Here is a 213,492-nt window from a genome sequence, read left to right as displayed (position 1 = left end):
ACTCGACTGCGTGAAGTCGGAATCGCTAGTAATCGCGAATCAGAATGTCGCGGTGAATACGTTCCCGGGCCTTGTACACACCGCCCGTCACACCATGGGAGTGGGTTGCACCAGAAGTAGCTAGTCTAACCTTCGGGGGGACGGTTACCACGGTGTGATTCATGACTGGGGTGAAGTCGTAACAAGGTAGCCGTAGGGGAACCTGCGGCTGGATCACCTCCTTAATCGACGACATCAGCCTGCTGATGAGCTCCCACACGAATTGCTTGATTCATTGTATAAAGACGATCAAGACCCAAAGTTTTACCCTTAGGTCTGTAGCTCAGTTGGTTAGAGCGCACCCCTGATAAGGGTGAGGTCGGCAGTTCAAATCTGCCCAGACCTACCAATTTTGGTTAGAATGTTGAGCACCCCATGCCTCTGGATAAAGAGTGGTGAGGACGGCTCTTCTGCAGTTCAAATCTGCCCAGACCTACCAATATGCGGGGCCATAGCTCAGCTGGGAGAGCGCCTGCCTTGCACGCAGGAGGTCAGCGGTTCGATCCCGCTTGGCTCCACCACTTGCTTTACCTTGATCAAACTCAGAAATGAGCATTCGCGTCGAATGTTGATTTCTGACTTTTGTCAGATCGTTCTTTAAAAATTCGGATATGTGATAGATATAGACTGAACACCAGTTTCACTGCTGGTGGATCAGGCTAAGGTAAAATTTGTGAGTTCTGCTCGAAAGAGCAACGTACGAATTTTCGGCGAATGTCGTCTTCACAGTATAACCAGATTGCTTGGGGTTATATGGTCAAGTGAAGAAGCGCATACGGTGGATGCCTTGGCAGTCAGAGGCGATGAAAGACGTGGTAGCCTGCGATAAGCTTTGGGGAGTCGGCAAACAGACTGTGATCCAGAGATCTCTGAATGGGGGAACCCAGCCAGCATAAGCTGGTTATCTTGTACTGAATACATAGGTGCAAGAGGCGAACCAGGGGAACTGAAACATCTAAGTACCCTGAGGAAAAGAAATCAACCGAGATTCCCTTAGTAGTGGCGAGCGAACGGGGACCAGCCCTTAAGTTGATTTGAGATTAGTGGAACGCTCTGGAAAGTGCGGCCATAGTGGGTGATAGCCCCGTACACGAAAATCTCTTGTCAATGAAATCGAGTAGGACGGAGCACGAGAAACTTTGTCTGAATATGGGGGGACCATCCTCCAAGGCTAAATACTACTGACTGACCGATAGTGAACCAGTACCGTGAGGGAAAGGCGAAAAGAACCCCGGAGAGGGGAGTGAAATAGAACCTGAAACCGTATGCGTACAAGCAGTGGGAGCCTACTTTGTTAGGTGACTGCGTACCTTTTGTATAATGGGTCAGCGACTTATATTCAGTGGCGAGCTTAACCGAATAGGGGAGGCGTAGCGAAAGCGAGTCTTAATAGGGCGTTTAGTCGCTGGGTATAGACCCGAAACCGGGCGATCTATCCATGGGCAGGTTGAAGGTTAGGTAACACTGACTGGAGGACCGAACCGACTACCGTTGAAAAGTTAGCGGATGACCTGTGGATCGGAGTGAAAGGCTAATCAAGCTCGGAGATAGCTGGTTCTCCTCGAAAGCTATTTAGGTAGCGCCTCATGTATCACTGTAGGGGGTAGAGCACTGTTTCGGCTAGGGGGTCATCCCGACTTACCAAACCGATGCAAACTCCGAATACCTACAAGTGCCGAGCATGGGAGACACACGGCGGGTGCTAACGTCCGTCGTGAAAAGGGAAACAACCCAGACCGTCAGCTAAGGTCCCAAAGTCATGGTTAAGTGGGAAACGATGTGGGAAGGCTTAGACAGCTAGGAGGTTGGCTTAGAAGCAGCCACCCTTTAAAGAAAGCGTAATAGCTCACTAGTCGAGTCGGCCTGCGCGGAAGATGTAACGGGGCTCAAACCATGCACCGAAGCTACGGGTATCATCTTATGATGATGCGGTAGAGGAGCGTTCTGTAAGCCTGTGAAGGTGAGTTGAGAAGCTTGCTGGAGGTATCAGAAGTGCGAATGCTGACATGAGTAACGACAATGCGAGTGAAAAACTCGCACGCCGAAAGACCAAGGTTTCCTGCGCAACGTTAATCGACGCAGGGTTAGTCGGTCCCTAAGGCGAGGCTGAAAAGCGTAGTCGATGGAAAACAGGTTAATATTCCTGTACTTCCAGTTATTGCGATGGAGGGACGGAGAAGGTTAGGCCAGCCTGGCGTTGGTTGTCCAGGTTTAAGGTGGTAGGCTGAAATCTTAGGCAAATCCGGGATTTCAAGGCCGAGAGCTGATGACGAGTTGCCTTCAGGCGACGAAGTGGTTGATACCATGCTTCCAAGAAAAGCTCCTAAGCTTCAGATAACTGGGAACCGTACCCCAAACCGACACAGGTGGTTAGGTAGAGAATACCAAGGCGCTTGAGAGAACTCGGGTGAAGGAACTAGGCAAAATGGCACCGTAACTTCGGGAGAAGGTGCGCCGGCGAGGGTGAAGGACTTGCTCCGTAAGCCCATGCCGGTCGAAGATACCAGGCCGCTGCGACTGTTTATTAAAAACACAGCACTCTGCAAACACGAAAGTGGACGTATAGGGTGTGACGCCTGCCCGGTGCCGGAAGGTTAATTGATGGGGTTAGCGCAAGCGAAGCTCTTGATCGAAGCCCCGGTAAACGGCGGCCGTAACTATAACGGTCCTAAGGTAGCGAAATTCCTTGTCGGGTAAGTTCCGACCTGCACGAATGGCGTAACGATGGCGGCGCTGTCTCCACCCGAGACTCAGTGAAATTGAAATCGCTGTGAAGATGCAGTGTATCCGCGGCTAGACGGAAAGACCCCGTGAACCTTTACTATAGCTTTGCACTGGACTTTGAATTTGCTTGTGTAGGATAGGTGGGAGGCTTTGAAGTGGGGACGCCAGTTCTCATGGAGCCATCCTTGAAATACCACCCTGGCAACTTTGAGGTTCTAACTCAGGTCCGTTATCCGGATCGAGGACAGTGTATGGTGGGTAGTTTGACTGGGGCGGTCTCCTCCCAAAGAGTAACGGAGGAGTACGAAGGTGCGCTCAGACCGGTCGGAAATCGGTCGTAGAGTATAAAGGCAAAAGCGCGCTTGACTGCGAGACAAACACGTCGAGCAGGTACGAAAGTAGGTCTTAGTGATCCGGTGGTTCTGTATGGAAGGGCCATCGCTCAACGGATAAAAGGTACTCCGGGGATAACAGGCTGATACCGCCCAAGAGTTCATATCGACGGCGGTGTTTGGCACCTCGATGTCGGCTCATCACATCCTGGGGCTGAAGCCGGTCCCAAGGGTATGGCTGTTCGCCATTTAAAGTGGTACGCGAGCTGGGTTTAGAACGTCGTGAGACAGTTCGGTCCCTATCTGCCGTGGACGTTTGAGATTTGAGAGGGGCTGCTCCTAGTACGAGAGGACCGGAGTGGACGAACCTCTGGTGTTCCGGTTGTCACGCCAGTGGCATTGCCGGGTAGCTATGTTCGGAAGAGATAACCGCTGAAAGCATCTAAGCGGGAAACTTGCCTCAAGATGAGATCTCACTGGGATCTTGAATCCCCTAAAGGGCCGTCGAAGACTACGACGTTGATAGGTTGGGTGTGTAAGCGCTGTGAGGCGTTGAGCTAACCAATACTAATTGCCCGTGAGGCTTGACCATATAACACCCAAGCAATCTGCTACGCAGATTGTGGTGGTGAAGACGAAAGACCCGAAAATTCGTGCTTTACACAAGAGCTTCGCAAATATCGCATATCCGAATTCGCTGGGCTGTCCATCTGGACATTCCGGCAACAGAATTTCTTGACGACCATAGAGCATTGGAACCACCTGATCCCATCCCGAACTCAGTAGTGAAACGATGCATCGCCGATGGTAGTGTGGGGTTTCCCCATGTGAGAGTAGGTCATCGTCAAGATTCATTTCGCAAAACCCCTATCTGCGCACGCAGGTAGGGGTTTTGTCTTTGTGGGCAAAAAACTCGACCTGCGCGAATCGCTGCGGGAGCGGGCACGGCCGCTCCCGCAGCCTGATGGCATTCGGCCGTTTCATGTACGCGTGATATCGTTCCCCTCTCAGCCATCAGCGCCTCCAGAGACCTTCCGATGCTCAACACCGCCCATCTCCACCCTGGCTTCATGATCGTCCACGGCAACCGCCTCGACGACCTGCGTAGCCTGGTAGTGAGCTGGATGCGTCGCTACCCGCTGGCGCCTCTGGAAAACGAAATTGCCCTGGTGCAAAGCAATGGCATTGCCCAATGGCTCAAGCTGGCCCTGGCTGAAGATCCGCTGGAAGATGACCAAGGCGGCTGCGGCATCGCCGCTGCAATCGATGTGCAACTGCCCGGTAGCTTTATGTGGCAGCTCTACCGCAGCGTGCTTGGCCGTAGCGAAATCCCCGAAGTGTCTCTGCTCGACAAGGCACCCCTGACCTGGCGCCTGATGCGCCTGTTGCCAGCGCTCATCGAGCGCCCGCATTTCGAGCCACTGCGGCGCTTCCTCACCGATGACAGTGACTTGCGCAAGCGCTACCAGCTCGCCGAGCGCTTGGCCGACCTGTTCGACCAGTATCAGGTCTACCGCGCCGATTGGCTCAAGGACTGGGCCACTGGTGAGCACGTCATCAACACGGCCCGCGGCGAGCGCAAAGTTCTGCCGCCAGGCAACCGCTGGCAAGCCGAGTTGTGGCGAGCATTGCTGGAGGATGTTGGCGAGCAAGGCATGGCGCAAAGCCGCGCCGGGGTACACCAACGTTTCATCGAGCGCATCAACAGCCTGGAGCAGGCGCCTGCAGGGCTGCCACCGAGGGTGATCGTGTTCGGTATCTCTTCGCTGCCGGCCCAGGCCCTGGAAGCACTGGCAGGCCTGTCGCGTTTCAGTCAGGTATTGCTGTGCGTACACAACCCATGCCGCCACCACTGGGCCGATATCGTTGCCGACAAGGACCTGTTGCGCCACCAGTACAAACGCCAGCAACGCAAGCAAGGCATGCCCCTGCAACTGGACGACCAGACGCTGCACCAGCATGCCCACCCGTTGCTGGCAGCCTGGGGTAAACAAGGCCGCGACTACATCAACCTGCTCGACAGCTATGATGACCCAGGCAGCTACCAGGGCGTGTTCAGCGACGGCCGCATCGACCTGTTCAGCGACGGTTCGCCCACCACGCTGCTCAACGAACTGCAGGACGACATCCTGGAATTGCGCCCGCTCGCCGAGAGCCGCGAACGGTGGCCGGCAGTCGACACCACAAAAGACCGCTCGATCCGCTTCCATATCGCGCACAGCCCGCAACGTGAAGTGGAGATCCTCCACGACCAGCTGTTGGCCCGCTTCAGCGCCGACCCGACTTTGCGCCCGCGCGACGTGATCGTCATGCTGCCGGACATCGACACTTACGCGCCGCATATCCGCGCCGTCTTCGGCCAGTTGCAGCGTAACGATCCACGCTACATCCCGTTCACCCTGACAGACCAGGGCCAGCGTGGTCGCGAGCCTTTGCTGATCGCGCTTGAGCACCTGCTCAAACTGCCTGACAGCCGCTTCGCGGTCAGCGAAGTGCTCGACCTGCTGGACGTGCCGGCAGTCCGCGCCCGCTTCGGCATCCGCGAAAACGACCTGCCCACGCTGCACCGCTGGATCGAGGGCGCTGGCATCCGTTGGGGCCTTGACGCCGCGCAGCGGGCGAGCCTGGGCTTGCCCGCCGGGCTCGAACAGAACAGTTGGCGTTTCGGCCTGCGCCGCATGCTGTTGGGTTATGCCGTGGGGGTGGGTGAGGCCTGTGATGGCATTGAACCCTACGATGAAATCGGTGGCCTGGACGCGGCACTGATCGGCCCGCTGGTCGCGTTGCTGGATGCGCTCGAAGTCGCCTGCCAGGCCTTGTCCGAGCCTGCCACCGTCAGCCAGTGGGGCGAGCGACTGCATGCCTTGCTGCACGTGTTCTTCCTCGCCGAGGACGAGGGTGATGAGTTCCTGTTGATGCAGTTGCAGGATTTGCGTGATAGCTGGCTTGAGGTGTGCGAGACCGTCGGCCTGCACGACCCGCTACCGCTTACCGTGGTGCGTGAAGCCTGGCTGTCGGGCCTCGATCAGGGCAAGCTGTCACAACGTTTCCTCGCCGGCTCGGTCAACTTCTGCACACTCATGCCCATGCGCGCGATCCCCTTCAGAGTGGTCTGCCTGCTGGGCATGAACGATGGCGATTACCCGCGTGCGCAGCCACCGCTGGACTTCGACCTGATGGCCAGCGACTATCGCCCCGGCGACCGCTCACGCCGCGAAGACGACCGTTACCTGTTACTTGAAGCGCTACTGTCAGCACGTGACCAACTGTATGTCAGCTGGGTCGGGCGCAGTATCCGCGACAATAGCGAACGCCCGGCCTCGGTGCTGATCGGCCAGTTGCGCGATCACATCGCTGCGGGCTGGCATTTGGCCGACGCGCAGCAGGGCCAGCCCGCGAGACCGGGCGAGCAACTGTTGCACGCACTGACCCAGGAGCACCCGCTGCAGCCGTTCAGCCCTCGGTACTTCCAGAAGGGCAGCCCACTGTTCAGCTATGCCCATGAATGGCAGGTGCTGCACCAGCAGGGTGAGACAGACGCGCAGAGCGAGCCGGGCTTGCCGCCTTATCAGGACGCTGAAGCCCTGAGTCTGCACCAGCTGAATGACTTCTTGCGCCACCCGGTACGGCACTTCTTCAGCCAGCGCTTGAAGGTGTACTTTGAGGCGCTGGAAGCGCCGACCCCGGACGAAGAGCCCTTCGTCCTCGATACCCTGCAACGCTACGGCGCCAGTGAAAGCCTGCTTGGCGCCGCCTTGGCCGAACCGGACAACGCCGAACAAGCCTTGCGCGCCCAGGCCCGACGCCTGCAGGCCTGCGGTCTGCTGCCGCTAGCCGGTTTCGGCGAACTGCTGCAAAACGAGTTGATCGAACCGCTGCCGGACCTGCTGCAACGTCACCAGCAATTGCTGCAACGCTGGCCACAGCTGGTCGAGGGCGCTTTGCCGGTGCATTTCGAGCACGGTCAGCACCGTCTGGAGGGCTGGCTGGGCCGGGTGTTCCAGGCGGAAGATCAGAGCCTTCTCAGTATCACCACAGTACCCAACACCATCAGTGCCGGGCGCAACAACCTGAAGTGGCACCGCCTTATCGCGCCCTGGGTTACGCACCTGGCGGCCTGTGCGGCGGGCTACCCCTATAACAGTGCATTGGTAGCCAGTGACCTGACCCTGTTGCTTGCACCCCTGCCGCAAGCGCAGGCCGCGCAACTGCTGGGCGACCTGTTGGTGGCCCGTCAGGCGGCAATGAACGCGCCGTTGCCAGTCGCGGCCAAGACCGCGTTCGCCTGGTTGGCCCAGGACGATGCGGATAAAGCCCTGGCCGCAGCAGCTCGCGCCTACGAAGGCGACGAACGCACCAGCTTTGGCGAACGGAGTGAAAGCATTGCCTTGGCCCGCCAGTTCCGGGACTTTGCAGCACTCACCGCTGACGAAACGTTTGAAGGCTGGTGCGAAACCTTGTATCGCCCGTTGTTTACCGCCCCTTGGCAGACCTTGGGCAACCCGGAGAAAGGCGCATGACCCAGGACCGTCCTCTGGCACTGAGTTTCCCCCTGCACGGTAGCCAGCTGATCGAGGCCAGCGCCGGTACGGGCAAGACCTTCACCATTTCGGCGCTGTACCTGCGCCTGATCCTCGGTCACGGTGGCGAACAGGGCTTCGAACGCGAGCTGCTGCCACCGCAGATCCTCGTGGTGACCTTCACCGACGCCGCCACCAAAGAGCTGCGCGAGCGTATCCGCGCCCGCCTGGCTGAAGCCGCAAGGTTCTTCCGTGGCGAACTGGAAGGCGCCGATCCACTGTTGCACCAACTGCGTGACGATTACCCACAAGAAAACTGGCCGCGTTGCGCCGGCCGGTTGGAAATCGCCGTGCAGTGGATGGACGAGGCTGCGGTATCGACCATCCATGGCTGGTGCCAGCGCATGCTGCGCGAGCATGCCTTCGACAGCGGCAGCCTGTTCACCCAGACCCTGGAAACCGACCACAGCGAGTTGTTGGGCCAGGTCATGCGCGATTACTGGCGGCGCTTCTGCTATGGGATGCAAGGTGACGCACTGGCCTGGGTGCGCGGCAACTGGGGGAGCCCAGATGCCTTGCTGCCGCGCATTCGCCCACTGTTCGGCCGTGTGCGCGCCCAGCAGAATGGGCCAGAGCCCGCCGCATTGATCCAGGCATCGCTGCAGCAACGTGGCGCACAGTTGGCCCGCATCAAGGCGCCATGGGCACAGTGGGCCGAGGAACTGCGGCAAATCTGCCGCGATGCGCTGGCCGCCAAACAGGTCGACGGCCGCAAGATGCAAGCCCGTTACTTCGAGCCCTGGTTCGACAAGCTCTGCGCTTGGGCCAGCGATGAGCAACTGGTAGAGCTCGACTTGGGCACCGGCTTTACCCGGCTGACCCCGGCGGGCATGGCCGAGGCCTGGAAGGGAGAACCTCCCGAGCACCCAGCCCTCAACGCCATGCAGCACTTGCAGCAGCAACTGCAGGCCCTGGACAGCCCGGATGCCCCGCTGCTCGAGCACGCCGCCAGTTGGGTATCGGCGCGTTTCGAAGTGGAGAAGCGCCGGCGTGCAGAAATGGGCTTCGACGACATGCTCGTGCGCTTGCAGCACGCGCTCGCCAGCGAGGCCGGCGAGCGCCTGGCCAGCCTGATCCGTGAGCAGTTCCCGGTAGCGCTGATCGACGAATTCCAGGACACCGACCCGGTTCAGTACGGCATTTTCGAGCGCATCTACCAGATCAGCGAAAATCGCGCAGAAACCGGTCTGTTCATGATCGGCGACCCCAAGCAGGCGATCTACGCCTTTCGTGGTGCCGACATCTACACCTACCTAGCCGCGCGACGCGCTACCAGCGGCCGCCTGCACAGCCTGGACACCAACTACCGCTCCAGCAAAGCCATGGTGGCGGCGGTCAATCAGGTGTTCCTGCAGGCCGAGGCGCGTGAAGCGGGGCGGGGTGCATTCCTGTTCCGCGAGGCCGATGACAACCCGCTGCCATTCATCGAGGTGCGCGCCAAGGGGCGTGGCGAACAGCTGCTGATTGACGGTGAAGTCAGTGCAGCCCTGCAATGCTGGCAGCTGGAAAGTGAAGAGCCAGTCTCCAGCAGCGTTTACCGCCAGCAAATGGCCGCCAGTTGCGCCAGCCATATTGTGGCCTTGCTCAATGGCGGCCAGCAGGGCACGTCGGGGTTCCGGAATGCCGAAGGCGAATTGCGCGCCTGCTTGCCCTCGGACATTGCCATCCTGGTGCGCGATGGCCATGAGGCGCAGATGGTCCGCGCCGAACTGGCCGCACGCGAGGTGCGCAGCGTCTACCTGTCCGACAAGGACTCGGTGTTTGCCGCCCAGGAAGCCCACGACCTGCTGGCCTGGCTCAAGGCCTGCGCCGAGCCTGACTCGGAGCGCCTGCTCAAGGCTGCTCTGGCAAGCCTTACACTGGGCCTGTCGCTGGCTGCGCTGGACCGGCTTAACCAGGACGAGCGGGTCTGGGAGAGCTGGGTGATGCGTTTTCGCCTGTACCGCGACACCTGGCAGCGCCAGGGGGTGTTGCCGATGTTGCGCCACCTGCTGCATGACTTCCAGCTACCGCGCACACTGATCCGCCGCAGTGATGGCGAGCGGGTGCTGACCAACCTGCTGCACCTGGCCGAGCTGCTGCAGCAGGCCGCCGGCGAACTGGACGGCGAACAGGCGCTTATCCGCCACCTGGCCGAGCATCTGGCCAGTTCCGGTCAGGCCGGTGAAGAGCAGATCCTGCGCCTGGAGAGCGACGAACAGTTGGTCAAGGTGGTGACCATCCACAAGTCCAAGGGCCTGGAATATCCCTTGGTCTACCTGCCATTCATCTGCACCAGCAAACCGGTGGATGGTAGCCGTCTGCCGCTGGCCTGGCATGACAGCGAAGGTAACGCTCACCTCACCCTCACACCCGACCAGGAGCAGATCGAGCGCGCTGACGACGAGCGCCTGGCCGAAGACCTGCGCCTGCTCTACGTGGCCCTGACCCGCGCCCAGCATGCTTGCTGGCTGGGTGTCGCCGACCTCAAGCGCGGTAATCTGAAGAGCTCGCAGCTGCACCGCTCGGCGTTTGGCTACCTGCTGGGGGGCGGCCTTGCCTTGGCTGGCTCGGCGCAGCTGACGGACTGGTTGCAGGCTTTGGCGGCAAGTTGCCCGCACATCACTTGCCCAGGCCTGCCGCAGGCGGATGAGCAGATGTATCGCATGCCACACGCCGAACGTGAGCTGCTGCCAGCACGCAGACCACGCCATGCGGCTGCCGAGCACTGGTGGATCGCTTCCTACAGTGCCCTTCGTGTCGGCGATCAGACCCTCGGCGCCGACAGCTCGCAGGCACAGCAACTGCTGGACGACGAGGTGCCCGATGCCCAGGTGTTGCGCGAGGTCCCGGCCGACAGCGGCGATATCCATCGCTTCCCGCGGGGGCCTAACCCCGGCACCTTCCTCCATGGTTTGCTGGAGTGGGCAGGCCGTGAGGGCTTCAGCGAGGTCAGCGCTAACCCTCAACTGATAGAGCGTACCGTTGGCCAGCGCTGCAATCGCCGCGACTGGGCCGGCTGGATCCCCACCCTGAGCCACTGGATGCAGCGTTTGCTGAGCGAGGCGTTGCCGCTGCCGGGCAGCGACCAGAGCGTAACGCTGGGCCAGCTGCGTCATTACCAGATTGAAATGGAGTTCTGGTTCGCCAGCCACCGGGTCGACGCAGAACAACTCGATCGCCTGGTGGCACGCCACACCCACCCCGGTCTGGCGCGCCCAGCTGCGCAGCCGACCGTGCTAAACGGCATGTTCAAAGGGTTCATCGACCTGGCGTTCGAGCTGGACGGGCGTTACTACGTGACCGACTACAAGTCCAACTGGCTGGGTGCGGACATCCAGGCCTACGATGCCATGGCCATGGAAAAGGCGATTCTTGAGCACCGCTACGACCTGCAGTATGTGCTGTACCTGCTGGCCCTGCACCGCCAGTTGCGCGCGCGGCTGGCGGACTACGATTATGACCGCCATGTTGGCGGCGCCCTGTTCATCTTCCTGCGCGGTGCCAGCAGCAGCGGCCACGGCGTGTACCACGCCAAGCCACCGCGTGAGCTGATCGAAAGCCTCGATGCGCTGTTCCGTGGCGAGCACGCGCCGGTACAGCAGGACCTGTTTGCCGGAGTTGCGCCATGAGCCGAAGCCTTGTCGACCTGTTGCCCACCCCGTTGCACGCAGAGCACCTGCTGGCGCTGGCACCGCAGCACAACAGCGCTGACCTGCTGCAATTACTCGACCGTTGGGTTGAGCGGGGCTGGCTACGTGCCCTGGACCGCGCATTCGTGTCGTTCCTGGAAGAGCGCGCCCCCGGCAGTGATCCCTTGCTATTGCTGGCGGCAGCGCTGGCCAGCCACCAACTGGGGCACGGACATGTCTGCCTCGACCTGCAACAAACCTTGGCCGAGCCTGATTTCGCCCTGTCGTTGCCGCCGGAAGGTGACGCCCTTATCGGCCCTTTGCTACTGCCATCGCAACTGCTGGCCAACCTTGACTTAAATGCCTGGCTTCAGCGCATCAGCGCCAGCCCGCTGGTGGCCGCAGGTGATACGCCTGGCCAGCAAGCGCGGCCGCTTGTACGCAGTGGCGAGCGCCTTTACCTGCGCCGTTACTGGAGTTACGAGCGGCGCATCGACCAGGCCCTGCGCCAGCGCCTGAGTCAGGCCGAAGCACCGCCTGCGGACCTGCCAGAGCGTCTGGCGCAACTGTTCGAGGGCGGCGCGCCAGCTGGCCAGGTGGACTGGCAGAAGCTCGCCTGTGCCTTGGCCACCCGTGCCGGTTTCAGCATCATCACTGGCGGCCCCGGTACTGGCAAGACGACCACCGTGGTGCGCCTGCTGGCGTTGCTGCAGGCGCCGGCAGTGGAGCAGGGCAGGCCACTGCGCATCCGCCTGGCTGCACCGACCGGCAAAGCCGCTGCGCGCCTGACCGAATCCATTGGTCAGCAAGTCGAGCGCCTGCAAGTCAGCGCCGAAGTACGTGGGCAAATCCCCACTGAAGTCAGCACCGTGCATCGCCTGCTCGGCAGCCGCCCGGGCTCGCGGCACTTTCGCCATCATGCTGGCAACCCGTTGCCGTTGGATGTGCTGGTGGTCGACGAAGCGTCGATGATCGACCTGGAAATGATGGCCAACCTGCTCGATGCCTTGCCGCCGCGGGCGCGTCTGGTGCTGCTGGGCGACAAGGACCAGTTGGCCTCGGTCGAGGCCGGCGCGGTGCTGGGTGACCTGTGCCGGGATGCTGAGGAGGGCTTTTACTCGCCGGCGACTGCAGCGTGGCTTCAGCAGGTCAGTGGCGAGTCGCTGGCCGGCAGTGGCCTTAAGGCCGGCGATGAGCAGCGTCACCCGCTGGCCCAGCAGGTGGTGATGCTGCGTTTTTCACGGCGTTTCGGTGAAGGCAGCGGTATTGGCCAGCTGGCCAGACTGGTCAATCGTCAGGACGCTCACGCGGCGCGCAACCTGCTGGCCGCGCCGCCTGCCGACGTGCACAGCCTTTCGCTCAAGCACGAACAGGATCGTGCGTTCGACCGCCTGTTACTCGACGGCCTGAACCGCGGTACCGATGGACCGCAAGGCTACCGCAGCTACCTGCGCACCCTTGGCCGTTACCGGCCGGCACTTGATACCGCCTTTGACGACCCCGCCTGGGAGCAATGGGCGGGCAAGGTGTTGCGCAGTTTTGAGGATTTCCAGTTGCTGTGCGCGGTGCGCCGGGGCGCCTGGGGTGTCGAAGGCCTCAACGAGCGGGTGGCGCGAGTGCTGCACAATGCCGGTCTGATCGACAGCCAGCAGCCCTGGTACGAAGGGCGCCCGGTGCTGGTGACCCGCAACGACTACGGCCTTGGCCTGATGAACGGTGACATCGGTATTGCCCTGCGCCTGCCGGATGAGCATGGCCAGCCGCTGCTGCGCGTGGCCTTCCCGCGCAACGACGGCAGTGGTGGTGTGCGATTCGTTCTGCCGAGCCGGCTCAACGAAGTGGAGACGGTATTCGCCATGACCGTGCACAAGTCCCAGGGCTCGGAGTTCAGCCACACTGCCCTGGTGCTGCCGGAGGCGCTCAACCCGGTGCTGACCAAGGAACTGGTGTACACCGGCATCACCCGGGCCAAGCACTGCTTCAGCCTGGTCGAGCCACGCCAAGGCATTTTCGAAGAAGCGGTGGCGCGCAAAGTACGGCGTATTTCCGGGTTGATGCTCGAGCAGGTCTAGGGCCATGACACCCATTACACGTGGCTGCAGGCTCATACAATAAAGCGGCCATGTGCTATCGTTGCGCCGATATCGGAAGGGGCTTAAAGGGATTTCCCACATGAATGTGGCCGCAAGGCGAGTGACAAGCTGTGCGCTTTCGCTATTGCTGGCCGTCCTGTTCCTTTCTGCAGGCGCTGCCCGGGCAGACCCCGGCACAACCGCCGCCCAGGCACAGCAGCGCGCCAAGGCAGTCACCCAGGTAGTACTGGGTATTTTCAGTTACGCCCGCTGGCCCGTCGAACCTTCTCCTTTACGCCTGTGCCTGGTCGGCCCGACCGAGTACGCCGACGATCTCATCAAGGGCCATGTCCAGGAGTCCGGCCGGCCGCTGCAGGTGCGGCGCCTGCTGGCAGAAGACACCCAGGTCGCCCAGGCCTGCGATGCCCTCTACATTGGCAAGCTTGACCAGGGCCAGCGCGATCGGCTGTTCCAGCGTATTGGCGGCCACCCGGTGCTGAGCATCAGCGAGGCGGATGACCCATGCACGGTCGGCAGCCTGTTCTGCCTGCGGGTCCGCGACCAGCAGGTGACCTTTGAAGTCAATCTCGACTCGGTGGCACGCTCTGGCGTGCGCATTCACCCCAGCGTGCTGCAATTGTCGCGGCGCCGGGCGGAGCAGCCATGAAGCCGACCCGCAAGCGTACCGTGCGCCCGACCCTGCGCTCGGTGCTGGGCCGTGGCCACCTCAGCGTCGCCTTGCTTGCCGTTGGCCTGGCGGGTATCTCCCTCACCCTGCTGGGCGTGCTCGCCCTGCGTGTCTATGCCAACCATAACCTGCAGTTGATCGCCCGCTCGATCAACTACACCGTAGAAGCGGCTGTGGTGTTCGATGACAGCGCCGCCGCCAACGAATCGCTGGCGTTGATTGCCAGTACCGAAGAAGTGGCCGAGGCCAAGGTCTTCAACAACGAGGGCGAGCAACTGGCGCACTGGCAACGCGACAATACCGGCATGCTCGCGCAGCTGGAGGTGCAGGTTGCCAGCGCCTTGCTGGATGAGCCGGTCATTCTGCCGATCGTGCACCAGCAACAGCAGGTCGGGCATATCGAACTGGCAGGCCAGGGCAGGAGCCTGTTGCTGTTCCTGCTCAGTGGCTTGGCCGGTATCCTGTTCTGCACGGTCCTCAGCGCCCTGGCTGCCCAGTATCTGTCGCGGCGCCTGCTCAGCGATATCACCCGCCCGCTGCGTGGCCTGGCCAGTGTCGCCCATGCCGCCCGCCGCGAGCGCAGCTTCGACCGGCGCGTACCAGAAGCGCCGATTGCCGAGCTGAACGAGCTGGGTAACGACTTCAATGCCCTGCTGGATGAACTGGAGGTGTGGCATAGCCACCTGCAGAGCGAAAACCAGACCCTGGCCCATCAGGCCAGCCACGACAGCCTGACCGGCTTGCCCAACCGCGCCTTCTTTGAAGGGCGCCTGAGCCGCAGCGTGCGAAATGCGGCGCGCCAGCAGGACCACCTGGCAGTGCTGTTCCTCGACAGCGACCACTTCAAGCAGATCAACGACACCCTCGGCCACGCCGTGGGTGACGAGGTATTGATCAGCGTGGCCGAACGTGTGCGCGCCCAGCTGCGCGAGCAAGACCTGGTGGCGCGCCTGGGGGGCGACGAGTTTGCCGTGTTGTTGACGCCTTTGCATACGCGCAAGGATGCCGAACACATTGCCGAGAAGATCGTTGCCAGCATGGAGCTGCCGGTGCAACTGGACAGTGGCCGCAGTGTTTCCACCTCGCTGAGTGTCGGTATTGCCTATTACCCGGATGACGGCGCTGACCCCGCCAGTCTTCTGAATGCCGCCGATGCGGCAATGTACCAGGCCAAGCGCGAACGCCGTGGCCATTGGCAAGTGGCGCAGACGGAACGGTCCGCCAATGAAATCAGGAACAGGAGTTGAACCCGTGATGCACGCTTTACGTTTTCCGCTTTGGGCCTTGTTGTTCGCCATGCTGGCGCTGACGGGGTGCCAGAGCGCCCCCCAAAAGGGCCTTACCCCAGAACAGATTGCCGTGCTCAAGCGCGAAGGTTTCACCCCGACCGATGAAGGTTGGGCCTACGACTTGTCTGGCAAAGTGCTGTTCGGCAGCGATCTGGACAGCCTCAACGGCCAGAGCCAGGCGATTGTCGAGCGCATCGGCAAGGCGCTGCTCGGCGTGGGTATCCAGGGCGTGCGGGTGGACGGGCATGCCGACTCGTCGGGCAAGGCGGCGTATAACCAGCAGCTGTCCGAGCGCCGCGCGCAAAGCGTGACCAAGGCGCTGGTGGGGATTGGCATGCAGGCACAGAACATTCAGAGCCGTGGCCTGGGCAGCAGCCAGCCGGTGGCGGACAACCGCACCAGCGCCGGGCGTACCGAGAACCGTCGGGTGTCCATCGTGGTAGCGTCCTACTGATCGTCGCCGCTCGGGCTGTCACATAGCCCCCTGTAGGCGCGGGCAACGCGGTGTCTGGCACCGGCTTCGCCGGTGTTCGCGGGCAAGCCCGCTTCTACAGGGGGGCTCGGAAATGCGCAGGCCCATCAGTCCTGGGCAAAGCGCATCTCGCGGGTTTGCCCCATCAACAACGGCGCATTCGCCTCGGTCACCCCGCGGATGTAATCCCACAGCAGGGTAATGCGCTTCAACTTGCGCAAATCCTCCCGGCAATACATCCAGAACTGCCGCGTCACCTCGATCTCCTCCGGCAACACCGTGACCAATCGCGGGTCCTGCGCGGCGAGAAAGCACGGCAGTATCGCCAGCCCACGCCCCTGCAGCGCTGCCGTGTACTGCGCGATCACGCTGGTACTGCGCAAATGTGCGCTAGCGTTGGGGATCAGGTTGGCCAGGTACAGCAGCTCGGAGCTGAACGCCAGGTCATCCACGTAACTGATGAAGGGGTGTTTGGCCAGATCCGTCACCTGGCGGATCGGCGCGTGGCTGTCCAGGTAGCCCTGGGTGGCATACAGCCGCAGGCGGTAGTCGCACAGCTTGCAGCACACATAAGGCCCATGCTCGGGCCGCTCCAGCGCGATGACGATGTCCGCCTCACGCTTGGACAGGCTGATGAAATGCGGCAGCGGCAGGATGTCCACCGAAATTGCCGGGTAGGCGTCGACGAAGTGGCTTAGCTGCGGCGTGATGAAAAAGCTGCCAAAGCCCTCCGTGCAGCCCATGCGCACATGGCCCGACAACGCCACCCCCGACCCGGACACCTGCTCGCAAGCCATGTGCAGCGTGCTCTCGATCGATTCGGCATAGCCCAGCAGGCGCTGGCCCTCGGCGGTCAGCACAAAGCCATTGGTGCGCGACTTTTCGAACAGCAAGGTACCCAGCGCGCCCTCCAGCGAGCTGATGCGTCGCGACACGGTGGTGTAGTCCACGCTCAGCCGTTTGGCGGCACTGCTGGCCTTGCGGGTGCGAGCCACTTCGAGGAAGAACTTCAAATCGTCCCAGTTGAGCGCGCTCAGGGATGTAAGGTCTTTTTGCATGATGATCCGGTTTTTTTGTGCGTTCTTGTTGGATGTTTGCACATCTATACTCGAAACAAGCCTCAGGACGCCACCTCGCGTTTGCCCGGCGCTGGCGATCTCGTCCCGACAACAATTCCAAGGAGAACGCAGATGAACGCACCGCAATCCCCAAACAGCACCAAGGTCGAGCAGGTCAAGCTGCTGATCGACGGCCAGTGGGTCGAGTCCAAAACCACCGAATGGCGTGACATCGTCAACCCGGCCACCCAAGAGGTGCTGGCGCGCGTACCGTTCGCCACCGTCGAGGAAGTCGACGCAGCCGTGGCCGCCGCTCAACGCGCATTCCAGACCTGGCGTAACACCCCGATCGGCGCCCGCATGCGCATCATGCTCAAGCTGCAGGCGCTGATCCGCGAACACACCAAACGCATTGCCCAGGTGCTCAGCGCCGAGCAGGGCAAGACCCTGGCCGACGCTGAAGGCGATATCTTCCGCGGCCTGGAAGTGGTCGAGCACGCTGCATCCATTGGCACCCTGCAAATGGGCGAATTCGCCGAGAACGTCGCTGGCGGTGTCGATACCTACACCTTGCGCCAGCCGATCGGCGTATGCGCTGGCATCACCCCGTTCAACTTCCCGGCAATGATCCCGCTGTGGATGTTCCCCATGGCCATCGTCTGCGGCAACACCTTCGTGCTCAAACCATCCGAGCAGGATCCGCTGTCGACCATGCTTCTGGTCGAGCTGGCGCTGGAAGCCGGCGTACCGGCCGGCGTGCTGAACGTGGTGCACGGCGGCAAGCAGGTGGTGGATGCCATTTGCACCCACCAGGACATCAAGGCGATTTCCTTCGTGGGCTCTACTGAAGTCGGTACGCACGTTTACAACCTCGGCAGCCAGCATGGCAAGCGTGTGCAGTCAATGATGGGGGCCAAGAACCACGCGGTGGTGCTGCCTGATGCCAACCGCACGCAAACCATCAATGCGCTGGTGGGGGCTGCCTTTGGCGCGGCGGGCCAGCGCTGCATGGCGACCTCCGTGGCCGTGTTGGTGGGCAAGGCCCGCGAATGGTTGCCGGATATCAAGGAGGCCGCCAGCAAGCTCAAGGTCAATGCTGGCTGTGAGCCGGGCACCGACGTTGGCCCGGTGGTTTCCAAGCGTGCCAAGGAGCGTGTGCTGGGCCTGATCGAAAGCGGTATCAAGGAAGGCGCCAAGCTCGAGCTCGACGGCCGTGACGTCAAGGTGCCGGGCTACGAGCAAGGCAACTTCGTCGGCCCAACCCTGTTCTCGGGCGTGAAGACCGACATGCAGGTGTATACCCAGGAAATCTTCGGCCCGGTGCTGGTGACCCTGGAAGTCGATACGCTCGACGAGGCCATCGCCCTGGTCAACGCCAACCCGTTCGGCAACGGCACCGGCCTGTTCACCCAGAGCGGCGCGGCAGCACGCAAGTTCCAGAGCGAAATTGATATTGGCCAGGTCGGCATCAACATCCCGATCCCGGTACCCGTACCGTTCTTCAGCTTCACCGGCTCGCGGGGTTCCAAACTCGGTGACCTGGGGCCGTACGGCAAGCAAGTGGTGCAGTTCTACACTCAGACCAAGACCGTCACTGCTCGCTGGTTCGATGACGACAGCGTCAACGACGGTGTGAACACCACCATTAGCCTGCGCTAAGGAGTACGTCATGCGTATCGCATTCATCGGCCTGGGCAACATGGGCGCGCCCATGGCCCGCAACCTGATCAAGGCCGGGCATCAGCTGAACCTGTTCGACCTGAACAAGGCCGTGCTGGCCGAGCTGGCAGAACTGGGCGGGCAGATCAGCCCCTCGCCCAAGGACGCGGCGGCCAACAGCGAGCTGGTGATCACCATGCTGCCGGCCGCAGCCCATGTGCGTAGCGTGTACTTGAACGAGGACGGCGTACTGGCCGGTATTCGTCCTGGCACGCCGACCGTTGACTGCAGCACCATCGACCCGCAGACCGCACGTGACGTGTCCAAGGCCGCAGCGGCAAAGGGCGTGGACATGGGGGATGCGCCGGTTTCCGGTGGTACTGGCGGCGCGGCGGCCGGCACCCTGACGTTCATGGTCGGCGCCAGTACCGAGTTGTTCGCCAGCCTCAAGCCGGTACTGGAGCAGATGGGCCGCAACATCGTGCACTGCGGGGAAGTCGGTACCGGCCAGATCGCCAAGATCTGCAACAACCTGCTGCTCGGCATTTCGATGATCGGCGTGTCCGAGGCCATGGCCCTGGGTAACGCGCTGGGTATCGATACCAAGGTGCTGGCCGGCATCATCAACAGTTCGACCGGGCGTTGCTGGAGCTCGGACACCTACAACCCGTGGCCGGGCATCATCGAAACCGCACCTGCATCGCGTGGCTACACCGGTGGCTTTGGCGCCGAACTCATGCTCAAGGACCTGGGGTTGGCCACCGAAGCGGCACGCCAGGCACACCAACCGGTGATTCTCGGTGCCGTGGCCCAGCAGCTGTACCAGGCCATGAGCCTGCGAGGCGAGGGTGGCAAGGACTTCTCGGCCATCGTCGAGGGTTATCGCAAGAAGGATTGATGCAAGAGGTGGACTTCATCGCGGGCCAGGTGGCCTTCCCTCTGTAACTGCGCACCAGAGGGAAGGGCGTCTGCTCCGCGATTTTTTTGTCCACGCTTACAGGTAGTGCGCGGCCGTGGTAGGAGCGGGTTCACCCGCGAATGCTACAGAAGCCTCACCGCCGCATTAGCAGGTAAACCCGCGCCTGCAAGTCAGGCGAAGACGAAATACTTACGTACAGTCTCGACCACTTCCCACGTACCTTTCATGCCTGGCTCGATCACGAACACATCACCTGCTTTCAGGTGCTTCGGCTCTTCGCCTTCCGGGGTGATGATGCAGTAGCCATCGAGGAAGTGGCAGAACTCCCATTTATCGTAGTTGACCTCGAACTTGCCCGGGGTGCAGATCCAGGTGCCCATGATCTTGCTGCCGTCAGCCGACAGATAGGCATTGAGGTTGACGGTGTGCGGATCGCCGCCGATGCGCTTCCACTTGGTGGCGTCCACGACCGGCGTCGGGCAGGTTTCGCGCAGGACGGTGATGAAATCGGACATGGCACAACTCCTGGTGACTGGCTGAATGACGGGTCACCATAGGCCCAACGGCCGCGCCGCAGTTGCCTGGGCTCGACGTCCAGGTGTCTGCCCGCGCTATGGCAGGCGGTTTGCCTCGACAGTGGTGTGCGCCCTTGCGCGTCAGCCGGTAAAGGTGGCTACCAGTTCTGCGGCATAGCCCGGCAATGCCGCAAAATCCCGTGCGCACACCAGCAACCGGCGGTTGGCCCATGGCTCCTGCAGTGCCACCCAGTGCAACGGCAGCATGCCTTGCCAGCGCTGTACTGCTGCCAGTGGCACCACCCCGATTCCGGCCCCGCCCGCGACCATGCGGATCACCCCATCAAACCCCTCCGCACGCACCCGAACCTGCATGCGCTGCCCCTCGTGCAGCGCTTGCTCTTCCAGGTACAACCCCAGTGCACTGCCGGCCCCCAGGCCGACATAGCCATGGGCCAGGCTGTCGACGAAGCTTGGCGCCAGCGCACTGGCCAGGGGGTGGGCCTGTGGCGTCACCAGCACCAGCGGGTCATCTCGAAACGGCCGGGTCTGCAGGTGCTCGCTGGGGGCGGCTGTGGACACGATGCCCAGGTCGGCCATGCCTTGGGTAATTGCCTGCACGATGCGCAAACTCGGCAGCTCTTGCACATCCACGCTGACTCCAGGGTTTTCAGCCAGATAGCTGGCCAGCAGTTCGGGCAAGTATTCGGTCAGCGCAGCGGTGTTGCACAGCAGGCGCACCTGGCCTTGCTGCCCTTGCGCGTATTGGCCCAGGTCGAACTGCAGGCGTTCGACCTGCTGCGTTATCAGCCGTGCATGCTGCAAGAGTGCCTGGCCAGCCGGCGTTGGTTGTACGCCACGGCGGTTACGTTCCAGCAAGGGAATGCCCAGTGATGCTTCCATGGCGCGAATGCGCGCACTGGCTGCCGGCAGTGACAGATGGCTGCGGCCGGCGCCAGCGGTGATGTTGCCGCACTCCAGGGTGTGCTGGAACAGCTTGAGGTCGATCAGGTCGAAATGCATGTGGCTCTGTCCTGGCAAGAGGCTGGCTGAGTATATGGCAGATTCTCACGTCGCCCGGTGCACGGCATCATCGGCCCATGACGACCTTGCTCGCTTTCTATCAGAACATTGGCCCGGCACTCTCGTTGCTGGTTGTACTGACCTTTCTGCTGGCTGGAGCAGTGAAGGGGGTCATCGGCCTGGGCCTGCCGACCATTGCCATGGGCCTGTTGGGCCTGGCTATGCCACCGGCGCAGGCTGCCGCGTTGTTGATCGTGCCCTCGACACTCACCAACCTGTGGCAGCTGGCCAGCGGCGGGCACCTGCGAGGGTTGTTGGTCCGCCTGGGGCCGATGCTGGCATTGATTTTTGTCGGCACCTTGCTGGGCAGCGCCTGGCTGGGAATCAACAGTGGCCCCTGGGCTGCGCATGCGCTGGGGGGCGCCTTGCTGGTCTATGCGTTGTATGGGTTGGTCGGCCCGGGCTTGCAGCTAGCCCCGGGACACGAGCGCTGGCTGGGACCGCTTTGCGGGCTGGTCACGGGTGTGGTCACTGCGTCGACCGGGGTGTTCGTGATGCCAGCGGTGCCTTACCTGCAGAGCCTGGGCTTGAGCCGCGAGCAGATGATCCAGGCCCTGGGCCTGTCGTTTACGGTATCGACCCTGGCCTTGGCCCTAGGCCTGGCCGGGCAGGATGCCTTGGGTGGCCAGGCGCTGGGGGCGTCGCTGCTGATGCTGGCGCCGGCCTTGCTCGGCATGCTGGCGGGCCAGTGGCTGCGTCAGCGGATCAGCGCGCTGCTGTTCAAGCGTTGCTTTTTCATCGGCCTGGCCGCCCTCGGCGGCCACCTGCTGATCAACGGTTAGCGGACGAAGCGCTGAGCATGTCGACCCGCTGGATATCGAAATCGCGCTCCAGGTAGTCCATGCGCTTTTCGAAGAAGGCGGCCATGTGCGGAAGGGCCGAGTGCACGTCCAGCGCGGCCTTGTCGGCCCACACTTCGAAGAACACAAACAGGCTTGGGTCCTGCTGGTCGCGCAACATGTGGTACTCGATGCAGCCGGGTTCCTGGCGGCTTGGCTCGACGTAGGGACGGAACAGGTTTTCGAACGCATCAGCCATTTCCGGGCGGGTCTTGGCTTTGAGGATAAAGGCGAACGGCTCACTCATGGGGCGCTACTCGGTGATGGGTGGTGAGTCGATTCTACGGCAATAATGTATTGCTCATTCGTGACTTCTGGTCAATTGTATTTTGCCCCGTCACCGCTGTATCCCGCCCCCGCGAGCCTCTAACCTGCCGGCATCAATTTTTGATTCGGCCGTGGAGGCCAGCATGAAAAAGATCCTTCTGCTCAATGGTGGTAAACAGTTCGCTCACTCCGAAGGCCGCCTCAACGCGACCTTGCACGAAGCGGCCATCGCTCACCTGGACCGCGCCGGTTTCGATGTGCGCCAGACGTTCATCGACGGCGGCTACGATGCCCAGGAAGAGGTGGAGAAATTCCTCTGGGCCGATGTGGTGGTCTATCAGATGCCCGGCTGGTGGATGGGCGCGCCGTGGACCGTGAAGAAGTACATCGACGAGGTGTTCACTGCCGGTCACGGCAGCCTGTATGCCAATGACGGTCGTACCCGTTCTGACCACTCGCAGAAATACGGCAGCGGTGGTCTGGTGCACGGCAAGCAATACATGTTGTCGCTGACTTGGAACGCGCCGCAGCAGGCGTTCGATGACCCCAGCGATTTCTTTGAAGGCAAAGGGGTGGATGCCGTGTATTTCCCGTTCCACAAGGCCAACCAGTTCCTGGGCATGACCGGCCTGCCGACCTTCCTGGCTGTGGATGTGATGAAGCGCCCGGATGTGCCGGCGGCGTTGGCAGCTTATGAGGCCCATCTGGACAAGGTGTTTGGCAAGGCACAGTAATTTTATGTCTGTACCGGCCTCTTCGCGGGCTTGCCCGCTCCCACAGGTATTACGCAGGTTTCAAGGACTTTGCAGTACTTGTGGGAGCGGGCAAGCCCGCGAAGAGGCCCATACAGGCGCCGCTGGACTTGGCCTCGACAAGCGGTTATCTAATCCTTGCACAGACCAACCACAGGCCCTGATGTGAAAACCCGATCCGAAGAACTCCAGGTATTCGTCGCCGTCATCGACTGCGGCTCGATTTCCGCTGCTGCCGAGCAGATGGGCCAGACCCCGTCTGCCGTCAGCCGCACCTTGTCGCGTCTGGAGGGCAAGCTGGGCACCACGCTGGTCAACCGCACCACCCGGCGCATGGACCTTACCGAAGAGGGGCGCTACTTTCTTGAGCGCGCGCGGCTGATCCTGCAGCAGATGGACGAGATGGAAGAGCGTCTGTCGATGAACCGCCAGACCCCGACCGGGCGATTGCGCATCAATGCCGCTGCGCCGTTCATGCTGCATGCCATCCTGCCCTGGATTGGCGAGTTCCGCCGCCAGTACCCAGGCATCGAACTGGAGCTCAACACCGACGACCTGATCATCGACCTGCTGGAGCAGAGCACTGATGTGGCGATCCGCATCGGAGAGCTGGCCGACTCCAGCCTGCACGCGCGCAGCCTGGGTTGCAGTCCGGTGCAGGTGCTGGCCAGTCCGGCCTACCTGGAGCAGCACGGCACGCCACGGCAGGTCGAGGACCTGGCCAACCACTGTCTGCTCGGCTTCAGCCAACCTGAGTCGCTCAATCACTGGCCGCTACGCCACGCTCAGGGCGATCGCTGGAGCATCCGCCCGACGCTGGTCGCTTCCAGCGGCGAAACCCTTCGCCAGCTGGCGTTGGCCGGGGAGGGCATCGTCAGCCTGTCGCACTTCATGACCCACGAAGATATCCGCACAGGGCGCCTGCAGGTGCTGCTGAGCGAGGCCAACAATGGCTACCGTCAGCCGATCCACGCGGTGTATTACCGCAACACCCAGTTGGCGCTGCGCATCCAGTGCTTCCTGGATTTCATCCAGCGCAAGCTGGCGATGTACGCCTGCTGAGTTGCCTGATCGCGACAAATCCTGTCCACAGGCGGCGAAACTTCCGCCGGTTGATTGCACAGTCGAAGCGCTTCGGCCTTACTGACTGCTCAACAAAAACAACACCAAGGAAGTGTCATGCGTATTGTCCCGTTCCAGTACCTGGCTCTCGCAGCCGCGATCCTGAGCTGTTCCTCGGTTTACGCCGCCACCCTGGAGGGCGGCGCGGTGGCCGCCCCCGATCAATATGGTGCACAGGTGGCCGCCGATATTCTGAAAAAGGGCGGCAACGCGGTGGACGCGGCAGTTGCGACCGCCTTCACCCTGGCGGTGACGTACCCAGAGGCCGGTAATATCGGCGGTGGCGGCTTCATGACCCTGTTCGTCGATGGCAAGCCTTACTTCCTCGACTACCGCGAAGTCGCGCCCAAGGCCGCCACGCGCAACATGTACCTGGACGACAAGGGCGAGGTCATCGAGAACCTCAGCCTGGTCGGGGCACGCGCCGCAGGCGTACCCGGTACGGTAATGGGCCTGTGGGAGGCGCACCAGAAGTTCGGCAAGCTGCCCTGGAGCGAGTTGCTGACCCCGGCCATCGGCTATGCGAAAAACGGCTTCAAGGTGGCGGAAAAGCAGTACCAGTACCGCAACGATGCCCAAGGCATGTTCAAGACGGCGACCAACTTCAACGATTACTTTGGCAACATGAAGGTCGGCGAGCTGTTCAAGCAGCCGGAAATGGCCCAGACCCTGGAGCGTATAGCCGACAAGGGCGTGAGCGAGTTCTATCAAGGCAAGACCGCCGATTTGCTGGTGGCGCAGATGCAGGCTGACAAAGGCCTGATTACCAAAGAAGACCTGAAGGATTACAAGGCGGTATGGCGTGAACCGATGGCCGTGAGCTGGCGTGGCAATGTGGTGTATACCGCGCCACCGCCGAGCTCGGGCGGTGTGGCGCTGGCCCAGTTGCTGGGCATCAAGGAAGACCGCGCGGCCGACTTCAAAGGGGTGGCGCATAACTCGGCGCAGTACATCCACCTGTTGGCCGAGATCGAAAAGCGGGTGTTCGCCGACCGCGCCGATTACCTGGGCGACCCGGCCTTCACCAAGGTGCCGGTGGACCAGCTGGTGGCCAAGGATTACCTGGCCAAGCGCGCAGCCCAGGTCAACCCGAAGGCCATTTCCGACACCGACAAGGTCAAGCCGGGCCTTGAACCGCACCAGACCACGCATTTCTCGATCGTCGACAAGCAGGGCAACGCGGTCAGCAATACCTACACCCTCAACCTCGACTACGGCAGTGGCGTCGTGGTGAAGGGTGCCGGTTTCCTGCTCAACGACGAGATGGATGACTTCAGCGCCAAGCCGGGGGCGGCGAACGCCTTTGGCGTGGTCGGCGGTGATGCCAACGCGATCGAACCGGGCAAGCGCATGCTGTCGTCGATGAGCCCCAGCCTGATGACCCGCGATGGCAAGGTCGAGCTGGTAATCGGTACCCCGGGTGGTTCACGGATCTTTACCTCGATCTTCCAGGTGATGAACAACCTGTACGACTACGGCATGCCGCTGGACAAGGCGGTGGCGGCGCAGCGCGTGCACCATCAGTTGCTGCCCAAGGACACCATTTACTTCGACAGCTATGCGCCACTGACCGGGCCGGTAGCTGATGAGCTGAAGAAGATGGGCTATGTGCTGGAGGACCAGGGCTGGGAGATGGGCGACATCCAGGCGATCCGCGTCGATGGGGCGAAGCTTGAGACTGCTTCCGACCCACGTGGGCGTGGGGTAGGGATGATCGTCAAGTAGTACCTGTCAGAACGCCGGGAGGGCTTTGCCCTCCTATCGCGACACAAGGCCGCTCCCACGAGGACCTGCGTTGGGGGCCTTGAGTCGCGAAAGGGCCGCAAAGCGGCCCCAGGTGCCAACGGTCAGACGCGGAACTGGCTGACCAGTGTCTGCAACTGCCCACCCAACCGCGCCAGCTCCACACTCGACGCTGCCGTCTCGTCACTGGCTGCTGCGGTTTGCTCTGACACATCACGCACATTCAGGATGCTTCGGCTGATCTCTTCAGCCACCGCACTCTGCTGCTCTGCCGCCGCAGCAATCTGCTGGTTCATCGACTGGATGCTCGATACCGTACTGGTAATGCTCTCCAGCGATGACCCGGCCTTTCGCGCCAGTTCGACGCTGCTGTCGGTCAGGGCACGGCTGCCCTGCATGGCATTCGCCACTTGCTGGGTACCGTGCTGCAGGCTGGCAATCAGCTCTTCGATCTCTTCGGTAGACTTCTGCGTGCGTTGGGCCAGGCCGCGCACTTCGTCGGCAACCACGGCAAAGCCACGGCCTGCCTCGCCGGCACGAGCCGCCTCGATCGCTGCGTTGAGCGCCAGCAGGTTGGTCTGTTCAGCCACCGACTTGATCACGTCCATCACGCTGCCAATTTTCTGGCTTTCCTGCTGCAGCAGGTTCATGGCCTCGGTGGAGCGGTGCATGTCTTCGGCCAGGCGTTCGATCTGGCCAATCGCTTCGCCCACCACGCGGTCGCCGGCACGGGCTTCGTCATCGGCTCCGGTGGCTGCATGTGAGGCCTGCTCGGCATTGCGCGCCACTTCCTGAACGGTAGCGGCCATTTCGTGCATGGCGGTGGCCACCTGGTCGGTCTCGACTTTCTGGCTGTTGGCGCCCGCGCTGGTCTGTTCGGTGACTGCCGACAGCTCTTCGGCGGCGCTGGCGATCTGGGTGACGCCATCGCGGATGCCGCTGATCAGCTCGCGCAGGGTGGTGCCCATGCGCGCGATGCCTTGCTGCAGCACGCCCAGTTCGTCACGGCGGGTGACGCGCATGTGTTGGGTAAGGTCGCCACTGGCGATTTTCTCCACGGCCACCAGGGTGTCTTGCAACGGGCGCGTGATCTGGCGGGTGATCAGCACCGCCGCCAGCACGCCGACCAGCAGCGCCAACAGTGTGGCGATGGCCTGCAGGCTGCGGGCCTGGGTGCTCTCGATGTCACGGCGCTCCAGCTGGATCTGGTACAACGCGTCACTGCGCTTGACGATGTCGGCGCCCTGCACGGTCATTTCGGCGCGCGAGGTGGTGATGTTGGCAACCGCGTCGCGGAACTGGCGTACGGCGTCACGATAGGCCAGTACTGCGTTTTCGAACTGTTGCAGGCGGGCGTCTTCGCTGGGCAGCTGGCGCTTGAGGTTGTCGGTATCGGCCAGTGCTGCATCCAGCTGGCGCAAGGCGGCCTGCTCGTTGGCGCTGCTGTTCTCGGCGATGTAGCCACGCACATCGATGCGTACCTGCAGCAGTTGCTGGCGGGCCTTGCTGATCAGCTGGTACTGGGCCAGGCGCACGCTGTCAGCCTCGGGGCGAGCCATCACCTCCTGGCTGAGCGCATCCATGGCCTGGTCGGCGCGAATGGCCGAACTGTCCATGGAAACGCGCGCTGCGCGGGTGGCGTCGTAGCCCTGGCGCATCTTGTTCAGCGACAGCTTGTAGGCACTGATGGTATCGCCCAGCTCACCCAGCAGCTTGACGTTCTCCGGGCTTTTGAAGGTGGTGGCCAGGTAGGCCTGCTGCTTGCTGAATGCGTCCAGCTTGGCCAGGGTGTTGGCGGCGGCGGTATCGTCGCCGTTGGCGATCATGTACTGCAGGCGCGCAATGCGTAGATCGGTGAGGTCCTTGTTCAACTGGCCAATATCGCCCATCCAGTTGCTACGGTCGATCAGGCTGCCCAGGCTGGTCCAGCCGGTGAGGGCCAGCAGGCCAGTGAGGACCAGCACCAGGCCGAAGCCCAGGCCGAGTTTAAGGTTGACGCTGATGTTGGCGAACCAGCTGTTCATGCACGCTCTCCAGAAGTTGATTTCGCTCTCTTGATCTTCGATCGCCAGGCGTTGTTGTTCTGGATGCCCGCTGATTCGTGCAGGGGTTATCGGCCGTGATTGGGGAAGCTGAAACGCTTTTTCAGCAAAATATCAGCAGATGGTCTCACTTGGTCCCTGTTGGGCCTGGGATCAGAGGGTGCGTGCGCTGAAGGTGTCGCAGCGGTTCACTTCACCTTCGGCAAACCCGATCTTGAACCAACGCACCCGCTGCGCGGAAGTGCCATGGGTGAAGGAGTCCGGCACTACGCGGCCGCGGCCTTGCTGCTGCAGGCGGTCGTCGCCAATGGCATTGGCCGCATTCAGCGCTTCCTCGACATCGCCTGGCTCCAGCCAGTTCAGGCGTTTCTGCGCCTGGTAGGCCCATACCCCGGCCAGGCAGTCAGCCTGCAACTCCTGGCGCACCAACAGGCCGTTGTCGCCCTCCATGCGCTGGCCGGCGCGTCGTGCGGCATCCACCTTGGCCGAAACGCCCAGCAGTGTCTGCACATGGTGACCGATTTCGTGGGCGATCACGTAGGCCTGGGCGAAGTCGCCCGCTGCAGCGAAGCGGGTTTCCATTTCGCGGAAGAACGACATGTCCAGGTACACCCGCTGGTCCGCCGGGCAATAGAACGGCCCGACCGCTGCCGAGGCAAAACCACAGGCCGAATTGACCTGGCCGCTGAACAGGACCAGTTTGGGGTCACGGTATTGTTTGCCGGCCTGGGCGAACAGGGCTTTCCAGGTGTCCTCGGTGTCGCCCAGAATCGAGGCGACGAACTCGGCCTGCTGGTCGTTGGCCGGGGGGGCCTTGGCGCTTGTACCACTGGGGGCCGTTTGCTGTTGCTCCAGCTGGCCGGTGAGCTGGCCAAGAATCTGCAGCGGGTCCTGCCCGGTGAGCCAGCCGATGCCGACGATCAGCAGAATCGCCCCGAGCCCCAGCCCCTTGCCGCCGCCGAAGCGCATGCCGCCACCGCCACCTTCGCCCCGGGCATCGACCACGTTGTCGCTGCGTCGGCCTTTTCGCCATTCCATGAATGCTCTCCGAGCGTGAAACAAGAAGACAAAGATTAGTTCAGGAAAGCGGCTGGTGTCAGGCAAAGGTGTTAAGACATAACCATTTGGTTATGTATGAGTTGGTCGATTTCAATATTCATCACGCGCGACCTGCCGGAAACTGCAAGTCCGCCTGCCACGCCCAGGCGTTCTCACAATTCCAAGAGAGGAAACCGGCATGCCCGCCCAGGACAACAGCCGCTTCGTGATCCGTGATCGCAACTGGCACCCTAAAGCCCTTACGCCTGACTACAAGACCTCCGTTGCCCGCTCGCCGCGCCAGGCACTGGTCAGCATTCCGCAGTCGATCAGCGAAACCACTGGTCCGGACTTTTCCCATCTGGGCTTCGGCGCCCACGACCATGACCTGCTGCTGAACTTCAATAACGGTGGCCTGCCCATTGGCGAGCGCATCATCGTCGCCGGCCGTGTCGTCGACCAGTACGGCAAGCCTGTGCCGAACACTTTGGTGGAGATGTGGCAAGCCAACGCCGGCGGCCGCTATCGCCACAAGAACGATCGCTACCTGGCGCCCCTGGACCCGAACTTCGGTGGTGTTGGGCGGTGTCTGACCGACCGTGACGGCTATTACAGCTTCCGCACCATCAAGCCGGGCCCGTACCCATGGCGCAACGGCCCGAACGACTGGCGCCCGGCGCATATCCACTTCGCCATCAGCGGCCCATCGATCGCCACCAAGCTGATCACCCAGTTGTACTTCGAAGGTGACCCGCTGATCCCGATGTGCCCGATCGTCAAGTCGATCGCCAACCCGCAAGCCGTGCAGCAGTTGATCGCCAAGCTCGACATGAGCAACGCCAACCCGATGGACTGCCTGGCCTACCGCTTTGACATCGTGCTGCGCGGCCAGCGCAAGACCCACTTCGAAAACTGCTGAGGACCCCGCCATGCCAATCGAACTGCTGCCGGAAACCCCTTCGCAGACTGCCGGCCCCTACGTGCACATCGGCCTGGCCCTGGAAGCCGCCGGCAACCCGACCCGCGACCAGGAAATCTGGAACTGCCTGGCCAAGCCAGACGCCCCGGGCGAGCACATTCTGCTGATCGGCCACGTATATGACGGAAACGGCCACCTGGTGCGCGACTCGTTCCTGGAAGTGTGGCAGGCCGACGCCAACGGTGAGTACCAGGATGCCTACAACCTGGAAAACGCCTTCAACAGCTTTGGCCGCACGGCTACCACCTTCGATGCCGGTGAGTGGACGCTGCAAACGGTCAAGCCGGGTGTGGTGAACAACGCTGCTGGCGTGCCGATGGCGCCGCACATCAACATCAGCCTGTTTGCCCGTGGCATCAACATCCACCTGCACACGCGCCTGTATTTCGATGATGAGGCCCAGGCCAATGCCAAGTGCCCGGTGCTCAACCTGATCGAGCAGCCGCAGCGGCGTGAAACCTTGATTGCCAAGCGTTGCGAAGTGGATGGGAAGACGGCGTACCGCTTTGATATCCGCATTCAGGGGGAAGGGGAGACCGTCTTCTTCGACTTCTGAGGTGAAGCTTGGGGCCGCTCTGCGGCCCATTCGCGGGCAAGCCCGCTCCTACAACGATCTGCGTACACCGACGCCGATCAATGTCGGAGCGGGCTTGCCCGCGAATGGGCTGCAAAGCAGCCCCGGCAATACAACGATCAGCGCCGAACCAGCAGAACCCCACTCTCCATATGGTGGGTATACGGGAACTGGTCAAACAATGCACAGCGCTCGATGCGGTGGGTGTCCTGCAACTGGGCAATGTTCGCTGCCAGCGTTTCCGGGTTGCACGAGATGTACAGAATGCGCTCGAAACGCCGGGTCAGCTCGCAGGTATCCGGGTCCATCCCCGCACGCGGTGGGTCGACGAACACGGTACCGAACTGATAACTCTTCAGGTCGATGCCTTCCAGGCGACGGAACGGCCGCACCTCATTCAGTGCCTGGGTCAGCTCCTCTGCCGACAAACGTACCAGCCGCACGTTATCCACAGCGTTTTCGTCAAGGTTGCTCAGGGCGGCATTGACCGACGTCTTGCTGATTTCGGTGGCCAGCACCTGGCGTACACGCGTGGCCAGCGGCAGGGTGAAGTTGCCGTTGCCGCAATACAGCTCCAGCAGGTCATCCTCACGCTCGCCAATGGCCTCGAAGGCCCAGCTGAGCATCTTCTGGTTCACTGCGCCGTTGGGCTGGGTGAACGCACCCTCCGGCTGGCGGTAACTGAACACGCGGCCAGCCACATCAAGCTTTTCCACCGCGTAGTCGCGGCCGATAACCAGGCGCTTGCCCTTGGAGCGGCCGATGACGCTCACCCCCAGCGCTTCAGCCAGTTGCCGTGCTTCCACTTCCCAGGCCTCGTCCAGCGGGCGGTGATAGCACATCGTGATCATCGCATCGCCAGCCAGGGTGGTGAGGAACTCCACCTGGAACAGGCGGTTGCCCAGTTCTTCGCTGGCCTGCCAGGCTGCCTTCAGGCGCGGCATCAACGCGTTGATGCGTTCGCTGGCAATGGGGAAATCGTCGATCAGGATTGCCTTGTGCTTCTCGCCCGGGGCGAACATGGCGTAGTGGCGCTGGCCATCCTCGCGCCACAGGCGGAACTCGGCGCGCAGGCGGTAATGCTCGCGCGGTGAGTCGAAAACAGCCGGTTCCGGCGCGCCGAACGGTGCCAGCAGCTCGCGCAGCCGGGCCACTTTGGCATCCAGCTGGGTGGCGTAGGAGGAGGGGTCGAAAGCAGCACTCATGCGTTGAACCAGCCTAGCTTGATGACGAACAGGATGGAAAGGATCACCAGGGCCGAGTTGAGTTCGCGGTGGCGGCCCGAGATCAACTTGACGGCGGTCCAGGCGATGAAGCCGAAGGCGATACCATTGGCGATCGAGTACGTCAGCGGCATGGCCAAGGCAGTTACCACCACCGGTGCGGCTTCGGTGACGTCGTCCCAGTTTATTTCCGCCAGGCCCGAGGCCATCAGTACCGCGACGAACAGCAGCGCCGGAGCGGTGGCGAAGGCGGGCACGCTACCGGCCAGTGGGGCAAAGAACAGCGCCAGCAGGAACAGCACGGCAACCACGATGGCCGTCAGGCCGGTGCGGCCACCGGCGCTCACACCCGCAGCGGACTCGATATAGCTGGTGGTGGTCGAGGTGCCCAGCAGGGAGCCGGCCATGGCGGCGGTGCTGTCGGCGATCAGGGCGCGGCCCATCTTCGGCATGTGGCCGTCCTTGCCCATCAGGCCGGCGCGCTTGGCCACGGCGATCAGGGTGCCGGAGTTGTCGAACAGGTCGACGAACAGGAACGCGAAGATCACGCTGATCAGGCCCACATCGAGGGCACCGGCGATGTCCAGCTGCAGGAAGGTGGGTGCCAGTGAAGGTGGCATCGACACGATCCCGCCGAACGGCGTGACGCCCATGGCGATCGACGCGACGGTGACGGCCAGGATGCCGATCAACACCGCGCCGCGCACTTTCAGCGACTCAAGGCCGACGATCAGGAAAAAGCCCAGTGTGGCGAGAATCACCGACGGCTGCTTGAGGTCGCCCATGCCCACCAAAGTGGCTGGGTTATCGACGACGATGCCGGCGTTATGCAGGGCGATCAATGCCAGGAACAGGCCAATGCCGGCGGCAATCGCCGAACGCAGCGGCAGCGGGATGCTGTTCACGATCCACTCGCGGATGCGGAAGATCGACAGCAGGAAGAACATCACCGCCGACAGGAACACGGCACCCAGTGCCACCTGCCAGGTGTGGCCCATGTGCAGCACCACGGTGTAGGTGAAGAACGCGTTCAGGCCCATGCCCGGTGCCAGGGCGATCGGGTAGTTGGCAATCAGGCCCATGGTGGCGGAGCCGATGGCCGCTGCCAGGCAGGTGGCGACGAAGATCGCGCCCTTGTCCATGCCGGTCTCGCCGAGGATGCTCGGGTTGACGAACAGGATGTAGGCCATGGCCAGGAAGGTGGTGACGCCCGCGAGAATCTCGGTGCGCACGTTGGTGTTGTGTGCTCTTAGTTGAAACAGCCTTTCCAGCATGCCCGCTCCCCAAGGCGCCCCCGGCGCCATGAATGTATCGACCCCAACAGCAAAGCACAGACCGTACCGGATGCCGTGGTTTTGTGTGGGGAGGAAAAAAGCCGCGCATCATACCAGCATGCATGGCGGGGGCCTATGGCCGTTGGGGAATGGGTTTTTCTGGCCCTGTGCGGGGAAGTTCCCCCGTAGGCGCGGGCTTGCCCGCGAAGCGGCGGGCACAGGTGACCCATCACCCGTTATGCAACCGGTCCCGCTTGGCCAGGGTAGGGAACAGTTTTATCCACACCCCGGTCACCACCAAAGTGCCCACCCCGCCCAGCACCACCGCCGGCACTGTACCAAACCAGTGCGCGGTCACCCCCGATTCGAACTCACCGAGCTGGTTCGAGGCACCGATGAACAGGCCGTTCACTGCGCTGACCCGCCCACGCATTTCATCCGGTGTCTCCAGCTGCACGAACGAACTGCGAATGACCATGCTGATCATGTCTGCCGCACCCAGTACCACCAGTACCGCCAGCGAGAACCAGAACGAGGTCGACAGGCCGAAGGCGATGGTCGCCACGCCGAACACGCCGACCGCAGTGAACATCGTCCGCCCGACGTTGCGCTGGAACGGGAAGCGCGCCAACCAGAGCGACATCAGCAATGCTCCCACCGCTGGCGCCGAGCGCAACAGGCCAAGGCCCATCGGCCCGGTCAGCAGGATGTCCTTGGCAAATACCGGCAGCAAGGCGGTGGCTCCGCCCAACAATACGGCGAACAGGTCCAGCGAGATGGCGCCGAGGATGTCGGGCCGGCTGCGAATGAAGCGGATGCCAGCCAGCAGCGATTCGATGCTGGCGCGCCCGCGCTGGGCGACCTGGCCGCGCGCCTGCAGGCTCAGGGTCAGCACGCAGGCAATGGCGTACAAGGCCACCGTCGGGCCGTACACCCACATGCTGCCAAAGGCATACAGGAATCCGCCCACCGCCGGCGCCACGATGGTCGCCGACTGGGTGGCCGAGGCCGACGCCGCCACTGCCCGCGGGAACAGCCCGGCCGGTACCACATTGGGCAACAGCGCCTGGGTTGCCGGCATTTCGAATGAGCGGCTGGCGCCGAGCAGGAAGGCCAGAGCAAAGATCAGTTCGCGGGTGACGTTGTCGGTGGCACTGCCCACCGCCAGCGCCAGGGCAATCAGCCCCTGGAGGCTCTGGCACAAGGCGGCGACCTTGCGCCTGTCATAGCGGTCGGCGACATGGCCGGTGTGCAGCATGAACAGCACCCGTGGGGCGAACTCGACCAGGCCGACCAGGCCCAGGTCCAGGACGTTGCCGGTCAATTGGTAGAGGTGCCAGCCGATGGCCACGGTGAGCATCTGGAAGCCGCTGGCGGTGAACACGCGGGCCAGCCAGAAGGCCAGAAAAGGACGATGGTGACGCAACAACTGCGGTGCGGAATCGGACATCGGAAACCAGGGGCCTCGGCGCAGTAGAGGGGGGCGCAGCGTATCATCTGTTTGTAACAAGCGGTTACTGTTTGCTCAGGTCGGCACTTTTCCACTGCTAATCAAAGAGGGTGAGGCAACAGGTCACGCGGCAATCCACCACACGGCCCACCGGGCCATTCGGGACTATGCTTCCTAGCATTCATTGATCTGGGTCAATCGTTCCAGATCAATGAATTGGCCGTCTGGCCGGAATCCCTGCGATCGAACAGAACAATTCCAACACGCCGTACTCGACCCAGTGGGGGCAGTGGGCGACTGGGGCCACAAGCCCGGACGCCGGATTATCTGAAGAGGAAGCACCATGTTCGGAATAGAGGCCTTAGAGCTCGCCCGAATGCAGTTTGCCTTTACCGTGTCGTTCCACATCCTGTTCCCGGCCATCACCATTGGCCTGGCCAGCTACCTGGCAGTCCTCGAAGGCCTATGGCTGCGGACCCACAACCAGGTCTACCGTGACCTCTATCACTTCTGGTCAAAGATCTTCGCCGTCAACTTCGGCATGGGCGTCGTCTCCGGCCTGGTCATGGCCTACCAGTTCGGCACCAACTGGAGCCGCTTCTCCGACTTTGCCGGCGCCGTCACCGGCCCGCTGCTCACCTACGAAGTACTGACTGCGTTCTTCCTCGAGGCCGGTTTCCTGGGCGTCATGTTGTTTGGCTGGAACCGCGTCGGCCGTGGTCTGCACTTCTTCTCCACGGTGATGGTAGCGCTCGGTACGCTGGTCTCTACCTTCTGGATTCTCGCCTCCAACAGCTGGATGCAAACCCCGCAAGGTCACGAGATCATCGATGGTCGGGTGGTGCCGGTGGACTGGTTTGCGGTGGTGTTCAACCCCTCCTTCCCCTACCGCCTGATGCACATGGCTACTGCCGCGTTCGTGTCCACCGCGTTCTTCGTCGGTGCCTCGGCGGCCTGGCACCTGCTGCGCGGGCGTGACAACCCGGCTGTACGCAAGATGCTGTCGATGGCCATGTGGATGGCATTGATCGTCGCCCCGATTCAGGCAGTGATCGGCGATTTCCACGGCCTCAATACCCTCAAGCACCAGCCGGTGAAAATTGCTGCGATCGAAGGCCACTGGGAGAACGTGCCCGGTGAGCCGACTCCACTGATCCTGTTCGGCATTCCCGACATGGAGGCCGAGACTACCCGGTTCAAGATCGAGATTCCGGCCCTCGGCAGCCTGATCCTGACTCACAGCCTGGACAAGCAGGTGCCGGCGATGAAGGAGTTCCCGCCCGAGGACCGGCCTAATTCGACCATTGTGTTCTGGTCGTTCCGGATCATGGTCGGGCTTGGTTTCCTGATGATCTTCGTTGGCCTGTGGAGCCTGTGGTTGCGCAAACGCGGCACGCTGTACAGTTCACGCCCGTTCCTGCATGTGGCCCTGTGGATGGGCCCATCTGGGCTGGTCGCACTGCTGGCCGGCTGGTTCACCACCGAAATTGGCCGCCAGCCCTGGGTGGTGTACGGCCTGATGCGCACGGCGGACGGTGTTTCCAACCACAGCTACGCTCAGCTCGGCTTCACCCTTGTGGCGTTCGTGGTGGTGTACTTCGCCCTGTTTGGCACCGGCCTTGGCTACATGATGCGCCTGGTGCGCAAAGGGCCGCAAACCGGTGAGGGTGACGAGCACACACCGGGAGGCCCAGGCCAGAAACGCACGCCGGCACGGCCTTTGTCCGCCGCCGATGATGGCCGCGAGGCCACCTCTGCCAGCCTGAACGAGGGGAACTGAACCATGGGTATCGACCTTCCACTGATCTGGGCCGTGATCATCATCTTCGGCGTCATGATGTACGTGGTGATGGACGGATTCGACCTGGGGATCGGCATGCTCTTCCCCTTCGTCAAGGGCGAGCAGGACCGTGATGTCATGATGAACACTGTCGCGCCGGTATGGGACGGCAACGAAACCTGGTTGGTCCTGGGCGGTGCCGGACTGTTCGGGGCCTTCCCGATGGCGTATGCCGTGGTCCTCGAGGCCCTGTACCTGCCCCTGATCCTGATGCTGATCGGCCTGATTTTCCGAGGCGTGGCCTTCGAGTTCCGCTTCAAGGCCAAGGCCGACAAACGACACATCTGGGACAAGGCTTTTATCTGGGGTTCGCTGATCGCCACCTTCTTCCAGGGCGTGGCGCTGGGCGCGTTCCTGGAGGGGTTCAAGGTGGTCGACCGGCATTTTGCCGGTGGCACCCTGGACTGGCTGACCCCATTCAGCCTATTCTGCGGGCTGGGGTTGATCGTGGCCTACACCTTGCTGGGTTGCACCTGGCTGATCATGAAGACCGAAGGGCCGCTGCAGCAGAAGATGCACGATATGGCCCGGCCGCTGGCGCTGGTGCTGCTGGTGGTGATCGGTATCGTCAGCCTGTGGACGCCCATCGCCTACCCGCAGATTGCCGACCGCTGGTTCAGCATGCCCAACCTGATCTGGTTCATGCCGGTACCGCTGCTGGTGCTGGTGACCTTCTACGGGTTGCTCAAAGCGGTGGCACGCAACGCGCACTACACGCCGTTCCTGCTCACGCTGGTACTGATCTTCCTTGGCTACAGCGGCTTGGGAATCAGCCTGTGGCCTAACATCATCCCGCCGTCGATTTCGATCTGGGATGCCGCAGCGCCACCGCAAAGCCAGGGCTTCATGCTGGTGGGTACCCTGTTCATCCTGCCGTTTATCCTCATGTATACCTTCTGGAGCTACTACGTGTTCCGCGGCAAGGTGACCCACGAAGACGGCTATCACTAGGAGGGCTGCATGATGGCTGGCAAGCATGGTTTGGAAGACAAGAAACCGCTGTGGCAGCGACTGGGTTGGCTGTTGCTGATCTGGGCGATGAGCGTCGCAGCGCTGGGTGTGGCGGCCTGGGTGATGCGGCTGTTCATGGGGGCGGCGGGCCTGACCACACACTGATAAAGAGCGGCAGCGGGCTTGCCCACGAAGCAGGCAACGCGCTAGATGGCACAGGCGTTGCCGGTGTTCGCGGGCAAGCCCGCTCCTACGGGGGCGGTGGCGCGCCTACTTGCGGGCTTTCAGAATGACGAACTTGGGCGTTGCCGCCACCTGCTCCACCCCCCGGAACAACCGCGCCAGCTTGCTGTGATAGCCCAGATGCCGGTTACCTACGATGTACAGCGCCCCACCTACCACCAGCGCTTCACGCGCCTGCTGGAACATGCGCCAGGCGAGGAAATCGCCTACTACCTGCTGTTGGTGGAACGGCGGGTTGCACAGCACCACGTCCAGCGACTGTTTCTCCAGCCCGGCCAGGCCATCGGCCGCGAGGAAGGTCGCCGGGCGCTCGCCCAACGCTGCCAGCCAGTTCTCCTGCGCCGATTGCACTGCCATGTACGACTCGTCGACCAGGGTGTACTCGGCCTCCGGGTTGGCCAGGGCGCTGGCGATCGCGAGCACGCCGTTGCCGCAGCCCAGGTCTGCCACCCGCGCACGGCCGAGGTTGCGTGGTAGATGCGGGAGGAACGCCCGCGTCCCGATATCCAGGCCTTCACGGCAGAACACGTTGGCGTGGTTGACCAAGTCAAGTGCCGGCGCGTCGAGGCGGTAGCAGCTGGGGTAGGGGGACTTGGCGAGCGGCCGCTCGGCAACCGTTGCTGTCAGCAAACGGGCCTTTTTCAGTGCCAGCGAAGCCTGTACGGGGCCGATGTACTTCTCCATCAGGTCGCCGGCCGCGCGCGGCAGGTGCTTGATCATCGCCCCTGCAATCACCTGCGCACCTGGTGCCAACTGGCCTTGCAGGCGGATCAGTTGTTCTTCCAGAAGGGCCAGGGTCTTGGGCACACGCACCAGCACCCGGTCGAACGGGCCTTGCCAGTGTTCGCTGGCCGGTACGAACGGCACACTGTCGAACGGCAGGCCATTGCGCGCCAGGTTCTTTTCCAGGGCCAGGTGCCCCAGGTGCGAGTCACCGCTGCTGACCACCTGCAGCTGGCCTGCAAGGCTTGCGGCCAGGGCACCGAAGCTGTCATTGAGCACCAGTACCCGGCAATTGGCGTCGGGTGCCTGATCGTGTAGCTGCGCAAGCAGGTACTCGTCGGCGGCATCGAAGGCCTGCAACGGGTCGTTGGCCTGCTCCGGCTGGCGGATCAGGTCGAGTTCGGCGTAGGGGGTGGTCAACAGGGGCATGGCGTCTGGCTCGGGTACGAAACTGCCCGTTGCGGTTCGCGCCGGGCTTTGCCGGGCGATTCTACAGGGCTTTGCCCGAGGTCGCAGGTTCGAAGATCAGATCCAGCCACGCAAGGCGGCAATGGCAATGGCTCCGGCCTTGTTGGCTGCGTTGGTCTTGGTGATCACGCTGCGGATATGGAAATTGACCGTGCTTTGCGACAGCGAGAGGATGGAGGCAACATCGGCAGCGGTCTTGCCGGCGGCAGACCATTTCAGCACTTCCAGTTCGCGCTCGCTCATTTTCGGTTGGGGTGGGCATAGCGCGTTCAGATGGTGCTCGCCCAGTACCGCGTGAAGTGTGTGGCACAGCCACTGCACGCTCCCAGCTTTGTCGTACAGTTCGACCTCATCGATGGGGCCATTTGGCCGAGCGACACTGATCTGGCTTTCGTTGTGCTGCTGATCGTGAAGCGACTGTGTCCAGCCGTGCCGCAAGCCATACAGGCAGGCCATTTCGCGAAATTGCGGGGCTTCCTTGTAAAGTTCATCGGTCCACAGCACCGGCATCGTCGAGCTGTGGCTCAGGTTCGCCGCCGGGTCCTGCTTGTAGAAGTCGTCGCGCTGGTAGCGCTCGATCCACTCACTTGGGTAGTTGCTGTAGAGGTACAGCCTTGGCGTTTGTGTAGCGATCTGAATGCGGATGTTCAGCCCAAGGTAATCCATGTCCAGGTCCTGAGCCAGATGGACTGCGATGTCGAATAGCTTCTGCGGGCTGCGCTCGCTGACGAACGCACGAAGATACTCGGGTTTCCAGTGAAGCATTTGAAACACTCCTTGGGGCGCGCAGGATCCAATCCGTTTGAGTACCCGGATGATTGTAGGAAAAGACCTACCATCCTGTTGGGATTTTTTTGTGTGCGCCAGGCATGGCGCGTTGCGCGTAAGCGCAACCCGCTTGGTTGTGGTGGCCAAGTGGGTGACTTGGAGGTGAAAGTCCTCTACACACCCGGCAAGGGGAAGTGTTAGCCGGAGGCAAGGGTGTCGCGGGTGACCGCGAATCTGAAGGAAGCCCGAGGCAAAATGCTGGCCTGACGAACAGGAAGCGGATAGAGGCGGCACAGCGGGGTGAGGTGGCACAAATCGCCAAAGCCCAATACTTGCACGGAACGCTGTGACGTAGATCCGACAGGCATAAGCAGGAAGGTCGCGCGAATTACCCTGGGAGATCTGTACGCTTGCCACTGTGCTACCGCGCGTCGAAAGGCGACGGGACGAGCGTGCAGAAGTCAGCCGAAGCCGTAGTAAGTGGCGGTTAACCGCGCCACCAAGGGCCGAACAGGTTATGCCGCCAGTAGGCGTCGCCGTCTCGTTGGTAACCGTAATGCAGAAATTTCCCACAGCGGAAACTGTCATCCCGAATCCCGGCCAGAAGCCGAGGGTGATGCCTGACAGTGCAAAGGTGCCGGCGGCGTCAGCGACGTGGACGAACGCGGAGCCGGACACGCTGATGGAGCGGGTGCTTGCACCGGCCAACCTCAGGCGTGCGTATCAACGCGTGGTTAGCAACAAGGGGGCTCCGGGTGCCGATGGCATGACGGTCGCTGACTTGGCGGGCTACGTGAAACAGTATTGGCCAACCCTCAAGGCCAGGTTGCTGGCCGGTGAATACCATCCCCAAGCAGTGCGAGCGGTTGAAATTCCCAAGCCGCAGGGCGGCACACGGCAACTGGGTATCCCCAGCGTCGTGGATCGCCTGATCCAGCAAGCACTGCAGCAGCAGCTCACACCTATCTTCGACCCACTGTTCTCGGACTACAGCTATGGTTTTCGTCCGGGCAGAAGTACGCATCAAGCCATCGAGATGGCCCGTGCTCATGTGACAGCGGGACACCGCTGGTGCGTGGAACTCGATCTGGAGAAGTTTTTCGATCGGGTCAATCACGACATCCTCATGGCCTGCATCGAACGTCGGATCAAAGACAAGTGCGTACTCAGGCTTATTCGCCGCTACCTTGAAGCCGGGATCATGTCGGGCGGTGTCGTCAGCCCACGGCAGGAGGGGACGCCGCAAGGCGGCCCGCTTTCGCCGTTGCTGTCGAATATCCTGCTCGACGAACTCGACCGCGAGCTGGAGCGGCGGGGCCATCGCTTCGTACGTTATGCCGATGATGCGAACATCTATGTACGCAGTCCCCGGGCCGGCGAACGGGTGTTGGTCAGCGTCGAGCGCTTCCTGAGAGAACGTCTGAAGCTGACGGTGAACAGGAAGAAAAGCCAAGTGGCAAGGGCGTGGAAGTGCGACTACCTAGGCTATGGGATGAGCTGGCACCAGCAGCCAAGGCTGCGCGTGGCAAGGATGAGCCTAGACCGCTTACGCGACCGGCTCAGAATGCTGCTGCGCAGCGTACGGGCTCGCAAAATGGCGACTGTCATCGAGCGGATCAACCCCGTCCTGAGAGGCTGGGCTAGCTACTTCAAGCTCAGCCAGAGCAAGCGGCCGCTTGAGGAACTGGATGGTTGGGTCAGGCACAAACTCCGCTGCGTCATCTGGCGTCAATGGAAGCAGCCTCCCACGAGGCTGAGAAACTTGATGCGCCTGGGGTTGAGCGAGGAGCGTGCCAACAAGTCAGCCTTCAATGGCCGAGGTCCATGGTGGAATTCGGGAGCGCAACATATGAACTACGCGCTGCCAAAGAAACTGTGGGACCGGCTCGGGCTGGTCTCGATACTGGATACGATTAACCGGCTTAGCCGCGTAACCTGAACCGCCGTGTACGGAACCGTACGCACGGTGGTGTGAGAGGACGGCGGGTGTGAATCCGCCTCCTACTCGATTATAGCGAACAGGATTTTCTGCGAGTTCGGCGCGTTCACCCTGGATGAGGCCCTACAAAGCGGTGGTTTTTATCCTGGCCACTTTAGGCGACACTGTGCACACGCCAACCCTGGAGCCCGATATGACCGCTAGCGCCGAAAAGTTCACTCGCCAGACACTGCTCGATGTTCAGCCACTGACGCCGAACCTCTTCAGCCTGCGGGTTACGCGCGATGCGGGGTTCCGTTTCCGTTCCGGCCAATTTGCCCGGCTAGGTGTGACCAAGGCCGATGGTAGTGTGGTGTGGCGCGCCTATTCCATGGTCAGCGCCCCTCATGACGAGCACCTGGATTTCTTTTCCATCGTGGTGCCAGGTGGTGAATTCACCAGTGAGCTGAGCCGTTTGGGGGCAGGCGATACGTTGCTGATCGACCGCCAGGCGTTTGGTTTTCTCACCCTCGACCGCTTCGTCGGAGGTCGTGACCTGTGGCTGCTGGCTACCGGTACCGGCATTGCGCCCTTTATGTCGATCCTGCAGGACTTCGAGGCCTGGGAGCGCTTCGACAGCATCAAGCTGGTGTATTCAGTGCGCGAAGCGAAGGAGCTGGCCTATGTGGATGAAATTGCCGGGCTGGAACAGCGCGAGTACCTGGCCGAGTACGCGGGCAAGTTGCAGTTCATTCCCGTGGTGACCCGTGAACAACACCCTGGGGCGTTGAATCAGCGCATTACCACGTTGATCGAGAATGGCGAGCTGGAGAAGGCGGCAGGGCTTGAGCTGTCGCCGGAGCATTCGCGGGTGATGCTGTGCGGTAACCCGGAAATGATCGACGAAACCCGCAAGGTCCTCAAGGCGCGAGACTTGCAACTGAGCCTGAGCAAGCGGCCCGGGCAGGTGGCTGTCGAGAACTACTGGTAAGACCATTGCGGCCGTTGTGGGGCCTGTAGGCGCGGTTCACCCGCGAACACCGGCGAAGCCGGTGCCATCCACCGCACTGGACTCTTCGCCAGCAGGCCCGCCCCTACAGCGCCCCCGGCAATTTCAAGGCAAGCGATTCTGGTTCTGCGTCTTGAGCAAATCGCGGATTTCGGTCAGCAGCGTCTCTTCTGCCGAAGGCACAGGCGGCGTAGTCGGCGCCACGGCTTCTTCACGCTTGAGCTTGTTGATCGCCTTCACGCCCATGAAGATGGCAAAGGCCACGATCACGAAGTCGATTACGGTCTGGATGAACTTGCCATACGCCAGCACCACCGCTGGTACGTCACCTTCGGCAGCCTTCAGGGTAATGGCCAGATCGCTGAAGTCCACGCCACCGATCAGCAGGCCCAGTGGCGGCATGATCACGTCGCCGACGAAGGACGAGACGATCTTGCCGAAGGCCGCGCCGATGATGATACCGACCGCCATGTCGACGACATTGCCTTTGACTGCGAAAGCCTTGAACTCGTTGAGCATGCCCATGTTTGGTTCCTTGTAACAAAAGGTAAGGTTAAGGCAGTGTAAGCCACTTAAACGCTTCATGCGTTGTGTTCAGGGCTACTGACTGCAGTTAGAACGAATAGTTTTGTCGCATCCCGAGGCGTTCGAGACACGTCCTGCTCAGCTATCATGGCGAATTTTTCCAGGAGACCTCACCCATGGCCAAGGCCAAGCGCTTGTATGGCTGCACCGAATGCGGCGCGACCTTCCCCAAATGGGCCGGCCAGTGCGGCGAATGCGGGGCCTGGAACACCCTGGTCGAAACCATGATCGAAAGCGGCGGCGCTGCTGCACCCAGCAGCGGTCGCGCTGGCTGGACAGGGCAGCAGGCGCAGATCAAGACCCTGGCCGAAGTCAGTGTCGAGGAAATCCCGCGTTTCACGACCAGCAGCACCGAACTGGACCGCGTGCTGGGTGGCGGCCTGGTGGATGGCTCGGTGGTGCTGATTGGCGGTGACCCCGGCATCGGCAAGTCGACCATTTTGCTACAGACCTTGTGCAACATTGCCGTGGGCATGCCGGCCCTGTATGTCACGGGGGAGGAGTCGCAGCAGCAGGTGGCCATGCGCTCGCGGCGGCTGGGCCTACCCCAGGACCAACTCAAGGTGATGACCGAAACCTGCATCGAGACGATCATTGCCACGGCGCGGGTCGAGAAGCCGCGGGTAATGGTGATCGACTCGATCCAGACCATTTTCACCGAGCAGTTGCAATCGGCCCCGGGCGGCGTGGCCCAGGTGCGCGAAAGCACAGCGTTGCTGGTGCGCTATGCCAAGCAAAGCGGTACGGCAATCTTCCTGGTCGGCCACGTGACCAAGGAGGGCTCGCTGGCTGGCCCAAGGGTGCTGGAGCACATGGTCGACACGGTGCTGTATTTCGAAGGTGAGTCCGATGGCCGCCTGCGCTTGCTGCGGGCGGTCAAGAATCGTTTTGGCGCGGTCAATGAGCTGGGCGTGTTCGGCATGACCGATCGTGGCCTCAAGGAGGTATCCAACCCGTCGGCGATCTTCCTCAACCGTACCCAGGAAGAGGTGCCGGGTAGCGTGGTGATGGCAACCTGGGAGGGTACCCGGCCAATGCTGGTCGAGGTGCAGGCGCTGGTCGACGATAGCCATCTGGCCAACCCGCGGCGGGTAACCTTGGGCCTGGACCAGAACCGTCTGGCCATGTTGTTGGCGGTGCTCCACCGCCATGGCGGTATCCCGACCCATGACCAGGATGTGTTTCTCAACGTGGTCGGCGGGGTGAAGGTGCTGGAAACGGCTTCGGACCTGGCCCTGCTGGCGGCGGTGATGTCGAGCTTGCGCAACCGGCCACTGGCCCATGGTTTGCTGGTGTTTGGCGAGATCGGATTGTCGGGCGAGGTACGCCCGGTACCCAGTGGCCAGGAGCGCTTGAAGGAAGCGGCCAAGCACGGCTTCAAGCGTGCCATCGTGCCCAAGGGCAATGCGCCGAAAGAAGCGCCTGCGGGGTTGCAGGTGATTGCCGTTACCCGGCTGGAACAGGCGCTGGATGCATTGTTCGAATAGCGTGCAGGAGCGAGCAAGCTCGCTCCTGCAACCCGTCAGTGCTCGGCAACGGCCGTGCGCCTGACCGTTTCATTGCCGTGCTCGTCCAGTTCCAGCATCGGCACTTCGTTACCCTCGGCATCGAACAGCTTGCCATCCTTGAAGTAGTCCCCATCACGCAGCGCGGAAATGTCCGAATACTGGATGGTGCGCTCGTAGGCTGCAGCGAACACTGACTGGTTTTCCGAGTTGCCGGTGGTGAAATGGTTGAAGATCAGGTTCAGCAGGATGGCCATGATCGCCGCCGAGCTGATGCCGGAGTGGAAGATGGTCTCGAACCAGTTCGGGAAGTGGTGGTAGAAGGTCGGTGCGGCAATCGGGATCATGCCGAAGCCCAGCGAGGCCGCGACGATGATCAGGTTGACGTTGTTCTTGTAGCTGACCTTGGACAGGGTGCGGATACCGCTGGCCGCCACGGTGCCGAACAGCACGATACCGGCGCCGCCCAGTACCGGGGTAGGCACGGCGGCAATCACCCGGCCCATGACTGGCAGCAAGCCGAGTACCACCAGAATCACGCCGCCGGTAGCCACCACGTAGCGGCTCTTGACCCCGGTCACGGCCACCAGGCCGACGTTCTGGGCGAACGCGCTCTGGGTGAACGAACCGAAAATCGGCGCCAGGATGCTCGATGCCATGTCGGCGCGCAGGCCGTTGCCCAGGCGCTTGGAGTCCACCTTGGTGTCGATGATCTCACCCACGGCGAGGATATCGGCCGACGTTTCCACCAGGGTGACCATGATCACGATACACATCGACAGGATCGCGGCGATGTGGAACTCCGGCATGCCAAAGTGGAAAGGCGTAGGGAAGGCGAACATCGGGCCTTCGCCGACCTTGCTGAAATCGGTCATGCCCAATGCCCAGGCGATCAGCGTGCCGACCACCATGGCCAGCAGGATCGACAGGCGTGAGATGGTGGCGCTGCCAAGCTTGCTCAGCAGCAGCACGATGGCGAAGGTCAGCGCGGCCAGGCCGATGTTGGCCATGCTGCCGAACTCCGGCGAGGCGCTATTGCCACCCATTACCCAACGTGCGGCAACCGGCATCAGGGTCAGGCCGATGGTGGTGATGACGATGCCGGTCACCAGCGGCGGGAAGAACTTGGTGATGCGCGAGAACACCGGCGTGATCAGAAAGCCGATCAGCGACGCAGCCATGACCGCGCCAAGCACCCCTGGCAGGCCACCGCCCCCCTCGCTGCTCAGGATCGCACCCATGGTCGCCACACCGGCGAACGACACGCCTTGCACCAGTGGCAACTGGCAACCGAAGAACGGCAGGCCAAGGGTCTGCAGCAGGGTGGCAAGGCCACCGGCGAACAGCGAGGCGGCGATCAGCATGCCGATTTCGGCACCATTCAGGCCCGCGGCCTGCCCCAGGATCAGGGGTACTGCGACGATCCCACCATACATGGTCAGCACATGCTGCAGACCATAGGCCAGGTTGGCACCAAGGCCGAGGTTTTCATCCTCGGGTCGCTTGGCGGGAGACGTGCTAGGGGACGTAGTCATGGAGCAGGCTCTCTGTTTATTGTTGTGCCGCTACTGTAGACACTTCCTACAAATGATTGCCACAAGAATTGTATACAATATTTTGATCGGAGCGCGAACAGGTCTGGCTGCAGGGTGTGCTAAAACCCAATGCAGAAGGCGTACCAACTTGGCAGAAGCTGTATTAGAAGGGTGTGTACAAAGCATCGCTACCCAGGCTTAAAGCTGTCTGGGTAGACAAGAAACACCAGGTGGGAGGGCTATTAGCTAGCTAAGAGATTTCATTATTCGATGAGTTCGCGCAGCTCACGCATCATTTCGGTGCTGTCAGCCACGTTCAATTCCACAAGACGGTGCAAATGGGTCATCGAATCGACGTCGATGTACAGGCAGATGAAGCCCAGGCGGTCCGGTTCTTCGTGGCGCAGTTCGACCTGCATCTGCACACGGACCTCGTTGTCCAGGTCGATGATGGCGTCGAAATCCTGAGTCAGGTCGGCATCCCAGTCTGCCGGGCGTTCGATCAGCAAGCCTTTGAGTGAAAGGTCCAGCAGTTTTGCAGGCCAGCGTTTCAGCCCCTGGCGCAGCTCGGTGGGGGCATCGAAGTCGATGCGTTGAAAGCGGCGGCGTTCGTCATGATCGCTCATGGCATGGATCCTCGAATAGGTCATCAGGTGTCATCCTGACTATAGTTAGAGTTGCATGTGCATCAGGTACTGCAATCTGGCCGCAGAGGCTCTAGAACGAAGCAAGTGTGGCAATGCCGCTTGACTGGCCCTAGACTCGGTGGGCGGTCTTTCCAATCCACCAGCTGGAAGCTAACCATGAACAACAATAATAGCCTGCTACGCCATATTCCGTGGCTGGCGCTGGCAGTCATAGGCGCCTGCGCACTGGGTGTGGTTGCCCTGCGTCGCGGCGAGGCGATCAACGCCTTGTGGATCGTGGTCGCGGCAGTGGCCATCTACCTGGTCGCCTATCGTTACTACAGCCTGTTCATCGCCACCAAGGTGATGCAACTCGACCCGCGCCGTGCCACCCCGGCGGTGCTCAACAACGACGGCCTGGACTACGTCCCGACCAACAAACACATTCTTTTCGGTCACCACTTCGCTGCCATCGCCGGCGCAGGCCCCTTGGTCGGGCCGGTACTCGCCGCGCAAATGGGCTACCTGCCCGGCACGCTCTGGCTGATCGCCGGCGTGGTGCTGGCCGGTGCGGTGCAGGACTTCATGGTCCTGTTCCTGTCTACCCGCCGCAACGGGCGCTCGCTGGGCGACATGGTGCGCGAGGAAATGGGCAGAATCCCGGGCACCATCGCCCTGTTCGGCTGTTTCCTGATCATGATCATCATCCTCGCGGTGCTGGCGTTGATCGTGGTCAAGGCCCTGGCCGAAAGCCCATGGGGCATGTTCACGGTGATGGCGACCATCCCGATCGCGATGTTCATGGGCATCTACATGCGCTACATCCGTCCGGGCCGTATTGGCGAAATCTCGGTCGTTGGTGTGGTACTGCTGCTGGCCTCGATCTGGCTGGGCGGCGTGATCGCTGCGGACCCGGTGTGGGGCCCGGCGTTCACGTTCACCGGCGTGCAGATCACCTGGATGCTGGTGGGCTACGGTTTTGTCGCCGCCGTGCTGCCAGTGTGGCTGGTGCTGGCGCCGCGTGACTACCTGTCGACCTTCCTCAAGATCGGCACGATCCTTGGCCTGGCCATCGGTATCCTGATCATCGCACCTGAGCTGAAAATGCCGGCGCTGACCCAGTTCACCGACGGTACGGGCCCGGTGTGGAAGGGTACCCTGTTCCCGTTCCTGTTCATCACCATTGCCTGTGGTGCGGTGTCCGGCTTCCACGCGCTGATTTCCTCGGGGACCACCCCCAAGCTGCTGGATAACGAAACCAACGCCCGCTATATCGGCTACGGCGGCATGCTGATGGAATCGTTCGTCGCCATCATGGCCATGGTTGCGGCCTCGGTGATCGAACCGGGCGTGTACTTCGCCATGAACAGCCCGGCGGCAGTGGTCGGTACCGATGTCGCGTCGGTGGCGCAGACTGTCAGCAGTTGGGGCTTCCTGATTACACCCGAGCAGCTCGAAGCCGTTGCCCGTGACATCGGCGAGCACACCATCCTGGCCCGTGCCGGCGGTGCGCCAACCCTGGCGGTCGGTATCGCGCAGATCCTGCACCAGGTGTTGCCAGGTGAAAACACCATGGCCTTCTGGTACCACTTCGCGATCCTGTTCGAGGCGCTGTTCATTCTCACGGCGGTAGACGCTGGTACCCGTGCCGGGCGCTTCATGCTGCAGGACCTGCTGGGCAGCTTCGTGCCTGCGCTCAAACGCACCGAATCGTGGGGGGCAAACCTGCTTGCCACTGCTGGCTGCGTGGCGCTCTGGGGCTATCTGCTGTACCAGGGCGTCATCGACCCGCTGGGTGGCATCAACACCCTGTGGCCGCTGTTTGGTATCTCCAACCAGATGCTGGCCGGTATCGCCTTGATGCTCGGTACTGTGGTGCTGATCAAGATGAAGCGTCAGCGCTACATCTGGGTCACCCTGCTGCCGGCCGTATGGCTGCTGATCTGCACCACGGCTGCAGGCCTGATCAAGCTGTTCGACCCCAACCCGGCTGTCGGCTTCCTGGCCTTGGCCAAGAAGTACAGCACTGCGCTGGACGCCGGCCAGGTACTGGCCCCGGCCAAGGACATCGGGCAGATGCAGCACGTGATCTTCAACGCCTACACCAACGCGGGCCTGACGATCTTGTTCCTGCTGGTGGTCTTCAGCATCCTGTTCTTCGCCATCAAGGTCGGCTACGCCGCCTTGGGCCGCAAAGAACGCAGCGACAAGGAAACCCCGTTCCAGGCGTTGCCTGACGCGTAATCGAGAGGACTGCAATCATGTTCAACGACTTGGGTCGACTGGGCAAATACCTGGGGCAGGCAGCCCGCCTGATGGTCGGCATGCCCGACTACGACAACTATGTCGAACACATGCAGAAAACGCATCCGGACAAGCCGGTGATGAGCTACGAGGCATTCTTCCGCGAACGTCAGGAAGCACGTTACGGTGGCAAGTCCGGGCCCAAGTGCTGTTGAGCCTGCGGTTCGTGTAAACCTGTGGGAGCCTGGGTAACCGGCTCCCACAGTCATTTTCAGATTCAGGAGTATTTTGCGTGCAGATGCCCATTCCCGTAACCGTCCTCACAGGCTTCCTCGGTGCCGGCAAGACCACCTTGCTCAAGTACATGCTCAAGGCCGAGCATGGCCTGAAGCTCGCCGTGATCGAAAACGAATTCAGCGAGGCCGGCATCGACAGCCAACTGCTGGGGGAACAGCCGGTGCAGGTCATGACCTTGGCCAACGGTTGTGTATGCTGCAGCATCCATGGCGACCTGACTCGCGCGCTGTACCTGCTGCTTGAACGCCTGGATGCCGGGGAAATCGCCTTCGATCGCCTGGTGATCGAATGCACCGGCCTGGCCGACCCGGCGCCGGTCGCGCAAACGTTCTTCATCGACGAAGAGCTGCGTGAGCGCTACATCCTCGACGGCATCATCACCCTTGTCGATGCCGCGCATGCCGAACTGCACCTGACCCAGACCATCGCTCAGGCGCAGGTCGGCTTTGCCGATCGTCTGCTGCTGAGCAAGACCGACCTGGTCGAGCCGGCTGCGGTTGAAGCCCTGCGCGAACGCCTGGCCCGCATCAATAGCAGGGCTGCGATCCGTGTGGTCGAACACGGCTGCATCGACCTGGCTGAGTTACTGGATGTGCGAGGTTTCAACCTCAACCCTGACCTTGGGGTGAACCTGAAACCGATGTTGCGACCGGTGCTCAAGCCTGCCACCCCGGACCGCATTTCCACGATGGTGCTGCGTACCGAAGCCCCGCTGGATATCGACCGCCTCAGCAGCTTCATGAACGAGCTGCTGGAAACTCACGGCAAACAGCTGCTGCGCTACAAGGGCGTGCTGAACATTGCCGGCGAGGAGCGCAAGCTGGTGTTTCAGGGCGTGCTCAAGCTTTATGGCTTCGACTGGGACGCCGAGTGGGCCGCAGGCGAAGCGCGCGAGAGCGTGATGGTGTTCATTGCCGATGAACTGCCCGAGGCTACGATTCGGGCTGGCTTCGAGGCAATGGCTGCGGGCTGAGCCGCTGCGGTGCCTGCCCCGCGAACCACTGCGGCCATGAGCTGCGGTGGCGGGTTTCGACCTCGATGCACGGGATCAGGCGCTCGGTCAGCACAGCGGTTTGCCGCACGGCTTTGGCGGTGCGGTACTTGACGCTGTGGATGCACTCGCGGTCGCCGAACTCGCAGCGGTTCAGGGCGGTTCCGCCGCAAGGGCCATTGGCCAGGCCTTTAGGGCAGGTTTCCGGGCAGATATACAAGGTGTCTTCCAGGCGGCAACGGCCGCAGGTGTCGCAACCCACCAGCGGGCGCTTCACACTGCGCTCCAGCGTGTGCAGCACGTGTGCGCCGACGCGTGTACCCCACAGAGGCTGGCGCACCGCCCAGCCGAAGGCCTTGCTCAGGCTGTTGCGCCGGCTGAACAGCAGTGCGTGCATGCCATGCATCAGGTGATAGCGGGCTTTTTCCTTGAATGAGGCATCGACCCGTGACTCGTCCAGGCGCCAGCCAGCCTGTGGCGGATGGAAGGTCACCGCCGGCAGGCCAGGCATCTGCCAGCTGGCGTGCCAGGCCGGTGCCCATTGCTCCAGGGACTGAACCTGGGTTTGCCAGTACTCGATACGGGTCTCCAGGGCCAGCAGCTGTTCGAGCGTGTGAACCCCTGACAGGTGCACACCGGCGTAGCCCATCAGCTTTGTACCGATAATCTGCAAGGCCAGGCGGTCAACACTGCGCGCCTGGGCAAAGGCCTTGGACTGCGCCGTCTCCGCTTCGAGCATGTCGCGCATGGATGGCGTGACAGTCACGCCGGCCACGTGGTCGAGCATCGTCGCGCGCCCGTGGGTGAGGCTCATGAGGCAGGCCAGCATGGGCTTGGGTGAGGCCTGACGGCGCATCCAGTGTATGGCTTCCTGATGCTTGGCGGCATCGAAGCCCAGCTGCAAGGTGAGGAAGTCAGCCCCCGCTGCCAGCTTTTTCTCGGCCTTGAAGTACTGGGCGCCGCCTTCTTCCTCGTGGTACTTGAACGGGTTCAGCGCCGCACCCAGCAGCCAGTGCGGGCAGGCCTGGCGGGCAACCTGCAGGGCGGCGACCGATTCCAGATAACGCACCGGGCGCTGGCCAGGTTCATGGCCGGGCAGGCGGTCGCCAGTCAGCAGTAACAGCTGGTCGAGGCCGGCGGCGTCCATGCGCTGCAGTTGGGCGAGCAGGTGGTGGCGTTCGCGATCCTTGCCTGAAAAATGCGGCAGGGCAGGCACCGGGTTGCTGAACGAGGCGAGGGCGTCCAGCGGTGACATGTCCAGCGGGCTGCCGACACGATCACCGATGGCCACGGTCATGGGCCAGCCGCACAGGTGCGCACGGGCCAGGATCGCTTCCATGGCGGCAAAGCGTTCTGCGGAAGGCTTGGGGACGAACTCCATTACGCAGACGAAGTTCTGTTCGCGCAGGGCGGTTTTCAGCAGGCTCATATTGGCCGGGCACCTGGTGTGGTCAGGGTGGCATTGTGCGGCAGAAGGCGAGCCGGGTCATGTCCGGATGCGCAAGGTGGTGATCTGAATGAGACATGGGGCGCGAAGACCATGACAGCATGATCATGAAGATTTCTTGGGTTCATCTCAAATTTAATGAGTTTGTCTCAATACTCCGCCAGCCGGAGAATCCCCTCATTCATTCAAGCATGCTGAAGGGACAAGACATGGCACTGGCACATAACCTGGGCTTTCCACACATCGGCCGTGACCGCGAGCTGCGTGCCCGCCACTGGCAGGTGCAGAAAGACGCTGGCATCGAGCTGCTGCCGGTCGGCGACTTCGCCTGGGACAGCCACGTGCTTAGCGCAGGCGATCAGCCGTTCGTTCTGAACTGGGAACCACTGTTCGAAGAAGTGGAGCACGCCAAGGCTCTGGGTCATGCAGTGAAGCCGGTAGTGATCGGCCCTTTGACCTACCTGTGGCAGGGCCAGACCCTGGGCGGTGACTTCGACAAGCTGGAGCTGCTTGACCGCCTGCTGCCTGTGTATGACCAGCTCCTCAACCGCCTGGCCGCCCTGGGCGTTGAATGGGTGCAGATCGATGAACCCATCCTCGCCCAGGCGCTGCCCCAGGACTGGAAAAACGCCTATGAACGCGTCTACAACATCCTTCAACGCGCACCGTTGAAGAAGCTGATCGCCACGTACTTCGGTGGCCTGGAAGGCAACCTCGGCCTGGCCGCCAACCTGCCGGTTGATGGCCTGCACGTCGATCTGGTTCAGGCGCCCGAGCAGTACCAGACCATTCTCGATCGCCTGCCGGCCTACAAGGTACTGTCGCTGGGCCTGGTCGACGGTCGCAACGCCTCGCCTTGTGATTTGGGCAAGACCCTGGGGCTGCTGCACGAAGCCCATGAACGCCTGGGTGAGCGGCTGTGGTTGGCGCCGGCTTGTTCGTTGCTGGAGATTCCAGTGGAACTGGCCGTGCAGAAGTGCCAGGAAGTGGCGGTGCTGGCCGCGTCGCTGGAGCAGGACCGAGTCGCGGCTTGAACGGTTGCTGCCTGTGCCGGCCCTTTCGCGGGTAAACCCGCTCCTACGACGGCGTGCGCCCAATCACCGATGTGTGTCCGCCACAGATCAGCGTAGGAGCGGGTTCACCCGCGAAGAGGCCGGGCCTGCTTGAATCAATCAGCGCTCGATGGCCAGCGCCACCCCTTGTCCACCACCAATGCACAAGGTCGCCAGGCCTTTCTTGACATCCCGTTTGATCATCTCGTGCAACAGGGTCACCAGCACCCTGCACCCGGAAGCACCAATCGGGTGGCCCAGGGCAATCGCTCCTCCATTGACGTTAACCCGCGCGGCATCCCATGCCAGCGCATTGCCCACGGCCAGCGCCTGGGCGGCAAAGGCTTCGTTGGCTTCGATCAGGTCCAGTTCGGCCAGTTGCCAACCGGCCTTGTCCAGGCAACGCTGGGTCGCCGAAACCGGACCAATGCCCATGATCGCGGGGTCTACCCCGGCACTGGCGTAGGCGGCGATCTTCGCCAGCACCGGCAGGCCCAACGCCTCGGCCTTCGCTGCGCTCATCAAAAGCACGGCGGCGGCGCCGTCGTTCAGGCTGGAGGCATTGCCTGCGGTGACGCTGCCGTCCTTCTTGAAGGCCGGGCGCAGTTTGGCCAGGGACTCGGCGGTGGTGTCCGGGCGTGGTTGCTCGTCACGGGCAAAAACCTTGGGCTCGCCCTTTTTCTGCGGCAGCACGATGGGGGTGATTTCAGCGTCGAAACGGCCGGCCTCGATCGCTGCCACTGCCTTGCGCTGCGATTCGGCAGCAAAGGCATCCTGCTGCTCACGGCTGAGGCCGTACTTGTCCACCAGGTTTTCGGCAGTGATGCCCATGTGGTAGTCATTGAAGGCATCCCACAGGCCGTCCGTGATCATGCTATCGATCAGTTGGCCATGGCCCATGCGCTGGCCGGTGCGGGCCGAGGGCATCACGTAGGGGGCAAGGCTCATGTTCTCCTGGCCACCGGCAATCACCACCTCGGCATCGCCACAGCGGATCGCCTGGGCGGCAAGGTGCAGGGCCTTGAGGCCCGAGCCGCAGATCTTGTTCAGGGTCAGGGCCGGTACGCTGAAGGGTAGGCCAGCCTTGATCGCTGCCTGGCGTGCCGGGTTCTGACCGGCACCGGCAGTGAGCACTTGGCCGAGGATGACTTCGTCGACCTGCGCCGGGTCCAGCCCGGTTTGTTTCAGCAGTTGCTTGATCACGGCGGCGCCGAGGTCAACCGCAGGCACTGTGGCCAAGGCGCCCTGGAAGCTGCCGATGGCGGTACGGGTTGCGGCGACGATCACCACGTCGTTCATGTTGTTGTTCTCCGTGCAATGGGCGTAGTGCCGCCAGCATCGGCGGGTTTGGCTTATTTGTTAAGTTTGTTTTTCTTTCGGATTGATGTGAAAAGCAAATCAATGGGTGCCCGGCGTTCTAACCCGCCAATCTGGATTTCAAGCAGCCATGTCCTTCCCTGCACAGAAGAACTCTGGTTTTGCATCCCTCTGATCACCCCGTAATATGTGTCGGATAACCTGCGGGGGTAGTCTCACCCTCTGATCAATCGGAATCGCCCCAAGCGGCGCTTTCCTGGCATAAACCTGACGAGGTACAGACATTGGCCATCATTCATCCTAAGGTTCGCGGTTTCATCTGCACCACGACTCACCCGAAGGGCTGCGAGCTCAACGTCCGTGACCAGATCGAAGCCACCCGCAAGCTGGGCGTACGCGAGGATGGCCCGAAGAAGGTCCTGGTCATCGGTGCTTCCAGCGGCTACGGCCTGGCTGCCCGCATCACGGCGGCCTTCGGCTTCAAGGCCGACACCCTGGGCGTGTTCTTCGAAAAACCAGGCACCGAGACCAAGGCCGGCACTGCTGGCTGGTACAACGCTGCAGCCTTCGACAAGTTCGCCAAGGCCGAGGGCCTGTACAGCAAGTCGATCAACGGTGACGCCTTCTCCGACGAAGCTCGCGCCAAGGTCATCGAGCTGATCAAGAACGAAATGGGTGGCAAGGTCGACCTGGTCATCTACTCGCTGGCTTCGCCCGTGCGCAAGCTGCCGCAGACCGGTGAAGTGATTCGCTCGGCACTCAAGCCGATCGGCCAGCCATACAAGTCGACCGCCATCGACACCAACAAGGACACCATCATCGAGGCCAGCATCGAGCCGGCCACCGAGCAGGAAATTGCCGATACCGTCACCGTCATGGGTGGCCAGGACTGGCAGCTGTGGATCGATGCGCTGGCTGGCGCCAATGTACTGGCCGAAGGCGCTCGCACCGTGGCCTTCAGCTATATCGGCAGCGATATCACCTGGCCGATCTACTGGCACGGTGCACTGGGCCAGGCCAAGCAGGACCTGGACGAAACCGCCCTGCGTCTGAACCAGAAGCTGGCCGGTGAAGTGAAAGGCGGCGCCAATGTGGCGGTGCTCAAGTCGGTGGTTACCCAGGCCAGCTCGGCCATCCCGGTGATGCCACTGTACCTGTCGATGGTCTTCAAGATCATGCAGGAGAAAGGTGTTCACGAAGGCACCCAGGACCAGCTCGACCGCATGTACCGCGACCGTATGTACCGCACCGACGGTGCGCCGGCAGAGGTCGACGAGAAGGGGCGCCTGCGCCTGGACGACTGGGAACTGCGTGACGACGTGCAAAACGCCTGCAAGGCCCTGTGGCCACAGGTGACCACCGAGAACCTGTTCGAGCTGACTGACTACGCCGGTTACAAGAAGCAGTTCCTCAACCTGTTCGGCTTCGAGCGCGCTGACGTTGACTACGACAAAGACGTGGCCACCGATGTGAAGTTCGACTGCGTCGAGCTGTAATCGGGTAAGCCTGTACCGGCCTCTTCGCGGGCAAGCCCGCTCCCACAGGTTCTCCCCCTGTAGGAGCGGGTTCACCCGCGAAGAGGCCAGTACAGGCTACAAAATCTTTGCTAGTTTTGGCGCACAACAACAGGACATGCGCCATGAGTAGCCTCATCCAACCCGCTACCCCATTTCGCCACCCCGCGGCCGACGGATACAGCCTCGGCGGCTTCTGCTGGCGCCACGCCCAACCTGATCCCCAGCGCCCGCTGGTGATCATCAACGCTGCCACTTCGGTACGCTGCCGCTATTACGCCCGCTTTGCCGACTACCTGTTCGCCCACGGCTGCGATGTGCTGACCTACGACTACCGTGGCATCGGCGAATCCCGGCCGGCTTCGCTGCGTGGTTTCCAGGCCTCCTGGAGCGACTGGGGCCGATTGGATTTCGAAGCCATGCTGGCGCACGCGGCAGCGCATTTTCCAGGTCAGCCGGTGGACGTGGTGGGGCACAGTTTCGGCGGTTGTGCAGTAGGCCTGGCACCATCGGCTGGCCAGATCCGTCGGGTCGTGATGGTTGGCGCGCAGTTCGCCTACTGGCGCGACTATGCGGCCAACCAGCGCTGGCAGCTGTTCGGCAAGTGGCATGTGGTCATGCCGCTGCTGACCCGGGTATTCGGCTATTTTCCCGGCAAGCGCCTGGGGTGGCTGGAAGACACGCCATCCGGCGTGGTGCACGACTGGACCACGCGTACCCCACGTTATGAGCACCGCCCCAGCGGGCGGGCGTTGGCGGCGCTACCTTTCGCCCAGGTGCGTGCGACGACGTTGGCCATCAGTCTGACTGACGATCCTTTCGGGACCGTGGCGGCGACCGAGCGTTTGTTGGGTTATCTACAGGGTGCCGAGCGAAAGCACCTGCGCATTGCACCTGTGGATATCTCGGCCGAGGAAATTGGCCATTTCGCGTTTTTCCATGACCGGTTTCGCGAAAGCCTGTGGCCGGTGGCCTTGCAGTGGTTGCGGCAGGGGAGGCTGGAAGGCGGGGGGCCTGGCACCATCATGGATTGAGGGTGGGCGCAGGATCGTGGGGCCGCAAAGCGGCCCCGGCAATCTCAAGCCTTGCGCGCAAGCGGCTGCGCAGCAAACTTCACGCCCGCCAGACCGTGTTTGATCAGTGCACGGATGTTGCCATGGTCGCTACCCTCAGGCGTGGCCAACACATCACGGTAGTGCTCGCCGAAGGCCAGCAGCGCTTCCTGGTCGCTCAGCCCTTCAAGCAAGGCCAGGCCCAGGGTTTTGCACGAACCTTCGTTCTGCCCTGCCGCATTCTCCACGCCGCCGTTGTTGAAGGCCTGCGGCTGGTAGCTGTAGTTGTCGGCAATGAACGCCAAGGTATCGGCAAATACATGTTGGCCGCTGGCCAGGCTTGCGCGCAGGGTATTCAGGTCAGTCACGAGGTTTTCCTTTTTCGAACGCCGCTTGTTGTTCGGCGCTGGCTTCTTTCTGGTATTGGGCTTTCCACTCGGCGTATGGCATGCCGTACACCGCTTCGCGGGCATCATCCAGGCTCAGGTCCAGCTGACGCTCGTCAGCGGCGGCCTTGTACCACTTGGACAGGCAGTTGCGGCAGAAACCGGACAGGTTCATCAGGTCGATGTTCTGTACATCGGTGCGCTTTTGCAGGTGTTCGACCAGGCGCCGGAACGCGGCGGCCTCGAGCTCGAGCTGTTGCTGTGGGGTCATGGTCTTCTCTCAAGTCATGCGGTTCTTCAGGTGGCGGCCACCGTTGATGACCACCTGGCTGCCGGTGCTGTACTGGCTGGCGAGCAGGTACTTGACGGTCTCGATCAGCGGGCCGGCGCCGGGTTCGAACTCCAGCAAGGCCTTTTTCAGGGTTTGCTGGCGGTAGGCGTCGTCACCCCCTTCCTTGAGGATCAGCAGCCCGGGCAGGATACCGTTCACACGCACCTTGGGCGCATATTTTTCGGCGAATGACAGCACCATGTTCTGCAGCGCGGCCTTGGTGGCGGCGTAGCCGATGTGGCTTTTACTGCCGCGCGAGGAGGTTTCGTCGCAGATGTGGATGATGTCGGCCTTTTCCACCTTGGCCAGCAGGTCGCCCAGGGCCAGGTTGAGGTGGTAGGGCGCTTCGACGTGCAGGCGGAACATGGTCTCGAGGTTGTCGAGGCCGTCGTCGAGCCATAGCGAGGCGTTGTGGATGATGGCGCGTAGTCCGTCATAACGATCGTGCAGGTGATCGATCAGCGCCTGGCGGTCGCCCGCCTGGCACAGGTCGGCCTGAAACTGCACGATGTTGGGGTGGGCTGCCTGCGGCTGGATGCTGCGGCTGGCACTGACCACCGTATGGCCGGCCTGTGCCAGTTCGAGGGCCAGGGCCAGCCCGACGCGCTGGCTGGCTCCGGTAACGAGAATGGGGCTGTTCATGTTCGGGGTGGTCAACTTGTCTGTCCTTTGGTTGCCACCCAGCATACCCGAACTGTTTCCCTGTTGTATGGCCTGGCCTCAGCGGCTGCGCAAGGCGCCGGCAGTGGCCGGGGAGGCATGCAGCCAACTGGCCAGCAGGCGGGTGGACAGCGGGATGAACAGGTACACCATCACCGGCGTCAGGGCCAGGGTGCTGAGCAGTACCCGAGGCACGAGGTCGAGTGCCGTCAACCAATGGCCGAACAGCAGGTTGAAGGCCAGCGAAACTGGGAAAAACGCCAGCCAGATGGCCACGGCCTGCTTCCAGCGTGGCGGTTTCTGCACCGTGTTGGTGCCGAACCAGTCGTCGATACCGCTTACGCGCGCCTCTTTGGGGCGTTCGAACAGGCCGTTGCCGCGTTGTAACCATGCGCGGCGAGAGGCGGAGTGCTCCCAGGCATGCAGCGTCGGCTCGTCGCTGAAGCGGAAGATGATCTGAAATTCGTCGCCATCCCGGGGCGGGGCAAGGATGCCCGAGCCGAGGTAGCCAGGGAAGTCGGTGGCCAGCTGTTCGCCTTCGTGCAGCCAGGCCAGCAGGTCCTGGTAGCGGCCATGGGCGGCGCGACGCGACACCATGAGGGTGACGGGTGGGGTAGACATTGTGTATCTCCTGGCAACGGGGCTGGCGGGTAGCTGGCCCTTTGGCTGTGTTGCCCGGGGTGGTGGGCAACGCAGTCGTGCATGCAAGAATCGGGCACGCATTATCGCGAAGTTGCGTTCCTCGGCAACTATCAGCTGGCAAACGGTGGGTCCAACAGACCGACACAGTCGTAGTAAGCTATGTGCACAGTTTTTACGCACTCAGGGTACTTCGTGCAGATGAACGAGCAGGGACGTAAACCGGTGATCGATGCGAGTTTCGAGCAGCAGGAGCTGTTTCCGATTCGTGAAGTGTCACGCTTGACCGGTGTCAACGCCGTGACCCTTCGCGCCTGGGAACGCCGTTATGGGCTGATACAGCCCATCCGTACCGACAGTGGTCACCGCCTGTATTCCCTGGCTGATATCGATGAAATCCGCCGTATCCTCGGGTGGCTGGAGCGCGGCGTGGCGGTCAGCAAGGTGAGCAGCATTCTCGCTCGCGACAATGCGCTCTCCGGGCAGGCTGGCGGCGCGGTGGACGCCTGCCTGCGCTGGCAAAACCAGATTCGCCTGGCGGTACAGCACTTCGATGTGGCGAGCCTGAATCGCCTCTATGACGAGGTGTTCGCGGCCAGCACCCTGGACCAGGTTTTCGCCGATGTGTTCATGCCGGTTTGGCATGACATGGTCGTTCGGCAAGGCGGCTATGGGCAGGCCAGCGAATGGCTGTTCTATGACCAGTTCCTGCGCGGTCGGGTTTTCGCCCGCTTGCAGCTGGCCCGTGTGCCGTGTAGCCGCACCGTGCTATTGGCGCCATTGCCGGGGCAGTGCCATGAGCTTGAGTTGCTGGTAACCAGCCTGATCCTGGGCAGCGACGAAACACGCGTGATCCCGCTGGCGAACGGGCAGCCGCTGCAGGAGCTTGCGCTGGTCTGCGAACGGCTGAAGCCGGACGCCCTGGTGCTGTTTTCCCATCAGTCGCCCACAGCAGAACTCGCCAGGCACTTCAAGCGCCTGGCGTCGATGCTGGAATGCCCGTTGTTACTGGCTGGTGAAGCAGCGGAAGCGGTACAGGACAGCCTGGCTGGCAGCCCTGTAGCCTGCCTGGGCGCGCAGGGCAGTGTGATGCGCCAGCGCTTGCGGCAGTTTCTGGCCCGTCAGCTCGATACTTGAGTGTGCAGTTCGGGGTGGGCGTGGCGGTGGGCCTGGAGGATGTAGTCGCGCAGGCGTTCGATTTCTTCGGCTGGGCTTTGGCCGAGGTCGTAGGCAGCCAGGTCCGTGCCGATGCGCCGGCCCAACACACCATGCAGTTCGATCGGGGTGATGCCGCCGGGGGCGAAGCGCAGCTCGAAGCGGGTAGGGGCTGTTGGCAAATCACGGACTTCCAGCAGCACGCCTTTGAAGGAAATCTCGCGCACCCACAGGCCACTTGCCTCGTCATGGGCATCGAGCAGTGCGCTCGGCTGGTCCAGCGACAAGCGCCATGGGCGCAGCATGGGGCCGTCTTCGTAGATTTCCGGTGAGCCCAGCTGCAGGTGCAGGGCGTGGAACTCGTCCTCTACCAGCTGCAGGGGAAAACTGATCTGCTGGTTGTTGAACTGGGCCTGCAAGGTCACCTGCTCATTAGCCACCAACCGGGTGAGCAAGCTTTGTATGCGGCGGTCGCCATTGACCAGCAGGCTCGACATGGTGTCAGCCAGGTTCAGTTGCGGCGAATGCTGCATGTTCTGTATGAAATCCAGCTCGTCCTGGGTCAGGAGCGCGTCTGCTTGCATGATCGAACTCGGTGGTGGCGATTTCTTCAACGGAATTGACCGTGCGTGGCGGACTTGGTTCAGGCGCGTTCGTCGGGTTTCGGACGAGCGCGCAGTTCTGCCAGCTCCCGTTCCAGTTCGACCTGGCGGCTGACGTCCTTCTGGATGCCGATGAAGTAGGTGCGCTGGTCGAAGTCGCTCTTCACCGGCGTGATCGACAGCTCGTTCCAGAAGGCGCTGCCGTCCTTGCGATAGTTGCGCAGCACTTCGCGGCATGGGCGGCCTTCGGCCATGGCCTTGCGGATGCGTGCGCGGCCAAGCTGGTCACGGTCGTCACCCTGCAGGAACCGGCAATCCTGGTAGAGAATCTCGTCACGGCTGTAGCCAGTGAGGTATTCGAAAGCGGCGTTCACGTAGATCAGGATGGTGTCGTCGCCTTCCTTTTCGGCAACCACGATGCCGTCATTGGACGCATCGACCATCGATTGCAGCAATTGCGCGTTGATCATGTCCGGGCCATTGGTAAAGAAAAACGGAAGATGGCGACGTGGGTAACGGCGGCCTTTTGCCAGCGTTGAATGCTAGTATCCTACGTTTTCACTCAGTTTCGGAATCCTCTACCCGATGAAAGTCGCCATTATTTCCGGCTCGGTCTATGGCACCGCCGAAGAAGTCGCCCGTCATGCTGAATCGCTGCTCAAGGCGGCGGGGTTCGAGGCCTGGCATGCTGCGCGTGCCACCCTTCAGGATCTTCAGGGCTTTGCCCCCGACGCCTTGCTGGCCGTGACCTCTACCACCGGCATGGGTGAGTTGCCGGACAACCTCATGCCGCTGTACAGCACCCTTCGTGACACACTGCCTGCGGCCTGGCGCGGCCTGCCTGGCGCGGTGATCGCCTTGGGCGACTCCAGCTACGGCGATACCTATTGCGGGGGTGGCGAGCAGATGCGTGAGCTGTTCGCCGAACTGGGCGTACGCGAAGTGCAGCCAATGCTGCGCCTGGATGCGAGCGAGACGGTGACCCCGGAGGCGGATGCCGAGCCTTGGCTGGCTGAGTTGGCGAGCGCACTGAACGCCTGACCCGGCACCTGTGCAGGCGTGTTAGCCGTGGGGCTCGCGCAACAAGGCCAACCACGCCTGCGCCGCTCGTGACAGGTAGGCGCCACGCCGCCAGATAAACGCGATATCCCAACGCAAATCCTCCTGCGCATGCAACGGCACACGCACCACCCCGGGGCGCTCCAGCACTTTTGCCACCACCCGGGGCAGCATCACCACGCCCTGGCCCGCCGCCACCAGCGCCGCCAAAAAATCCGCCTGGCCGCTGCGCCCGCCTTCCTTGGGGGTGAAGCCCTGCTGCTGGCACGCCTTCAGCAGCCGGTCGTTGAGCACGAAACTGCGCTGGTACAGCAGGAACGGTGTATCGGCCAGTTGCCCCAGGCCCACGGCGTCCAGGCCCGCCAGAGCATGGCCAGCCGGCAGCAAGGCATCCAGCGGTTCGTTGCAGAAGGGCTGGTAGTCGAATGCCTCGTCGGTGGGCGTCAAACAGCCGCCCAGTTCCAGTTCGCCACTTCTGACGGCCTGTTCGACGCTGCGGCTGCCGCCTTCGAGCAGCTGGATGGCGATGTTCGGATGGCGCCGCCGGTACTCGGCGAACAAGCCGGCGAACAGCGTGTCGCTGCCAAGCATCGGCAAGCCCAGGCGTAGTTCGCCACGCTCCATCTGGCTGAGATCGTCCAGCTCGTTGAGCAGCGCCTGGCGCTGGCGCAGCAGGGCTTCGCCACGCTCCAGCACGATGCGCCCGGCAGCGGTCAAGTGCAGGTGTGACGCCTGGCGCTCCAGCAGCGGCTGGCCCACATCTTGCTCAAGCTGGGCCACCTGCTTGCTCACGGCCGACTGGCTGATGTGCAGGGTCTGTGCCGCCTGGGTAAAACCGCCGCGGTGCACCACTTCGATGAAGCTGCGCAGTTGTTTGAATTCCATACTTCGGATTCCATTTTGGAATGGTGAGCAGTCTAACAATTCGCTTCTGGCCTAGGCAGCCAAATCTTAAAATGAGGGCCTGTCGAGGAACCCCGCCATGAAACCTGCATTATTGAAAAAAGCCCTGCGCCTGCTTGTCGAGCTGGCGGTTCTCTGTGCGCTGTTCCTGCTTGGTGGCCAGATTGCCAGTTGGCTGGGCTGGCCGATCCCCGGTGGTGTGATGGGCCTGGCACTGCTGTTGATACTGTTCGCTTCGGGTGTGCTCAAACCGGCCATGCTGCAATTGGGGGCCGGCTGGCTGATGGCTGAGATGCTGCTGTTCTTCATCCCGGCGCTGATGAGCCTGCTCGACTATGGCGCATTGATCCGTGAAGAGGGCTGGCGCATCTTGCTGGTGATCGCCGTGAGCACGCTGATAGTGATGATAGTGACCGCCATGACCGTTGAGATGGTGTGCCGCTGGAGGCTGCGTCGTGAGCCTTGAACCCATGCCGCTGTTCTGGTTGGCCTTGACCTTGCTGGCTTACCTGGGCAGCCGTTGGTTGTATCGGCGTAGCCAGCGCTACCTGCTGTCGCCGTTGATCCTGGTGCCGGTGTTGCTGCTGGCTGTGGCCGTGCCGCTGCATACGGCCTATGCCGAGTATGCGCGCAACACCCACTGGTTGATGGGCGTGCTCGGCCCGGTGACTGTCGCCTTCGCGGTGCCGATCTGGCAGCAGCGGGCCATGCTGGCGCGTCATTGGCCGGCCCTGATGGTGGGCATGGTCGCCGGCAGCAGTGCCTCGATCGCCAGCTCCTGGGGGCTGGCGCACCTGTTGGCGCTGGACAGCGCAACCAGCCTGTCGCTGGTGCCGCGTTCGATCACCACGCCATTTGCCATGCCCCTGGCCCATGACCTGGGTGGGGTGCCAGAACTGACCGCGGTGTTCGTGATGTTCACCGGCGTGCTCGGTGCCATGTTCGGCGGTGTGCTGTTGCGTTGGTTGCCGCTGCGTACGCCGTTGGCACGGGGGGCGCTGTTCGGTGTTGGCGCGCATGGTGCCGGGGTCAGCCGGGCGCAGGAAGTGGGCCGTGAGGAAGGCTCGGTGGCCGGCCTGGTGATGGTCCTGACCGGGCTGCTTAACCTGTTCGCGGCGCCTTTGTTGGCCTTGCTGCTCTGACCGTTCGTGCCACTGACTCGCTCAGTCATCAAGCTGGCTGGCAACGCAAGTTCCAGCCAATGGGCTGCTGGCTAGACTTTGCCTCGACATAGAGAGCACATGTAAGTGCCGAGGTGACATGCAATGACCGCAGCCTTGCCCTATTCCGCCAATACCACTACACCGGGACCCATCTGATGCCTATGGCCGAGATTCCATTGTGCGTCTGGCGTACCCGGGCACAGAGTTTCATGTTCCGGGGCCAGAGCATCCGCTACTGGACCGCAGGGCAAGGAGAGCCTCTGCTTCTGTTACACGGTTTCCCCACCGCCAGTTGGGACTGGCACTACCTGTGGGGCCCTCTGAGCCAACGTTTCCGGGTGATCGCTTGCGACATGCTCGGCTTTGGTGATTCGGACAAGCCCGTCGATCACACTTACAGCCTGATGGAGCAGGCAGACCTGCAGCAGGCATTGCTTGTCCATCTGCAGGTCGCGCAGCCCGTGCACCTGCTGGCCCACGACTACGGCGGCAGCGTGGCTCAGGAACTGCTGGCGCGACACCATGAGCAGCGTGCCGACATCGCCAGTTGCGTGTTTCTCAACAGCGGGCTGTTCCCCGAAAGCTGCCGCATGCTACTGATCCAGAAGCTGCTGCTCAGCCGCTTTGGCTGGCTGGTCGGGCGCTCGTTCGGGCGTGACGACCTGGTGCGTAATGTGATGCAGGTGTACGGCCCCTGCACCCATCCCAGTGAAAGCGCGCTGGATGATTTCTGGAGCCTGATCGCTGCCAACCGGGGCACGCGCATCCTGCACAAGCTGGTGGGCTACATGCCGGAGCGCAGGTTGCACCGCGAACGCTGGGTCGGGGCGATGCAACGTAAAGGCGTGCCGCTGCGCTTGATCAATGGCGTGGTCGACCCGCTTTCCGGCGCGCACATGCTTGAGCGCTACCGGCAACTGGTGCCGGAGCCGGACACCGTGCAGTTACTGGGCATTGGCCATTACCCGCATACTGAGGCGCCGGTGCAGGTGCTGCGCCACTACCTGGCCTTTCGTGAGCAGCCGCTGAGCTTCTACCCGCCGAAAGTGGCGTGGTCATGACGAGGCTTCGGCGTCGGCCACCTGGCAGCCAGGGTGCATGTTCAGACGCCAAAAAAAAGGCCGCTGCAAGCCGCAGCGGCCAATCGAGACGTCAGATCAAGGAGCTTCAAAATCTACGTCGGTGAACCTGGCAGGCTTGAAAGGCGGGGGGGAGAGCCCTTCAAGCCGGCCAGTGAGTCAAGAATAAGCGCTTGATCCGTCAGGAAAAATAGCTTCTGTCGACATTCACCGTTACGTATCAGGCAACAGTGCCAAGTGCTGGGTAAGCTTCCCTGCGCTATTGCCTTTATCATCCGTTCACTCTGCTGCTTCGGTAATTTTGGAGCACAGTTCATGTCTTTCGATTTCAATTTTGGCACCCCCAATCTCGGTGAGGGGTGCCCAGATCCACGCTCTGTGAAAGAACAGGTGAAGGCCATGATGGCTCACGCCCAGGAGCTGCAACAACTGATGGCTACGGTTGCGCAACTGGGCAGCCTGATACCGGAGGCGCATCGACAACAGTTCACCGAGCAGAAGCGTTTACCGTTGGCGGTTGTCGAGTCGCTTGTGCCGCAAAGGCAGGCGGTGCTTGGCCAGTGGTGGGAGCAACAGTCCAGATTAAGTTTGAAACCACTTACTTTGGCGTCCCGTTTGATCCAGCTGATGTTTGCCGAAACGCGCCTCAAGGCCCTTACGTTCAAGGCCTGGGAAGCCGGTATCGAGGCCCTCGAACAGGACGGGGACGCAAACAAGCATGAGGTGTACCTGGTTGCCGGAGATTTGCGTTTTCGTTTGCCGGGTGTCGTCGCCAGCCGTCATGACCTCGAACAGAACCCGGACGCACCTGCGGATTTTCTGATCTACAGCCTGGCCAGCGGTTGCTGGTTCGACACTGAACGCGCGCGCGCAGCCCGTGAACTCGCCCCTGCCTTTGCTGAAGGCAGCCCGTTGCGTTGGCTGTTGTCTTCGCAAGAGCGGGCGGCGTTGTCTACGGAGAGTTTGACACTCGATTTCGTGCCGCTGCAGGTGCCACTTCACAGGTATTTCATCCGTGATCTGCAGGCTATCCAGCTTGAAGCCACCCGGCGCAGCCTGCGGGTCAAGGTCGATGACGCCCGGCGTCTGGCCCAGCTCGACAGTGCGGCTCGGCTTGAGCCTCTGGTGGCTACGCTGCAGAAACGTGCGACGCGGCATGTGCGAGCGTACCGCACCAGCCTGCTGCCCGAATGGCGGCGGTTCATGCAGGGCGAGGAACTGCAAGCCTATCGACAGCTGGAAGATGACCTGCAGGTGAAGGAGAAGCGTTGCACCGAGCGTCTGGCGCAATGGCGCGACCTGCGCAGCTTCGCCAAGAAACAGGTCCAGCAAGCCCTTGGCCTGGATATCGACCCCGAGCAGGTACGACTGCGTGTCAGTCACGTCGATGACCCTGAACAGGCGATGAAACACACCCTGCTCGATTGGGCGCTGAGTGGTGGCTACAGCGGGGGCCAGCTCAAGGTCGAAGTCCTGGGTGAGCGGCACCGTTCCTTGTTGGGGAGTACCTCTATCCAGAGCGTGATCGAAAAACTGGATTTGCGCGTGAACTACGTCAAGCAGATCCGTACGCTCTATGACGACACTTTGACCATGGCCGCACTGTGTGAGGTGCTTGATGCACGGCTGGCGCTGGCCAATCAGGCCGCTCGTCATCAGGGTTTTCACCCGGCGGCGTTCGATCTGTTGCACCACGCACGCCTGGGGAAAATGCAGGCCAATGTCATCAGCGCCGGTCTGGTTTGCCTCAATGGTGCGCAAACGCCCTTGAAGGATCTGCTGTGCCTGGTGCAGGACGATCAGTACCTGCTCTATGCCCCTGGGGCGCCGGGAGGCGATTTTCATCTTTTCGACTCACTCGAAAAAATGGCGCTCGAAATCGGTAGCTGGACCTTGTGGCCGGTAGGCAGTGAATACCTGCTGGGGCAATGCTCGCGGGCCCAGCATGATTCGCTCAAGCGCCATTTGCGCAAGGTCGAGCTGCTACCCACTGACTGGTCCATGCACAGCGTGACGCTCGCGCCGATCAAGTCGCAGCAGTGGCCGGATGTGCTCAAAGCTCTGGCCAAGCGCAAGATCCTTGCCCTGATCGAGGATCAACAGGCCACCACGCCAAGCTGGTTCATCAAGGCCAGTCGTACCGAGCAGCAGGCACTGGTTGATATCGACCAACTGCTCAAGCTGGCGCAGGCCAGGTATCAGTCGCTGATGAAGGTGCCGAGCTTTCGCACCTTCGCCCATCGACAGGTGACGGAAAAGATCAATTCATACCCGGGCAATCGCGGCGGCCCAATCAACCCGGATCAGGTATTGATAACGCTGGAAGAGGATGCCATTCGCACACTGACACAGACTGTCATCAAAGGTTATCCCACGTATTACAATTTCTCCGACTTTGCCCGCATCACCTCGGCTATCGGCCAGGATATCTCGCACCTGAGCCCGGCGCTGCTAGGGAGCTACATTCGTGCTGCCGACCTGGGCAACAAGTACATCGAAGAAGTGAAAGCGCAGTTACTCGACCGCTCCAGGCCGGAATATGAAAGGCTCAGGCAGTGTTATCGCACGCTCTTTGCTTTGAAGATCAGGCGTGCCGTGCTCAGCGAGAAACTTCAGGGAAGCTTGTCGGGCCGCCATGCGCAGTGGCTGGAGTCGGTGAGCGACAGCTTTTCGGGGACCTTGATCGACGCGGCGTGCAACCTTTATCCGTTGTGGATGGACGATTGCCCCGTTCAAGGTGCCTACCTGCTGAAGCATGCTCGTGACCGCGAGCTTGAGCCCTTGGTCTATCTGCCAGAAATCGAGCAAGGCCCCACGCTGCGGACCCTCAGCGAGCTGGCAAGGACTTGGCGTGAGCACGACTTGGCAGGTTATTGCCAAGACCGCGTGCCGTTATCGAGCCAGTCGCGCTTGAACGCATTGATCGAAGAGCAACTGCGCGCCGGCGATGGCATTGGGGTGGTGCTGGATGCCGTCGCCCGAGGCAGGGGCGTGCGGCCGCCGATAGGGGAGACCGGGCGTATCGGGGATCCTGTCCAGGACCTGGAGAAACGTATCAGGCGGATGATCAACGAAGCCGCTGAAGACAGCGCCGACGCTGCCGAGCGTATTTCGTCCGTGGTGGTGGAGTGGGGGATCGTACTGGCCGGCATCCTCACCGTGCCGTTTCCGCCGGCGGCCATGGCCGTCGGGCTGTTCTGTGCGGCCAGGTCCTTCATCACCGGGGCCATCGCGTGGAGCGATGGCGACCGTTCCGCCGCCTTGCTGTCGTTCGCGGCGGGGGTTGCAGGAACGGTGGCTTCCACGGGGGTCTTGGTGCGGCTGTTCGGTGCCGCACAGAAATACATCACCGTGCTTTCCCGGGCAGAGGTGTCGCAGCCCACGGCATTCTCGCGTGTGATCGGGCGGCTATGCGATGACTACGGGGATCTGGTGAGTGAGGTGGCGCCCGCCCTTTATGACGGCTTCTCTCAGGAACTGCTCTGGCTCGTCGAGGAGGAAACGCTAGACGTCGAAGCGCAGTGTGGGTTGCCCGCGTAACCCATGCGCCAGCTCACGGTTCGTGCGGCCGTGAGCAGGCTCTGCGCCGCCGGCCCATGTTCATCGGCATGGAAGATCGACGTCGGCCCGACCACGGTCATCACCGCGGCGATCTGCCCCATGGCGTTGAATACCGGCGCCGACAGCGCATCCACCCCCGGCATCAGCAGGCCATGCACATGGTGCAGGCCCTTTTCGCGGATGCCGGCCAGCAGTGTGTGATAGTCACTGGCGGTTTGTTGCAAAGCGGCCAGTTCCCTGTCGCGCAGCTCCTGGGTTTCTCGCTCGGGCAGGTAGGCGGCGAATACCAGCCCGGTGGACGAACTGAGCAACGGCAGCACCGAACCGATCTGGGTCACCACGGTGACCGCGCGCACGGCAGGTTCGATGCTTACCACCGTGGCCCCCTGGTTGCCCCACACGGCGATGAAGCAGCTTTCGTTGAGCTCATCTCGCAACTGCGACAACGGCATCGCCGCCACCTTCAGCACATCGATGCTGCCCAGCGCCGCCAGCCCCACCCGCAATGCCTCGCGCCCCAGCCCGTAATGGTTGGTGGCCGCATCCTGTTCGGCAAAACCACTGGCAATCAGCGCCTGCAGGTAGCGATGCACTTTGCTCGCAGGCATCTGCACGTGCTCGGCCAGGCGTGATAGTGACGTCGAGGGTGAGAGTTCTGCGAGGGCCTTGAGGATGTCGGTGCCGACTTCCGCCGAGCGGACCTTCTGCTTGCCGGTGTCGGTGGGGGAGCTGGCTTTGGCCATGGGAGGGGAGGTTCCGGATTTATCGTGTCGCCTTTATAGCTTGACGCCTTGAGCGGAGCAAATTACGTTATTCGTAATCTGATTACGATAAAAACAAAATCCGGAGGCATCGATGAACCGCGACACGTCGCCCGACCTTCACTACCTGAGTGGCTTCGGCAACGAATTCGCCAGCGAAGCATTGCCCGGGGCGCTGCCTGTTGGGCAGAACTCCCCGCAGAAGGCCCCGTATGGCCTGTATGCCGAGCTGCTGTCGGGCACGGCGTTCACCATGGCCCGCAGCGAGCTGCGCCGTACCTGGCTGTACCGCATTCGCCCTTCTGCCTTGCACCCACGCTTCGAGCGCCTGGCGCGCCAGCCGCTCGGCGGGCCACTGGGTGGCATCAACCCCAACCGCCTGCGCTGGAGCCCGCAGCCGATTCCTGCTGAACCGACCGATTTCATCGAAGGTTGGCTGCCCATGGCTGCCAACGCCGGAGCGGAAAAACCGGCTGGCGTGAGCATCTACATCTACCGCGCCAACCGGTCCATGGAACGGGTGTTCTTCAACGCAGACGGTGAGCTGCTACTGGTGCCGGAACAGGGCCGCCTGCGTATCGCCACCGAGCTGGGCGTGATGGAGGTCGAACCGTTGGAAATTGCGGTGATCCCACGTGGCATGAAGTTCCGCGTCGAACTGCTCGACGGCCAGGCCCGTGGCTACATCGCGGAAAACCACGGTGCGCCGCTGCGTCTGCCGGACCTGGGCCCGATCGGCAGCAACGGCCTGGCCAACCCCCGCGACTTCCTCACGCCTGTGGCCCACTACGAAGAAGCCGAAGGCCCGGTGCAACTGGTACAGAAGTTCCTGGGTGAGCACTGGGCCTGCGAGCTGCAGCACTCGCCACTGGACGTTGTGGCCTGGCATGGCAGCAACGTGCCGTACAAGTATGACCTGCGCCGCTTCAACACCATCGGCACGGTCAGCTTCGACCACCCGGACCCCTCGATCTTCACCGTGCTCACCTCGCCAACCAGCGTGCATGGCATGGCCAACATGGACTTCGTGATTTTCCCGCCACGCTGGATGGTGGCCGAGAACACCTTCCGTCCGCCATGGTTCCACCGCAACCTGATGAACGAGTTCATGGGCCTGATCAATGGCGCCTACGACGCCAAGGCCGAGGGCTTCCTGCCGGGTGGTGCCTCGTTGCACGGGGTGATGAGTGCCCATGGCCCCGACGCCGAAACCTGTGAAAAGGCCATTGCCGCTGACCTGGCGCCACACAAGATCGACAACACCATGGCCTTCATGTTCGAGACCAGCCAAGTGTTGCGCCCGAGCCTGCAAGCCCTTGAATGCCCGCAATTGCAGGCCGACTACGATAGTTGCTGGGCGACTTTGCCGAGCACCTTCAACCCGAACCGGAGATAATCCATGAACCACTCTGCCAATGCCCGTAGCTGGGTCGAGCACGCCAACGGGCACAGCGACTTCCCCCTGCAGAACCTGCCATTGGGCATCTTCAGCCGGCCGGGTGAAGCCAGGCGCTGTGGCGTGGCCATCGGCGACGCGATCCTCGACCTGGAGGCGGTGCTGGCCGCCGGGCTGTTCGACGGGGCGGCCAAGGCCGCAGTTGAAGCCACCCGCGGCGGGGCTCTGAACGCATTCTTCGCTATGGGCCGCAACGCCCGCGTAGCCCTGCGTGAGCGTTTGCAGGTGCTGCTGGGCGAGCACAGCGAACACCAGGCAGCCCTGAAGCCGGCGCTGCTCCCGGCCAGCGACTGCCAGCTGCACGTGCCAGCGCAGATCGGTGACTACACCGATTTCTACGTTGGTATCGAGCATGCGAAGAACGTGGGCAAACTGTTCCGCCCCGACAACCCACTGCTGCCCAACTACAAGTACGTGCCGATCGGTTATCACGGCCGCGCCTCCACCATCCGCCCGTCCGGCACCGACGTGCGTCGGCCCAAGGGCCAGACCCTGCCGGCGGGGCACACCGAGCCGAGCTTCGGCCCTTGCGCTCGTCTGGACTACGAACTGGAACTGGGTATCTGGATTGGCCAGGGCAATGACATGGGCCAGGCAATTCCGGTAGGCGATGCCGCCGAGCACGTAGCCGGCCTGTGCCTGCTCAACGATTGGTCGGCGCGCGATATCCAGGCCTGGGAATACCAGCCACTGGGGCCGTTCCTGTCCAAGAGCTTCATCACCACCATTTCGCCCTGGGTGGTCACCGCCGAAGCGTTGGAGCCGTTCCGCTGTGCCCAGCCGGCTCGTCCCGAAGGTGACCCGCAGCCGCTTTCGTACCTGCTGGACAAGCGCGACCAGGCCAGCGGTGCATTCGATATCGAACTCGAAGTGCTGCTGCTGACCGAGCGCATGCGTGAGCAGGGCATTGCCCCGCACCGCCTGACCCTGAGCAACACCCGCAGCATGTACTGGACCGTGGCGCAGCTGGTGGCGCACCACAGTGTCAACGGCTGCCAGCTGCAGCCAGGTGACCTGTTCGGGTCGGGCACGCTGTCGGGCGCCACGCCGGGATCGTTCGGTAGCCTGCTGGAGATCACCGAAGGCGGCAAACTGCCGGTCGAGCTGGCCAGCGGCGAGGTGCGCAAATTCCTCGAAGACGGCGACGAAATCATCCTGCGTGCCCGCTGCACACGTGACGGCGTGGCCAGCATCGGTTTCGGTGAGTGCCGCGGCACGGTCATCGCAGCCAACTGAGGAGGCAGGGGTATGGAGCTGTACACCTATTACCGTTCCACCTCGTCCTACCGGGTGCGCATTGCCCTGGCACTGAAGGGGCTGGCTTACCAGTCCCTGCCGGTCAACCTGCTGCAGGGTGAGCAGCGTGGCGAGGGCTATGTAGCCGTCAACCCGCAGGGCCGCGTACCGGCCTTGCGCACCGACGGTGGTGAGGTGCTGGTGCAGTCGCCGGCGATCATCGAGTACCTGGAAGAGGTTTATCCACAGCCTGCGTTGCTGCCGGCCACCGCCGAGGCACGGGCCAGGGTTCGGGGGGTGGCGGCCATCATTGGTTGCGACATTCATCCGCTGCACAACGTCAGTGTGCTCAACCGGCTGCGCCAGGCCGGTCAGGATGAGGGGCAGGTCAACCAGTGGATCGGCCACTGGATCAGCCAAGGGCTCGCGGCAGTGGAGCAACTGATTGGCGATCACGGTTTCTGCTTTGGCGACACGCCTGGGCTGGCGGATGTGTACCTGATCCCGCAGTTGTACGCGGCCGAACGCTTCAACATCGACCTCGACAGCTTCCCGCGCATCCTGCGGGTTGCCGCACTGGCGGCCGCGCACCCGGCGTTCGCCAAGGCCCATCCCGCCCAGCAGCCGGACAGCCCGGCTCAGTGAAGTGAACGGTTCGCCGCCGGAAGCTTGCCGATTCGCTCGGACAGCTTCAGGCGCTGGACCGGGTCTTCCGTCAGCAGCAATGCATGCTCCAGGTCGAAGCGCTCGGCCTGCGGGCAATCCAGATGATGGTAGAGAGAGGCGCGAGTCATGTAGTCGCTCACCTGCACCGGGCCCAACTGCATGATCCGCTCTGAATCGATCAATGCCGCCAGGTGGTTGTCGTTACTGATGTGCAGTTGGCGCAGGTTGCGTGACAGGCGTTGCAGCATCTGCAGCGGGCTGGCGCTGCGCAGGTGCTCGGCTGTCAGCGCCAGGTGCGGGCCGAACTGGCGCGCCAGCAATTCGCGGCAGTCGCTGGGATACAGGCGCCGGCCGCCGCAGGGATCGAGCAGGTGGTCGGCACCCGGTACGCGCAGCAGGAAATGGCCAGGGAAGCCCACACCCTCCAGCGGTATGGACAGCCGCCTGGCCAGTTCCAAAGCGAGGATGGCCAGGGTCAGTGGTTGGCCGCGGCGGCGCTGCAGTACCTTGTCCATCATCGCCGCATGGGGGCGCAAGGGGTGATATTCATCCTGCTGAAAGCCCAGCGCATTCAGCTGGCGCAGCAGTGGCTGGGCCAGTTCGCATAGTGGAAGCATCGGCAGGTTGGCGCTTATCTCGCGCTGCAGGTCGTGCAGCGCAGCAAGGCTGGCAGCGGGCTCGACACCAGGGTCGTGCTCGGCAGCAATCCACAGTGCGGCTTCCAGCAGGTCGACAGGCTCGCGTTCCAGGCAGGCCAGGCAGGCTTGACGTGGCTTCATGGGGTATCTCCACACACGTTTGAGTATTAGCCGTGGCGCGTGGTTTCGTCCAGTGGTCCGGCGGCGGCGTCAAGGCCGAGGCCGTGCCTATACTGGAAGGAGCACCTCGTAGGGGAGCCGGTCGATGTTCGCGCTGATGCAAAGCACCCGTACCCAGTCACTGCACCTGTTCAATGACCCGCCTACGGGCCTGAAAGCCGTTGTGGCAATCCACAGTGAGCATTTGGGCCCGGCCATGGGGGGGTGCCGCTACCTGCCTTACGCCGATGACGAAAGCGCCATGACCGACGCGATTCGCCTGGCCCAGGGCATGAGCTACAAGGCAGCACTGGCCGGCTTGCCGATGGGGGGTGGCAAGGCGGTAATCATGCGCAACCCGCATGTGGAAAACCGCGCAGCGCTGTTCGAGGCCTTTGGCCGCTTCATCGATACCTTGCATGGGCGCTTCATCATCGCCGTGGACAGTGGCACCTCGACCTTGGACATGGACTGCATTGCCCACAGCACGCCCTACGTGACCAGCACCACTGCATCGGGCGACCCATCGCCACATGCGGCGATGGGGGTGTTCGCGGGCATACGTGCCACAACCTCGTTCCGGCTGGGCAGCGATGACCTGAGAGGCTTGCGGGTAGCGGTCCAGGGGTTGGGCAATGTTGGTTATGCCCTGGCGGAGCAATTGCATGCGGTGGGCGCGGAGCTGCTGGTCAGCGACTTGGACCCGGGGCGGGTGCGGCTGGCGATGGAGCAGTTCGATGCCAAACCGGTGACCAACGATGCGTTGATCAGTACCCCTTGCGATATCTTTGCACCCTGCGGCGTGGGCCCGGTACTGAACGGGCAGAGCGTGATGCAACTGCGTTGTGCGGCAGTGGCGGGGGCGGCCAACAACCAGCTGACTACCTTGCAGGTGGCAGACCAGCTGGAGTCGCGCGGCATATTGTATGCACCTGACTACGTGATCAATGCCGGTGGGCTGATCTATGTGGCACTCACCCACCGTGGCGAAGACCAGCGCACCATTACTGCGCACCTGGCGCGAATCCCTTCACGGCTGACCGAAGTGTTTGGCCATGCGCAGGCGGAGAAGCGTTCGCCGGCAAGGGTGGCGCAGATGTTGGCGGAGCGGTTGTTGTATGGCTGAAGGTTGATGATGGCGTGGTGGGCCACTTCGCGGGTAAACCCGCACAGCTCCAGCGATATCACTCGGCAGCAGTACCCTCAAGCAATTCGGCCAGCGCATCCGGCTGGCTTTTGAACGCCCGGGCGAACACATCGCGGTTCTTCGCCATGTAGATACCGGCTTCCTCGACCTGCTGCTCGGTCAGCGACGGCACCGCCTTGTGCAGCACTTCGGCCAGGCGCTCGGCCAGTTCGAGCATCTTGTCGTGACGGTCTGCTTCGGCCTTATCCATGAACAAGCGCTCCGGGTCGCGGCTGCTGCGGTACACCACTTCGACGGCCATTCATCACCTCTATGCCTTTTTGCTGGTTGTGTTGCGGTTTACTGTATCTATATACAGTAATGGCAATACTGGTTGGTTCGCAAGCAGAAATTGTAGCGTGGCACAGACCGAGCGCTGCGGGAGCGCCTTTGCCAGGAACCATTTGCCCGAAACAGTTGTAGGCACAGGCTTGCCCGCGAATGGGGTGGCGGCTGCGACGGTGCATGGCCGGGGATATTTGTCGGCAGGTCCGGCCCTTTCGCGGGCACGCCCGCTCCCACAGGTACTGTGCAAGTCTTGACTACTGTGGTGACCGCTGTGGGAGCGGGCGAGCCCGCGAAGAGGCCGGCCCTTCCGGCACGTTAACCAGCCTTAGTGCGAAGTTCCTGGGCTCAGCGGACATCTGCACCTGAACCAGCGCCGACTCAAGAAGAGGCCGCAGCGCCTCCAGTTCATGCATCGTGCCATGCCTCAAGGTGCCTTGCGGCAATCGGTCGCCTTCCAAGACAGGGGCTTGGCCCTTTAACTGCATGGCACAAGCGTCACATCAGCGACGCATCATCCTTAAAGACGTATCGGGGAATGGAACATCGTGAACATCAAATGGGCAGAAAAACTGCGCAAGGGCCTGCACGGCTCGGCCGACTCGCTGGGCAACCTGTGCGTCGAGGCGTTCCATTACCTGGCGCTGTTCGGCATTGGCGCCATCACCGCCTACGCGGCGGTGGTGACGTTCCTGGACATGCTGGGCAAGGGCGGGATCAGTGTCGATGACATCCTGCTGTTGTTCATCTACCTGGAGCTGGGGGCGATGGTGGGGATCTACTTCAAGACCAACCACATGCCGATCCGCTTCCTGCTGTACGTGGCAATCACCGCGCTCACTCGCCTGCTGATCGGCGATGTTTCGCACCACAAGGCACCCGATGAAGGGCTGCTGTACCTGTGCGGCGGCATCCTGTTGCTGGCGTTCTCGATCCTGGTGGTGCGCTACGCTTCGTACCGCTACCCCTCGACCAAGGTGCTGGACGCCAACGGCAAGGCAGTGGAGGAGGGCAAGTAGCCCTCAATTGGCAACAAAATGGCGCGGCTCGTGGCGGGCGTCACGGGTCAGCGCGGCCAGCACTTGCAGGGGGTTCTGGCTGAGTTCGATCGCAAGGCCCAGGCGGATGCTGTCGATCACCCGTTGCAGGCGCACCGGGTCATTGCGTTGGGCCGGGGTGATGAGGCGCTTGGCGACCACGCCGGCGTCGTCGGACAGGGTCAGCATGATGCTGCCGTCGAGGTTGGCAATGCTCAGGTTCACCCGGTATTCGGGGGCGAATGCAGCACTGATTCGTTCGAATGGGTTGTTCATGGTCTTGCTTCTGCGGTGAGTGATGCAGAGGTTGACCGGACGTTCGCATGTTGGTTCAGCGCCATTGATCGGCACAAACGAAAACGCCCGGCTCAAGGCCGGGCGTTTTGCATTGCCGATCAGGCGTCCGGGTCACTCAGTTCCAAGGCGCCGCGCTTGCTGCGCAGCTTGCCGTAGAAGTGCTCCAGCGCGTGATTGAGCTTGGTGGCGGCACCGTCGACTGCCTGGTCCAGCGAACTGGCGGTGTGGGTCACGGAAATCGGTTGGTGGCCTTTCGGGCGAGCCTCCATCTGGCAGCGTTTGTCATGCGGTCCGGGCTTGACGCCGTTCTCGTCGCGCAGGTGAACCTCGATGCGGGTGAGGTCTTCTTCGTAACGTTCCAGCGAGTTCTGCAGTGTGCTGCGGACCCACTGGTCGAGCCGGGCGTTACCATCGAAATCGTTGCTGCTGTTGACCTGGATTTGCATGATTCAATCCTTATTCAGCTTGCTCGCATGGAGACGCGCCTAGGCCCTTGAGACCCTTGGAATTTCTGCGCCTCTTGACTCTAAGGTCAGGCAACTGCGGAATGAATTCAAGCCCTTTTTGAAAATAAATTTCTTGTTGCAAAAGGGGGGCTACAAAGCGGCCCCCATTTGCTACCGGTCAGAATTCCACCGACGTCTGCAAATACAAGGTACGTGGTTCACCCACATACTTGCCCTTGTTGTTGTCATCGTAAGAACGCGTGTAGTACTCGCGGTTGAACAGGTTCTTCACCCCGACTGCCACCTTGAGGTTCGACAACTGCGGGCCAAAGTCGTACCCGGCACGGGTGCTGACCAGCATGTAGCCCGGAATGCGCCCGGTGCTTCCATCGGCGCTTTCGGTGCTGGTGTTGGCGTTGTCGGCGTACTGGCTGCTCTGGAAGCTGCCGTCCAGGTTCAGCTGCCAAGGGCCCTCGGTGTAGCCCACGCCCAGGTTGCCCTTGTGGCGCGACGAGAACGGCACCTGGTTGCCTTTGTTCGGCCCGTCCTCACGGATGGTGGCGTCGACGAACGCATAGCTGGCGTGCACGTCGAAGCCGGCCAAGGCCGGGCTCAGGCCGTCCAGCGCATAGCGGACGCTGGTCTCGATACCCTGGTGGCGGGTTTCACCACGGGCGATCACCGAGTCGTTGGTCTGGTTGCTTTCATACTGGTTGTCGAAGTTGATCAGGAACGCGCCGATCTCGGCCTGCAAGTCGCCGTTGTCGTAACGGGTACCCACTTCCCAGGTGCGCGCTTTTTCCGGTTTCACTTCGCCACTGCTGACCCGGTTGGGCATCTGGCTGTACTGCACGCTGCCGAACGATCCTTCGGTGTTGGCGTACAGGTTCCAGCTGTCGGTCAGGTGGTACATCACGTTCAGGGCTGGCAGTGCAGTGTTGTAGCTGCCCTGGTAGCGCTGGCCGTTGAGCTTGTTGCTCTGCTCGGAGTCGATCATCTCGTAGCGCACGCCCGGGGTGATGGTCCAGCGGCCGATGTCGATGCGGTCATCCAGGTAGATGGCATGGGCTTCGGTGCTGCCACGGGTGTCGCGGTCGTTGCGGCTGGCGGTGGTGGGCAGGCTGCCGTTCACCGGCTCGCGGAAGCGCAGTTCGTGGCCGGCTTCGTTGACGTAGCGGTAGCCGATGCCCAGCTCGTGCCAGCTGTCACCCAGGGCCACGCCCTGCGAGAAGCGGGTTTCGATGCCGCGCACCCAGTACTCGCGTGGCGACAGCGAGACGAAGCTGCCTTGGTCCAGGTAGCCGCTGCGCAGGGTCTTGGTGAAGAAGCTGTTGACGCTGAACTGGCGGTCATCCTGCTTGTAGTCGTAGCCGAAGTTGAACAGCGTGCGGCGGCCCCAGAACTTGTCTTTCAGGCGCGTGGACTGGTACGGGTCGGCATCGAAATCGGCGGTGCTCAGGCCGCCGGGCATGTCGGCCTCGCCCTCGTAGTACTGGGCCATGGCGTGCAGGCTGTTGGCTTCGTCCAGTTGCAGCTTGCCCTTGAGGATCAGGTCGTCGATCTGCGTGTCGCTGTGTTCGCGCCAGTCACCCCCGCGGGTGCCGGAGTACAACAGGGCGCCGCCCAGACCGTTGTCGTTGGTGCCACCGACCAGCAGGTTGGCGCTGTTCTTGAAACCTTCGTGGCTCGAAGACGGGCTGATCTGGTTTTGCATGGCGGCCTTGAACGTGGCCTGTTCAGGGATCGCCCGGGTGACGAAGTTGACGATGCCGCCGACGTTCTGCGGGCCGTAGCGCACCGCGCCGCCACCGCGCACTACGTCCACTGCGTCCATGTTGCCCATGCTCAGCGGGGCCAGCGACAGCTGCGGCTGGCCGTACGGCGCGAAGGGCACCGGGATGCCATCCATCAGCACGGTCGAGCGCGATGCCAGGCGCGGGTTGAGGCCGCGGATGCCGAAGTTCAGCGCCAGGTCATGGCTGCCGGTACCGTTGTTGTCGGGGGCGTTGACCCCGGGGATGCGGTTGAGCACTTCGCGGGCGGTGGTAGCACCGTTGCGTTCGAATTCCTCACGGCGCACTACGTCGCGGGCGCCGGGGTGCTCGAATACGTTGTCCTGCTGCGCCTCGGCCAGCCAGTCGCCGACCACGGTGGAGGCGCCTAGCTCGACTGCTGCGCCAGCAGCAGGGGCTGTGATGGGTTGCAGGCTGAACGCGTTGTCGGTTTCCTGGCGTGCTTGCAGGCCGCTGCCGCGCAGCAGGGCGTCGAGCCCCTGGCGCGTGTCGTACTGGCCGTCCAGGCCTTGAGTGCTCATGCCCTGGGTCAGTTGCGAGCCGAACGAGATCAGTGCACCGCTTTCGCGGCCGAACTGGTTGAGGGCGTCTTCAAGAGAACCGGCGGCGATGTGGTAGCTGCGGGTTTCGGCCTGGGCGGCGGGCATGGCCAGGCCGAGGGTGGTGGTGAGCAGCAGGGCGTGAACGAACGGGTTGGGGCGCAACGGCATGGGTCGGGTCCTGAGAGAGGGCTTCTGCCGTGTCTGTCACGCGAGGTTGGGAAAATGGCTCAGTCGATATGAAAATATTTCGCCTTTGCTGGCGCTAACTGATTTTGGGCTCGACCGTCACCCAGTAGCGGGTGAACTGCTTCACACGCACCGGCAACGCCACTTCCAGCATTTGCAGGATGCGCTCACTGTCATCCAACGGATACGACCCAGAAATGCGCAAGTCGGCAACCTGCTCGCTGCACCCCAACTGCCCATGGCGATAGCGCCCGAGTTCGGCAAGGAAGTCTGCCAGGCGCATCTGCGAGGCCACCAGCATGCCGTCGACCCAGGCGCCGACATTGCGGTCGAGTGCCGACACCGAGCGCCAGGCGCCGGTGAAGCGTGCCTGTTGCCCGGCCATGAGCGGCTGCCCATGTGCGCTGGCCCCGCCTTCGAACACCGACACCAGGCTATACCCGTCGAACTGGCGTACGTTGAAGCGCCCGCTGTCCAGGTACAATACACCCTCACCAGTACGTAGCTGCAGCGGCCGTGCATCGCTGGCCACTTGCAGTGCCAGTTCGCCCTCGAACAGGTGCACCAACCGCTGCTGCCCGTCGAAACGCACATCGGCGGCGCTGCGGGTGTTGAGTTGCAGCACGCTGCCGTCGCCCAGTTGCATGCGTCGGCGCTGACCGACCGGGCTGCGGTAGTCGGCCATCATCCCGGGAAGGGGGTTGTGCTGTTGCAGGCCAAGCCCCGTGGCACTGGCCATACCGACCAGCAGCAAGGCCTTGAGCGCCCGACGCCGGGCTGAAGATTGCGGGGCTTGCAGCGTTGCGTGCACCACCGGCGAGGACACCCCACGCAAGCGTTGGTTGACCTGTTGGATATGCGCCCAGGCCCGCTGATGCTCCAGGTCGGCCTGCAACCAGTGGTCGAACGCCAGCTGTTGCGCCTGGCCGAAGTCATCACCTTGCGACTCGATCAACCAATGCACGGCCTGTTCCGCCACCAGCGGGGAAAACGAGGCGTTCACAGCGCGAAGTAGCAGCGCATGGCTGCCTTGTTCAGGTAGCGCTTGACCGTGGCCAGCGAAATGCCCAGTTCGCGAGCGATTTCGCCTTGGCCCAGGCCGTCGACCTGGGCCAGCAGGAAGGCGCGTTTGACCAACGGTGGAAGGCCGTCCAGCAAGTGGTCGAGCGCTAGCAATGTCTCGAAGATGATCGCCTTCTGTTCCTCGCACGGCGCGACCTCTTCCGGGACCTGTGCGAGCGCTTGCAGGTAGGCACGCTCCAGTTCCTGGCGGCGGAAGTGGTTACACAATACGCGTTTGGCTACGGTGGCAAGAAACGCACGCGGCTCCACCAACTGGGGCGCCTCGCGCGCCTGGAGCAGGCGCATGTAGGTGTCCTGGGCCAGATCGGCGGCGCTGTGCGGGCAGCCCAGACGGCGACGCAACCAGCCGGTGAGCCAGTTGTGGTGTGCGTGGTAAAGGCCTTCGACCGTCGATGTAAGCGCGCTGGTCACCGTGATACTCCGGCGCATGACAGCGCAACTGGTAGTAAGAATTGTTCGCATTGTATGGGTGGCCGTCTGTTTCGGCAATCGTCACCTGTCAGCAGGCTTTGCTTATGAGAATTGAAATCATTAGTATTGCAACCCCGAAAACGCCCGGACCTTCGCCATGACGCGCAAAACCGCCGGCCTCCCGTTCAGTTACCGGCTGGGCGTTGCCTCACGCAGCCTGGCCGCGCTGCTGGGCGGCTACTTGCTGGCGTCGATGGCCAGTGTCTGTATTGCCTTGCTGGCGCCGTTGCCAAAGGTCGATGCCACGCTCACCGGCCTGCTGCTGTCGTTCGTCTTCTACCTGCTGGCGTTCATCTGGTGTTTCGCCTGCCGCAGCGCCTGGCGTGCCTGGTTGGGCGTATTGGCGCCAAGCCTGCTGCTGGGCGTGATCAGCGGCGTTGCCTACTGGATGAAAAACGCATGAAAGAAGGCTTCCGCCAGGCCATGGCCTGGCTGCACACCTGGACCGGCCTGATCTTCGGCTGGCTGTTGTTCGCCATCTTCCTTACCGGCACGCTGTCGTACTTCAAGGAAGAAATCACTCATTGGTCGCAACCTGAAGTGCGCAGCCATGCCCTGGACCCGATCAATAGCCTGGCGGTCGCTCAACGTTACCTGCAGGACAATGCAGGGCATTCGAGTACCTGGTTCATTCGCATGCCGAACGAACGGGAGGCCGCCTTGAGTGTGGGGTACCGCGACCCCAGTGGCGGCCCGCGTGGCTTCGTCAGGAAAACCCTCGATACCCAGACCGGCCAGCCGGTGGAAGCACGTGACAGCCGCGGTGGTGAGTTCTTCTACCGCTTTCACTTCCAGCTTCAGATGCCTTACCCGGTTGGCCGTTGGCTCTCGACGTTCTGCGCTTTCATCATGCTGCTGGGGTTGGTCACCGGCATCATTACCCACAAGAAGATCTTCAAGGAGTTCTTCACCTTCCGCCCTGGCAAGGGGCAGCGTTCCTGGCTGGACGGGCACAATGCCATCGGCGTGCTGGTGCTGCCGTTTCACCTGATGATCAGCTACAGCAGCCTGGTGCTGTTCATGTACATGGTGATGCCGGCGGGCATCATGGCCAGCTACGGCAATGACACCGACAAGTACTTCAACGACCTGTTTGGCCGCAACGATGCGCCCAAGGCGGCCCAGGTGGCCACGCCGCTGGTAGCGCTGCCGAGCCTGTACGCCAAGGTGCAGGAGCTGCAGCCGGGGGCGCGTGTCGGCAACATCCAGGTGCAGAACCCGGGCGACAGCAATGCCCGCGTTACCTTCACCCAATCGGCAGCCGACCACGTGGCTTATCGGCGTAGCGCCAACTGGACATTCGATGGGGCCAGTGGTGCGCTGTTGAGCCAGGGCAAGCCAGAGAGCGGGGTAATGATGACCGCCTTCAGTTTCGCCGGCCTGCACATGGGTAACTTTGCCGGGCCTTGGCTGCGCTGGCTGTACTTCTTCTTTGGCGTGGCCGGTACTGCGGTGATTGGTACCGGGTTGGTGATGTGGTTGGGCAAGCGCCAGCTCAAGCACGCCAAGAACGGGCATATGCCAGGTGAGCTGCGTTTGGTCGAAGTGCTCAATATTGCCAGCATGAGCGGCTTGTTGCTGGCGGTGGCGAGCTTCTTCTGGGCCAACCGCCTGGTGCCCATGGCTGTCGAAGGCCGCGCCGACTGGGAGGTCAATGCTTTCTTCATCGCCTGGGGCCTGTCGCTGGTGCACGCCGTGCTGCGTAGCGGGCGCAAGGCCTGGGGCGAGCAACTGGCGCTGGGGGCGCTGGCCTTCGCGCTGCTGCCGTTGCCCAATGGCCTGACGACTGACCGGGGCTTGAACCATTCGGTACTGGAGGGCGACTGGGCCATGGCCGGCTTCGATCTGACAGCCCTGGGGACCGGCCTGTTTCTGGCCTGGCTGGCTCGCAAGATGCTGGTCAGCCCCACGCCCGTAGCCAAGCGCGCGGCACGTGCGGCAAAAAAACCGAGCATTGAAACGTTGGGGGCGAGCTGATGCTGGGTAACGCACTGATCGCCTTTGCAGGCTTAGTTGCCCTTTGCCTGGCGATGGAAAAGCATTTCAGCGACTTGCTTGGGCGCAAGCCGCGCCCGCGCCACTTGCACCTGTTGCGTTTTGCAGGTTGGCTGCTGCTGATACTGTCGCTGGTGCTCAGCGTGCACCAGCGTGGCTGGGCCCTCGGCCTGGTGGAGTGGACCGCGGTGATGATGGCCGGGGTAACACTGTGGGTGTTCGGCCTGCCCTACCAGCCTCGTCTGCTGCTGGGCCTGGCCGCCGTCAGCGTGGTGCTGGGCCCGATGCTCGCCGTGTTTGCCGTGTGACCCCCGTGAGCGAGCCAGGGGATATCATCGAGCCTCACGCTGACAGCGCAGGCGCACGTGCACGTTTCGTCCAGGTGTTCCAGGCCCAGCGTGCGCGTATGGAGGCGTTGGTAAGCCGTCGGGTCGGCTGCCGCGCCACCGCTTCGGACCTGGTCCAGGAATTGTTCCTTCGTTTCTGGCGTCGCCCCGAGGTCAAGGTCGAGGCGCTGGACACTTACCTGCTGCGTTGCGCGGGCAACCTGGCCATAGACCACCTGCGCAGCGAAAGTAGCCGCGAACGCGTAGCCGAAGCCGCTGTGCCGGTGAGCGAGGCGAGCCTGGCCCAGGCCCCTGAGCAGGCCGTGGAGGTCGACCACGACTTGCAGCGTATCGAGGCCACCTTGCGTGCCTTGCCCGAGCGCACCCGGCAGATCTTCCTGCTCAACCGCATTCACGGCTGCAAGTACAGCGAGATCGCCAAAGCCATGCAGCTGTCACAGAGCGCCGTGGAAAAGCATATGATGCGCGCCCTTGAAGCGTGCAAGGCGAGTGTTGCCGAGCCCGCGTCCACCCCACGCCGGCCAGGGAGCGCCCGTCGATGAGCCGTTTACCGCCGATCACCGAAGCGCAGTTCCAGGCTGCCCTGCAATGGTTCAACCGGATCAACGAGCAACCCGGGCAAGCCGAAGGGGCGGCATTCAAGCGCTGGTTGCTGGCCGACCCCGCACACCGCGCAGCCTACGACCAGGCCCAGGTGCTTTGGCAGAAAAGCGCCGCCCCGGCGGCGCGGCTGGCGGACGAAGAGCAGGACGCCCTGCAGCGCTACCTCGATGCCATGGCCAGACCACCGGCGCGTGGTGGCTGGCGGCGGGTGGCAGGCCTGGCGTTGGCAGCCTGCCTGGTGCTGGCCGTGGGCGTCGCTGGTGGTTGGCACCCGGGGTACTGGTTGCAGGACCTGCAGGCGGACTACAGCAGTACCGGGCAGATTCGCCAGGTGATTTTGGCCGACCAGTCACAGGTGACGCTTGATGCAGGTAGCGCCATTGCGGTCGATTTCGCCCAGGGTGAGCGCCGTGTGCGGTTGCTGCATGGCGCGGCGTTCTTCGAGGTTACCCATACCGGTGAGCCGTTCCTGGTGGAAGCTGCCGGCGGCGAAGTGCGGGTGCTCGGCACCCAGTTCGAGGTGCGTGAGCAAGGCGAGGGCGCCCAGGTGACGGTGCGCAGCGGGCGTGTGGGCGTCAGCCCCGCGCAGGGCACTGTGGCGCGAGAACTGACTGCCAACCAGCAGCTGACCTACCGCGCAGGTAGGGTAGGCGACACCTTGGCGGTGGACAGTGACAACCGCCTGGCCTGGCGCCAGGGGTGGCTGAACTATTACCAGGTGCCGCTGGCGCAGGTGATCGATGACCTTGGGCGTTATTACCCGGGGCGTATCCTGTTGCTCGATGGTGACCTGGGGCAGCGCAAGGTCAGCGGCAGCTTCCCGGTGGCCGAGCCGCTGCTGGCGCTGGATTCGCTGGGCAAGGTGATGGGTTTTTCACGGCAGACCGTGTTGGGGCGTTTGACCCTGGTTCGGTAGTTGCCTGTGCCAGCCTCTTCACGGGTAAACCCCCCGTAGGGGCGGGTTTACCCGCGAAGAGGCCGCCACAGCAAAAATATTTCCAGGCACAGGTGAGGTAACAGCACGTGGCATCCGTGTAATGAGTGAAAGTGCGATTGATTCGCAATAATCACCCCCTCACAGGTCTGCGTCCATGAAGTTCACCCCGCGTTGCGTCCCTCTCTGGTTCGGCCTTGCTGCGCTCCCGGCCTTCGCTGTCGCCCCCCTGGCAACCGCGGCCGAGCAGCTGCAGGCCTATGCCTTCGCCCAGCCGGCCCAACCCTTGGCCCAGGCCCTGAACGCCTTCAGCCGTACCACTGGCCAGAGCGTGGTCTACACCCTCGAGCTGCCGGGCGTGCAAGCGCCAGCGCTGAATGGCCGGTTCAGCGCCGAGCAGGCGCTGCAACAACTGCTGGGCAACGCTGGGCTGGCCTGGCGCCGCGTCGACGCACGTACCCTGACCCTCGAACCAGCAGACACCTCCGGAGCCCTCAGCCTGCAGGCCACCACCGTGACCTCGCAACTGGACGACTACAGCTACCAGCCCCCGGCCAGCGCTTCGATCATGCGCGGCCAGGGCCCGAACCAGGACATCCCCCAGGCAATCAACGTGGTACCGGCCCAGGTCATCCGCGACCAGGCCCCGCGCAACCTCGATGATGCCCTGGCCAACGTCAGTGGCATTACCCAGGGCAACAACTTCGGCGGCACATCCGACACGGTTATGAAACGTGGCTTCGGCGACAACCGCGACGGCTCGATCATGCGCGATGGCATGCCCGTGGTGCAGGGTCGCAACCTCAACGCCAGCACCGAGCGGGTCGAAGTGCTCAAGGGCCCTGCCTCGCTGCTGTACGGTATCCAGGATCCGGGTGGGGTCATCAACGTGGTCAGCAAGCGTCCGCAGTTGCAGCAGTACAACGCCCTGACCGTGCGCGGCTCGACCTATGGCAGCGGCAAGAACGGCAGCGGTGGCGGGCTCGACAGCACGGGCGCACTGGGTGACAGCAACTTCGCCTACCGCCTGGTCGTCGACCACGAAGACGAGGACTACTGGCGTAACTACGGCGTGCACCGCGAATCGCTGGTGGCGCCGTCGCTGGCCTGGCTGGGCGAAGACACCCAGGTGGTGCTGGCCTACGAGCACCGTGAATTTCTCTATCCGTTCGACCGTGGCACCGCGTTCGGCAACAACGGCCACCCGCTGAACATCCCTGCCACGCGCCGCCTGGACGAGCCGTTCAACGACATGGAAGGGCGCTCCGACCTGTATCGCCTGGAAGTCGACCATCAGCTGGCCGATGACTGGAAGCTGCACTTCGGCTACAGCTTCAATCGTGAGACCTACGATGCCAGCCAGGTTCGCGTGACCGGCGTCAACGAAACCCAAGGCACGCTGACACGCAGCATCGACGGTACCCACAACGCCATGAGCCGTGACCAGTTCGTGACCCTGAGCCTCAATGGCAATGTCGAGCTGGCGGGGATGCAGCATGACCTGCTGTTCGGCATTGACCATGAAGACCGCAAGATCTTTCGCGGTGACCTGATTCGCCAGACACCACAGTCCACGTTCAGTTATCTGGACCCGGTCTACGGGCAGGAAGTGGAGGGCACCAACGTGCGAGCCAGCGACAGCGACCAGACCGACAAGCTGCGCACCGATGCGCTGTTCGTGCAGGACGCGCTGCACCTCGATGAGCACTGGATCCTTGTAGCAGGTGCGCGTTTCCAGCAGTACGACCAGTACGCTGGCCGCGGTCGCCCGTTCAAGGCCAATACCGACATCAGTGGCCAGGCCTGGGTACCTCACGCCGGTATCGTTTACAAAGTCGACGACCAGCTCTCGTTCTATGGCAGCTACAGCGAGTCGTTCAAGCCCAACTCGACCATCGCGCCGCTGACCGGCAATGTCGTGCTCGACTCCTCGGTGGCACCTGAGGAGGGCAAGGCGTGGGAGCTGGGCGCCAAGCTCGACATGCCAGGCCGCATCACAGGCACCCTGGCATTGTTCGATATCACCAAGCGCAATGTACTGGTCTCGAACTTTGACGCCGTCACAAGCGAGACGGTCTACAGCAATGCGGGTGAGGTCAGTTCACGCGGTGTGGAACTCGACGTGACCGGCCAGCTCAGCGAGCGCTGGAGCCTGATCGGCAGCTATGCACTGACCGATGCCAAGGTCACCAAGGACCCTGATCTTGAGGGCAATCGCCTGCAGAACGTGGCCCGCCACAGCGGCTCGCTGTCGGCGGTGTATGACTTTGGCAGCCTGTTCGGGAGTGACCGGCTGCGCTTCGGTGCCGGCGCCCGTTATGTGGGCGAGCGTTCGGGTAACGCGACCAATACCTTCGACCTGCCGAGCTATACCGTTGCCGATGCGTTTGCCACTTATGAAACCAAACTCGACGAACACAACGTGCGCCTGCAACTGAACGTGAAGAACCTGTTCGACAAGGTGTATTACAGCTCGGCGGTGAACCAGTACTTTGTGGCGATTGGCGATGCGCGGCAGGTCAGTTTGTCGAGCACCTTCGAGTTTTAGGCAAATGGGGCCGCAGAGCGCCCCCGGTTTCAGATGAAAAAGGCCTTGCGGTATTCGCCAGGTGTGGCCCCCAGGGCTTGGCGAAACCGGTTGCTGAAATGGCTGGCACTGGCAAACCCGCACAATAAGGCAATCTCTCCCAGCGGCATTACTCCCAGCCGCAACAACTGGCACGCCCGGTGCAGCCGCCGGGCCAGCAGATACTGGTGCGGCGGGAGCCCGAAACTGGCGCGGAACATGCGCGCAAAGTGGTATTCGGACAGATTGCAGCGCAGCGCCAGCTCGTCCAGGGTGATGGGCTGGTCCAGGTGTGCCTCGAGGTAGTCGACCAACTGCCGGCGCAGGTTTGGCGCCAGCCCGCCTTTCAGGCGCAGGCCTTGGCGCAACCCGACCTGGCTGAGCAGCGCATGGTCCACGATCTCGTGCGCCAGGCTGCTGGCCAGCAGGCGCTCGCCGGGCTCGTCCCAGTCCAGCTGGATCAATTGACGAAAGCGGCCAGCCTGCTGCGGGTCGTCCAGAAAGGTCGCTTCCTGCAGTTGCAGCTCGCGCGGTTCCCGGTCGAGCAGGCGTACACAGCCCAGGGCGAACTGTGCCTCGCTGACATACAGGTGTGCCAGGCGGATCGCGCCATTGACGACCCAGTTCGATTCCTGCCCGGCCGGCATCACGCACAGCTTGTCGGGCGCACCTTTGTCGGCCGGGCGCTGGCGGCGGAAGGTGCCGGTGCCGTCGGCGATGTAGCACGACAAGGTGTGATGGCTAGGCGCCTGGTAGTCGCGCGCATCGTCACGGTTGCTCCACAACGCCGCCGCCAGTCCGTCGCCCAGGTGCGCGCTCAGCTCCAGCCTGGCATTGGGCGAGGCATGCATGGCGTTGAACACTTGCAACTGGGTGAGTGGCGTCATGGGCGGGTCCTCTTGCCTGCCATCCTACTGCGCCCTGGATCGAGTGACAGCTACCGGCGCAAGAAAAGCGCAAGTTTGTGCAAGCAGCCAGAGGCCGATCGCAAGAACACTGGTGATCCCTGTAGGAGCGGGTTTACCCGCGAAGCGCCGGGCACCGATTTCCAAAGGCCCAAGGAACCGCCACCATGAACCTGTCACTCTACCTGCTCACCGTCCTGATCTGGGGCACCACCTGGATCGCCCTGAAACTCCAGCTAGGCGTGGTCGCGATCCCGGTTTCGATCGTCTACCGCTTCGCCCTGGCCGGCCTGATCCTGTTTGCTTTCCTGTTGATTACCCGCCGGCTGCAACCCATGAACCGCCGTGGCCACCAGATCTGCCTGGCCCAGGGCCTGTGCCTGTTCTGCGTCAACTTCATCTGCTTCCTCAGCGCCAGCCAGTGGATCGCCAGCGGCTTGATCGCGGTGGTGTTCTCAACCGCCACACTGTGGAACGCGCTTAACGCCCGCATTTTCTTCGGCCAGAGAATCGCCGGCAATGTGCTTGGCGGTGGTGCCTTGGGCCTGCTTGGCCTGGGCCTGCTGTTCTGGCCGGAGCTGTCGCATCACGCAGCCAGCCGCGAAACCCTGTACGGCCTTGGCTTGGCCCTGTTGGGTACGCTGTGCTTCTCGGCCGGCAACATGCTGTCGAGCATGCAGCAGAAGGCCGGGCTCAAGCCGATGACGACCAATGCCTGGGGCATGGTCTATGGGGCGGTGATGCTGGCGGTGTTCTGTGTGGTCAGCGGCGTGCCGTTCAGCATGGAGTGGAATGCGCGCTATATCGGTTCACTGCTGTACCTGGTGGTGCCGGGGTCGGTGATTGCCTTTACTGCCTACCTGACCTTGGTCGGGCGCATGGGCCCGGAGCGGGCAGCTTACTGCACGGTGCTGTTCCCGTTGGTGGCGTTGAATGTGTCGGCGGTGGCCGAGGGTTATCAGTGGACGGCGCCGGCCTTGCTCGGGTTGGTGGCGGTAATGGCGGGGAATGTGCTGGTGTTTCGCAAGCCCCGGGCCAGGGTGGCTGAGGGTGTTGTGGTAGCCAAATAGATGATGGTTGCCTGGGCCGGCCCTTTCGCGGGTAAACCGCCCTGTAGGAGATCACCCAGCCCTTCCGGGCTGCGCTGTCGCGCAGCAAACATGAGGTGTACGGCTTCAGTTCCGCAGCGACGCTGACATTTTGAAAAAGAAAAGGCGGTTGGCCCGGTAGGGCCAGCCGCCTTTTGCTTTGTTAGGGTTCGTGTGCGCGGGACAGAGATCGTAGCCAGCACTGGTGTGTGTCTGCACACCCGCGTAGGAGAGTGATCCGCACGGTATCGGCGTGAAGTCCCTGTAGGCATCAGCTGATTCAGCTGTGACCACGTATGAGAGAGTGAACCCTTTCGCCACCGTGTGCCCCGCGCGCCCTTTATCCTGCGAGGATTCATCATGGCGCGCAAGCCTTCCAAGCAACGCTTTACCGTCGTCCATCCCGATTGCGCGGCGATCGATGTCGGTGGTCGAGAGCATTTCGTGGCGGTCGATCCCCGGCACGAAAATCCCGTCCAGTCGTTCACGTCCTTTACTGACGACCTGCTCAAGATGGCTAACTGGCTTGAAAGCCTGGGGATCAAGGTCGTTGCCATGGAATCCACGGGGGTTTATTGGATTCCAATTTACGAGATTCTCAGCGAGCGCGGTTTTGACGTTTATCTCGTCAATGCCAGAGCAACTCGGCAAATCACGGGCCGTAAATCAGATGTGCTGGATTGCCAGTGGATCTGGCAGCTGATGACTCATGGACTGCTCAGAGGCGCATTCCGCCCCGATGATCTGACCTGCTGCGTCCGGTCATTGGTCAGGCAGCGTGCTTCCAAAGTGAAAGACCAGGCGCAGACGCTGAACCGGATGCAAAAGGCCATGAGCCAAATGAACATCCAGCTGGCCAATGTCATCAGTGATATTTCCGGTGTAACTGGCATGAAGATTTTGCGGGCCATCTGCGCAGGTGAACGGGACCCAGTGCAACTGGCTGAACTAACCGACCGCCGCATCAAGGCAGGCAAGGAGGCTGTCGCTCGGAGTCTTCATGGCAATTGGCGGCGCGAGCATTTGCATGCGCTAACTCAGGAATTGGCTGCCTATGACTTCCTGGAGCAGCAAATTGCAGATTGTGACGACGCCATAAAAGCCGCGTTAGAGCAGTTGCCGGTGCTGCAAAACAAGCCAGAGCCATCCAAGAAGCCTTTACGGAGCCCACACCGAAACGGCGCCCAACAGACTGTATTGCATCAGACTTTGTGGAAAGTTCTTGGCGTGGACCTAACCGCAATTCCAACCATTGGGGTGGACACTGCATTAGTGCTGGCAGGGGAGATCGGTACAGATCTATCACGCTTCCCGTCCTCACAGCACTTCTGCTCTTGGTTGGGACTGGCTCCCCCTACCCGAATTTCCGGCGGTCATCGACTGGCAGGTGGTGGGCCCAAAATAGTCAATCGAGCAGCGCAAGCACTCAAGCAGGCTGCATCCAATGCCCGTAACGACAAGGGTTTCATTGGCGCATCGCACCGAGCCAGACTGACTCGAATGGATACCAGCTGCGCCATCAAGGCCACTGCGCATCAGTTGGCACGTCTGGTGTACAACCTGTTAACCAAGAAGCAGGCTTATGTTGAACAAGGTCTTGAGGAGTTCGAAACCAGAAGCCAAGACCGGCAGGTCCGGGCTTTGCTTCGCAAAGCCCGGAAACTGGGGTATCAACTGGTGGCCGCTTGAGTGCTTAGAAAACAATGGGTTGCATTTTGTTTGATGAGAGATCACCCAGCCCTTCCGGGCTGCGCTGTCGCACAGCAAACAGGATGCGCATGACGTCAGATCTGCACTGACATCGAGATCTAGAAAAGCATTCGCCGACTGATCCGGGTAGGTCAGCCGCCGAATACTTTGCTATGGTTCCCAATGCGCGGGAAAGAGGCCGTAGACCGCACTGGTGTGCTGCTTTGCTCCCGAATGAGAGAGTGGCCCAAATGGCATCGGCGTTAATCCCTGTCGGCACAGCTTGCTGTGACCACGTATAGAAGAGTGAACACTTCGCCGCCATTGACCCCGCGCGCCTGTTTTTTTCGCTAGAAAGAACAGTGGGTTATCTTTTGTTTGATAGAAGCGGGTTTACCCGCGAAAGGGCCGGCAAAGGCACCATCAAACGGTCAGCCCTTCCACACCTGCGGGTTCACCAGGTCCCGCGGCCGCTCGCCCAGCAGCGCCGCACGCAGGTTGTCGATCGCCCGGTTGGCCATGGCCTCACGGGTTTCGGCAGTGGCCGAGCCAATGTGCGGCAAGGTCAGCGCATTGGGCAGCTTGAACAGCGGCGAGTCGCTCAGCGGTTCTTTCTCGTACACATCCAGGCCTGTGCCGCGAATGGTGCCCGCCTGCAGCGCCTCGATCAGCGCCGCCTCATCCACCACCGGCCCACGGGCAATGTTGATCAGGAACGCACTCGGCTTCATCAGCTTCAGCTCGCGGCTGCTGATCAGCTTGCGGGTGGCATCGGACAACGGCACCACGATGACCACGAAGTCGGCTTCGGCCAGCAACTGATCCAGGCTGCGGAACTGCGCGCCCAGCTCCTTCTCCAGCGCGGTCTTGCGGCTGTTGCCGCTGTACAGGATCGGCATGTTGAAGCCGAAACGGCCACGGCGTGCCACTGCTGCACCAATGTTGCCCATGCCGACGATGCCCAGGGTCTTGCCATGCACATCGCTGCCGAAGTGGGCCGGGCCCACGGTGGCCTGCCAGTTGCCGGCCTTGGTCCAGGCATCCAGCTCGGCGGTGCGCCGGGCGCAGCCCATGATCAGCGAGAAGCCCAGGTCGGCGGTGCTTTCGGTCAGCACGTCGGGGGTGTTGGTCAGGGCGATGCCGCGCTCGTTGAAGTAGTCGAGGTCGTAGTTGTCATAGCCGACCGACACGCTGGACACCACCTCCAGCCTGGCCGCGCCTTCAAGCTGCGCCCGGCCGAGCTTGCGACCAACGCCGATCAGACCATGGGCTTCAGGCAGGGCTTCGTTGAACTGGGCGCTGATGTCGCCGAGCTTGGGGTTGGGCAGGATCACGTTGAAGTCTTGCTGCAGGCGTTCGGCCATGGCCGGGGTGATACGGCTGAAGGCCAGGACGGTCTTTTTCATCGGGCAACTTCTCTGCAAGGCGGGGTGGGGCTGTGCTGGTCCCTTCGCGGGCAAGCCCGCTCCTACGGGGGGGCGCGGTGCCTTGTAGGAGCGGGCTTGCCCGCGAAGGTGCCGGAACAGGCGAAATCAATGGTTAGCAACCTACCATTGTCCGCCCCCGCATTGCAGCAGCTTTTTAGTTGGCGATCAGCACCTGATGGGTTTTCAGGTCTGCCTCATGCGCGGCAAGAATCTCTGGCAGCGAGTTGCGCAGGTACTCGACCCAGGTCTTGATCTTGGCATCCAGATACTGCCGCGATGGATAGATGGCATACAGGTTCAACTCCTGCAGGCGATACTCCGGCAGTACCCGTACCAGGCTACCGTCCCGCAGGCCCTCGATAGCCGAATAGATCGGCAGCACGCCTACGCCCATGCCACTGCGGATCGCAGTCTTCATGGCATCGGCGGTGTTCACCATGAACGGCGAACTGGTGATGTTGACCATCTCTTGGCCTTCCGGGCCATCGAACAGCCACTTCTCCAGCGGTATCACCGGGCTGACCATGCGCAGGCAGGCGTGCTTGAGCAGGTCGGCAGGCTTGTGCGCCACGCCATGCTGGGCGATGTAGGCGGGCGAGGCACAGACAATGCTGTAGGTGATGCCCAGGCGCTGCGAAACGAACCCCGAGTCGGGCAGTTCGGTGGCCAGCACGATGGAGACGTCATAACCCTCGTCGAGCAGATCGGGCACGCGGTTGGCCATGGTCAAATCGAAGGTCACGTCCGGGTGCGTTTCGCGGTAGCGGGCGATGGCATCGACCACGAAGTGCTGGCCGACCCCAGTCATCGAATGCACCTTCAACTGCCCGGCCGGGCGCGCATGGGCGTCGCTGGCTTCGGCCTCGGCTTCTTCGACGTAGGTAAGAATCTGTTCGCAACGCATCAGGTAACGCTTGCCGGCTTCGGTCAGCGCAATGCGGCGGGTGGTACGGTTGAGCAGCCTTGTTTGCAGATGGGCTTCCAGGTTGGAGACCGCCCGCGACACGTTCGCGGTGGTCGTATCCAGTTGCGCCGCAGCGGCAGTGAAGCTGCCGAGTTGGGCTACGCAACTGAAAGCACGCATGTTTTGCAGGGTGTCCATGGGTCACTCTCGAGGTAGAGGACAAAATTGTGTCACGAAGTAACTTGGAAAAGAGAAAAAGTTGCCTTCGACCAAAGGCGGATTATCGCTGTTTTGGTAACAAAGATTCGCAGGAATCTGTGCTTATCGCCAGTGCTGCTGCCCCCTAGAATTGCCCGGCCCCTTCACCTCTTCCTCGGGAAATCGCAGCTGTGCCGCGTCGCATCATCAGAACGCTCAAGGCGTTCAGTGCCTGTGCCCTTGCCCTCACCTTGAGCGGCTGTATCGGAACCTGGGGCATTGCCCCGCAAAGCAAGACGCTGCAAGCCAATACCTTGACCACCGACGCGGCCATTCGCGAAGCCGCGACTGACGCTCACTGGCCCGACCAGCAGTGGTGGCACGCCTATGGTGACCCTCAGCTGGACCGCTGGGTTACCCTGGCCGTGGCCGGTAGCCCAAGCCTGGCCATGGCCGCAGCGCGGGTGCGCGAAGCCAAGGCCATGGCCGGTGTGGTCGAGTCGGCGGAAAAGCTCCAGGCCAACGGCCAGGCCACGCTCAAGCGCCACAACTGGCCGGAAGACCAGTTCTATGGCCCTGGCGCGCTGTCCGGTGCCAACACCTGGGACAACAACGCTGCCATCGGCTTCAGCTACGCCCTCGACTTGTGGGACCGTGAACGCAATGCCAGCGAGCAGGCCGTGGACCAGGCGCACATGAGCGTGGCCGAAGCCCGCCAGGCGCAGCTGGAACTGCAGAACAATGTGGTGCGTGCCTACATCCAGCTGAGCCTGCATTTTGCCCAGCGCGATATCGTCAAGGCCGAACTGGAACAGCAGGAGCAGATCCTGGCCCTGGCCAAGCGTCGCCTGGATGCCGGTATCGGCACCCATTTCGAAGTCAGCCAGGCCGAAGCGCCGCTGCCGGAAACCCACCGTCAGCTCGACAGCCTCGACGAAGAAATTGCCCTGACCCGCAACCAGCTGGCCGCACTGGCCGGCAAGGGCCCGGGGGAAGGCGCGCAGTTGCAACGCCCGGTCCTGGCCTTGGCCGCGCCGCTGAAACTGCCTTCGAACCTGCCCGCCGAACTGGTCGGCCAGCGGCCTGATGTGGTTGCCAGCCGCTGGCAGGTGGCTGCCCAGGCGCGTGGCATCGACGTCGCTCACGCCGGCTTCTTCCCCAACGTCGACCTGGTCGGCAGCCTGGGCTTCATGGCCACCGGGGGTGGCCCGCTGGAATTCCTGACCGGGCGCAAGTTCAACTACAACGTCGGCCCGGCCATCAGCTTGCCGATCTTTGACGGTGGGCGCCTGCGCTCAGAACTGGGCGTGGCCTCGGCGGGGTATGACGTGGCGGTGGCCCGCTACAACCAGACCGTGGTTGGTGCACTGAAGAACATCTCCGACCAGTTGATCCGCCGCGAGTCGATGAAAGAACAGTCGCACTTCGCCGCCGAATCGGTTGCTGCCGCACAGAAAACCTACGACATCGCCATGGTCGCGTTCCAGCGCGGCCTTACCGACTACCTGAACGTACTCAACGCGCAGACCTTGCTGTTCCGCCAGCAGCAGGTGCAGCAGCAGGTGCAGGCCGCCCGCCTGATTGCCCATGCCGAGCTGGTCACCGCCCTGGGTGGTGGCCTGCAGGCCGGTCAGGATGTGCCGAAAGAGGAACGCCAGGCAGCACCGAAGACCCCGGCCACCCTGGCCATTTTCGACAAGAAGCCGGATAACGCCGAATGAGCACTTCCAGTTTGCCCGTGCGCTGGCTGCAAAGCCTGGAATGGCGCCGGGGCTTCTTTGCCTGGGCACGCACCGACGGCGTGACCTGGGTGTACATCTTCAAGGTGCTGGCCGCCGCGTTCATTACCTTGTGGTTGGCCATGCGCCTGGAGCTGCCGCAACCGCGTACAGCGATGATCACTGTTTTCATCGTCATGCAGCCGCAAAGCGGGCATGTGTTCGCGAAAAGCTTCTACCGGGTGCTAGGCACCCTGGCGGGTTCGGCGATGATGGTGGCGCTGATCGCCATCTTCCCGCAGAACACCGAGCTGTTTCTGCCCAGCCTGGCGCTGTGGGTGGGCCTGTGCTCGGCCGGTGCCATGCGCTACCGCACCTTCCGCGCCTATGGTTTCGTGCTGGCTGGCTACACCGCAGCGATGATCGGCCTGCCGGTGCTGCAACACCCCGACCAGGCGTTCATGGCAGCGGTATGGCGGGCGCTGGAAATCGCCCTGGGTATTCTGGTGTCGACCTTCGTCAGTGCCGCGATCCTGCCGCAGTCGGCCAGTGCCGCAATGCGCAACGCCCTGTACCAGCGCTTTGGCGTGTTTGCCGGGGTGGTGGTCGAGGCCCTGCGTGGCGACAGTCAAAAGGACCGCTTCGAGAGCAGCAACGTGCGCTTCGTGGCAGAGGCAGTGGGCCTCGAGAGCCTGCGCAACGTCACCGCTTTCGAAGACCCGCATATGCGCCGTCGCAGTGGCCGGCTGGTGCGCATGAACAGCGAGTTCATGGCCATCACCACCCGCTTCAATGCCTTGCACCGCTTGCTGGAGCGCCTGCGTGCCCGTGGCCCGCTGCAAATTGTCAGCGCTATCGAACCGGGCCTGAATACCCTGGTGGAGTTGCTGCAGCCCTATGTGGGCCGGGCGTTGACTGACGCCGATGCGCTGCGCCTGACCCTGGAGCTGGCCGCCTACAAGGAAGGCCTGCAGGCCCAGGTGCGGGGGCTGCGGGCGGAGTACCTGGCAACGGACCCCAGCGAATCCGACCTGCTCGATTTCCATACCGCGTTCGAGCTGCTGTACCGCTTCGTCGACGAGATGTTGAGCTACGCCGAAACCCATGCCTCGCTGGCCGCGCACAAGCATGAGCGCGAGCAGTGGGACGAACCCTACGTGGCGCAGACCAGCTGGCTGGTATCGCTGGCGGCCGGTGTGCGCGCTTCGGCAGTGCTGTTGCTGCTGGGCAGCTACTGGCTGCTCAGCGATTGGCCCAGCGGCGCCATGATGACCCTGATCGCCACGGTCACCGTATGCCTTTCTGCAGCGTCACCCAACCCCAAGCGCATGTCGTTCCAGATGGCTTGCGGCACGGCCATCGGCGCTTTTGTCGGCTTCTTCGAAACCTTCTTCGTGTTCCCCTGGATCGACGGTTTCCCGCTGCTGTGCATGGTGCTGGCGCCCGTGTTCGTGCTGGGCGCTTTTCTTTCGTCGCGCCCTGCCTACGCCGGTTATGGCATTGGCCTGCTGGTGTTCTTCGCGATTGGTTCGGTGCCGAACAACCTCACCGTTTATGACCCGTACACCTTCATCAACGACTACATCGGCATGGTGATCGGCATGTTCGTCTGTGCCGCCGCCGGGGCGATCATCCTGCCGCCCAACAGCCGCTGGTTGTGGAGCCGCCTGGAGCAGGCGTTGCGCGAGCAGGTGCTGTTCGCCATCAGCGGCCGCCTGCGCGGCCTGGGCTCGGCCTTCGAAAGCCGCACCCGCGACCTGCTGCACCAGGCCTATGGCCTGGCGGCCGGCAAGCCGCAGGTGCAGAGCCAGCTGATGGGCTGGATGTTCACCGTGCTGGAGATCGGCCACGCCGTCATCGAGCTGCGCAAGGAGCAAGCCCGCGCCCCGGTGCACCCGGCCTATGCCGAGTCGCAGCCGTGGCGCCAGGCAATCCGTGTCATGGGCCGTGCGCTGACCCGGCTGTTCCTGCAGCCCAGCGCCAGCAACCACGAGCGCGCACTGGTGGCCGTGGACCACGCCATCGCCCGCGTGCAGGCCACCGACGAGCCATTCGCCCGGCACTTCGACACCTCGGTGCTGCGCCGCGTGCAAAGCTACCTGCACTTCATCCGTACTTCCCTGCTGGACCCACAGTCGCCACTGGCACCGGCGAAAGGATTGCACCATGCCCCGTGAGATCGCCTTCCATGGCGTGTACATGCCCACCATGACCTTGATGTTCCTGTTTGCCCTGGGCCTGGCCTGGGGCCTGGACCGGTTCATTGCCAGCCATGATGGCTACCGCTTCTTCTGGCACCCGGCGCTGCTGCGCCTGAGCCTGTTCGTCTGCTTGTTCGGCGCCATGGCGCTGTCTGTCTACTGGTGAGAATCCTTCGATGAAAAAGTTCTTCAGCCTGATCGCCACCCTGCTGGTGCTGGTCGCTGCCGTGGCCATCGGTCGCCAGTTGTGGCTGCACTACATGACCACGCCATGGACCCGTGATGGCCGTGTGCGTGCCGACATCATCAACGTCGCAGCCGACGTGCCCGGCTACGTGGTGGATGTACCGGTCAAGGACAACCAGCGGGTGAAGAAGGGCGACCTGCTGATCCAGATCGACCCTGAGCACTACCAGTTGGCCGTCGACCAGGCCAAGGCACTGGTCGCCTCGCGCAAGGCCACCTGGGAAATGCGCAAGGTCAATGCCAAGCGCCGTGCCGACATGGACAACCTGGTGATTTCCAAGGAAAACCGCGACGACGCCAGCAACATCGCCAATTCCGCCCAAGCCGATTATCAACAAGCCCTTGCCGAGTTGGCCGCAGCCGAGCTGAACCTCAAGCGTACGCACATCGTGGCGACGGTTGACGGCTATGTGACCAACCTGAATATCCACAAGGGCGACTATGCGCGTACCGGTGAAGCGGTGATGGCGGTGGTCGACGAGAATTCGTTCTGGGTTTACGGGTTCTTCGAGGAGACCAAGCTGCCGCATGTGAAGGTGGGTGACCAGGCCGAATTGCAGATGATGAGCGGCGAGCGTCTCAAGGGGCATGTGGAGAGCATCGCCCGCGGCATCTATGACCGCGACAACCCACAGAGCCGCGAGCTGATCGCCGACGTGAACCCGACCTTCAACTGGGTGCGGCTGGCACAGCGGGTGCCGGTGCGCATTCACATCGATGAAGTGCCGGAAGGGTTTTTGCTGGCGGCGGGGACGACGTGTACGGTGGTAGTCAAGCCTGGCGAAGGTTGACCTTCGCGACCATCCCGGCCTCCCGCATCATCTGTGGGAGCCCTGCTGATGCATGCGTATTAGCCAGTCGGCTCAATCTGCGGCAGCCTCTTGCAGCAACTGGTCCCAATCGTCCGGTGGGTTGCCGCTATGCAACATCTTTTGAAAGACCTTGTAAGCATCGTCGCTACTTTCATAGGCCCGCTTGCTCGACTCGTCATTGATCCAGGCCAGCACGATGATCCTGCTGGGGGTGTGGTAGCGGAAGAACAACCGGTACTGCTGGAAGAACTTTGCTCTGAACCAGTGCTTGTGGTCACCGCCAAGTGTTGCCCCTTGCCGGTATTCGGGTTTGGTCGGGTCTTGAGGGATTACATCGAACGCCAACCGCCGGATGGCGGCCAGCCTTTTAAAGGTATTTCTTTTCGTATAACCCGTTGGGTCTTTGTCCCGTTGAGCCTCGACTTGAGCGCTTAGCGCGTCCAGTTTGGCCAGGAACAGCGGGTGGGCAATTACAGTCCATCCATGAATAACCAGAGGCTTCCTGCTCGCATCACTCATTCATCGTCCGCCGACAGAGGTTGATCCAGGTCGACCTCCGCGTCGCCGACAAGCTTGTCGAGGCGCGCGATGAGGCCAGCATCGACAACCTGCAGCCGTTGAGGGTTGGTAGCGATATCGTGTGCCAGGAAATCCAGAAATTTGCCCAGTACCGGATCGTCCTCGGTTGCCTCTGCGCGGGTGAGTATCACCCCACCGTCGGGGCGAATCGAGTAATGGATCTTGTCACGTTTTTTCAAGCCCAAGGCGCGCCGCACCGTTTCGGGAACAGTGGTTTGATAGCGATCGGTCAGCGTGGACTCGACGTCGAAGGTGGCAGCCATGAGTAATGTCCTGTGGGTGACAGCGATACAACTCAAGGTAATGCGATTGCATTGCCTTGTCAATGCAGGTGCATTACCACGGTGATGAGCGGTCAGGCAGAGCCCACCAACACTGGCATGTCTACCCGGTCAATCACCTTCGCGCTGATTGACGGGTCCAGCAACCGCCCCAACCGCGACAGGTGGCGGTGGCCCATGATGATCAGTTCGCAGTTCAATTCCTGCGCTTTGGTCACAATCGCTTCAACCGGCAGCCCGGCCACCATGCAGCCCTGGCTGGCGAAGCCGGCTTGCTGCAGTTCGCGCACGGCCTCGGCTACGGCGTGGTCGGCATGCTGCTGTTCCTGGCAGGCGGCGGGGTATTCTTCCAGTTCCTCGGCGGTGTAGGGCGCAGGTTGCTCATGCACGGCGAAGGTGGAATCGATGGCCAGCAGCACGTGCAGTTCGTGTTCGCCGGGGCGGCAGTAGCGGCGGGCGAGGGTGAGCAGGGTGCTGGAGGCGGGGGAGGCGTCGATGGCGATCAGGACGGGGCTGGGCATTGGAATCCTTGGCAGAGGCTGGCTTGTGTGGCTGCAGGATCGGCCCTTTCGCGGGCATGCCCGCTCCCACAGGTGTGTCGCACAACATTCGGGAATTGTGGGGGGGCCTGTGGCAGCGGGCGCGCCCGCGAAAAGGCCAGACCTGCCAATGCTTCATTTAAGGCCGAATACGCCCAGTGAATAAATGCCCCACCACGCAAGAGCGCATTGCGTCTGATGCAATCCACCAACCTGCTACCATCGCGTTTCCCGCAGCTGTAACGGAAAACGGCCATGCAACTCCCGGACATGAACCTGCTCGTCGCCCTCGATGCCTTGCTCGACGAGGGCAGCGTGGTGGGCGCAGCGCAGCGCATGAACCTGAGCCCGGCGGCCATGAGCCGGACATTGGGGCGTATCCGCGATGCCTTGGGTGACCCGATCCTGGTGCGCGCCGGCCGTGGCCTGGTGCCTACGCCCCGTGCGTTGGCCCTGCGCGAGCAGGTGCATGGCCTGGTGGAGCAGGCCGGGCAGGTGTTCCGCAGCCGTGACGATGTCGACCTGGTGAACCTGGACCGTGCCTTCAACATCCGCACCAATGATTTGTTCATTGCCCTTTACGGCGCCCAGCTGCTGCGCATGATGCTGGCCCAGGCGCCGCGTACGGTGTTGCGGTTTGTCCCGGAGGGCAGTGGTGACGATGATGCAGTGCTGCGCAACGGGCATATCGACCTGATCATCAGCTCGGCCATTGAACTGGGCCCGGAAATCAAGGTGCAGAGCCTGTTCAATACTTACTTTGTAGGCCTGGCGCGTGTGGGCCACCCTATCTTCGATGCCCCGATCACCCCTGAGCGTTTTGCCGCCTACCCGCAGATCAGCGTGTCTCGACGCGGCCGTGCCAACGGGCCGATCGATGTGGCGTTGGCCAACCACAAGGTGGAGCGGCGCGTGGCCCTGATCACCACCAGCTTCCACTCGGCGATGTTCTCGCTGCCGGATTCGGACCTGATCCTGCCGATACCCGCCAATATCCTCAACAGTGTGCAGCGGTTGAAGTTGCCATTGCGCTCGTTCGAGATCCCGGTGCCGTTGGAGACGGTCAATGTAATGCAGGCGTGGCACCCGCGCTTCGACAACGACCCCGCGCACCGTTGGTTGCGCCAGACGTTGAAAGCGTGTGGCCGCATCGATCCGTGATTCAGGCATGGATTGCGTCTGACGCAATATAAAACTACCGACAAGTCAGTTTTCGTCAGCATTCGACCTTCTTAAACTTGCCCCAGCCCTGAAATTGTTGCTGGAGATGTATTCTCATGACTTCCCTGACGGCGCCCTCTGCGGCGCTGGCCGCCGCACCCGCGCCGGCCGCGCCTGCGCAGACGGCGTTTGGCCTGCAGGTGGTGGTCGGGCTGTTCGGTGTGTTGCTGGCTGTGCTGTGCGCCGGCCTCAACGAGTCGGTAACCAAGATTTCCCTGGCCGATATCCGCGGCGCCATGGGCATCGGTGCCGACGAAGGTGCCTGGTTGCTGGCGGTATACAGCGCCGCTTCGGTCTCGGCCATGGCCTTTGCGCCGTGGCTGGCCACGACCTTCTCGCTGCGGCGCTTCACCATGAGCGCAGTGGGTCTGTTCGCCGTGCTTGGCCTGCTGCAGCCGTTCGCCCCCAACCTGCACAGCCTGATGTTGCTGCGCGTACTGCAGGGCTTTGCCGCTGGCGCCTTGCCGCCGATGCTGATGAGCGTGGCCCTGCGCTTTCTGCCGCCAGGTATCAAGGTCTATGGCCTGGCCTGCTACGCCCTGACCGCCACCTTTGGCCCCAACCTCGGCACGCCGCTGGCGGGGTTGTGGACCGAATACGTCGGTTGGCAATGGGCGTTCTGGCAGATCATCCTGCCCTCGCTGCTGGCCATGGTCTGCGTAGGCTGGGGGCTGCCGCAGGACCCGCTGCGCCTGGAGCGTTTCAAACAGTTCGACTGGCGGGGCGTACTGCTGGGCCTGCCCGCCATCAGTTGCACTGTGCTGGGCCTGTCGCTGGGCGACCGCTGGGGTTGGTTCGACTCGCCGCTGATCTGCTGGCTGCTGGGCGGTGGCCTGCTGTTGCTGGTGTTGTTCATGTACAACGAGTGGTCCGAGCCGTTGCCGTTTTTCCAGTTGCGCTTATTGCAGCGGCGCAACTTGAGTTTCGCCCTGGTGACCCTGGCCGGCGTGCTGGTCGTGCTTTCGGGTGTGGGCAGCATCCCCTCGGCCTACCTTGCGCAGATCCAGGGCTACCGCCCGGCGCAGACCAGCCCGTTGATGATGCTGGTGGCCATGCCGCAACTGATCGCCCTGCCGCTGACGGCGGCACTGTGCAACATCCGCGCAGTGGACTGCCGCTGGGTGCTGGGCATTGGCCTGGCGATGCTGGCGGTGTCCTGTGTTGGCAGCAGCCTGCTGACCAGCGAGTGGATCCGTGGCGACTTCTACCCGTTCTACCTGCTGCAGGTGTTCGGCCAGCCGATGGCAGTGCTGCCGTTGCTGATGCTGTCCACCAATGGCATGACCCCGCAGGAGGGCCCGTTCGCCTCCAGCTGGTTCAACACCGTCAAGGGCCTGGCCGCCGTCATCGCCGGCGGCCTGCTGGATGTTCTTGGCACCCTGCGCCGGCATTTCCATTCCAATCACCTGGTGGACAGCCTGGGCAACGCCCCGCTGGTCGACGGCAACGCCGCTGGCCTGGCCAAGCGCATTCACGACCAGGCGCAGGTATTGACCTCGGCTGACCTCTATCTGGTGCTGGCCTGTATCGCCGTGGCCCTGATCTGCCTGATTCCTTTCGTGCCTACCCGGGTCTATCCGCCGCGTGCGGTGGCTTGAACCCTGGATGATTTCGAGAACCATTGAAATGACCAACAACCGCAAAACCCTTTTCATCGGCTCGGTGCTGGCCGTGGCCGTCCTGGCCGGCATCGTCGGCCCCTGGATGTTTGGCAGCGATCACCGCCAGAGCACCAATGACGCCTATGTGACCGCCGACTACACCGTGGTCGCGCCCAAAGTCGCCGGTTTCATCAAGCAAGTGCTGGTGGAAGACAATCAGCAGGTCACAGCTGGCCAGTTGCTGGCGACCATCGACGCGCGTGACTACCAGGCCGCGCTGGATGCTGCGCAGGCGCAGTTGCTGGTAGCCCAGGCACAAAGCGCCGATGCCCGCGCCACGCTTGAACGCCAGGACGCGCTGATTGCCCAGGCCGAAGCGGCAGTGAAGGCGGCCCAGGCTGAGGTGGCGTTCGCCGACCATGAAGTCAACCGCTACAGCCGCCTTGCCGAGCAGGGCGCGGGTACCGTGCAGAACGCCCAGCAGGCGCGCAGCGCTGTCGATCAAGCCCGTGCTCGCCTGGCCAACGCTCAAGCTGCGCGGGTGGCGGCGCGCAAGCAGGTGGACATCCTCACGGCTCAAGTGGCCAGCGCCGATGGCCAGCTCAAGCGTGCCGAAGCAGGCCTGGAAAAGGCCCAGCTCGATCTGTCCTACACCCGCATCACAGCGCCGGTGGACGGTATGGTCGGCGAACGCGCCCTGCGCGTGGGGGCCTACGTCAACCCGGGCGCTCGCCTGCTGTCGGTGGTGCCGTTGCAGCAGGCCTATGTGGTCGGCAACTTCCAGGAAACCCAGCTGACCCACGTACAGCCGGGCCAGCCGGTGCGCATCAGCGTCGACACCTTCTCCGGCGAAACCCTGCAAGGCCATGTGCAAAGCATTGCCCCGGCTACCGGCGTCACCTTCGCCGCAGTCAAGCCAGACAACGCCACCGGCAACTTCACCAAGGTGGTGCAGCGCATTCCGGTCAAGATCGTTCTCGATGATGGCCAGCCACTGCTCACCCGCCTGCGTGTGGGCATGTCGGTCGAAGCCACCATCGACACGCGTGGCGACAAGCTGGACGGCAAAGAGGTAAGCGCGCGATGAAACCGGGATTACGCTTGAGCCCTTTGCTGCTGGCTGTGCTGCTGACCGGTTGCACCCTGGGCCCGGATTTCCAGCGCCCAGATAGCCAGGCCCCGCAGCAGTGGGCGCCGCTGCAAGGCGAGGCAGCGGCCAGTCAGCCGCAGGCCGAACCGCTTGAACTGCGCTGGTGGGAAACGTTCCACGATGCCCGCCTGAGCGCGTTGATCCAGCGCGTTGCCGAACGCAACCTCGACCTGCAGATGGCCAGCGCGCGGTTGCTGCAAAGCCGTGCCCTGCGCAGTACCTTGGCTGCCGACGAAGTACCGTCGGTGGACGTGAACGCCGGTTACAGCCGTGCTCGTAACAGCGCCGATGGTTTGAGCGATCCGTCCGGCAAGGCCGGGAAAGAAGCCTTCAACCTCTGGCAGGGCGACCTGGTGGCCGGTTGGGAACTGGATCTGTGGGGCCGTGTGCGGCGTCAGGTCGAGGCTGCCGATGCCACGGTCGAAGTGGCCGAGAATGACCGCCGCGGTGTGCTGCTGGCACTGCTTTCGGAAACCGCCGGCAATTACATCCAGCTGCGTGCCGTGCAGCACACCCTCGATGTGACGCAGGATAACCTCAGGGTCGCCCGGCACAGCCTGAAGCTGTCCCAGGACCGCCAGGCCGAAGGCGTTGCCACGCGCCTGGATGTGGCCCAGGCCAGCGCCCAGGTCGCGTCTATCGAGTCGCGCCTGCCAAGCCTGGAAGCGCAGCGTGATGACCTGATCAATGCCCTCAGCCTGCTCGCTGCCGAGCCGCCGCGCAGTCTCCAGGCCGAATTGCTGCAAGGCGGCGAGCTGCCTGCGCCGCAGCAGAAGTTTGCCATCGGCTTGCCGTCCGAACTGGCCGAGCGCCGCCCGGACATCCGCCAGGCCGAGGCCCGCCTGCATGCCGCCACCGCCAGCATTGGCGTGGCCAAGGCGGATTTTTACCCCAGCATCCGCCTGTCGGGCAGTGTCGGCTTCCAGGCCCTGCAGCTGTCGGATTTCGGTGGCTGGGATTCGCGCCGGTTTGCCTTCGGTCCACAGATGTCGCTGCCGATTTTCGAAGGTGGCCGGCTCAAGGGCACCCTGGAACTGCGCGAGGCGCAACAGCAGGAAGCCGCGCTGAACTATCGCAAGGTGGTGCTGGGGGCCTGGCATGAAATTGACGATGTGCTACGCCTGTACAACGCCAGTCAGTTGCGCCGTGATCACCTTGCCGAGGCCGTGCGGCAAAACCGAATCGCCCTGGAAACCGCCCAGCGCCAGTATGTGGAAGGGGCGGTGGACTTTCTCAATGTGCTGACGGTGCAAGGTGCGCTGCTGGCCAGCGAGGAGCAATGGATCGACAGCTCGGCCGCGGTGTCGCAGGCGCTGGTGGGGCTGTACAAGGCGCTGGGTGGAGGCTGGCAGGCGTTTGATGAGCCGCCGCCGAATGCTCACGGTTAGAGAGGACGCGCAGTATCTGGAGGGCGGGGTACTGCGGTCCATGGCATGATGCTTTACAGCCTGTACTGGCCTCTTCGCGGGTGAACCCGCTCCTACAGCGGCCTGTGTCCAACCACCGATGTGTGTCCACCACCAATCTGGTGTAGGAGCGGGTTTACCCGCGAATACGGTAGCGGCGGCAACGGTGAACGGCGGGTGAAAATTGTCCTGCAGGCCCGGCCCTTTCGCGGGTACAGGCAGGCGATCACTCAGAGCGGGCGCAGCAGGCCAAAGCGCTTGCGCAGCACCCAGTCCAGCAACCGCCGCGGCAGCAACCGTGCCATCAGCGGCAAGGCTGTACTGCCATTCCCCAAACGTACCACCGCGGGCGCCGGCGACTTGCCGACGGCTGCCAGCACGCCTTGGGCAAATACCGCCGCCGACGTTGGCTTGTCCTGCGATGCCCGCGCCCGCGCCTGCACATGCTCACGCAAAGGCCACCACGCCGAGTCTGCCGCCAGCACCTGCTCGGCCTGGCGCTGGGCATTGCTGGCGAACTGCGAGGCGATTGCGCCCGGCTGTACTTCCATTACCCGTACACCGAACGGCGCCAGTTCCAGGCGCAAGGCATCGCTCAGGGCATGCACAGCCGCCTTCGAGGCGCAGTACGCGCCAGCGAATGGCGTGACCAGTACGCCCGATACACTGCCGATATTCACCACCAGGCCGCGTGAGCGGCGTAGCAGCGGGAACAGCGCCCGGGTAACGCCGACCACGGCGAAGACGTTGGTTTCGAATTGCTGGCGCAGGGCGTCGACGCCACCATCGAGCAGTGGGCCCATGGCGCCGTAGCCGGCGTTGTTGATCAGGATATCGAGGGTATCAAGTTCCTCTGCCAGGCGGGCCAGCGCCTCGCCATCGTTTACATCCAGCTGCCGAGCCGTGTAGCCGGCGGCACTCAGTTTCTCGACATCCTCAGGCTTGCGGGCGGTGGCCCAGACATGGTGGCCCGCATCGCGGAAGGCGTCGGCCAGGGCGCGGCCGATGCCGCTGGAACAACCGGTGATCAGGACGGTGGGCATGGTAGGGGCCTGTTGTCATGGAGGAAACACATCAATTGGCAAACGTACCTTGCAGGTGCTCGGCTCGGAATTCCAGGGTCTGCGGCCGATAGCCGGAACGCAGCGGCGGCAATGGCAGGCAGTCTTGCCACTCGGCCCCCGGCTGCAATTCACCTGGCCCGCGGTATCGCGGGGCGTTGTAGGTGTTCTCGGCCAGGTTCACGGTATCGCCCGGTGCGTACGCCGCCACGCGCCAGCGCAGTTCGGTCAGCGGCACGTCGTTGCCGTTCTTCATGCGTACCTGCAAGGCACGGTCGGCGGGACAGTGTTCGGGGGCGTAGGTCAGACGCAGGTCCAGGCGCGCCAGTCGACTGCTTTCGCGGCTGTCTTGCCAGACCACGAACAAGGCCACCAGGCCCAGGCCACACACAGCCGCCAGGGAGATGGGAAGAGCCTTGGCTGGGTAACGCAACAACAACACCAGCCAGGTGAGGATCAGCAGGGCACCGATCAGCATCGCGTAATCGCCTCATTCGCGCGGATGGATGGCTACAGCCTATCGAGAACCCAGCGGTCATGTCACCGGTGAGTCACTGTGCCAGAAGCCAGACCTAGCAGTGCTGCGAGTGTTGGAAAAGGTACATCCATTCTAGATTCCGCCATGCCAATTCAAAAGGAGCATGGCCATGAGTGACACATCGGTTGAGCAAAAGCTTGCGCAAGAAATGAAAAAAACACCTGCCAAGGGCAACGTTACGGCTGTCATCAGCCTTGCGGGTCAAAAGGAGGATTTCGTTTCCGAGGGGGTGGACTACGGGAGCGCCGAAAAATCAGCGTGGTTGTACGCGTACAAGGGGCAGGCCGAAGATGCGGACGTCTACATTGACTTCGATCTGGAACTACAGGAGGGCGTGCGGGATGTCGTCATCGGGGGTGAGGCGAACCGGGCGCTTGTTCACAAGCGCGGCACAACCTATGGCGGCTATGCGAAATCCGGGCGTATCCGGAAACTCGAAATGACTGCCACAAGCATCAGGGCTGAATCCTTCGAATTTGAAGGGGAGGATGATTTGCAGCGACCTTTCAGGGTGGTGGGTGGCCCATTCGACATCTACGTCATAGCCCCGAGCGTTGAATAAGCAGGCTCGCCCCTGGTCAGCCCAGGGGCGAGTCAGCATTTACTGCGCGATGGTCTTCACCGAAACGCCGCGCTCGATGGGGGTGGACGTGCGCCCATACACATCCTCGAAGCGCTCGATGTCATCCTCGCCCAGGTAGCTCCCGGACTGCACCTCGATGATCTCCAGCGGGATCTTGCCCGGGTTGCGCAAACGGTGCACCGAAGCGATGGGGATGTAGGTCGACTGGTTTTCGGTCAGCAAGAACACGTTCTCGTCGCAGGTCACCTCGGCGGTACCGGATACCACGATCCAGTGTTCGGCGCGGTGGTGGTGCATCTGCAGCGAGAGGCTGGCGCCCGGCTTGACGGTGATGTGCTTGACCTGGAAGCGGCCGCCCATGTCCACCGAGTCGTACGAGCCCCACGGGCGATACACTTCCAGGTGGTTCTGGGTTTCCGTGCGGCCCTGTTCGTCGAGGGTCTTGACCATCTGCTTGACGCCCTGGACCTTGTCCTTGTGGGCAATCATCATGGCATCCTTGGTCTCGACCACCACGATGTTCTCCAGGCCGATCACCGACACCAGTTTGCCGTTGCCGTGGATCATGCAGTTGCGGCTGTCTTGAACCACCACGTCGCCCTTGGTGACGTTGCCGTTGTCGTCTTTCTCGTGCACTTCCCACAGCGACGACCAGCAGCCTACATCGCTCCAGCCGGCCGACATCGGCACCACGCAGGCACGCTGGGTTTTCTCCATCACCGCATAGTCAATGGAGTTGTCCGGGCAGCAGGCGAAGGTGGCTTCGTCGATGCTCAGTACATCGCCGTCTTCCTGGCTGCGCTCCAGGGCCAGTACGCAGGTGTCGTAGATGTCGCCGTCGTGCTTTTTCAGCTCTTCGAGGAAGCGGCTGGCGCGGAACAGGAACATACCGCTGTTCCAGAAGTAACCACCGGCCTGGACGAACTCGGCCGCGCGTTTCTCGTCGGGCTTCTCGACGAACTGCGCAACCCGCGCCACGCCTTCGGGCAGCAGCGCATCCTGGCTGGAACGGATGTAGCCGTAGCCGGTTTCCGGCTTGGTCGCCGGCACGCCGAACAGCACCATCTCGCCACGCTCGGCGGCCACGGTGGCCAAGGCCAAGGCACGTTGCAGGGCTTTCTGGTCATCGATCACATGATCGGCAGGCAGCACCAGCATCAGCTCGTCGCGGCCTTCGTTGACCAGCTTCATGGCAGCCATGGCCACGGCCGGCGCGGTGTTGCGGCCGAACGGTTCCATGAGGATGCCTTGGGTTTCCAGCTTCAGTGCGGCCAGTTGCTCCTGGACGATGAACTTGTGGTCCTTGTTACAGACCACGATCGGGGTGTCCATGCCCTCGAATACCAGGCGCTCGATGGTTTGCTGGAACAGCGTATGTTCACCGGTCAGGGCCAGGAACTGTTTGGGAAACTGCTTGCGCGACAGAGGCCACAGACGGGAACCGCTACCACCAGAAAGAATTACCGGGATCATCATGTTTCTCCAATAGTCGTTGAGAGGCAGGGGAATCAGTTGCTAGCCACGGGGCGAGTTACCCACACCGGCGACAAGGCGTTGCCGGAACCCGTTACGTACAGCACTGCGGCTTCGCCGCGCTCCAGGGCGACGGGTTTCACGTCACCCACTTTCTTGTCTCCTTGGTACAGCGCCAGGTTGACCTTGACCGGGTTGATTTCGCGTTCGCCACGGCCGTTGGCGGCCACCGGCTTGACCACTTCGGTCTTGCCGTCGGCGGTTTTCAGGGTCAGTTGCTGGTCGCTCAGGTTCTGCACGCGCACCAGGGCTTTCTGCTTGTTCTTGAACGGTGGTTCTTCGATCAGTTTCGGGCTGCCGCTGTTGCTGTTGACCAGGGTGTAGTACTTGTCCGAGGCCAGCTTGACCGGCACGCTCTTGCCGCCGACCTGGGCGGTGTAGTCGCCGCCTGGCAGGAAGCTGAAGTCGCTGCTGGCCTGTGCGCCCACCTGTTTGATCTGGGTGTTGCCGACCGACGCGGCGGCCGGTGCGCTGGTCGCGTTGTACAGGCGTACGAAGGTCGAGCCTTTCGGCGCGCTTGGGCCATACAGTGCGGCGTCGGCACCAGCGAAGGCCTGCATCGAAGCAAGGGAAAGGCCGGCCGCGAGGGTGAGGGCTTTGGCAATGGAAGTCTTGGTAGTCATGTGCGTTTCCTCTCTATCAGTCAGTGGTCTGTCCGGGTGGACGACAAGGCCAGGTTTTCTTCGGATTTACGGGAGTTTTTCAGCTGCGCGATCCACTGCGGATCGAAGCTGCTGAGGTCGTTTTTCATTGGCAGATAACGTTCGGGGAATTCCCACACCACCACTTGTGGTGCGGCGTTCTTGAAGGCATCGCTTTGCAGGTACTTGAGCATCGGCAGCAGCGGGCCATGGCCGTCTTCGGCGTAGTTGGCGACGTCGCTGCGCAGGGCCTGCTGCAGCGCGCCAAGGAAGTTCCAGTGCGGGTTGGCGCTGTAGCTGGTGCCTACCAGTGCAACCGGGATCTGCTTGTCGGCGAACAACGCGTCGCCGGCGTCACCCTCGGCATCGACCGGCCGGGTGGTGCGTTTCTGCAGGTTGTCCGGGGCCGGCAGCAGGTTGCTGAACAAGGGGTCCAGTGGCAGGAAGTTGGTCAGGTCGCCCTTGTAGGGGGCGGTGTTGCCGGCTTCGGTGATGAAGGCTTGTGGGTCGCCGTTGAGCAGGCTCTGGCGGCTGACCGCTTCGGCCAGCGCCTGCGCCGCCACTTCGGCACCCATAGGCGTCCAGTGGGTATCGGTACGCAGGAATACCTGGCCGCGGGCCTTGGCCTGCTCCATCGGTGCCATCAGGTCCGGTGCGAACACGTTGGCCTGGCGTGCCTGGGCATGGAACTGGTTGTACAGGTCGTCATGCAGGCTGGCAGGCCGCTCTTTGCCCAGGTACTCGGTGTAGACCCGTGCCTTGGCCGGCACGATCGCCAGCACCAGCTGGCTACCGTGTTGCTGCAGGGTGTCGCGTACGCCACGGATCAGTGCCAGGTTTTCCTGCATCAATTGCTCGGCACCGGCGGTGGGCTTGAACTCTTCGTCGCTGAACAACCACTGGTCGCGGCCCAGTACCACACCTGGGCGGCCTTCGTTGAACAGCTTGAAGTCCATGGCCGCCCACACGTTGGTGCCCAGGCGCTTGATCGGGAACTCGGCGTCGTAGTGGGTCTCGGCGGCCTTGGCCAGCTTGCCGTTGAGCAGGGTCATCTGCTCGGTGCGCTGGAAACTCTGCAGGCCACCGGTGGACCAGGCGCCCATGCCGACCAGCAGGCCGAGGAACGACAGGGAGTAGGTGATGCGTAATGTCCGGGTCATGGTCATCAACCTCAGAACTGGAAGTAAAGGAACGGCGAGTAGCTTTGCGCCGAAAGCTTGAGGATCGAGGCGACGAACAGCAGCAGGATCAGTGCGCGGGTCATCACCCGGGTCCAGTCCAGGCCGATCGAGCCGTCAGCGTTGACCTGCACCGGGGTCGCCTTGGGCGTCGGCCTGGCATTGCGGTAGAAGTCGCGCAGGCCGAAGAACGCCAGGGTGAGGTAGGCGATGACCAGGGTGGCCACCTGCAGACCGGTGAGCTGGGCGCGGTTGAGCTCCGACAGCTGCCAGTCGCCGAAGCTGAACATCGCGCCGTACATACGGGCGGCCACATGCAGGTTTTCGGCGCGGAAGATCACCCAACCGACTACCACCAGCAGGAAGGTGAAGGCCCACTTCACCGGGTTGAAGCGCTGCGGGTTGGTGTCGAGGCCCAACGCGCGCTCGATGGCCAGCCACATGCCGTGCCAGGCGCCCCAGATGATGTAGGTGAAGTTTGCACCGTGCCACAGGCCGCCCAGCAGCATGGTCAGGAACAGGTTGCGGTAGGTATTGAAGGTGCCTTTGCGGTTACCGCCCAGGGTGATGTACAGATAGTCGCGCAGCCAGGTCGACAGGCTGATATGCCAGCGCCGCCAGAACTCGGTGATCGACTGGCTGATATAGGGCTGCTTGAAGTTTTCCATGAAGCGGAAGCCCATCATCAGGCCCAGGCCGATGGCCATGTCGCTGTAGCCGCTGAAGTCGAAGTACAGCTGTGCGGTGTAGGCCAGGGCGCCGAGCCAGGCATCGCCCGTGGTGGGGTTTTGCAGGGCGAAGCAGTGGTCGGCGACCACGGCCAGGGTGTCGGCGATGAACACTTTCTTGATGAAGCCCTGCATGAAGCGGGTGCAGCCTTCGGAGAACTTGTCCAGGGTGTGGGTGCGGTTGTTGAACTGGTCGACCAAATCCTTGAAGCGCAGCACGGGGCCTGCGATCAGGTGCGGGAAAATCGCCACGAACGCTGCGAAGTCGATCAGGTTGCGGGTAGCCGGGGTGTCACCGCGGTATACGTCGATGATGTAGCTGATCGACTCGAAGATGTAGAACGAGATACCGATCGGCAGCAGCACGTGGGTCAGAATGAATGGCTCCAGGCCAAACGACGTCATGATCGCGTTCAGGCTGTCGACGCCGAAGTTGGCGTACTTGAAGTAGCCGAGGATTGCCAGGTCGACACCCACGCCGAGCAGCAGCCAGCGCTGCGCAGGCTTGGTGCGCACACCGGCGGCACCGACTTTCAGGCCGATCCAGTAGTTCCACAGGGTGACGCCGGCGAACAGTGCCAGGAAGTCCACCCGCCACCAGGCGTAGAAGATGTAGCTGGCGACCAGCAGCAGCAGGTTGCGATAACGTTGCCCGCTCAAGTAGTACAGGCCGAGGAAGATCGGCAAGAACAGGAACAGGAACACGTTGGACGAGAAGACCATCCCGGTTCTCCTAATTTGTTCACAGCATCCAGGGCAAAGCGCCCCCCAAACCCCCCAGTGCAAGGCTGGAAGGCAACTTAGATCCCTGTGGGAGCGGGCAAGCCCGCTCCCACAGGTTCCGCCCCCGCAATGGGGGTCAATTCATTTCTTGCTCTCTGCACTCGGGTCGTAGACCCGCGTCACATCGCCGCCCAGCCGGAAGCTGTTGAACGGCTGCATGTCGTGCTTGCGCTCAAGCGTGTCGCCAACGCAGTGGTACAGCGCACACCAGGGCTCGAGCCAGGAGTACTTGCTGTCAACCTTGAGGTCGGTCATGTCCTGTTTCTTGCCCGCCCGCGCCTTGAAGTGGCTGGGGTCGCGGGCGCCGGCCAGCACGCCTTCACCCAGGCGCTGCAAGGCGAAGTTGTTCTCGGCGCGCAGGTCGACGCCATTGGCCTGGGCGAAGCTGGCAATCATCGCCAGCGGCGGCAAGGCGTAGTTGTGATAGGCCAGCGCGCGCTGCTGGCGCTTGATTTCGTTGGGCAGGAAGCCCTGGTCATCCACCTGGTTGGCGCCGACCTTGTATTCCTTCACGGCCCAGTCGAACAGGTCGCGACGGTCGGTGGCGACGGCGGTAGCCATGACCGACCAGGCCGCCCAGTAGCTGTGGTTGTTTATCTTCTCCAGCGGCAGGTCGCTCCAGTCACGCACAGTCTGCTCGGCCAGGCGGGTGAGCCATTTTTCGATCAGGTCGGCCTCGGCCTGGTGTGCGGCCAGCGGCTGCGAGTTGGAGAATTTCAGCCGCAACCATGAACCGCTCATGCTGCCCAGCGCCCATTTGCGCATCGACTTGCCGGTATGGTTGTAGTCGGTGGACAGCAATGCACCGGCGCGTGCCCAGGTGCCCAGCCACGTCAGGGTGCAGTCGAGTTGCGCCGGGCGGCCGTCGCGCATGTACTGGCCGACCATCTTGCTCACGCCTTTCTCCAGCGTGGTGATGTCTTCGGTCGACTTGCGGAAGGCCTTTTCCGAGGCAGCGTTGAGCGTTGCCCGTGCCTTGTCCGAGCCTTCGTACTTGCTGCGAAACTGCAGCGGGCCGGTGTATGGCTGGGGCGCCGCTTCGCAGCGGAAATTACCATCACCGGCCTTGAGCTTTTCGATCCCCTGGTAGTAACCCTGCGGCGGTACCAGCGCGGCGTGCGCGGCACCACCAAACAAGGCCAACGCGAGCAGGGCGGGGCTGGAAATTCGTTTGAAAAGGGTCATGGGTCGCCTCACTGGCCTGCCTGCGCGGTCTGCGCAGGCACGGCGAAGTTGTTGCGTTTGCAGAGCTTGGCTTCGACCTTCTGGGTGCCGCTTTCCGGCCCCTGTACCTCGAACGCGAGCAGGCGCTGGCTGGCCCAGTCCTCGTCTTCGCGCATCTGGAAGACGAAGCGGCCGTCGGTGTCGGAGGTTTCCGGTTTTTCCAGCTTGATGTCCTCGTGGCGGCCGTTGAGGTACCAGAGGGTGGCCTGCAACACCTTCACCGAGGGATCTTCGAACTTGACGTCCATCTGCAGGTTGCGGTTGATCAGGTCTTTGATCACGCCGCCCTTGCCGTTGACCATCAGCTCGTTCTTGCCAGGCTTGAGGGTGGTGCTGGCGCTCATCAGGGCTGGGCGGTCGTCGCAGCCGTCGTCGAGCAGGCCAAGGATTTGCCGCCAGATGGTTTCCTGGTCCAGGCGGTACAGCGGGGAGAATTCCCAGATCAGGATCTTCGGCGGGTTCTTCTGGAATTCCTCGCTGCCCAGGTACTGGATCATCGACCCTTCCAGGCCACCGCCTGGGAAGGCGACGTTGAGCACGTCGGCGCCGATGTATTGCTCGAGGAAGCCCGAGAAGTTGTAGTTCTTGCCGCTGTGGCTGGTACCGACCAGGGTGATCTGCGCATTGCCGCTGTCACCGAACAGGTCGTCGCCACCGCTCGCGCCTTTCGGCTCGGTGGCGAACTGGTCCATGTACTGGACGGCGTAGCTGGTGCCGCACAGTTGGCCGGCAACGTTGTGCAGGGTGCCGGTCTTGCCCATGCGCCCGGACTTCCTGGTCTCGAATTCCTTGCGCGGGATGCCTTCGAAGGCCGGCATCTTGTGCACGGTGTCGGCCACGATCTTCGCCGCGCGCTCGGCACCGTACGGCGTCCAGTGCTGGTCGCCACGGAAGTAGAAGTCCTTGCCCTGGTCAGCGGCGGCCAGTTGCTCGTTGGTCAGCGGTGACAGGTCGGGCACGTTGTAACCCATGCTGGCGAAGCGCTTGAGCATGGCCTGGTAGTTGCCCAGGGCCTTCTGGTAGTCGAACGCGGCTTTTTCCGCCGGGTTGAGCATGTTGCGGTTCACCAGGCCGCGGGTCGGCTGGTACACCACCACCAGTTCCACGCCACGTTTCTTGAACGCGTCGTGCACTTGCTGCAGGCGTTTGTAGCCGGCTGGGGTGGTGTTGAACTCGGTGCGCAGGTCTTCGCGGGTGCGGAACAGCCAGTCGCCCTGGGCCTGCACCAGCGTGGTGAAGTTTTGCTGATAGCGGGTGGTGTAGCGGCTTGCATCGTGCGCTTCAGGGCACAACTGGCAGCAGGGCTCGGCGCTGAAGGTCGGGGCCTTGACGTCTTCGGCGCGCACGCCCTGGCTGATTGCCAGAAGGGCGGCGGACAGGCCCAGCAGTTTCATCAGGTGTGGAGTCATGGTCTGGGCTTCCTTAATCGATCATTTCGGTCTGGCGTTCGACCGGGTCGATCAGCACAGCCTTCTGCTGGCGTACCAGCAGGTCGAGGATTTCGTCCTGGCGCTCGCCCAGCACACCATTGAGGCTGATGCCGCTGGCCTTGCGCGGGGCGAGCATGGACACCTTGTACAGCTCGACCGACAGCGGCGAGTCGATCGACAGCGGGCCGGAGCCGTTGGCCGACAGCTCGCCACCCACCACGATCAGCGACACCTTGGTGTCGAACGGGTCGAGGGCGATGTCGCGGTCGGTGTCGGACAGGTCTTTGATGTGGCCGTATACGCCGACCAGTCCGTTGGCCATGGCGACGTTTTCGTACAGGCGGATGTTCACGCTGTTACGCACGCGGATGCCGTGGCGGCGGTTGTTGACCAGCTTGTTGCCCCAGATCAGGTTGTCGCCGCTTTCGTACAGGGTGATGCCGTCGGTGTGGTTGCGGTAGATCTCGTTGTAGGCCACCAGGTTGTTGACGCTGTTACGGTCGATCACCACGCCTGAGAGCTTGTTGTCGTAGCTCTTGTTGTTGATGATCCAGCTGTCGTTGACCTCACGCGAAACGATGATGCCGTGCTTCTTCTTGGTGCCGTACACCGTGTTGCCGGCGATGATCAGGCGATGCGAACGGTCGTGTGGGTCGATGCCGTAGACGATGTTGTCGCGGTAGGTACTGTCCTTGATCACGAAGTCCTGGGTTTCGTAGCAGTAGAAGCCGTACCACATGTCGCTGAACTCCGAACCGATGATCCAGCCGGTGGGCTCCGGGCGGCCCATGCGCTTGGCCATGTTCGGCGTGTACTGCGAGATGCTCACGCCATACGACTTGGACTTGGCGTAGCCGAAGCTGGCCATCTTCGTATTGACGATGTAGGTCTCGGTGCCGCCCCACGACAGCAGGAACGGGCGGAATTCCTTGGGCGAGCGGAAGGTCGCCGGGCCGTTGTCCTTTTCCCGCCAGCCGGTCACCTGGGTGTCGGTTACGAACAGCTTGCCGTCATTGACCAGAAATGCGCCGCCCTCCTGGGACAGGCGCAGCTGTTTGACCTTGCCGTCGATCTCGAGGATGCCCTTTTGCCCGACCACGATCGGCAGGCGGGCCAGGTAAACCCCTGGCTCGACTTCGCTGAAGTACTGTTTGGGCACCTTCTTGCTCAACTCGGTCAGGTCGACATGGCCGTCATCGACGAAGATCGCCTGCGGAATGCCGTGCTGGCGCTGCACCCACTCGGCGGCCTTGTTGTCGCCGCCGACGAACTCCTTGAGGGTGTCCTCCTGGAACATACGGCGCAGGCTGACCTTGCCCTTGTGGCGGCGGTCGATTTTCTTCTGCACCGCCTCGGCCGTGAAACCGGTGAGGTCGGGCAGCTTTGGCGGGTCCATCTGCAGCGGTTCGATCGGTGCGCTGGCCACCGTATAGGTCTTGGCCTGCTGCAGCTCCTTGGCGATCACCTGGGGCTCTGCGGCAGTGGCCAGGCCGCTTGCCAGCAGCAAGGCACTGGCCAACAGGCTGTGACGTAAGTGCGGGTGAAGGTTCATCACGGTCAGTCCCCTACCGGCCTCAGAAGCGCCAGATGACGTCGACGAAGGCGCGGTGCATGTACGAGTCCGTTTCCTTGCCGTAGGCGTCGCCCGGCTTGAATACACCGGCACGCAGGCGCACCAGGGCTGACGGCTCGTCGATTGCCTGGCTCATCGAAGCCGGCAGCAGGCCTTGCTTGAAGTACTTGGTCACGACCACGTCCATTTCCTGGCCAAGGTCCTTCTCGCCGTCGACCAGCTGACGGTTCACGCCGTTGTCGTCGACCACCGCGTTGATGCCGCTGGAGCCAATGTTCTGGTTGCCATCGACCCGCCAGAATTTGTGGTAGATCAGGCTGGCGTCGTAGTCGTCGCGCAGCTGCCACGAAGCGAACAGGGTGGCGGCCTGCAGGTTGCCCAGTTCGCCGCGGAACGCTTCGCCGAAGCGGTGCACGCGCGAGCGGGTGCCGGTGAAGTTGGAGCGGTTGCTCTCCAGGCCGGTCTGCTCGAAGTTGTTCGAGCCGTCATCGCCGCCGCCGCCGCTACCGCGGGCGTACGCAGCGCCGACCTGCCATTGCGGGTCCAGGCGCAGGCGGATACCGAGGTCGGTTGCCCAGGCGTTGACGTCACCGCTCTGCTTGCCGGTGGCGACCTGGTCGTCACCCACCTGCTGGGTGCTCAGCTTGTCGCGGTCACCGGTCAGCCAGGTGACGCTGCCCCAGTAATTCACGGTGTGGTCGTTGCGCCAGTTGTAGGCGTCGCTGTTGGCCTCCAGGCCCAGCCAGGTAAGGTCGCCAGTGCGGGTCTTGTCCAGCGCGTCGACCGTTTCGCCGGGGTTCTTCAGGCTGCCGCTGTCATGTGTGTGGTGAGCGCGCAGGCCAACCCAGTGGCCAGGGGTCCACTGTGTGGCGACGTTGCCGTAGATGTGGGTGCGGTCCTTGTCTTCCGGCGCCAGTTCGGTGAGATCGGTGCGGTATTCGCTGAATCGCTGGGCGACGCCCAGGTCGGCCTTGAGCAAGGTGGTATCGAAGGTCCAGTTCAGCGCTTCGATGTTGGTATCGCGCCACATGCCATCGTCGCTGCGCAGGCGCTGGCGACCGAAGCGCAGTTGCTCGCCTGGGTAGGCGGTAAGGCCGCTGTAGCCGACCCAGAACTCGCGCATGGCCAGGTAGCTTTTGTCTGGTTGACGGCTGTCGTCGCCGGTGTCGGTGCTGGTGCCGTCGTCGTTCTGGCGCAAGGTGTCGGTTTCGATGGTGTCGGTCGCAGCGACCGCCTGGCCCATGGCGTAGGCACTCCAGTTACCGCGCTCGCCATACACCCACGGGCGCAGATCCAGGCCCAGGCCGTTGACGTCGCCGCCAGAGCGGGTGCCGAGGTCACGGTCGTCTTCCGACTGGCCGGTGATTTTCACGTCCAGGCCGAAGTTTTTTTCAGCGGTCATTTCCGCCAGGGTCGGGCAGGACCACAGCAGGGCGAAGCTCAGGCCGATGCCGGCTTTCACGAAGGGATTGAGCGTCATAGCGAGTCCTCACCGTCTACTTCTTTTTCGTCGTCTTGCAGGGCTTCGAGGGCCAGGGTGCTATTCGCGCCCTGCGCCAGGCTGCCGCGTGCACGCTTTTCCTGGTCCAGCAGTTGCTGGGCCTGGTTGCGCTGATCAGGTGTCAGTTGCTGGTCGAGCTGCTGCAGCAGTTCGGCTGATTGCGGCGTCGGGTTGGCCTGCGACAGCTGGGCGAACACCCAGGCGTTGCCCGGTTGCGGGCGGATGCCGTGGCCCTCGCTGAACAGCTGGGCCAGGGCATAGTCGGCGCTGTTCTGCCCGCCACGGGCGGCGGCCAGCAGGTGGTCGACGGCCTTCTGCGGCTCGACATTGCCCAGGTAGCCGCGGCGGTAAAGCTGGCCCAGGTAGTAATGGGCGCTGATCTCACCGGCTTCGGCAGCAGCTTGCAGGTGCTGCTCGGCTTTTTGAGCGTCGGCTGGCAGGGTTTTGCCTTCGTAGTACAGACGGCCCAGCAGCAGTTCGGCGCGGGGTTGTTCAGCTTCGCGGCCTTTGTCGATGTAAGCCATCAACTGGTCGGTGTCGCCCAGTTCGGGGAAGTCGTATACCAGCTGTGCCAGGCTGACCCAGGACGCCGGGTTGGCCGGGGCTACTTGCTCGAGCAGCTCCTTGGCGGTTTTTTCGTCGGTCTGGCCAAGGCTGCGATCGGCCAGCACCCGGGCCACGCTGTCAACCCGGGTGGCCGGTACGGCGCCACGGGCATAGGCGGATTTCAGCTGGCCGAGCAGGGCGGCTTGCTGATCGGCCTGGCCACGTTTCTGGTACACGGTGGCCAGTTCGACGTAGCAGATGTCGGTGGTGTTCAGCGCGGCCTTGCAGATCTTTTCCACTTCACCCAGGTGCTGGTCATAGGTGCCCTGGGTGCGGTACAGCAGCACCTGGGCCAGGCCCGCTTCCGGGTTGCCGGCGGCGCGCCACTGGTCGATCTGCTGCTGCGCGTTGACCTTGGGGAAACTCTGCGGGTAGCTGAGGTAGAGCATTGCCAGCGGAATCAGGGTATTGCTTTGGCCCTGTTTCGCGGCCTGCTTGAGCAGGGTTTCGGCTTCCTCACGTTCGGCCTGGGTGCTGTCCGGCTTGGCCACCAGCAGGCGGCCAAGGCGCGCTTGGGCGCGTGGCGACGTGGCGGCCGCAGCGCGATAGGTGGCCTCGGCTTCCTTGATTTGCGAGGGGTCGCGGGTGGCCACCTTGATGTCCGCCAGGCCGACTTGCGCTTCGCTGTAGCCCAGGTCGGCCAGCGCCTTGTAGTTGCGCTCGGCCAATGCCGTGTCACCGCGCTTCAGGGCCTCGTTGGCCAGGCGCTGGTCGGGCAGGCCGGCACAGCCGGCCAGGGTGATGGCGGCGGCCAGTGCACACAACCCCAGGTTCACGCGGACCTTGTAGGTATCAGAGATCATTGTCCGTCCCTCACAGGCCACGGGCCACGGCTTTGTCGATCAGCCAGTTCAGCGATGGGCCGCGGTCGCTGTTGACCGAGGCCGGGCGGCCGGCCAGTTCGGCGGGCAGGCCAGTGTCTGGCTTGATCTGCACGCGGATGTCGGAGGACAGGTCTTCGCTGTTGAGGCTGGCGCTGCTGACGATCTGACCGGTGCGCACTTCGTCTTCGCCGGCCACCTGGAAGTTGACCCGGGTACCCGGCTTGACCTCGTCGAACTGGCGGTAGCTGAAGCGCGCCTCGACCATCGGGGTGGTGGTGCGTGGGATCAGCTGGAAGATCGGCTGGCCCTTGGCGGCGTACTGGCCGTCGTCCACCAACTGGCGCGCGACCACGCAATCGCAGGGGCTGGTGAGGGTGCCGGACAGCTGCTTGCCAAACAGTTCCTCGATCTTCGCCGGCTCCAGCTGTGCGTCTTCAAGGTTGCCCTTGAGCATGTCCAGCATGCTGGTGGTGAAGCTGGCCAATGGCGCGCCCTTGGCGATCTGCCCACCGCTTTCGACCAGGCTGCTTACGGTACCGTCGCGCGGCATGGTGACGTTGGTGGTCGGCACTGCGACCACACCGGCTTCGGCGTGGCTGACGAAATACATGCCATACAACGATTTGGCGACGAAGCCGAAGGCCGCAACGCCGACCACGAACACGCCCAGAGTGACGGTGACTGCCTTGAAGCGGCCGAAGGCGCTCAGGCCCGACCCACCGTCCTTCTGCTTGCGCGCCTTGGTGAAGTTGTCACGCTGCAGGGTGCTGAGGACGTCGCCGATGCTGATCAGCTCACCCGACAGGTGGCTGGTGATGATGTGCCGCAACGTGGCGATGTCGCGAGGTTCAAGGTTCTGGAACTGCGCACCGATACGGCCATTGTCCGGGTTGTACGAGCGCACCTGGAACTCGATGTCGATCGACAGGCCCAGGTTGTCGACCACGAACTGCAGGCGCCCGCGCAGCACATCGCCCACCGACTGCGGTTGCTTGGTGTGGAAGCTCAGACCGCCGGCAGAAAGGTCTTCGACCTTGACTTCGTGGACCTGGCGCTGGGCGTCCAGGAACCGCAGCTTGGCGGGAATGCGTACCCGGGCGTGTTGGCGCTGGGCTTCGGACTCATGCACGACATTGACGTTCACGGCGGTATTCATGGTGGTTTGTTCCTGTTAGATCCGATCCGGGTTGGGCTCACACGACCATGAACAGCACAGCAACGAAGATGCTGGCAGCCGAGAAGGTCATGGTCCGCGAGGACCAGGTGTTGAACCATTGTTGAAAGCTGGCGAGGTCACGCTTGAGGGCAGTGGGCTGACGCGTCCACGACTGCTTGTCGAGGCGGAAGAACACGTAGATCTTCATCAGCGCGCCGATGATCTGGTTGTAATAGAGAATCAGCGGGTAGGCCGGGCCTACGTTGTGGCCGGAGCACAGCAGCATGATGGTGAGGATCAGGCGGGTAATGCCGATCCACAGCAGGTACACCAGCAAGAAGGCCATGCCGAACTTGAGGCTGGCGATTACCGCCACGGTCAGGCCCAGCAGGCTGGTCCACATCGACACGCGCTGGTCGAACAACACGATGCTGGTGAACAGCCCCAGGCGACGCAGGCCAAGGCCCAGTGCCCGTGAGTTTTGCCGCAGGTTGTTGCCGTACCAGCGGTACATCAGCTTGCGGCTGGCCTTGAGGAAGCTTTTTTCCGGCGGATGCTCGACCGTGTTGATGGCGGCGTCCGGCACGTAGAAGGTGTCGTAGCCCAGGCGCATCAGGCTGAACCAGCTGGACTTGTCGTCCCCGGTAAGGAACTTGAAGCGGCCCAGGCGCCAGTGCATCAGCGAGTCGCTTTCGACGTCGGCGATGAACTCGGGGTTGGTCACCACGCTGGCGCGGAACATCGACATGCGCCCGGTCATGGTCAGTACGCGCTTGGACAGGGCCATCGAGCACATGTTGATGTGGCGCTGGGCGAAGCGCAGCTTGTGCCACTCGCTCATGATGTAGCCGCCACGCACTTCGCAGAATTCATTGGTGGTCAGGCCGCCTACATTGGGGAACAGCTTGAACCACGGCACGGTCTTGCGCACCACGCCGTCGGCCAGCACGGTGTCACCGTCGATCACCGCCACCACGGCGTTCTCGTCCGGCAGCATGCGCGAGATGGCGCGGAAGCCGTAGGCCAGGCCATCACGCTTGCCGGTACCGGCGATACGCACGATGTCCAGCTTCACGTGGGCCGGCGGGTTGTACTTGGCCCACAGGCTCTTCACCAGCAGTTCATCGGACATTTCCACCAGCGAGCAGACCACGGTGGTGGGGAAGCCGCAGTTGATCGCCTCGCGGATCACCGAGCTGTACACCTGGGCGGTGGTCAGCGCTTCGATACGGAAGCTGGTGACCATCAGGTAGACATGCGACGGGTCGGTGGCATTACCCATTTTCTGCACCTTGCGGCGCAGGTACGGGTACACGCCGTAGAGGAAGATCATGCCGCGGATGAAATGGGTGGCGCCCATGGAGTAGCGCCAGATGCCGACTGCGCCGACCAGGAAGATGAAGTGCTTAGACTGCGAGTCGAAGATATCAGCTGGCTGGGCCAGGGCGATCAGCATGAGCAGGCTCATGTAGAGCAGCCACCCGGCGCACTGCAACAGCACTGTCTGGAGCCTTTGCATGTTCAGCATCCGTCGAGAATTCGGGAAAGGGTGGGCAGCGAGGAGGCGGCTCTTGTCGAGTGCCTCATCGCTGCCCGGCCGGGCACTTACCAGCAGATGCCTTCGGTACGGGCGGTGGTGCTGGTCGGTTTGTTCATGAAGCCGACCAGGTCGATCACCTGCTTGCCGGCTGGCGCTTGCAGGGCCAGCGCACGGAACTGCTCGTCACGGTTGCCGAGGACGATGATGTCGGCGTTGTCGATCACCTGCTGCAAGTTGGCGTTGAGCAGCGACGACACGTGCGGGATCTTCGACTCGATGTAGTCCTTGTTGGCGCCGTGAACACGGGCGTACTGGACGTTCTCGTCGTAGATGTCCAGCTGGTAGCCCTTGCCGATCAGGCGCTCGGCCAGTTCCACCAGCGGGCTTTCGCGCAGGTCGTCGGTGCCGGCCTTGAAGCTCAGGCCCAGCAGGGCGACCTTGCGCTTGTCGTGGGCTTCGATCAGCTCGAAGGCGTTCTGCACCTGCGATTCGTTGCTGCGCATCAGCGAGTCGAGCAGCGGTGCACGGACATCGAGGCTGGCGGCGCGGTAGGTGAGGGCGCGTACGTCCTTGGGCAAGCAAGAGCCGCCGAAGGCAAAGCCAGGGCGCATGTAGTACTGGGACAGGTTGAGGACCTTGTCCTGGCAGACCACGTCCATCACTTCGCGGCCATCGACGCCCACGGCCTTGGCGATGTTGCCGATTTCGTTGGCGAAGGTGACCTTGGTGGCGTGCCAAACGTTGCAGGTGTACTTGATCATTTCGGCCACTTCGATCGGCTTGCGGATGATCGGGGCGTCGAGCTCTTCGTACAGGGCCTGGAGGATGTCACCGCTGGCGCTGTCCAGTTCGCCGATGACTGTCATCGGTGGCTGGTCGTAGTCCTTGATCGCGGTGCTTTCACGCAGGAATTCCGGGTTGACCGCCACGCCGAAGTCGACGCCGGCCTTCTTGCCCGAGCAGTCTTCGAGGATCGGGATGACCACGTTCTTGACGGTGCCAGGCAGTACGGTGCTGCGCACCACGATGGTGTGACGGCGGGTGGTGTCACGCAGCACGTAGCCGATTTCGCGGCACACGGACTCGATGTACTCCAGGCCCAGGTCGCCGTTTTTCTTGCTGGGGGTGCCCACGCAGATCATCGACACATCGCTGGCACGGATGGCTTCGGCGAAGTCGGTAGTGCCGCGCAGGCGGCCATTGGCGATGCCCTGTTGCAGCAGTGCTTCCAGGCCAGGTTCGACGATGGGCGACTTGCCCTGGTTGATCAGGTCGATCTTGGTGCTGGACACGTCCACACCGATCACTTCATGGCCACGCGCCGTCAGGCAGCCTGCACAGACTGCACCCACATAACCCAAACCAAAGATGCTGATACGCATCGCTATCACCTCATGTGTTTATCACGCCGACGCCTCCGCAGAGAGCCGGGCTGGGTTGATTAACAACAGTTTTCGGGCGCACGGATCCATGGCGAATGCACACTTCGCCGAGCGCAGGCAAAATAAATCCGGAACGCAAAAAGTTATGCGCTCAAAGTTGGCACTCAATAGCCATTCATTAAAAAACGTGCCCTGAAATGCAGCCGTCTTTATTGCAATGCGCTACTTGGCGCGTTGCTGTGCTTGTTTTTTCAAGTGAATAAATCCTTTGAAATCAACCACTAGGACGATTTGTAAGGGGCGCGTCTCTCCTGCATGGACAAGGTCTTCGGAGGTTTCCGTGATCCCTGTCGATTTTCTCATGGCGGGCAGTGGATACCCGCTGCTGTCATCTGTAAGTCATCTCTCACAGCCCGTAGGCAGGAAAATCGTTACGGCACTATGAGCGATTGGCTTTGGCAGAAGTTCCTGAGCCAGTTTCGCCCGAATGAAAGATTTCTAAATATTTATTCAGTTGCGGACAGTTTCAAATTGATAGCACGCGGGTGTTTCACCCCCGTGTATAAAGGACGTAACTGTTGCGAGATATTTTTATGCCAGCATCTGAAAAATTTTTTCAGAATTCGTCAAAAAAGGTATGAACGGTCTTATGGCGTTTGGCGATAAAGGGAGGTGCGACGGATTTTTGGCGTCGGATTCGTGGCGTGATGGCGGTTTGCAGCGTGCCCTGTTGCAGGGCAGAGGCGGATCACGGCGGCTGACCTCTTCGCGGCTTCAGCCGCGAAGAGGGCGTGACAGGCTCACTCCGCGGGGTGATCGCGCAGGAACACCAAATGGTCTGGCTTGGACTGCTCGGCACTGTAGTAGTACCCCTGAGCATCGAACTGCTTGAGCTGTTCCGGGGTGCTGATGCGCTGCTGGATGACGAAGCGGCTCATCATGCCGCGGGCTTTCTTGGCGTAGAAGCTGATGATCTTGTACTGACCGTTTTTCTGGTCCTTGAAGTCGACGTTGATTACCCGGGCCTTCAGTGCACTGCGTTTCACTGCACTGAAATACTCGTTACTGGCCAGGTTCAACAGCACGTCATCGCCTTGGTCGGCCAGGGCCTGATTCAGCCATTCGCTGATGCGCGTGCCCCAGAAGGCGTACAGGTCCTTGCCGCGGGCGTTGGCCAGCTTGGTGCCCATCTCCAGGCGGTAGGGCTGCATCAGGTCGAGCGGGCGCAGCAGGCCATATAGGCCCGAGAGCATGCGCAGGTGGCCCTGAGCGTAGCTGAAGTCGTCTTCACTCAGGCTCTCGGCATCGAGGCCGGTGTACACGTCACCCTTGAACGCCAGCAGCGCCTGCTTGGCATTGGCCGGGGTGAAGTCTGGGGTCCAGCTGCCAAAGCGCGCAGCATTCAGGCCGGCGAGCTTGTCGGACAGGTGCATCAGCTCGCTGATCTGCGCCGGCGACAGTTCGCGCAGCTGCTGGATCAGGGCCTGGGATTCATCCAGGTACTGGGGCAGGGTGAAACGCTCGGTCACTGGCGGGGTGTCGTAGTCGAGGGTCTTGGCGGGGGAAATCACCGTCAGCATCGGGTCGGCTCCTGGCATCGTTGGCCGAGGATTCTACGGGGTGGGCGGTACAAGTCCAAACTATGGCGACGATAGTCACAGCCCATGGTCGGTGCAGACGCTATAGTTCGCGTTTTGTCGTTGCGGAGCCTTCCACTGTGCGCATTGCTTCTGCCTTGCTGGCCGGCCTGCTGAGCCTGGCCGTGCAAGCCGCCCCTTCACCCCAGGTCAGCCTGGACCGCAGCCTGTGGCCCGAACAGCTGGACAGCCCGGCGCTGTTCGATGTGGCCTCTCGGGCAGAAATCCTTTCGTTCGCTCAAGCGCTGCACGAAAGCGAGTTGCTGGATGACGCAAGCCTGGCGGCCCGGCTGGGGTTGCGGCAGATCAATCTGCAGAAGGTGCGCCAGATTCGGGCGCGCATGTGGCAGCGGTTGTGGGAGGGGTATCAACAGGCGCAGCGCAGTTGTGAGCAGGATGCATCATTCTGCTACCCGGTTACGTCCATGGCGGAGTTGCGCACACAAGCGGCGACGTTCGCTGCCGATGTCGGTGCGTTCTATACCGGCTGGATCGAGCCGAGCCACCAGTTCCATGTCCGCTACCTGGACGAGCAACTGCGCAAGGCGGCGTTGCTGCCGCAGACCAGCAGCGAAATCGAGCGGCTGTCTTCGCGTGAGCGCAAGGGTGACGAACTGAACGACCGCATGTTCCTGCTGACCTTTGTCGGCGGGCCCGGGCCCGAGGGGGGCAGTACGGATCTACTCACCGATTACCTGCGCCGGCAAAAGCTCGAAGGCACGTTCTTCACGCTTGGTAACCGCTTGCAGCAACGCCGTGATGGTGCCTCGGCAAACGCCTTGCGCCAGCTCTATGACGGGCAGTGCGTGGGTATCCAGGGGTGGGAGTACCGCTCCCATGCGCAGTGGACCGACTGGCAGGATTCGCTGCGGCGCAGCCAGGCGCGGGTGCAGGCTGATCTACCCGAGCAGTATGTGCCGCTGTTCCGTCCACCTTATGGCCAGCGCCGGGCTGACGGCGAGGCGTTCATGGCCCGCCAGCAGTTGCGGGTATCGTTGTGGGACATCGATGCCCAGGATGACGGTGCATTGAGCGCAGAGGCATCCGCACAGCGCGTATTGACCCTGATGTTGTTGTGGCGCAAGGGCGTGATCCAGTTTCATGACAGCCTTCCCAAGGCGCAGCCGGCGGTGGATTGGCTGCTGCGCAATACCGCGCAAAGCGGCATCGGCTGGGAGGATTGCCGGGAATATGGATACCGCGAATAGAGGGTATGACTTCTGAGCGTAGTCCCCTCTGACGCTGGCGCCAAGGCCTCTTCGTCAATCGGAAAAATAAACTTCAAAAATGCGTAAAAGTGCTTTTTTCGGTCATGGTTTTTGCGGTATGAAGAAACCAGACAGCCGATTCCTGCAGCACAGGTGGCGTCATCCAGGCCCACCTAGCCAGGTTCGCTTCCCGCCCGTAACAACGCGGATACGGGGACAGCGGCAGTCACTCTGCGGCGTAACAGACCACGCCGTGTGGCTTCGACATAAGGTGACCGAGTATGGATGACCAAGGACGCAACCCTTCCTCCAGCAAGCCAATCCTGTATGTGCTCGATACCAACGTCCTGATTCACGACCCTAACGCGTTACTGAACTTCGAGGAGCACCATGTCGCCATCCCGATGACGGTGCTGGAGGAACTCGACAAGCTCAAGACCGGCAAACAGAGCATCGCCGCCGAATGCCGCCAGGCCATCCGCCTGATAGACCAGACCCTCGGTGACGCTTCGCCCAGCGATGTCGAGCAGGGCGTACCGATCCAGCGCAACAAGAGCGGCCCCAAGGGGTTCCTGTCCATCCTGATGACCCCGCGCAACGAGCCGAACAAGCTGCTGCCGGAAAACCTCAACGACAACATCATCATCAACCAGTTGCTCGAAGTCCGGGCCCGGCGCACCGACCTGGACGTCGTGCTGGTCACCAAAGACATCAACATGCGCCTGAAGGCGCGCGCTTGCGGTATAGCGGCTGAGGACTACAGCACCGACCAACTGGTCGATGACGTGTCCTTGCTGTCCAAGGGCTACCATTCGGTCACCGGCTCGTTCTGGGACCGCGTGAGCAAGGTCGATACCCGCCAGGAGCGCGGCCGCACCTGGCATCGGGTACAGATGATCGACAACCTGCCAGCCGTGCACGTCAACGAGTTCATCATCGATGAGCAGGGCTTCGTCGGGTGGATCAAGGGCATTCGTGACGACGAACTGCTGCTACTCGACCTGCACCAGGAGCCTTTGCTGCACCAGGAAGCCTGGGGCCTGAAACCACGCGACATTCATCAAAGCCTGGCGCTGTTCGCCCTGCTGGACCCGGATATCCACCTGGTGAACCTGACCGGCGCCGCCGGCTCCGGTAAAACCATCCTGGCACTGGCTGCGGCCATCGAGCAAACCATGGTCAGCAAGCGCTACCGGCGCATCATCGCCACCCGCAGCGTGCAGGGGCTGGATCAGGAGATTGGCTTCCTGCCGGGTACCGAAGCAGAGAAGATGGAGCCGTGGCTGGGCGCCATCACCGACAACCTCGAAGCCTTGCACATGGATGACGAAAGCACCCATGGCAGCGTCGAATACATCCTTGAGCGCGTGCCGCTGCAGTTCAAGTCGCTGAACTACATCCGTGGCCGTAGCTTCCAGCAGAGCCTGATCCTGATTGACGAGTGCCAGAACCTGACGCCGCACCAGATGAAAACCATCATCACCCGTGCCGGCTCCGGGTCCAAGGTGGTCTGCCTGGGTAACCTGGCGCAGATCGACACCCCCTACCTGTCCGCGACCAGCTCGGGCCTGACCTACCTGACCGAGCGCTTCAAGGACTTCCCCCATGGCGTGCACATCACCCTGCAGGGCGTGCCTCGCTCGGTGCTGGCCGAGTACGCCGAGTCTCATTTGTAAACCCTGTAGCCGGGCAGATTACTGCCCGGCCTCTTCGTGGACGCGCCCGTTCACAGGAACTCCACTTGATTCGAGGCCGTGGAGCTCCTGTGGGAGCGGGCGTGCCCGCGAAGAGGCCAAACCTGCCGACACATACCTCTGCTCAAACCTGACCCACAGGTTTACACTGCGAACTCCCTTCACAGGAGCAGAGCAGTGCTGACACATCTTGATTCCCAGGGGCGGGCCAACATGGTCGACGTCACTGAAAAGGCCGTGACCGAGCGCGAGGCTACCGCCGAGGCGCGGGTGCGCATGTTGCCGCAGACCTTGCAGATGATCGTCGACGGCGAACACCCCAAGGGTGACGTGTTCGCCGTGGCGCGCATTGCCGGGATACAGGCGGCGAAAAAAACCAGCGACCTGATTCCGCTGTGCCACCCGCTGATGCTCACCAGCGTCAAGGTCGAGCTCAGCGCCGAGGGGCAGGATGCCGTGCGCATCGTCGCCCGCTGCAAGCTGGCCGGGCAGACCGGTGTGGAGATGGAGGCGCTGACCGCCGCCAGCGTGGCCGCGCTGACGATCTATGACATGTGCAAGGCTGTGGATAAAGGTATGGTCATCGAGCAGGTGCGCCTGCTGGAAAAACTCGGTGGCAAGAGTGGCCACTACAAGGTGGAGGCGTGATGAAGGTCAAAGTGATGTACTTCGCCCGTTACCGCGAACTGTTGGGCGTGGATGCCGAGCGGGTGGAGGGGGCGTTCAAGGTGCTCGATGATGTGCGCCAGGCCTTGGTTGCCAAGGGCGGGCAGTATGAAGTGCTGGCCGAGCAGAACCTGATGTGCGCGCGCAACGAAGAGCTGTGCAAGCTCGATGAACCGCTGGAAGAGGGCGATGAAGTGGCGTTCTTCCCACCGGTGACCGGAGGCTGAACATGGCTGTGCGAGTGCAGGAAGGCGCGTTCGACCCGGGGGCTGAGACCAATGCCATGCATGCAGCCAATGTGGGCGTGGGCGCGGTGGTCGGTTTTGTCGGCTATGTGCGGGATTTCAACGATGGCCGCGAAGTGGCGGGGATGTTCCTCGAACACTATCCGGGCATGACCGAAAAGGCCCTGGCCAAGATCGTGGTCGAGGCCGAGCAGCGTTGGCCGCTATTGAAGGTGGAGGTGCTGCACCGCATCGGTGCGCTGGAACCGGGCGAACCGATTGTGTTCGTGGGGGTGGCCAGTGCCCATCGGCAGGCGGCGTTCGATGCCTGCAACTTCATCATGGACTACCTGAAGACCCGGGCGCCGTTCTGGAAGAAGGAGAATACTCAGGAAGGGCCAAGGTGGGTGGAGGGGCGGCAGAGTGACCAGGATGCGGCGGGGCGCTGGTAATCAAGGCGCCACCGGTCGCCTGTAGGAGCGGGTTTACCCGCGAAAGGGCCGGCCCTGCTGGCCAATCTCCACCCGCCGTTCACCGTTGCCGCCACTACCGTATTCGCGGGTAAACCCGCTCCTACAGGGGGGCTTGTGTGGCGATTGGGCCGCACAAGGCCGCTCCCACAGGGCGCGTGTAGCCCGCTGAAGGTCAGTGATGCTTGCGCGGCACCGGCTTGAGCAGTTCATCCGGCGGCATCTCGCACTTGATCTTGCGCCCCAGCAGCGCTTCGATCGCCGGCAGCTGATACGAGTCATCCTCACCGGCAAAGCTGATCGATACACCACTGGTGCCGGCACGGCCGGTACGGCCAATGCGGTGCACGTAGTCGTCAGGGTCTTCCGGCAGGGTGAAGTTGATCACGTGGCTGATGCCATCGATATGGATCCCACGCCCGGCCACGTCGGTGGCGACCAACACGGTGATGCGCCCTTCGCGGAAGCTCTCCAGGGTTCGGATGCGTTTGTGCTGCGGCACGTCGCCCGACAGCTGGGCCGCATTGATACCGTCGCGTACCAGCTTTTCCTCGATGCGCCGCACTTCGTCCTTGCGGTTGGCGAACACCATCACCCGTTCCCACTTGTTCTGGGTCACCAGGTTGTACAACAGTTTGTACTTGTCGCTGCCGGCCACCGCATACACGTGCTGCTCCACCGTTTCGCTGGCCACGTTCTCCGGCTCGATCTCGACGATGGCCGGGTTGGTGGTCCACTGCTTGGCCAGGTTCATCACATCGTCGGTGAAGGTGGCGGAGAACAGCAGGGTCTGGCGCTCGCTTTTAGGCGGTGTCTGACGAATGATTTGGCGGACCTGGGGGATGAAGCCCATGTCGAGCATACGGTCGGCTTCGTCAAGCACCATCACCTCGACCATGTCCAGGTGCACTTCACCACGCTGGTTGAAGTCCAGCAGGCGGCCCGGCGTAGCCACCAGAATATCGCAGTGGCGCGCTTCCAGGGCTTTGAGCTGCTTGTCGAAGTCCATGCCACCGACGAAGCTCATCACGTTCAGGCCGGTGTACTTGGTCAGGGCAGCGGCGTCCTTGGCGATCTGCACCACCAGCTCGCGGGTGGGGGCGATGATCAGCGCCCGCGGCTCGCCCATGTAGCGCTCTTTAGGCGGTGGCGTCTGCTGCAACTGGGAAATGATCGAGATCAGGAAGGCGGCCGTCTTGCCGGTGCCCGTCTGGGCCCGGCCGATGGCGTCCTGGCCACGCAGGGTGTAACCCAGGACCTGCGCCTGGATCGGCGTGCAGTACGGGAAGCCCAGGTCGTGGATGGCGTGCATCAGCTCGTTGGACAGCTTGAAGTCGTGGAAGCGGGTTTTGCCTTCCTGCGGCTCGACCACGAAGTCTTCGGGCTTCCACAGGCTGGCCTGTGGCTTGGGCTTGCGTTCGCGGCGCGGTTTGTCCTTGGCCGGTTGATCGGCAGGTGGCGTCGCGGCGGCAGGTTGCTCAGCCTTGGGGGCGGGGTTGGCATGGGGTGCGGCCGGTTTTGCCGCGGGCCGGGCTTCCGGCGTCACGCTGGCAGCAGGAGCGGCGGCTTGTGGTGCGGCCTCTCCCTTGCCGAATATTTTTCTGAGTGCTTTGAGCACGGTCGTCTCATCAACTGATTAAGGAATGTACGCCGGGCAGTGTAATGCAAGATCCGGGCGCGGCGTAGCGGAATACGCCCACAACTACAAGCGAGGCTGCCTATTGCAGCTGCTTGCTCAGCCAGTCGTGGATATCGTTCAGTTCTTCGACCACCACTTCGTGTTCCATCGGGTATTCGTACCAGCGGGCAGCGACGCCCCAGGTGTTCAGGTACTCGAAGGCGGTACGGCCCATGGACGGGATGACCACCGAGTCATGCACGCCATGCAGGCACAGGGCCGGGGTGCGTTGCTGGCAGGCACTCAACTGGTGCTGGTCATTGAAGGTGGGGGCATAGGTGGACAGGGCGATCACCCCGCCCAGTGCTTCCTGCCACTTTATATAGGCAGTGTGCAGCACCACCGCGCCGCCCTGGGAGAAGCCGGCCAGGAAGATCCGCGTCAGGTCGATGCCTTTGGCCTGTTCGGCCTTGATCAGGGCAACCACCTGCTCGGCAGATTCTTCCAGCTGCGCTTCGTCGATGGCACGGGCCGGGGTCATGGCCTTGATGTCATACCAGCTGGGCATGGCATAGCCGCCGTTGATGGTCACGGGGCGGGTCGGTGCCTGGGGCATGATGAAGCGTGTGCTGAGCAAGCGCTCCTGCATGAATTCGGCCACAGGTAGGAAGTCGTAACGGTCGGCCCCCAGACCGTGCAACCAGATCACACAGGCGTCAGCGGTTTTCTGTGGTTCGAGAATCAGCGGGTTGGTCATGACTGCTCCGAAAGTGTGCGGGTCTTGTTATGGCGTGCGTGAAAAGAAAGCACCGGAAATGATTGTCGGAAAAAGAATGTCGCAACGATACAACTTTTCCTACTTGACGAGCGCTTAAACGCTACAGCCAGAAAATTTGGTACGCGGTTTGCAACTAAACCTGTGATGCAAAGGGCAGGCCGTGACGGTAACACCCTCTGCACGCGAAGGCTGTCACAGAACAGTCCATTGCGCCAATTGACCCAATAACAAGCCAATACGGGTCGGATACGCCTCAAAAGGGTGCGGTGCAATTCCGGCTCGATACAACAAGAGCGATTTGGAGGTTGTGAATGAAGATGTTGAAAACCACCCTGGCAGTCCTGACCGCTGCCGCCGCGCTGGGCGCCGTGAGCACTGCCCAGGCCGGCGCCACCCTCGATGCGGTAAAGAAGAAGGGCTTCGTCCAGTGTGGCGTGAGCGACGGTCTTCCAGGCTTCTCGGTACCTGATGCGCAGGGCAAGATCGTCGGCATCGATGCCGATGTCTGCCGCGCCGTGGCCGCCGCCGTGTTCGGCGATGCCACCAAGGTCAAGTTCAGCCAGCTCAACGCCAAGGAACGCTTCACTGCCCTGCAGTCGGGCGAGGTCGACGTACTGTCGCGTAACACCACCTGGACCAGCTCGCGCGATGCCGGCATGGGCCTGGTGTTCGCGGGTGTCACCTACTATGACGGCGTCGGCTTCCTGGTCAACAAGAAGCTCGGCGTTTCCAGCGCCAAGGAGCTCGATGGCGCGACCATCTGCATCCAGGCCGGCACCACCACCGAGCTGAACGTGTCGGACTTCTTCCGCGCCAATGGCCTGAAGTACACCCCGATTACCTTCGACACCTCTGACGAGAGCGCCAAATCGCTGGAGTCGGGCCGTTGCGACGTGCTGACTTCGGACAAATCGCAGCTGTTCGCCCAGCGCTCCAAGCTGGCCGCGCCGACCGAATACGTGGTGTTGCCGGAAACCATCTCCAAGGAGCCGCTGGGCCCGGTAGTGCGTAAAGGCGACGAGGAGTGGTTCAGCATCGTCAAGTGGACCCTGTTCGCCATGCTCAATGCCGAAGAAGCGGGCATCACTTCCAAGAACGTCGAGGCCGAGGCCAAGGCCACCAAGAACCCGGATGTCGCCCGACTGCTGGGTGCGGATGGCGAGTATGGCAAGGACCTCAAGCTGCCCAAAGACTGGGTAGTGCAGATCGTCAAGCAAGTGGGTAACTATGGCGAAGTGTTCGAGAAGAACCTGGGCCAGAGCACTGACTTGAAGATCGACCGTGGCATGAACGCCCTGTGGAACAACGGCGGCATCCAGTACGCGCCTCCAGTGCGCTGATGGCTGCACCCTGCGGCGGCATCCCGCCGCCGCAGGCTGTTCGAATCCCTACTGTCCGGGGCACTTCATGCAAAATCAAATCGGCGCACCCAAGGGCTTGTCCCTTAACGATCCGCGTGTGCGCGCGTGGCTGTTCCAGATCCTCACGATCGTCTTCGTGGTCGGCCTGGGCTGGTACCTGTTCCACAACACGCAAACCAACCTGCAACACCGGGGCATCACCTCGGGCTTCGACTTCCTCGACCGCAGTGCCGGCTTCGGTATCGCCCAGCACCTGATCCCCTATGTGGAATCCGACAGTTATGCGCGGGTGTTCGTCATCGGCCTGCTCAATACGCTGTTGGTGACCTTCATCGGCGTCATTCTGGCGACGATACTGGGCTTCATCATCGGTGTGGCTCGCCTGTCACCGAACTGGATGATCAACAAGCTGGCGACCGTCTATGTGGAAACCTTCCGCAACATTCCGCCGTTGTTGCAGATCCTGTTCTGGTATTTCGCCGTGTTCCTGACCCTGCCGGGACCGCGGGGCAGCATCAACATCGAGGACATGTTCTTCATCAGCAACCGTGGCTTGAACATGCCTGGCGCGTCCATAGCCGATGGCTTCTGGCCATTTGTGGTGGCTTTGGCGCTGGCCATTGCTGCTATTGCCCTGATGGTGCGCTACGCCAACAAGCGTTTCAACGAGACGGGCGTGCCGTTCCACAAGTTCTGGGCGGGGCTGCTGCTGTTCATCGCCATTCCGAGCCTGAGCGTGCTGTTGTTCGGCAGCCCGGTAACTTGGGACATGCCGCAGCTCAAGGGCTTCAACTTCGTCGGGGGCTGGGTGCTGATCCCCGAGCTGCTGGCGCTGACCCTGGCGCTGACTATCTATACGGCAGCCTTCATCGCCGAAATCGTGCGTTCCGGCATCCGTTCGGTCAGTCATGGCCAGACCGAAGCCGCGCGCTCGTTGGGCCTGCGCGAGGGCCCGACCCTGCGCAAGGTGATCATCCCCCAGGCACTGCGGGTGATCATTCCGCCGCTGACCAGCCAGTACCTGAACCTGGCGAAGAACTCTTCGCTGGCGGCCGGTATCGGCTACCCGGAGATGGTCTCGCTGTTCGCCGGTACCGTGCTCAACCAGACCGGCCAGGCCATCGAGGTGATCGCCATCACCATGAGTGTCTATCTCGCCATCAGCATCAGCATTTCGCTGCTGATGAACTGGTACAACAAGCGCATTGCGCTGATCGAGCGGTGAGGATACGCCCGTGAATGCCCATGTTTTCAAACCCGATATGCCGCCACCGGTGAAAACCGTCGGCGTGCTCGCATGGATGCGTGCCAATCTGTTCTCCAGCTGGCTTAACACGCTGTTGACCCTGTTCGCCATCTACCTGGTGTGGCTGATCGTGCCGCCGTTACTGCAGTGGGCGTTGATCGATGCCAACTGGGTTGGCACCACGCGCGCCGATTGCACCAAGGAAGGCGCCTGCTGGGTGTTCGTGCAGCAGCGCTTTGGCCAGTTCATGTACGGTTATTACCCGACTGAACTGCGCTGGCGTGTGGACCTGACCGTGTGGCTTGCCGTGCTCGGCGCCGCGCCGCTGTTCATCAAGCGTTTCCCGCGCAAAGCCTTCTACGGCCTGGGCTTCCTGGTGCTGTACCCGGTGCTGGCCTACACCCTGCTGCACGGGGGGTATCTGGGCCTGGAAAGCGTACCGACCAGCCAGTGGGGCGGGCTGATGCTGACCCTGGTGATCGCCACCGTGGGCATCGTCGGCGCCTTGCCGCTGGGCATCCTGCTGGCACTGGGCCGGCGTTCGAGGATGCCGGCCGTGAAAGTGGTGTGCGTAACCTTCATCGAGTTCTGGCGGGGCGTACCGCTGATCACCGTACTGTTCATGTCGTCGGTGATGCTGCCGTTGTTCCTGCCAGAAGGCATGAGCTTCGACAAGCTGCTGCGGGCGATGATCGGTGTGATCCTGTTCCAGTCGGCGTACATCGCCGAGGTGGTGCGCGGCGGCCTGCAGGCCATCCCCAAGGGCCAGTACGAAGCCGCCGCGGCCATGGGCCTTGGCTACTGGCGCTCGATGGGGCTGGTGATCTTGCCGCAGGCGCTGAAGCTTGTGATCCCCGGCATCGTCAACACCTTCATTGCCCTGTTCAAGGACACCAGCCTGGTGATCATCATCGGCCTGTTCGACCTGCTCAACAGCGTCAAGCAAGCAGCCGCAGACCCTGCCTGGTTGGGCATGGCCACCGAGGGCTACGTGTTCGCCGCCCTGGTGTTCTGGATTTTCTGTTTCGGTATGTCCCGCTACTCCATGCATCTGGAGCGCAAGCTGGACACTGGCCACAAGCGTTAGGAGTTTCGAAATGAGTGAAGCGATCAAGCAGCCTGCTGGCCCCGAAGGCATCATCCAGATGCAGGGTGTGAACAAGTGGTACGGCCAGTTCCATGTGCTCAAGGACATCAACCTGAACGTGCGCCAGGGCGAACGCATCGTGCTGTGCGGGCCGTCCGGCTCGGGCAAGTCCACCACCATCCGCTGCCTTAACCGCCTGGAAGAGCACCAGCAAGGGCGCATCGTGGTCGATGGCGTGGAACTGACCAACGACCTCAAGCAGATCGAGGCCATCCGCCGCGAGGTGGGCATGGTGTTCCAGCACTTCAACCTGTTCCCGCACCTGAGCATCCTGGAGAACTGCACCCTGGCGCCGATGTGGGTGCGCAAGATGCCACGGCGCAAGGCCGAGGAAATTGCCATGCACTACCTGGAGCGTGTGCGGATTCCGGAGCAGGCACACAAGTACCCTGGCCAGTTGTCTGGCGGCCAGCAGCAGCGTGTGGCCATTGCCCGCGCGTTGTGCATGAAGCCCAAGATCATGCTGTTCGACGAGCCGACCTCGGCACTGGACCCGGAAATGGTCAAGGAAGTGCTCGATACCATGGTGGGCCTGGCCGAGGATGGCATGACCATGCTCTGCGTGACCCACGAAATGGGCTTTGCCCGTACCGTGGCGAACCGGGTTATCTTCATGGACAAGGGCGAGATTGTGGAGCAGGCCGCGCCGGATGACTTCTTCGACCGGCCGCGCAGTGACCGGACCAAGTTGTTCCTCAGCCAGATCCTGCATTGATGCTGTTTGGGCTGCGCGGCAGCCCTTCGCGGCCCTGGGTTTATTTCTCTTCCTGGCTGGCAGCCGGCGCCGGTGGCGGCCGCAGCCCCACCTCGGCGATCAGCTTCAACTGCTGCCCGTTGCGCATCACCTCGATGGTTATCTTCTCGTTGGGCTTGATCCGCGCTACCTGGTTCATCGACTTGCGTCCGTCGCCGGCCGGCTCGCCATTGATGCTCAGGATCACGTCACCCAGGTGCAACCCGGCCTTGGCCGCTGGCCCTTCGCGGAAGATACCCGCCACCACGATGCCTGGGCGGTCCTTCATGCCGAACGATTCTGCCAGCTCCTGGCTCAGTGGCTGCACTTCGATACCCAGCCAGCCACGGATCACCTGGCCGTGTTCGACGATCGACTTCATCACCTCCAGTGCGAGTTTTACCGGGATGGCGAAGCCGATGCCCTGCGAGCCACCCGACTTGGAGAAGATCGCGGTATTGATGCCGATCAGGTTGCCATTGGCATCCACCAGCGCACCACCGGAGTTGCCCGGGTTGATCGCCGCGTCGGTCTGGATGAAGTCTTCGTAGTTGTTCAGCCCCAGCTGGTTGCGGCCAGTGGCGCTGATGATGCCCATGGTCACAGTCTGGCCGACGCCGAACGGGTTGCCGATGGCCAGCGACACGTCGCCGATGTGAATGGTGTCGGAACGGCCGATGGTGATCGCCGGGAGGTTCTTCAAGTCGATCTTCAGCACCGCCAGGTCGGTTTCCGGGTCGCTGCCGATCACGCGGGCCAGGGTTTCGCGGCCATCCTTCAGGGCTACGACGATCTGGTCGGCGCCGCTGGTGACATGGTTGTTGGTCAGCAGGTAGCCCTCTGGGCTCATGATTACCGCCGAACCCAGGCTTGATTCCCAGCGGCGCTGTTTGGGCAGGTTATCGCCGAAGAAGCGGCGGAACTGCGGGTCTTCGAACAGCGGGTGGGCGCTTTTGTTCACCACCTTGGTGGTGTACAGGTTGGCCACCGCCGGGGCGGCCAGGGTCACGGCGTCGGCGTACGACACCGGGCCTTGCATGATCCGGGTAGTCTGTGGCGCTTGCTGCAGGTTGACGTCCTGGCTGGGCAGCCCGACCCATTGCGGAAAACGCTGGATGATCAGCATGGCGATCAGTATGCCGGTAAGCAGGGGCCAGCCGAAGTAACGCAAAGCCTTGAACATGAACGAATCCTGGAAAGAGCATGGGCCAGCGGCCTGGCAGTGGGGCATGAGCGCGCGCGATCATACACCGGTTCCCCCAGTGACAGCGACGGCCCATAATGGCCGGCATTATACGGGCGTTCGTCAGGCGTTGCGCCCGAGAAAAGCGCAGTTTTCGAGGAGATTTTCATGGCCGTCGCTCTAAACACCCTGGTCGAGGAAGCCGAGCGTTACCTGGGCAGCGCGAAGATCCAGGATTATTGCCCAAATGGCCTGCAGGTCGAAGGCCGGCCGCAGGTCAGCCGTATTGTCAGTGGTGTTACCGCCAGCCAGGCATTGCTGGATGCCGCGGTCGAGGCCGAGGCCGATCTGGTGCTGGTGCACCACGGTTATTTCTGGAAGGGCGAGAACCCGTGCATCACCGGTATTCGCCAGCGTCGCCTGAAGACCTTGCTGAATAACGATATAAGCCTGTTGGCGTTCCACCTGCCCTTGGACGTGCACCCGGACGTGGGCAACAATGTGCAGCTGGCGCGGCGACTGAAGATCACTGTCGAAGGGCCGCTAGACCCGGAAAACCCCAAAGTGGTCGGGCTGATTGGTTCGCTCGCCGAATCCATGACCGCGCGCGATTTTGCCCGCCGGGTGCAACAGGTGCTGGGGCGTGAGCCGTTGCTGGTCGAAGGCAATGAAATGATCCGCCGGGTGGGCTGGTGCACCGGCGGCGGGCAGGGCTATATCGACACGGCGATTGCCGCTGGGGTCGACCTGTACCTGACCGGCGAGGCGTCCGAGCAGACCTACCACAGTGCGCGCGAGAATGGCGTCAGCTTCATTGCTGCCGGGCACCATGCCACTGAGCGCTACGGGGTGCAGGCGCTGGGCGATTACCTGGCACGACGGTTTGCCGTGGAGCACCTGTTCATCGATTGCCCGAATCCCATCTGAAGGCGGTGTCGCCCCCCTTCGCGGGCCTCATAGGAGCGGGTTCACCCGCGAAGAGGCCGGCCCTGCCAGCCCAAACCCCCAGTCATATCGTTAGACTTTTTCGATCTAGCCAGCCTCCTAAATAGAAGCAGCTGCTGTGATAAAGTGGCTCGCTCGAACACGGCCCGCAGGCCGTCCATAAGATCGTTTTTCGTGAGTAGCCATGGTCGACAAACTGACGCACTTGAAACAGCTGGAGGCGGAGAGCATCCACATCATCCGCGAGGTGGCCGCCGAGTTCGACAACCCGGTGATGCTGTACTCGATCGGCAAGGACTCCGCCGTGATGCTGCACCTGGCGCGCAAGGCCTTCTTCCCGGGCAAGCTGCCGTTCCCGGTGATGCACGTCGACACCCAGTGGAAATTCCAGGAGATGTACAGCTTCCGCGACAAGATGGTCGAGGAAATGGGCCTGGAGCTGATCACCCACGTCAACCCCGAGGGTGTGGCGCAAGGTATCAACCCGTTCACCCATGGCAGTTCCAAGCACACCGACATCATGAAGACCCAAGGCCTGAAGCAGGCGCTGGACAAGCATGGTTTCGACGCTGCCTTCGGTGGTGCGCGCCGCGACGAAGAGAAGTCGCGGGCCAAGGAACGTGTGTATTCGTTCCGTGACAGCAAGCACCGCTGGGACCCGAAGAACCAGCGCCCCGAGCTGTGGAACGTGTACAACGGAAAGGTCAACAAGGGCGAGTCGATCCGCGTCTTCCCGCTGTCGAACTGGACCGAACTGGACATCTGGCAGTACATCTACCTTGAAGGCATCCCGATCGTGCCGCTGTACTTCGCCGCCGAGCGTGAAGTCATCGAGAAGAACGGCACCCTGATCATGATCGACGACGAACGCATCCTCGAGCACCTCTCCGAGGAAGAAAAAGCCCGCATCGTCAAGAAGAAGGTGCGTTTCCGTACCCTCGGCTGCTACCCGCTGACGGGCGCTGTCGAGTCGGAAGCCGAGACGCTCACCGACATCATTCAGGAAATGCTCCTGACGCGCACTTCCGAGCGCCAGGGCCGGGTCATCGACCACGATGGCGCCGGTTCCATGGAAGACAAAAAACGTCAGGGCTACTTCTAATTTTCAGGGTTACTCCATGTCGCACCAATCCGATTTGATCAGCGAAGATATCCTCGCTTATCTGGCTCAGCACGAGCGTAAAGAACTGCTGCGTTTTCTCACCTGCGGCAACGTGGATGACGGCAAGAGCACCCTGATCGGGCGCCTGCTGCACGACTCGAAGATGATCTACGAGGACCACCTCGAGGCCATCACCCGCGATTCGAAGAAAGTCGGCACCACCGGCGAAGAAGTCGACCTGGCGCTGCTGGTAGATGGCCTGCAGGCCGAGCGCGAGCAGGGCATCACCATCGATGTCGCCTACCGCTACTTCTCCACCGCCAAGCGCAAGTTCATCATCGCCGACACCCCGGGCCATGAGCAGTACACCCGCAACATGGCCACCGGTGCGTCCACCTGCGACCTGGCGATCATCCTGGTCGATGCCCGCTACGGCGTGCAGACCCAGACCCGTCGCCACAGCTACATCGCGTCGTTGCTGGGTATCAAGCACATCGTGGTCGCGGTCAACAAGATGGACCTGAAGGGCTTCGATGAAGGCGTCTTCGAGTCGATCAAGGCCGACTACCTGAAGTTCGCCGAAGCCATCAACCTGACCCCGAGCAGCCTGCACTTCGTGCCGATGTCGGCGCTCAAGGGTGACAACGTGGTCAACCACAGCGAGCAATCGCCGTGGTACGCCGGCCCGACGCTGATGGAAATCCTCGAAACCGTCGAGGTTTCGGCTGACCGCAACTTCACCGACCTGCGTTTCCCGGTGCAGTACGTCAACCGTCCCAACCTGAACTTCCGCGGCTTCGCGGGCACCATCGCCAGTGGCGTGGTGCACAAAGGTGACGAGATTGTCGTGCTGCCGTCGGGCAAGAGCAGCCGGGTCAAGTCCATCGTCACCTACGAAGGTGAACTGGAAAACGCTGGCCCAGGCCAGGCCGTGACCCTGACCATGGAAGACGAGATCGACATCTCCCGTGGCGACCTGCTGGTACATGCCGACAACGTCCCGCCGGTCACCGACCAGTTCGACGCCATGCTGGTGTGGATGGCCGAGGAGCCGATGCTCCCGGGCAAGAAATACGACATCAAGCGTGCCACCAGCTACGTGCCAGGTTCGATTGCCAGCATCACCCACAAGGTCGATGTGAACACCCTGGAGCAGGGCGCTGCCAGTGCGCTGCAGCTGAACGAGATCGGCCGCGTCAAGGTAGCCCTGGACACCTCGATCGCCCTCGACGGTTACGACAGCAACCGCACCACCGGTGCGTTCATCGTCATCGACCGCCTGACCAACGGCACCGTTGGCGCCGGCATGATCATCGCCCCGCCAGTGTTGCCACACGGCAGCACCGGCCATCATGGCAAGCAGGCCCACGTGTCCACCGAAGAGCGCGCCCTGCGCTTCGGCCAGCAGCCAGCCACCGTGCTGTTCAGCGGCCTGTCGGGTGCTGGCAAGAGCACTTTGGCCTATGCCGTTGAGCGCAAGCTGTTCGACATGGGCCGTGCGGTGTACGTGCTCGATGGCCAGAACCTGCGTCACGACCTGAACAAGGGCCTGCCACAGGACCGCGCTGGCCGTACCGAGAACTGGCGCCGCGCCGCCCATGTGGCGCGCCAGTTCAACGAAGCCGGCATGCTGACCCTGGCTGCGTTCGTGGCCCCGGATGCCGAAGGCCGCGAACAGGCCAAGGCGCTGATCGGCAAGGAACGCCTGGTGACCGTTTACGTCCAGGCCTCGCCGCTGGTTTGCCGCGAGCGTGACCCGCAAGGCCTGTACGCTGCCGGTGGCGACAACATCCCGGGTGAAAGCTTCCCGTTCGATGTGCCGCTGGATGCTGATCTTGTGATCGACACCCAGGCCACCAGCGTGGACGAAGGCGTGAAACAGGTGCTGGACGTGCTGCGTCAGCGTGGCGCGATCTAAGCGCTAGCCTGCAAGGAAAACCCCGCTTCGGCGGGGTTTTTTCTATTGCTCAGTTCGGGTGAAAAGGCCCTCAGAGTTCAGGGCCTTGCTCGTGTTAGCTGGGCTTGAAACCGTCTTTACCGTTGGCTAGCCGCCATTGCTTGACTATTTCTAGTACTTTTTCAGGTTTACCATTTTCCTTTGGGTTTGGTCTGTACAAAAGATCGTAGCCTGAGGGGTGTTCAGTGATTTTTGAAAAATGATCAAGAAGTCCTCCCAGTACATGATCGGGTTCTTCCAAGTTGGCTCTGTGGATTTCAATTATGAGTGCCAAGAATTCGTTTTCGGTATAGTCAGAAAGTTTGGTTTTTTCACTCATGGTTTTGTTCCGTAGTGAATGCTGTTGTGCGATAGCGGTGTGACAATACGAATGTTATCCATGTCATAAACGCCGCCCCCTTCACTGATCGGGATTACATGATGAAGTATAAAGGTCTTTTGGCTCAGGTGGCTGTCTGGGAAATCGACTATCGGTGAGTAGCCGTTTTTTCTCATCCGACTCAGGCTCATTTCATCAAATTGCTTTGAAAGCTCAGGATCATTAGCCACCGCTTTCCAGAACTGTCGCCGGAATGCGTCAAAATTTCTGAATTCCCTACTTTTAAGAAGTTCTGCAATTTGAGCAGGAATCGGAGCACCCTCAAGGCTGGCTGCCTCCTTTCGCCATGTATCTGACACCTGTGCACCATGTCCGGTCGATGTTCCTGCCTCGTATCGCGGGCTCTTGAACACCACCAGAATAGGCGGTAATCCGGAGTCCATGGGGAAGGTGATGATCAGCCGTTCCTGGTCCAGCAGATCAAGCGCGGGGTAACCCTCCTGCTCGGTGACGACAGGGTTCAGGCTGCTGCCGGTGTACACGACGGTACCAGGCGGGACTAGCGGTAGGCTGGTGGAGTTTCCCTCATCGCCACCCGGCGCGCTGGCGGGTGTCCAGGTCAGAATCCGTTGCGGATTATCCAGCGCCAGGCTGTAGACCTGCCGCTCGCTGTCGAACGTTGCTGCGCGTACCGCCACCGGCTTGCCACTCGGCACCACGTAGAGATCCAGTTCGTTTTCGTTCTCAACCCCCGCCAGAAGGTAGGGCAGGTCGATGCTGGTCGAGGATGCCGCCAAGGCAGCAAGGTCGGGCCCACCGGCAGGGCTAAGGCTGTCGAGTGGGGTGCTGATGAGGTACTGGCGTTCACTGTTGCCCAGCGTTGATGGCCAGGCCATCGCAAGGGTGCCTACTGCGACCGAAGGGACAGTCGTAGCAACAAGCCGGGTAAGTGCCGCTGCGATCGATTCAGCCAAGGCAGAGTAAGCCGCTTCGGCTACGGCAAAAGTGGTAGCCCCAATTGGGATTACGGCAGGTGTGGATACCGCTAGCCGCGCTTCATTGATATAGGAGACACTACGCCGCAAAGCCTCTTGCCTTTGGCGCTCGGCTTCAGCAGCCAAGCGTTCGGCTTCGGCCTGCTGGCGTGCAGCTTCTTCCTGTGCAGCGAGTTGAGCCTGGAGGTTTTCCACTTCAGCCGCGCGCTGCATCAGGTTCTGCGTGGCACCTGCATATACCCCCAGGAATCTGATCGATTCGGTTAGCGCCAGTGCCAGGTGGTATTCCTGCCAGCGTGGGCCAGCCCGGCGCAACCGTTGCTCATCTACAAGGTGCAAAAGCCCTTCAAGTTGTGGTTTCGACAGGGGGCTGTTGATGCGCGGGTTTTGATCTTGATAGGGGGGAATTTGCGACTGCTTGGCCTGCACCAAGGCGGCAGCAGTTGCCAGGTAGGTACTGAAGGTTTGGACAAGCGTGAGCGTGTCGTCAATGACGGTTTGACCCAGCTCATGCTGAAGGACGTTGGGTAAACAATCGAAATGTATTTGTCGCTCTGTGTGGATCTGCGCTGTTCTACGCGCAATCACCTGCAACAAATCCAGCGGTTGCTGGCTGAGTTCTTCCTGATCTACCTGGCTTGCCAGTGCTCGAAGTTCGTCAGCTAATGCTTGGTGCTTCTGAGCTTCCAGGTGTAAACGGTACGTACCCTCCCAAGACTTCTGCAGCCTTGTGGCCCATTCCACGCCTAATTCCTGGCCTGTTGTTGCTGCGAAGAAACCCGGGTCTAGAAACCGGCTCATCATTGAGTCGCCCCGCTTGTAGAATGCGGGTACGCCAAAGTAGTTGTTGGCGTCGGGTAAAATCTGCAGATAACCATCACGAATCTGGCTGATGCGCGACGACAGGATTTGTTGCTCTGTTACGAATGGTGATGCCGCGCCGTTTGTACTGCTCGCCTCGGCTTTGATCTGGGCTTTTAGTGCATTTATAGTTTCAGGAAGCTGGTTTGTTTCATGAGCATACTTATCTGAATAGTCCTTTTCGATGATTTGAAATTCTTCTGTCAGCACCCTACGCGTGGAAATAACCCGAGCAATATCATTTTTGGTTGGGCTGGTGCCGCGTGGATAACCATCGCTTAGCCCCCAGCCACCTGAGCCCGGCCCACCGCCACCGATAAAACTCAGTTCAATACCTGTAGGTGCTTGCGCACTGATGTATAGCGCCTCATCGAGATAATACGTATTGTCCCGTGCCATGTAGGTTCTCCTGATCACTACATGGGCTAGGTTTACGTATATCGAATTTGCGGTATGTCAGCTGCAGCCTGTCAATCAGTAGGAAGCTTCGTGTTGCTCGGAAAGATCCGTCTCAGATATGTTTCTCCGACACCGGTATCACCCGTCTTTCCTTCACCGCTTTGTACGAAAAACTCGAATAGATCTCCTTCACCCCCGGCAACCGCTGCAGCACTTCCCGGGTAAATTCGCCAAACGACTCCAGGTCCCGTGCCAGGATCTCCAGCAGAAAGTCATAGCGGCCGGAGATGTTGTGGCAGGCGACGATCTCGGGGATTTCCATCAGGCGCTGTTCAAACGCCAGCGCCATGTCCTTGGTGTGCGAGTCCATCATGATGCTGACGAACGCGGTCACACCAAACCCCAGCGACTTGGGCGAGAGGATGGCCTGGTAGCCGGTGATGTAGCCGTTTTCCTCCAATAACTTGACCCGTCGCCAGCAGGGCGAGGTAGTCAGTGCCACCTGGTCGGCGAGTTCGGCAACGGTGAGACGGGCATTGTCCTGCAAGGCGGCGAGCAGGGCGCGGTCGGTGCGGTCGAGGCTTGAAGGCATTTTTTGCCCTCCTGGTCCGTTGATTATTGTTTTTGTTCCAGCAAGCACGTGTATGCGTAGGCTATTTTGGAAAAAATCGGGCAGCTCGGTGGCATAAGCTTATAGCAAACCACAAGAGGCTGTTGCCATGCGCGACTCCCACCACAACACCGGTTTTTCCACGCGGGCCATTCATCATGGCTATGACCCGCTTTCCCATGGTGGCGCCCTGGTGCCACCGGTGTACCAGACGGCTACCTATGCCTTCCCCACTGTCGAGTACGGTGCTGCCTGCTTCGCCGGGGAGGAGCCTGGGCATTTCTACAGCCGCATTTCCAACCCCACGCTGGCCTTGCTGGAGCAGCGCATGGCTTCGCTGGAGGGCGGTGAAGCGGGGTTGGCGTTGGCATCGGGGATGGGCGCAATTACCTCAACCCTCTGGACCCTGCTCAGGCCTGGGGATGAGCTGATTGTCGGGCGCACCCTGTATGGCTGTACCTTCGCTTTTCTGCACCACGGTATTGGTGAGTTCGGGGTGAAAGTTCGCCATGTCGATCTCAACGATGCCAAGGCCCTGAAAGCGGCGATCAGCAGCAAAACACGGATGATCTACTTCGAAACACCGGCCAACCCCAACATGCAACTTGTGGATATCGCGGCGGTTGTGGAGGCCGTGCGGGGGCATGATGTGCATGTGGTGGTCGATAACACCTACTGTACGCCGTACCTGCAGCGGCCACTGGAGCTGGGGGCGGACCTGGTGGTGCACTCGGCAACCAAGTACCTCAGTGGGCATGGTGATATCACTGCCGGGTTGGTGGTGGGGCGCAAGGTGTTGGTCGATCGCATTCGCCTGGAAGGGCTGAAGGATATGACCGGGGCAGTGCTGTCGCCCCATGACGCGGCGCTGCTGATGCGCGGGATCAAGACGCTTGCCTTGCGCATGGACCGGCATTGTGCCAATGCCCAGCAGGTGGCGGAGTTTCTCGTCCGGCAGCCGCAGGTGGAATTGATTCATTACCCGGGGCTACCGTCTTTTGCCCAGTACGCGTTGGCCCAGCGACAGATGCGTTTGCCTGGCGGGATGATTGCCTTTGAGCTCAAGGGTGGCATTGAGGCGGGGCGGCGCTTCATGAATGCACTGCAGCTCTTTGCCCGGGCGGTGAGCCTGGGGGATGCAGAATCGCTGGCGCAGCATCCGGCGAGCATGACGCATTCCAGCTATACGCCGCAGGAGCGGGCGCATCACGGGATATCGGAGGGGTTGGTGCGTCTGTCGGTGGGGCTGGAGGATGTGGAGGACCTGCTGGCAGATGTCGAACAGGCATTGCAGGCCTGCTGTTAGGTTGCCCGCGAAGAGGCCATTGAATCCAGCCCACAAAAAAGGCCTCTTGCGAGGCCTTTGTCACATTCAGATCAACGCTTGAGCCCGTAGCTTTCGTCGAGCATGCCCGGCGAGTTAGGCGCTTTCGGTGCATAGTCGCGCGGCACTTCGGCGGTGTCTTTAGGTGGGGTCAGGCGGTCACGCGGGCCTTGCGGTGCATCGGAGTGCAGCGCAGCCAGCAGGCGTTGGCGGGTGACGTCATCGAGGGCCAGGCTGTTGGCGCCTTCAGCCAGGTGATCCTGTACGTCCTGATAGCTCTGGGTCAGTTTCTTGACCAGCATGGCGGTGCTGTTGAAATGGGTGACCACTTCGTTCTGGTAGCTGTCGAAGCGCTTCTGGATGTCATCCAGTTGACGCTGGGTGTTGCTCGGGGCCGCATTGGGCAGCAGGCGGGCAACAATGAAACCGACTGCCACACCGATGACCAGGGCCAGGGTTGGCAACAACCAAACAAGGAGCGAGAGTTCCACGAGTCCTTCCTCTATAAACGGCTTTGCTTTACGTTAACGGCTCAGACCTGCGCTGTATACCGCGAGCGATCGCAAATCAGAACAGAATTTCACACCTAGACGAATCGACCCTTCCCGAGGTCACGGAGTAGTGCCTTGCTTGTCCGCGAAACCCCCTTGTTCATCGATGGCCCCAGCGGCCAGCTGGAAGCCTTGTACCTGGACGTGGCCAATGCCCGTGGCGCGGTGCTGATCTGCCACCCCAACCCGGTCCAGGGCGGCACCATGCTCAACAAGGTGGTCTCGACCCTGCAGCGCACCGCACGTGATGCCGGTTATGTGACCCTGCGTTTCAACTACCGTGGCGTCGGCCAGAGCGCCGGCAGCCACGACATGGGCGCTGGCGAAGTGGCCGATGCCGAGGCCGCTGCAGCATGGCTGCGTGCCAGGCACCCCGGGCTACCGCTGGTGCTGATGGGCTTTTCGTTCGGTGGTTTCGTTGCCACCAGCCTGGCCGGGCGCCTTGAAACTGCAGGCGTCGAGTTGCAGCACCTGTTCATGATCGCCCCGGCGGTCATGCGCCTGACCGCCGAATTCCCGATGCCGCAGCGCTGCCCGCTCACCGTGGTGCAGCCGGACGCCGATGAAGTCGTCGCGCCGCAGCTGGTTTACGAATGGTCCGACAGCCTGTCGCGTCCCCATGAGCTGCTGAAAGTGGCAGAATGCGGACACTTCTTCCATGGCAAGCTGACCGATCTGAAGGATCTGCTGCTGCCGCGCCTTTCGAACTGAGCCAAGCCTGAATAAGCGAACACCCATGACCACGCGCATTCTTACCGGTATCACCACCACTGGCACTCCGCACCTGGGCAACTACGCCGGCGCCATCCGCCCGGCGATCCGTGCCAGCCAGCAGCCCGGTGTCGATTCGTTCTACTTCCTGGCCGACTACCACGCCCTGATCAAGTGCGACGACCCGCTGCGCATCCAGCGCTCGCGCCTGGAAATCGCCGCCACCTGGCTGGCCGGTGGCCTGGACCCGGACAAGGTGACCTTCTATCGCCAGTCCGACATCCCGGAAATCCCCGAGCTGACCTGGCTGCTGACCTGCGTTGCCGCCAAAGGCCTGCTGAACCGCGCGCATGCCTACAAGGCCTCGGTGGACAAGAACGTCGAGAACGGCGAAGACCCGGACGCCGGCGTGACGATGGGCCTGTTCAGCTACCCGGTGCTGATGGCCGCCGATATCCTGATGTTCAACGCCAACAAGGTGCCGGTCGGTCGTGACCAGATCCAGCACGTGGAAATGGCCCGCGATATCGGTCAGCGCTTCAACCATCTGTTCGGTCAAGGCAAGGACTTCTTCGCCTTGCCGGAGGCTGTGATCGAAGAAAGCGTGGCGACCCTGCCGGGCCTGGACGGGCGCAAGATGTCCAAGAGCTATGACAACACCATCCCGTTGTTCACCAGCGCCAAGGACATGAAAGACGCCATCTCGCGCATCGTCACCGATTCGCGCGCGCCCGGTGAGGCGAAAGACCCGGACAACGCGCACCTGTTCACCCTGTACCAGGCCTTCTCGACGCCTGAGCAGTGCGCCGGTTTCCGCGAAGAGCTGCTGCAGGGCCTGGGCTGGGGCGATGCCAAGCAGCGCCTGTTCCAGCTGCTGGACGGCCAGCTGGCCGAGAAGCGCGAGTACTATCATCAGTTGATCGCCCGGCCGGCGGACCTGGAAGACATCCTGCTGGCTGGCGCCGCCAAGGCCCGCAAGATCGCCACGCCGTTCCTCGAGCAGCTGCGCGAGGCCGTTGGCCTGCGTTCATTCCGCAGCAGCGTGCAGGCCACCGCCGAAGTGAAGAAAAAAGCCACCAAGAGCGCGCGTTTTGTCAGCTTCCGTGATGAAGACGGCAGCTTCCGCTTCCGCCTGCTGGCCGCTGATGGCGAGCAACTGCTGTTGTCGCGCAGCTTCGCCGACGGCAAGAGTGCTGGCGCCGTGAGCAAGCAGCTGCAGCAAGGTGGCGAGGCCGATGTCCGCATCGAAGGCCTGAGCTTCGGCCTGTGGCTCAATGGCGAGCAGGTTGCCGACGGGCCGCAGTTCGACAACGCTGAAGCCCGTGATGCGGCCATTCAGAGCCTGAACGAAGCCTTGGCACCACAGCAGGACTGAGGCTGCCAAACGGTGGGAGCGGGCGTGCCCGCGAAACAGGCGCCGCGGTGCATGGCACCGGCTTTGCCGGTGTTCGCGGGCACGCCCGCTCCCACAGACTGATTGCCATTAAGCGGGCCTATCGCTACAGTGACGGCCCGTTTTTTGTTGCCTCGCTAACGAATCATGACTCCCTTAGAACGCTATCAAGCAGATCTGAAACGTCCCGACTTCTTCCATGACGCGGCGCAGGAAACTGCGGTGCGTCACCTCCAGCGCCTGTACGACGACCTGGTGCACGCGCAGAACAACAAGCCGGGCATGTTCGGCAAGCTGTTCGGCAAGAAGGAGCAGACTCCGGTCAAGGGCCTGTACTTCTGGGGTGGGGTGGGGCGAGGCAAGACCTACCTGGTTGATACCTTCTACGAAGCGCTGCCGTTCAAGCAGAAGATGCGTACGCACTTCCACCGCTTCATGAAGCGTGTGCACGAGGAGATGAAAACCCTCAAGGGCGAGAAGAACCCGCTTACCATCATTGCCAAGCGCTTCAGCGAAGAGGCCAAGGTGATCTGCTTCGACGAATTCTTCGTGTCGGACATTACCGACGCCATGATCCTCGGCACCTTGATGGAAGAGCTGTTCAAGAATGGCGTGTCGCTGGTGGCCACCTCCAACATCGTGCCGGACGGCCTGTACAAGGACGGCCTGCAGCGTGCGCGCTTCCTGCCGGCCATCGCCATGATCAAGCAGTACACCGACGTGGTGAACGTCGATAGCGGGGTCGACTACCGCCTGCGTCACCTGGAGCAGGCCGAACTGTTCCACTTCCCTCTCGATGACGCGGCGCACCAGAGCATGCGCGCCAGCTTCAAGGCGCTCACCCCTGAGTGCACCCAGTCGATCGAGAACGACGTGCTGATGATCGAGAATCGCCCGATCAATGCCCTGCGTACTTGCGACGACGTCGCCTGGTTCGACTTCCGCGCCCTGTGCGACGGGCCGCGCAGCCAGAACGACTACATTGAGCTGGGCAAGATCTTCCACGCCGTATTGCTGAGCAACGTGGAGCAGATGGGCGTCACCACCGACGACATCGCCCGCCGCTTCATCAACATGGTGGACGAGTTCTACGATCGCAACGTCAAGCTGATCATCTCGGCCGAGGTGGAGTTGAAGGACCTGTATACCGGTGGGCGTCTGAGCTTCGAGTTCCAGCGTACCCTGAGCCGGTTGCTGGAGATGCAGTCGCACGAATTCCTGGCGCGCGCGCACAAGCCCTGACGCCAGCGGCAAGCTTCAGGCGGCAAGGAAAATTCAGGGCAATGCGCGATCCGCTCTGGTTTTTGTAGTCGCTTGAAGCTCGAAACCTGCCGCTCTGGAAGCCTTTTCAGGCTTCCTGCATGAACTGCTGCCGATACTGGTTCGGCGACAACTCGGTATGCTGGCGGAACAGCCGCGCAAAGAAACTGGCATCGTCATAGCCCACCTCGTAACTGATGGTCTTGATGCTCTTGCGCGTGCTCGACAACAACCCCTTGGCTGTCTCGATGCGTAACCGTTGCAGGTAATGCAACGGCTTGTCACCTGTTGCGCCCTGGAAGCGGCGCATGAAGTTGCGGATGCTCATGCCGTGGTTGCGGGCCACATCCTCGAAGCGGAACTTGTCGGCGAAGTGCTCCTCCAGCCAGTGCTGGATCTGCAGGATGATCAGGTCCTGGTGCAGCTTCTGCCCGCCAAAGCCCATGCGCCCCGGGGTGTAGTTGCGTTGCACTTCGTAAAGGATATCGCGGGACACCGCACGGGCGACGTTGGCACCGCAGAAGCGTTCGATCAGGTAGATGTACAGGTCGCAGGCTGAAGTTGCACCGCCGGCGCAGTAGATATTGTCGGCATCGGTCAGGTGCTTGTCCTGGTTCAGGCGGATCTGCGGGAAGCGTTCGGCAAAGCTGTTGAAGAAGCGCCAGTAGGTGGTCGCTTCCTTGCCATCGAGCAGGCCGGATTCGGCCAGCCAGAACACACCACTGGCCTCGGCGCACAGCACCGCGCCACGCGCGTGCTGTTCACGCAGCCACGGCAGCACCTGTGGGTAACGCTGCAGCAAGTTGTCGAAATCATCCCAGTAGGCCGGGAGGATGATCACATCGGCGTCGTCCAGGCCGCCGTCAACCGGTAACTGCACATTGCTGAAGCTGTCCACGGGCTGGCTGTCGGGGCTCACCAGGCGGATGTCGAACATGGGCTGCAAGCCCAGGCCCAGCTGCTTGCTATAGCGCAGGCTGGCGAGGTGGAAGAAGTCCTTGGCCTGCATCAAGGTCGAAGCGAACACCTTGTCAATGGCCAGGATGCTGACGCGCCGCAGCGACGCTGAGGGTTGGGTAAACATCATTGTCATTGTTCTTATAGGGTAGAGTGGTCAATCACCGGCTGGATCGTCTTATTTTTTGGCGATTGTGTCTACCCCATGTAACAGCGGCGCGAAGCGGGGCGCAGTGTTTGGCTCAAGGCGCCGGGTTGGGCTGCTCCTGATGAATGGCTTCGATCGCTGTCAGCAGATCGGCGCTCAGGTTCAGTTCAAGGCTGGCCAGGTTGCTGTCCAGTTGCTGCAGGCTGGTGGCGCCTATGATGTTGCTGGTCACGAACGGCTGTCGGGTGACGAACGCCAGGGCCATTTGCGCCGGGTCCAGGCCGTGCTCGCGGGCCAACTGCACGTAGCGGCTACAGGCCGCCACGGTCTGTGGGTTGGAGTAACGGGCAAAGCGGCTGAACAGGGTCAGGCGTGCATTGTCTGGCCGTGCGCCGTTCTCGTACTTGCCCGAGAGCATGCCAAAGGCCAGCGGCGAATAGGCCAGCAGGCCACATTGCTCGCGTATGGCCACTTCTGCCAGGCCCACCTCGAAGCTGCGGTTGAGCAGGTTGTACGGGTTCTGGATCGATACCGCCCGTGGCCAGCCCCGGCTCTCGGCCAGCTGCAGGAACTTCATGGTGCCCCACGGCGTTTCGTTGGACAGGCCGATGTGGCGGATCTTGCCCGCACGCACCTGCTCGTCGAGCACTTCGAGGGTTTCTTCCAGTGGGGTGAAGTGATCCTGCGGCAGGTGCTGGTAGCCCAGCTTGCCGAAGAAGTTGGTGCTGCGCTCTGGCCAGTGCAACTGGTACAGGTCGATGCGGTCGGTTTGCAGGCGCTTGAGGCTTTCTTCCAGCGCCGCGACGATGTGCTGACGGTTGTGCTTGAGCTGCCCGTCACGGATATGGCTGATGCCGTTGCCCGGGCCTGCCACCTTGCTGGCCAGGATCCACGCGTCGCGGTCGCCATGGTCACGGAACCAGTTGCCGATGATGCGCTCGGTGGCCGCGTAGGTCTCCGGGCGGGGAGGGACCGGGTACATCTCGGCGGTGTCGATGAAGTTGACCCCGGCAGCCTTGGCCCGGGCAATCTGTTCGTAGGCCTCGGCCTGGATGTTCTGCTCGCCCCAGGTCATGGTGCCCAGGCACAGGGCGCTGACGTTGAGGTCGGTACGGCCGAGCTGGCGGTATTCCATCGGTTATTCACTCCTTGGCGATAGAAGCCAATCAAAGCAGGTTGAAATTTTTCGCGCAATCTGGATAATTCAGCCCCTCTCCGCGTGGCGGAAGTGATGCACCATCACGCAGGAAGAACCCCGTCGAACATTGGCGTGCCCGACCCGAGCCCCCAAAAGCGTCTGTGTTCGGCTGCGCGCTTGCCCTTGGCAAGCTGTGCACTATCCAGTAAGATTCGCCGTCTATTTTTCGCTGGGCGGCCTCTGAGGCTTTAGAGAATGAAAACTTTTACTGCTAAACCGGAAACAGTAAAGCGCGAGTGGTTCGTAGTCGACGCCGCTGGCCAGACCCTGGGTCGTCTGGCTACCGAAATCGCTACCCGTCTGCGTGGCAAACACAAACCAGAATACACCCCTCACGTTGACACCGGCGACTACATCGTCGTTATCAACGCCGAGCAGGTTCGTGTGACTGGTGCCAAGTCTTCCGACAAAATGTACTACTCCCACTCCGGTTTCCCAGGCGGTATCAAGGAAATCAACTTCGAGAAGTTGATCGCCAAGGCCCCTGAGCGTGTTATCGAAACTGCGGTCAAAGGCATGCTGCCTAAGAACCCGCTGGGTCGCGACATGTACCGCAAGCTGAAAGTGTACGCGGGTGCTGCTCACCCACACACTGCTCAGCAGCCTCAAGAACTGAAGATCTAACGGGATAGTTCATTATGTCGGCGACTCAAAATTACGGCACTGGCCGTCGCAAGACCGCAACCGCTCGCGTATTCCTGCGTCCGGGTACTGGTAACATTTCCATCAACAACCGTTCTCTGGACGTGTTCTTCGGTCGCGAAACCGCTCGCATGGTTGTTCGCCAGCCGCTCGAGCTGACTGAATCCGTTGAGAAATTCGACATCTACGTCACCGTTTCCGGTGGTGGTGTCAGCGGTCAGGCCGGTGCGATCCGTCACGGTATCACCCGCGCTCTGATGGAATACGACGAAACCCTGCGTGGCGCTCTGCGTCGTGCTGGCTACGTCACCCGCGACGCTCGTGAAGTTGAGCGTAAGAAAGTGGGTCTGCGTAAAGCGCGTAAGCGTCCTCAGTACTCCAAGCGTTAATACCGCTTCGGCAGTCGAAAAAAGCCCGGTTCCTTGGAACCGGGCTTTTTTTTTAGCCTTGAACTAACCTGTCAGCAGTCAGTGGCCGCTTGTCGCATAGACGTAGATCAAGCAAAGCGTGGGTTGTCGCCCTTGCCGGGGTAATCACCTTGTCAGTGTGTGGATTTGTTTCTTACCATGACGGCCAATTTTTAGTGCCATTGACACAACCTAAGTACAGGCCAGGTCCAACTGGCCAAGCAAGCTGATGGGAGAGGACTGAATGAGCAATGACGGCGTCAACGCAGGCCGGCGCCGCTTCCTCGTAGCCGCGACATCCGTGGTCGGGGCGGCGGGGGCAGTGGGGGCTGCGGTACCGTTCGTGGGGTCATGGTTTCCCAGTGCCAAGGCGAAAGCCGCGGGTGCACCGGTGAAGGTCAACATCGCCAAGGTCGAGGCAGGGCAGCAGATGGTGGCCGAGTGGCGTGGCCAGCCCGTATTCATCGTGCGGCGAACGGAGGAAATCCTTGGCAATCTGAAAAAAATCACGGGTGACCTGTCCGACCCCGAGTCCAAGGCCTCGGTACAGCCAGCGTACGTCGACCCTGAGGTTCGCTCGATCAAGCCGGAAATTCTCATTCTCGTCGGCCTGTGCACGCACCTGGGCTGCTCGCCCACCTTCCGGCCAGAAGTGGCGCCCGCCGACCTTGGGCCGAAATGGGTAGGTGGTTACTTCTGCCCGTGCCACGGCTCTCACTATGACCTGGCTGGTCGTGTCTACAAGTCCCAGCCGGCGCCTCTCAACCTGCCCGTGCCACCGCACTCTTATGAGTCGGACGAGATCATCGTCATTGGCGTCGACCAGGAGAACGCATGATGAGCAAGTTCATGGACTGGATTGATGCTCGCTTCCCCGCCACCAAGATGTGGGAAGACCACCTCAGCAAGTATTACGCACCCAAGAACTTCAACTTCCTGTACTTCTTCGGCTCCCTGGCATTGCTGGTGCTGGTCAACCAGATCGTGACCGGCGTGTGGCTGACCATGAGCTTCACGCCCTCGGCGGAAGAGGCGTTCGCCTCGGTCGAGTACATCATGCGTGACGTGGAATACGGCTGGATCCTGCGCTACCTGCACTCCACGGGGGCGTCAGCGTTCTTCATCGTGGTCTACCTGCACATGTTCCGCGGCCTGCTCTATGGCTCCTACCAGAAGCCACGCGAGCTGGTCTGGCTGTTCGGCATGCTGATCTATCTGGCGCTGATGGCTGAAGCGTTCATGGGCTACCTGCTGCCATGGGGGCAGATGTCGTACTGGGGCGCCCAGGTGATCATCTCGCTGTTCGGTGCCATCCCGGTGATCGGTGATGACCTTACCCAGTGGATTCGTGGTGACTACCTGATCTCGGGCATCACCCTGAACCGCTTCTTCGCCCTGCATGTGGTTGCCCTGCCAATCGTGATTCTCGGCCTGGTGGTATTGCACATCCTCGCCTTGCACGAAGTGGGTTCGAACAACCCTGATGGCGTCGACATCAAGAAGAAAAAGGACGAAAACGGTATTCCGCTGGATGGTATTCCGTTCCACCCGTACTACACCGTTAAAGACATTGTCGGCGTGGTGGTGTTCCTGTTCGTGTTCTGCGCCGTGGTGTTCTTCTTCCCTGAAATGGGCGGTTACTTCCTGGAGAAACCTAACTTCGAGCAGGCCAACGCGTTCAAGACCCCAGAGCACATCGCGCCGGTGTGGTACTTCACACCGTTCTACGCAATCCTGCGTGCGGTGCCTGACAAACTGATGGGCGTCATTGCCATGGGAGCGGCCATCGCCGTGCTGTTCGTACTGCCTTGGCTCGACCGCAGTCCGGTGCGTTCCATGCGTTACAAGGGCTGGATCAGCAAGGTCTTCCTGCTGGTGTTCTGCGTGTCCTTCGTCATCCTCGGCGTGCTGGGCGTACTGGCACCGACACCTGGGCGTACTTTGCTGTCGCAGGTATGCACGGTGTTGTACTTCGCCTACTTCCTGCTGATGCCGTTCTATACAAGGCTCGAGAAGACCAAACCGGTTCCGGAAAGGGTGACTGGCTGATGAAAAAGTTGATTGCAGTATTTTTGCTGGCAGTGATGCCCGCCTTTTCCTTCGCTGCCGAACATGGCCTGGAGCTGGACAAGGTCGATATCGACCTGACTGACAAGGCCGCCATGCAGGACGGCGCGCGTACCTTCGCCAACTATTGCATGGGTTGCCACAGTGCCAAGTTCCAGCGCTACGAGCGGGTGGCTGACGACCTGGGTATCCCGCATGAACTGATGCTCGAGAAGCTGGTGTTCACAGGTGCCAAGATCGGTGACCACATGCAGATCGGTATGAAGCCCAGCGACGCCAAGACCTGGTTCGGTGCTGCGCCGCCCGACCTGACACTGGTCGCCCGCGTGCGCGGTACCGATTGGCTTTACACCTACCTGCGCAGTTTCTATGAGGACCCATCCCGCCCTTATGGGGTGAACAACAAGGTATTCCCGAACGTTGGCATGCCTAACGTGCTGGTGGGTCTGCAAGGTAACCAGGTGGTGGGTTGCAAGCAGGTGCAGACGGTGGTCGATGGCAAGAAGCAATTCGACCCGTTGACCGGCAGCCCGTTGACCCATGAAGCTTGCGATCAGCTGACCATTACGCCGAATTCCGGTACCCTGACGGCCGAGCAGTTCGACGAGAAGGTCAAGAACCTTGTGACCTTCCTGGCCTATTCGGCCAACCCAGTCAAACTGGAAAGCCAGCGCATCGGCACCTATGTGTTGCTGTATCTGGCTTTCTTCTTCGTATTCGCCTACTTGCTCAAGCGTGAATACTGGAAGGACGTGCACTGATCACGCAGTAGTTTCTGGTTGTTGAACGCGCCCGGGGTGGCCTAGCAGTATTGCCAGGCCACCCCGGGCGCGTTTTCATTTAAAGTTGCACAAGCATCCGTGCGAGGAGCCGCTACATGGGCGCAACCAACAGGTTAGCCTGCTATTCCGATCCCGCTGATCACTATTCTCATCGGGTTCGCCTGGTTCTGGCCGAGAAGGGCGTCAGCGTGCAGTTGATCGATGTCGATCCCGCCCACCTGCCGCGGAAGCTGGCCGAGGTCAACCCTTATGGCAGCGTGCCGACCTTGGTCGACCGTGACCTGGCGTTGTATGAATCGACCGTGGTGATGGAATACCTCGAGGAGCGTTACCCGCACCCGCCGCTGATGCCGGTATACCCGGTAGCGCGTGGCAACAGCCGTCTGCTGATGCACCGCATCCAGCGCGACTGGTGTGCCTTGGCCGATACCGTGCTTGACCCGCGTAGCAGTGAAGCTGCCCGAACCGAAGCCCGCAAGGCCTTGCGCGAAAGCCTGACCGGGGTCTCGCCGTTGTTCAGCGAGTTCGCCTGCTTCATGAGTGATGAGCAAAGCCTGGTCGATTGCTGTCTATTGCCCATACTCTGGCGTTTGCCGGTGTTGGGTATCGAATTGCCGCGGCAAGCCAAGCCGCTGCTGGATTACATGGAGCGCCAGTTCGCCCGCGAGCCTTTCCAGGCGAGCCTGTCCTCCGTAGAACGTGAAATGCGCAAGCTTTAAGGAGCCGTTGATGAACTCCAGTCGCCCCTATCTGGTTCGAGCACTGTACGAGTGGATCGTCGACAACGATTGCACGCCCCATATGCTGGTCAATGCCGAATTCCCGAAAGTTCAGGTGCCGGATGGTTTCGCCAGTGATGGCCAGATCGTCTTGAATATCTCGCCAAGTGCCGTGCGTAGCCTGCACATGGACAATGATGCAGTCAGCTTCGAGGGCCGCTTCAGTGGCGTGGCTCACTCGCTGTTCGTGCCGGTTGGTGCAATCCTGGGTATCTACGCCCGCGAAAATGGCCAGGGTATGGTCTTCGAGCTGGAGCCGTCTTCGATGGATGGCGACGAGCTGGAAGACGATGATGTGCAGCCGGATGACGATGGCCCGCCAGACGATGGAGGGCAGCCGCCGCGTCCGACTGGCCGGCCAAGCCTGAAAGTGGTCAAGTAACAAAAAAAGGCGATCCGGATGGATCGCCTTTTTTGTTTGGCCTGTCCAGGCAATCACTGAGTCAATCGATGTACTCGAACAGCTTGACGATCTTCTGCACGCCCGAAACACCCTGCACCACGGCAGTGGCCGAGTTGGCTTCTTGACGGGTGACCAGGCCCAGCAGGTAGACGATGCCGTTTTCGGTAATCACCTTGATGCGCGAGCTGGGCACGGCGCTGTCGGTCAGCATCTGGGTCTTGATCTTGGTGGTCAGCCAGGCGTCGTTGTTGCGCGCCAGAATGGAGGAGGGCTGCATCACTTGCAGCTCGTTGTGCACTTTCTTGACCCGCTGGACCTGGCTGGCGGTTTGCTCCGCGAGGCTCTTGAGGTCGGCGCGTGGGGTCTGCCCGGCCAGCAGGACGATACCGTTGTAGCTGCTGACAACGATGTGCGAGCCCTTGTCCAGGTTTGGGTTGGCTTTGGAAATGTTCACGGCGGCCTTGGTCTCGATCAGCGAGTCGTCGATCTTGCTGCCGATGGTGCGCGTGCCGCGATCGTCCTCGATCGGCGAATTGCGGGTAGAGGTGAGTACCGAGCTGCAACCGGTGACGCTCAGGCACAGGGTCAGGGCCATCAGGCCGAGGCGCATAGGGGTCATTCTTCACTCCCGAACAGTTGGCTGTCGATCAGATCGCACAGGCAGTGGATCGCCAGCAGGTGGACTTCCTGGATACGCGCGGTAACTGTCGAAGGCACGCGGATTTCCACGTCCTCGGGCAGCAGCAGCGAAGCCATGCCGCCGCCGTCGCGACCCGTCAATGCTACGACAATCATTTCACGGTCATGTGCGGCCTGGATGGCCTGGATCACGTTGGCCGAATTGCCGCTGGTGGAGATCGCCAGCAGAACGTCACCGGGCTGGCCCAGGGCGCGGATCTGCTTGGAAAAGACTTCGTTGTAGCTGTAGTCGTTGGCGATCGAGGTCAGGGTCGAGCTGTCGGTGGTCAGCGCGATAGCTGGCAGGCTGGGGCGCTCGCGCTCGAAGCGGTTGAGCAGCTCCGATGAAAAGTGCTGGGCATCGCCGGCCGAGCCGCCGTTTCCGCAGGCGAGCATCTTGCCCTCGTTGAGCAACGCATTGACCATGACCAGGCTGGCCTGCTCGATGTGCGGTGCCAGGATGTCCATTGCCTGTTGCTTGGTTTCGATGCTGGCCTCGAACAGCCGGCGAATTCGGGATTGCATGTCCATCTGGTGACCTTAAATGGGGCGGTGGCCTTTGCTACGCGCAACAACGACCAGCCCGCGATACATAGAGCAAAAAAAACGAAGTGGGTTCAGCATTCGAAGGCGTTTTTCAGCCATTGAAGCGGTCTGCCTGCATGGTGGCTACCCTGCAGGGCGACCACGTCGAAGCGGCAGGGGTAGTTGCCCCAGTGGGCCTCCTTCTGCAGGAACAGGGTGGCGGCAAGCACCAACCGTTTCTGCTTGCGCCCGTCGATACTGTCGAGAGCGCCTCCGAAGCCCGCGTGCAACCGGTAGCGGACTTCGACGAATACTACTGTATCGGCGTCGAGCATGACCAGATCAAGCTCACCGCCTTTGCATCGCCAGTTGCGTGCCAGCAACTGCAGCCCTTGCCCCTGAAGGTACTCAAGGGCTTGGGTTTCTGCCGCTTGCCCGGCACGGGTAGGCGATGCTGCGGCCATCAACGCACGGTGTCAGGCAGGCGCTTGACCTGGCCGCCGCTAAACTCGGCCCAAGGCAGCTGGCGTTCGACGCGCTGGTTGGCATTGATGCTCAGGCTGCCCGAAAGGCCAAGGACGCGGTTGTCCGGTAGCGCTTTCAGTTGGCCCAGGCGCGGCGCCAGGCTGTAGGCATCGACGCCCATGGCATACAGGCGGCCGAGGCTGCCGGCGGCTTGCGGCCACTGCTGTACAACCTGTTGACGCAGGCTGTTGCTGGTGTCGAGCAGCCACGGTGTTTCGCAGAAGCGGATGCCGTTCATGTCATTGTACTGGTTGATGTCACCGCTGGCGCTGTACAGGTTCGAGGTGGCATAGACCGGCACGTCACCGGCGTACTGGAAGTTCAGGGTCGGCTTGATCTGTTGCGCCTGTTGTGGGGTCGAGGCGAGGAAGATGAAGTCGATGTCCTGGCGGCGCGACGGTTGTGCAGCGATGCTGCCGCCCACCGTGCTTTGCAGGCTCTTGGCGCGGCCTTCGCTCTGGCGCAGCTGGAACAGGTCGGCAATTTGCTGGGCCAGGGCGACCGGCTGGGCGATGCGCTCGGCGGCGAGCAGGGTTCCGCCATTGCCTTCCCAGTCCTGGCGGAAGGCGGCCAGGACACGGTCACCCCATTCGCCGCTCGGCACCAGGGCAACGGCGCGGACCATGCCATCGGCGCGGGCGCGGCGGGCCACTTCGCGGGCTTCGTCCTCGGCAGCCAGGCCGAACTGGAACAGTTGTGGCGGCGCCTTCTGGCCAGCGTCGGCGTAGTTCAGGGCCAGTGTGGTGATCGGCAGCTGTGGTTTGGCGGCCAGTTGTTTGACCAATGGCTTTTCAAGCGGGCCGATGACCAGTTGCACGCCGGCGGCTTGCGCCTGGCGATAGAAGTCGTCCAGCGAGCCGATGCGTGAGCTGTCGAACACCTGTACCGCAGGCGCTGGCTGGCCGCTTTGCTGGGCCTGGAAGTGGGCGGCCATGAAGCCATCGCGCAGGGCGCGGGCTACACCGGCCAGCGGGCCTTCCTGAGGCAGCAGCAGGGCGATCTTGGTCAGCGGCTGGCTGGCCAGCTCCTTGAGCTTGGTCAGGGCCAGCGGCAGTTGCTGGGCGGCAGGGTGGTCCGGGTGCTGTTTGACCCAGGCTTCGATGGCCGCTTGCTGCTGCTCCAGGGTGCCGGCGCTTTTCACGGCGAAGGCCAGGCTGGTCCAGCCAGCCAGGGTCTGATCGTTGGTTGGCTGCTGCAGTTGCTCTGCAGGCAGCGAGGCGACCAAGGCCCAGATGGCGTCATTGTTGGTGCTGGCGGCCTGGCCGCCAAGCAGCGGGGCCAGCAGGATGCGCTGCTGTGCGGCAGCCAGGGCCTGGCCATCGGCTTCGAGCGCGGCGGCGTGCACACTGTAGGTGCGCGCTTGCAGGTCTGCCGGCAGTTCGGCGAGGCGCTGCAGGCTGGGGTGGGCCAGGGCGGTCAGCGCTGCCTTGGGCTGGTTGCGGCTCATGGCCAGCTCGGCCGCGAGGGTGCTGGCGAACACTTGCTGGGCCGGCTTGAGCGTGTCCAGCGGGACCTGCTCGAGAATGCGTGCGGCGCGTGGGAAGTCCTTCTGCTTGTAGGCCAGGTCGGCGGCGCTCAGGCGCAGCAGCGCGGCGTCTTCCGCAGACTTGCTGGAAGCGGCCTTTTCGAGCAGTTGCTCGATGCTGGCGTCCGGGGTGCGTGGTAGTTCGCCCAGGCTGGATGAGGGCGAGCTGGCGCAGGCTGCCAGCAGGGCGGCGAGGCAGAGGGCTGTGAGCAGCCGCAGGCAAGCGATCATGTAAAGGTCCTGTTACTCGATCAAGTTGGCCGGCAATTGTACCCAAGCACTGGCCGGGGCGCGATGTTGCTGTGTCGATCCTTCACTATAGGTGGCGTGTTCCTGATCGCCGGCGAAGTTCTTTGCGCCCTGTTGCAGGCGCTCGGGCTACAATGGCGCCTTTGATCCGAATGACAGGTGTGCGCAGTGACTGATGTGGCAGGGGCTTCGAAATCCACGGTGGGGACGCTGTATGTGGTGGCAACCCCCATCGGCAACCTCGACGACATGAGCGCCCGGGCGCTGAAGGTGCTGGCGGACGTGGCGCTGATCGCCGCCGAAGACACCCGTCATTCGATCCGCCTGCTGCAACACTTTGGCATCGATACGCCGTTGGCCGCTTGTCATGAGCACAACGAGCGTGACGAGGGCGGGCGTTTTCTCTCCAAACTGCTGGCGGGTGAAAATGTGGCGCTGGTCTCCGATGCCGGCACGCCTCTGATTTCCGACCCGGGCTATCACCTGGTGCGTCAGGCGCGTGCTGCGGGGGTGAGCGTGGTGCCGGTGCCGGGCGCCTGTGCCTTGATCGCCGCGCTTTCGGCGGCAGGCCTGCCGTCGGATCGCTTCATCTTCGAAGGCTTCCTGCCGGCCAAGCAGGCGGGGCGCCGGGCGCGCCTGGAGCAGGTGAGGGAAGAGCCGCGCACGTTGATCTTCTACGAAGCCCCGCATCGCATCCTGGAGTGCCTTGAAGACATGGAGGCGGTATTTGGTGGCGATCGTCCGGCGTTGCTGGCGCGTGAACTGACCAAGACCTTCGAGACCCTGAAGGGCTTGCCGCTGGCCGAGTTGCGCGCCTTCGTAGCCGGCGACAGCAATCAGCAGCGTGGTGAATGCGTGGTGCTGGTCGGCGGCTGGAGTGCGCCGGAGGGCGAGCAGGCCATCAGTGCCGAAGCGCAGCGCGTGCTCGATCTGCTATTGGCTGAGTTGCCACTGAAGCGGGCGGCGGCGCTTGCAGCGGAAATTACCGGGGTGCGCAAGAACCTGTTGTATCAACTGGCCCTTGAAAAGCAGAAAGCCGAATAGTGGCAGTTTGATATAAATGCCGTTAGCGCTTGTTCTTGCGCCCGCGTGTCGGTAACCTTGGCGGCGGAGAGTCGATCGGACAGTCGCTGCCTGTTTTTGTTCCGCAACTTTTTGTTGTGTGAGCAGCAGGGGGAGGAAAGTCCGGGCTCCACAGGGCGGAGTGCCAGGTAACGCCTGGGAGGCGTGAGCCTACGGAAAGTGCCACAGAAAATAACCGCCTAAGCACTTCGGTGCCGGTAAGGGTGAAAAGGTGCGGTAAGAGCGCACCGCACGGCTGGCAACAGTTCGTGGCTAGGTAAACCCCACTCGGAGCAAGACCAAATAGGGTTCCATCAGGCGTGGCCCGCGTCGGAACCGGGTAGGTTGCTAGAGGCGTCCAGTGATGGCCGTCGTAGAGGAATGACTGTCCTCGACAAAACCCGGCTTACAGATCGACTCTCCACCTTTCTTTCCCTGCTTGAATCGATAGCAGATCCTCTCTGGTAATACCGAAAAAATCTTACTCTTAATAAATTACTTTAACTTCGAACTCCATTCGCTTGCGTGGGTTTGATTTTTCTCGTGTTTTTTTCTCTCTGGCAGTCCTTCCGCATTCCCTTGTTGCGCTAAATCTCGGTCCTGTAAGGCTTTTCCTTATGAACGTGCCTTGACGGTGCTGCGGGCGGATTCCTATAGTGTGCGCAAGTGGCAGAAAGTGGGATGAAGTGGGTTTTCTGACACAAAAAAGCTAACATTGTGGGGAATCACAGCCGTGTTCCGCGGAGCCAACGCCGTCAGCCTCGATGCCAAGGGCCGTCTCGCCATGCCGAGTCGGTACCGTGACGAGCTCGACTCACGTTGCAATGGCCAACTGATCGTGACCATTGACGCCGTAGACCCCTGCTTGTGTGTTTATCCCCTCGATGAGTGGGAACAGATAGAAGCCAAGTTGCGTGCCTTGCCATCGTTGCGTGAGGAAAACCGCCGCCTCCAGCGTTTGCTGATTGGTAATGCGGTTGACCTGGAGCTCGATGGCAGTGGGCGTTTCCTGGTGCCGCCCCGCCTGCGTGAGTACGCCAAGCTCGACAAGAAGGCGATGCTGGTGGGGCAACTGAACAAATTCCAGCTGTGGGATGAAGATGCCTGGAACGCGGTTTCGGCAGCTGACCTTGCAGCTATTCAACAACCGGGCGCCATGCCCGACGAATTGCGTGACCTGATCCTGTGACCATAGATAGCGGCTTCAACCACATTACCGTCCTGCTCGACGAAGCTGTCGAGGCATTGGCCTTGCGCGCCGACGGTTGCTATCTGGACGGCACTTTCGGCCGGGGCGGACACAGCCGTCTGATACTCAGCAAGCTCGGGCCGCAAGGGCGGCTCTTGGGCTTCGACAAAGATCCACAAGCGATTGCCACGGGGCAAGCGCTGGCGGCCGAAGACGGCCGCTTTGTCATTGTGCAGCGCAGTTTTGCCGAGCTGGGTGCGGAAGTGGCAGCGCGCGGCCTGCACGGCAAGGTCAGTGGTGTGTTGCTGGACCTGGGCGTGTCCTCGCCGCAGCTGGATGACCCGGAGCGTGGCTTCAGCTTCCTCAATGATGGCCCGCTGGACATGCGCATGAACCCGGACCAGGGCGTCAGTGCCGCTGAGTTCATCGCCACTGCGCCTGTTGAAGAAATCGCCCGCGTCTTCAAGGAGTACGGCGAAGAACGCTTTGCCGGGCGAATGGCGCGTGCAGTGGTCGAGCGTCGTGAGAAGCAGCCCTTCACCCGTACCGCCGACCTGGCGGAGGTGCTCAAAGTGGCCAACCCTGCATGGGAAAAGGGCAAGAACCCGGCTACCCGAGCCTTCCAAGGCCTTCGCATTCACGTCAACAACGAGCTGGGCGACCTGGAGGCTGGCCTTGAGGCTGCGCTCGATGCGCTCGAAGTCGGTGGTCGCCTGGCGGTCATCAGTTTCCACTCGCTGGAAGACCGTATCGTCAAACTGTTCATGCGCAAGCTGGTGAAGGGTGAGGCCGACAACCTGCCGCGTAACCTGCCGGTTCAGCACAAGGTCTTCGAGCCGAAAATCAAGCTCATCGGCAAGGCTCAGTTCGCCTCCGAGGCCGAGCTCAAGGCCAACCCGCGGTCGCGTAGCGCCGTGATGCGCGTGGCGGAGAAGCTGCGGTGAGCAGGCTACTTGCCAAACCCTTGCCAGGCGGAAGCTTCCTGATGCTTTTGCTGTTCGTCGGCGTGTTGGTTTCGGCCATTGCCGTGTCCTACAGTGCGCACTGGAACCGTCAACTGCTCAACACTCTGTACGGTGAATTGAACGAGCGCGACAAGGCTCAGGCCGAATGGGGTCGGCTGATTCTTGAGCAGAGTACCTGGACCGCTGCCAGCCGCATCGAGAACCTGGCCTCCGAGCAGTTGAAGATGCGCGTGCCGTCAGCTGACGAAGTCCGGATGGTGGCGCCATGATGAAGCTCGAAGGCGCACTCTACCCGTGGCGCTTCCGCGTAGTGATCGGCTTGCTGGCGATCATGGTCGGCGCCATTTGCTGGCGCATCATCGACCTCCAGGTGGTTGACCGTGACTTCCTCAAGGGCCAGGGCGATGCACGCAGCCTGCGTCACATCCCCATCCCGGCGCACCGCGGCTTGATCACCGACCGCAACGGTGAGCCGTTGGCCGTGAGTACCCCGGTCACCACGTTGTGGGCCAACCCCAAAGAGATGCAGGCCTCCAAGGAGCGCTGGCCGCAATTGGCCGCTGCGCTGGGGCAGAACCCGCAGCAGTTGATCGAGCGCCTGACCCAGCAGGCCAACAAAGAGTTCATCTACCTGGTCCGGGGGCTGACCCCCGAGCAGGGCCAGCACGTGCTCGACCTCAAAGTGCCTGGTGTGTACGGACTGGAAGAATTCCGCCGCTTCTATCCGGCCGGTGATGTGACTGCGCACATGGTCGGCTTTACCGACCTCGACGACCACGGTCGTGAAGGGGTGGAGCTGGCCTATGAAGAGTGGCTGGCCGGCGTGCCCGGCAAGCGCCAGGTGATCAAGGACCGGCGCGGTCGGCTGATCAAGGACATTCAGGTAACCAAGAACGCCAAGGCCGGGAAGACCTTGGCGTTGTCGATAGACCTGCGCCTGCAGTACCTGGCTACCCGCGAGTTGCGCAACGCCATTGCCGAACAGGACGCCAAGGCCGGCAGCCTGGTGATCATGGATGTCAAGACCGGTGAGGTCCTGGCCATGGTCAACCAACCGACCTACAACCCCAACAACCGACGTAGCATGTTCCCGGCGGCCATGCGTAACCGGGCGATCATCGACGTGTTCGAGCCGGGCTCCACGGTCAAGCCGATCTCCATGAGTGCGGCGCTGCAGAGTGGCCGCTGGAAGCCGACCGACAAGGTCGAGGTGTACCCTGGCAGCCTGCAGATCGGCCGCTACACCATCAAGGACGTGTCGCGCAGCGAGGGCCCGATTCTTGATTTGACCGGCATCCTGATCAACTCCAGTAACGTTGGCATGAGCAAGATCGCCTTCGACATCGGCGGCGAGGCCATCTACCGGGTCATGTCCCAGGTCGGCCTGGGCCAGTACACCGGCCTTGGCTTCCCGGGCGAACGTGTCGGCAACCTGCCCAACCATCGTGAGTGGCGCAAGGCCGAGACCGCCACCCTGTCCTATGGCTACGGCGTATCGGTGACCGCCCTGCAGCTGGTGCATGCCTACGCGGCGCTGGCCAACGACGGCAAGATGGTGCCGCTGTCGATCATCAAGGTCGACAAGACGCCGGAAGCCGTGCAGGCCATTCCGAAGGAAGTTGCCGAAACCGTTCAGGGCATGCTGCAGCAGGTGATCGAAGCGCCGCGTGGCGTCTTCCGAGCCCAGGTGCCGTTCTATCACGTGGCCGGCAAGTCCGGCACCGCGCGTAAGGCCACCGTGGGTGCCAAGGGATACACCGAAAACGCCTACCGCTCGCTGTTCGCCGGCTTCGGGCCTATGAGCGACCCGCGCTACGCCATCGTCGTGGTCATCGACGAGCCAAGAAAGGGTGGTTACTTCGGTGGCCTGGTTTCGGCGCCCGTATTCAGCAACGTCATGTCCGGCACCCTGCGCCTGATGAACGTGCCGCCAGACAACCTGCCGCCACCTGCACCAGCACCAGCCGTGCCATCACAAGTCAATGCAGCAGCCGCCAAGGGAGGGCGTGGATGATGACAATGCCATTAAGCAAACTTTTCGCCCATGCCAGCCGTGATCCGTTGATTCGCGAGCTGACCCTGGACAGCCGTAGTGTGCGCCCAGGTGACTTGTTCCTGGCGGTGCCGGGTGCCAAGGTCGATGGTCGCGAGCATATCGCCGATGCCCTGGCCCGTGGTGCTGCTGCCGTGGCCTATGAAGAGCAGGGCGCCAACGTGCTGCCGCTGACCGATGTGCCCCTGATTCCGGTCAAAGGCCTGATCGCTCAGCTGTCAGATATCGCCGGGCGCTTCTACGGTGAACCGAGCCGCCAGTTGAATCTGGTCGGTGTGACCGGCACCAACGGCAAGACAAGTGTTACCCAACTGGTCGCCCAGGCGCTCGACCTGCTTGGCCAGCGCTGCGGCCTGATTGGCACCCTGGGTACCGGTTTCTACGGCGAGTTGCAGAGCGGCCGCCTGACCACGCCCGACCCGATTGCCGTGCAATCGACCCTCAACGACCTCAAGAAAGGCGGCGCCAGGGCCGTGGCCATGGAAGTGTCTTCCCATGCCCTGGAGCAAGGCCGGGTTGCCGCACTGGAATTCGACATCGCGGTGATGACCAACCTGTCCCGCGACCACCTCGACTATCACGGCAGCATGGAAGCCTATGAGGCCGCCAAGGCCAAGCTGTTCGCCTGGCCGAGCCTGCGTTGCCAGGTGGTCAACCTGGATGATGACTTTGGTCGTCGTCTGGCGGCCGACTTCGCGCGTCGCCCAAGTGTCGACCATATCGAAACCCGGCTGCTGAGCTACAGCCTGGAAAGCCCAGAAGCCTCGTTGTTCTGCCGCGAAGCCGTATTCAGTGACGATGGCGTGCGCGCCACCCTCGTCACCGCCCAAGGTGAGCGTATCTTGCGCAGCCAACTGCTGGGCCGCTTCAACCTGAGCAACATGCTTGCCGCTGTGGCGACCCTGCTGGCGCTGGACTATGCGCTGGACGAGATCCTCAAGGTCACGCCGCAACTGCAGGGGCCGGTAGGCCGCATGCAGCGCCTGGGTGGCGGCGACAAGCCGCTGGTGGTGGTCGACTATGCACACACGCCGGATGCACTTGAAAAAGTACTCGAGGCCCTGCGCCCGCACGCTCACGGCAAGCTGTTGTGCCTGTTCGGCTGCGGCGGTGACCGTGATCGCGGCAAGCGCCCGCTGATGGCCGAAGTGGCCGAGCGCCTGGCTGACCGCGTACTGGTTACCGACGACAACCCGCGTACTGAAGATCCGTCACGCATCTTCGATGACATTCGCCCCGGTTTCACCAGGCCTGACGACGTCGAGTTCGTCGCCGGCCGTGGCGAAGCCATCGCGCACCTGATTGCCACCGCTGCTGCCAACGATGTGATCGTGCTGGCCGGCAAGGGGCACGAGGATTACCAGGAGATCAATGGCGAGCGCCATGATTTCTCCGATTTGACCGAAGCCGAAAAGGCACTTGCAGCCTGGGAGGCTCCACATGCTTAAGCCGCTGTCACTCAGCCAGCTGACCACAGCACTGAAGGGTCAACACATCGGTGGCGACGCCACGTTCACCGGCGTCAGCATCGATAGCCGCAGTGTCAGCGCCGGGCAACTTTTCGTCGCCCTGGCCGGCCCGCGTTTCGATGGCCATGACTACCTGGCAGATGTGAAAGCCAAAGGCGCGGTAGCCGCCCTGGTCGAGCGTGAAGTAGCCGATGTCGACCTGCCGCAGTTGCAGGTGGCCGATTGCCGCCTGGCCCTCGGCCAGCTCGGTGCATTGAACCGCGCCGCTTTCGACAAGCCAGTGGTGGCCATTACCGGTTCCAGCGGCAAGACCACGGTCAAGGAAATGCTCGCCAGCATCCTGCGCACCCGTGGCCTGGTGCACGCCACCCGTGGCAACTTGAACAATGACCTCGGTGCACCCCTGACACTGCTGGAGATCGCCCCGGAACACAGCGCGGCAGTGATCGAGCTGGGCGCCTCGCGCATTGGCGAAATCCGCTACACCGTAGGCCTGACGCAACCGCAGGTGGTCATTATCAACAACGCCGGTACTGCCCATGTTGGCGAATTCGGCGGCCCGGACAAGATCGTCGAAGCCAAGGGCGAGATTCTCGAAGGCCTGGGCCAGGGCGGTATTGCCATCCTCAACCTGGACGACAAAGCCTTTGACATCTGGAAGGCGCGTGCCGGTGCGCACAAGGTCGTCAGTTTCGCACGCAGCAACCCGAAGGCCGATTTCCACGCGTCAGACATTGGTCGCGATGCCCGTGGCTGCCCGTCCTTCACCCTGCATGGCGCCGGTGAAACAGTAGCCGTGCAACTCAATGTGCTGGGTGAACACAACGTCAGCAACGCCCTGGCCGCCGCCGCCGCTGCACATGCCGTTGGTCTGAGCCTGAGCGGCATCGCCGCCGGCCTGGCTGCGGTGCAACCGGTCAAGGGGCGTACCGTGGCGCAGATCGCGCCGAACGGGGTACGGGTAATCGACGACAGTTACAACGCAAATCCCACCTCTATGTGCGCAGCCATTGATATACTCGCCGGCTTTTCCGGACGCACCGTTCTGGTGCTTGGGGATATCGGCGAATTGGGGCAATGGGCGGAAGAAGGCCACCGTCAGGTGGGTGACTACGCGCGTGGCAAGGTCGACGCCCTGTACGCAGTGGGTTCCAACATGACACATGCGGTCAAGGCGTTCGGCGCCAATGGCCGCCATTTCGCTACTCAAGCTGAGCTGATCGATGCGGTTCGCGCCGAGAATGCCAGTGACACCACTATCTTGATCAAGGGCTCGCGCAGCGCTGCGATGGAAAACGTCGTGGCGGCATTGTGCGGTGCCAGCGGGGAGAAACATTAATGCTGCTGCTGTTGGCCGAGTATCTGCAACAGTTCCACAAAGGCTTCGCGGTCTTTCAGTACCTGTCCCTGCGCGGGATTCTTGGTGTACTGACCGCGTTGTCCCTGGCGCTGTGGCTGGGCCCCTGGATGATCCGTACCCTGCAAATTCGCCAGATCGGCCAGGCCGTGCGTAACGACGGCCCGCAATCGCACCTGTCCAAGTCCGGCACCCCGACCATGGGTGGGGCGCTGATCCTGTCGGCCATCGCCGTCAGCACCTTGCTGTGGGCCGACCTGAGCAACCGCTATGTATGGGTTGTGCTGATTGTCACCCTGGCGTTCGGTGCCATTGGCTGGGTCGATGACTACCGCAAGGTGATCGAAAAGAACTCGCGTGGCCTTCCGAGCCGCTGGAAGTACTTCTGGCAATCGGTGTTCGGCCTGGCGGCGGCGGTGTTCCTGTACAAGACGGCGCCAACCAGCGTCGAGACCACGCTGATCCTGCCGTTCATCAAGGATGTCACCATTCCGTTGGGCGTCGGCTTCGTCGTACTGACCTACTTCGTCATTGTCGGCTCGAGCAACGCGGTCAATCTCACCGATGGCCTTGACGGCCTGGCAATCATGCCGACGGTGATGGTCGGCGGCGCGCTGGGCATCTTCTGCTACCTGTCGGGTAACGTGAAGTTCGCCGAATACCTGCTGATCCCCTACGTGCCGGGCTCGGGCGAACTGATCGTGTTCTGCGGCGCGCTGATCGGTGCCGGCCTGGGCTTTCTGTGGTTCAACACTTATCCGGCGCAAGTGTTCATGGGCGACGTCGGCGCGCTGGCACTGGGCGCCGCGCTGGGCACCATCGCCGTCATCGTGCGCCAGGAAATCGTGCTGTTCATCATGGGCGGCATCTTCGTGGTGGAAACCCTGTCGGTGGTGATCCAGGTCGCCTCCTTCAAGCTGACCGGCAAGCGCGTGTTCCGCATGGCGCCGATTCATCACCACTTTGAACTCAAGGGCTGGCCAGAGCCCAGGGTGATCGTCCGTTTCTGGATCATCACCGTGATCCTGGTACTGATTGGCCTTGCAACCCTGAAACTGAGGTAGATGAGCGTGTCTTTGATCGCTTCCGACCAATTCCGCATCGTTGTCGGCCTCGGCAAGAGCGGCATGTCCCTGGTTCGCTTCCTGGCGAGCCGGGGCATTGCCTTTGCGGTCGCCGATACCCGCGAGCAGCCGCCGGAACTGGAAACCCTGCGCCGTGATTACCCGCAGGTGGAAGTGCGCTGTGGTGAACTGGACGTGGACTTCCTGTGCCGCGCCAACGAGCTGTACGTGAGCCCCGGCCTGGCCTTGGCCACGCCGGCCTTGCAGCAGGCTGCCGCGCGTGGCGTGAAGCTGTCTGGCGACATAGAGCTGTTTGCTCGCCATGCCAAGGCGCCGATCGTTGCCATCAGTGGTTCCAACGCCAAGAGCACCGTCACGACGCTGGTCGGTGAAATGGCCGCCAAGGCCGGCAAACGCGTGGCCGTGGGCGGTAACCTCGGTACCCCGGCACTCGACCTGCTGGCCGATGACATCGAGCTGTACGTGCTGGAGCTTTCCAGCTTCCAGCTGGAAACCACTGACCAGCTCAACGCCGAAGTGGCGACCGTTCTGAACATCAGCGAAGACCACATGGACCGCTATAGCGGCCTTCCGGCCTACCACCTGGCCAAACACCGGATTTTCCGCGGTGCCCGCCAGGTGGTGGTCAACCGCCAGGACGCCCTGAGCCGGCCGCTGCCGGTGGAAGGCCGTCCATGCTGGACCTTCGGCCTCAACCCGCCCGACTTCAAAGCGTTTGGCCTGCGTGAAGTGGACGGTGAGAAATACCTGGCGTTCGAGTTCCAGACGCTGATGCCGGCGCGTGAACTGAAGGTTCGCGGTGCTCACAACCAGAGTAACGCCCTGGCGGCGCTGGCCCTGGGGCATGCTGCCGGCCTGCCGTTCGAGCCCATGCTGGAGGCTCTGCGCGAATTCGGTGGCCTGGCCCACCGGTGCCAGTGGGTACGCGAGCGTAATGGCGTGAACTGGTACGACGATTCCAAAGCCACCAACGTCGGTGCAGCCCTGGCCGCCATCGAAGGCCTGGGCGCTGATATCGAAGGCAAGTTGGTGCTGATCGCCGGTGGTGACGGCAAAGGTGCTGAATTCACTGCGCTGCGCGAGCCGGTCAAGCGTTTCTGCCGCGCCGTGGTATTGCTTGGCCGTGATGCCGAGCGCCTGGCCGAGGCCTTGGGCGATGCCGTGCCACTGGTTCGGGTCAAGACGCTTGACGATGCCGTACAGCAGTGTGCCGAACTGGCCCAGGCCGGCGATGCCGTGCTGCTGTCGCCAGCATGCGCCAGCCTCGACATGTTCAAGAACTTCGAGGAACGGGGACGCCTGTTCGCCCAGGCAGCGGGAGGTCTTGCATGATCTTCGGCATCTTCAAACCCTACCCGTCGCCGCTGATCAGCGGCCGTGGCATCGACCTGGACTTCCCGATGCTCGCCGGTTGCCTGGCCTTGCTGGGCCTGGGCCTGGTGATGATCACTTCGGCCTCCTCGGAAGTGGCTGCGGTACAGTCCGGCAACCCGCTGTATCACATGTTTCGCCACCTGGTGTACGTGTTCCTTGGCCTGGTGGCCTGTGGTGCAACCATGCTGGTGCCGATCGCCACCTGGCAGCGCATGGGCTTCATGATGCTGCTTGGCGCTTTCGGCTTGCTGGTACTGGTGCTGGTGCCGGGTATCGGCCGTGAGGTCAACGGCTCCATGCGCTGGATCGGTTTCAGCTTCTTCAACGTGCAGCCTTCGGAAATCGCCAAGGTGTTCGTGGTTATCTACCTGGCCGGCTACCTGGTACGCCGACAGACCGAGGTACGCGAAACCTGGATGGGCTTCTTCAAGCCGTTCATCGTACTGCTGCCGATGGCCGCCTTGCTGCTGATGGAACCGGACTTCGGCGCCACGGTGGTGATGATGGGCGCGGCGGCGGCCATGTTGTTTTTGGGCGGGGTGGGGCTGTTCCGCTTCAGCCTGATGGTGGTGCTGGCGGTGCTGGCGGTATTTGTCCTGGTTCAGGCGCAGCCCTACCGGATGGCGCGCCTTATTACGTTCACCGACCCCTGGGCCGATCAGTTCGGCTCCGGCTACCAGCTGACCCAGGCACTGATCGCCTTCGGCCGTGGCGAGTGGCTGGGCGTTGGCCTGGGCAACAGCGTGCAGAAGCAGTTCTACCTGCCTGAAGCGCACACCGACTTCGTGTTCTCGGTCCTGGCGGAAGAACTGGGCGTGGTCGGCTCGCTGCTGACCGTCGCGCTGTTCGTGTTCGTCACCGTGCGCGCCCTTTACATCGGCCTGTGGGCCGAAAAAGCCAAACAGTTCTTTGCCGCCTACATGGCGTTCGGCCTGGCTTTCCTGTGGATTGGCCAGTTCCTGATCAACATCGGTGTGAACGTCGGCCTGCTGCCGACCAAGGGCCTGACCCTGCCGTTTCTCAGTTACGGGGGGAGCTCGCTGGTGATCTGCTGCGCCTGCGTGGGCCTTTTGCTGCGCATCGAGTGGGAAAGCCGCACGCACCTGGGCAGTGAGGAGCACGAATTCAGCGAAAGCGATTTTGCCGAGGAGACCAGTCATGGCCGCTGAAGGCAAAAATGTATTGATCATGGCCGGCGGCACCGGGGGGCACGTATTCCCGGCGCTGGCCTGCGCCCGTGAGTTCCAGGCGCGCGGTTACAGCGTGCACTGGCTGGGCACTCCGCGTGGTATCGAGAACGAGCTGGTGCCGCAGGCGGGTTTGCCATTGCATCTGATTCAGGTCAGCGGCTTGCGTGGCAAGGGCAAGCTGTCGTTGCTCAAGGCGCCTTTCACCTTGGTCAAGGCCGTACTGCAGGCACGGCGCATCATTCGCCAGCTCAAGCCCGTATGTGTCCTGGGCTTTGGCGGCTATGTGACCGGCCCCGGCGGCGTGGCCGCGCGGCTGTGCGGCGTGCCACTGGTGATCCATGAGCAGAACGCCAGGGCCGGTACCGCCAATCGGTTGCTGGTGCCACTCTCGGCGCGGGTCTGCGAAGCTTTCCCGAACACCTTCGAGGCCAGCGACAAGCGTCGCACCACCGGCAACCCGGTGCGTCCGGAGCTCTTCATGGACGCGCAACGCACGCCTTTGGGCGAGCGCCGCGCACGCCTGTTGGTGCTGGGGGGCAGCCTGGGTGCGGAACCATTGAACAAATTGTTGCCTAAGGCCCTGTCCGAGGTGCCCGCGGCGCTGCGGCCAGAGGTGTTCCACCAGGCCGGCAAGCAGCACGCACCGATCACCGCCGAGCGTTATCACGAGGCGGGCGTCGCGGCTCAGGTAGAGCCTTTCATCAAAGACATGGCCCAGGCTTATGGCTGGGCCGACCTGGTGGTGTGCCGGGCCGGTGCCTTGACTGTCAGCGAACTGGCAGCAGCAGGCCTGCCTTCGATGCTGGTGCCTTTGCCCCACGCGATCGACGATCACCAGACTCACAACGCCCAATATCTGGCCCGCGAAGGCGCTGCCTTCCTGATGCCACAAGCGACAACTGGCGCAGCGCAACTCGCTGAACGCCTGAACGAGGTGCTGATGCAACCCGAGAAACTCAACGTCATGGCAGGCACCGCTCGGCGCCTGGCCAAACCTGCTGCAACCAGCACCGTGGTCGATATCTGCCTGGAGGTGGCCCATGGTTGAGAGCCAGAAAGCCATGCCCCAGCCGAAGATGGGCCGTATTCGCCGCATTCACTTCGTCGGCATCGGCGGCGTGGGCATGTGCGGTATTGCCGAAGTGTTGCTGAACCTGGGCTATGAAGTGTCCGGTTCGGACCTTAAAGCCTCGCCGGTCACCGAACGCCTGGAGTCCTTCGGCGCTGAGATCTTCGTCGGCCACCGCGCCGAGAACGCCGCCACCGCCGATGTGCTGGTGGTGTCCAGCGCCATCAACCCGGCCAACCCGGAAGTTGCCACCGCCCTCGAGCGGCGCATTCCGGTGGTGCCGCGTGCCGAGATGCTCGCCGAGCTGATGCGTTACCGCCATGGCGTGGCCGTTGCCGGTACTCACGGCAAGACCACCACGACCAGCCTGCTGGCTTCAGTGTTCGCCGCCGGTGGCCTGGACCCGACCTTCGTCATCGGTGGCCGCCTTACCGCTGCCGGTACCAATGCGCAGCTGGGCACCAGCCGCTACCTGATCGCTGAAGCAGACGAAAGCGATGCCAGCTTCCTGCACCTGCAGCCGATGGTCGCGGTTGTCACCAACATCGACGCCGACCACATGGCGACCTACGAAGGTGACTTCAACAAGCTGAAGAAAACCTTCGTCGAGTTCCTGCACAACCTGCCGTTCTATGGGCTGGCGGTGATGTGCCTGGACGACCCGGTGGTTCGCGAGATCCTGCCGCAGGTCAAGCGCCCGACCGTGACCTACGGCTTCAGCGAAGAGGCCGACATCCGCGCCATCAATGTGCGTCAGCAGGGCATGCAGACCCACTTCACCGTGCTGCGCCGTGATCGCGAGCCGTTGGAGGTTTCGGTGAACATGCCCGGCAACCACAACGTGCTCAACGCCCTGGCGACCATCGCCATCGCCACTGACGAAGGCATTACTGACGAGGCCATCGTCCAGGGCCTGTCCGGCTTCCAGGGTGTCGGTCGTCGCTTCCAGGTATACGGCGAGCTGCCGGTCGAAGGCGGCAGTGTGATGCTGGTCGACGACTACGGTCATCACCCCACCGAAGTGGCGGCGGTGATCAAGGCTGTGCGCGGTGGCTGGCCAAGCCGCCGCCTGGTGATCGTCTACCAGCCGCACCGCTACAGCCGCACCCGCGACTTGTACGACGATTTCGTCCAGGTGCTGGGCGATGCCAACGTGCTGCTGCTGATGGAAGTCTACCCGGCCGGCGAAGAGCCGATCCCCGGTGCCGACAGCCGTCAGCTGTGCCACAGCATCCGCCAGCGCGGCAAGCTGGACCCGATCTACATCGAGCGCGGCGCCGAACTGGCACCGCTGGTCAAGCCACTGCTGCGCGCTGGCGACATCCTGCTCTGCCAGGGTGCCGGTGATGTCGGCGGCCTGGCCCCTCAGTTGATGAAAAGCCCGCTGTTCGCAGGCGCCAAGCAGGAGAAGTCGAAATGACCAGCGCCTACGACAAGCTGCACTCGACCCTGGACGTCAAGGCGTTCGGTCGCGTCGCCGTGCTGTACGGTGGCAAGAGCGCCGAGCGTGAAGTGTCGCTGAAATCCGGCGCCGCAGTGATCGATGCGCTGAGCACTGCCGGCGTCGACGTGGTTGCCATCGACGTCGGTGACGACCTGCTCGCACGCCTGCAGAGCGAGAAGATTGACCGCGCCTTCATCATCCTCCACGGCCGTGGCGGTGAAGACGGGAGTATGCAAGGTTTGCTGGAGTGCCTGGGCATCCCCTACACCGGCAGCGGCATCCTGGCTTCGGCGCTGGCGATGGACAAGCTGCGCACCAAGCAGGTGTGGCAGAGCCTGGGTATTCCCACGCCACGCCACGCGGTGCTGGCGAGCGAGAGCGATTGTTTGCAGGCCAGTACGGAACTGGGCTTCCCGCTTATCGTCAAACCCGCCCATGAAGGCTCTAGTATCGGCATGGCCAAGGTGAACAGCACCCAGGAACTGGTCGCCGCCTGGCAGGACGCCGCCAAATACGATTCCCAGGTACTGGTGGAGCAGTGGATCCACGGCCCGGAGTTCACCATCGCGGTACTGCGCGGCCAGGTGCTGCCGCCGATCGCCCTGGGTACGCCGCACGTGTTCTACGACTATGACGCCAAGTACATCGCCAACGATACCCAGTACCGCATCCCGTGCGGGCTGGATAGCGTCAAGGAACAGGAACTGATCGACCTGACCGCGCGCGCCTGCGATGCCATTGGCATCGAAGGCTGGGGGCGGTTGGACGTGATGCAGGACGAGCAGGGCCGGTTCTGGCTGCTCGAAGTCAACACCGCACCAGGCATGACAGATCATAGCCTGGTGCCCATGGCGGCCCGTGCGGCTGGCCTGGACTTCCAGCAACTGGTGCTGGCAATCCTGGCCGAAAGCGTGGCGACGCGAGGTTAATAACCATGCAAGGCGCGATGATACGTCAGCAGCAACCCGTTACCGGCCGTAGCAAGCCGGTGCCGCGTGGTGCCAGCCGGCTGGTGGCCGACGAGCCCGTATCGGCGCGCCTGCCCCGGCCAAGCCTGGGCGGCCTGAAGCGCTTGCTGTGGCCGGTGTTGCTGGTGGCGGCCGGCTTTGGTGCCTACGAGGGCGCCGTTCGCCTGATGCCGTACGCCGACCGCCCGATCAGCAAGATCGATGTGCAGGGCGACCTCAGCTACATCAGTCAGCAATCGGTGCAGCAGCGTATCGCGCCCTACGTGGCGGCGAGCTTCTTCAGCGTCGACCTGCCGGCGATGCGCGCCGAGCTCGAGCAGATGCCGTGGATCGCCCACGCCGAAGTGCGCCGGGTGTGGCCCGACGAGGTGGTGATCCGCCTTGAAGAGCAGCTGCCGGTGGCACGCTGGGGGGACGCAGCCCTGCTCAACAACCAGGGTCAGGCTTTCACCCCGCGCGAGCTGGCCAACTATGAGCACCTGCCGCAGCTGGCCGGGCCGCAGCGTGCTCAGCAACAAGTCATGCAGCAGTATCAGGTATTGAGCCAGATGCTGCGCCCCTTGGGCTTTTCCATCGCTCGCCTGGAGCTGCGCGAGCGAGGCAGCTGGTTCCTGACCACCGGTGCGAGCAGTGCCGGGCCAGGCATCGAGTTGCTGCTGGGGCGCGATCATCTGGTGGAGAAGATGCGCCGTTTCATTGCCATTTACGACAAGACACTCAAAGACCAGATCACCACTATCGCCCGCATTGATCTGCGTTATTCCAACGGACTTGCCGTTGGTTGGCGGGAACCGATTGCACCGACGACGGCCCAACCCGCCGTTGCGAAGAATTAGAGAGAGGCAGGACCATGGCAAACGCGCATAGCGGCAAAATGATCGTCGGGCTGGACATTGGCACCTCCAAGGTGGTGGCGCTGGTGGGCGAAGTGGGCGAAGACGGCACCCTGGAAATCGTCGGGATCGGTACCCATCCGTCCCGTGGCCTGAAAAAAGGCGTGGTGGTGAACATCGAGTCCACCGTGCAGTCGATCCAGCGCGCCGTGGAAGAGGCGCAGCTGATGGCCGGCTGCCGTATCCACTCGGCGTTCGTCGGTGTGGCCGGTAACCACATCCGCAGCCTGAACTCTCACGGCATCGTCGCCATCCGTGACCGCGAAGTCAGCCTGGCCGACCTGGAGCGCGTACTCGACGCCGCCCAGGCCGTGGCGATTCCGGCCGACCAGCGCGTGCTGCACACCTTGCCGCAGGACTACGTGATCGACAACCAGGAAGGCGTGCGCGAGCCGCTGGGCATGTCTGGCGTGCGCCTGGAAGCCAAGGTTCACGTGGTCACTTGCGCAGTCAACGCCGCCCAGAACATCGAGAAGTGTGTGCGCCGCTGCGGCCTGGAAATCGACGACATCATCCTCGAGCAGCTGGCTTCGGCCTACTCGGTACTGACCGATGATGAAAAAGAGCTGGGCGTGTGCCTGGTGGACATCGGTGGCGGCACCACCGACATCGCCATCTTCACCGAGGGTGCCATCCGCCACACGGCGGTCATCCCGATTGCTGGCGACCAGGTGACCAACGACATCGCCATGGCCCTGCGTACCCCGACCCAGTACGCCGAAGAAATCAAGATCCGCTACGCCTGTGCCCTGGCCAAACTTGCTGGCGCTGGCGAGACCATCAAGGTGCCGAGCGTGGGCGATCGCCCACCGCGCGAGCTGTCGCGCCAGGCCCTGGCCGAGGTGGTGGAGCCACGTTACGACGAGCTCTTCACCCTTATCCAGGCCGAACTGCGCCGCAGTGGCTACGAAGACCTGGTGCCCGCCGGCATCGTCCTCACCGGCGGCACCGCGAAGATGGAAGGCGCCGTCGAACTGGCCGAGGAAATCTTCCACATGCCGGTACGCCTGGGCGTGCCGCACAGCGTTCGGGGGCTGAGCGACGTGGTGCGCAACCCGATCTATTCCACTGGTGTGGGCTTGCTCACCTACGGCCTGCTGAAGCAGTCCGAGGACTTGGCCCTGACCGGTAACAGCAACAGCAGCAGCAACAGCTATGGCGATGAACCGAAGGCCCCAGTGCTTGAACGCTTCAAGAAGTGGGTCCAGGGCAACTTCTAAGTTTCAAAGCAGTAGTGGTAGGCGCAACAACTAGAGAACTGTAAGGAGAGGGAAAATGTTCGAGCTCGTAGACAACGTCCCGCAAAGTCCGGTCATTAAAGTGATCGGCGTTGGTGGTGGTGGCGGCAACGCCGTCAATCACATGGTCAAGAGCAGCATCGAAGGCGTGGAATTCATCTGCGCCAACACCGATGCCCAGGCGCTGAAAAACATTGGCGCGCGCACCATCCTGCAATTGGGCACGGGTGTGACCAAGGGCCTGGGTGCCGGTGCCAATCCGGAAGTCGGCCGTCAGGCCGCGCTGGAAGACCGTGAGCGCATTGCCGAAGTGCTGCAGGGCACCAACATGGTGTTCATCACCACCGGCATGGGTGGCGGTACCGGTACCGGTGCAGCGCCAATCATTGCCGAAGTGGCCAAGGAAATGGGTATCCTCACCGTTGCAGTGGTGACCCGTCCGTTCCCGTTCGAAGGCCGCAAGCGCATGCAGATCGCCGATGAAGGCATCCGCATGCTGGCTGAAAGCGTCGACTCGTTGATCACCATCCCCAACGAGAAGCTGCTGACCATCCTGGGCAAGGATGCCAGCCTGCTGTCCGCCTTCGCCAAGGCTGACGATGTACTGGCCGGTGCCGTACGCGGTATCTCCGACATCATCAAGCGCCCAGGCATGATCAACGTCGACTTCGCCGACGTGCGCACCGTGATGGGTGAAATGGGCATGGCCATGATGGGTACTGGCTGCGCCAGCGGCCCGAACCGTGCGCGTGAAGCCACCGAGGCAGCTATCCGTAACCCGCTGCTGGAAGACGTCAACCTGCAGGGCGCCCGCGGTATCCTGGTGAACATCACCGCAGGCCCGGACCTGTCGCTGGGTGAGTACTCCGACGTGGGTAGCATCATCGAAGCCTTCGCCTCCGACCACGCGATGGTCAAGGTCGGCACCGTGATCGACCCGGACATGCGCGACGAACTGCACGTGACCGTTGTGGCCACTGGTCTGGGCGCACGCATCGAGAAGCCTGTGAAGGTGGTCGACAATACCCTGCAGACTGCCCAGCAGGCGTACGAAGCGTCCAATCCTGCGCCGGTGCGCCAGGAGCAGCCAGCGGTCAACTACCGTGACCTGGAGCGCCCGACCGTCATGCGCAACCAGGCGCATGCAGGTGCTGCCGCAGCCGCTAAACTGAACCCTCAGGATGACCTGGACTACCTCGATATCCCGGCATTCCTGCGTCGTCAGGCTGATTAATGGAATTTATCAGGGGTATAAAGGTGATTGGTATTCATCAAAGGTTGGGTCTGTTATCATCCCCAGCCTTTGTTGATACCTGTTCGCAATTTGCGCTGAAGCGGCCAATGCCATGATTAAACAACGCACCCTGAAGAATACCATCCGTGCCACAGGTGTCGGTCTGCACTCCGGGGAGAAGGTTTACCTGACCCTCAAGCCTGCACCTGTTGACACCGGCATCGTCTTCCGCCGCGCCGACCTCGACCCTGTGGTCGAGATCCCTGCGCGTGCGGCCAACGTCGGCGAGACAACCATGTCGACGACGCTGGTCAACGGTGACGTCAAGGTCGATACGGTCGAGCACCTGCTCTCCGCCATGGCGGGTCTGGGCATCGATAACGCCTACGTCGAGCTCTCCGCCTCGGAAGTGCCGATCATGGATGGCAGCGCCGGTCCTTTTGTATTCCTGATTCAGTCTGCCGGCCTGGAAGAACAGGACGCAGCCAAGAAGTTCATCCGCATCCTGCGTGAGGTAACCGTGGAAGAGGGCGACAAGCGCGCCACGTTCCTGCCTTTCGAAGGTTTCAAGGTGAGCTTCGAGATCGATTTCGATCACCCGGTGCTTCGCAACCGGACCCAGAGCGCCAGCGTCGACTTTTCCAGCACGTCGTTCGTGAAGGAAGTCAGCCGCGCGCGTACTTTTGGCTTCATGCGTGACATCGAGTACCTGCGCAAGCACAACCTTGCGTTGGGTGGCAGTGTCGAGAACGCCATCGTGGTCGATGAGGACGGCGTGCTCAACGAAGACGGCCTTCGTTACGAAGACGAATTCGTCAAGCACAAGATCCTCGACGCCATCGGCGATCTGTACCTGCTAGGCAACAGCCTGATCGGCGAGTTCAAGGGCTTCAAGTCCGGCCACGCGCTGAACAACCAGCTGTTGCGCAAGCTGATTGCTGAAACCGATGCCTGGGAAGTGGTCACTTTCGAAGATGCCAGCACGGCACCGATCTCGTACATGCGCCCTGTTGCGGCCGTGTAAGTTCGAACACTCTCTAGTTCATTAAGGCCACCTTCGGGTGGCCTTTTTTATGGCTTGCCCTGGGCGTGGGCCGCCAACCGTTCCAGTGCGGCACGCAGTTTGGGGTCGGTAATGCCCTCGGCGGTGTCGCGCAGGCTCTCGGCCGCGCTGTTCGAAAGCTCGGCCGCATGCCCGCCACGCTTGGCCGGTACCAGCGGCGGCTGTACCTTGTACAGGATGCGCCTGAGGTTGCCGAATGCTTCCATGGCCTGCAGGGCCGCCAACAAGCGCTTCTGCTGGTAGCGCAGGCGGGTTGCCCAATGGCCGTCGGTAACCACCAGCAACAAAGTACCATCGCGCCAGGACGCCACATGGCAGTGCTCGCGGGCAGCCGGTTGCAACTGGCTTTCCAGCAGGCGCTGCAAGTGCTCCAGGCGCTCGGCCTGGTTCAGCAGCAGGCGCAGCGGGCGCACCTGGCGCAGCAGGGCGGAAGGTGGCTGGGCGGGGGAGGGTTTGTAGGCCATGGGGGTACGCGTGAAGTGACGTGGGCACAGTCTAACATCTCCGTTGCCTGTGCCGGCCTCTTCGCGGGGGAACCCGCTCCTGCCAGGGTTATCGGTATCTTGTAGGAGCGGGTTCACCCGCGAAGAGGCCGGCACAGGCAGCCAAAGACAAGACTGGTTCTCGATAGCTTTCATGTTGCCAAGCCTTGAACTCAGTGAAAATGCCCCTATCTAAAACAGGCCCCTGCCAAAACGCTGTATCAGCATCGTGGAAATCCACCACTTTCCTCACCATCGTTTCCGGGTAGAATGCTCGTTCGCATGCGGCCTATGGGCTGCACGGGCGACTCATGGGGCCGCCCTCCATCCCTAAGTGTGGAAGATCCTGCCGATATGTTTGCGCCTTTGTTAAAAAAACTTTTTGGAAGCAAGAACGAGCGTGAAGTCAAACGCATGCTCAAGACGGTGAGTATCGTCAATGCCTTCGAAGAGAAGATGGTGGCCCTCTCCGACGAGCAACTGCGGGGCAAGACTGCAGAGTTCAAGGAACGCCTGGCCAAAGGCGAGACACTGGACCAGTTGCTGCCCGAAGCCTTCGCCGTGGCCCGCGAGGCCGGCAAGCGCGTAATGGGCATGCGCCATTTCGATGTGCAGCTGATTGGCGGCATGACCCTGCACGAGGGTATGATCGCAGAAATGCGCACCGGTGAAGGCAAGACCTTGGTCGGTACCTTGGCCGTCTACCTCAACGCATTGTCCGGCAAGGGCGTGCATGTGGTCACCGTCAACGACTACCTGGCGCGCCGTGACGCCAACTGGATGCGCCCGCTGTACGAGTTCCTCGGTCTGTCGGTCGGTATCGTCTCGGCCTTCCAGCCGCCGGAAGAAAAGCGCGCCGCCTATGCAGCCGACATCACCTACGGCACCAACAACGAATTCGGGTTCGACTACCTGCGCGACAACATGGCGTTCAGCCAGGACGAGAAGTTCCAGCGTGAACTTAACTTCGCCGTGATCGACGAAGTCGACTCCATCCTCATCGACGAAGCGCGTACCCCGCTGATCATTTCCGGTCAGGCCGAGGACAGCTCCAAGCTGTACATCGAGATCAACCGCCTGATCCCGCGCCTCACCCAGCACATCGAAGAGGTCGAAGGCCAGGTCACCCAGGAAGGCCACTTCACCATCGACGAGAAGAGTCGCCAGGTGGAGCTGAACGAAGCCGGTCACCAGTTCATCGAAGAGATGCTGGCCCAGGCGGGCCTGCTGGCTGAAGGCGAGAGCCTGTACTCCGCGCACAACCTGGGCTTGCTGACACACGTCTACGCCGGTCTTCGTGCACACAAGCTGTTCCACCGCAACGTCGAGTACATCGTCCAGGACGGCCAGGTTCTGCTGATCGACGAACACACCGGCCGTACCATGCCGGGCCGTCGCCTGTCCGAGGGCCTGCACCAGGCCATCGAAGCCAAAGAGAACCTGAACATCCAGGCCGAGAGCCAGACCCTGGCTTCGACCACCTTCCAGAACTACTTCCGCCTGTACACCAAGCTGTCCGGCATGACCGGTACCGCCGACACCGAAGCATTCGAGTTCCAGTCGATCTACGGCCTGAACGTGATGGTCATTCCGCCGAACAAGCCACTGGCGCGTAAGGACTACAACGACCTGGTGTACCTGACCGCTGACGAGAAATACGCCGCGATCATCGCCGACATCAAGGAAAGCATGAAGCTGGGCCGGCCGGTGCTGGTAGGTACCGCGACCATTGAAACTTCCGAGCACATGTCCAACCTCCTGAAAAAGGAAGGGATCGACCACAAGGTGCTCAACGCCAAGTATCACGAGAAGGAAGCCGAGATCATCGCGCAAGCAGGCGCGCCAGGTGCACTGACCATCGCCACCAACATGGCTGGCCGTGGTACCGACATCCTGCTTGGCGGTAACTGGGAAGCCGAAGTGGCAGCCCTGGAAAACCCGACAGCCGAGCAGATCGCCCAGATCAAGGCCGATTGGCAGAAGCGTCACCAGCAAGTGATCGAGACGGGTGGCCTGCATGTAATCGCTTCCGAGCGCCACGAATCGCGCCGTATCGACAACCAGCTGCGCGGCCGCTCCGGTCGTCAGGGCGACCCGGGTTCCAGCCGCTTCTACCTGTCGCTGGAAGACAGCCTGATGCGCATCTTCGCCTCTGACCGGGTGAAGAACTTCATGAAGGCACTGGGCATGCAGTCGGGCGAGGCCATCGAGCACCGCATGGTCACCAACGCTATCGAGAAAGCCCAGCGCAAGGTCGAAGGCCGCAACTTCGACATTCGTAAGCAATTGCTCGAATATGACGACGTCGCCAACGAGCAGCGCAAGGTGATCTACCACATGCGCAACAGCCTGCTGGCCGCCGAGAACATTGGCGACACCATCGTCGAATTCCGCAAGGAAGTACTGGACGCTACCATCAGCCAGCACATTCCGCCGCAGTCGCTGCCAGAGCAGTGGGACGTAGCCGGCCTGGAGGCTTCGCTGGCCAGCGATTTCGCCATCAAGTTGCCAATCCGGCAATGGCTCGACGAGGACGATCACCTCTACGAAGAGACCCTGCGCGAGAAGCTGCTGAGCGAGATCACCACGGCCTACACCGAGAAGGAAGACCAGGCCGGTCTCGAGGCCTTGCGAACCTTCGAGAAGCAGATTCTGTTGCGCGTACTGGACGACCTGTGGAAAGACCACCTGTCGACCATGGACCACCTGCGTCACGGTATTCACCTGCGTGGTTATGCGCAGAAGAACCCGAAGCAGGAGTACAAGCGCGAGTCGTTCAGCCTGTTCCAGGAGCTGTTGGAGTCGATCAAGCGCGACACCATCCGTGTGCTGTCGCACGTACAGGTTCGCCGCGAAGACCCGGCCGAAGAAGAAGCTCGCCTGCGCCGCGAGGCCGAAGAGCTGGCGAGTCGCATGCAGTTCCAGCACGCCGCTGCACCGGGCCTGGGAAGCGAGCAACTGAGCGAGGAGGGTGCCGAAGTAGCGGTAGCCTCGGCGCCAGTACGCAATGACCAGAAGCTGGGCCGCAACGAGCCGTGCTGGTGTGGTTCGGGCAAGAAGTTCAAGCATTGCCACGGTCAGATCGAGTGATCTGAACCTTACGTTGTACAAGCCTGGGGTCGCTTTGCGGCCCTTTCGCAACACAAGGCCGCTCCCACAGGTACCGCGCTCGTCCATGAACGGGCGCGATCCTTGTGGGGGCGGCCTTGTGTCGCGATGGGGTGCGAAGCGGCCCCTTTTTCGACATCATCGTTTTTTCTAGGAGCGCTCTAATGGCTGTTGGTCTTGGTCCTTTGCCCACCCTGCACCCGGTTCCGGGTTTTGAACTCGGTATCGCTTCTGCCGGTATCAAGCGCCCGGGGCGCAAGGATGTGGTGGTCATGCGCTGTGCCGAAGGCTCCAGCGTGGCTGGCGTGTTCACCCTCAACGCCTTCTGCGCGGCGCCGGTGATCCTGTCCAAACAGCGTGTACAGGGCACCGTGCGCTACCTGCTGACCAACACGGGTAACGCCAACGCCGGCACCGGCGCGCCAGGCCTGGCCGCCGCCGAGCGCACCTGCGCCAAGCTGGCCGAACTGGCTGGCGTACCGGCCGAGTCGGTACTGCCGTTCTCCACCGGCGTGATTGGCGAGCCGCTGCCGGTCGAAAAGATCGAAGGCGCGCTGCAGGCCGCCCTCGACAACCTGTCGGAAAACAACTGGGCTGAGGCCGCTACCGGCATCATGACCACCGACACCCTGCCCAAAGGGGCCAGCCGCCAGTTCCAGCACGATGGCGTGACCGTCACCGTTACCGGTATCAGCAAGGGTGCAGGCATGATCCGCCCGAACATGGCGACCATGCTGGGCTACATCGCCACCGACGCCAAGGTGGCGCCAAAGGTACTCAAGGACCTGATGCTGGACGGCGCCAACAAGTCGTTCAACCGCATCACGATCGATGGTGACACTTCGACCAACGATTGCTGCATGCTGATCGCTACCGGCAAGGCCGACCTGCCGGAAGTGACCGAAGCCAGCGGCGCGCTTTTCGAAGCGCTGAAAAAGGCCGTGTTCGAAGTGTGCATGGAAGTGGCCCAGGCCATCGTCCGTGACGGCGAAGGTGCGACCAAGTTCGTGACCGTGCAGGTCAACGGTGGTGGCAACCACCAGGAGTGCCTGGACGTCGGCTACGCCGTGGCCCACTCGCCGCTGATCAAGACCGCGCTGTTCGCTTCCGACCCGAACTGGGGCCGCATCCTCGCCGCCGTAGGCCGTGCCGGTGTACCGGAGCTGGATGTGAGCCTGATCGATGTTTACCTGGACAGCGTTTGCATCGCGAGCAAAGGCGGCCGCAGCCCGAGCTATACCGAAGCGCAGGGTTCGGCAGTGATGGCCCAGGAAGAGATCACCATCCGAATCGAACTGGGCCGTGGCCAGTGCAGCGAAACCATCTGGACGACTGACCTGTCCCACGAGTACGTGAAGATCAACGCCGAGTACCGTACCTGATCTACTGATCCGAAGGCCTCTTCGCGGGCACGCCCGCTCCCACAGGTGTTGCAATGCCTGCAGGAGCGGTGCGGTCCCTGTAGGAGCGGGCTTGCCCGCGAAAGGCCGCGCAGCGGCCTGCGGGTTTTGCAAGACAAACCTGATGGAGCCGAACCATGAGCTATCACCTGATCATCGGCGACAAGCTGTACTCCTCCTGGTCGCTGCGTGGCGCCCTGGCCCTCGAGCTGGCTGGCGTGCCCTACGAAGAAACTCTGATCAAGCTGAACCAGCCTGATACCCGCCAGCGCATCCTCGCTTTCTCCTCCACCGGCAAGGTGCCGCTGCTCAAGACCGAGCACGGTGTGATCGCCGATTCCCTGGCCATCGCCGAATACCTCAACGAACAGCACCCCGACGCCCAGCTGTGGCCTGCCGACGCAGCCGCCCGCGCCCAGGCCCGTTCGGCTTGCGCGCAGATGCACAGCGGTTTCTTCGCCCTGCGCGGTGCCATGCCGTTCGACCTGTCGCGTGACCAGGCGCTGGACACTGTGCCGCTGGACGTGCAGGTCGATATCGACCGTATCGTCGCGCTGTGGTCCGAATGCCGCGTGGTGGCCAAGGACAGCGGCCCGTTCCTGTTCGGCAAGCCAAGCCTGGCCGATGCCTTCTTTGCCCCGGTGGCGGTGCGCCTGCGCACCTACCGCGTAGAAGTCCCCGCTGAGGCGGCAGCCTACATCGAGACCATTTATCAGTGGCCAGCCTTCCAGGCATGGCAACAGGCAGGCCTGGAGGAGCGTAAAGCGTGAAACGGATTCATGTAGTAGCGGCCGTCATTCGCGGTGCTGATGGCCGTATTCTGATCGCACGCCGTGCCGATACCCAGCACCAGGGCGGCTTGTGGGAGTTCCCCGGTGGCAAGGTGGAAGAAGGCGAAAGCGTCGAAGCAGCGCTTGCCCGCGAGCTGCGCGAGGAGCTGGGCATCGAGGTAAGCCGGTCGCGTGCGCTGATCAAGGTCAGCCATGACTACCCGGACAAGCAGGTGCTGCTGGACGTGCGCGAGGTCGAAGCGTTCACTGGCGAACCCCATGGTGCCGAAGGCCAGCCGCTGGAATGGGTTGCCCCGCGCGATTTGCCGCAGTACGAATTCCCCGAGGCCAACAAACCGATCGTCGCCGCTGCGCGCCTGCCGGACCAGTACCTGATCACCCCGGATGGGTTGGAGGTGCCGCAGCTGCTCAAGGGCATCCAGAAGGCGGTGGCCAATGGCATTCGCCTGATCCAGTTGCGTGCCCCGGACATGTACGACCCCAAGTACCGCGACGTGGCGGTGGATGCGGTCGGGCTGTGTGCGGGCAAGGCGCAGCTGATGCTGAAAGGGCCACTGGAATGGCTGGGTGATTTCCCGGCGGCCGGTTGGCACCTGACGGCCGCGCAGCTGCGCAAGTACGCCGCCAGGGGCCGACCGTTCCCCAAGGAGCGCTGGTTGGCGGCATCCTGCCACAGTGCCGAAGAGCTGGCGCTGGCTGAGCAGATGGGCGTGGACTTTGTCACCCTGTCGCCAGTGCAGGCGACCCAGACTCACCCAGAGGCGGTGCCGTTGGGATGGGATGAGGCGCAGCGGTTGACTGCCGGGTTCAACAAGCCGGTTTACCTGCTGGGTGGGGTAGGGCCGAGTGAGCGCGAGCAGGCCTGGGAAGCCGGGGCACAGGGTGTAGCCGGGATCCGGGCGTTCTGGCCCGAGGTTTGAGTCAAGGGGCTGCAAAGCAGCCCCCTTTAGTATCAGCCTTCAGGTTTGGGGGCGGGCTGCCACAACACTTCTGCAATGCCTTGCCGCCGCCCGATGATCCGTGCTGCCACAAAGAGCAGGTCGGAAAGCCGGTTGATATACGCCAGACCAACGCCTTCCAGTGGCTCCATGGCATTCAACTGCTGACACCGGCGCTCTGCACTGCGCGCCAGACTGCGGCACACATGCGCCTGCGCCACCAGCGCCGAACCACTGGGCAGAATGAAGTTCTTCAGCGGCCCCAGCTCTTCGTTCCACACATCGATGGCCGCCTCCAGGCGTTCCACTTCTGCCAGGTTCAACGCCTGGTAACTGGGCATCGCCAGCTCACCACCCAGGTCGAACAAGCGGTGCTGACACGGCGCCAGCACTGTGGTCACTTCATTCAGCCCATGCTCGGCGAGCCCCGCCAGCAGCAACCCCAACTGGCTGTTCAGGCTGTCCACCTCGCCAATCGCTTCGATCCGCGGGTGGTCCTTGGGCACTCGACGGCCGTCGCCCAGGCCGGTTTCGCCTTTGTCGCCGGTGCGGGTATAGATCTTCGAAAGGCGGTAGCCCATGTCATTGCTCCGTTCTGGCCGGCACCGCCGCTGCCGGCTGGGTGAGGGGCAGGCGTAGGGTAAAGCAGGTGCCTTGGCCTGGCGTGGATTGCACTTCCATCTGCCCCTTGTGGTTGTTGGTGATGATGAAGTAGGAGACCGACAGGCCCAGCCCGGTACCCTGGCCGATTTCCTTGGTGGTGAAGAACGGCTCGAAGGTGCGCTTGCGCACTGCCTCGGGCATGCCGACGCCGTTGTCTTCGACCTGGATTTCCGCCCATGGCGGGTTTAGCCGGGTGCGCAGTGTGATGCGTCCGGGCTCGCTGGGTTGCGGGCGTTGGTGGATGGCCTGGGCTGCGTTCTTCAGCAAGTTGAGCAGTACTTGTTCCAGCTCGTTGGCGGTACATGGCACCGGCCCCAGGTCGGGGTCGAACTGGCGCACGATGGCTTGCCCCTTGAAGTCGAAGCCGATGGCCAGATCGAAGTCATTGCCGGCAATTTCAAGCGCCTGATCGATCAGTGCCGGCAGCTCGCATGGCACCAGCTGGCGGTTGCTGCGGCGGCTGAAGCTGAGCATGTGGGTGACGATCTTCGCCGCCCGGGCGCCGGCCTGCTGAATGCCGTCGAGCAGTTGCGGCACCTCGCGGCTGTCCAGGTAGCGGTTGATCGTGGCCAGGTCGATGCCCAGCTCTTCGGCCTGTTCCTGGTTGCGCGGCAGGTCGGACGACAGGCGTCGGCGAATGTTCTGCACGTTGTGCAGGATAGCGCCCAGCGGGTTGTTGATTTCGTGCGCCATGCCGGCAGCCAGACCACCGACCGAGAGCATTTTCTCCGATTGCACCATCATTTCTTCCAATGACAGACGCTGGGTGATGTCGTCGATACGAATGACCACGCCGCGCCCGCCGCCGCCGGTCAGTGGGTAGAAGGTCAGGGCGTAGTGGCGCAGGTCGTCGCCCTTGGGCCAGGTTACCCGCTCGATCTTCGCCACTCGATGTTTTTCCACGGTTTCCTTCAGTTGCGGGAGGAACGGCTTCAACGGCTCGAACGCAATGAACACCGGCTGGTTAAGTGCCTCGTCCAGTGGCGTGCCGGAAAGCACCGTGGCTTCGTGGTTCCATTGGGTCACGTAAAGCTGTTCGTCGAGGGCGATCAGTGCCGAGGGCATCGAGTCGATGATGCTGTTGAGATAGTTCTGGAAACCGGTGAGCTTTTTCTCGATCTTGCTGCGTACCTGTACTTCCAGTTCCAGCTTGCGGTTGGTGTGGCGGGTTTCTTCGGCAAGGCCCTGAGCCTGGTCGTAGGCACTCTGGAACTCGTCGCGGGCGCTCTTGAGCTGCTGCTCGCGGGCCTCGATGCGCGACAGCATGGTGTTGAAGGCCTCGGCCAGGCTGCCGATTTCATCGTCGTTGCCGCGCTGGGCGCGCAAGGCGTAGCTCTCTTCGCGGGTAACCTGGCGGCTGAGCTCCTCAAGCTGGTTGATCGGCTGGGTGATCAGGCGTTTGATCTGCCGGGCGATGACGATCCATAGCAGGACACTGAACACCAGGATGCCCAGGCTGGCACTGAGTGTGCCGGTGTAGAAGGCCGTGGGCAGTTCGCTGCTGGCTACCAACAGCAAATGTGCCGGTGGGTTGGCATCGCGGGGGATGCGGATCAACTGAGTGCTGCGAAACTCCATCAGGCGCCAGCCGTCGATGTTGCGAAAACGCTTGGGCAGGGCCAGCGGCTCGCCATGCTGCAACTGCGCCAGCATTCGGCCATCGCCACCGTAGACCGCGGCGGCGCGTAGCGGTGTGTAACTTTCCAGTTCCTTGAGCAGGGCACGGGCCGTTTCCGGGGTGTCGCCGGCGCGGGCTGCAAGCTGAGGATTGGCCACCAGCCGGCCGATGGTCTGCATGGCCTGGGGCGCCATGCTTTCCTGGGTGATCCAGTAGGCGGCGCTGATGAAGGTGAGGTTGGCCATCAGCAAGATGGTCACCAGCAATACCAGCAGGGCCGCCAGCAGCTTCTGCCCGACCGGGAGGTTTTCCAGGCGTTGGCGCAAGGTCATGGGCAAGGCAATGTCCGTATCCGGTTGAAGGGCCGCGTCAGTCGCAGGGCAAACCACGCGCGCGCAGGTTTTCGACCAAGCGCTGCAGCAGGTGTTCCAGCTGCGGCAGTTGCAGGCCATGACGGCCCGCAGCGCGGCAAGCATGGCCGAGCAGGTAGTGCAACTCGGTGCGCCGTCCTGCATGCACGTCCTGGTACATGGAAGAGTAGTTGGCTGCGGTGGCGAGGATTACCCGCTGCACTTCTTCCTCCAGCCCCTCGGCTGCTTGCGGCTGGCCGCAACGGCGCAGCAGGCGGGCCAGCTCGACGCACAGGGCCTGCACTTCACCCAGGTGCCCCAGCAGCCCGCCATTCTGGCAATCATGAAGCACGGTCAGCGGGTTGATGGCGCAATTGAGCGCCAGCTTGCGCCACAGGCGGGTCAGTATGTCTACTGTCCATTCTGCGGGGATACCGGCCTCGTGCAGGTCATCGAACCAGGCGGGGATCATGGGGTTACGTGGGTCGCCCAGCCAGTTGAAGCCATGGCCGGCAAAACGCACCTGCCAGTCCCCCTCGCGGAAGGCGCCTTCGGTGCTGGAGGCGAAGATGCAGCGAGCGTGAGGCACCAGGTCGGCGACTTCATCCTGGCTGCCCAGGCCATTCTGCAACAGCAGCACTTCGGCGCTCTCGGCCAGCCGTGGCGCTACACCGGCAATCGCCGGGGCAGCGTCATAGGCCTTGCAGGCCACCAGCAGCCGGTGGATCGGGCCTTGCGCTTGTGCCGTTTCGGCCGGTATGGCGTAGCGCCGGGTTTGGTCCTGCTCGACCAGGGTCAGGCCACCGGCCTGCTGATAGGCCTGCAGCCGTTGCCCGTCACGCAGGATCAGGCGCACAGCCTTGCCTGCGCGTGCCAGCCGGCAGGCCCACAGACTGCCAAGGCTACCGGCGCCGAGAATATGCCAGGTGCTGCTCATATGCGTTTCGCAACCCGTTATAATGAGCCCGCATTTTAACCTTCAAACCCAGCGCGCTCCATCTTCAGCCTGAGCGCGCTTTTATTTTGGGAGAACAACCATGCCTTCGTTCGACGTGGTATCGGAACTGGACAAGCACGAAGTGCAGAACGCGGTCGACAACGCCATCAAGGAACTGGACCGCCGCTACGACCTCAAGGGCAAAGGCACCTTCGAGTTCAAGGACAAAGAGCAGACCGTGATGCTCACCGCCGAGGAAGAGTTCCAGCTCGAGGCGATGCTGGAGATCCTGCGCCTGGCATTGGTCAAGCGCAAGATCGACGTGAAGTGCCTGGAAACCAAGGACCCCTACGCCTCCGGCAAGGAAAAGAAACAGGAAGCCAAGTTCCGCGAAGGCATCGACAAGGACCTGGCCAAAAAGATCGTTGCCACCATCAAGGATGGCAAGCTGAAAGTACAGGCCGCCATCCAGGGTGAGCAGGTACGGGTAACCGGCAAGAAACGTGACGATCTGCAGGAAGCCATTGCCCTGCTGCGCACCAAGGAATTCGACATGCCGCTGCAGTTCAACAACTTCCGCGACTGATGCGGGGGTGGCCCGGAACCCCGATGGCCAAATGATGTCCATGGGGGCCGGGGTTGCGTAATAACACGCGCGGCCTGTTCAACCGTGTACTTGCCGCTCGGCATCAGGAGATGAATATGGATTTGAACGCTGAAGTCGATCAGCTCGTCCGCCAATCCCAGACGTGGATTCCCTTGATCATGGAATACGGCAGCCGTGTGCTGCTGGCACTGCTGACCCTGGCGGTCGGCTGGTGGATCATCAACAAGGTCAGCGCCCGCCTCGGTAAGCTGGTGGGCCTGCGCAACGCCGACCTGGCGCTGCAGGGCTTCATCAGCACCCTGGCGAACATCGTGCTGAAGGTGCTGCTGTTGGTCAGCGTGGCCTCGATGATCGGCATCGAGACCACCTCGTTCGTCGCCGCCATCGGTGCCGCAGGCCTGGCCATCGGCCTTGCCTTGCAGGGCAGCCTGGCGAACTTCGCCGGTGGTGTGCTGATTCTGATGTTCCGCCCGTTCCGTATCGGTGACTGGATCGAGGCGCAGGGCGTTGCCGGCACCGTCGACAGTATCCAGATCTTCCACACCGTGCTGCGCACCGGTGACAACAAGACGGTCATCATGCCCAATGGCAGCCTGTCCAACGGCATCATTACCAACACCAACCGCCAGCCGACGCGCAAGGTGGTGTTCGATGTGGGCGTTGACTACGAGGCCGACCTGCAGAAGGCCCGCAATGTGTTGCTGGAACTGGCAAAGGACCCGCGTGTTCTGCAAGACCCGGCACCGCAGGCGGTCGTGTCGACGCTGGGCGACAGCTCGATCACCGTATCGCTGCGCTTGTGGACCAAGACCTCCGATTACTGGGACGTGATGTTCATGCTCAACGAGTATGCGCGTGACCGGTTGAAGGCCGAAGGGATCGACATTCCGTTTCCGCAGCGGGTTATTCGCGTGGTGCAGGAGACTGCAACGCAGTAATGCCGCGTTCAAGCCGGGGCGCAAAGCGGCCCCAGCTTTTTCCGACCCTGATTACACTTGCTCACAGCAATTTCCAGCCATTTCTGGCATATAGCGTGACCCCGCCCGCCACACCCGATACGCCATCATGAAACCACTGCTGTATATCACCCCTCTGCGTGCCTTGCTGTTCGGCCTGACCCTGGCCTTGTTCGAACTGCTGACCTACCTGGCCAGCGACGCGGTCATGCCGGCCATGCCGGTCGTGGTCAGCGACCTCGACGCCAGCCCCGAATACATACCCCATGCCCTCAACCTGTACCTGCTGGGGGGCGTGGTACTGCAATGGCTGATCGGCCCGTTGGCCGACCGTTATGGACGGCGCCCGCTGCTGCTGGTCGGTTGTGCATTCTTTGGCCTGGCCTGCCTGGCTACCTTCTGGGTCCAGGACATCGGCCTGTTCAACCTGTTGCGTCTGTTGCAGGGCATTGGCCTGGGCTTTGTGGTCACCGTCAGCTACCCAGCCCTGAACGAGGCTTTCAGCGAGGCTGATGCTGTACGCATGATGGCCCTGCTGGCCAACATCGCCTTGCTGTCGCCCCTGCTCGGGCCGCTGGTGGGCACCTTGCTGCTGCAATGGCTGGACTGGCGCTGGCTGTTCGTGGCATTCGCCATCGGCGCGGTGCTGACCTGGCTGCTGCTGTACCGGTTGATGCCGGAAACCCTGGGCGTGGAGCGCCGTGACGGCTCGCGGCTGGCGTTCACGCCGATTCACCTGCTGCCACTGTTGGCGGGCTATGGCCAGTTGCTGGGCAACCGCCGCTTCGTTGCAGGCAGCGCCGCCCTTGGGTTGGTCGGATTGCCGCTGATTGGCTGGATTGGCCTGTCGCCGGTGCTGCTGATTCACGATGAGGGGTTGAGTACCCTGGAGTATGCCTTGTGGCAGTTGCCGGTTTTTTGCGGGCTGATCCTCGGTAACCTGATCATCAACCGTATTGCCGATCGCTACCCGCTGCCAGCCCTGGTGCGTGGCGCGCTCTGGCCATACCTGGCTGGCCTGTGCCTGATGGTGCTGGCGACCTGGTACTGGCCGAGCGTGACCAGTGTGGTGGCCGGCATGTCGCTGTACGCGCTGGGGTTGGGCGTGGCCAATGCAGTGCTGTACCGCATGACGCTGTTCTCCAGCGAACAGAGCAAGGGGCTGGTTTCGGCCATGCTGGGGATGATCACGATTGCCTTGCTGGGGTTTGGCGGAGCGCTGCTGGCGATGATTGGCGCCGGTGCCAGCTTGCTGCATTTTGCCCTGGCGGCGGGGGTGGCGGGGGCGTTGGCGCTGTGGCCGCTGTGGTTTGTGGTGGGTGGGCGGCCTGGGGAAGGGGCTGTAGCTCGATAATCGGTATTGCCGGGGCCGGCCTCTTCGCGGGTAAACCCGCTCCTACACAGGGCCGCGCCGCTTTGTAGGAGCGGGTTTACCCGCGAAGAGGCCAGCACAGGCAATACAAAGCTTCAGGGCCGCTCAGCCACCGAGTGGTCGTCCGCCACCGGCGTCCCCCGCCCGGCTTCCTGATGCCACTGCAGGGCGATCAGGATCAGCGTAGGCACCCCCAGCAGCGCCGTGATCAGGAAGAAGTCGTGGTAGCCGAACTTCTCCACAATAACGCCCGAATACCCGCCAATCAGCCGCGGCAACAGCAGCATGATCGAACTGAGCAGCGCGTACTGGGTCGCCGAGAACTTCAGGTTGGTCAGGCTTGACAGGTAGGCGACAAAGGCCGAGGTAGCCATGCCGGAGCTGAAGTTGTCCAGTGAGATGGTCACCACCAGCATTTCCAGGTTCGGCCCCATGTCAGCCAGCATCAGGAACAGGATGTTGGTGCCGGCAGAGGCTACGCCGCCGATGAACAGGATGGGCATGATGCCGAAGCGTACGATCAGCAGGCCGCCAACCCCGGCGCCGACCAGGGTCATGACCAGGCCGAAGATCTTGCTGACGCTGGCAATCTGGTCCTTGGTGAAGCCCATGTCGATATAGAACACGTTGGCCATCACCCCCATCACCGTGTCCGACATGCGATAGGTGGCGATCAGGCCCAGCAGCAGCAGAGCCTGCCAGCGGTAGCGGGTGATGAAGTCGTTGATCGGGGTCAGCACGGGGGCCAGGCCGCGACGGCCGAGGCTCGACAGGCAGGCCCAGGACAGCAGCACGTAGAGGATCAGGCGCAGGAAGGCGCGGTCTTCCAGCAGCAGGTCGAGCGGCGTGGCATCACCGGAGATCACGCTGGACCAACCGGTATTGAACATCTGGGTGAAGCTGGCCGGTACCGAGACCAGCAGGATGATCAGCACGAACACCGAGGCCATCTGGTGCACCAGCCCGTAGCGCGCTGCCGATAGCTGGGTGCGCATGGGCACTGATGGTTCGCGCATGACCAACGTGGTGAACAGGGCGGGCAGCATCATCACCCCGAACATCACGTACGTGCCGGCCCAGGCCTTGTGCAGGTAGCTGAAGCCGGTAGAGCCGAACCACTCGGCGAAGAACAGGGCACCGGCCGTGGCGAGCAAGGCAGCCACCCGGTAGCCGGCCATGTAACTGGCTGCGAGCGCGGCCTGGCGCTGGTCATCAGCGATTTCCAGGCGGTAGGCGTCGACAGCGATGTCCTGGGTAGCCGAGGCGAAGGCCACCAGTACGGCCATGGCGATCAGCCAGGAGAGATGCTGTTGCGGGTCGCACAGGCTCATGCCGACCAGCCCGATCACCACCAGTGCTTGCGACAACAGCAGCCACGAACGCCGGCGCCCGAGGCCGCCAAGCAGCGGCAAGCGCCATTGGTCGAGCAGCGGTGACCAGACCCACTTGAAGGCGTAGGCCAAGCCAATCAGGCTGGCATAACCGATGGTTTCACGGGCAACGCCGGCTTCGCGCAACCATACCGACAGGGTCGAGAACACCAGCATGTAGGGTAGGCCGGCGGCGAAACCGAGTAGCAAAAGTACCAATGTTGACGGGCTGGCATAGGCAGCAAGCGCAGCGCGCCAGGTTTTACGGGGCATGGGCCAACATCTGCCTCAAGTTTTCGAAAACAAAGCGCGCACTCTAACCGCTGTGCTCCATTGGGCGCCAGCCATGGCGCGTCATATCCACACGATTGTTGCTTACATTCACACCTTCTGCGCGTAACCGCGCCCGTTGTTCATCGCCCGACGGGGTGCCCAGCGCCAGGCTCAGCCGGCCACCTGCACCAAGCACCCGGTGCCAAGGCAGGCGTGTGTCTGCAGGCAACTGCCCCAGGGTGCGCCCAACCCAGCGCGCCGCACGGCCAAGCCCGGCCAGTTCGGCCAGTTGGCCATAGCTCACGACCTTGCCGGGTGGCACTTGGCCCAGTACTGAATACAGCGCCGTTCGTCGGCCCTCGGCCGAATCGAGGGCGTGCTCATATCCATCAGACATCTCGCCCGCCTTGGGCTGCAGATGAAACCGGACCGGTGGTCTGGTAAATGAGAGTTGAACTCAACGGCATACTCCCGGTCTGTCCTTGCTCTGGTCGTGGGTATCTGGATAATGCCCGGCTTTTTCGTCAAATCGAACCCATAGTCCGCAAACAAAGCCCGTTTATGAATTCTAGATCCTTGTTGTGCCTTCTTGCTGTTTCCCTGTGTGCCTCTCCGGTGTGGGCCGACACTGTGTGGATGAAGAACGGTGATCGGCTAAGTGGCAAGATCAAGGTATTCGACGGCGGCAAGCTGCTGCTGGAAACCCCTTATGGCGGGTCCATCGCCCTGGACTGGAAACAGGTCCAGACGCTGGAAAGCGACCAGGAGATGCTGGTCAAGCAGGACGCCTACAGCGGAGAGAAAGCCAAGTCGCTCAAGGCGGCAGAGGCAGGCAAGGTGACCTTGGCCAATGGCGATTCACCGAAGACGGTGGCGCTGGCCAGCATCGAGCAGATCATGAAGCCCAAGCCGCTGGTCGAGGATTTCGTGTGGAAAGGTAATGTCGACGTGGCGCTGGACTACAAGCGCGCCGAGAACGACACCGACGATTATGACGTGGGCTTCAAGACCACTGCCCGCCATGGCCGCTGGCGGCACAACGCCGAGGGTGAGTACAACCGCGAGACCAAGGACGACGTCACCACCACCAACAACTGGAGCGCCGAGTACGCGCTGGACCGCTTCATTACCGATAAGTGGTTCTGGCAGGGGCGTGCGGAGTACAAGCGCGATCACATCGAAGACCTGGCCCGCCAGCGCACCGTGGGTACCGGCCCGGGTTACCAGTTCTGGGACGATGAGCTGGGTGCGTTCTCGCTGGGCTCACTGATCAACCGCACTGATTTCGAGTACCGGGACGGCGGCAAGGATAATTTCTATTCTGCGGCCGTGAAGTGGGATTACACCCGCTACCTGATCGGCAAGAACGTGCAGCTGTTCACCAACGGCGAGTTCGCCAAGCCGCTGGGTGGCGTGGCCGACTACTCGCTGGATGCCGAGGTTGGCCTGCGCTACAAGGTCACCGAGTGGGCCTCGCTGAACCTCAAGGCGGAGAAGGATATCATCACGGGCACGCGTGAGAGTGACCTGGACAAGACACGCTATACCGCGGGCTTTGGCGTTACCTGGTAAGGCGTCTGGATGCAGGTCAGTGGCACAGGCAGCTGATAATGCTTATCTTGTCCCCAACCCGTCCGCCAGGAGCCGCCCTCAAGTGAGTACCAACGCCATTCGCCCCGCCCGGGAACTGCTGCTCAAGGAATACCGCGGCGTGCTTTCGACACATTCCAGGTCGATGCCTGGCTACCCCTTCGGTTCGGTCGTGCCGTACTGCCTGGACGCCCAGGGCAACCCGCTGATCCTGATCAGCCGCATTGCCCAGCACACCCACAACCTGCAGAAGGACCCCAAGTGTTCGCTGCTGGTGGGGGAGCGCGAGGCTGAGGATGTGCAGGCGGTAGGGCGCCTGACGGTAATGGCCGAAGCGCACAAGCTGGTCGAAGAGGCCGTCATCGAGGCCGCCGCCGAACGCTATTACCGCTATTTCCCGGACGCGGCCAACTATCACAAGGCCCACGACTTCGATTTCTGGGTGCTGCAACCGGTGCGCCACCGCTACATCGGCGGCTTTGGTGCGATCCACTGGCTTGACCATGTCACCTTGGCCAACCCGTTCGCGGGCAAGGCCGAGGGGAGCATGATCGAACACATGAACAGCGATCACGCCAGTGCCATTGCCCACTACGTCGAATTGACCGGGTTGCCACAGCACGTACCAGCGCAGATGGTTGGGGTAGACAGCGAAGGCATGCACCTGCGCATCGGCCAGGCAGTGCACTGGCTGCCTTTCCCCACTACTTGCAACACGCCGACACAAGTCCGCGAGGCCTTGGTTTTGCTGGCTCGCGCCGACCATTGGCCGCTTGTGATGCAAGCCGAGGGTTGAAATCCAGAGCGCAGGCATCCATTTGAGGTCTTATTGGAAGGTTATCTTCCGTCGAGGAACCCTTGATGCGTGCTTTTCTACTGCTGTTTCTGATTTTTCCTGTGCTGGAGCTGTTCGTCTTCGTGAAGGTCAGCGCGGCTATCGGTTTCTTCCCGGCGTTGCTGCTGATCATCGCCAGCTCCGCCCTGGGCGTATTGGTCATGCGGGTGGCCGGCCTGGCGACTGCATTGCGCGCCCGTGAAAGCCTGCAGCGCGGTGAATTGCCCGCCGAGGACATGTTCCAGGGCATGATGCTGGCCGTGGGCGGTGGCCTGTTGTTGCTGCCCGGCTTCATCAGCGACGTGCTGGGTGTGCTGTGCCTGCTGCCATTCACCCGCCGCCTGGCGGCGCGCAAGATGCGCGAGCGTGCCGAGGCCCAGGCCATGCGCCAGCGTGCATTCCAGGATGACCCCTTCCAGGCGCAGCCGCGTGATGGCGGCCACCGCCCGAACGTGATCGAAGGCGAGTACGAGCGCCGCGACAAGTAAGAAGGACCGGGGCCGCGCAAGCGGCCCCGGTTTTTTTTTGGCCTGATGAAAAATTTTCTATCTCGAGCCTTGTAATCGGATGTGGCGGCCTCATGTATGTGGTCACCGCAAGGTTTCTGGTGGCAACACCAGACATTACACAGGTGGTTCGCTCACAGCGGGCCACCCCCGGCAACGCCGGACAGCATCAAAACCGCCGGTGTCGAACCGGCCGATGAAAACCACAATTTGGGAGAGATCGACAATGAAACTTCGTCCTCTGCATGACCGCGTAGTCATCCGTCGCAGCGAAGAAGAATCGAAAACCGCTGGCGGTATCGTCCTGCCGGGTTCGGCCGCTGAAAAACCAAACCGCGGCGAAGTTGTAGCCGTCGGCACCGGTCGCGTCCTGGACAACGGCGAAGTTCGCGCGCTGGCCGTGAAAGTGGGTGACAAAGTGGTTTTCGGCCCGTACTCGGGCAGCAACACCGTGAAAGTCGATGGCGAAGACCTGCTGGTCATGGCCGAGAACGAAATCCTCGCCGTTGTCGAAGGCTGATTTCCCCGACTTCCCGTTACTCCAAAGTTTTCAAGGATTAAACGATCATGGCTGCTAAAGACGTAAAATTTGGTGATTCCGCTCGTAAGAAAATGCTGGTTGGTGTCAACGTTCTGGCTGACGCGGTAAAAGCGACCCTGGGCCCGAAAGGCCGTAACGTGGTACTGGCCAAGAGCTTCGGCGCGCCGACCATCACCAAGGACGGCGTTTCCGTCGCCAAAGAAATCGAGCTGAAAGACGCTTTCGAAAACATGGGCGCCCAGCTGGTCAAGGAAGTTGCTTCCAAGGCCAACGACGCTGCCGGTGACGGCACCACCACCGCTACCGTTCTGGCTCAGGCCATCGTCAACGAAGGCCTGAAAGCCGTCGCTGCCGGCATGAACCCGATGGACCTGAAGCGCGGTATCGACAAGGCCACTGCTGCCGTCGTTGCCGAACTGAAGAACCTGTCCAAGCCATGCGCCGACTCCAAGGCCATCGCCCAGGTAGGTACCATCTCTGCCAACTCCGACAACTCCATCGGTGAAATCATCGCCGAAGCCATGGAAAAAGTCGGTAAAGAAGGCGTGATCACCGTTGAAGAAGGCTCGGGCCTGGAAAACGAACTGTCCGTCGTAGAAGGCATGCAGTTCGACCGCGGCTACCTGTCGCCGTACTTCGTCAACAAGCCGGACACCATGGTTGCCGAGCTGGAAGGCCCGCTGCTGCTGCTGGTCGACAAGAAAATCTCCAACATCCGTGAGCTGCTGCCAGTTCTGGAAGCCGTTGCCAAGGCCGGCCGCCCACTGCTGATCGTTGCCGAAGACGTTGAAGGTGAAGCGCTGGCTACCCTGGTAGTCAACAACATGCGCGGCATCGTCAAGGTTGCTGCAGTCAAGGCTCCGGGCTTCGGCGATCGCCGCAAGGCCATGCTGCAGGACATCGCTGTCCTGACTGGCGGCCAGGTCATCTCCGAAGAAATCGGCCTGTCCCTGGAAACCGCTACCCTGGAGCACCTGGGTAACGCCAAGCGCGTCATCCTGTCCAAGGAAAACACCACCATCATCGACGGTGCTGGCGCTGACACCGAGATCGAAGCACGCGTCAAGCAGATCCGTGCCCAGATCGAAGAAACTTCCTCGGACTACGACCGTGAGAAGCTGCAAGAGCGTCTGGCCAAGCTGGCTGGCGGTGTTGCCGTGATCAAGGTCGGTGCCGGCACCGAAGTTGAAATGAAAGAGAAGAAAGCCCGCGTTGAAGACGCCCTGCACGCTACCCGTGCAGCCGTTGAAGAAGGCGTGGTGCCTGGCGGTGGTGTTGCCCTGGTTCGCGCCCTGGCAGCCATCATCGACCTGAAAGGCGACAACGAAGACCAGAACGTCGGTATCGCGCTGCTGCGTCGCGCTGTTGAATCCCCGCTGCGCCAGATCACTGCCAACGCCGGTGATGAGCCAAGCGTGGTTGCTGACAAGGTCAAGCAAGGTTCGGGCAACTTCGGCTACAACGCCGCTACCGGTGAATACGGCGACATGATCGAGATGGGTATCCTGGACCCAGCCAAGGTCACTCGCTCGGCGCTGCAAGCTGCTGCTTCGATCGGCGGTCTGATGATCACCACCGAAGCCATGGTTGCCGACCTGCCGGAAGACAAGCCAGCTGCTGGCATGCCTGATATGGGTGGCATGGGTGGCATGGGCGGCATGATGTAAGCCAGCCTTACCCCCCTGCACCATCAAAAAGCCCCGGTTCGCGAGAACCGGGGCTTTTTTATTGCTGTCGGGGCCTCTTCGCAGCACAAGGCTGCGCTTGAGCCTTGTGCTGTGAAACGAGTGGATCAACCGACCAGCGGATCACCGACGTGCAGGATCTTCATGCCATTGGTGCCACCGATGGTGTGGTAGCTGTCACCCTTGGTCAGGATCACCCAGTCACCTTGCTCCACCAGGCCACGTTTGAGCAGTTCGTCGACCGCCGCCTGGCTCACCTTATCGGCCGGCAGCGCGGCCGGGTCGAAGGCAATCGGGTACACGCCACGGAACATCGAGGCGCGCGCCTGGGTGGCGCGGTGCGGCGACAGGGCGAAGATCGGTACATGCGAACGCAGGCGCGACATGATCAGCGGGGTGTAGCCGCTTTCGGTCAGGGCGATGATCGCCTTTACGCCCGGGAAGTGGTTGGCAGTGTACATGGCCGCCAAGGCGATGCTTTCGTCGCAGCGCTGGAAGGTGGTGTGCAGGCGATGGCTGGACTTCTGGCTGGTCGGGTGCTTTTCGGCACCCAGGCAGATGCGTGCCATGGCCTGGACAGCTTCGATCGGGTAGGAACCGGCGGCGCTTTCGGCCGACAGCATCACCGCATCGGTGTTGTCCAGCACGGCGTTGGCCACGTCGGACACTTCCGCGCGGGTCGGCATCGGGTTCTGGATCATCGACTCCATCATCTGGGTCGCCACGATCACGGCCTTGTTGTTGCGGCGGGCGTGCTGGATGATCTTCTTCTGGATAGCGATCAGCTCGGCGTCGCCGATTTCCACGCCCAGGTCACCACGGGCAACCATCACAGCGTCGGAGGCGGCGATCAGCTTGTCGAGGGTCTCGTCATCGGCCACCGCTTCGGCGCGTTCGATCTTGGCTACCAGCCAGGCGCTGCCGCCGGCTTCGTCACGCAGCTTGCGCGCGTATTCCATATCGCTGGCGTCACGCGGGAAGGATACGGCCAGGTAGTCCAGGTCCATTTCCGCAGCCAGTTTGATGTCGGCCTTGTCTTTTTCGGTCAGGGCCGGTGCGGTCAGGCCGCCACCTTTACGGTTGATGCCTTTGTGGTCCGACAGTGGGCCACCGATGATCACCACGCAGTGCAGGGCATCTGCAGTGGCGGTTTCGACGCGCATGACCACGCGGCCATCGTCGAGCAGCAGTTCGTCACCAACGCCGCAGTCCTTGACCAGGTCGGGGTAGTCGATACCGACGATGTCCTGGTTGCCTTCGGTCAGCGGGTGGGCGGTGGAGAAGGTGAACTTGTCACCGATCTTCAGTTCGATGCGCTTGTTGGCGAACTTGGCGATGCGGATCTTCGGACCCTGCAGGTCGCCCAGCAGTGCAACATGGCGGCCATTCTTGGCGGCGATGTCACGGATCAGGCGCGCGCGGGCCTTGTGCTCGTCCGGCGTGCCGTGGGAGAAGTTCAGACGTGCCACGTCCAGGCCGGCGAGGATCAGTTGTTCGATCACTTCCGACGAGTTGCTGGCGGGGCCAAGGGTGGCGACGATTTTGGTGCGGCGGATGCTCATGCACAGACTCCTATAGTGAAGCGCAGCGAAAGGCTACTCCTGAATCTCGCTGTAGTCATTGTTCCGTTGCACTACCTGCAACCAAGGCAGGGTGGCATTTGAACGGGGCAGGGTATCCTTGCAAAAGGGTGTGAAGATTTGCAGGCAAACGCCGATACACTGGCATCAAAGGAGATCCCCATGCGAGCCCTGATCGTTTTAGCCTTGGCCGCCAGCGCCGTCGGCTGTACCCGCTGGTCCATGGACCACCATCTGAACAATGCCTACCGCGCCTACGACCGCGGCGATTGCGCACGGGTCATGCTCGAACTGTCGCAGGTTGATCGCACCAGCCGTGCCCGGCCGTTCATCCACCCCGAAGTGTCACTGCTGCGCGGCCAGTGCCTGGAGCGCCAGGCGTTGTACGTGGACGCGGCGCAAACCTATCAGTACCTTATCCAGCAGTACCCGGGCAACGAATATGCCTATCGCGCCCGGGCGCGCCTGCAGACCCTGGACAAACTCGGTCATTTGCGCGGTGCAGAAACGGCCGTGGCCAACCCGGTGACGACCGTACCTTGGCGCTAACACAAAGGTGTGGTTTATTTCACGAGATTTGCTGCGCGTGCTGCGCTAATCTGTAACTCAGCTGTTACAACAACCGCCAGTACCTTGTATTCCTGGCATCAGGTACGGAATACACTCGCGATCATGTTCAACAAGCGCCACATCGAACGTCATCAACTACCTTGTGTCCTCAAGGTGTTCAACCGCTTTACCGGTCAGGAGATCGGCCAGCTAGGCAATGCCTCTGAAAATGGGTTGATGGTCATCAGCCAGCTGCCCGTGTTGGTCGGGCCTGATTACGAGCTGCAACTGCGTATGCCCCTGCCTGGCGGCGGGCACCAGTTCGTCAACCTCACGGCCAGTTGCCTGTGGTGCCGCGAGGACCAGACGCCTGGGCACTACGATTCGGGCTTTATGCTGCTGCAGTCTCCGCGCGAGTACGATGATTTCGTACGTTCGTTGCGCGACTATTTCAGTTTCCGCCCCGCCAACGCTCCCGTCTGAACGTTCATTTTTCAGAATCGCGCTAGAATCGGGTCGACCTTGACACAGGACGACCCCGTGACCTCCAGCATTTTCTGGCACGACTATGAAACCACCGGCATCAACCCGCGCTGTGATCGGCCGCTGCAGGTGGCCGGCCTGCGCACTGACTTCGACCTTAACGAAATCGACGAGCCAATCAGCCTTTATTGCCGACCGTCGGACGACATCCTGCCGCACCCGGCGGCCTGCCTGGTGACAGGCATTACGCCGCAACTGCTGGCGGAGCAGGGCCTGTGCGAAGCCGAGTTCATGACTCGCGTGCACGCCCAGCTGGCGCAACCGGGCACCTGTGGTGCCGGCTACAACACCCTGCGCTTCGACGATGAAGTGACCCGCTACAGCCTTTACCGCAACTTTTTCGACCCCTATGCCCGTGAATGGCAGGGAGGCAATAGCCGCTGGGACCTGATCGACATTGTGCGCACCGCCTATGCCCTGCGCCCGGAAGGCATTGAATGGCCGCAGCAGGACGGGCGCACCAGCCTGCGTCTGGAGCTGCTGAGCAAGGCCAATGGCATTGACCACGGTCATGCCCACGAAGCGCTTTCCGACGTGCGGGCAACCATTGCCTTGGCTCGCCTGATTCGGCAGAAACAACCCAAGTTGTATGACTGGCTGTTTCAACTGCGCAGCAAGCATAAAGTGATGGAGCAGATCCGTCTGTTGCAGCCACTGGTGCATATATCCGGGCGTTTTTCGGCGGCGCGCAATTACCTGGGGGTCGTATTGCCACTGGCCTGGCACCCGCGTAATCGCAATGCACTGATTGTCTGCGACCTGCATCAGGAAACCCTACCGTTACTGCGGGAAAGTGCTGAAGTTTTGCGTCAGCGCTTGTACACCCGGCATGATGAATTGGCCGAAGGTGAATTACCGGTACCGCTCAAATTGGTGCAGATCAATCGTTGCCCGGTAGTGGCGCCGCTGTCGGTATTGCGCCCGGTCGATCAACAACGATTGGGCCTGGACTTGACGTTGTTACAATCGCGCGGCGAACAATTGGCCAATCAACAGGCGCAATGGCAAGAAAAGCTGGAGCACATCTATGGCAAGGACGAGTTCGCCCCGAGCGAGGACCCGGAACAGCAGTTGTATGAGGGTTTTATAGGTGACCGCGACCGGCGCTTATGCGAGCAAGTTCGTGCGCTGGAACCGGCGCAGTTGAGCCATGGCCAGTGGATGTTCGATGATCCGCGTTTGCCGGAGCTGTTGTTCCGCTACAGGGCACGTAACTTCCCTGAAACCTTGACCGGCGAAGAGCGGCAACGTTGGTATGGCTTCTGCCAACAGCGCCTGAGCGAACCGCAGTGGGGGGCGCCGAATACCTTGGGCGACTTCGAAAAGGCGCGCCAGCAAGCCTGGGAGGGCGCCGACGAGGCAGGCAGGCGCGTGTTGGAGGCCTGGCAACTGCATGCTCGACAATTGCAGGAACGCTATTCAATCGGCTGATGGCAGATAAACAAAAACGCCGGCAATGTGCCGGCGTTTTTGTTGTGCGAAGCAAGAGGGCGTATGCGGATAATCAGTCCAGCAGGGTTGCCCAGCTTTCAACCACGTCGCCGCCCCAAGTGGCTTTCCACTCTTTCAGGGTCTTGTGGTTGCCGCCTTTGGTTTCGATCACTTCACCGTTGTGCGGGTTCTTGTATTGCTTGACCTTGCGTGCGCGCTTGGTGACGGTAGTCTTGACCGAACCACGAGGTGCCTTGCTCAGTTTCGACTCTGGATCGAGCAGGGCAATCACGTCGCGCAGCGACTTGGAGTACTCGCCCATCAGTGTGCGCAGTTTGCCTTCGAACTCCAGTTCTTTCTTCAGCTTGTCATCCTGCGACAGATTGGCCAGGCGGGCCTGAAGTTCCTTGATGGCTTCTTCGGTGGCGCGGTACTCGTTGATCAGGGACATGGAGTGTTCCTTAATGCGTGTTCAGAAATGTGTGGGGCAATAATAGACAGCCCATACTCGCAAGTAAACATAAGATTGGGCAATTAACTGTTAATTAAGCTGTGACAGCATTTCTCTACGTGAACAAAATTTTACATATGCCCCGTGCGTTTCCTCTTGTCTGTCAGGCAGCGCCCGTGTGGCGTTTCGGGCTTGCATATGCCATCGCGGTAACGATCAATACTGCGTTTTTTCTGGCGGACCGCTAGAATAGGCGCCTTTGCGAAGTTCTGGAGTCTCATTCATGCGCACCTATCGTCTGGTGATCGCCTGCCCCGACCGTGTAGGCATCGTGGCGAAAGTCAGTAATTTCCTGGCCTTGTACAATGGCTGGATCAACGAAGCCAGCCACCACTCCGATGAGCAGAGCGGTTGGTTCTTCATGCGTCATGAAATCCGCGCTGAATCGCTGCCGTTCGGTATCGAAGCCTTCCGTGAGGCGTTTGCGCCGATCGCCGAAGAGTTCTCCATGACCTGGCGCATTACCGACTCGGCTCAGAAAAAACGCGTGGTATTGATGGCCAGCCGTGAGTCGCACTGCCTGGCAGACTTGCTGCACCGCTGGCACACCGATGAGCTGGACTGCGAGATCCCTTGCGTGATTTCCAACCACAACGACCTGCGCAGCATGGTCGAGTGGCACGGTATTCCGTTCTTCCATGTACCGGTCGACCCCAAAGACAAGGCCCCGGCCTTTGCCGAAGTGTCGCGCCTGGTGCAGGAGCATGCCGCCGACGTCGTGGTGCTGGCCCGCTACATGCAGATCCTGCCGCCACAACTGTGCCGGGACTATGCCGAGAAGGTGATCAACATCCATCACAGCTTCCTGCCGTCGTTCGTCGGCGCCAAGCCTTACCACCAGGCCGCCCTGCGTGGGGTGAAGCTGATCGGCGCGACGTGCCACTACGTCACCGAAGAGCTGGATGCCGGCCCGATCATCGAGCAGGATGTGGTGCGTGTCAGCCATGCCGACAGCATCGAGGACATGGTCCGCTTCGGCCGTGATGTGGAGAAGATGGTGCTGGCCCGTGGCCTGCGTTATCACCTGGAGGACCGCGTGCTGGTGCATGGTAACAAGACTGTGGTGTTCGACTGACACCGTCCGGCTTGCTGTGAGATTCCGGGCTGCTGCGCAGCCCTGTCACGACAGGGGCGCAGAGCGCCCCGGCAATCCTGGGTGAAACGGCAATGACCAAGCAACGCAACAACCCCGTCGCCTCACCTCCACCGATCCTTGGCGAAGGCTGCCTGGCCCGCTACGACCCTGAAGCCCTGGATGACACGGATGGCACCGACTTCCCCGGCGCCGCCGAACTCTGGCAACAGCTCAACCCGCCTGACGCCGCCAGCGCTCCAGCAACGGACGTCCCAGCAGGCACACAAACACCGGCCCCCCAGCCAGCAGATAAAAGTAATACGTAACCGCCCGCCATATCAGGATTGCCGCAGCTGCGGTCGAGCTGCCCACCAAGGGTGTCAACAGGCTGGCCGACGTCAGTTCGGCGGCCCCGGCGCCGCCAGGCAGCAGACTGAATTGGCCGGCGCTGAGCGACAGCATCTGCACCAGGAAGCTGGGAATCCAGTGCAGGTCTACCCCCAAGCCCCGCAGCACCAGGTACAAGACGCTGTAGCGCAGTCCCCAGTGGATGCAGGTCAGGGTGAACACCAGGCTCAGCCTGCGCTTGGGCAGGCGCCAGGTCTGCGCCAGTGCTGCAACGAAGTGCAGCAGTTTGCGCGCCCAGCGACGTTTGCGCGGCTGGCCCATCCCCATGCGCTGCAACAGCCTGCCGTTCATGCGCATTATCGGGCGCCGGTAGCGCAACAGCCCGATCACCCCGGCCAACGCTGAGCACAGCAGTAACGCACTGCCAAGCAACATGCTTTCCTGGCTGCGGCCCAGGCTGTGGAACAGCGCGTAGCCGGCAATCGCCAGCATTGCGCAGAAGAAGAACACCAGGTCGTTCAACTGGTCCATGGCAAAAACGGCGCCGCTGCGCGCCGGGCGGATGCGGTCTCGCGCCAGCAGGGCCATCAGGGTCAGCGGCCCACCACTGCCGCCAGGGGTGGTGCAGATGGCAAACTCGGTGGCCATGACCACGCCGAGGCTGCGAGCATGGCTCAACTGTTTTGCCTGCTCACCCAGCAACAGGCGCAGGCGCAGCGCATTGATGACCCAGCACAACAGAATCATGCCTAGTAGCATGAGCAGCAGGTGCGGGTCGAACCGGCTCAGCCTCGGCAGCAGCTCGCTACCACCCAGCAACGCTGGCACCAGCGCTGCACCCAGCAATGCCAGCGCCAGCCAGGCCCAGCGCTTCATGCTGCCCCCTGGCGCTCCAGCCAGGCAGACTTGGTCAGCGGTTCGCGGCCATCCTTCAACAGTCTCTCCAGCGTGCGCAACCAATAGTCACGGGATGAGCGATGGCGCATGTCTACAGGGTGCAGTCCCAAGCGCAACGTGCTCGCGCCCCGCCAGCGCTGGCATTGCCAGTCGCACAGCGTGCGGGACAGTTTGCGACGCCATGCGCTCCGGGCGCTCCAGACCAGGCCTGGCGCATCAATCGCCGTAAAGTCTGGCAAGCGGTACAGATGCTGAGGTGTACTGGTGTATTTCAGTGGCAGGCGGCACAGCGCTTGCCGCGTGCCCTGGCTCATGAGCCAGGCCGGTGCGACAAACCCTGCCACAGGCCACCCTTGGTCCTCGAACAGTGCCAGGCCCTCCTGTAGCCGGGTAAGCGCTTCGTTCTCATCAAGGCTGTAGAACTCGCCTTCATGGGTATAAATGCGCCGCATGAAGTAGTCGACGGGGCTGCGCGGTACGGGGCCTTCGTCAGCATGGGCATAGCCGTGAAGCGCCAGTTCGTCGCCTTTGGCAAGGCGTTCGTCCAGCAGACGGCAGAACGAAGGTGCCTGGTGCAGCGGATTGCGTCGATGGAAGTCCGGGACCACCAGCCATGTCATTGGCACGTGGCCCAGCGCGTCCACGGCCCCTACGAACGGTTCATAGTCCGGCCAGGTTTCCGGGGCAACATCATGCAACACCAGCATGAGGCTGCGTTGGCTGGCGGAAGGCTCAAGCATGGGCGCGCACCTGCGGCTGGTGGCCGAGCACGGCCTGGTAGTGCTGGAGCAGGCCAGCTACCACGTTATCCCATGAATAATGTTGCTCTACATGGTGGCGGGCCTGCACGCCGAGCTCGCGGATACCTGCTTCGAATGCCTCGCGCACGGCGGATGCCATGGCCCGGCCATCGTTGGGCGTGCACAGGCGGCCACACTGTTCGTTGATGATTTCAGGGAACGCACCGGCGCGCACGGCCACCACGGGGGTGGCGCTGGCCATGGCTTCGAGAATGACCAGGCCGAATGTTTCCTGGTCGCCAGCATGCACCAGCAAGTCGGCGCTGGCGATCAGCCGGGCCACCTCTGCAGCCGGGCAGAAGTGATCAATGACGCTGACGTTGTGCGGCACGCTGGCCGGCATGTTCGAGCCCACCAGTAACAGGTGGTAGGGGTCGCCAAGTTGCTGCATGCAGTCAAGCAGCACCGGCAGGTTCTTTTCCCGCGAGCCGCGGCCGGCAAAGATCAACAGGCGGCTGGTGTCGGCAATGCCCAGTTCGGCACGTACATGTGGGTCGCGCCGGGAGGGGTGGAAAGTGGCAAGGTCAACGCCCAGCGGCTGCACATGGACATCGCGCACGCCCAAGCGGCGTAGTTTGTCGGCCATCACCTGGCTGGGGGCCAGTACCCGATCAAAATTGCCGTAGAGCTTGCTGACGTAAGCCTCGACATTGGGTGCGAACCAGTTGCCCATGCGGTTGCTGACCAGTAGCGGCAGGTCGGAATGGTAGAAACCGATCACGGGCACGTCGAGCTGGCGCCGCGCCTCCAGCGCCGCCCAGGCGGTCAGGTAGGGGTCGCCAACTTCGATCAGGTCCGGTTTGAGCGTGCGCAGTGTATTGCACCAGGGGGCCAGGCGTACCGGAAAGCGGTAACCCTTGCCAAACGGCAAGGGCGGCGCAGGTACCTGATAGATGCCATCGCCGTGTTGGGCGCTGGCACCGGGAATCAACAGGCTGTGGCGTACGCCTTGAATGGCGTCGAGACGGTGATGTTTGGCATCAAGATAGGTACGTACGCCACCGCTGGCCGGGGCGTAGAACATGGTGATGTCGGCGATGTGCACGATCAGCATCCCTCCGGGATCGTCTTCGGGTCTGTCATCCGGCGTTGAATTGCCGGCGATGAAATGCCTAAAGGTGGACCTATCAGAAGGATAGTTTGTTCGATCGGTTTGAGAGGAGGGGAGTGCGTAATGCCTGGCGCAGCGCAGAGGCTGCGCCAGGCGAATGTGTAGCCTCTATCAGATGCGGAAGCTGCCCACCAGGTGCTTCAGGCGGCCAGCCTGCTGCTCGAGGTCGGAGCAGGCGCGCAGGGTCGCTTGCAGGTTCTCCACGCCTTCCTGGTTGAGCATGTTGATCTCGTTGATGTCCATGTTGATCGCCTCGACCACGGCGGTCTGCTCTTCGGTGGCAGTGGCCACCGACTGGTTCATGCCGTCGATCTCGCCAATGCGCACGGTAACGCTGTCCAGTCGCTCACCCGCCTGGTTGGCAATCTGCATGCTGTCCTGGCTGTGGCGCTGGCTCTGCTCCATGGTGTCGACCGACTCGCGGGCACCGACTTGCAGCTCTTCGATCATGGTCTGCACTTGCTGCGCCGACTCCTGGGTGCGGTGCGCCAGATTGCGCACCTCATCGGCGACCACGGCAAAGCCACGCCCGGCCTCACCGGCGCGGGCCGCTTCGATGGCGGCGTTCAGCGCCAGCAGGTTGGTTTGCTGGGAAATGCTGGTGATCACTTCCAGGATCTGGCCGATATTCACGGTCTTGCTGTTCAGTGTTTCGATGTGCGCGCTGGAGGTGACGATCAGGTCGGACAGGCGGTTCATCGCGGCAATGTTGCGCTCGACCACTTGCTGGCCTTCTTCGGCCAGCAGGCGCGCGGAGCTTGCGTGCTGCGAAGCCTGGGCGGCGTTGCCGGCGATTTCCTGAGCCGCAGCGCCCAGTTCGTTGATGGCGGCTGCGACACTGTTGGTGCGGTTGGACTGCTCGTCGGAGTTGGTCATCGACGAGTTCGAAGCGCTGATCACCCGCAGGGCCACTTCGTTGACCTGCTCGGTGGCTGAGGACACTTCGCGAATGCTGCTGTGAATGCGTTCGACGAAGCGGTTGAAGGCGTTGCCGAGGACACCGAATTCGTCGTGGCTGTGGATGTGCAGGCGCTTGGTCAGGTCGCCCTCACCTTCGGCGATGTCTTCCATGGCGCGGGTCATGGTGTGCAGCGGTTGCATCAACACGCGGATCAGCAGGCCGAGCAGGCCGATGATGATCACCACTGCCACTACCGTGGCGATCACCGCAGAGGTGCGGAAGGTGCTGAGCATCGAGAAGGCCTTGTCCTTGTCCACCGACAGGCCGATGTACCAGTTCGCCGACGGCAGGCCGGTAATCGGGCTGAAGGTCAGCAGGCGGGTCTGGCCATCGCTTTGCACTTCGGTCAGCTCGCCGGTCAGTTTCGGCGTGTGCTGCGGGAACAGGTCCGACAGCGACTTCATGACCAGATCCTTATCCGGGTGCACCAGGATCTTGCCCTGGTCGTTGACCAGGAAGGCGTATCCCATGCCGCCGAAGTTCAGCGAGTTGATGATCTGCACCAGGCCGTCCAGGGCCAGGTCGCCGCCGACCACGCCAACGCTGCTGGAGACCTTGCTGAGGATGCCGATGACCATCTTGTTGGTGGTCATGTCGATGTAGGGTTCGGTCAGCGTCGCGCCGCTGGCGTTCATGCCGTCCTTGTACCAAGGGCGGGTGCGCGGGTCGTAGCCGTCGGGCATCTTCGCGTCCGGGCGCACGCTGAAACCGCCGTCGACTTTGCCCAGGTAGACCGTGAGGAAGCTGGATATCAGCGCATTCTGACCCATCAGGGTTTCGGCGTTGGCCGGGTCCTGGGCAATGTTCTGCGCCAGGTTTTCCACCAGTTTTATCCGGCCCTCGAACAGGTTGCGAATGTTGGTCGACGTGGAGGCGCCCATTTCAGCCAGATAGTTTTCCAGGTCCTCGCGGATCGCATTACGCTGGAGGTAATCGTTGTAGAGGGTGAAAAGGCTGAAGGCGAGTATCACGATCAGTGATGCCGCCAAAAGAATCTTGTGGCTGAAACGAAGGCTTTTGTTCATGGCGTAATCGGTTCCGCTAAGGTTTTATATCAGGCGTTCGCACGAGTGGAGCCGTAGGTTGTGCAACATCCCGAAAAGTCCCTTTTCGGCTGTTCCTCTCTATTAAGGCGAATAACACCCACAGGTATCGGCCGAATTAAGCTAAAGCTTGAGCAGAGGATTAAAGAGATGTCGGAATTTTCGACCATCGTTGTAGGCGCGGGCCCGGATGGCCAGCCAGTCGGGCAAGCAATGCGCCTGGCCAACCGCCACGGTCTGGTGGCTGGCGCAACCGGTACTGGCAAGACCGTCACCCTGCAGCGCCTGGCGGAGGTGTTCAGCGACGCAGGGGTGGCGGTGTTCGCCGCGGATGTCAAAGGCGACCTTTGTGGCCTGGGTGCTGCCGGTGCGCCACAGGGCAAGGTGGCTGAGCGCATCGCCGGCATGCCGTGGCTGGGGCATACGCCCAGGGCTTACCCGGTGAGCTTGTGGGATATCGCCGGGCAGTCTGGCCACCCGCTGCGCACCACCCTCAGTGAAATGGGGCCGTTGTTGCTGGGCAACTTGCTGGAACTGACCGACAGCCAGCAGGCGGCGCTTTATGCAGCATTCAAGGTGGCCGACCGCGAAGGCCTGCTGCTGCTGGACCTCAAAGACCTCAAGGCCCTGCTGGCGCATCTGAAGGACAACCCGCAGCTGCTCGGCGAAGACAGCGCGCTGATGACCACGGCCTCCACCCAGGCTTTGTTGCGCCGGCTCGCTACCTTGGAGCAGCAGGGCGCCGAGGCACTGTTCGGCGAGCCGGCATTGCAACTGGAGGACCTGCTGCGCCCTGATCCGGATGGACGTGGACGTATCCACCTGCTCGATGCCAGCCGATTGGTGCACGAGGCACCCAAGGTGTACGCGACGTTCCTGTTGTGGCTGCTGGCCGAACTGTTCGAGCAGTTGCCCGAGCGCGGTGATGCCGACAAGCCGGTGCTGGCGCTGTTCTTCGATGAAGCACACCTGCTGTTCAACGGCACGCCCAAGGCGTTGCAGGACCGTCTTGAGCAAGTGGTCCGGCTGATCCGCTCCAAGGGGGTGGGGGTCTATTTCGTTACCCAGTCGCCGGGTGACTTGCCCGACGCGGTGCTGGCCCAGTTGGGCTTGCGCATTCAGCACGGCTTGCGGGCGTTCACGGCCAAGGAGCAGAAGTCGCTGCGGGCGGTAGCCGATGGTTTCCGCCCCAACCCGACGTTCGACACTCTGGCGGTGCTGACCGAACTGGGTATTGGCGAAGCGCTGGTGGGTACGTTGCAAGAGAAGGGCACGCCGGCCATGGTGCAGAGGGTGCTGGTTGCACCGCCGCAGTCGCGTATCGGGCCACTGAGTGCGGCTGAGCGCAGTGCGCTGATTGCCGCTTCGCCACTGGCGGGGCGCTATGACAAACCGGTGGACCGTGAGTCAGCCTATGAAATGCTGAGCCAGCGTAAGGGCGAGCCGGTGGAACCGGCGCCGCAACCGAAGGCGGATGAAGAGAGTTTTGCCGACAAGGCGGGTGAGTTCTTGCAGAGTGCAGCGGGGCAGGCGATCAAGTCGGCAGTGCGCCAGGCCGCTAACCAGTTGGGGCGGCAGTTGGTGCGCGGGTTGATGGGGTCGTTGTTAGGGGGCAAGAAAAGGTAGTCTTCCTGCGCCGCGCCATACCCTTGGTAGCACAAGCCCGCTCCGGCAAAGAACAAGGTGGCGTAGGCATAACGGCTATGAAAAAGGCGCCCGAGGGCGCCTTCATTCATTGCGGTGTCACTCAGCCAATGGCTTTGGACGCCAGCCAGAACAGGCCGGCCGCCAGGCCCATCGAGGCAGGCAGGGTCAGGACCCATGCCAGCAGGATGGTTTTCACAGTGCCGCCTTGCAGGCCACTTTTGTTGGCGACCATGGTGCCGGCCACGCCAGACGACAGCACGTGGGTGGTCGATACCGGCAGGGCGAATACGTTGGCCATGCCGATGGCGCAGGCTGCGGTGATCTGTGCCGACATGCCTTGGGCATAGGTCATGCCTTGTTTGCCGATCTTCTCGCCCACCGTCAACACCACGCGCTTCCAGCCAACCATGGTACCCAGGCCAAGGGCCAGTGCGACGGCCACGATCACCCAGAACGGGGCGTATTCGGTGGTGGCGGTGAGGTCTTTGCGCAGTTTTTCAAGGTCGGACTTTTCACGGGCGTCCAGGCCTGGCAGCTTGCCAACCTTCTTCGCCGTGTCATCCAGGCACAACAGATAGCGGCGCACTTCAACGCGCTTCTCGGCATCGAGGCTGTGGTAGTCCGTCACGCCCTTCAGCGAGGTCTGCAGCGCAGCAATGGTCGGCTCGGTCTGCTGCGGGTTGCAACTGAACTGCTCCGGCAGGTCGCTGGCCTTGGCCTTGCCCAGTGCCAGGAACTCGCCCAGGGTGGCGGCGTTACGCTGGTAGAACTGGCTCATGTGCAGGGTGGCGTCGCGCGTACGTTCGATCTGGTAGGTGGTGCTGTTCAGGTCGAGTACGAACTTGGCCGGGACAATACCGATCAGCACCAGCATGATCAGGCCGATGCCTTTCTGGCCGTCGTTGGAGCCGTGCACGAAGCTCACGCCCATGGCGGAAACCACCAGGACCAGACGGTTCCAGAAGGGCGGGTGCTTCTTGTCGTCGAGCTTGCGGCGCTGTTCCGGGGTTTTGTGCATCTTCGACAGCGGGCGCCACCATTTCAGGCCGATCAGCACCAGGGCAGCAACGGCGAAGCCGGCCATTGGCGAGACCACCAGCGACATGGCGATATCGATCGCTTTCTGCCAGTTGACGCCGTCGCC

188 protein-coding genes, 2 tRNA genes, 3 rRNA genes, 1 other RNA gene and 2 pseudogenes (2 of these 196 cut by a window edge) are annotated in these 213,492 nt (G+C 62.1%); 117 read left to right on the top strand and 79 right to left on the bottom strand.

Translation table 11 applies throughout. The features are described 5' to 3' along the window. From LU682_RS25490 to yfiB, 11 genes are all read left to right on the top strand, one after another. Positions 1-224 (top strand): 16S ribosomal RNA (locus tag LU682_RS25490) (it extends 1,313 nt beyond the left edge of the window). Between the two features lie 87 nt (positions 225-311). Beyond that, a tRNA-Ile gene (locus LU682_RS25485) sits at positions 312-388 on the top strand. Positions 389-484: 96 nt separating this feature from the next. Further along, positions 485-560: transfer RNA gene (locus LU682_RS25480), tRNA-Ala, on the top strand. A 234-nt stretch (positions 561-794) separates the two neighbouring features. Further along, positions 795-3,687: ribosomal RNA gene (locus LU682_RS25475) — 23S ribosomal RNA — on the top strand. A 142-nt stretch (positions 3,688-3,829) separates the two neighbouring features. Further along, positions 3,830-3,945, top strand: a 5S ribosomal RNA gene (rrf, locus tag LU682_RS25470). The 16S, 23S and 5S rRNA genes sit together here with 2 tRNA genes alongside, the layout of an rRNA operon. A gap of 187 nt (positions 3,946-4,132) precedes the next feature. After that, the gene (gene recC / locus LU682_RS25465) at positions 4,133-7,615 is read left to right on the top strand and encodes an exodeoxyribonuclease V subunit gamma (RefSeq protein WP_010955329.1); all 3,483 of its coding nucleotides are present in this window, start codon (positions 4,133-4,135) and stop codon (positions 7,613-7,615) included. Further along, complete coding sequence (recB, locus tag LU682_RS25460; protein ID WP_010955328.1) at positions 7,612-11,286, top strand: exodeoxyribonuclease V subunit beta; 3,675 nt, start codon at positions 7,612-7,614, stop codon at positions 11,284-11,286. The genes recC and recB overlap by 4 nt, the downstream gene beginning before the upstream one ends. Beyond that, a complete protein-coding gene (recD, locus tag LU682_RS25455) occupies positions 11,283-13,358 on the top strand; it encodes an exodeoxyribonuclease V subunit alpha (RefSeq protein WP_010955327.1) in 2,076 nt (691 codons plus the stop codon). Before recB ends, recD begins: the two co-directional genes overlap by 4 nt. Before the next feature lie 100 nt (positions 13,359-13,458). Beyond that, positions 13,459-14,025: a regulatory sequestration protein YfiR gene (yfiR, locus tag LU682_RS25450; RefSeq protein ID WP_010955326.1), complete on the top strand. Its 567-nt coding sequence runs from the start codon at positions 13,459-13,461 to the stop codon at positions 14,023-14,025. Continuing rightward, the gene (dgcN, locus tag LU682_RS25445) at positions 14,022-15,293 is read left to right on the top strand and encodes a diguanylate cyclase DgcN/YfiN (RefSeq protein WP_010955325.1); all 1,272 of its coding nucleotides are present in this window, start codon (positions 14,022-14,024) and stop codon (positions 15,291-15,293) included. Before yfiR ends, dgcN begins: the two co-directional genes overlap by 4 nt. Before the next feature lie 4 nt (positions 15,294-15,297). After that, positions 15,298-15,789, top strand: a complete 492-nt coding sequence (gene yfiB / locus LU682_RS25440) for an outer membrane lipoprotein YfiB (RefSeq protein ID WP_049587103.1) — start codon at positions 15,298-15,300, stop codon at positions 15,787-15,789. A 125-nt stretch (positions 15,790-15,914) separates the two neighbouring features. Here the strand turns inward: yfiB and LU682_RS25435 are convergent, their stop codons facing one another. Beyond that, positions 15,915-16,865, bottom strand: a complete 951-nt coding sequence (locus LU682_RS25435) for a LysR family transcriptional regulator (protein WP_010955323.1) — start codon at positions 16,863-16,865, stop codon at positions 15,915-15,917. A gap of 132 nt (positions 16,866-16,997) precedes the next feature. Between LU682_RS25435 and LU682_RS25430 the strand changes: the two genes are divergently transcribed. Next, positions 16,998-18,524: a CoA-acylating methylmalonate-semialdehyde dehydrogenase gene (locus LU682_RS25430; RefSeq protein ID WP_010955322.1), complete on the top strand. Its 1,527-nt coding sequence runs from the start codon at positions 16,998-17,000 to the stop codon at positions 18,522-18,524. A gap of 10 nt (positions 18,525-18,534) precedes the next feature. Then, the gene (gene mmsB, locus LU682_RS25425; RefSeq protein WP_010955321.1) at positions 18,535-19,422 is read left to right on the top strand and encodes a 3-hydroxyisobutyrate dehydrogenase; all 888 of its coding nucleotides are present in this window, start codon (positions 18,535-18,537) and stop codon (positions 19,420-19,422) included. Positions 19,423-19,613: 191 nt separating this feature from the next. Here the strand turns inward: mmsB and LU682_RS25420 are convergent, their stop codons facing one another. Together LU682_RS25420 and LU682_RS25415 are read right to left on the bottom strand one after the other, a co-directional pair. Continuing rightward, positions 19,614-19,958 carry a cupin domain-containing protein gene (locus LU682_RS25420; RefSeq protein ID WP_003251579.1) on the bottom strand — a complete coding sequence of 115 codons (345 nt, stop codon included), beginning with the start codon at positions 19,956-19,958 and terminating at the stop codon, positions 19,614-19,616. A gap of 141 nt (positions 19,959-20,099) precedes the next feature. Beyond that, positions 20,100-20,981 carry a LysR family transcriptional regulator gene (locus LU682_RS25415; RefSeq protein ID WP_010955320.1) on the bottom strand — a complete coding sequence of 294 codons (882 nt, stop codon included), beginning with the start codon at positions 20,979-20,981 and terminating at the stop codon, positions 20,100-20,102. A gap of 77 nt (positions 20,982-21,058) precedes the next feature. On the opposite strand from LU682_RS25415, the gene LU682_RS25410 reads away from it, so the two are divergent. Then, positions 21,059-21,823: a sulfite exporter TauE/SafE family protein gene (locus LU682_RS25410; RefSeq protein WP_010955319.1), complete on the top strand. Its 765-nt coding sequence runs from the start codon at positions 21,059-21,061 to the stop codon at positions 21,821-21,823. Here the strand turns inward: LU682_RS25410 and LU682_RS25405 are convergent. Next, the gene (locus LU682_RS25405; RefSeq protein WP_010955318.1) at positions 21,813-22,127 is read right to left on the bottom strand and encodes a putative quinol monooxygenase; all 315 of its coding nucleotides are present in this window, start codon (positions 22,125-22,127) and stop codon (positions 21,813-21,815) included. The genes LU682_RS25410 and LU682_RS25405 overlap by 11 nt on opposite strands. Before the next feature lie 163 nt (positions 22,128-22,290). Here LU682_RS25405 and mdaB point away from each other — a divergent pair, with 163 nt between their 5' ends. The 3 genes from mdaB (at position 22,291) to ggt (ending at position 25,746) form a co-directional block, all read left to right on the top strand. Then, positions 22,291-22,881 carry an NADPH:quinone oxidoreductase MdaB gene (gene mdaB / locus LU682_RS25400; protein WP_049587100.1) on the top strand — a complete coding sequence of 197 codons (591 nt, stop codon included), beginning with the start codon at positions 22,291-22,293 and terminating at the stop codon, positions 22,879-22,881. A 183-nt stretch (positions 22,882-23,064) separates the two neighbouring features. Continuing rightward, complete coding sequence (locus tag LU682_RS25395; protein ID WP_010955316.1) at positions 23,065-23,961, top strand: LysR family transcriptional regulator; 897 nt, start codon at positions 23,065-23,067, stop codon at positions 23,959-23,961. A 117-nt stretch (positions 23,962-24,078) separates the two neighbouring features. Beyond that, on the top strand, positions 24,079-25,746 hold the full coding sequence (ggt, locus tag LU682_RS25390) for a gamma-glutamyltransferase (protein ID WP_010955315.1): 1,668 nt from the start codon (positions 24,079-24,081) through the stop codon (positions 25,744-25,746). A 122-nt stretch (positions 25,747-25,868) separates the two neighbouring features. Here ggt and LU682_RS25385 read toward each other — a convergent pair whose 3' ends face one another. Beyond that, the gene (locus LU682_RS25385) at positions 25,869-27,788 is read right to left on the bottom strand and encodes a methyl-accepting chemotaxis protein (protein WP_010955314.1); all 1,920 of its coding nucleotides are present in this window, start codon (positions 27,786-27,788) and stop codon (positions 25,869-25,871) included. A gap of 171 nt (positions 27,789-27,959) precedes the next feature. Next, positions 27,960-28,844: a KPN_02809 family neutral zinc metallopeptidase gene (gene ypfJ / locus LU682_RS25380; protein ID WP_049587096.1), complete on the bottom strand. Its 885-nt coding sequence runs from the start codon at positions 28,842-28,844 to the stop codon at positions 27,960-27,962. 199 nt (positions 28,845-29,043) lie between these two features. Between ypfJ and pcaH the strand changes: the two genes are divergently transcribed. Next, positions 29,044-29,763 (top strand): protocatechuate 3,4-dioxygenase subunit beta, encoded by a 720-nt coding sequence (gene pcaH / locus LU682_RS25375; RefSeq protein WP_009682255.1) that lies wholly within the window; start codon positions 29,044-29,046, stop codon positions 29,761-29,763. A 10-nt stretch (positions 29,764-29,773) separates the two neighbouring features. Beyond that, positions 29,774-30,379 carry a protocatechuate 3,4-dioxygenase subunit alpha gene (gene pcaG, locus LU682_RS25370; RefSeq protein WP_010955312.1) on the top strand — a complete coding sequence of 202 codons (606 nt, stop codon included), beginning with the start codon at positions 29,774-29,776 and terminating at the stop codon, positions 30,377-30,379. A 137-nt stretch (positions 30,380-30,516) separates the two neighbouring features. On the opposite strand, the gene trmA is transcribed toward pcaG, so the two are convergent. The 3 genes from trmA to LU682_RS25355 all read right to left on the bottom strand — a co-directional run bounded on the left by trmA (position 30,517) and on the right by LU682_RS25355 (position 34,344). After that, on the bottom strand, positions 30,517-31,602 hold the full coding sequence (gene trmA / locus LU682_RS25365; protein WP_004575991.1) for a tRNA (uridine(54)-C5)-methyltransferase TrmA: 1,086 nt from the start codon (positions 31,600-31,602) through the stop codon (positions 30,517-30,519). Further along, positions 31,599-32,894 carry an NCS2 family permease gene (locus LU682_RS25360; RefSeq protein WP_010955311.1) on the bottom strand — a complete coding sequence of 432 codons (1,296 nt, stop codon included), beginning with the start codon at positions 32,892-32,894 and terminating at the stop codon, positions 31,599-31,601. Before LU682_RS25360 ends, trmA begins: the two co-directional genes overlap by 4 nt. 229 nt (positions 32,895-33,123) lie before the next feature. Then, positions 33,124-34,344, bottom strand: a complete 1,221-nt coding sequence (locus tag LU682_RS25355) for an MFS transporter (protein WP_010955310.1) — start codon at positions 34,342-34,344, stop codon at positions 33,124-33,126. Between the two features lie 343 nt (positions 34,345-34,687). On the opposite strand from LU682_RS25355, the gene LU682_RS25350 reads away from it, so the two are divergent. From LU682_RS25350 to LU682_RS25340, 3 genes are read left to right on the top strand one after another with little or no spacing between them, the layout of a single operon-like run. After that, on the top strand, positions 34,688-36,124 hold the full coding sequence (locus LU682_RS25350) for a cytochrome ubiquinol oxidase subunit I (RefSeq protein WP_010955309.1): 1,437 nt from the start codon (positions 34,688-34,690) through the stop codon (positions 36,122-36,124). A gap of 3 nt (positions 36,125-36,127) precedes the next feature. Then, a complete protein-coding gene (cydB, locus tag LU682_RS25345) occupies positions 36,128-37,135 on the top strand; it encodes a cytochrome d ubiquinol oxidase subunit II (RefSeq protein ID WP_010955308.1) in 1,008 nt (335 codons plus the stop codon). Between the two features lie 9 nt (positions 37,136-37,144). Then, positions 37,145-37,300 (top strand): DUF2474 domain-containing protein, encoded by a 156-nt coding sequence (locus LU682_RS25340; RefSeq protein WP_003251614.1) that lies wholly within the window; start codon positions 37,145-37,147, stop codon positions 37,298-37,300. A 105-nt stretch (positions 37,301-37,405) separates the two neighbouring features. Here LU682_RS25340 and LU682_RS25335 read toward each other — a convergent pair whose 3' ends face one another. Both LU682_RS25335 and LU682_RS25330 read right to left on the bottom strand, forming a co-directional pair. After that, the gene (locus LU682_RS25335; RefSeq protein ID WP_010955306.1) at positions 37,406-38,530 is read right to left on the bottom strand and encodes a methyltransferase; all 1,125 of its coding nucleotides are present in this window, start codon (positions 38,528-38,530) and stop codon (positions 37,406-37,408) included. A 96-nt stretch (positions 38,531-38,626) separates the two neighbouring features. After that, positions 38,627-39,334 (bottom strand): autoinducer binding domain-containing protein, encoded by a 708-nt coding sequence (locus tag LU682_RS25330; RefSeq protein WP_049587090.1) that lies wholly within the window; start codon positions 39,332-39,334, stop codon positions 38,627-38,629. Between the two features lie 520 nt (positions 39,335-39,854). On the opposite strand from LU682_RS25330, the gene ltrA reads away from it, so the two are divergent. Both ltrA and LU682_RS25320 read left to right on the top strand, forming a co-directional pair. After that, positions 39,855-41,276: a group II intron reverse transcriptase/maturase gene (ltrA, locus tag LU682_RS25325; protein WP_010952877.1), complete on the top strand. Its 1,422-nt coding sequence runs from the start codon at positions 39,855-39,857 to the stop codon at positions 41,274-41,276. A 193-nt stretch (positions 41,277-41,469) separates the two neighbouring features. Beyond that, on the top strand, positions 41,470-42,246 hold the full coding sequence (locus LU682_RS25320; protein ID WP_010955304.1) for a ferredoxin--NADP reductase: 777 nt from the start codon (positions 41,470-41,472) through the stop codon (positions 42,244-42,246). 123 nt (positions 42,247-42,369) lie between these two features. On the opposite strand, the gene mscL is transcribed toward LU682_RS25320, so the two are convergent. Further along, on the bottom strand, positions 42,370-42,789 hold the full coding sequence (mscL, locus tag LU682_RS25315) for a large-conductance mechanosensitive channel protein MscL (RefSeq protein WP_010955303.1): 420 nt from the start codon (positions 42,787-42,789) through the stop codon (positions 42,370-42,372). Between the two features lie 176 nt (positions 42,790-42,965). Between mscL and radA the strand changes: the two genes are divergently transcribed. Further along, a complete protein-coding gene (radA, locus tag LU682_RS25310) occupies positions 42,966-44,336 on the top strand; it encodes a DNA repair protein RadA (protein WP_003251626.1) in 1,371 nt (456 codons plus the stop codon). 35 nt (positions 44,337-44,371) lie between these two features. On the opposite strand, the gene LU682_RS25305 is transcribed toward radA, so the two are convergent. Together LU682_RS25305 and LU682_RS25300 are read right to left on the bottom strand one after the other, a co-directional pair. Beyond that, positions 44,372-45,889 carry a nucleobase:cation symporter-2 family protein gene (locus LU682_RS25305; protein ID WP_010955302.1) on the bottom strand — a complete coding sequence of 506 codons (1,518 nt, stop codon included), beginning with the start codon at positions 45,887-45,889 and terminating at the stop codon, positions 44,372-44,374. A gap of 263 nt (positions 45,890-46,152) precedes the next feature. Next, complete coding sequence (locus tag LU682_RS25300) at positions 46,153-46,515, bottom strand: PilZ domain-containing protein (RefSeq protein ID WP_029615590.1); 363 nt, start codon at positions 46,513-46,515, stop codon at positions 46,153-46,155. Positions 46,516-46,692: 177 nt separating this feature from the next. Here LU682_RS25300 and LU682_RS25295 point away from each other — a divergent pair, with 177 nt between their 5' ends. The 3 genes from LU682_RS25295 (at position 46,693) to yjiA (ending at position 50,029) form a co-directional block, all read left to right on the top strand. Further along, positions 46,693-48,759, top strand: coding sequence for a carbon starvation CstA family protein (locus LU682_RS25295; protein ID WP_004577217.1), 2,067 nt, complete (start codon positions 46,693-46,695; stop codon positions 48,757-48,759). A 17-nt stretch (positions 48,760-48,776) separates the two neighbouring features. Continuing rightward, on the top strand, positions 48,777-48,974 hold the full coding sequence (locus LU682_RS25290) for a YbdD/YjiX family protein (RefSeq protein WP_003251633.1): 198 nt from the start codon (positions 48,777-48,779) through the stop codon (positions 48,972-48,974). A gap of 77 nt (positions 48,975-49,051) precedes the next feature. Beyond that, positions 49,052-50,029: a GTPase gene (yjiA, locus tag LU682_RS25285; RefSeq protein ID WP_049587087.1), complete on the top strand. Its 978-nt coding sequence runs from the start codon at positions 49,052-49,054 to the stop codon at positions 50,027-50,029. Here yjiA and LU682_RS25280 read toward each other — a convergent pair. After that, positions 49,989-51,476, bottom strand: a complete 1,488-nt coding sequence (locus LU682_RS25280) for a methylenetetrahydrofolate reductase C-terminal domain-containing protein (RefSeq protein WP_010955299.1) — start codon at positions 51,474-51,476, stop codon at positions 49,989-49,991. The genes yjiA and LU682_RS25280 overlap by 41 nt on opposite strands. Positions 51,477-51,703: 227 nt before the next feature. On the opposite strand from LU682_RS25280, the gene LU682_RS25275 reads away from it, so the two are divergent. Beyond that, entirely contained in the window at positions 51,704-52,528 is an 825-nt protein-coding gene (locus LU682_RS25275; protein WP_010955298.1) for a 5-methyltetrahydropteroyltriglutamate--homocysteine methyltransferase, read from the top strand. Positions 52,529-52,666: 138 nt separating this feature from the next. Here the strand turns inward: LU682_RS25275 and LU682_RS25270 are convergent, their stop codons facing one another. Then, a complete protein-coding gene (locus LU682_RS25270; protein WP_232857569.1) occupies positions 52,667-53,845 on the bottom strand; it encodes an acetyl-CoA C-acetyltransferase in 1,179 nt (392 codons plus the stop codon). A gap of 302 nt (positions 53,846-54,147) precedes the next feature. Between LU682_RS25270 and fabV the strand changes: the two genes are divergently transcribed. Beyond that, positions 54,148-55,359, top strand: coding sequence for an enoyl-ACP reductase FabV (fabV, locus tag LU682_RS25265; RefSeq protein WP_010955296.1), 1,212 nt, complete (start codon positions 54,148-54,150; stop codon positions 55,357-55,359). A gap of 143 nt (positions 55,360-55,502) precedes the next feature. Then, positions 55,503-56,411, top strand: a complete 909-nt coding sequence (locus tag LU682_RS25260; RefSeq protein WP_060489783.1) for an alpha/beta hydrolase family protein — start codon at positions 55,503-55,505, stop codon at positions 56,409-56,411. Positions 56,412-56,455: 44 nt separating this feature from the next. Here the strand turns inward: LU682_RS25260 and LU682_RS25255 are convergent, their stop codons facing one another. The 4 genes from LU682_RS25255 to LU682_RS25240 are packed head-to-tail and all read right to left on the bottom strand — an operon-like array spanning position 56,456 to position 58,427. After that, complete coding sequence (locus LU682_RS25255; protein WP_014592347.1) at positions 56,456-56,797, bottom strand: HopJ type III effector protein; 342 nt, start codon at positions 56,795-56,797, stop codon at positions 56,456-56,458. Continuing rightward, positions 56,790-57,086 carry a DUF1244 domain-containing protein gene (locus tag LU682_RS25250; protein ID WP_010955294.1) on the bottom strand — a complete coding sequence of 99 codons (297 nt, stop codon included), beginning with the start codon at positions 57,084-57,086 and terminating at the stop codon, positions 56,790-56,792. Before LU682_RS25250 ends, LU682_RS25255 begins: the two co-directional genes overlap by 8 nt. A 9-nt stretch (positions 57,087-57,095) precedes the next feature. Next, entirely contained in the window at positions 57,096-57,833 is a 738-nt protein-coding gene (gene folM, locus LU682_RS25245; protein WP_010955293.1) for a dihydromonapterin reductase, read from the bottom strand. 33 nt (positions 57,834-57,866) lie between these two features. Beyond that, complete coding sequence (locus tag LU682_RS25240) at positions 57,867-58,427, bottom strand: putative antibiotic biosynthesis monooxygenase (protein WP_010955292.1); 561 nt, start codon at positions 58,425-58,427, stop codon at positions 57,867-57,869. Positions 58,428-58,646: 219 nt separating this feature from the next. Here LU682_RS25240 and LU682_RS25235 point away from each other — a divergent pair, with 219 nt between their 5' ends. Beyond that, positions 58,647-59,582, top strand: coding sequence for a MerR family transcriptional regulator (locus LU682_RS25235; protein ID WP_049587079.1), 936 nt, complete (start codon positions 58,647-58,649; stop codon positions 59,580-59,582). On the opposite strand, the gene LU682_RS25230 is transcribed toward LU682_RS25235, so the two are convergent. Both LU682_RS25230 and LU682_RS25225 read right to left on the bottom strand, forming a co-directional pair. Beyond that, positions 59,567-60,184 carry a hypothetical protein gene (locus LU682_RS25230; RefSeq protein ID WP_049587077.1) on the bottom strand — a complete coding sequence of 206 codons (618 nt, stop codon included), beginning with the start codon at positions 60,182-60,184 and terminating at the stop codon, positions 59,567-59,569. The two genes, LU682_RS25235 and LU682_RS25230, sit on opposite strands and share 16 nt — an antisense overlap. Positions 60,185-60,243: 59 nt before the next feature. Beyond that, positions 60,244-60,672: a PAS sensor domain-containing protein gene (locus tag LU682_RS25225; RefSeq protein WP_010955290.1), complete on the bottom strand. Its 429-nt coding sequence runs from the start codon at positions 60,670-60,672 to the stop codon at positions 60,244-60,246. Between the two features lie 115 nt (positions 60,673-60,787). Here LU682_RS25225 and LU682_RS25220 point away from each other — a divergent pair, with 115 nt between their 5' ends. After that, on the top strand, positions 60,788-61,243 hold the full coding sequence (locus LU682_RS25220) for a flavodoxin (protein WP_003251656.1): 456 nt from the start codon (positions 60,788-60,790) through the stop codon (positions 61,241-61,243). A 21-nt stretch (positions 61,244-61,264) separates the two neighbouring features. Here the strand turns inward: LU682_RS25220 and LU682_RS25215 are convergent, their stop codons facing one another. Then, positions 61,265-62,146, bottom strand: coding sequence for a LysR family transcriptional regulator (locus LU682_RS25215; RefSeq protein ID WP_010955289.1), 882 nt, complete (start codon positions 62,144-62,146; stop codon positions 61,265-61,267). Positions 62,147-62,243: 97 nt separating this feature from the next. Between LU682_RS25215 and LU682_RS25210 the strand changes: the two genes are divergently transcribed. From LU682_RS25210 to LU682_RS25195, 4 genes are all read left to right on the top strand, one after another. Continuing rightward, positions 62,244-62,630: a CidA/LrgA family protein gene (locus LU682_RS25210; RefSeq protein ID WP_010955288.1), complete on the top strand. Its 387-nt coding sequence runs from the start codon at positions 62,244-62,246 to the stop codon at positions 62,628-62,630. After that, a complete protein-coding gene (locus tag LU682_RS25205; RefSeq protein WP_010955287.1) occupies positions 62,620-63,306 on the top strand; it encodes an LrgB family protein in 687 nt (228 codons plus the stop codon). Before LU682_RS25210 ends, LU682_RS25205 begins: the two co-directional genes overlap by 11 nt. Positions 63,307-63,482: 176 nt before the next feature. Continuing rightward, entirely contained in the window at positions 63,483-64,388 is a 906-nt protein-coding gene (locus LU682_RS25200) for an alpha/beta fold hydrolase (protein ID WP_049587072.1), read from the top strand. A gap of 333 nt (positions 64,389-64,721) precedes the next feature. Further along, positions 64,722-67,946: a hypothetical protein gene (locus LU682_RS25195; RefSeq protein WP_049587069.1), complete on the top strand. Its 3,225-nt coding sequence runs from the start codon at positions 64,722-64,724 to the stop codon at positions 67,944-67,946. Here LU682_RS25195 and LU682_RS25190 read toward each other — a convergent pair. Continuing rightward, entirely contained in the window at positions 67,877-68,710 is an 834-nt protein-coding gene (locus LU682_RS25190) for an IclR family transcriptional regulator (protein WP_010955284.1), read from the bottom strand. The genes LU682_RS25195 and LU682_RS25190 overlap by 70 nt on opposite strands. A 112-nt stretch (positions 68,711-68,822) precedes the next feature. On the opposite strand from LU682_RS25190, the gene hmgA reads away from it, so the two are divergent. From hmgA to maiA, 3 genes are read left to right on the top strand one after another with little or no spacing between them, the layout of a single operon-like run. Next, a complete protein-coding gene (hmgA, locus tag LU682_RS25185) occupies positions 68,823-70,124 on the top strand; it encodes a homogentisate 1,2-dioxygenase (protein WP_010955283.1) in 1,302 nt (433 codons plus the stop codon). A 3-nt stretch (positions 70,125-70,127) separates the two neighbouring features. Further along, complete coding sequence (gene fahA / locus LU682_RS25180) at positions 70,128-71,420, top strand: fumarylacetoacetase (protein ID WP_010955282.1); 1,293 nt, start codon at positions 70,128-70,130, stop codon at positions 71,418-71,420. Between the two features lie 12 nt (positions 71,421-71,432). After that, the gene (maiA, locus tag LU682_RS25175; protein WP_010955281.1) at positions 71,433-72,065 is read left to right on the top strand and encodes a maleylacetoacetate isomerase; all 633 of its coding nucleotides are present in this window, start codon (positions 71,433-71,435) and stop codon (positions 72,063-72,065) included. Here the strand turns inward: maiA and LU682_RS25170 are convergent. Beyond that, positions 72,059-72,865, bottom strand: coding sequence for a SirB1 family protein (locus LU682_RS25170; protein WP_010955280.1), 807 nt, complete (start codon positions 72,863-72,865; stop codon positions 72,059-72,061). The genes maiA and LU682_RS25170 overlap by 7 nt on opposite strands. Before the next feature lie 124 nt (positions 72,866-72,989). Here LU682_RS25170 and LU682_RS25165 point away from each other — a divergent pair, with 124 nt between their 5' ends. Then, positions 72,990-74,009, top strand: a complete 1,020-nt coding sequence (locus tag LU682_RS25165; RefSeq protein ID WP_010955279.1) for a Leu/Phe/Val dehydrogenase — start codon at positions 72,990-72,992, stop codon at positions 74,007-74,009. A gap of 58 nt (positions 74,010-74,067) precedes the next feature. On the opposite strand, the gene LU682_RS25160 is transcribed toward LU682_RS25165, so the two are convergent. Then, positions 74,068-74,331 carry a YebG family protein gene (locus tag LU682_RS25160; RefSeq protein WP_003251679.1) on the bottom strand — a complete coding sequence of 88 codons (264 nt, stop codon included), beginning with the start codon at positions 74,329-74,331 and terminating at the stop codon, positions 74,068-74,070. Positions 74,332-74,902: 571 nt separating this feature from the next. Between LU682_RS25160 and LU682_RS25155 the strand changes: the two genes are divergently transcribed. Next, the gene (locus LU682_RS25155; protein ID WP_003251685.1) at positions 74,903-75,373 is read left to right on the top strand and encodes a phosphate-starvation-inducible protein PsiE; all 471 of its coding nucleotides are present in this window, start codon (positions 74,903-74,905) and stop codon (positions 75,371-75,373) included. A 3-nt stretch (positions 75,374-75,376) separates the two neighbouring features. On the opposite strand, the gene LU682_RS25150 is transcribed toward LU682_RS25155, so the two are convergent. The 5 genes from LU682_RS25150 to LU682_RS25130 all read right to left on the bottom strand — a co-directional run bounded on the left by LU682_RS25150 (position 75,377) and on the right by LU682_RS25130 (position 80,167). Then, a complete protein-coding gene (locus tag LU682_RS25150; protein ID WP_026031873.1) occupies positions 75,377-75,667 on the bottom strand; it encodes a DUF3509 domain-containing protein in 291 nt (96 codons plus the stop codon). A 119-nt stretch (positions 75,668-75,786) separates the two neighbouring features. After that, positions 75,787-76,134 carry an HPF/RaiA family ribosome-associated protein gene (locus LU682_RS25145; protein WP_014592331.1) on the bottom strand — a complete coding sequence of 116 codons (348 nt, stop codon included), beginning with the start codon at positions 76,132-76,134 and terminating at the stop codon, positions 75,787-75,789. Between the two features lie 178 nt (positions 76,135-76,312). Next, positions 76,313-78,637 carry a TonB-dependent Fe(3+) dicitrate receptor FecA gene (gene fecA, locus LU682_RS25140; protein WP_010955277.1) on the bottom strand — a complete coding sequence of 775 codons (2,325 nt, stop codon included), beginning with the start codon at positions 78,635-78,637 and terminating at the stop codon, positions 76,313-76,315. A gap of 94 nt (positions 78,638-78,731) precedes the next feature. Continuing rightward, positions 78,732-79,658, bottom strand: coding sequence for a FecR domain-containing protein (locus tag LU682_RS25135; protein WP_010955276.1), 927 nt, complete (start codon positions 79,656-79,658; stop codon positions 78,732-78,734). Further along, positions 79,655-80,167: a sigma-70 family RNA polymerase sigma factor gene (locus LU682_RS25130; protein WP_010955275.1), complete on the bottom strand. Its 513-nt coding sequence runs from the start codon at positions 80,165-80,167 to the stop codon at positions 79,655-79,657. Before LU682_RS25130 ends, LU682_RS25135 begins: the two co-directional genes overlap by 4 nt. Positions 80,168-80,306: 139 nt before the next feature. On the opposite strand from LU682_RS25130, the gene LU682_RS25125 reads away from it, so the two are divergent. The 6 genes from LU682_RS25125 to LU682_RS25100 all read left to right on the top strand — a co-directional run bounded on the left by LU682_RS25125 (position 80,307) and on the right by LU682_RS25100 (position 86,636). Further along, complete coding sequence (locus LU682_RS25125; protein WP_049587058.1) at positions 80,307-80,612, top strand: DUF3649 domain-containing protein; 306 nt, start codon at positions 80,307-80,309, stop codon at positions 80,610-80,612. Next, positions 80,609-82,186, top strand: coding sequence for a PepSY-associated TM helix domain-containing protein (locus LU682_RS25120; protein WP_060489785.1), 1,578 nt, complete (start codon positions 80,609-80,611; stop codon positions 82,184-82,186). The genes LU682_RS25125 and LU682_RS25120 overlap by 4 nt, the downstream gene beginning before the upstream one ends. After that, positions 82,186-82,512, top strand: a complete 327-nt coding sequence (locus LU682_RS25115; RefSeq protein ID WP_010955273.1) for a DUF3325 domain-containing protein — start codon at positions 82,186-82,188, stop codon at positions 82,510-82,512. The genes LU682_RS25120 and LU682_RS25115 overlap by 1 nt, the downstream gene beginning before the upstream one ends. Before the next feature lie 5 nt (positions 82,513-82,517). Then, positions 82,518-83,093: an RNA polymerase sigma factor gene (locus LU682_RS25110; RefSeq protein WP_010955272.1), complete on the top strand. Its 576-nt coding sequence runs from the start codon at positions 82,518-82,520 to the stop codon at positions 83,091-83,093. Further along, a complete protein-coding gene (locus LU682_RS25105; RefSeq protein WP_010955271.1) occupies positions 83,090-84,070 on the top strand; it encodes a FecR family protein in 981 nt (326 codons plus the stop codon). Before LU682_RS25110 ends, LU682_RS25105 begins: the two co-directional genes overlap by 4 nt. Positions 84,071-84,245: 175 nt before the next feature. Continuing rightward, positions 84,246-86,636: a TonB-dependent siderophore receptor gene (locus LU682_RS25100; RefSeq protein WP_010955270.1), complete on the top strand. Its 2,391-nt coding sequence runs from the start codon at positions 84,246-84,248 to the stop codon at positions 86,634-86,636. A 29-nt stretch (positions 86,637-86,665) separates the two neighbouring features. On the opposite strand, the gene LU682_RS25095 is transcribed toward LU682_RS25100, so the two are convergent. Continuing rightward, positions 86,666-87,541 (bottom strand): helix-turn-helix domain-containing protein, encoded by an 876-nt coding sequence (locus LU682_RS25095; RefSeq protein ID WP_010955269.1) that lies wholly within the window; start codon positions 87,539-87,541, stop codon positions 86,666-86,668. 185 nt (positions 87,542-87,726) lie between these two features. Between LU682_RS25095 and LU682_RS25090 the strand changes: the two genes are divergently transcribed. Beyond that, complete coding sequence (locus tag LU682_RS25090; protein WP_010955268.1) at positions 87,727-88,629, top strand: DMT family transporter; 903 nt, start codon at positions 87,727-87,729, stop codon at positions 88,627-88,629. Between the two features lie 378 nt (positions 88,630-89,007). Next, the gene (locus tag LU682_RS25085) at positions 89,008-90,336 is read left to right on the top strand and encodes an IS110-like element ISPpu9 family transposase (RefSeq protein ID WP_010952293.1); all 1,329 of its coding nucleotides are present in this window, start codon (positions 89,008-89,010) and stop codon (positions 90,334-90,336) included. Between the two features lie 431 nt (positions 90,337-90,767). Here the strand turns inward: LU682_RS25085 and LU682_RS25080 are convergent, their stop codons facing one another. Next, positions 90,768-91,742, bottom strand: a complete 975-nt coding sequence (locus LU682_RS25080; RefSeq protein WP_010952394.1) for a 2-hydroxyacid dehydrogenase — start codon at positions 91,740-91,742, stop codon at positions 90,768-90,770. A gap of 175 nt (positions 91,743-91,917) precedes the next feature. Next, a complete protein-coding gene (locus LU682_RS25075; RefSeq protein WP_003251712.1) occupies positions 91,918-92,865 on the bottom strand; it encodes a LysR family transcriptional regulator in 948 nt (315 codons plus the stop codon). A gap of 191 nt (positions 92,866-93,056) precedes the next feature. On the opposite strand from LU682_RS25075, the gene LU682_RS25070 reads away from it, so the two are divergent. From LU682_RS25070 to LU682_RS25055, 4 genes are read left to right on the top strand one after another with little or no spacing between them, the layout of a single operon-like run. Further along, entirely contained in the window at positions 93,057-94,586 is a 1,530-nt protein-coding gene (locus LU682_RS25070) for an efflux transporter outer membrane subunit (RefSeq protein WP_010952395.1), read from the top strand. Further along, the gene (locus LU682_RS25065) at positions 94,583-96,760 is read left to right on the top strand and encodes an FUSC family protein (protein WP_003251716.1); all 2,178 of its coding nucleotides are present in this window, start codon (positions 94,583-94,585) and stop codon (positions 96,758-96,760) included. Before LU682_RS25070 ends, LU682_RS25065 begins: the two co-directional genes overlap by 4 nt. After that, positions 96,750-96,950 carry a DUF1656 domain-containing protein gene (locus tag LU682_RS25060; protein ID WP_003251718.1) on the top strand — a complete coding sequence of 67 codons (201 nt, stop codon included), beginning with the start codon at positions 96,750-96,752 and terminating at the stop codon, positions 96,948-96,950. Before LU682_RS25065 ends, LU682_RS25060 begins: the two co-directional genes overlap by 11 nt. Before the next feature lie 10 nt (positions 96,951-96,960). After that, on the top strand, positions 96,961-97,821 hold the full coding sequence (locus LU682_RS25055) for an efflux RND transporter periplasmic adaptor subunit (RefSeq protein ID WP_010952396.1): 861 nt from the start codon (positions 96,961-96,963) through the stop codon (positions 97,819-97,821). A gap of 72 nt (positions 97,822-97,893) precedes the next feature. On the opposite strand, the gene LU682_RS25050 is transcribed toward LU682_RS25055, so the two are convergent. From LU682_RS25050 to LU682_RS25040, 3 genes are all read right to left on the bottom strand, one after another. Further along, positions 97,894-98,361 (bottom strand): type II toxin-antitoxin system YhaV family toxin, encoded by a 468-nt coding sequence (locus tag LU682_RS25050; RefSeq protein WP_010952397.1) that lies wholly within the window; start codon positions 98,359-98,361, stop codon positions 97,894-97,896. After that, positions 98,358-98,684, bottom strand: coding sequence for a type II toxin-antitoxin system PrlF family antitoxin (locus LU682_RS25045; protein WP_014859917.1), 327 nt, complete (start codon positions 98,682-98,684; stop codon positions 98,358-98,360). The genes LU682_RS25050 and LU682_RS25045 overlap by 4 nt, the downstream gene beginning before the upstream one ends. A gap of 92 nt (positions 98,685-98,776) precedes the next feature. Next, positions 98,777-99,223 carry a universal stress protein gene (locus tag LU682_RS25040; RefSeq protein ID WP_010952399.1) on the bottom strand — a complete coding sequence of 149 codons (447 nt, stop codon included), beginning with the start codon at positions 99,221-99,223 and terminating at the stop codon, positions 98,777-98,779. 273 nt (positions 99,224-99,496) lie between these two features. Here LU682_RS25040 and LU682_RS25035 point away from each other — a divergent pair, with 273 nt between their 5' ends. From LU682_RS25035 to LU682_RS25020, 4 genes are all read left to right on the top strand, one after another. After that, positions 99,497-100,402 carry a LysR family transcriptional regulator gene (locus LU682_RS25035; RefSeq protein ID WP_010952400.1) on the top strand — a complete coding sequence of 302 codons (906 nt, stop codon included), beginning with the start codon at positions 99,497-99,499 and terminating at the stop codon, positions 100,400-100,402. A 116-nt stretch (positions 100,403-100,518) separates the two neighbouring features. After that, complete coding sequence (locus LU682_RS25030; protein ID WP_010952401.1) at positions 100,519-102,060, top strand: MFS transporter; 1,542 nt, start codon at positions 100,519-100,521, stop codon at positions 102,058-102,060. A gap of 28 nt (positions 102,061-102,088) precedes the next feature. Continuing rightward, positions 102,089-103,150: an HlyD family secretion protein gene (locus LU682_RS25025; protein ID WP_049587435.1), complete on the top strand. Its 1,062-nt coding sequence runs from the start codon at positions 102,089-102,091 to the stop codon at positions 103,148-103,150. Further along, complete coding sequence (locus LU682_RS25020; protein ID WP_010952403.1) at positions 103,147-104,601, top strand: efflux transporter outer membrane subunit; 1,455 nt, start codon at positions 103,147-103,149, stop codon at positions 104,599-104,601. The genes LU682_RS25025 and LU682_RS25020 overlap by 4 nt, the downstream gene beginning before the upstream one ends. Before the next feature lie 248 nt (positions 104,602-104,849). Here LU682_RS25020 and LU682_RS25015 read toward each other — a convergent pair whose 3' ends face one another. Beyond that, positions 104,850-105,662, bottom strand: coding sequence for an SDR family oxidoreductase (locus LU682_RS25015; RefSeq protein WP_010952404.1), 813 nt, complete (start codon positions 105,660-105,662; stop codon positions 104,850-104,852). 31 nt (positions 105,663-105,693) lie between these two features. Further along, entirely contained in the window at positions 105,694-106,158 is a 465-nt protein-coding gene (locus LU682_RS25010; RefSeq protein WP_010952405.1) for a hypothetical protein, read from the bottom strand. Between the two features lie 169 nt (positions 106,159-106,327). Here LU682_RS25010 and LU682_RS25005 point away from each other — a divergent pair, with 169 nt between their 5' ends. Further along, a complete protein-coding gene (locus LU682_RS25005; RefSeq protein ID WP_049587318.1) occupies positions 106,328-106,780 on the top strand; it encodes a hypothetical protein in 453 nt (150 codons plus the stop codon). 39 nt (positions 106,781-106,819) lie between these two features. Here LU682_RS25005 and LU682_RS25000 read toward each other — a convergent pair whose 3' ends face one another. The 13 genes from LU682_RS25000 to yaaA all read right to left on the bottom strand — a co-directional run bounded on the left by LU682_RS25000 (position 106,820) and on the right by yaaA (position 124,480). Then, positions 106,820-108,274, bottom strand: a complete 1,455-nt coding sequence (locus tag LU682_RS25000; RefSeq protein ID WP_003251742.1) for a mannose-1-phosphate guanylyltransferase/mannose-6-phosphate isomerase — start codon at positions 108,272-108,274, stop codon at positions 106,820-106,822. A gap of 35 nt (positions 108,275-108,309) precedes the next feature. Then, positions 108,310-108,957: an alginate O-acetyltransferase AlgF gene (locus LU682_RS24995; protein ID WP_003251744.1), complete on the bottom strand. Its 648-nt coding sequence runs from the start codon at positions 108,955-108,957 to the stop codon at positions 108,310-108,312. Positions 108,958-108,977: 20 nt separating this feature from the next. Further along, positions 108,978-110,135 carry an alginate O-acetyltransferase gene (locus LU682_RS24990; RefSeq protein ID WP_049587323.1) on the bottom strand — a complete coding sequence of 386 codons (1,158 nt, stop codon included), beginning with the start codon at positions 110,133-110,135 and terminating at the stop codon, positions 108,978-108,980. 11 nt (positions 110,136-110,146) lie between these two features. Beyond that, the gene (locus tag LU682_RS24985; RefSeq protein ID WP_010952409.1) at positions 110,147-111,604 is read right to left on the bottom strand and encodes an MBOAT family O-acyltransferase; all 1,458 of its coding nucleotides are present in this window, start codon (positions 111,602-111,604) and stop codon (positions 110,147-110,149) included. A 141-nt stretch (positions 111,605-111,745) separates the two neighbouring features. Beyond that, the gene (locus tag LU682_RS24980) at positions 111,746-112,849 is read right to left on the bottom strand and encodes a mannuronate-specific alginate lyase (RefSeq protein WP_232885692.1); all 1,104 of its coding nucleotides are present in this window, start codon (positions 112,847-112,849) and stop codon (positions 111,746-111,748) included. Positions 112,850-112,857: 8 nt separating this feature from the next. Beyond that, complete coding sequence (locus LU682_RS24975; RefSeq protein WP_010952411.1) at positions 112,858-114,297, bottom strand: alginate O-acetyltransferase AlgX-related protein; 1,440 nt, start codon at positions 114,295-114,297, stop codon at positions 112,858-112,860. 13 nt (positions 114,298-114,310) lie between these two features. Then, positions 114,311-115,870 (bottom strand): mannuronan 5-epimerase AlgG, encoded by a 1,560-nt coding sequence (algG, locus tag LU682_RS24970; RefSeq protein WP_003251754.1) that lies wholly within the window; start codon positions 115,868-115,870, stop codon positions 114,311-114,313. 22 nt (positions 115,871-115,892) lie between these two features. Then, on the bottom strand, positions 115,893-117,371 hold the full coding sequence (locus LU682_RS24965) for an alginate export family protein (RefSeq protein ID WP_010952413.1): 1,479 nt from the start codon (positions 117,369-117,371) through the stop codon (positions 115,893-115,895). Then, positions 117,368-118,801 carry an alginate biosynthesis TPR repeat lipoprotein AlgK gene (gene algK, locus LU682_RS24960; RefSeq protein ID WP_049587327.1) on the bottom strand — a complete coding sequence of 478 codons (1,434 nt, stop codon included), beginning with the start codon at positions 118,799-118,801 and terminating at the stop codon, positions 117,368-117,370. The genes LU682_RS24965 and algK overlap by 4 nt, the downstream gene beginning before the upstream one ends. Positions 118,802-118,811: 10 nt before the next feature. Beyond that, a complete protein-coding gene (locus tag LU682_RS24955; RefSeq protein WP_010952415.1) occupies positions 118,812-119,978 on the bottom strand; it encodes a PilZ domain-containing protein in 1,167 nt (388 codons plus the stop codon). Positions 119,979-120,015: 37 nt separating this feature from the next. After that, positions 120,016-121,497 carry a glycosyltransferase family 2 protein gene (locus LU682_RS24950; RefSeq protein ID WP_232857031.1) on the bottom strand — a complete coding sequence of 494 codons (1,482 nt, stop codon included), beginning with the start codon at positions 121,495-121,497 and terminating at the stop codon, positions 120,016-120,018. Positions 121,498-121,583: 86 nt separating this feature from the next. Further along, positions 121,584-122,900 (bottom strand): nucleotide sugar dehydrogenase, encoded by a 1,317-nt coding sequence (locus LU682_RS24945; RefSeq protein ID WP_010952417.1) that lies wholly within the window; start codon positions 122,898-122,900, stop codon positions 121,584-121,586. Between the two features lie 800 nt (positions 122,901-123,700). After that, positions 123,701-124,480 carry a peroxide stress protein YaaA gene (gene yaaA / locus LU682_RS24940; protein WP_010952418.1) on the bottom strand — a complete coding sequence of 260 codons (780 nt, stop codon included), beginning with the start codon at positions 124,478-124,480 and terminating at the stop codon, positions 123,701-123,703. Positions 124,481-124,617: 137 nt separating this feature from the next. Here yaaA and LU682_RS24935 point away from each other — a divergent pair, with 137 nt between their 5' ends. The 5 genes from LU682_RS24935 to moaE all read left to right on the top strand — a co-directional run bounded on the left by LU682_RS24935 (position 124,618) and on the right by moaE (position 128,781). Beyond that, entirely contained in the window at positions 124,618-125,745 is a 1,128-nt protein-coding gene (locus tag LU682_RS24935; RefSeq protein ID WP_049587329.1) for a polysaccharide deacetylase family protein, read from the top strand. A gap of 281 nt (positions 125,746-126,026) precedes the next feature. After that, entirely contained in the window at positions 126,027-127,421 is a 1,395-nt protein-coding gene (locus tag LU682_RS24930) for a PhoH family protein (RefSeq protein ID WP_003251772.1), read from the top strand. Between the two features lie 195 nt (positions 127,422-127,616). Further along, entirely contained in the window at positions 127,617-128,087 is a 471-nt protein-coding gene (moaC, locus tag LU682_RS24925) for a cyclic pyranopterin monophosphate synthase MoaC (RefSeq protein ID WP_003251775.1), read from the top strand. Beyond that, on the top strand, positions 128,087-128,332 hold the full coding sequence (gene moaD, locus LU682_RS24920; RefSeq protein WP_003251777.1) for a molybdopterin converting factor subunit 1: 246 nt from the start codon (positions 128,087-128,089) through the stop codon (positions 128,330-128,332). Before moaC ends, moaD begins: the two co-directional genes overlap by 1 nt. A gap of 2 nt (positions 128,333-128,334) precedes the next feature. Continuing rightward, positions 128,335-128,781: a molybdopterin synthase catalytic subunit MoaE gene (gene moaE / locus LU682_RS24915; protein ID WP_010952421.1), complete on the top strand. Its 447-nt coding sequence runs from the start codon at positions 128,335-128,337 to the stop codon at positions 128,779-128,781. Between the two features lie 193 nt (positions 128,782-128,974). Here moaE and rhlB read toward each other — a convergent pair whose 3' ends face one another. Together rhlB and LU682_RS24905 are read right to left on the bottom strand one after the other, a co-directional pair. After that, entirely contained in the window at positions 128,975-130,417 is a 1,443-nt protein-coding gene (gene rhlB, locus LU682_RS24910; RefSeq protein WP_010952422.1) for an ATP-dependent RNA helicase RhlB, read from the bottom strand. Between the two features lie 100 nt (positions 130,418-130,517). Next, on the bottom strand, positions 130,518-131,174 hold the full coding sequence (locus tag LU682_RS24905) for an alpha/beta hydrolase (protein ID WP_010952423.1): 657 nt from the start codon (positions 131,172-131,174) through the stop codon (positions 130,518-130,520). Between the two features lie 332 nt (positions 131,175-131,506). Between LU682_RS24905 and LU682_RS24900 the strand changes: the two genes are divergently transcribed. The 4 genes from LU682_RS24900 (at position 131,507) to LU682_RS24885 (ending at position 135,664) form a co-directional block, all read left to right on the top strand. Continuing rightward, positions 131,507-132,535 carry an amino acid ABC transporter substrate-binding protein gene (locus LU682_RS24900; protein ID WP_010952424.1) on the top strand — a complete coding sequence of 343 codons (1,029 nt, stop codon included), beginning with the start codon at positions 131,507-131,509 and terminating at the stop codon, positions 132,533-132,535. Between the two features lie 67 nt (positions 132,536-132,602). After that, a complete protein-coding gene (locus LU682_RS24895; protein WP_010952425.1) occupies positions 132,603-133,781 on the top strand; it encodes an amino acid ABC transporter permease in 1,179 nt (392 codons plus the stop codon). Positions 133,782-133,791: 10 nt separating this feature from the next. Continuing rightward, on the top strand, positions 133,792-134,889 hold the full coding sequence (locus tag LU682_RS24890; protein ID WP_010952426.1) for an amino acid ABC transporter permease: 1,098 nt from the start codon (positions 133,792-133,794) through the stop codon (positions 134,887-134,889). A 10-nt stretch (positions 134,890-134,899) separates the two neighbouring features. Further along, positions 134,900-135,664 carry an amino acid ABC transporter ATP-binding protein gene (locus LU682_RS24885; RefSeq protein WP_003251792.1) on the top strand — a complete coding sequence of 255 codons (765 nt, stop codon included), beginning with the start codon at positions 134,900-134,902 and terminating at the stop codon, positions 135,662-135,664. 40 nt (positions 135,665-135,704) lie between these two features. Here LU682_RS24885 and algW read toward each other — a convergent pair whose 3' ends face one another. Continuing rightward, positions 135,705-136,865, bottom strand: a complete 1,161-nt coding sequence (algW, locus tag LU682_RS24880) for a Do family serine endopeptidase AlgW (RefSeq protein ID WP_014592300.1) — start codon at positions 136,863-136,865, stop codon at positions 135,705-135,707. A gap of 168 nt (positions 136,866-137,033) precedes the next feature. Here algW and LU682_RS24875 point away from each other — a divergent pair, with 168 nt between their 5' ends. From LU682_RS24875 to cysN, 3 genes are all read left to right on the top strand, one after another. Further along, positions 137,034-137,792, top strand: a complete 759-nt coding sequence (locus LU682_RS24875) for a Nif3-like dinuclear metal center hexameric protein (RefSeq protein ID WP_010952428.1) — start codon at positions 137,034-137,036, stop codon at positions 137,790-137,792. A 202-nt stretch (positions 137,793-137,994) separates the two neighbouring features. Further along, on the top strand, positions 137,995-138,912 hold the full coding sequence (cysD, locus tag LU682_RS24870) for a sulfate adenylyltransferase subunit CysD (RefSeq protein ID WP_003251799.1): 918 nt from the start codon (positions 137,995-137,997) through the stop codon (positions 138,910-138,912). A 16-nt stretch (positions 138,913-138,928) separates the two neighbouring features. Further along, positions 138,929-140,830, top strand: coding sequence for a sulfate adenylyltransferase subunit CysN (gene cysN / locus LU682_RS24865; protein ID WP_003251801.1), 1,902 nt, complete (start codon positions 138,929-138,931; stop codon positions 140,828-140,830). 94 nt (positions 140,831-140,924) lie between these two features. Here the strand turns inward: cysN and LU682_RS24860 are convergent, their stop codons facing one another. The 3 genes from LU682_RS24860 to LU682_RS24850 form a co-directional block, all read right to left on the bottom strand. After that, positions 140,925-141,188, bottom strand: coding sequence for a bacteriocin immunity protein (locus tag LU682_RS24860; RefSeq protein ID WP_010952429.1), 264 nt, complete (start codon positions 141,186-141,188; stop codon positions 140,925-140,927). Next, complete coding sequence (locus LU682_RS24855; RefSeq protein WP_049587334.1) at positions 141,185-143,443, bottom strand: pyocin-S2/colicin E7-DNase domain-containing protein; 2,259 nt, start codon at positions 143,441-143,443, stop codon at positions 141,185-141,187. Before LU682_RS24855 ends, LU682_RS24860 begins: the two co-directional genes overlap by 4 nt. A gap of 112 nt (positions 143,444-143,555) precedes the next feature. Next, a complete protein-coding gene (locus LU682_RS24850; protein ID WP_003251803.1) occupies positions 143,556-144,035 on the bottom strand; it encodes an Lrp/AsnC family transcriptional regulator in 480 nt (159 codons plus the stop codon). A 127-nt stretch (positions 144,036-144,162) separates the two neighbouring features. Between LU682_RS24850 and LU682_RS24845 the strand changes: the two genes are divergently transcribed. Then, positions 144,163-145,359, top strand: coding sequence for a methionine gamma-lyase (locus tag LU682_RS24845; protein WP_010952431.1), 1,197 nt, complete (start codon positions 144,163-144,165; stop codon positions 145,357-145,359). A gap of 71 nt (positions 145,360-145,430) precedes the next feature. Here the strand turns inward: LU682_RS24845 and LU682_RS24840 are convergent, their stop codons facing one another. Further along, positions 145,431-145,868 carry a Z-ring associated ZapG family protein gene (locus LU682_RS24840; RefSeq protein WP_010952432.1) on the bottom strand — a complete coding sequence of 146 codons (438 nt, stop codon included), beginning with the start codon at positions 145,866-145,868 and terminating at the stop codon, positions 145,431-145,433. Between the two features lie 135 nt (positions 145,869-146,003). On the opposite strand from LU682_RS24840, the gene LU682_RS24835 reads away from it, so the two are divergent. From LU682_RS24835 to zapE, 3 genes are all read left to right on the top strand, one after another. Continuing rightward, positions 146,004-146,639: an alpha/beta hydrolase gene (locus LU682_RS24835; protein ID WP_010952433.1), complete on the top strand. Its 636-nt coding sequence runs from the start codon at positions 146,004-146,006 to the stop codon at positions 146,637-146,639. Positions 146,640-146,664: 25 nt separating this feature from the next. Continuing rightward, a complete protein-coding gene (locus LU682_RS24830; RefSeq protein WP_010952434.1) occupies positions 146,665-148,014 on the top strand; it encodes a tryptophan--tRNA ligase in 1,350 nt (449 codons plus the stop codon). Between the two features lie 165 nt (positions 148,015-148,179). Continuing rightward, positions 148,180-149,274, top strand: a complete 1,095-nt coding sequence (gene zapE, locus LU682_RS24825) for a cell division protein ZapE (protein WP_010952435.1) — start codon at positions 148,180-148,182, stop codon at positions 149,272-149,274. A gap of 106 nt (positions 149,275-149,380) precedes the next feature. Here zapE and LU682_RS24820 read toward each other — a convergent pair whose 3' ends face one another. Together LU682_RS24820 and LU682_RS24815 are read right to left on the bottom strand one after the other, a co-directional pair. Further along, entirely contained in the window at positions 149,381-150,301 is a 921-nt protein-coding gene (locus LU682_RS24820; RefSeq protein ID WP_010952436.1) for a GlxA family transcriptional regulator, read from the bottom strand. A 190-nt stretch (positions 150,302-150,491) separates the two neighbouring features. Beyond that, positions 150,492-151,532 carry an NADP(H)-dependent aldo-keto reductase gene (locus tag LU682_RS24815; protein WP_010952437.1) on the bottom strand — a complete coding sequence of 347 codons (1,041 nt, stop codon included), beginning with the start codon at positions 151,530-151,532 and terminating at the stop codon, positions 150,492-150,494. 258 nt (positions 151,533-151,790) lie between these two features. Between LU682_RS24815 and rplM the strand changes: the two genes are divergently transcribed. The 7 genes from rplM (at position 151,791) to LU682_RS24780 (ending at position 156,654) form a co-directional block, all read left to right on the top strand. Beyond that, positions 151,791-152,219 carry a 50S ribosomal protein L13 gene (rplM, locus tag LU682_RS24810; protein ID WP_003251819.1) on the top strand — a complete coding sequence of 143 codons (429 nt, stop codon included), beginning with the start codon at positions 151,791-151,793 and terminating at the stop codon, positions 152,217-152,219. 14 nt (positions 152,220-152,233) lie between these two features. Next, positions 152,234-152,626 (top strand): 30S ribosomal protein S9, encoded by a 393-nt coding sequence (rpsI, locus tag LU682_RS24805; RefSeq protein WP_003251821.1) that lies wholly within the window; start codon positions 152,234-152,236, stop codon positions 152,624-152,626. Positions 152,627-152,888: 262 nt separating this feature from the next. Beyond that, positions 152,889-153,482 carry a ubiquinol-cytochrome c reductase iron-sulfur subunit gene (gene petA / locus LU682_RS24800; protein WP_003251823.1) on the top strand — a complete coding sequence of 198 codons (594 nt, stop codon included), beginning with the start codon at positions 152,889-152,891 and terminating at the stop codon, positions 153,480-153,482. Then, on the top strand, positions 153,482-154,693 hold the full coding sequence (locus LU682_RS24795; RefSeq protein ID WP_010952438.1) for a cytochrome b: 1,212 nt from the start codon (positions 153,482-153,484) through the stop codon (positions 154,691-154,693). The genes petA and LU682_RS24795 overlap by 1 nt, the downstream gene beginning before the upstream one ends. After that, complete coding sequence (locus LU682_RS24790) at positions 154,693-155,472, top strand: cytochrome c1 (RefSeq protein WP_010952439.1); 780 nt, start codon at positions 154,693-154,695, stop codon at positions 155,470-155,472. Before LU682_RS24795 ends, LU682_RS24790 begins: the two co-directional genes overlap by 1 nt. A 116-nt stretch (positions 155,473-155,588) precedes the next feature. Further along, complete coding sequence (locus LU682_RS24785) at positions 155,589-156,212, top strand: glutathione S-transferase N-terminal domain-containing protein (protein WP_010952440.1); 624 nt, start codon at positions 155,589-155,591, stop codon at positions 156,210-156,212. Positions 156,213-156,222: 10 nt separating this feature from the next. Next, on the top strand, positions 156,223-156,654 hold the full coding sequence (locus LU682_RS24780) for a ClpXP protease specificity-enhancing factor (RefSeq protein WP_003251830.1): 432 nt from the start codon (positions 156,223-156,225) through the stop codon (positions 156,652-156,654). Positions 156,655-156,715: 61 nt separating this feature from the next. On the opposite strand, the gene LU682_RS24775 is transcribed toward LU682_RS24780, so the two are convergent. From LU682_RS24775 to LU682_RS24760, 4 genes are all read right to left on the bottom strand, one after another. After that, the gene (locus LU682_RS24775; protein ID WP_010952442.1) at positions 156,716-157,294 is read right to left on the bottom strand and encodes a BON domain-containing protein; all 579 of its coding nucleotides are present in this window, start codon (positions 157,292-157,294) and stop codon (positions 156,716-156,718) included. Then, positions 157,291-157,884: a phosphoheptose isomerase gene (locus LU682_RS24770; RefSeq protein ID WP_012053657.1), complete on the bottom strand. Its 594-nt coding sequence runs from the start codon at positions 157,882-157,884 to the stop codon at positions 157,291-157,293. The genes LU682_RS24775 and LU682_RS24770 overlap by 4 nt, the downstream gene beginning before the upstream one ends. 86 nt (positions 157,885-157,970) lie before the next feature. Next, on the bottom strand, positions 157,971-158,342 hold the full coding sequence (locus LU682_RS24765) for a YraN family protein (RefSeq protein ID WP_020190054.1): 372 nt from the start codon (positions 158,340-158,342) through the stop codon (positions 157,971-157,973). Further along, positions 158,342-160,159, bottom strand: coding sequence for a penicillin-binding protein activator (locus tag LU682_RS24760; RefSeq protein WP_010952444.1), 1,818 nt, complete (start codon positions 160,157-160,159; stop codon positions 158,342-158,344). The genes LU682_RS24765 and LU682_RS24760 overlap by 1 nt, the downstream gene beginning before the upstream one ends. A 267-nt stretch (positions 160,160-160,426) precedes the next feature. Between LU682_RS24760 and rsmI the strand changes: the two genes are divergently transcribed. The 18 genes from rsmI to lpxC all read left to right on the top strand — a co-directional run bounded on the left by rsmI (position 160,427) and on the right by lpxC (position 179,791). After that, positions 160,427-161,221 carry a 16S rRNA (cytidine(1402)-2'-O)-methyltransferase gene (rsmI, locus tag LU682_RS24755; RefSeq protein WP_230065380.1) on the top strand — a complete coding sequence of 265 codons (795 nt, stop codon included), beginning with the start codon at positions 160,427-160,429 and terminating at the stop codon, positions 161,219-161,221. Positions 161,222-161,288: 67 nt separating this feature from the next. Next, positions 161,289-161,664, top strand: an RNA gene (rnpB, locus tag LU682_RS24750) — RNase P RNA component class A. Positions 161,665-161,972: 308 nt separating this feature from the next. Beyond that, a complete protein-coding gene (gene mraZ, locus LU682_RS24745) occupies positions 161,973-162,428 on the top strand; it encodes a division/cell wall cluster transcriptional repressor MraZ (protein WP_004575120.1) in 456 nt (151 codons plus the stop codon). Next, a complete protein-coding gene (gene rsmH / locus LU682_RS24740; RefSeq protein WP_010952447.1) occupies positions 162,425-163,372 on the top strand; it encodes a 16S rRNA (cytosine(1402)-N(4))-methyltransferase RsmH in 948 nt (315 codons plus the stop codon). Before mraZ ends, rsmH begins: the two co-directional genes overlap by 4 nt. Continuing rightward, complete coding sequence (ftsL, locus tag LU682_RS24735; protein WP_010952448.1) at positions 163,369-163,662, top strand: cell division protein FtsL; 294 nt, start codon at positions 163,369-163,371, stop codon at positions 163,660-163,662. The genes rsmH and ftsL overlap by 4 nt, the downstream gene beginning before the upstream one ends. Further along, positions 163,662-165,407 carry a peptidoglycan D,D-transpeptidase FtsI family protein gene (locus LU682_RS24730; RefSeq protein WP_162490564.1) on the top strand — a complete coding sequence of 582 codons (1,746 nt, stop codon included), beginning with the start codon at positions 163,662-163,664 and terminating at the stop codon, positions 165,405-165,407. The genes ftsL and LU682_RS24730 overlap by 1 nt, the downstream gene beginning before the upstream one ends. Further along, a complete protein-coding gene (locus tag LU682_RS24725; RefSeq protein ID WP_049587439.1) occupies positions 165,407-166,894 on the top strand; it encodes a UDP-N-acetylmuramoyl-L-alanyl-D-glutamate--2,6-diaminopimelate ligase in 1,488 nt (495 codons plus the stop codon). The genes LU682_RS24730 and LU682_RS24725 overlap by 1 nt, the downstream gene beginning before the upstream one ends. After that, a complete protein-coding gene (locus tag LU682_RS24720) occupies positions 166,887-168,254 on the top strand; it encodes a UDP-N-acetylmuramoyl-tripeptide--D-alanyl-D-alanine ligase (RefSeq protein ID WP_060488870.1) in 1,368 nt (455 codons plus the stop codon). The genes LU682_RS24725 and LU682_RS24720 overlap by 8 nt, the downstream gene beginning before the upstream one ends. Beyond that, positions 168,254-169,336 (top strand): phospho-N-acetylmuramoyl-pentapeptide-transferase, encoded by a 1,083-nt coding sequence (mraY, locus tag LU682_RS24715; protein WP_003251852.1) that lies wholly within the window; start codon positions 168,254-168,256, stop codon positions 169,334-169,336. Before LU682_RS24720 ends, mraY begins: the two co-directional genes overlap by 1 nt. A 6-nt stretch (positions 169,337-169,342) precedes the next feature. After that, positions 169,343-170,689, top strand: coding sequence for a UDP-N-acetylmuramoyl-L-alanine--D-glutamate ligase (murD, locus tag LU682_RS24710; protein WP_029615326.1), 1,347 nt, complete (start codon positions 169,343-169,345; stop codon positions 170,687-170,689). After that, the gene (gene ftsW, locus LU682_RS24705) at positions 170,686-171,900 is read left to right on the top strand and encodes a putative lipid II flippase FtsW (protein ID WP_010952453.1); all 1,215 of its coding nucleotides are present in this window, start codon (positions 170,686-170,688) and stop codon (positions 171,898-171,900) included. Before murD ends, ftsW begins: the two co-directional genes overlap by 4 nt. Further along, a complete protein-coding gene (murG, locus tag LU682_RS24700) occupies positions 171,890-172,969 on the top strand; it encodes an undecaprenyldiphospho-muramoylpentapeptide beta-N-acetylglucosaminyltransferase (protein WP_010952454.1) in 1,080 nt (359 codons plus the stop codon). The genes ftsW and murG overlap by 11 nt, the downstream gene beginning before the upstream one ends. Next, a complete protein-coding gene (murC, locus tag LU682_RS24695; RefSeq protein WP_010952455.1) occupies positions 172,962-174,410 on the top strand; it encodes a UDP-N-acetylmuramate--L-alanine ligase in 1,449 nt (482 codons plus the stop codon). The genes murG and murC overlap by 8 nt, the downstream gene beginning before the upstream one ends. Further along, positions 174,407-175,363: a D-alanine--D-alanine ligase gene (locus tag LU682_RS24690; RefSeq protein ID WP_020192745.1), complete on the top strand. Its 957-nt coding sequence runs from the start codon at positions 174,407-174,409 to the stop codon at positions 175,361-175,363. Before murC ends, LU682_RS24690 begins: the two co-directional genes overlap by 4 nt. A gap of 5 nt (positions 175,364-175,368) precedes the next feature. Continuing rightward, on the top strand, positions 175,369-176,238 hold the full coding sequence (locus LU682_RS24685; RefSeq protein WP_010952457.1) for a cell division protein FtsQ/DivIB: 870 nt from the start codon (positions 175,369-175,371) through the stop codon (positions 176,236-176,238). Positions 176,239-176,252: 14 nt separating this feature from the next. Next, on the top strand, positions 176,253-177,515 hold the full coding sequence (gene ftsA / locus LU682_RS24680; RefSeq protein ID WP_003251867.1) for a cell division protein FtsA: 1,263 nt from the start codon (positions 176,253-176,255) through the stop codon (positions 177,513-177,515). A 55-nt stretch (positions 177,516-177,570) separates the two neighbouring features. Beyond that, a complete protein-coding gene (gene ftsZ, locus LU682_RS24675) occupies positions 177,571-178,767 on the top strand; it encodes a cell division protein FtsZ (protein ID WP_003251871.1) in 1,197 nt (398 codons plus the stop codon). A 112-nt stretch (positions 178,768-178,879) separates the two neighbouring features. After that, a complete protein-coding gene (lpxC, locus tag LU682_RS24670) occupies positions 178,880-179,791 on the top strand; it encodes a UDP-3-O-acyl-N-acetylglucosamine deacetylase (RefSeq protein WP_003251873.1) in 912 nt (303 codons plus the stop codon). A 47-nt stretch (positions 179,792-179,838) separates the two neighbouring features. Here the strand turns inward: lpxC and LU682_RS24665 are convergent, their stop codons facing one another. Beyond that, the gene (locus LU682_RS24665; protein ID WP_003251875.1) at positions 179,839-180,294 is read right to left on the bottom strand and encodes a DUF721 domain-containing protein; all 456 of its coding nucleotides are present in this window, start codon (positions 180,292-180,294) and stop codon (positions 179,839-179,841) included. Between the two features lie 372 nt (positions 180,295-180,666). On the opposite strand from LU682_RS24665, the gene secA reads away from it, so the two are divergent. The 4 genes from secA (at position 180,667) to LU682_RS24645 (ending at position 186,531) form a co-directional block, all read left to right on the top strand. Then, positions 180,667-183,402 (top strand): preprotein translocase subunit SecA, encoded by a 2,736-nt coding sequence (gene secA, locus LU682_RS24660; protein WP_010952460.1) that lies wholly within the window; start codon positions 180,667-180,669, stop codon positions 183,400-183,402. 182 nt (positions 183,403-183,584) lie between these two features. Next, the gene (argJ, locus tag LU682_RS24655; RefSeq protein WP_010952461.1) at positions 183,585-184,802 is read left to right on the top strand and encodes a bifunctional glutamate N-acetyltransferase/amino-acid acetyltransferase ArgJ; all 1,218 of its coding nucleotides are present in this window, start codon (positions 183,585-183,587) and stop codon (positions 184,800-184,802) included. Positions 184,803-184,957: 155 nt separating this feature from the next. Next, the gene (locus LU682_RS24650; RefSeq protein WP_010952462.1) at positions 184,958-185,590 is read left to right on the top strand and encodes a glutathione S-transferase family protein; all 633 of its coding nucleotides are present in this window, start codon (positions 184,958-184,960) and stop codon (positions 185,588-185,590) included. Continuing rightward, positions 185,587-186,531 (top strand): Nudix family hydrolase, encoded by a 945-nt coding sequence (locus tag LU682_RS24645; RefSeq protein ID WP_010952463.1) that lies wholly within the window; start codon positions 185,587-185,589, stop codon positions 186,529-186,531. Before LU682_RS24650 ends, LU682_RS24645 begins: the two co-directional genes overlap by 4 nt. Positions 186,532-186,563: 32 nt before the next feature. Here LU682_RS24645 and LU682_RS24640 read toward each other — a convergent pair whose 3' ends face one another. Genes LU682_RS24640 through LU682_RS24630 form a run of 3 tightly spaced genes read right to left on the bottom strand, consistent with a single transcriptional unit; the run spans position 186,564 to position 190,117 of the window. Beyond that, on the bottom strand, positions 186,564-187,130 hold the full coding sequence (locus tag LU682_RS24640) for a cob(I)yrinic acid a,c-diamide adenosyltransferase (protein WP_010952464.1): 567 nt from the start codon (positions 187,128-187,130) through the stop codon (positions 186,564-186,566). 1 nt (position 187,131) lies between these two features. Next, positions 187,132-189,162: a sensor histidine kinase gene (locus tag LU682_RS24635; protein WP_020193627.1), complete on the bottom strand. Its 2,031-nt coding sequence runs from the start codon at positions 189,160-189,162 to the stop codon at positions 187,132-187,134. 37 nt (positions 189,163-189,199) lie between these two features. Further along, positions 189,200-190,117 carry a putative 2-dehydropantoate 2-reductase gene (locus tag LU682_RS24630; protein WP_010952466.1) on the bottom strand — a complete coding sequence of 306 codons (918 nt, stop codon included), beginning with the start codon at positions 190,115-190,117 and terminating at the stop codon, positions 189,200-189,202. Between the two features lie 100 nt (positions 190,118-190,217). On the opposite strand from LU682_RS24630, the gene LU682_RS24625 reads away from it, so the two are divergent. The 3 genes from LU682_RS24625 (at position 190,218) to LU682_RS24615 (ending at position 193,034) form a co-directional block, all read left to right on the top strand. After that, positions 190,218-190,703, top strand: coding sequence for a YajQ family cyclic di-GMP-binding protein (locus tag LU682_RS24625; RefSeq protein ID WP_003251890.1), 486 nt, complete (start codon positions 190,218-190,220; stop codon positions 190,701-190,703). 116 nt (positions 190,704-190,819) lie between these two features. Further along, complete coding sequence (locus LU682_RS24620; protein ID WP_003251892.1) at positions 190,820-191,662, top strand: mechanosensitive ion channel family protein; 843 nt, start codon at positions 190,820-190,822, stop codon at positions 191,660-191,662. 127 nt (positions 191,663-191,789) lie between these two features. Continuing rightward, entirely contained in the window at positions 191,790-193,034 is a 1,245-nt protein-coding gene (locus LU682_RS24615) for an MFS transporter (RefSeq protein WP_010952468.1), read from the top strand. Between the two features lie 113 nt (positions 193,035-193,147). Here the strand turns inward: LU682_RS24615 and LU682_RS24610 are convergent, their stop codons facing one another. After that, the gene (locus LU682_RS24610) at positions 193,148-194,695 is read right to left on the bottom strand and encodes an AmpG family muropeptide MFS transporter (RefSeq protein ID WP_010952469.1); all 1,548 of its coding nucleotides are present in this window, start codon (positions 194,693-194,695) and stop codon (positions 193,148-193,150) included. A 43-nt stretch (positions 194,696-194,738) separates the two neighbouring features. After that, complete coding sequence (locus LU682_RS24605; RefSeq protein ID WP_010952470.1) at positions 194,739-195,092, bottom strand: MGMT family protein; 354 nt, start codon at positions 195,090-195,092, stop codon at positions 194,739-194,741. A gap of 164 nt (positions 195,093-195,256) precedes the next feature. Here LU682_RS24605 and LU682_RS24600 point away from each other — a divergent pair, with 164 nt between their 5' ends. The 5 genes from LU682_RS24600 to groL all read left to right on the top strand — a co-directional run bounded on the left by LU682_RS24600 (position 195,257) and on the right by groL (position 199,834). Then, on the top strand, positions 195,257-196,267 hold the full coding sequence (locus LU682_RS24600) for a DUF481 domain-containing protein (RefSeq protein ID WP_049587343.1): 1,011 nt from the start codon (positions 195,257-195,259) through the stop codon (positions 196,265-196,267). Between the two features lie 82 nt (positions 196,268-196,349). Next, a complete protein-coding gene (locus LU682_RS24595; RefSeq protein ID WP_049587345.1) occupies positions 196,350-197,081 on the top strand; it encodes a HugZ family pyridoxamine 5'-phosphate oxidase in 732 nt (243 codons plus the stop codon). Between the two features lie 65 nt (positions 197,082-197,146). Next, positions 197,147-197,608 carry an FxsA family protein gene (locus LU682_RS24590; RefSeq protein WP_010952473.1) on the top strand — a complete coding sequence of 154 codons (462 nt, stop codon included), beginning with the start codon at positions 197,147-197,149 and terminating at the stop codon, positions 197,606-197,608. 244 nt (positions 197,609-197,852) lie between these two features. Next, complete coding sequence (locus LU682_RS24585; protein WP_003251905.1) at positions 197,853-198,146, top strand: co-chaperone GroES; 294 nt, start codon at positions 197,853-197,855, stop codon at positions 198,144-198,146. A gap of 47 nt (positions 198,147-198,193) precedes the next feature. After that, positions 198,194-199,834 carry a chaperonin GroEL gene (groL, locus tag LU682_RS24580; RefSeq protein ID WP_010952474.1) on the top strand — a complete coding sequence of 547 codons (1,641 nt, stop codon included), beginning with the start codon at positions 198,194-198,196 and terminating at the stop codon, positions 199,832-199,834. Between the two features lie 125 nt (positions 199,835-199,959). On the opposite strand, the gene pyk is transcribed toward groL, so the two are convergent. Then, positions 199,960-201,414, bottom strand: a complete 1,455-nt coding sequence (pyk, locus tag LU682_RS24575; protein ID WP_060488866.1) for a pyruvate kinase — start codon at positions 201,412-201,414, stop codon at positions 199,960-199,962. 180 nt (positions 201,415-201,594) lie between these two features. Here pyk and LU682_RS24570 point away from each other — a divergent pair, with 180 nt between their 5' ends. The 3 genes from LU682_RS24570 (at position 201,595) to sbcB (ending at position 203,955) form a co-directional block, all read left to right on the top strand. Next, complete coding sequence (locus LU682_RS24570) at positions 201,595-201,981, top strand: tol-pal system YbgF family protein (RefSeq protein ID WP_060488864.1); 387 nt, start codon at positions 201,595-201,597, stop codon at positions 201,979-201,981. A gap of 123 nt (positions 201,982-202,104) precedes the next feature. Next, on the top strand, positions 202,105-202,464 hold the full coding sequence (locus LU682_RS24565) for a PilZ domain-containing protein (protein WP_012053641.1): 360 nt from the start codon (positions 202,105-202,107) through the stop codon (positions 202,462-202,464). Positions 202,465-202,521: 57 nt separating this feature from the next. Next, complete coding sequence (sbcB, locus tag LU682_RS24560; RefSeq protein WP_010952477.1) at positions 202,522-203,955, top strand: exodeoxyribonuclease I; 1,434 nt, start codon at positions 202,522-202,524, stop codon at positions 203,953-203,955. Positions 203,956-204,028: 73 nt separating this feature from the next. Here the strand turns inward: sbcB and mvaT are convergent, their stop codons facing one another. Next, positions 204,029-204,406 (bottom strand): histone-like nucleoid-structuring protein MvaT, encoded by a 378-nt coding sequence (gene mvaT / locus LU682_RS24555; protein WP_010952478.1) that lies wholly within the window; start codon positions 204,404-204,406, stop codon positions 204,029-204,031. Positions 204,407-204,689: 283 nt separating this feature from the next. Here mvaT and purU point away from each other — a divergent pair, with 283 nt between their 5' ends. Then, positions 204,690-205,541: a formyltetrahydrofolate deformylase gene (purU, locus tag LU682_RS24550; RefSeq protein ID WP_003251921.1), complete on the top strand. Its 852-nt coding sequence runs from the start codon at positions 204,690-204,692 to the stop codon at positions 205,539-205,541. Between the two features lie 231 nt (positions 205,542-205,772). On the opposite strand, the gene gpgF is transcribed toward purU, so the two are convergent. The 5 genes and pseudogenes from gpgF to LU682_RS30095 form a co-directional block, all read right to left on the bottom strand. Next, entirely contained in the window at positions 205,773-206,765 is a 993-nt protein-coding gene (gene gpgF, locus LU682_RS24540; RefSeq protein WP_010952479.1) for a glucosaminyl phosphatidylglycerol flippase, read from the bottom strand. Continuing rightward, complete coding sequence (gpgD, locus tag LU682_RS24535; protein ID WP_049587348.1) at positions 206,762-207,526, bottom strand: N-acetylglucosaminyl phosphatidylglycerol deacetylase; 765 nt, start codon at positions 207,524-207,526, stop codon at positions 206,762-206,764. Before gpgD ends, gpgF begins: the two co-directional genes overlap by 4 nt. Continuing rightward, on the bottom strand, positions 207,519-208,640 hold the full coding sequence (gene gpgS, locus LU682_RS24530; RefSeq protein ID WP_010952481.1) for an N-acetylglucosaminyl phosphatidylglycerol synthase: 1,122 nt from the start codon (positions 208,638-208,640) through the stop codon (positions 207,519-207,521). The genes gpgD and gpgS overlap by 8 nt, the downstream gene beginning before the upstream one ends. Positions 208,641-208,808: 168 nt before the next feature. Then, positions 208,809-209,405 (bottom strand): annotated as a pseudogene (locus LU682_RS30100) (methyl-accepting chemotaxis protein); the annotation flags it as partial. 309 nt (positions 209,406-209,714) lie between these two features. After that, positions 209,715-210,539 (bottom strand): annotated as a pseudogene (locus tag LU682_RS30095) (cache domain-containing protein); the annotation flags it as partial. Positions 210,540-210,851: 312 nt separating this feature from the next. On the opposite strand from LU682_RS30095, the gene LU682_RS24520 reads away from it, so the two are divergent. Beyond that, on the top strand, positions 210,852-212,327 hold the full coding sequence (locus tag LU682_RS24520; protein ID WP_010952483.1) for a helicase HerA-like domain-containing protein: 1,476 nt from the start codon (positions 210,852-210,854) through the stop codon (positions 212,325-212,327). Positions 212,328-212,448: 121 nt separating this feature from the next. On the opposite strand, the gene LU682_RS24515 is transcribed toward LU682_RS24520, so the two are convergent. After that, positions 212,449-213,492, bottom strand: partial view of an inorganic phosphate transporter gene (locus LU682_RS24515; protein ID WP_003251935.1) — the 3' portion only. The gene runs 429 nt beyond the window's last position; the window shows 1,044 of its 1,473 coding nt (coding positions 430-1,473); the start codon falls outside the window, past its right edge; the stop codon is at positions 212,449-212,451.

The sequence above is a fragment of the Pseudomonas alloputida genome, assembly GCF_021283545.2.
In the GTDB taxonomy this organism is placed as follows: Bacteria; Pseudomonadota; Gammaproteobacteria; order Pseudomonadales; family Pseudomonadaceae; genus Aquipseudomonas; species Aquipseudomonas alloputida.
The sequence above is the reverse complement of the archived record's forward strand: the minus strand, read 5'-3'. Positions and strand labels throughout refer to the sequence as shown.

Excerpts from the sequence above, each read along its gene's own strand:
- LU682_RS24785 (WP_010952440.1), top strand. The coding sequence starts at position 155,589 with ATGGGCGCAACCAACAGGTTAGCCTGCTATTCCGATCCCGCTGATCAC.
- LU682_RS25045 (WP_014859917.1), bottom strand. The coding sequence starts at position 98,684 with ATGGCTGCCACCTTCGACGTCGAGTCCACGCTGACCGATCGCTATCAA.
- pyk (WP_060488866.1), bottom strand. The coding sequence starts at position 201,414 with ATGAGCATCCGCCGCACCAAAATCGTCGCCACCCTTGGCCCCGCCAGC.
- LU682_RS25300 (WP_029615590.1), bottom strand. The coding sequence starts at position 46,515 with ATGAGCGATCATGACGAACGCCGCCGCTTTCAACGCATCGACTTCGAT.
- mvaT (WP_010952478.1), bottom strand. The coding sequence starts at position 204,406 with ATGTCCCTGATCAACGAGTACCGCGCCACCGAAGAAGCCATCAAGGAA.
- ftsW (WP_010952453.1), top strand. The coding sequence starts at position 170,686 with ATGATCTTCGGCATCTTCAAACCCTACCCGTCGCCGCTGATCAGCGGC.
- LU682_RS24995 (WP_003251744.1), bottom strand. The coding sequence starts at position 108,957 with ATGACTACCAAGACTTCCATTGCCAAAGCCCTCACCCTCGCGGCCGGC.
- murC (WP_010952455.1), top strand. The coding sequence starts at position 172,962 with ATGGTTGAGAGCCAGAAAGCCATGCCCCAGCCGAAGATGGGCCGTATT.
- mraY (WP_003251852.1), top strand. The coding sequence starts at position 168,254 with ATGCTGCTGCTGTTGGCCGAGTATCTGCAACAGTTCCACAAAGGCTTC.
- LU682_RS25350 (WP_010955309.1), top strand. The coding sequence starts at position 34,688 with ATGTTCGGAATAGAGGCCTTAGAGCTCGCCCGAATGCAGTTTGCCTTT.
- LU682_RS25035 (WP_010952400.1), top strand. The coding sequence starts at position 99,497 with ATGCAACTCCCGGACATGAACCTGCTCGTCGCCCTCGATGCCTTGCTC.
- LU682_RS25015 (WP_010952404.1), bottom strand. The coding sequence starts at position 105,662 with ATGCCCACCGTCCTGATCACCGGTTGTTCCAGCGGCATCGGCCGCGCC.
- algG (WP_003251754.1), bottom strand. The coding sequence starts at position 115,870 with ATGAACCTTCACCCGCACTTACGTCACAGCCTGTTGGCCAGTGCCTTG.
- LU682_RS25235 (WP_049587079.1), top strand. The coding sequence starts at position 58,647 with ATGAACGAGCAGGGACGTAAACCGGTGATCGATGCGAGTTTCGAGCAG.
- LU682_RS25095 (WP_010955269.1), bottom strand. The coding sequence starts at position 87,541 with ATGACGCCACTCACCCAGTTGCAAGTGTTCAACGCCATGCATGCCTCG.
- LU682_RS24685 (WP_010952457.1), top strand. The coding sequence starts at position 175,369 with ATGCAAGGCGCGATGATACGTCAGCAGCAACCCGTTACCGGCCGTAGC.
- LU682_RS24975 (WP_010952411.1), bottom strand. The coding sequence starts at position 114,297 with ATGACTCCACACCTGATGAAACTGCTGGGCCTGTCCGCCGCCCTTCTG.
- LU682_RS25020 (WP_010952403.1), top strand. The coding sequence starts at position 103,147 with ATGAAACCGGGATTACGCTTGAGCCCTTTGCTGCTGGCTGTGCTGCTG.
- LU682_RS24955 (WP_010952415.1), bottom strand. The coding sequence starts at position 119,978 with ATGAATACCGCCGTGAACGTCAATGTCGTGCATGAGTCCGAAGCCCAG.
- mmsB (WP_010955321.1), top strand. The coding sequence starts at position 18,535 with ATGCGTATCGCATTCATCGGCCTGGGCAACATGGGCGCGCCCATGGCC.
- LU682_RS25195 (WP_049587069.1), top strand. The coding sequence starts at position 64,722 with ATGTCTTTCGATTTCAATTTTGGCACCCCCAATCTCGGTGAGGGGTGC.
- mdaB (WP_049587100.1), top strand. The coding sequence starts at position 22,291 with ATGAAAAAGATCCTTCTGCTCAATGGTGGTAAACAGTTCGCTCACTCC.
- LU682_RS24860 (WP_010952429.1), bottom strand. The coding sequence starts at position 141,188 with ATGAGTGAAAAAACCAAACTTTCTGACTATACCGAAAACGAATTCTTG.
- LU682_RS25150 (WP_026031873.1), bottom strand. The coding sequence starts at position 75,667 with ATGAACAACCCATTCGAACGAATCAGTGCTGCATTCGCCCCCGAATAC.
- LU682_RS25060 (WP_003251718.1), top strand. The coding sequence starts at position 96,750 with ATGCCCCGTGAGATCGCCTTCCATGGCGTGTACATGCCCACCATGACC.
- folM (WP_010955293.1), bottom strand. The coding sequence starts at position 57,833 with ATGCTGGGTGGCAACCAAAGGACAGACAAGTTGACCACCCCGAACATG.
- lpxC (WP_003251873.1), top strand. The coding sequence starts at position 178,880 with ATGATTAAACAACGCACCCTGAAGAATACCATCCGTGCCACAGGTGTC.
- LU682_RS25340 (WP_003251614.1), top strand. The coding sequence starts at position 37,145 with ATGATGGCTGGCAAGCATGGTTTGGAAGACAAGAAACCGCTGTGGCAG.
- LU682_RS24985 (WP_010952409.1), bottom strand. The coding sequence starts at position 111,604 with ATGGTCTTCTCGTCCAACGTGTTCCTGTTCCTGTTCTTGCCGATCTTC.
- LU682_RS24620 (WP_003251892.1), top strand. The coding sequence starts at position 190,820 with ATGGATTTGAACGCTGAAGTCGATCAGCTCGTCCGCCAATCCCAGACG.
- LU682_RS25100 (WP_010955270.1), top strand. The coding sequence starts at position 84,246 with ATGAAGTTCACCCCGCGTTGCGTCCCTCTCTGGTTCGGCCTTGCTGCG.
- LU682_RS24895 (WP_010952425.1), top strand. The coding sequence starts at position 132,603 with ATGCAAAATCAAATCGGCGCACCCAAGGGCTTGTCCCTTAACGATCCG.
- purU (WP_003251921.1), top strand. The coding sequence starts at position 204,690 with ATGCGCACCTATCGTCTGGTGATCGCCTGCCCCGACCGTGTAGGCATC.
- LU682_RS25165 (WP_010955279.1), top strand. The coding sequence starts at position 72,990 with ATGTTCGCGCTGATGCAAAGCACCCGTACCCAGTCACTGCACCTGTTC.
- cysD (WP_003251799.1), top strand. The coding sequence starts at position 137,995 with ATGGTCGACAAACTGACGCACTTGAAACAGCTGGAGGCGGAGAGCATC.
- LU682_RS25290 (WP_003251633.1), top strand. The coding sequence starts at position 48,777 with ATGTTCAACGACTTGGGTCGACTGGGCAAATACCTGGGGCAGGCAGCC.
- LU682_RS25280 (WP_010955299.1), bottom strand. The coding sequence starts at position 51,476 with ATGAGCCTGCTGAAAACCGCCCTGCGCGAACAGAACTTCGTCTGCGTA.
- LU682_RS24845 (WP_010952431.1), top strand. The coding sequence starts at position 144,163 with ATGCGCGACTCCCACCACAACACCGGTTTTTCCACGCGGGCCATTCAT.
- secA (WP_010952460.1), top strand. The coding sequence starts at position 180,667 with ATGTTTGCGCCTTTGTTAAAAAAACTTTTTGGAAGCAAGAACGAGCGT.
- maiA (WP_010955281.1), top strand. The coding sequence starts at position 71,433 with ATGGAGCTGTACACCTATTACCGTTCCACCTCGTCCTACCGGGTGCGC.
- LU682_RS25105 (WP_010955271.1), top strand. The coding sequence starts at position 83,090 with ATGAGCCGTTTACCGCCGATCACCGAAGCGCAGTTCCAGGCTGCCCTG.
- LU682_RS25335 (WP_010955306.1), bottom strand. The coding sequence starts at position 38,530 with ATGCCCCTGTTGACCACCCCCTACGCCGAACTCGACCTGATCCGCCAG.
- LU682_RS24850 (WP_003251803.1), bottom strand. The coding sequence starts at position 144,035 with ATGCCTTCAAGCCTCGACCGCACCGACCGCGCCCTGCTCGCCGCCTTG.
- LU682_RS24780 (WP_003251830.1), top strand. The coding sequence starts at position 156,223 with ATGAACTCCAGTCGCCCCTATCTGGTTCGAGCACTGTACGAGTGGATC.
- LU682_RS25385 (WP_010955314.1), bottom strand. The coding sequence starts at position 27,788 with ATGAACAGCTGGTTCGCCAACATCAGCGTCAACCTTAAACTCGGCCTG.
- LU682_RS24820 (WP_010952436.1), bottom strand. The coding sequence starts at position 150,301 with ATGCAGGCCAAGGACTTCTTCCACCTCGCCAGCCTGCGCTATAGCAAG.
- mscL (WP_010955303.1), bottom strand. The coding sequence starts at position 42,789 with ATGGGCATGCTCAACGAGTTCAAGGCTTTCGCAGTCAAAGGCAATGTC.
- argJ (WP_010952461.1), top strand. The coding sequence starts at position 183,585 with ATGGCTGTTGGTCTTGGTCCTTTGCCCACCCTGCACCCGGTTCCGGGT.
- LU682_RS24615 (WP_010952468.1), top strand. The coding sequence starts at position 191,790 with ATGAAACCACTGCTGTATATCACCCCTCTGCGTGCCTTGCTGTTCGGC.
- LU682_RS24930 (WP_003251772.1), top strand. The coding sequence starts at position 126,027 with ATGGATGACCAAGGACGCAACCCTTCCTCCAGCAAGCCAATCCTGTAT.
- LU682_RS24775 (WP_010952442.1), bottom strand. The coding sequence starts at position 157,294 with ATGACCCCTATGCGCCTCGGCCTGATGGCCCTGACCCTGTGCCTGAGC.
- LU682_RS25145 (WP_014592331.1), bottom strand. The coding sequence starts at position 76,134 with ATGCAAATCCAGGTCAACAGCAGCAACGATTTCGATGGTAACGCCCGG.
- ypfJ (WP_049587096.1), bottom strand. The coding sequence starts at position 28,844 with ATGGAATGGCGAAAAGGCCGACGCAGCGACAACGTGGTCGATGCCCGG.
- LU682_RS25250 (WP_010955294.1), bottom strand. The coding sequence starts at position 57,086 with ATGACCCCACAGCAACAGCTCGAGCTCGAGGCCGCCGCGTTCCGGCGC.
- LU682_RS24760 (WP_010952444.1), bottom strand. The coding sequence starts at position 160,159 with ATGATCGCTTGCCTGCGGCTGCTCACAGCCCTCTGCCTCGCCGCCCTG.
- LU682_RS25420 (WP_003251579.1), bottom strand. The coding sequence starts at position 19,958 with ATGTCCGATTTCATCACCGTCCTGCGCGAAACCTGCCCGACGCCGGTC.
- ggt (WP_010955315.1), top strand. The coding sequence starts at position 24,079 with ATGCGTATTGTCCCGTTCCAGTACCTGGCTCTCGCAGCCGCGATCCTG.
- LU682_RS25030 (WP_010952401.1), top strand. The coding sequence starts at position 100,519 with ATGACTTCCCTGACGGCGCCCTCTGCGGCGCTGGCCGCCGCACCCGCG.
- LU682_RS25115 (WP_010955273.1), top strand. The coding sequence starts at position 82,186 with ATGCTGGGTAACGCACTGATCGCCTTTGCAGGCTTAGTTGCCCTTTGC.
- LU682_RS24690 (WP_020192745.1), top strand. The coding sequence starts at position 174,407 with ATGACCAGCGCCTACGACAAGCTGCACTCGACCCTGGACGTCAAGGCG.
- LU682_RS25050 (WP_010952397.1), bottom strand. The coding sequence starts at position 98,361 with ATGAGTGATGCGAGCAGGAAGCCTCTGGTTATTCATGGATGGACTGTA.
- LU682_RS25230 (WP_049587077.1), bottom strand. The coding sequence starts at position 60,184 with ATGCAAGCAGACGCGCTCCTGACCCAGGACGAGCTGGATTTCATACAG.
- LU682_RS24830 (WP_010952434.1), top strand. The coding sequence starts at position 146,665 with ATGACCACGCGCATTCTTACCGGTATCACCACCACTGGCACTCCGCAC.
- LU682_RS24610 (WP_010952469.1), bottom strand. The coding sequence starts at position 194,695 with ATGCCCCGTAAAACCTGGCGCGCTGCGCTTGCTGCCTATGCCAGCCCG.
- LU682_RS25040 (WP_010952399.1), bottom strand. The coding sequence starts at position 99,223 with ATGCCCAGCCCCGTCCTGATCGCCATCGACGCCTCCCCCGCCTCCAGC.
- cydB (WP_010955308.1), top strand. The coding sequence starts at position 36,128 with ATGGGTATCGACCTTCCACTGATCTGGGCCGTGATCATCATCTTCGGC.
- LU682_RS25065 (WP_003251716.1), top strand. The coding sequence starts at position 94,583 with ATGAGCACTTCCAGTTTGCCCGTGCGCTGGCTGCAAAGCCTGGAATGG.
- LU682_RS24585 (WP_003251905.1), top strand. The coding sequence starts at position 197,853 with ATGAAACTTCGTCCTCTGCATGACCGCGTAGTCATCCGTCGCAGCGAA.
- algK (WP_049587327.1), bottom strand. The coding sequence starts at position 118,801 with ATGATCTCTGATACCTACAAGGTCCGCGTGAACCTGGGGTTGTGTGCA.
- LU682_RS24795 (WP_010952438.1), top strand. The coding sequence starts at position 153,482 with ATGAGCAAGTTCATGGACTGGATTGATGCTCGCTTCCCCGCCACCAAG.
- LU682_RS24650 (WP_010952462.1), top strand. The coding sequence starts at position 184,958 with ATGAGCTATCACCTGATCATCGGCGACAAGCTGTACTCCTCCTGGTCG.
- LU682_RS25210 (WP_010955288.1), top strand. The coding sequence starts at position 62,244 with ATGAAACCTGCATTATTGAAAAAAGCCCTGCGCCTGCTTGTCGAGCTG.
- rpsI (WP_003251821.1), top strand. The coding sequence starts at position 152,234 with ATGTCGGCGACTCAAAATTACGGCACTGGCCGTCGCAAGACCGCAACC.
- radA (WP_003251626.1), top strand. The coding sequence starts at position 42,966 with ATGGCCAAGGCCAAGCGCTTGTATGGCTGCACCGAATGCGGCGCGACC.
- LU682_RS25080 (WP_010952394.1), bottom strand. The coding sequence starts at position 91,742 with ATGAAAAAGACCGTCCTGGCCTTCAGCCGTATCACCCCGGCCATGGCC.
- LU682_RS24600 (WP_049587343.1), top strand. The coding sequence starts at position 195,257 with ATGAATTCTAGATCCTTGTTGTGCCTTCTTGCTGTTTCCCTGTGTGCC.
- LU682_RS24885 (WP_003251792.1), top strand. The coding sequence starts at position 134,900 with ATGAGTGAAGCGATCAAGCAGCCTGCTGGCCCCGAAGGCATCATCCAG.
- recC (WP_010955329.1), top strand. The coding sequence starts at position 4,133 with ATGCTCAACACCGCCCATCTCCACCCTGGCTTCATGATCGTCCACGGC.
- LU682_RS25295 (WP_004577217.1), top strand. The coding sequence starts at position 46,693 with ATGAACAACAATAATAGCCTGCTACGCCATATTCCGTGGCTGGCGCTG.
- dgcN (WP_010955325.1), top strand. The coding sequence starts at position 14,022 with ATGAAGCCGACCCGCAAGCGTACCGTGCGCCCGACCCTGCGCTCGGTG.
- rsmI (WP_230065380.1), top strand. The coding sequence starts at position 160,427 with ATGAGCGCCCGGGCGCTGAAGGTGCTGGCGGACGTGGCGCTGATCGCC.
- LU682_RS24905 (WP_010952423.1), bottom strand. The coding sequence starts at position 131,174 with ATGACCAACCCGCTGATTCTCGAACCACAGAAAACCGCTGACGCCTGT.
- LU682_RS25120 (WP_060489785.1), top strand. The coding sequence starts at position 80,609 with ATGAAAGAAGGCTTCCGCCAGGCCATGGCCTGGCTGCACACCTGGACC.
- LU682_RS25125 (WP_049587058.1), top strand. The coding sequence starts at position 80,307 with ATGACGCGCAAAACCGCCGGCCTCCCGTTCAGTTACCGGCTGGGCGTT.
- LU682_RS25215 (WP_010955289.1), bottom strand. The coding sequence starts at position 62,146 with ATGGAATTCAAACAACTGCGCAGCTTCATCGAAGTGGTGCACCGCGGC.
- LU682_RS25320 (WP_010955304.1), top strand. The coding sequence starts at position 41,470 with ATGACCGCTAGCGCCGAAAAGTTCACTCGCCAGACACTGCTCGATGTT.
- LU682_RS24605 (WP_010952470.1), bottom strand. The coding sequence starts at position 195,092 with ATGTCTGATGGATATGAGCACGCCCTCGATTCGGCCGAGGGCCGACGA.
- LU682_RS25055 (WP_010952396.1), top strand. The coding sequence starts at position 96,961 with ATGAAAAAGTTCTTCAGCCTGATCGCCACCCTGCTGGTGCTGGTCGCT.
- fecA (WP_010955277.1), bottom strand. The coding sequence starts at position 78,637 with ATGCCGTTGCGCCCCAACCCGTTCGTTCACGCCCTGCTGCTCACCACC.
- LU682_RS24790 (WP_010952439.1), top strand. The coding sequence starts at position 154,693 with ATGAAAAAGTTGATTGCAGTATTTTTGCTGGCAGTGATGCCCGCCTTT.
- LU682_RS25160 (WP_003251679.1), bottom strand. The coding sequence starts at position 74,331 with ATGGCCGTCGAAGTGGTGTACCGCAGCAGCCGCGACCCGGAGCGCTTG.
- fahA (WP_010955282.1), top strand. The coding sequence starts at position 70,128 with ATGAACCACTCTGCCAATGCCCGTAGCTGGGTCGAGCACGCCAACGGG.
- LU682_RS24520 (WP_010952483.1), top strand. The coding sequence starts at position 210,852 with ATGTCGGAATTTTCGACCATCGTTGTAGGCGCGGGCCCGGATGGCCAG.
- LU682_RS24730 (WP_162490564.1), top strand. The coding sequence starts at position 163,662 with ATGAAGCTCGAAGGCGCACTCTACCCGTGGCGCTTCCGCGTAGTGATC.
- LU682_RS24765 (WP_020190054.1), bottom strand. The coding sequence starts at position 158,342 with ATGGCCGCAGCATCGCCTACCCGTGCCGGGCAAGCGGCAGAAACCCAA.
- LU682_RS25260 (WP_060489783.1), top strand. The coding sequence starts at position 55,503 with ATGAGTAGCCTCATCCAACCCGCTACCCCATTTCGCCACCCCGCGGCC.
- LU682_RS24590 (WP_010952473.1), top strand. The coding sequence starts at position 197,147 with ATGCGTGCTTTTCTACTGCTGTTTCTGATTTTTCCTGTGCTGGAGCTG.
- LU682_RS25025 (WP_049587435.1), top strand. The coding sequence starts at position 102,089 with ATGACCAACAACCGCAAAACCCTTTTCATCGGCTCGGTGCTGGCCGTG.
- LU682_RS25330 (WP_049587090.1), bottom strand. The coding sequence starts at position 39,334 with ATGCTTCACTGGAAACCCGAGTATCTTCGTGCGTTCGTCAGCGAGCGC.
- LU682_RS24900 (WP_010952424.1), top strand. The coding sequence starts at position 131,507 with ATGAAGATGTTGAAAACCACCCTGGCAGTCCTGACCGCTGCCGCCGCG.
- LU682_RS25355 (WP_010955310.1), bottom strand. The coding sequence starts at position 34,344 with ATGTCCGATTCCGCACCGCAGTTGTTGCGTCACCATCGTCCTTTTCTG.
- LU682_RS25405 (WP_010955318.1), bottom strand. The coding sequence starts at position 22,127 with ATGAGTGAGCCGTTCGCCTTTATCCTCAAAGCCAAGACCCGCCCGGAA.
- LU682_RS25360 (WP_010955311.1), bottom strand. The coding sequence starts at position 32,894 with ATGCTGGAAAGGCTGTTTCAACTAAGAGCACACAACACCAACGTGCGC.
- LU682_RS25225 (WP_010955290.1), bottom strand. The coding sequence starts at position 60,672 with ATGATCAACGCGCAATTGCTGCAATCGATGGTCGATGCGTCCAATGAC.
- gpgF (WP_010952479.1), bottom strand. The coding sequence starts at position 206,765 with ATGAAGCGCTGGGCCTGGCTGGCGCTGGCATTGCTGGGTGCAGCGCTG.
- LU682_RS25305 (WP_010955302.1), bottom strand. The coding sequence starts at position 45,889 with ATGACTACGTCCCCTAGCACGTCTCCCGCCAAGCGACCCGAGGATGAA.
- ftsA (WP_003251867.1), top strand. The coding sequence starts at position 176,253 with ATGGCAAACGCGCATAGCGGCAAAATGATCGTCGGGCTGGACATTGGC.
- LU682_RS24770 (WP_012053657.1), bottom strand. The coding sequence starts at position 157,884 with ATGGACATGCAATCCCGAATTCGCCGGCTGTTCGAGGCCAGCATCGAA.
- LU682_RS24990 (WP_049587323.1), bottom strand. The coding sequence starts at position 110,135 with ATGACCCGGACATTACGCATCACCTACTCCCTGTCGTTCCTCGGCCTG.
- gpgD (WP_049587348.1), bottom strand. The coding sequence starts at position 207,526 with ATGCTTGAGCCTTCCGCCAGCCAACGCAGCCTCATGCTGGTGTTGCAT.
- LU682_RS25410 (WP_010955319.1), top strand. The coding sequence starts at position 21,059 with ATGACGACCTTGCTCGCTTTCTATCAGAACATTGGCCCGGCACTCTCG.
- LU682_RS25220 (WP_003251656.1), top strand. The coding sequence starts at position 60,788 with ATGAAAGTCGCCATTATTTCCGGCTCGGTCTATGGCACCGCCGAAGAA.
- LU682_RS24950 (WP_232857031.1), bottom strand. The coding sequence starts at position 121,497 with ATGCAAAGGCTCCAGACAGTGCTGTTGCAGTGCGCCGGGTGGCTGCTC.
- LU682_RS24565 (WP_012053641.1), top strand. The coding sequence starts at position 202,105 with ATGTTCAACAAGCGCCACATCGAACGTCATCAACTACCTTGTGTCCTC.
- algW (WP_014592300.1), bottom strand. The coding sequence starts at position 136,865 with ATGTTCAAGGCTTTGCGTTACTTCGGCTGGCCCCTGCTTACCGGCATA.
- recD (WP_010955327.1), top strand. The coding sequence starts at position 11,283 with ATGAGCCGAAGCCTTGTCGACCTGTTGCCCACCCCGTTGCACGCAGAG.
- LU682_RS25200 (WP_049587072.1), top strand. The coding sequence starts at position 63,483 with ATGCCTATGGCCGAGATTCCATTGTGCGTCTGGCGTACCCGGGCACAG.
- moaD (WP_003251777.1), top strand. The coding sequence starts at position 128,087 with ATGAAGGTCAAAGTGATGTACTTCGCCCGTTACCGCGAACTGTTGGGC.
- cysN (WP_003251801.1), top strand. The coding sequence starts at position 138,929 with ATGTCGCACCAATCCGATTTGATCAGCGAAGATATCCTCGCTTATCTG.
- LU682_RS24965 (WP_010952413.1), bottom strand. The coding sequence starts at position 117,371 with ATGACGCTCAATCCCTTCGTGAAAGCCGGCATCGGCCTGAGCTTCGCC.
- LU682_RS24815 (WP_010952437.1), bottom strand. The coding sequence starts at position 151,532 with ATGGAATACCGCCAGCTCGGCCGTACCGACCTCAACGTCAGCGCCCTG.
- LU682_RS24855 (WP_049587334.1), bottom strand. The coding sequence starts at position 143,443 with ATGGCACGGGACAATACGTATTATCTCGATGAGGCGCTATACATCAGT.
- zapE (WP_010952435.1), top strand. The coding sequence starts at position 148,180 with ATGACTCCCTTAGAACGCTATCAAGCAGATCTGAAACGTCCCGACTTC.
- gpgS (WP_010952481.1), bottom strand. The coding sequence starts at position 208,640 with ATGCTGATCGTGCACATCGCCGACATCACCATGTTCTACGCCCCGGCC.
- pcaH (WP_009682255.1), top strand. The coding sequence starts at position 29,044 with ATGCCCGCCCAGGACAACAGCCGCTTCGTGATCCGTGATCGCAACTGG.
- LU682_RS25130 (WP_010955275.1), bottom strand. The coding sequence starts at position 80,167 with ATGCGCCGGAGTATCACGGTGACCAGCGCGCTTACATCGACGGTCGAA.
- LU682_RS25085 (WP_010952293.1), top strand. The coding sequence starts at position 89,008 with ATGGCGCGCAAGCCTTCCAAGCAACGCTTTACCGTCGTCCATCCCGAT.
- LU682_RS24720 (WP_060488870.1), top strand. The coding sequence starts at position 166,887 with ATGCTTAAGCCGCTGTCACTCAGCCAGCTGACCACAGCACTGAAGGGT.
- pcaG (WP_010955312.1), top strand. The coding sequence starts at position 29,774 with ATGCCAATCGAACTGCTGCCGGAAACCCCTTCGCAGACTGCCGGCCCC.
- LU682_RS25275 (WP_010955298.1), top strand. The coding sequence starts at position 51,704 with ATGGCACTGGCACATAACCTGGGCTTTCCACACATCGGCCGTGACCGC.
- LU682_RS25005 (WP_049587318.1), top strand. The coding sequence starts at position 106,328 with ATGAGTGACACATCGGTTGAGCAAAAGCTTGCGCAAGAAATGAAAAAA.
- LU682_RS24725 (WP_049587439.1), top strand. The coding sequence starts at position 165,407 with ATGACAATGCCATTAAGCAAACTTTTCGCCCATGCCAGCCGTGATCCG.
- LU682_RS24625 (WP_003251890.1), top strand. The coding sequence starts at position 190,218 with ATGCCTTCGTTCGACGTGGTATCGGAACTGGACAAGCACGAAGTGCAG.
- LU682_RS25435 (WP_010955323.1), bottom strand. The coding sequence starts at position 16,865 with ATGCAAAAAGACCTTACATCCCTGAGCGCGCTCAACTGGGACGATTTG.
- LU682_RS25075 (WP_003251712.1), bottom strand. The coding sequence starts at position 92,865 with ATGGACACCCTGCAAAACATGCGTGCTTTCAGTTGCGTAGCCCAACTC.
- hmgA (WP_010955283.1), top strand. The coding sequence starts at position 68,823 with ATGAACCGCGACACGTCGCCCGACCTTCACTACCTGAGTGGCTTCGGC.
- recB (WP_010955328.1), top strand. The coding sequence starts at position 7,612 with ATGACCCAGGACCGTCCTCTGGCACTGAGTTTCCCCCTGCACGGTAGC.
- LU682_RS25190 (WP_010955284.1), bottom strand. The coding sequence starts at position 68,710 with ATGGCCAAAGCCAGCTCCCCCACCGACACCGGCAAGCAGAAGGTCCGC.
- LU682_RS24945 (WP_010952417.1), bottom strand. The coding sequence starts at position 122,900 with ATGCGTATCAGCATCTTTGGTTTGGGTTATGTGGGTGCAGTCTGTGCA.
- LU682_RS25010 (WP_010952405.1), bottom strand. The coding sequence starts at position 106,158 with ATGCTGATCGGTGCCCTGCTGATCCTCACCTGGCTGGTGTTGTTGTTG.
- LU682_RS24980 (WP_232885692.1), bottom strand. The coding sequence starts at position 112,849 with ATGACCCTTTTCAAACGAATTTCCAGCCCCGCCCTGCTCGCGTTGGCC.
- trmA (WP_004575991.1), bottom strand. The coding sequence starts at position 31,602 with ATGAGTGCTGCTTTCGACCCCTCCTCCTACGCCACCCAGCTGGATGCC.
- LU682_RS24665 (WP_003251875.1), bottom strand. The coding sequence starts at position 180,294 with ATGGCCTACAAACCCTCCCCCGCCCAGCCACCTTCCGCCCTGCTGCGC.
- LU682_RS25090 (WP_010955268.1), top strand. The coding sequence starts at position 87,727 with ATGAACCTGTCACTCTACCTGCTCACCGTCCTGATCTGGGGCACCACC.
- yfiR (WP_010955326.1), top strand. The coding sequence starts at position 13,459 with ATGAATGTGGCCGCAAGGCGAGTGACAAGCTGTGCGCTTTCGCTATTG.
- LU682_RS24635 (WP_020193627.1), bottom strand. The coding sequence starts at position 189,162 with ATGACCTTGCGCCAACGCCTGGAAAACCTCCCGGTCGGGCAGAAGCTG.
- rplM (WP_003251819.1), top strand. The coding sequence starts at position 151,791 with ATGAAAACTTTTACTGCTAAACCGGAAACAGTAAAGCGCGAGTGGTTC.
- LU682_RS25240 (WP_010955292.1), bottom strand. The coding sequence starts at position 58,427 with ATGTCTACCCCACCCGTCACCCTCATGGTGTCGCGTCGCGCCGCCCAT.
- murG (WP_010952454.1), top strand. The coding sequence starts at position 171,890 with ATGGCCGCTGAAGGCAAAAATGTATTGATCATGGCCGGCGGCACCGGG.
- moaE (WP_010952421.1), top strand. The coding sequence starts at position 128,335 with ATGGCTGTGCGAGTGCAGGAAGGCGCGTTCGACCCGGGGGCTGAGACC.
- LU682_RS24570 (WP_060488864.1), top strand. The coding sequence starts at position 201,595 with ATGCGAGCCCTGATCGTTTTAGCCTTGGCCGCCAGCGCCGTCGGCTGT.
- ftsZ (WP_003251871.1), top strand. The coding sequence starts at position 177,571 with ATGTTCGAGCTCGTAGACAACGTCCCGCAAAGTCCGGTCATTAAAGTG.
- LU682_RS25415 (WP_010955320.1), bottom strand. The coding sequence starts at position 20,981 with ATGCATTTCGACCTGATCGACCTCAAGCTGTTCCAGCACACCCTGGAG.
- LU682_RS24875 (WP_010952428.1), top strand. The coding sequence starts at position 137,034 with ATGGCCGTCGCTCTAAACACCCTGGTCGAGGAAGCCGAGCGTTACCTG.
- LU682_RS25430 (WP_010955322.1), top strand. The coding sequence starts at position 16,998 with ATGAACGCACCGCAATCCCCAAACAGCACCAAGGTCGAGCAGGTCAAG.
- LU682_RS25170 (WP_010955280.1), bottom strand. The coding sequence starts at position 72,865 with ATGAAGCCACGTCAAGCCTGCCTGGCCTGCCTGGAACGCGAGCCTGTC.
- groL (WP_010952474.1), top strand. The coding sequence starts at position 198,194 with ATGGCTGCTAAAGACGTAAAATTTGGTGATTCCGCTCGTAAGAAAATG.
- LU682_RS24640 (WP_010952464.1), bottom strand. The coding sequence starts at position 187,130 with ATGGGCTACCGCCTTTCGAAGATCTATACCCGCACCGGCGACAAAGGC.
- yaaA (WP_010952418.1), bottom strand. The coding sequence starts at position 124,480 with ATGCTGACGGTGATTTCCCCCGCCAAGACCCTCGACTACGACACCCCG.
- LU682_RS24630 (WP_010952466.1), bottom strand. The coding sequence starts at position 190,117 with ATGAGCAGCACCTGGCATATTCTCGGCGCCGGTAGCCTTGGCAGTCTG.
- LU682_RS25000 (WP_003251742.1), bottom strand. The coding sequence starts at position 108,274 with ATGATCCCGGTAATTCTTTCTGGTGGTAGCGGTTCCCGTCTGTGGCCT.
- ltrA (WP_010952877.1), top strand. The coding sequence starts at position 39,855 with ATGCCGCCAGTAGGCGTCGCCGTCTCGTTGGTAACCGTAATGCAGAAA.
- LU682_RS25270 (WP_232857569.1), bottom strand. The coding sequence starts at position 53,845 with ATGAACGACGTGGTGATCGTCGCCGCAACCCGTACCGCCATCGGCAGC.
- petA (WP_003251823.1), top strand. The coding sequence starts at position 152,889 with ATGAGCAATGACGGCGTCAACGCAGGCCGGCGCCGCTTCCTCGTAGCC.